The sequence below is a fragment of the Hungatella sp. L36 genome (assembly GCF_014288035.1).
The window spans coordinates 461,372-624,839 of record NZ_JACOPC010000003.1 but is presented as its reverse complement, the minus strand read 5'-3'; the positions used below and the strand labels follow the sequence as shown (position 1 = coordinate 624,839).

138 protein-coding genes, 6 pseudogenes and 2 other annotated features (1 of these 146 only partly in view) are annotated in these 163,468 nt (G+C 49.4%); of the genes and pseudogenes, 42 read left to right on the top strand and 102 right to left on the bottom strand.

The window, feature by feature from the left end; translation table 11 throughout:
• Positions 1–111 precede the first annotated feature (111 nt).
• The 18 genes and pseudogenes from H8S80_RS11680 to add all read right to left on the bottom strand — a co-directional run bounded on the left by H8S80_RS11680 (position 112) and on the right by add (position 22,372).
• Positions 112–2,211 (bottom strand): N-acetylmuramoyl-L-alanine amidase family protein, encoded by a 2,100-nt coding sequence (locus tag H8S80_RS11680; protein WP_243008013.1) that lies wholly within the window; start codon positions 2,209–2,211, stop codon positions 112–114.
• 212 nt (positions 2,212–2,423) lie between these two features.
• Positions 2,424–3,035, bottom strand: coding sequence for a hypothetical protein (locus tag H8S80_RS11675; protein ID WP_029467659.1), 612 nt, complete (start codon positions 3,033–3,035; stop codon positions 2,424–2,426).
• Positions 3,032–3,355 (bottom strand): PTS sugar transporter subunit IIA, encoded by a 324-nt coding sequence (locus tag H8S80_RS11670; protein ID WP_002602172.1) that lies wholly within the window; start codon positions 3,353–3,355, stop codon positions 3,032–3,034. The genes H8S80_RS11675 and H8S80_RS11670 overlap by 4 nt, the downstream gene beginning before the upstream one ends.
• Before the next feature lie 14 nt (positions 3,356–3,369).
• Positions 3,370–3,669 carry a PTS sugar transporter subunit IIB gene (locus H8S80_RS11665; protein WP_002602171.1) on the bottom strand — a complete coding sequence of 100 codons (300 nt, stop codon included), beginning with the start codon at positions 3,667–3,669 and terminating at the stop codon, positions 3,370–3,372.
• 51 nt (positions 3,670–3,720) lie between these two features.
• Entirely contained in the window at positions 3,721–5,058 is a 1,338-nt protein-coding gene (locus tag H8S80_RS11660) for a 6-phospho-alpha-glucosidase (RefSeq protein WP_002602170.1), read from the bottom strand.
• 53 nt (positions 5,059–5,111) lie between these two features.
• Positions 5,112–6,845: a BglG family transcription antiterminator gene (locus H8S80_RS11655; protein ID WP_243010394.1), complete on the bottom strand. Its 1,734-nt coding sequence runs from the start codon at positions 6,843–6,845 to the stop codon at positions 5,112–5,114.
• Between the two features lie 193 nt (positions 6,846–7,038).
• Positions 7,039–7,089, bottom strand: a pseudogene (locus tag H8S80_RS34220) (hypothetical protein); the annotation flags it as partial.
• A gap of 49 nt (positions 7,090–7,138) precedes the next feature.
• The gene (locus H8S80_RS11650) at positions 7,139–8,416 is read right to left on the bottom strand and encodes a PTS sugar transporter subunit IIC (RefSeq protein WP_002602168.1); all 1,278 of its coding nucleotides are present in this window, start codon (positions 8,414–8,416) and stop codon (positions 7,139–7,141) included.
• A gap of 210 nt (positions 8,417–8,626) precedes the next feature.
• Entirely contained in the window at positions 8,627–9,568 is a 942-nt protein-coding gene (locus H8S80_RS11645; RefSeq protein ID WP_117633340.1) for a glycoside hydrolase family protein, read from the bottom strand.
• A 71-nt stretch (positions 9,569–9,639) separates the two neighbouring features.
• The gene (locus H8S80_RS11640) at positions 9,640–10,473 is read right to left on the bottom strand and encodes a carbohydrate ABC transporter permease (RefSeq protein WP_117633341.1); all 834 of its coding nucleotides are present in this window, start codon (positions 10,471–10,473) and stop codon (positions 9,640–9,642) included.
• On the bottom strand, positions 10,474–11,355 hold the full coding sequence (locus H8S80_RS11635; RefSeq protein WP_117633342.1) for a carbohydrate ABC transporter permease: 882 nt from the start codon (positions 11,353–11,355) through the stop codon (positions 10,474–10,476).
• 96 nt (positions 11,356–11,451) lie between these two features.
• A complete protein-coding gene (locus tag H8S80_RS11630) occupies positions 11,452–12,750 on the bottom strand; it encodes an ABC transporter substrate-binding protein (protein WP_181988045.1) in 1,299 nt (432 codons plus the stop codon).
• A gap of 143 nt (positions 12,751–12,893) precedes the next feature.
• The gene (locus tag H8S80_RS11625; RefSeq protein WP_002602163.1) at positions 12,894–14,423 is read right to left on the bottom strand and encodes a response regulator transcription factor; all 1,530 of its coding nucleotides are present in this window, start codon (positions 14,421–14,423) and stop codon (positions 12,894–12,896) included.
• 12 nt (positions 14,424–14,435) lie between these two features.
• The gene (locus H8S80_RS11620; RefSeq protein WP_117633345.1) at positions 14,436–16,175 is read right to left on the bottom strand and encodes a cache domain-containing sensor histidine kinase; all 1,740 of its coding nucleotides are present in this window, start codon (positions 16,173–16,175) and stop codon (positions 14,436–14,438) included.
• A gap of 188 nt (positions 16,176–16,363) precedes the next feature.
• Entirely contained in the window at positions 16,364–17,833 is a 1,470-nt protein-coding gene (hemZ, locus tag H8S80_RS11615; protein ID WP_117633346.1) for a coproporphyrinogen dehydrogenase HemZ, read from the bottom strand.
• Between the two features lie 13 nt (positions 17,834–17,846).
• Positions 17,847–18,491 carry an MBL fold metallo-hydrolase gene (locus H8S80_RS11610; RefSeq protein ID WP_117633347.1) on the bottom strand — a complete coding sequence of 215 codons (645 nt, stop codon included), beginning with the start codon at positions 18,489–18,491 and terminating at the stop codon, positions 17,847–17,849.
• A 399-nt stretch (positions 18,492–18,890) separates the two neighbouring features.
• Positions 18,891–21,230 (bottom strand): RelA/SpoT family protein, encoded by a 2,340-nt coding sequence (locus tag H8S80_RS11605; protein WP_110324579.1) that lies wholly within the window; start codon positions 21,228–21,230, stop codon positions 18,891–18,893.
• A 161-nt stretch (positions 21,231–21,391) separates the two neighbouring features.
• The gene (add, locus tag H8S80_RS11600) at positions 21,392–22,372 is read right to left on the bottom strand and encodes an adenosine deaminase (protein ID WP_117633348.1); all 981 of its coding nucleotides are present in this window, start codon (positions 22,370–22,372) and stop codon (positions 21,392–21,394) included.
• Positions 22,373–22,533: 161 nt separating this feature from the next.
• Here add and H8S80_RS11595 point away from each other — a divergent pair, with 161 nt between their 5' ends.
• From H8S80_RS11595 to H8S80_RS11585, 3 genes are read left to right on the top strand one after another with little or no spacing between them, the layout of a single operon-like run.
• Entirely contained in the window at positions 22,534–23,040 is a 507-nt protein-coding gene (locus H8S80_RS11595; protein ID WP_002602157.1) for a cupin domain-containing protein, read from the top strand.
• A gap of 4 nt (positions 23,041–23,044) precedes the next feature.
• Complete coding sequence (locus tag H8S80_RS11590; protein ID WP_117633349.1) at positions 23,045–23,590, top strand: nitroreductase family protein; 546 nt, start codon at positions 23,045–23,047, stop codon at positions 23,588–23,590.
• Entirely contained in the window at positions 23,572–24,789 is a 1,218-nt protein-coding gene (locus H8S80_RS11585) for a hypothetical protein (protein WP_117633350.1), read from the top strand. The genes H8S80_RS11590 and H8S80_RS11585 overlap by 19 nt, the downstream gene beginning before the upstream one ends.
• A 205-nt stretch (positions 24,790–24,994) precedes the next feature.
• Here H8S80_RS11585 and H8S80_RS11580 read toward each other — a convergent pair whose 3' ends face one another.
• The 7 genes from H8S80_RS11580 to H8S80_RS11550 all read right to left on the bottom strand — a co-directional run bounded on the left by H8S80_RS11580 (position 24,995) and on the right by H8S80_RS11550 (position 32,557).
• Complete coding sequence (locus H8S80_RS11580) at positions 24,995–26,206, bottom strand: NAD(P)-dependent oxidoreductase (protein WP_117633351.1); 1,212 nt, start codon at positions 26,204–26,206, stop codon at positions 24,995–24,997.
• 195 nt (positions 26,207–26,401) lie between these two features.
• On the bottom strand, positions 26,402–27,274 hold the full coding sequence (locus H8S80_RS11575) for a helix-turn-helix transcriptional regulator (protein WP_002602153.1): 873 nt from the start codon (positions 27,272–27,274) through the stop codon (positions 26,402–26,404).
• 308 nt (positions 27,275–27,582) lie between these two features.
• A complete protein-coding gene (locus H8S80_RS11570; protein ID WP_181988046.1) occupies positions 27,583–28,440 on the bottom strand; it encodes an HAD-IIA family hydrolase in 858 nt (285 codons plus the stop codon).
• A 199-nt stretch (positions 28,441–28,639) separates the two neighbouring features.
• The gene (locus H8S80_RS11565) at positions 28,640–29,986 is read right to left on the bottom strand and encodes an ABC transporter substrate-binding protein (RefSeq protein WP_117633352.1); all 1,347 of its coding nucleotides are present in this window, start codon (positions 29,984–29,986) and stop codon (positions 28,640–28,642) included.
• A gap of 28 nt (positions 29,987–30,014) precedes the next feature.
• Positions 30,015–30,851 carry a carbohydrate ABC transporter permease gene (locus H8S80_RS11560; RefSeq protein WP_117633353.1) on the bottom strand — a complete coding sequence of 279 codons (837 nt, stop codon included), beginning with the start codon at positions 30,849–30,851 and terminating at the stop codon, positions 30,015–30,017.
• An 18-nt stretch (positions 30,852–30,869) separates the two neighbouring features.
• Complete coding sequence (locus H8S80_RS11555; RefSeq protein ID WP_117633354.1) at positions 30,870–31,757, bottom strand: carbohydrate ABC transporter permease; 888 nt, start codon at positions 31,755–31,757, stop codon at positions 30,870–30,872.
• Positions 31,754–32,557: a DeoR/GlpR family DNA-binding transcription regulator gene (locus tag H8S80_RS11550; protein ID WP_117633355.1), complete on the bottom strand. Its 804-nt coding sequence runs from the start codon at positions 32,555–32,557 to the stop codon at positions 31,754–31,756. The genes H8S80_RS11555 and H8S80_RS11550 overlap by 4 nt, the downstream gene beginning before the upstream one ends.
• A gap of 345 nt (positions 32,558–32,902) precedes the next feature.
• Here H8S80_RS11550 and H8S80_RS11545 point away from each other — a divergent pair, with 345 nt between their 5' ends.
• Both H8S80_RS11545 and H8S80_RS11540 read left to right on the top strand, forming a co-directional pair.
• Positions 32,903–33,631: an HAD-IIB family hydrolase gene (locus tag H8S80_RS11545; protein WP_117633356.1), complete on the top strand. Its 729-nt coding sequence runs from the start codon at positions 32,903–32,905 to the stop codon at positions 33,629–33,631.
• A 16-nt stretch (positions 33,632–33,647) separates the two neighbouring features.
• Positions 33,648–34,436: a glycerophosphodiester phosphodiesterase gene (locus H8S80_RS11540; protein ID WP_117633357.1), complete on the top strand. Its 789-nt coding sequence runs from the start codon at positions 33,648–33,650 to the stop codon at positions 34,434–34,436.
• Between the two features lie 80 nt (positions 34,437–34,516).
• On the opposite strand, the gene H8S80_RS11535 is transcribed toward H8S80_RS11540, so the two are convergent.
• From H8S80_RS11535 to proC, 17 genes are all read right to left on the bottom strand, one after another.
• Complete coding sequence (locus H8S80_RS11535; protein ID WP_117633358.1) at positions 34,517–36,145, bottom strand: ribulokinase; 1,629 nt, start codon at positions 36,143–36,145, stop codon at positions 34,517–34,519.
• Between the two features lie 14 nt (positions 36,146–36,159).
• Positions 36,160–37,533, bottom strand: coding sequence for a sn-glycerol-1-phosphate dehydrogenase (locus tag H8S80_RS11530; protein WP_117633359.1), 1,374 nt, complete (start codon positions 37,531–37,533; stop codon positions 36,160–36,162).
• Positions 37,534–37,806: 273 nt separating this feature from the next.
• Positions 37,807–38,895 carry a LacI family DNA-binding transcriptional regulator gene (locus tag H8S80_RS11525; RefSeq protein ID WP_002602141.1) on the bottom strand — a complete coding sequence of 363 codons (1,089 nt, stop codon included), beginning with the start codon at positions 38,893–38,895 and terminating at the stop codon, positions 37,807–37,809.
• Positions 38,896–38,909: 14 nt separating this feature from the next.
• Positions 38,910–40,523 (bottom strand): amidohydrolase, encoded by a 1,614-nt coding sequence (locus H8S80_RS11520; RefSeq protein WP_117633360.1) that lies wholly within the window; start codon positions 40,521–40,523, stop codon positions 38,910–38,912.
• 18 nt (positions 40,524–40,541) lie between these two features.
• Entirely contained in the window at positions 40,542–40,736 is a 195-nt protein-coding gene (locus H8S80_RS35095) for a DUF6783 domain-containing protein (protein ID WP_147335892.1), read from the bottom strand.
• Positions 40,717–41,241, bottom strand: coding sequence for an adenine phosphoribosyltransferase (locus tag H8S80_RS11515; RefSeq protein ID WP_029467649.1), 525 nt, complete (start codon positions 41,239–41,241; stop codon positions 40,717–40,719). Before H8S80_RS11515 ends, H8S80_RS35095 begins: the two co-directional genes overlap by 20 nt.
• A 308-nt stretch (positions 41,242–41,549) precedes the next feature.
• Positions 41,550–41,927: a TM2 domain-containing protein gene (locus H8S80_RS11510; RefSeq protein WP_243006297.1), complete on the bottom strand. Its 378-nt coding sequence runs from the start codon at positions 41,925–41,927 to the stop codon at positions 41,550–41,552.
• 48 nt (positions 41,928–41,975) lie between these two features.
• The gene (locus H8S80_RS11505) at positions 41,976–42,842 is read right to left on the bottom strand and encodes a sugar phosphate isomerase/epimerase family protein (RefSeq protein WP_025530316.1); all 867 of its coding nucleotides are present in this window, start codon (positions 42,840–42,842) and stop codon (positions 41,976–41,978) included.
• Positions 42,843–42,862: 20 nt separating this feature from the next.
• Entirely contained in the window at positions 42,863–43,867 is a 1,005-nt protein-coding gene (locus H8S80_RS11500) for a Gfo/Idh/MocA family protein (protein ID WP_117633361.1), read from the bottom strand.
• Positions 43,868–43,922: 55 nt separating this feature from the next.
• Positions 43,923–45,116, bottom strand: a complete 1,194-nt coding sequence (locus tag H8S80_RS11495; protein ID WP_025530313.1) for a Gfo/Idh/MocA family protein — start codon at positions 45,114–45,116, stop codon at positions 43,923–43,925.
• 18 nt (positions 45,117–45,134) lie between these two features.
• On the bottom strand, positions 45,135–46,013 hold the full coding sequence (locus H8S80_RS11490; RefSeq protein ID WP_117633362.1) for a sugar phosphate isomerase/epimerase family protein: 879 nt from the start codon (positions 46,011–46,013) through the stop codon (positions 45,135–45,137).
• 18 nt (positions 46,014–46,031) lie between these two features.
• Positions 46,032–47,504, bottom strand: coding sequence for an MFS transporter (locus H8S80_RS11485; RefSeq protein WP_117633363.1), 1,473 nt, complete (start codon positions 47,502–47,504; stop codon positions 46,032–46,034).
• Positions 47,505–47,656: 152 nt separating this feature from the next.
• The gene (locus H8S80_RS11480; RefSeq protein ID WP_029467647.1) at positions 47,657–48,883 is read right to left on the bottom strand and encodes a helix-turn-helix transcriptional regulator; all 1,227 of its coding nucleotides are present in this window, start codon (positions 48,881–48,883) and stop codon (positions 47,657–47,659) included.
• A 225-nt stretch (positions 48,884–49,108) separates the two neighbouring features.
• Positions 49,109–49,996 (bottom strand): site-specific tyrosine recombinase XerD, encoded by an 888-nt coding sequence (gene xerD, locus H8S80_RS11475; RefSeq protein WP_002602131.1) that lies wholly within the window; start codon positions 49,994–49,996, stop codon positions 49,109–49,111.
• Between the two features lie 262 nt (positions 49,997–50,258).
• Complete coding sequence (locus H8S80_RS11470; protein ID WP_002602130.1) at positions 50,259–50,885, bottom strand: stage II sporulation protein M; 627 nt, start codon at positions 50,883–50,885, stop codon at positions 50,259–50,261.
• A gap of 138 nt (positions 50,886–51,023) precedes the next feature.
• Positions 51,024–51,572 carry an NUDIX hydrolase gene (locus H8S80_RS11465; RefSeq protein ID WP_002602129.1) on the bottom strand — a complete coding sequence of 183 codons (549 nt, stop codon included), beginning with the start codon at positions 51,570–51,572 and terminating at the stop codon, positions 51,024–51,026.
• Positions 51,573–51,636: 64 nt separating this feature from the next.
• Positions 51,637–52,434: a pyrroline-5-carboxylate reductase gene (proC, locus tag H8S80_RS11460; protein WP_002602128.1), complete on the bottom strand. Its 798-nt coding sequence runs from the start codon at positions 52,432–52,434 to the stop codon at positions 51,637–51,639.
• Positions 52,435–52,587: 153 nt separating this feature from the next.
• On the opposite strand from proC, the gene H8S80_RS11455 reads away from it, so the two are divergent.
• The gene (locus H8S80_RS11455) at positions 52,588–53,259 is read left to right on the top strand and encodes a GntR family transcriptional regulator (protein ID WP_002602127.1); all 672 of its coding nucleotides are present in this window, start codon (positions 52,588–52,590) and stop codon (positions 53,257–53,259) included.
• Positions 53,260–53,288: 29 nt separating this feature from the next.
• Here H8S80_RS11455 and H8S80_RS11450 read toward each other — a convergent pair whose 3' ends face one another.
• The 8 genes and pseudogenes from H8S80_RS11450 to H8S80_RS11415 all read right to left on the bottom strand — a co-directional run bounded on the left by H8S80_RS11450 (position 53,289) and on the right by H8S80_RS11415 (position 62,024).
• A complete protein-coding gene (locus H8S80_RS11450) occupies positions 53,289–54,710 on the bottom strand; it encodes a GntP family permease (RefSeq protein WP_002602126.1) in 1,422 nt (473 codons plus the stop codon).
• Positions 54,711–54,729: 19 nt separating this feature from the next.
• Positions 54,730–55,896, bottom strand: a complete 1,167-nt coding sequence (locus H8S80_RS11445; protein ID WP_320959193.1) for a UxaA family hydrolase — start codon at positions 55,894–55,896, stop codon at positions 54,730–54,732.
• 18 nt (positions 55,897–55,914) lie between these two features.
• Positions 55,915–56,229, bottom strand: a complete 315-nt coding sequence (locus tag H8S80_RS11440; RefSeq protein WP_002602124.1) for a UxaA family hydrolase — start codon at positions 56,227–56,229, stop codon at positions 55,915–55,917.
• 1 nt (position 56,230) lies between these two features.
• On the bottom strand, positions 56,231–57,511 hold the full coding sequence (gene larA, locus H8S80_RS11435) for a nickel-dependent lactate racemase (RefSeq protein ID WP_117633364.1): 1,281 nt from the start codon (positions 57,509–57,511) through the stop codon (positions 56,231–56,233).
• Positions 57,512–57,896: 385 nt separating this feature from the next.
• Positions 57,897–59,381: pseudogene (locus H8S80_RS34210) on the bottom strand (transposase).
• A gap of 184 nt (positions 59,382–59,565) precedes the next feature.
• Positions 59,566–60,516 (bottom strand): annotated as a pseudogene (locus H8S80_RS11425) (IS4 family transposase); the annotation flags it as partial.
• Positions 60,517–60,534: 18 nt separating this feature from the next.
• Positions 60,535–60,885, bottom strand: a complete 351-nt coding sequence (locus H8S80_RS11420; RefSeq protein ID WP_117633366.1) for a hypothetical protein — start codon at positions 60,883–60,885, stop codon at positions 60,535–60,537.
• A 359-nt stretch (positions 60,886–61,244) separates the two neighbouring features.
• Entirely contained in the window at positions 61,245–62,024 is a 780-nt protein-coding gene (locus tag H8S80_RS11415; RefSeq protein WP_117633367.1) for a hypothetical protein, read from the bottom strand.
• Between the two features lie 571 nt (positions 62,025–62,595).
• Between H8S80_RS11415 and H8S80_RS11410 the strand changes: the two genes are divergently transcribed.
• The 3 genes from H8S80_RS11410 to H8S80_RS11400 are packed head-to-tail and all read left to right on the top strand — an operon-like array spanning position 62,596 to position 63,942.
• Positions 62,596–62,940, top strand: a complete 345-nt coding sequence (locus H8S80_RS11410) for a PadR family transcriptional regulator (protein ID WP_207729813.1) — start codon at positions 62,596–62,598, stop codon at positions 62,938–62,940.
• Positions 62,933–63,478: a permease prefix domain 1-containing protein gene (locus tag H8S80_RS11405; protein ID WP_117633368.1), complete on the top strand. Its 546-nt coding sequence runs from the start codon at positions 62,933–62,935 to the stop codon at positions 63,476–63,478. Before H8S80_RS11410 ends, H8S80_RS11405 begins: the two co-directional genes overlap by 8 nt.
• Positions 63,475–63,942, top strand: coding sequence for a hypothetical protein (locus H8S80_RS11400; RefSeq protein WP_117633369.1), 468 nt, complete (start codon positions 63,475–63,477; stop codon positions 63,940–63,942). The genes H8S80_RS11405 and H8S80_RS11400 overlap by 4 nt, the downstream gene beginning before the upstream one ends.
• 75 nt (positions 63,943–64,017) lie before the next feature.
• Here H8S80_RS11400 and H8S80_RS34205 read toward each other — a convergent pair.
• The 5 genes and pseudogenes from H8S80_RS34205 to H8S80_RS11375 form a co-directional block, all read right to left on the bottom strand.
• Positions 64,018–64,218, bottom strand: a pseudogene (locus tag H8S80_RS34205) (ADP-ribosylglycohydrolase family protein); the annotation flags it as partial.
• Between the two features lie 427 nt (positions 64,219–64,645).
• Positions 64,646–65,395 (bottom strand): DeoR/GlpR family DNA-binding transcription regulator, encoded by a 750-nt coding sequence (locus tag H8S80_RS11390; protein ID WP_002602122.1) that lies wholly within the window; start codon positions 65,393–65,395, stop codon positions 64,646–64,648.
• Positions 65,396–65,568: 173 nt separating this feature from the next.
• Positions 65,569–66,969 carry a GntP family permease gene (locus H8S80_RS11385; RefSeq protein WP_002602121.1) on the bottom strand — a complete coding sequence of 467 codons (1,401 nt, stop codon included), beginning with the start codon at positions 66,967–66,969 and terminating at the stop codon, positions 65,569–65,571.
• Between the two features lie 82 nt (positions 66,970–67,051).
• On the bottom strand, positions 67,052–68,053 hold the full coding sequence (gene pdxA, locus H8S80_RS11380) for a 4-hydroxythreonine-4-phosphate dehydrogenase PdxA (protein WP_025530305.1): 1,002 nt from the start codon (positions 68,051–68,053) through the stop codon (positions 67,052–67,054).
• A 27-nt stretch (positions 68,054–68,080) separates the two neighbouring features.
• Positions 68,081–69,388 (bottom strand): four-carbon acid sugar kinase family protein, encoded by a 1,308-nt coding sequence (locus H8S80_RS11375; RefSeq protein ID WP_117633370.1) that lies wholly within the window; start codon positions 69,386–69,388, stop codon positions 68,081–68,083.
• 325 nt (positions 69,389–69,713) lie between these two features.
• Positions 69,714–70,023, top strand: a binding site (T-box leader).
• Between the two features lie 331 nt (positions 70,024–70,354).
• Here H8S80_RS11375 and H8S80_RS11370 point away from each other — a divergent pair.
• From H8S80_RS11370 to trpA, 7 genes are all read left to right on the top strand, one after another.
• Positions 70,355–71,899, top strand: coding sequence for an anthranilate synthase component I family protein (locus H8S80_RS11370; RefSeq protein WP_117633371.1), 1,545 nt, complete (start codon positions 70,355–70,357; stop codon positions 71,897–71,899).
• The gene (locus H8S80_RS11365) at positions 71,899–72,567 is read left to right on the top strand and encodes an anthranilate synthase component II (RefSeq protein WP_117633372.1); all 669 of its coding nucleotides are present in this window, start codon (positions 71,899–71,901) and stop codon (positions 72,565–72,567) included. Before H8S80_RS11370 ends, H8S80_RS11365 begins: the two co-directional genes overlap by 1 nt.
• Before the next feature lie 99 nt (positions 72,568–72,666).
• Positions 72,667–73,710, top strand: coding sequence for an anthranilate phosphoribosyltransferase (trpD, locus tag H8S80_RS11360; protein ID WP_117633373.1), 1,044 nt, complete (start codon positions 72,667–72,669; stop codon positions 73,708–73,710).
• A 10-nt stretch (positions 73,711–73,720) separates the two neighbouring features.
• Complete coding sequence (gene trpC, locus H8S80_RS11355; protein WP_117633374.1) at positions 73,721–74,596, top strand: indole-3-glycerol phosphate synthase TrpC; 876 nt, start codon at positions 73,721–73,723, stop codon at positions 74,594–74,596.
• A 3-nt stretch (positions 74,597–74,599) separates the two neighbouring features.
• Complete coding sequence (locus H8S80_RS11350) at positions 74,600–75,367, top strand: phosphoribosylanthranilate isomerase (RefSeq protein WP_243008018.1); 768 nt, start codon at positions 74,600–74,602, stop codon at positions 75,365–75,367.
• A gap of 2 nt (positions 75,368–75,369) precedes the next feature.
• Entirely contained in the window at positions 75,370–76,554 is a 1,185-nt protein-coding gene (trpB, locus tag H8S80_RS11345) for a tryptophan synthase subunit beta (RefSeq protein WP_002602113.1), read from the top strand.
• Positions 76,547–77,317 (top strand): tryptophan synthase subunit alpha, encoded by a 771-nt coding sequence (gene trpA, locus H8S80_RS11340; RefSeq protein ID WP_002602112.1) that lies wholly within the window; start codon positions 76,547–76,549, stop codon positions 77,315–77,317. Before trpB ends, trpA begins: the two co-directional genes overlap by 8 nt.
• Positions 77,318–77,417: 100 nt before the next feature.
• Here trpA and H8S80_RS11335 read toward each other — a convergent pair whose 3' ends face one another.
• Complete coding sequence (locus H8S80_RS11335; protein WP_117633376.1) at positions 77,418–78,404, bottom strand: hypothetical protein; 987 nt, start codon at positions 78,402–78,404, stop codon at positions 77,418–77,420.
• Between the two features lie 392 nt (positions 78,405–78,796).
• On the opposite strand from H8S80_RS11335, the gene H8S80_RS11330 reads away from it, so the two are divergent.
• Positions 78,797–79,264: a hypothetical protein gene (locus H8S80_RS11330; protein WP_002602110.1), complete on the top strand. Its 468-nt coding sequence runs from the start codon at positions 78,797–78,799 to the stop codon at positions 79,262–79,264.
• A 35-nt stretch (positions 79,265–79,299) separates the two neighbouring features.
• Here the strand turns inward: H8S80_RS11330 and H8S80_RS11325 are convergent.
• Positions 79,300–79,518: pseudogene (locus H8S80_RS11325) on the bottom strand (helix-turn-helix transcriptional regulator); the annotation flags it as partial.
• Between the two features lie 120 nt (positions 79,519–79,638).
• Between H8S80_RS11325 and H8S80_RS11320 the strand changes: the two are divergent.
• Positions 79,639–81,306, top strand: coding sequence for a S8 family peptidase (locus H8S80_RS11320; RefSeq protein WP_117633377.1), 1,668 nt, complete (start codon positions 79,639–79,641; stop codon positions 81,304–81,306).
• Positions 81,307–81,349: 43 nt separating this feature from the next.
• Here the strand turns inward: H8S80_RS11320 and H8S80_RS11315 are convergent, their stop codons facing one another.
• The 7 genes from H8S80_RS11315 to H8S80_RS11285 all read right to left on the bottom strand — a co-directional run bounded on the left by H8S80_RS11315 (position 81,350) and on the right by H8S80_RS11285 (position 90,978).
• On the bottom strand, positions 81,350–82,825 hold the full coding sequence (locus H8S80_RS11315; protein WP_025530301.1) for a sulfatase: 1,476 nt from the start codon (positions 82,823–82,825) through the stop codon (positions 81,350–81,352).
• A 14-nt stretch (positions 82,826–82,839) separates the two neighbouring features.
• Positions 82,840–84,186, bottom strand: coding sequence for a sulfatase family protein (locus H8S80_RS11310; RefSeq protein ID WP_117633378.1), 1,347 nt, complete (start codon positions 84,184–84,186; stop codon positions 82,840–82,842).
• Between the two features lie 20 nt (positions 84,187–84,206).
• Positions 84,207–85,070, bottom strand: a complete 864-nt coding sequence (locus tag H8S80_RS11305; RefSeq protein WP_117633379.1) for a carbohydrate ABC transporter permease — start codon at positions 85,068–85,070, stop codon at positions 84,207–84,209.
• An 11-nt stretch (positions 85,071–85,081) separates the two neighbouring features.
• Positions 85,082–85,978 (bottom strand): carbohydrate ABC transporter permease, encoded by an 897-nt coding sequence (locus H8S80_RS11300; protein ID WP_117633380.1) that lies wholly within the window; start codon positions 85,976–85,978, stop codon positions 85,082–85,084.
• Positions 85,979–86,095: 117 nt separating this feature from the next.
• The gene (locus H8S80_RS11295; protein ID WP_002602103.1) at positions 86,096–87,400 is read right to left on the bottom strand and encodes an ABC transporter substrate-binding protein; all 1,305 of its coding nucleotides are present in this window, start codon (positions 87,398–87,400) and stop codon (positions 86,096–86,098) included.
• A 258-nt stretch (positions 87,401–87,658) separates the two neighbouring features.
• A complete protein-coding gene (locus tag H8S80_RS11290) occupies positions 87,659–89,185 on the bottom strand; it encodes a helix-turn-helix domain-containing protein (protein WP_117633381.1) in 1,527 nt (508 codons plus the stop codon).
• Positions 89,182–90,978, bottom strand: a complete 1,797-nt coding sequence (locus H8S80_RS11285) for a sensor histidine kinase (RefSeq protein WP_117633382.1) — start codon at positions 90,976–90,978, stop codon at positions 89,182–89,184. The genes H8S80_RS11290 and H8S80_RS11285 overlap by 4 nt, the downstream gene beginning before the upstream one ends.
• Positions 90,979–91,135: 157 nt before the next feature.
• Between H8S80_RS11285 and H8S80_RS11280 the strand changes: the two genes are divergently transcribed.
• The 6 genes from H8S80_RS11280 (at position 91,136) to H8S80_RS11255 (ending at position 97,425) form a co-directional block, all read left to right on the top strand.
• On the top strand, positions 91,136–92,050 hold the full coding sequence (locus H8S80_RS11280) for a YitT family protein (protein ID WP_002602100.1): 915 nt from the start codon (positions 91,136–91,138) through the stop codon (positions 92,048–92,050).
• A gap of 165 nt (positions 92,051–92,215) precedes the next feature.
• Complete coding sequence (locus tag H8S80_RS11275) at positions 92,216–92,701, top strand: PTS sugar transporter subunit IIA (RefSeq protein WP_117633735.1); 486 nt, start codon at positions 92,216–92,218, stop codon at positions 92,699–92,701.
• Between the two features lie 36 nt (positions 92,702–92,737).
• Positions 92,738–93,574 (top strand): BglG family transcription antiterminator LicT, encoded by an 837-nt coding sequence (gene licT, locus H8S80_RS11270; RefSeq protein WP_025530292.1) that lies wholly within the window; start codon positions 92,738–92,740, stop codon positions 93,572–93,574.
• Positions 93,575–93,609: 35 nt separating this feature from the next.
• The gene (locus H8S80_RS11265; protein ID WP_243008060.1) at positions 93,610–95,196 is read left to right on the top strand and encodes a PTS transporter subunit EIIC; all 1,587 of its coding nucleotides are present in this window, start codon (positions 93,610–93,612) and stop codon (positions 95,194–95,196) included.
• 50 nt (positions 95,197–95,246) lie between these two features.
• Positions 95,247–96,596 carry a family 4 glycosyl hydrolase gene (locus H8S80_RS11260; RefSeq protein WP_029467638.1) on the top strand — a complete coding sequence of 450 codons (1,350 nt, stop codon included), beginning with the start codon at positions 95,247–95,249 and terminating at the stop codon, positions 96,594–96,596.
• A gap of 268 nt (positions 96,597–96,864) precedes the next feature.
• The gene (locus H8S80_RS11255) at positions 96,865–97,425 is read left to right on the top strand and encodes a manganese efflux pump MntP (protein ID WP_002604492.1); all 561 of its coding nucleotides are present in this window, start codon (positions 96,865–96,867) and stop codon (positions 97,423–97,425) included.
• 133 nt (positions 97,426–97,558) lie between these two features.
• Here the strand turns inward: H8S80_RS11255 and treC are convergent, their stop codons facing one another.
• The 10 genes and pseudogenes from treC to H8S80_RS11205 all read right to left on the bottom strand — a co-directional run bounded on the left by treC (position 97,559) and on the right by H8S80_RS11205 (position 111,307).
• On the bottom strand, positions 97,559–99,223 hold the full coding sequence (treC, locus tag H8S80_RS11250) for an alpha,alpha-phosphotrehalase (protein ID WP_117633737.1): 1,665 nt from the start codon (positions 99,221–99,223) through the stop codon (positions 97,559–97,561).
• 22 nt (positions 99,224–99,245) lie between these two features.
• Positions 99,246–100,649, bottom strand: a pseudogene (treP, locus tag H8S80_RS11245) (PTS system trehalose-specific EIIBC component); the annotation flags it as partial.
• A gap of 849 nt (positions 100,650–101,498) precedes the next feature.
• Positions 101,499–102,212, bottom strand: coding sequence for a trehalose operon repressor (gene treR, locus H8S80_RS11240; RefSeq protein ID WP_117633675.1), 714 nt, complete (start codon positions 102,210–102,212; stop codon positions 101,499–101,501).
• A gap of 154 nt (positions 102,213–102,366) precedes the next feature.
• The gene (locus H8S80_RS11235) at positions 102,367–103,557 is read right to left on the bottom strand and encodes a hypothetical protein (RefSeq protein ID WP_243008053.1); all 1,191 of its coding nucleotides are present in this window, start codon (positions 103,555–103,557) and stop codon (positions 102,367–102,369) included.
• Positions 103,558–103,839: 282 nt separating this feature from the next.
• On the bottom strand, positions 103,840–104,295 hold the full coding sequence (locus H8S80_RS11230) for a NanQ anomerase/TabA/YiaL family protein (RefSeq protein WP_117633677.1): 456 nt from the start codon (positions 104,293–104,295) through the stop codon (positions 103,840–103,842).
• Positions 104,289–105,077, bottom strand: a complete 789-nt coding sequence (locus H8S80_RS11225; protein WP_117633678.1) for a hypothetical protein — start codon at positions 105,075–105,077, stop codon at positions 104,289–104,291. Before H8S80_RS11225 ends, H8S80_RS11230 begins: the two co-directional genes overlap by 7 nt.
• A gap of 176 nt (positions 105,078–105,253) precedes the next feature.
• A complete protein-coding gene (locus tag H8S80_RS11220) occupies positions 105,254–107,383 on the bottom strand; it encodes a hydantoinase/oxoprolinase family protein (RefSeq protein ID WP_117633679.1) in 2,130 nt (709 codons plus the stop codon).
• Between the two features lie 19 nt (positions 107,384–107,402).
• A complete protein-coding gene (locus H8S80_RS11215; protein WP_117633680.1) occupies positions 107,403–108,749 on the bottom strand; it encodes a citrate transporter in 1,347 nt (448 codons plus the stop codon).
• Between the two features lie 44 nt (positions 108,750–108,793).
• On the bottom strand, positions 108,794–109,801 hold the full coding sequence (gene yiaK, locus H8S80_RS11210; RefSeq protein WP_002604501.1) for a 3-dehydro-L-gulonate 2-dehydrogenase: 1,008 nt from the start codon (positions 109,799–109,801) through the stop codon (positions 108,794–108,796).
• A 513-nt stretch (positions 109,802–110,314) separates the two neighbouring features.
• Positions 110,315–111,307 (bottom strand): LacI family DNA-binding transcriptional regulator, encoded by a 993-nt coding sequence (locus H8S80_RS11205; protein ID WP_038258855.1) that lies wholly within the window; start codon positions 111,305–111,307, stop codon positions 110,315–110,317.
• 261 nt (positions 111,308–111,568) lie between these two features.
• On the opposite strand from H8S80_RS11205, the gene H8S80_RS11200 reads away from it, so the two are divergent.
• Positions 111,569–112,864 (top strand): HD-GYP domain-containing protein, encoded by a 1,296-nt coding sequence (locus H8S80_RS11200; protein ID WP_002604503.1) that lies wholly within the window; start codon positions 111,569–111,571, stop codon positions 112,862–112,864.
• A gap of 45 nt (positions 112,865–112,909) precedes the next feature.
• On the opposite strand, the gene H8S80_RS11195 is transcribed toward H8S80_RS11200, so the two are convergent.
• From H8S80_RS11195 to H8S80_RS11185, 3 genes are all read right to left on the bottom strand, one after another.
• Positions 112,910–113,953 carry a ribonucleotide-diphosphate reductase subunit beta gene (locus tag H8S80_RS11195; RefSeq protein ID WP_117633681.1) on the bottom strand — a complete coding sequence of 348 codons (1,044 nt, stop codon included), beginning with the start codon at positions 113,951–113,953 and terminating at the stop codon, positions 112,910–112,912.
• Positions 113,954–114,006: 53 nt separating this feature from the next.
• Positions 114,007–116,538 carry a ribonucleoside-diphosphate reductase subunit alpha gene (locus H8S80_RS11190; protein ID WP_002604505.1) on the bottom strand — a complete coding sequence of 844 codons (2,532 nt, stop codon included), beginning with the start codon at positions 116,536–116,538 and terminating at the stop codon, positions 114,007–114,009.
• Positions 116,539–116,990: 452 nt separating this feature from the next.
• The gene (locus H8S80_RS11185; protein ID WP_002604506.1) at positions 116,991–117,518 is read right to left on the bottom strand and encodes a putative immunity protein; all 528 of its coding nucleotides are present in this window, start codon (positions 117,516–117,518) and stop codon (positions 116,991–116,993) included.
• A 178-nt stretch (positions 117,519–117,696) separates the two neighbouring features.
• Between H8S80_RS11185 and H8S80_RS11180 the strand changes: the two genes are divergently transcribed.
• Positions 117,697–118,572 (top strand): hypothetical protein, encoded by an 876-nt coding sequence (locus H8S80_RS11180; RefSeq protein ID WP_002604507.1) that lies wholly within the window; start codon positions 117,697–117,699, stop codon positions 118,570–118,572.
• 130 nt (positions 118,573–118,702) lie between these two features.
• Here the strand turns inward: H8S80_RS11180 and H8S80_RS11175 are convergent, their stop codons facing one another.
• From H8S80_RS11175 to H8S80_RS11160, 4 genes are all read right to left on the bottom strand, one after another.
• Positions 118,703–119,242 carry a GNAT family N-acetyltransferase gene (locus tag H8S80_RS11175; RefSeq protein ID WP_117633682.1) on the bottom strand — a complete coding sequence of 180 codons (540 nt, stop codon included), beginning with the start codon at positions 119,240–119,242 and terminating at the stop codon, positions 118,703–118,705.
• A 231-nt stretch (positions 119,243–119,473) separates the two neighbouring features.
• Positions 119,474–120,697, bottom strand: coding sequence for a tyrosine--tRNA ligase (tyrS, locus tag H8S80_RS11170; protein ID WP_117633683.1), 1,224 nt, complete (start codon positions 120,695–120,697; stop codon positions 119,474–119,476).
• Positions 120,698–120,766: 69 nt separating this feature from the next.
• Positions 120,767–121,046 (bottom strand) — a binding site (T-box leader).
• A 67-nt stretch (positions 121,047–121,113) separates the two neighbouring features.
• Entirely contained in the window at positions 121,114–122,970 is a 1,857-nt protein-coding gene (locus H8S80_RS11165; RefSeq protein WP_117633684.1) for an aryl-sulfate sulfotransferase, read from the bottom strand.
• A 17-nt stretch (positions 122,971–122,987) separates the two neighbouring features.
• Complete coding sequence (locus H8S80_RS11160) at positions 122,988–124,424, bottom strand: SLC13 family permease (protein ID WP_117633685.1); 1,437 nt, start codon at positions 124,422–124,424, stop codon at positions 122,988–122,990.
• Between the two features lie 153 nt (positions 124,425–124,577).
• Here H8S80_RS11160 and H8S80_RS34830 point away from each other — a divergent pair, with 153 nt between their 5' ends.
• Positions 124,578–125,282 carry a Crp/Fnr family transcriptional regulator gene (locus tag H8S80_RS34830; RefSeq protein WP_002604512.1) on the top strand — a complete coding sequence of 235 codons (705 nt, stop codon included), beginning with the start codon at positions 124,578–124,580 and terminating at the stop codon, positions 125,280–125,282.
• A gap of 74 nt (positions 125,283–125,356) precedes the next feature.
• Here the strand turns inward: H8S80_RS34830 and H8S80_RS11150 are convergent, their stop codons facing one another.
• From H8S80_RS11150 to H8S80_RS11120, 7 genes are all read right to left on the bottom strand, one after another.
• The gene (locus tag H8S80_RS11150) at positions 125,357–132,061 is read right to left on the bottom strand and encodes a bacterial Ig-like domain-containing protein (RefSeq protein ID WP_117633686.1); all 6,705 of its coding nucleotides are present in this window, start codon (positions 132,059–132,061) and stop codon (positions 125,357–125,359) included.
• 597 nt (positions 132,062–132,658) lie between these two features.
• On the bottom strand, positions 132,659–132,976 hold the full coding sequence (locus tag H8S80_RS11145; RefSeq protein ID WP_002604514.1) for a carboxymuconolactone decarboxylase family protein: 318 nt from the start codon (positions 132,974–132,976) through the stop codon (positions 132,659–132,661).
• A gap of 127 nt (positions 132,977–133,103) precedes the next feature.
• Positions 133,104–133,919, bottom strand: a complete 816-nt coding sequence (locus tag H8S80_RS11140) for an RNA polymerase sigma factor (RefSeq protein WP_243008054.1) — start codon at positions 133,917–133,919, stop codon at positions 133,104–133,106.
• 26 nt (positions 133,920–133,945) lie between these two features.
• Entirely contained in the window at positions 133,946–135,130 is a 1,185-nt protein-coding gene (locus H8S80_RS11135) for a DHHW family protein (protein WP_117633687.1), read from the bottom strand.
• A 32-nt stretch (positions 135,131–135,162) separates the two neighbouring features.
• Positions 135,163–136,566: an MBOAT family O-acyltransferase gene (locus tag H8S80_RS11130; RefSeq protein ID WP_118090783.1), complete on the bottom strand. Its 1,404-nt coding sequence runs from the start codon at positions 136,564–136,566 to the stop codon at positions 135,163–135,165.
• Between the two features lie 2 nt (positions 136,567–136,568).
• The gene (locus H8S80_RS11125; protein ID WP_055656669.1) at positions 136,569–137,141 is read right to left on the bottom strand and encodes a DUF4358 domain-containing protein; all 573 of its coding nucleotides are present in this window, start codon (positions 137,139–137,141) and stop codon (positions 136,569–136,571) included.
• Positions 137,142–137,375: 234 nt separating this feature from the next.
• On the bottom strand, positions 137,376–137,666 hold the full coding sequence (locus H8S80_RS11120; protein WP_002604519.1) for a hypothetical protein: 291 nt from the start codon (positions 137,664–137,666) through the stop codon (positions 137,376–137,378).
• 188 nt (positions 137,667–137,854) lie between these two features.
• Here H8S80_RS11120 and H8S80_RS11115 point away from each other — a divergent pair, with 188 nt between their 5' ends.
• On the top strand, positions 137,855–138,883 hold the full coding sequence (locus H8S80_RS11115; protein WP_117633610.1) for a 3-deoxy-7-phosphoheptulonate synthase: 1,029 nt from the start codon (positions 137,855–137,857) through the stop codon (positions 138,881–138,883).
• A 59-nt stretch (positions 138,884–138,942) separates the two neighbouring features.
• Here the strand turns inward: H8S80_RS11115 and H8S80_RS11110 are convergent, their stop codons facing one another.
• Positions 138,943–139,089, bottom strand: a complete 147-nt coding sequence (locus H8S80_RS11110; protein ID WP_181988071.1) for a hypothetical protein — start codon at positions 139,087–139,089, stop codon at positions 138,943–138,945.
• Positions 139,090–139,157: 68 nt separating this feature from the next.
• On the opposite strand from H8S80_RS11110, the gene H8S80_RS11105 reads away from it, so the two are divergent.
• The 3 genes from H8S80_RS11105 to H8S80_RS11095 all read left to right on the top strand — a co-directional run bounded on the left by H8S80_RS11105 (position 139,158) and on the right by H8S80_RS11095 (position 143,129).
• Positions 139,158–140,399, top strand: a complete 1,242-nt coding sequence (locus H8S80_RS11105; RefSeq protein ID WP_117633611.1) for an MFS transporter — start codon at positions 139,158–139,160, stop codon at positions 140,397–140,399.
• Positions 140,400–140,771: 372 nt separating this feature from the next.
• On the top strand, positions 140,772–141,017 hold the full coding sequence (locus H8S80_RS11100; RefSeq protein WP_002604536.1) for an HPr family phosphocarrier protein: 246 nt from the start codon (positions 140,772–140,774) through the stop codon (positions 141,015–141,017).
• A gap of 21 nt (positions 141,018–141,038) precedes the next feature.
• Complete coding sequence (locus H8S80_RS11095; RefSeq protein WP_117633612.1) at positions 141,039–143,129, top strand: glycogen debranching protein; 2,091 nt, start codon at positions 141,039–141,041, stop codon at positions 143,127–143,129.
• Positions 143,130–143,468: 339 nt separating this feature from the next.
• Here H8S80_RS11095 and H8S80_RS11090 read toward each other — a convergent pair whose 3' ends face one another.
• From H8S80_RS11090 to H8S80_RS11070, 5 genes are all read right to left on the bottom strand, one after another.
• Complete coding sequence (locus tag H8S80_RS11090; RefSeq protein ID WP_002604538.1) at positions 143,469–144,302, bottom strand: undecaprenyl-diphosphate phosphatase; 834 nt, start codon at positions 144,300–144,302, stop codon at positions 143,469–143,471.
• Positions 144,303–144,324: 22 nt separating this feature from the next.
• On the bottom strand, positions 144,325–144,999 hold the full coding sequence (locus H8S80_RS11085; RefSeq protein ID WP_117633613.1) for a uracil-DNA glycosylase: 675 nt from the start codon (positions 144,997–144,999) through the stop codon (positions 144,325–144,327).
• A 61-nt stretch (positions 145,000–145,060) separates the two neighbouring features.
• Entirely contained in the window at positions 145,061–145,822 is a 762-nt protein-coding gene (gene hisF, locus H8S80_RS11080; RefSeq protein WP_002604540.1) for an imidazole glycerol phosphate synthase subunit HisF, read from the bottom strand.
• Positions 145,823–145,833: 11 nt separating this feature from the next.
• Entirely contained in the window at positions 145,834–146,442 is a 609-nt protein-coding gene (gene hisH / locus H8S80_RS11075; RefSeq protein WP_002604541.1) for an imidazole glycerol phosphate synthase subunit HisH, read from the bottom strand.
• Between the two features lie 61 nt (positions 146,443–146,503).
• Positions 146,504–147,133, bottom strand: a complete 630-nt coding sequence (locus tag H8S80_RS11070; protein ID WP_029467625.1) for an SIR2 family NAD-dependent protein deacylase — start codon at positions 147,131–147,133, stop codon at positions 146,504–146,506.
• A 238-nt stretch (positions 147,134–147,371) separates the two neighbouring features.
• Here H8S80_RS11070 and H8S80_RS11065 point away from each other — a divergent pair, with 238 nt between their 5' ends.
• The 3 genes from H8S80_RS11065 (at position 147,372) to H8S80_RS11055 (ending at position 149,876) form a co-directional block, all read left to right on the top strand.
• The gene (locus H8S80_RS11065) at positions 147,372–147,812 is read left to right on the top strand and encodes a hypothetical protein (RefSeq protein ID WP_025530945.1); all 441 of its coding nucleotides are present in this window, start codon (positions 147,372–147,374) and stop codon (positions 147,810–147,812) included.
• A 254-nt stretch (positions 147,813–148,066) separates the two neighbouring features.
• Complete coding sequence (locus H8S80_RS11060) at positions 148,067–148,633, top strand: hypothetical protein (protein ID WP_337649649.1); 567 nt, start codon at positions 148,067–148,069, stop codon at positions 148,631–148,633.
• 37 nt (positions 148,634–148,670) lie between these two features.
• Complete coding sequence (locus tag H8S80_RS11055) at positions 148,671–149,876, top strand: class I SAM-dependent rRNA methyltransferase (RefSeq protein WP_002604545.1); 1,206 nt, start codon at positions 148,671–148,673, stop codon at positions 149,874–149,876.
• A 4-nt stretch (positions 149,877–149,880) separates the two neighbouring features.
• Here the strand turns inward: H8S80_RS11055 and H8S80_RS11050 are convergent, their stop codons facing one another.
• On the bottom strand, positions 149,881–150,492 hold the full coding sequence (locus H8S80_RS11050) for a GNAT family N-acetyltransferase (protein ID WP_117633615.1): 612 nt from the start codon (positions 150,490–150,492) through the stop codon (positions 149,881–149,883).
• Positions 150,493–150,633: 141 nt separating this feature from the next.
• Between H8S80_RS11050 and H8S80_RS11045 the strand changes: the two genes are divergently transcribed.
• Together H8S80_RS11045 and H8S80_RS11040 are read left to right on the top strand one after the other, a co-directional pair.
• Complete coding sequence (locus H8S80_RS11045) at positions 150,634–151,071, top strand: LytTR family DNA-binding domain-containing protein (protein ID WP_025530943.1); 438 nt, start codon at positions 150,634–150,636, stop codon at positions 151,069–151,071.
• A 15-nt stretch (positions 151,072–151,086) separates the two neighbouring features.
• Positions 151,087–151,515, top strand: coding sequence for a DUF3021 domain-containing protein (locus H8S80_RS11040; protein WP_117633616.1), 429 nt, complete (start codon positions 151,087–151,089; stop codon positions 151,513–151,515).
• A 37-nt stretch (positions 151,516–151,552) separates the two neighbouring features.
• On the opposite strand, the gene H8S80_RS11035 is transcribed toward H8S80_RS11040, so the two are convergent.
• The gene (locus H8S80_RS11035; RefSeq protein WP_117633617.1) at positions 151,553–153,787 is read right to left on the bottom strand and encodes a bifunctional diguanylate cyclase/phosphodiesterase; all 2,235 of its coding nucleotides are present in this window, start codon (positions 153,785–153,787) and stop codon (positions 151,553–151,555) included.
• 184 nt (positions 153,788–153,971) lie between these two features.
• On the opposite strand from H8S80_RS11035, the gene H8S80_RS11030 reads away from it, so the two are divergent.
• The 3 genes from H8S80_RS11030 to H8S80_RS11020 are packed head-to-tail and all read left to right on the top strand — an operon-like array spanning position 153,972 to position 155,870.
• Positions 153,972–154,688, top strand: a complete 717-nt coding sequence (locus H8S80_RS11030; protein ID WP_117633618.1) for a PadR family transcriptional regulator — start codon at positions 153,972–153,974, stop codon at positions 154,686–154,688.
• Positions 154,663–155,193: a flavodoxin family protein gene (locus H8S80_RS11025; RefSeq protein ID WP_117633619.1), complete on the top strand. Its 531-nt coding sequence runs from the start codon at positions 154,663–154,665 to the stop codon at positions 155,191–155,193. The genes H8S80_RS11030 and H8S80_RS11025 overlap by 26 nt, the downstream gene beginning before the upstream one ends.
• Positions 155,190–155,870 carry a hypothetical protein gene (locus tag H8S80_RS11020; RefSeq protein WP_117633620.1) on the top strand — a complete coding sequence of 227 codons (681 nt, stop codon included), beginning with the start codon at positions 155,190–155,192 and terminating at the stop codon, positions 155,868–155,870. The genes H8S80_RS11025 and H8S80_RS11020 overlap by 4 nt, the downstream gene beginning before the upstream one ends.
• Before the next feature lie 62 nt (positions 155,871–155,932).
• On the opposite strand, the gene H8S80_RS11015 is transcribed toward H8S80_RS11020, so the two are convergent.
• The 3 genes from H8S80_RS11015 to H8S80_RS11005 form a co-directional block, all read right to left on the bottom strand.
• Entirely contained in the window at positions 155,933–157,630 is a 1,698-nt protein-coding gene (locus H8S80_RS11015; protein ID WP_117633621.1) for a glycoside hydrolase family 3 protein, read from the bottom strand.
• Positions 157,623–158,483, bottom strand: coding sequence for an HAD family hydrolase (locus H8S80_RS11010; RefSeq protein WP_117633622.1), 861 nt, complete (start codon positions 158,481–158,483; stop codon positions 157,623–157,625). The genes H8S80_RS11015 and H8S80_RS11010 overlap by 8 nt, the downstream gene beginning before the upstream one ends.
• A gap of 100 nt (positions 158,484–158,583) precedes the next feature.
• Positions 158,584–159,975 (bottom strand): MFS transporter, encoded by a 1,392-nt coding sequence (locus tag H8S80_RS11005; protein WP_117633623.1) that lies wholly within the window; start codon positions 159,973–159,975, stop codon positions 158,584–158,586.
• Between the two features lie 176 nt (positions 159,976–160,151).
• Here H8S80_RS11005 and H8S80_RS11000 point away from each other — a divergent pair, with 176 nt between their 5' ends.
• The 3 genes from H8S80_RS11000 to H8S80_RS10990 all read left to right on the top strand — a co-directional run bounded on the left by H8S80_RS11000 (position 160,152) and on the right by H8S80_RS10990 (position 162,260).
• Entirely contained in the window at positions 160,152–161,381 is a 1,230-nt protein-coding gene (locus H8S80_RS11000; RefSeq protein ID WP_002604556.1) for an AraC family transcriptional regulator, read from the top strand.
• A 27-nt stretch (positions 161,382–161,408) separates the two neighbouring features.
• Positions 161,409–161,765 carry a winged helix-turn-helix transcriptional regulator gene (locus H8S80_RS10995; RefSeq protein ID WP_025531290.1) on the top strand — a complete coding sequence of 119 codons (357 nt, stop codon included), beginning with the start codon at positions 161,409–161,411 and terminating at the stop codon, positions 161,763–161,765.
• 69 nt (positions 161,766–161,834) lie between these two features.
• Positions 161,835–162,260, top strand: a complete 426-nt coding sequence (locus tag H8S80_RS10990; RefSeq protein WP_025531291.1) for a pyridoxamine 5'-phosphate oxidase family protein — start codon at positions 161,835–161,837, stop codon at positions 162,258–162,260.
• A gap of 98 nt (positions 162,261–162,358) precedes the next feature.
• Here H8S80_RS10990 and H8S80_RS10985 read toward each other — a convergent pair whose 3' ends face one another.
• The 3 genes in view from H8S80_RS10985 to H8S80_RS10975 are tightly spaced (at most 19 nt apart) and all read right to left on the bottom strand, a layout consistent with a single transcriptional unit that may run on beyond the window.
• Positions 162,359–163,084, bottom strand: coding sequence for a PHP domain-containing protein (locus H8S80_RS10985; RefSeq protein ID WP_025531292.1), 726 nt, complete (start codon positions 163,082–163,084; stop codon positions 162,359–162,361).
• Entirely contained in the window at positions 163,071–163,424 is a 354-nt protein-coding gene (locus tag H8S80_RS10980) for a hypothetical protein (RefSeq protein WP_117633624.1), read from the bottom strand. The genes H8S80_RS10985 and H8S80_RS10980 overlap by 14 nt, the downstream gene beginning before the upstream one ends.
• Positions 163,425–163,443: 19 nt before the next feature.
• Positions 163,444–163,468, bottom strand: the end of a protein-coding gene (locus H8S80_RS10975) for a [Fe-Fe] hydrogenase large subunit C-terminal domain-containing protein (protein WP_002604561.1). It continues 1,376 nt past the right edge of the window; the window shows 25 of its 1,401 coding nt (coding positions 1,377–1,401); the start codon falls outside the window, past its right edge; its stop codon occupies positions 163,444–163,446.

Sequence of the window (163,468 nt, the reverse complement as noted above, 5' to 3'; positions counted from 1 at the left end):
ACAAAAAACTACATAATCAACGTCGTGGCGAATCACTACATTCGCTCTTTTGTTATGTGATTTTTTATTTCAAGTCCATTATACACTATCTTGGCCGATTTGCGAAGTTTCCTAGAAAGCGAGAAGATCCTGATCGAAGATCAGAAATGCATTGATATTGATGCTTCCAGACGAACCGGAGTCTCCTGAAGAACCGGAACCGCCTCCAAGGGAAGCGCTGGAAATCGCATCAATTCCATAGCTTCTCACCGATGCAAGCGTATTAAAGCCTGATCTTGATTCTCCGTCACGTATTTCCACAGACTTTGTCATGGTCTGATAGCCATTTGCGTAAACCTTTACTTTATAAATTCCGCTTTCTTTTGTGACCTTTTCGTCCTCGGTGTTAGTGCCGCATATATGAAGCATATCACCAATTTCATACCATTCCGAGATTTCCTTCAGAGTCTTTACTTCTCCGGACGGAGTCGTTAATTCCACTCGGTATATGGGGGAAAGAATCTCTGTGCCGAATGTCTCGCCCTCCGGTCCTTTGATCACAAACGCAAAGCACTCACCCGGCTTCGGACTCGTATTCAGAGTATTTAACTGCATGGTAAAAAGTCTGTTATCTACAAGATGCGCCGGTACCGTCATGGCAGCGCTGCTGTAATTGGAAGACAGATGAATCTGGACGCGTCCTCTCGAAAATAAATTCGACTGCGGCAGCTGGATCCGGATTATTCCTGTCTTGCCGTATGTACCTGATTCTGTCTGTTTTATATAGGACAGATTGTCGTTCAGTACGCTGTTTTCCGTATCAAGCGCCCGGACCGTTCCGAGGCCATTAAACCAGGCCGCCTGCGCCTCTGTCTTTAAGGACAGCTTCACGGTGATCTCTCCATCGCCTGACTCGTTATCAATCAGTGTGTCCGGGACGTAATATTCTGCCGGTATCTCAGCTGGTTTTTCGTCCCGCTTTCCTGTCAGGTCAAAGGTGGTACGCTTTGGTTCTGTGCGGACGTTACCATTGGCATCATACACGTCGAGATAATAGTCAAAACCGGAAACCGGACCATTGGCAAGAATCGCTGCAGGGGCGGAATCTGTACTGCCGGCTTCAGGGGCCGCTGTCGCTGCTTTATTTCCGATTCTTACCTGCTGCTCCTTATGGTCGCTCTTTCTTGCCACCGTAACCATCTCCGGATTTACTACGGTGCTTTCCCATTTAACAACAGTTCCATCGTCGTCCACTCTGGTCAGTGACGCCGTAATATCCGTTCCATCAACAGAAACCGTATAGTCGTCAAGGGTTCCGTTTTCAAAGGTAACCACAACGTACTGTATCCAGCCCAGATCCAGAAGCTTCGTCTTCTGACTGTTTACCAGAGCGGCTTCCGGTGTTGTCTGCCCCTCGTCGCCGCTGCCGGAACCCGAACCGGAATCGGAACCGCCGGTGTTTCCACTATCGCTTCCGCCGCTGTTTCCACTATCGCTTCCGCCGCTGTTTCCACTGTCGCTTCCGCCACTGTTCCCACTGCCACTTCCGCTTCCGCCACTGTTCCCACTGCCACTTCCGCTTCCGCCACTACTTTCACTTCCACTTCCACCGCTACTACCGCCACTCCCCCCCGCAGTCCTCGCGTCCGCTGCCTTCTGCTCCGTCGAGGGAATCCCCCGGCCGGGCTCATAATGGACGGTGCCGTCTTTTTCGGTCCATCGGCCGTCGGCATTGGTCAGGAAACCGTCGGGTGTTGCCTCACCCGCATACATTCTTCCCGCACTGCCGCCGTCTGCTTCCTCAAAATAGTAACAGTGTCCGTCGATCCACTGCCAGCCGGTTACCGCGCTGCCGAAGCTCCCATCGTGAACCGTATTCATGAAAAACCAGTTCCGGTTCTCGTCCTGAAACCACCCGGTACGCATCTGTCCGGCTGTCCCGTCCTTTTCCTGATTAAAATAGTAGTTTTTTCCGTCAATCTGCTGCCATCCGGTGCTCATCTTCCCGTCTGACGGATTGATATAGTACCATCCCGATTCCGTCTCAATCCAGCCGGACACGGCATTCCCCGACGACTCATAATATTTCCAGCCCCCGCTCTCATACTGCCATGTGCCCTTTTTTATCTCCCCGGGTCCCGCCGCCCAGGCCGCCCCGGTCTGTGATATCATGCAGACCGCTGCCAGCACAGATATTGCTGTTTTTCGAACCAGTTTCTTTTTTAGCATCATACTTCCTCCTGTCTCTGTGATTAGTTATGACTAACCGCATGAAACAGTATATCATTCTGCCTTTCTGGCTGTCAACGGATGCAGTTAGTTGATACTAACCTATTTTTATCAGTAAAGCTCCGCGCTGTTCCTTAACCGGATCCGTCAGCGGATGAAAACAGGGCCATGTCTGCAGCTTTACGCCAATCAGACACAGCCCGCAATCTATCTTATCAATCTCTCCCCGAACTGTAAACAAATGCTCCCGGCACCGCCTTCGACGGGTCGTAATTCTCCAGGATCTTTCTGTAACGCTCCTTATATCCGTTATCCACGTCAAGCTGTGGAATCACCTTTGCACCTTCCTCAAAGAAATGGATTGAACCGCGTCCCATCTCCTGGCCGCGCCTTGTGTGCTTGTCCAGCGCCACATCCAGGATCTCCGGTACTTTGCCCATGGCCGCCTCTTTAATGATGATATTCTTTAAATAATCACTGGAGCGGTCCTTCGTGCATGCGCAGAGAATTCTGATCGCATGGATAAAGAACATGGGCTGGTCTCCGTCGTCATATGCGAACTTCTTTCTCATTTCATCTAAGGTATTGATCTTTCCTGCCGCGTCCAGATCGCCGAATCCGATGTCCTCCACAGAGATTGACAGCAGACGGTGCCATACCTTTTCCAGTAAGGCCGGGCCGGAGGTGTACAGCTCATACGCGTACTGACACGCTTCCTCCACCATTCCGCGGCGGATTGACTTCTGCAGACAGGAGATGATCTCATCTGCTGCAAAACCATTCTTTGTCGTGGCATTTGCCCATATCGTGTAATTTGCCATCATCATGCTCCCTTCTGATTCGTATAGATTTCTATCAATTCTTCTACCAAAACGCGCACCAGCTCCGCCGACATGATCTGATCCTCTGCGTGAGACATTAACAGGGTGATCTGCGGCTCCAGGGTGTTGACCTCTTTTAACAGAATCTCGCCGTGCTGCTCGTGAGCCTGGCGGTAGAACTGCTCGCCTTCCTTGATTCTCGGCTCCACAAGCTCCCAGTTTCCTTTTTTCGCCTCCTGCAGCGCCTGCATATAACAGGACTTGGCACAGCCGGCATAGGTCACGATCTGCATTGCACATTCCGATAATTTCGTAACATCAGCCATATTTTAAGCCTTTCTCATGATTTTTTTGCCAGTTCAATTGCAAAATCCAGGGCTTTGTCGCCATCGGCCAGTGCATAAACCCTTGGTTCAATGCTTGCAACCGGTATGTTTAAGATACTCTTTATGTTGTTTACCGCGTAAACCAGCTGTGGTCCGACGAGACACACGTCCCACTTACCAATTTCATCACTGATTCCCGCATTTGGCACCGCCTCACAGGTAAGCTCCATATTCCGCTTCTCAGCCGCGTCCTTCATCTTTTTCATGATGATGGAACTGCTCATTCCGGCATTACAGCAAATTAATATTTTCATATTGCCTCCTTCTATACTATGTGCTCCCGAGCGTATCATCCTGACAGGATATTACTTTAATTCCGGCCAGTACTCCTTGTTCACCTCGATATAATCGTCGAGAATCTTCTTGGCTACATTGGCGCTCGGTACGGTCTTCGATAAGGTCAGTGCCTGCCACAGCTTATGATAGCTTCCCTGCTCGTAAGCGTCAACCGTCAGTTTCTCCACTGCGACCTGCTGTTCCATCAGTCCCTTCTGGAATGTCGGGATCGTTCCGATGGTGATCGGCTCGTAACCGTCTTTTCCAACGATACACGGAATCTCCACCATGGCATCCTTGTCGAAATTCTCGATGGCGCCGTTATTTCTTACGATGAGCAGCATTCTCTCATGCGTATTGAAGGCCAGTGCTGTCGCTAAATCCACAATGAAAGAAGCGTGAATACCGATCTCCAGGGAGGTTCCCTCAGCGGTTCCGGCTTCTGCGATCCTTGCGCATTCGCCGAAGACGCGTTTCTCTCTGCCATCCATAACCTGATTTGCTCTCGTATACTCAGGATTTGTGTGGGCTACCATGTCGTCGCCGAATAAGTAGTACTGGAAATAGGAGTTGGGAGCCATGGTAGGATCAATAGCGGTTAAATCTTTTACCTTCTTTGCCGTCTCATACCAGGAGTTGTCCGTATAGTCTCCGTTATTTCCTTCGTCAGGAAGCGTATTGCCGTATTCCAACTGATGCGCAAGGAGTTTATCAATGTATTCGTTGCCGTCGTCGTCCTTGATGGAGGTCCACCAGCCGAAGTGATTGAGACCGAAGTAGCGCACGGTCATTTCCTTGCGGTCGTTAAAGCCCAGGATCTTCGCAATGTTGTTTTCCATACCGATCGGCATATCGCAGATGTTGATGACTCTCGCATCCGGCTTAAAGCGTCTGCACGCCTCCGCCACGATGGCCGCCGGGTTGGAGTAGTTCAGCATCCAGCAGTTCGGAGAGTATTTCTCCATGTACTCGATGTTTTCCAGAACGCCCGGAATGGAGCGCATGCCGTAAGCGATTCCGCCTGGGCCGCAGGTTTCCTGGCCGACTACGCCGTATTTTAACGGGATCTTCTCGTCCTTTTCTCTCATCGGAAGCTGTCCTACGCGGATATGGGCCAGACAGAAGTCAACGTCTGTATAAGCCGTCTCCGGATCTGTGGTAGCCACAAACTCGATGGAAGGATCCTTTTCCCTGACGATAATCTCGCAGGCCTTAGCCAGTCTGCCCTGGCGCTCCTCATCATTGTCATACAGCTTGATGGCGCGGAGCGGAAGCCTGTCCATGTTGTCCAGCAACATCAGAATAATCTCAGGTGTATAGGTGCTGCCGCCGCCTGCTATTACTACGGAAAATTTTTTCTTACTCATATTCTATGATTCTCCTTCTACTAGATATAATTTCGTTTCTCTTATCCTGCCTTTTAAAAGAGCTCGATGGAAGTCGATATGCTTATTAAACGGTTCAGGAAATCTGTTTCATCTTTTGCCTCATACAGGGTGTGCACCAGGTTTTCATTCATGGCTACCTGTTTGAAAAATTCGAACAGTATACTCACATCGTCGTTGGGTCTTCCCTCAATCGCCAGGAGGAAGATGACCTTCACTGCTTTTTTGCAGATCGTGACCGGCGGCTTTAAGATGGCTGCCGCCACCGCGGTCTCCTTCGCAAAGGTCATGAGCGGGTGGGGGATCATCACGGACTCCCCGATGACTGTGGGGTAGTTGACTTCTCTGGACAGGACGTCATCCACATACTCTTCCACCGTCTCGATTTTATCCTGCTCCTTAAACTTCCTGGAAAGCATCTCAATGACAATTTCAAACGGCGCCTTTCCGTTCCAATCCGCGGATCCGGCATCCTTTGCGAAGATCTTGATGCACTGTGTGTTAAAATACTTGTTGACGATCGTGGTAAAACGTCTGCTCACCCGCATGCGTCTGATAAACCCGTTCAGCGCGGAAAAGTCCTGCTGGTTCGGAATTCCTTTGATCCGGAACACGGGTATGTCCGTTTTTACTCTCTGCCCTTCGGTAGAAATGATCAAATCCACCGGCGGAGCAGTGACAGCCCCCTCATCGCCATACGGTGCAAGATACTCCAGCTGGTGCTTGGGGAGGACCTTTACAAGTTCAATCTGATTCTGGAAATGATCGTTGAGCCAGTTGCAGATAACCGCATTGACGCTCTGCCGCGGAGCACTGATCACCACGGTTTTTAACCGCCGGTTCACCTTTTCCAGAAAATAGGCCACATAAAGGGCCATATAGGCGATCTCTTCATCCCGGATCGGAATGCTCTTATATTTGAACATGATCGGGACGAGCAGAATCGCAATTTCGTAGGCATATGGATACTGGGTTTTGATATCCTGCAGAATCGGATTGTCGATCCGGTATCCGGTATCGATCCTGCGGATTAAATACTCCAGATGAAGCGCCATATTGTTGAACAGCTCGTCGGACTGGTGTAAGTCAAAGCTGTATTTGGCCAGCACTTCCTGACAGAACTCATTTAAAATGATACCGCTCAGCGCACTGGCCCTCGTGTCCTCCTGACTCTGAACGAGCCTTATGGAGTACAGAAATATTTTAAGGAGCGCTTCGTCGCTCTCTGTCAGATCCAGTTTCTGTGCCTTCAAATGATACAAAAGATTGGTCAGGACCTCCACCGGGAATTCGTCCGCCTTCACTCCAAAGAGCTCATGGCCCTGGCGTTTCCTCATGACTGTGGTGTAAATGGCGCCCACCACCATGTAGAGACTGGCATCAGACACCAGAATCTCATGGCCGCCGAAATAATCTTTGACCGCTTTTACGAACGACTCATACTCTCCCCGGTCAAACTGGCCGCGAAACAGGAGTTCCAGGTAATCACTGCCCCAATCCGTATGAGTCTGTACTTCATATTTGATCAGGTTAAAAATGGCAAGTCTGATCTTTTCTTCATTGTCCACGACCCGGGCCTGGTTCCCTTCCAGAACGAGGATGCATAAGTCCATTTTATCCTCCAGCATCCTGCGAAGCTTCAGTACTTCCTCCCGAAGCGCCGTCTGGGATAAGAACAGTTCCTCTTCCAGATCGTATAAGTTGCAGCTCCCCTCTTCCAGGGCGTGGCCCAGAATCGCGTAGCCGCGGTTGTGGGGGGGCAATGACATGATTTCTGTCACTGCCTCCGCTTAAAACAGCCCGAAAATCTTCCATATCCTCCTGCGTGATATAATAACCGATTCTTTTCGAGGCTTTTATGGAGGGGGAAATCCTCCTTCCCTCCGTTTGGCAGAGTAATTGATCACCGCTTAAAGCCGAGTTTATCTGCAGAATATCGTTCCTGATCGTGCGGGAAGACACTCCAAAATATTTTGCCAGTTTATCACCTGTGATGCCTGACACGTTATTCATGATATACTCTATGATTTCTATCTGCCTTTTCGTAACTGTCATGTTCTGTCTACTCCGCTTCGCTCTGGGCTTCTCTCTTCAATTCGTCTTTTTCCATCATCTTGAAGAATGGATAATAAATCAGTGCCATGAGAATCAGTGATACAAATACGAGTACAACGCTTCTCCAGTCATACGTGGTTAAGAACGCGCCTACGCCCGGAGGTAAGAATCCTGGAGGTGCTGCCACCGGATAGCCGACCAGCCCCATCTTCATGCTGAAGTATGTAAGAACGGTAATGAGCAGTGGTCCGAATACGAACGGAATGAACATATACGGATTTAAAAGAATCGGAAGTCCGAAGATAACCGGCTCATTGATGCCAAAAATAGATGGAACGAGTGATGCCACACCGATGGATTTAAACGACTTCGCCTTTGATTTCATCATAAACAGGACGAGGCCTAATGTCAATCCGGAACCTGCTACCTGAAGGAAATTGTAGTAGAGTCCATAGGTGAAAATATGGGTAACCGGAGCACCCGATGCGTAATTGGCCATATTCTCAGCCTGATAAGCAATTGCAAATGCAGCCCACACCGCGGAGGTGATGGAAGGTCCGTGAAGACCAAAGAACCATAAAAACTGTGTCAGGAAGATTACAATCAGCAGGGCCGGAAGCGTGTCCATAGTGCTGATCGCAGGTGCCAGCAGCTTCATAATGGCCGCCGGGAATACCAGTCCGGAAACCGCAATCGAGATGTTGGCGATGGCAACCGCCACAATAACGTTGACTACCAGAGGGATCAGGGAGGCGAAGCTCTCTCCTACCATCGGAGGTACGGAGGATGGCAGCTTGATAATCGCATTCCTCTTGATCAGGAACCGTGTGATTTCCACACTCAAAATACCGGAAACAATACTGGTAAAGAGACCCGACGCACCCAGGAACTCGGTGCTGATTCCACCGTCAATGGAAACTGCGGACAGAATCAGATGAACGATGATAGCCGTCACACCCGTCTGCGTATTGTGGATTCCGTACCTTTTTGCCAGTGCCACAGCGATGAAGAATGCCGCGAAGATCGACAGCAGGTCATTGGTAAAACCGGCCGCATACGTCAGCACACCCATGTGGGCGGAGATAAAATCGTGGATAGGTCCTGAAGCGATTAAGTTGTTCAGCGCGATCGGCAGAAGAAAGATAGAGCCGATAATGATGACCGGAATATCTGCAATCATGCCGTCTTTGATAGCCTGGAGCCAGTTGTTTTTCTCAACCCAGTTGGCAACGGGCATCATGTACTTCATAAGCTTGTCCTGAAAACCTGTGGTTTTCTCATTCATAAAGAAAGTTCCCCCTTTAATCATTTGTTCTTAAGGCCTTAATATTGTAACTAGAGTGTACCTGATTTTATTTTTCACCGCAAACGTTCTTTTTCCTAAGTGTTAGGAAACCATGTCACGATCCCGGGATATAATTTCAGGGCCTTATGAAAGCCGGCAGTCAAAAAAAGAATGCCCAAAGAGCCGCGCTCCTCAGGCATTCATCTGCTTTTATCCTAAATCCATTTCCACATGATCTCTGTCACATACCAGTTGTTCCCCCTCCACCTTCAGCTCCGCCACCTGCAGGGAAGTTCTCCTGTGCCTGTATTCCCAGACAAAATCCGGATTACTGCGTTCCTCCCTGCTCACCTCCGGGTGGGTAAAATAGAATATATATGCCCTGTCCTTATGGACCAGAACATCGGCATGGGCCGCTATCGTCCCGTCGTCAGACCTGCTGCCCGGCTGTGCCAGAATATTGGGGCAGCGGTCCCAATGCTCCAGATCATCACTTCTGTAAACCCCCAGTCCCTCCCATGGATCGGTAATCATCCAGTAATGATGTTGAAAGAAGAAGACATTTGGGCCTTCATGAGGGCAGTCCGTAATTTCCGCCCCGCCCGCAGTCCAGTGGTAAAGATCTTCGCTGTACGCCGTATAGGTATGACTGTCATGAACCTCATCTTTATACCACATTTTCCAGGTGCTATCCGGACAGCGCACTACGCAGGCATCTATCACCCGGTCTGAAGATAGAGCAAGGGGCCCCTGAAGCGTCCAGTCCCACAGATTCCCGCTGGTATAGTGTAAAATCGTTCTTTTACAGTCCCACGTGGCGGGAATCCCTCTGACGTATGACACATACATGTGGTAAACGCCCTCATATTCCATAATCTCCGGCGCCCAGTATGTATTTCTGCCTTTCTCGTATTCCAGGCCCCGGGCGGTTCCCCGGTAAATCCAGGTCTTCCCGCAGTCATCGGAGCTGGCAATCCCAATGTCGGTTCCGTGTACATAGGAAAACCCATGATTGACGGCTGCCGCCCTTCTGTTTGTATAAAATATCCACCAGCTCTGTTCCTGTTTATTCCAGATAATTACCGGATCCGCGGCGCCGTCGTAAATCGGATCGCGAAACAGAGGCGCCCCGGGCACTACTGTATTTTTCATTATAAATCTACCTCCTTTATTTTCGCTGACAGTGCACCAGACTGACTTATCCCCCTGGTTCCCTGCTGCATTTAACCTTTGACTGCTCCACTTGTAATGCCGGCAATAATATGCTTCTGCATCGCCACATAGAAAATCGTAATTGGAATCAGCACAATCACCATGGTGCAGAGCATCACGGTCCAGTTGTTGGCGAACTGTCCGACCCCCTTGTATACCTCCATAATCAACGTAAACTTATCCGAAGAACTGATAAAGAGATAGGGAAGCATGAAATCATTCCATATCCACATAACATCAAAGATCACAATCGTCGTAGTAACCGGCTTTAACAGGGGAAATACGATCCACCAGAACAGTTTCCAGAGATTGGCTCCGTCGATCAGCGCAGCTTCCTCCAGGTCCTTTGGCACTCCTCCTAAAAATCCCTGATACATGAACATGGCGAAATTACACCAGCTGGAATACAGCACAATCATGCCGGCTACGGAATTCTGCAGTTTTAAGAAGGACATCAGGTTAAACAGCGGAATCAGCGTCGTCTGGACCGGAACCATGAAGCCAATCAGAAAATAGAAGAAAAGGAATTGGGTCAGCTTATTTTTTCTCCTGCTTATGGCATAGGAAGCCATGGAGCCGATGGATATGATAATGACTACCGATACCACGGTAATCAGAATCGAATTGCGGAAGCTGCTCCAGAAATTGATTGTATTAAGCGCCTGTCTGTACAAATCGAGAGTAAAGCTTTTTACAGGGAGAGAAAGCGGGGATACGGTTGCTTCCCTGGCTGGTTTAAACGTATTGACGAGAAGATAATAAAATGGTATGAAGAAAATAATACAGACGCCCAGCATCGCCGCTTCACCCAGAATGCTCTTTACGCCTCGCTTCTTTACTGTCATTTATTCCACCTCCCGTTTCTTCATAAGCTTTAACTGAATCACACTGATCACTGCGATAAATACAAAGAAAATCGCCGACATGGCCGTCGCTTTGCCGTAAGACTTTTCGACAAAGCCCGTTTTAATGATAATCTGCGAAACCAGCGTTGTCGATGTGCCGGGACCTTCGCTGGTCAGTGCAAACGGCAGATCATAAAGCTTCATGGAATTTAAGAGCAGAAGCATGACGCTGACCGTCATGGCGGAAGCCAGCATGGGAAATGTGATATACCGGAATTTCTGCCACGCAGTCGCCCCATCCACATTGGCGGCCTCATAATACTCCGTTGGAATGCTCTGAAGCTGCGCCAGATAGATACAGGCGTGCCATCCCACGACGCTCCATAGGTTGACAAGAAGTACGGAAAACATGGCCCATTTCGGAACCGCCAGCCACATGACCGGATGGATCCCAAACAGTCCAAGCAGCTTATTGAGGAGTCCGTTGCCTGTAGGCGACAGGATATATGCCCATAAATAGCCCAGAATAATCGCACTGGGAACAGATGGGAAAAAGAATACGGCTCTCTGGAGATTCTTCGTTTTCATACCGGAATTTAACACCAGAGACAGCGGAATGGCGAAAACAGTTGTCACCAGCGGGAACACAATGCTGTAAAAGCACGTGTTCAGCAGAGCAGTCTTCATAGACCGGTCCGCAAACACCAGCCTGAAATTTTTAAGTCCCGTAAAGCTTAAGTGACTCATGGAATATCCGTCCCAGTTGGTAAAAGACAGTCCCAGGGTCTGGACCAGCGGTATTACCGTAAGTATCGTATATACAATAAACGCGGGCAGAATAAACAGCAGATAGGGCAGTTCTTTTCTCAGTTTAACCTTCATTTCAATTATCCTTTCCTGAAAATGGGTAGAAAAAGGGTGCCGCAAAAGGGTATGTTCCTTTTGCAGCACCCTTTTATAGCTCTTATGTGATGAAAGCTATTGACTTAATTCTGCCTGTTTTTCATCAAGCCTCACAGGTATATTCTCGATCGTATCGGCTCCTGTAATCGTATCCTGGATACCGGATAAGAACTCCTTGTAGATACCGGAGGAATTATTCCATACAATCTGCGGCAGATAGAAGCTGCCGGAAACCGCATCCTCTTTGAATTTCTCAAAGACAGTTCCCATGGTATAGTCGATTCCTTCCACGATGATCGCATTATTTGTAACCTTCTGCCATTTCACAATATTTTCATCCCTTGCCATGTACTCGATGAATGCACGGCAGGCATCCTTATGCTCGGAAGTGGTGCTGACAGACAGTCCTACATTCACTGCGCCCGGCAGGACACGGTTTCCGCTGTTGTCGGAAAGTCCGAATATGTCGTAGTTCATCTCAGGATTCTTCTGTTCAATCGTGGCAATATTCCATGGACCGCCGTGCATCATGGCAACCTCACCGTTGGCAAACATGTCGATCACCTGATCGCTGTTAAGTCCAAGCGCCATCTGGCTGTAGAGTCCGCTGGCTATCATATCGTCGTACCAGAGCTTCAGCGGCTCCGTATATTTCTCCTGGAACGTTGCCTTTCCTTCGTTGATCTGAACGTCCGCATCCGGTTCCTGGCTGATGACGCTGCACTGATACAGATCCTGCGCCAGGTTATGGACATTATCGGCATCATCCAGATAGGGCTCCACGCCAATCGCCTTCAGCTTTGCCGCACAGTCCACGAAGTCCTGCCATGTCTCAGGCTCCTTCTCAATACCGGCCTGTTCAAACAGATCTTTGTTATAAAAGATTCCGCCGATCCAGGCATCCGGAGAATACCCGTATATCTTCCCATCTTTTCCGTAGGTCGCCGAGGTTGCAGGGTCGATTCTGGAGAAGATCTCCATATCGCTGATATCTTCCGCTACGCCCTTGCTGATAACCTCCTGCTTATTCTCTGCCGCGATATAGAACATATCGGTCATCTGCCCGGAGGCAGCTAATACACTGAATTTATCCACATACTGCTGTACCGGCGGAACGTATTGAAGGTCTATTTTGATATTGGGATTTTCCTGTTCAAAGCCCGCAATAAACTCTCCCAGAATCTCATCTGTATTCCACGATAAAAGACTGATCGTTACCTTTTCCCCTGAAGCTTTCGCTTTTCCCTCCGTTGTACTCTCCGCTGCGGCACTGTCCGCCGAAGTAGTCGATCCGTTGTTCCCCTGGCCGCCGCAGCCGGACAGAACCGCCGCCGCTGCTAATACGCCTGCTAATAATGCTGCTCCTTTTTTCATCTCAGGAACCCTCCCTTTCTTTGATAAGTCCATTATATCCGTCCGGGATCCATTTCTAAATGTTTAAAACTCGGGGATTTTTGCTTCTTATCAAGGGAGTCTGCCGTTAATCCTGCTAAATACTACGCTTCTGTTGCTCAAAACTACGAATGCCTGCGGTACCGGTTGGGAGACTGTCCCGTATACTCTTTGAACTTTCGTGAAAAATGGTACTCACTTTCATAACCGATCTGCCTTGCAACAGTCCCGATGGTATCGTCCGTCGTTGTGAGAAGCTCTTTTGCCTTCTGCATCCGCAGCTGTGTAACGTAATCCCAGTACCCAATCCCTGCTTTTTCTTTGTACAGACTGGTAAAATAGTTTTTGCTGATTCCGATAAAGTCCGCCGCCATCTGGACAGAAAAGCCGGGATCCGAGAACTTAAGCTCCGCAAAGGAATTTGCCCGGAATACGGCGTGTTCTCCTTTTCCCGCCTTTCGCATCGTATGGTCAAGCTCATCGAAGGCCTCTTCTATCCTGCGGCATAAGAAGCGCTTCAGCACATCGCAGCTGACCGTATCGTAGATTTTCTCCATGCGAAGGTTTCTCATCAGGTGAAAGGACTCCTCAGGGGCAAACTTTTTTAAACAGAACTTTATTTTTACCAGAACATCCAGCGCAAAATTTTTCAAAAGGCGGGGCGAGATCTGCTCCAGACTGGCCTTTTTAAACTGCCCGTCTATTAGACTTATCAGACTCTCCGGTGTATTCTCTGCCAGCGCCGCCACGATCAATCCGTCCAGCGGCGCCTTCAGCTCCGTATCCTGAAACGGATAATCCTCCAGCTTGTATACGCTGCCGTATTTCTCATAGAAACCGTAATTTTCCTGTGAATAGGACCGCGAAAGGAAATCGCAGAGCGGCCATGTACTCTCCCCGCTTTTCCATAAGTAAAGCTCTGCGGCGTAATCATTTTCCCGAAAAAACTCTATTATGGCCTGTGCTGCAGACTCATCGGGAACTGCATCGCCGTAACCGAGGTAAAGGGAGGTCCCCGACAGAATGAAGATCAGATCCAGCCCCTCAGAGACAACCGGCCGTGACGCCAGCCCTGCTGTAAGTTCTTTCATCCTCGCCGCCGGCGCCTCGTCACCGGCAAGCGGACGCAGAATCAGGCGGTACAGGGCCTTCATTTCTGAAAGGTACTTATACGGCGGCATTTTTCCGTCCGCATTCTGGGAAATACAGGCGAATATCTGATTCAATTCGTCTGTATACGGATTGGAATACAGATCCCGGTTTTTCTCCTGCCGGTATCTGGAATCCAGTGTTTTTTTGATTTTATCCACCTGCTGGTTCAGCATCATGCGGCTCACCGGTTTTAGGAGGAAATCCTGTACGCCATAGCGGATGGCCTTCTGTGCATAAGAAAAATCACTGTATGCACTGACAATTACGATCTGGACATCCTGATTTTCTTCTCTAATGCACCGGACGCACTCAAGGCCGTCCAGAAGCGGCAGCTGGATGTCCATAAAGATCAGATCCGGCTGGAGGCGTTCGTACATTTGAAGAGCTTCCAGGCCGTCAGCCGCTGTTCCCACAATTTGAAATCCCTTTTCTTCCCAGGGAACCATTTTTTCAAAGAGCTGGTAATTAATGGTCTCGTCATCCACAAAACAAACCTTATACATAATTTCCCCCAATTATATGGTCTCGTACGGGATACGCAGGGTAACCTCCATATACTCTGATTCTCTGCTGTCAATGGTGATGCCATACTCTTCCCCGTAGGTCAGACGCAGCCTGGAATTCGTATTGATTATCCCGATTCCTCCAGCTTCCGCCTGGCCATTCAGCCTGCACCGCAGAGCCTCCAGAGCCTCTTTACCCATCCCACATCCATTATCTCTTACCAGTATCAGGATGTCTTTCTCTTCTTTCCACACACGAATGGCAATGACACCGCCAGTCCGGTTCTTAAGCGCGTGCTTAAAGCAGTTTTCCACGACCGGCTGCAGCACAAACTTGCAGGTCCGGCAGCCGTAGAGTTCCGGATCACAGCTGATTTCATAAGTGAACATTTGGGTAAACCTCTTCTTATAAAACATCAGATAGTCATCGGTATACTCCAGTTCCTCTTTCAGAGAGACGCTCTCCCGCTTCCGCTCCATCGTGTAGCGCATCATCCGGCTGAGCGCCTGAATCATTTCTTCAATCTCCAGGTTGTCAGACAGAACAGCCTTTGCCTGGATCAGCTGAAACACGTTGTAAAGGAAATGCGGATTGATCTGATTCGTCAGCGCCTCCAGTTCCGCCTCTTTCTGTTTCAGCTTCGCCACATAGACGTCATTAATCAGATCATTCATATGGTCTGCCATCTCCTCGAAGCGGGAACGTATGACAGCCAGCTCCTGCGGCGCATGTTCAAAGCCGCTGATATCCGTGGAACGGCTTCCGTCGTAGGAAATAATTCTCTGAATCAGGGCATTGAAAGGCCGTTTGATCAAATGGCTGTTATAGGCAGAGATCAGAACCAGAAAGATCAGAACCACCGCCATGAGAAGCGCAGCGACGGTAAGCAGCTGCACGATCGGCTGGATGATGATTCCCAGACTGTTCTCCGATACCATCGTCCATCTGTTTGACAGCTTTTTCGCAATGTAGACCGACTGATCGTTCTGCGTTGCTCCGCAGTCCCCTTCCTTCAGGCTGTCTAAAAATTCTTCCTCCACCTGATCTGACCAGGACCGGTCATTTTTATAGTCCAGAATCATGCGGTTATCTTCATCCAGAATGAGGAACCCTGAATCCGACATCTGCTGTGCGGAAAAGAAATCCGTCAGCTTCGACAGATCGCATTCCATCAAAATATAGCCGATCAGAAGATCCGACTGATAAACCGGAAAAAAAGCCGTAACGGTCCTGTATGGCCCTTTATTTTCGTACATGTGCTCTCTTCCATGGGGCGACGCATATCTTACAAATGTTTTATTCGCAAAGGCCTCCTGAAACCAGTCTGCATTTACATAATCATAGCCGCTGCGCAGTATATCGTTCATGCTGTACACAACGGTGGAGTCCGGCTGTATGAATAGTACATCGGTTATGTAATCACTGAATAGATTTATATTGGTCAGAAATGTGTCAACACTGCGTATGGCCTGCATCCACTCGGCGGAGTACAGCTTATAATGGCCCCGCAGCAGTCTGACCGCAGGTGTGTAGCCCGCCAGCGTAACAAAGGGCTCCTCCAGACTATTCAGCCTGCTGTCCAGCGTATCTGCCACAGTGACCAGCTGCTCCTCCTTACTCCGAAGGATGTTGTCCCTCATGTATCTGCCAATAAAGATGGTAAATACAATGGTCAACAGAATAATCGCCGTAATAAACACACCGGAAACTCTCATAACTGTCTGGGTTACAATTGACCGCTGCTTTTTCAATCTCTTCCCCCTGTATTAATTTCTGTTAAGCAGTTTTTCGCTACTGTTCACTGCCATTATCCCGCGAGGTATTTTTTGTGAGTGGAGCGGAGCGGAAGTCACAGAAAACCCGAGGAAAGCAGCGCGAAACGGCGTTTTTTGCCGTTTCTGTGCCTCGCGAAGCGTGTTACAGTTCATAGAACCGCGCTTTACAACGGGGCTATGAACTGTAACAGTTTTTCCTTCCGCTCCAGCATCTCATCAATTCTGGAAATATACTGCTCCACATCCTTCACGTTCTCCACCCGCTCCAGCCGGTTCTCCGCCGGATATACCACCTTTGTGGTAGTCCCTGCCCCGCAGGCCACTATCGTCTGTTTTTCTTCCATAATCAGAATATTATAGATACACGCTTTTCCCGGTCTGGAATAGCCTACGTTTTCAAAATTGCCGGCCATGTTTTTCTGACGGTATAAATAATACGGTTCCTGCCCCATTTCACGGGCACAGGAAGCGGTTAAATCGATCATATCCTGGGTGTTTGTTATCTTTAAATCCCCATATTTCTCCTTAAACATGTTAAGCCGGGCCGCACGCTTGATCGCCAGAGAGTGAACGGTGATGCTGTCCGGATCAAGTGCCCTGATCTCCTCCATGGTGTGGCGGACATCTTCCAAATCTTCCTCTGGAAGCCCAATAATCAAATCCATGTTGATATTGTCAAATCCCATCTCCCGCGCAAGCCGGTACTTCTCTTTTACCATGTCCACGGTGTGGCGGCGGCCGATCAAGTCCAGCGTCGCCTGTTTCATGGTCTGAGGATTGATGGAAATACGGGTGACTCCGTAATCCAGCAGAACCTTTAATTTTTCCTCCGTGATACTGTCCGGGCGCCCTGCCTCTACGGTAAATTCCTTGACTGAGGAAAAGTCGAATGTGGCTTTCAGCTTCCTCATGACCATCTCCAGATGTTCCGCAGACAGCGAGGTAGGAGTTCCTCCGCCAAAGTATACCGTATCCAGAGTACGGCCGGCCATGGTCCGGGCTGCGTAGTCCATCTCCTTAAAAAGCGCGGCCAGATATTCCTCCATCCGCTTCTCCCAGCTCTTGATAGGGAAGGAGGTAAAGGAACAGTAGAGACACGTAGTCGGGCAGAACGGGATTCCCACATACAGGCTGTAGCCGTTCTCATAATCGATGGCGGAGAGAAGTTCCCGCTCACGCTCAGCGATCTCGATGCTTAAGTCGATCTTCGCGTCACTGGTTAAGTAAGTCTCCTTCATATAGGAGCGGATCTCGTCCTCCCCTTTTCCCTCTGTCAGCTTCGTCATGGCAATCTTCGTCGGACGGATTCCCGTAAGCGTCCCCCAGGGCAGCTCTTTCTTCGTCTTTTCTGAGAGCATGCCGTACAGCATGCGCTTAATCCGGTTCTTTGTCTCAAATCGGTTGGAATAGTCCGCCTCCACCGCCGCTTCGCTCTCCAGGATTTCCCCGTCTTCCACATACTCTCTGACTGTCAGGAAATAGCGGTTCTCTCCCGTCTTCCCATACACAGACAGACGGGGCATCTCTTCCCCGTCCACTTCTTCATGAATATACGTTTCTCCCGGGTAAAATGCCATGAGCAGTTCCCGGATATCCTGCTCAAATGCGTTGTCGTCTAATATAATTCCTATCATGGTATTTTCGTTCCTATCTGTTGTAAAATGCGACCGGATTATGGGCCTTCTCGTGTCTGATGGTGGTCGGCTCCCCGTGTCCCGGATAAACCATCGTGTCCTCCGGAAGAACAAACAGCCGTTCTTTGATGGAGCGAATGATATCCGCAGAGCTTCCTGTCGGGAAATCGGTCCGTCCCAGGGATTCCGCAAATAAGGTATCTCCGGATATCAGAACGTCCTCCTCTTCTATCCACAGGCACATAGAGCCCGCGGTGTGGCCGGGAGTCTCTATAACCTTCCATTTAAAACCGGCAAGCTCCAGGACATCTCCGTCCTTAACCAGACGGTCCGGGCTCAGCGAAAAGCCGGTTCCGTAGGAGCCTGTCATATTAAGCCTGGGATCTCCCAGAAGCTTCGCTTCCTTTTCCGCCGCATAGACGGTAATCTCCGGAAATGCACGGCGGATATCCTCCACCGCTAAAATGTGATCGAAATGGCCGTGGGTCAGCACAATCGCCTCTGGAATGATTCCATACTCCCTGCATTTATTCAAAATAAAGGCTCCGTTGTCTCCCGGGTCCACGATAACCGCCTTCTTCAAATCATCCCGGTAAACCAGGTAGCAGTTGGTTCCAACCATTCCAACGGTACACGTTCTGATTCTGAAATTACTCATACGCTCATCCTCTCTCTTCCTTTTCCTTTTACGTGAGCAGTACTGCATGGCAAAATCTGGCCTGCAGACTCACAGAGTTACCGTTCCCAGCCTCCGCCGGCCCCTGCTTCCCGGTCTGTCCCGGCTGGCTCATACGGCCTTTCCTGTGACTTTGCAGGGGATTAGCAATTCTTAACGCGCAGGATTTTTCGTTCAGGGGAAATACCCACCTGTCTGAGCGCAGCGAGTTTGGGTATTTTCCCTGGCTTTTAGAAAAATTCTGCACGTTTAGAAGTGCTTATCCCCGAAACCGGAACTGGAAAGGCCGTATGAGCCAGCCGGGACGGACCGGGAAGCAGGGGCCGGCGGGGGCTGGGAACGGTAACCACACACACGTTCCTATGAAACAAGAGAACTGCGTTATCCCGCAGTCCTCTCTATATCAATTACGCCTTCAATTTGTCTCAGTTTATCGGTCAGCCGGTTCAGCTCCTCCACGCCGTGAATATCGAAAGTCATCGTGATGGTAGCCTTTCCCTGTTTGTTCGTTCTGGAATTCATGGAGGTGATATCGATCTGGCGCTCCGTGAAGACCTTGGAAATATCTACGAACATACCAATCCGGTTGTTTGCATAGATCTTGATCTCCGTCGAGTAGCGTTCCTTCGTATCATCGCCCTCCGGTGTCTGCCACTCCGCATCGATCAGACGGCTTCTCTCATCTTCCGGAAGGTTGATGACATTTACGCAGTCGGTCCTGTGGATGGAAATTCCACGGCCGCGTGTGACGAAGCCTACGATCTCGTCGCCCGGTACAGGGCTGCAGCATTTGGAAAAACGGACCGCCAGATCATGGATTCCCTTGACCACGATGCCGCTCTTGCTGTGTTTGTTGACAGGCAGTTTATTGCTCATGTCCTCGATATCATTTAAAATCGTAGTATCGGTGACTTCCTTCTTCATCTTCTTGGCCCGCTCATCCACCATTTTGTTGATGACCTGGCCCTCTTTCAGTCCGCCGTGTCCGATCGACGCCAGCACGGACTCCCAGTCACGGAACGCATAGCGCTTCATGACCTTATCCTGATACTCCGGCTTGTTAATATCGGAATAGACGATACCCTTCGCCTTGCAGTAGCGGTCCACCATCTCTTTGCCCCGGAGAATATTGTCCTCCTTAAGCTCTGTCTTGAACCACTGGTTGATCTTATTCTTGGCCTGTGTGCTCTTTACGATATTCAGCCAGTCGCGGCTCGGCCCCTTGCAGTTCTGGGAGGTGATGACCTCCACCTGGTCGCCGTTCTGGATCACATAATCGATATTGACCAGCTTGCCGTTCACCCGCGCGCCGACCATCTTGTTGCCAACCGCACTGTGGATGGAATACGCAAAGTCAATGGGTGTGGAGCCGCTTGGAAGATTCTTGACATCGCCGGATGGGGTGAAACAGTAGACACTGTCGGAAAACAGGTCCAGATCGCCCTTGACCATGTTCAAGAATTCCTTGTTGTCTGACATGTCTTTCTGCCATTCCAGGATCTGGCGCAGCCAGCTTAACTTCTCCTCTTCCTTGCCTGCCGCCACCTGTCCGCTTCCGCTCTCCTTATACTTCCAGTGGGCGGCGATACCGTATTCCGCGGTCCGGTGCATCTCGTACGTACGGATCTGAATCTCGAACGGCTGTCCGTTGCTCCCGATCAGTGTCGTATGGAGTGACTGGTACATATTGGGCTTCGGCATGGCGATATAGTCCTTGAACCTGCCCGGAATCGGCTTATACAGTTCATGGATGACGCCAAGCGCCGCATAGCAGTCCTTGACACTGTCCACGATGATTCTCACAGCAAACAGGTCGTAAATCTGGTCGAGAGTCTTGTTCTGGTTCACCATCTTCTTGTAGATACTGAAGAAATGCTTCACTCTTCCGTCCACCTTGGCTACGATGACCGCCTCGTTTAAGTGTTCCTGCACTTCATCCACGATGCTCTTTACAAACGACTCTCTGGCGTCTTTCTTTAAGGAAATCTTCTCTGCCAGATCGTAATACACATCCGGCTGCAAATATTTTAAGGACAGATCGTCCAGCTCTATCTTAATTTTGGAAATACCCAGGCGGTGAGCAATGGGGGCATAGATCTCCATGGTCTCGCGGGCTTTTTCCTTTTGTTTCTCCGGTTTCATGTACTGGAGCGTTCTCATGTTATGGAGCCGGTCCGCCAGCTTGATGATGATGACACGGATATCCTTCGCCATGGCCAGGAACATCTTCCTCAGATTCTCGGCCTGCAGCTCCATCTTATCCATGGACCAGGACAGCTGAGTCAGTTTCGTAACGCCGTCGACAAGAAGCGCCACCTCTTCCCCAAACTCTTTTCCCAGTTCATCGAGCGTCATAACAGTATCTTCCACCACATCGTGAAGGATTCCTGCCGCGATCGTCTCCTTATCCATCTCTAAATCGGCCAGAATAATGGCAACACAAAGAGGGTGAATGATATACGGTTCACCCGACTTCCTCTTCTGCTCCTTATGAAAATCATCAGCAACATGGTAAGCCTTTTCGATCATGCTGATATCATCGGAAGGATGGTATCTGCGGATACTGGCGATCAATTCCTGATACAGCACCTCCGGACTGGTAAAATCAGCCGGAGCTTCCAGTTCCTCATCATTAGGCGACTTGATCTCCACCGCACCGTCAACCCTTCCAACTCCCAATGGAGTCTTATTCAGTTTTTCCATGGTTGATTCATCTGCCATATACTGTCACCTTTTCGCAACTTATCGGTTATTATAAACATAGTTAACATTCATTATAAAATTTTTTGACGAAAAATGCAAATGGTTTTTTATCCCCATGTGCCAGATGCCAAAAACGGAAGATGAGATTCGGTAAGCCAGCTTATCGAATCTCATCTTCCCTACTCACCTAAAACCAGCTTTCGCAGCCTGCATTTCACCTCTTCCTCCACAAACGCCCCATCAACCGCATACTCATTCATCTTCTTAAGTTCCTCTTCCCGGAATCCCAATTCACTCATAATCAATTCCGCCTCCCGCTCCAGGGAAGTGTCGGATACCGTCATATTATCGGTATTATATGTGACTCTTATGCCCCTGTCGAAAAACTTCTTCAGAGGATGCTCCTTGATTCCGGCCACAGCCTTTGTCTGCAGATTGCTCACCACGCACATCTCCAGGGTGATCTTCTCCCGTTCCAGCAGCCTCATGCAATCTTCTGACTGAATGGCCGCACAGCCATGCCCGATCCTCTTCGCGCCAAACGCCACGGCTCTCGCCACATTCTCATAATCTCCGCATTCCCCGGCATGAATCGTAAACGGTACCCCGGCCTGATACACCCGTTTAAACATTCCTTCAAAATGCTCCATCGGAACGAAGCCCTCCGGTCCGGCGATATCCGCGCCAACGACGCCTCTTCCCAGATACGCCTTCGCCAGCTCCATCGTCTCCTCGTTCTCCGCGTCGCTGCCGTTTACCATGGCGCACAGCAATACTCCCGCGTAAATTCCGGTCTCCAGACAGCCTTTCTTCACGCCTTTCACGACGGCTTCCACCGCCTGTCCCTGCGTAAGCCCCTTCTGCTTATGAAGCTGCGGTGCAAATCGAAGCTCCGCGTAGACCAGCCCCTGTCCTGCCAGCCGTTTCACCAGATCGCAGGAAGCCAATTCCAGTGCTTCTTCCGTCTGAAGCAGCATTCCCGGCAGATCAAAACATTTTAAATAATCCGGCAGACTTTCGCAGTTCTCGCCTACCGACAGCAGTCCCTTTATATCCTTCCCGCAAAAATCGTATCCAATTCTATCCGCCAGTGTCTTTACCACCTCTATAGATAGTGAACCATCGAGATGCAGGTGTAAATCCGTTTCCGGTCGTCTCATAATCAATCCCTCGTTTCTGTAAAATGATAGTCTCAGTATACCATAACCATTAAATTCGCGAAAGAGCGTTTCCGGTTGTATTTTCCTCCAAAAAGCATTATGATTAATATCAGGATACGGACCTCCGCGGCAGATCAATCATACATAAAAAAAGGAGCTTCATGAAAAACAAAGCAGAAAACAGCAGAACTGGAAATTCCCGATCCTTAGATCAGTCTTACATCTGGAAAGATGCGGCCGGGCTTATCACAAAAGAACTGGGAAAATCCGTTGGAAGTGAACGTCTTTACGTCAATCTGGACATCATTCCTCCAGGCGCCTTCAGCGCAACGTACCACAGTCATTCCTGTCAGGAAGAATTCTTCTATATCCTGTCCGGTACCGGAACTCTTCGCCTCAATGATGAGACGTATCCGGTCGGACCAGAAGACTTTCTCGCAAAACCTGCAGGCAAAAACATCGCCCACACCTTCTACAATTCCGGCAGAGAGAACTTATACATACTCGACCTCGGAACCGTAGATCCGGAAGATACCTGTTACTATCCGGACGAGCATATGTATCTGCATAAATCAAACGGAGAAAGAAGAACCTACCGCGCGGACGCCGCAGTGAATGACTGGTCTTCAGATCCAAATCAACCACATGCCACCAGGAAAGGAGAATAAATCAATGGATACTATGAACGCAATCCGCAAACGAAAAAGCTTTCGCGGCCCCTTTACAGACACCCCCGTTTCACGGGAAGATTTAACAGAACTTCTGGAGGCAGGTTACTTAGCCCCCTCCGGCTGCAACCTGCAGACCACCTGGCTGATCGGTGTAGATGATCCGGAGCTTCTGGCCGGACTTGCCGATATCTACAGCCACGAATGGGCAAAGGGAGCCACCGCCGCCATCCTTCTGATTGGCAGCTTCACCATGTCACCCAGCGGAGTTTCCTACCACGTCCACGATTACTGTGCTGCCGCTGAAAACATCTATCTGGCTGCCGCCGACAAGGGCCTTGGAACGGTGTGGATCGAAGGACAGATCCGCGGAGAAAGGGCAGAAAAGATGGGCAGATTACTGGGCGTGCCGGTGGATCAGACCGTCTACATCTACATGCCGGTGGGTTATCCCGCAAAGCCCGGCCCGGACGCCAAAAAGAAGCCGTTTGAGGAACGGGTATGGTTCAACGGATACGGAGGTGCCAAATCATGCACTTCAGAAGAATAATGAAAAAGACAGGCGTTCTCACCTTCCTTGCCCTGACTCTGGCCCTGGGCCTGACCGCCTGCTCAAAAAGCCAGGCAGGGGCGGCGGATTCCTCCTCCCAGACAGCCACGCAGCAGTCCCCGGCCTCCGATACAGCCGGACAGCAGACCGCCGCTTCCGATACAACGGAACCGCAAACAGAAGCATTATCGGCCGAGAACTCCTCTTCCGGGTCCGCTGTCGATTCCACAGCTCCGTCTGCCGGCCAGATCTACCTGTTCGGTGAGGAACATGGCGTGGAAAAAATCCTGAATAAAGAGGTTGAAATATGGAACGATTATTACCACAACCAAAATATGAGACATTTATTTGTGGAGCTTCCATACTATACCGCAGAATATTTAAACCTGTGGATGAAGTCTGACAGCGACGAGATCCTCGATGCCATCTACGATGACTGGGACGGCTCCGCTGCCCACAATCCCTACATCAGGCCATTTTATAAGGCAATTAAGGAAAAGTGCCCCGAGACCATTTTCCACGGAACCGACGTGGGACACCAGTACTTCTCGACCGGAGAGCGATATCTGGCGTATTTGAAAGAAAACGGGCAGGAAAACTCCGAGCAGTACCAGTTTACACAGAAGGTTATCGAACAGGGAAAATACTATTACGACCATTCTGACGATGTCTACCGTGAAAACATGATGGTAGAAAACTTTATCCAGGAATACGATAAGTTAAATAACATAGACATTATGGGCATCTACGGAGGCGCCCACACGAATCCCGAGTCCCTGGACAACACCGGCACCATTCCATGCATGGCAAACCAGCTGAAGGAGCATTACGGTGATGTCATTCATTCGGAGAACCTGGTTCTGGCTGTGAAAGACGACATTCCCGTCCGAACCGACAAACTCACCGTCAACGGAAAAGAGTACGAGGCTTCCTACTTCGGGAAACAGGATTTAACAGGCTTTAAGGATTATTTATCCCGTGAATTCTGGCGCCTGGACAATGCATACGATGATTTTAAGGGCTGTGCTTTAACCGGAGAGCAGCTTCCCTATGGCAATTATCCCATGCGGATCGAAACCGGACAGGTCTTTGTCATAGACTACACAAAAACCGACGGTTCTGTTACGAGGCAGTATTACCGGTCTGACGGAAACCAGTGGAACGGATCGCCGTCAACGCAGGGCATTACCGTGGAGTAATCCCACGCGGGGGAGAGACGGAGCGATATGCGAGTATATTTATCCCTCTCACTGCTCGTGGATATAAAAATGGCTGCGCCGGAAAGTACGATGAGATATTCTGTGCTTTCTGACGCAGCCATTTTCACTTGTTTTTTTATAACGCCTGACGGTTCGATTTTATATGTGCATTTCTATATCCATTTCACATATGCATTTCATGTATTCATCTCATATATTCATCCATGGCTTCCGCCACCACTTTGGAATAGGCGGCCGCCTCCACCACAGTTCTTGCGCCCAGCACCACGTCGCCGGAGGCGAAGATCCCCGGGATCGTTGTCTGGCCGTTCTCATCGGTCATCAACAGGCCGTTGGGCGAAGCCTTCAGCCCTTCCGTCGTATTGACGAGCTTGCTTTTCGGACCCTGGCTAATGGAAATGATCGTGGAATCGGCGTATATCTGTTCCATCTTCTCATCGACACCGGTCTGATTGCCTTCCTCGTCGTAAAGTATATTTTCAAACACCGGTCCGTCGTCTGTGATCTCTGCAATCTGTTTCCCAAACTCGAAGGCCGCGCCATCCAGTCTGGCGTAGGCAGTCTCATGTTCACTGGCATTGCTGGCAAGGCCTCTCGCATATAAGGTCACCTCACGGGCACCGTGGCGGATCACGGTACGGGCCACATCCATGGCCGAATTCCCCATGCCGATAATCGCCACCCGTTCTCCCAGATCGTAGGCGTCCGGATTCGCCAGATAGTCGATGGCATAGTGTACATTTCCAAGGGATTCCCCCTTGACGCCCAGGGTCTTCGGCCTCCAGACTCCGGTTCCGATAAAGATGCTCTCGTATCCGTCCCGGAACAGATCTTTAATCTCCAGCGCCGTACCGATGGCCGTGTTGGGCCTGATCTTCACGCCAATCTCCAACAGCTTCTTCTTATAGCGGTCCAGGATCGTCTTCGGCAGACGGAACGCGGGGATTCCATACTGAAGGACGCCTCCGATCTTATCCTTCGAATCGAAGATGGTGACACTGTAGCCCTTCTTTGTCAGCAGGATAGCGATGGTAATTCCGGCCGGGCCTGCGCCGATAACCGCAACCTTCTTTCCATTTCTCGGCTGACACTCAATCTTCATCTTATCAAAAATAGTATCGGAAATGTAATTTTCAATGCTGCTGATATGGACCGGCTGTCCTTTTCTGCCGAGTATGCAGTGGCCCTCACACTGATTTTCATGATTACATACCAGAGAGCAGACTAAGGACATGGGATTATTGGCGAATATCATATCTCCCGCCCGATTTAAATCGCCTTCCTTAAACGCCTCGATCATCTTTGGAATCGGTGTGTGTATCGGGCACCCCTGCTGACACATCGGCTTCTTGCAGTTTAAACATCTGTTTGCTTCATCAATCACATGAACAGCCATGACAATCCCTTCCTTTCGCTGTTTGGAACACTGCTGTATTTTGTATACAATTAATTTTGTCCACATCATAGCACAAAGGAAACCAGTAATCAATATCCGGACTTCATGTATTGAAAAAAATAAATTTTGATATTTTATTATCTTTTTCGTTTATTTTTAAACGATTTAAACAGGGTTTGGGGCTGTTTAATCCCCTCACTTCTTATCCCCCCAGATCACCGCTACAACGGCACAGAGAATTCCGCTGATGGGGTAAACGATCCAGGCAATCCGAAACATATCCCATGCCAGCCCCAGATAGAGGAAGAGAGCCGTAGCCAGAAGCATGATGACGCCGCACGCCTTTCCCACGATCGCCTCCCCTTTCTCTCTGCTCCCATCGTGGCGCTTATTGTATTCCTCGACCTCGTACTTTTCCTTCTGAATTCCAAAGTACACAAACATACCAACCGCAATGGTGACACAGAGCAGGAAAAAGCCGCCGGAAAACTGTTCTTTTAAAGGAATGTTTATGGAATCCAGCGCGATATTCACACAGATTCCAAACAGGATCAAACATACTGCAAAAGCGATGGCGATGCCGAATCTTCTGGTAAAAACGGAACGTTCTTCTTCCGAATAAAAATCCTGGATATGAGGATATTTCTTTTCAAATGCTTCCATGTTGATGCCGGTCACAATCATAACGGCCACCGACACACCCACGACCGCAATCAAAAAGATCGCCAGAATATCCTCATGAACGATTCCATCCAGGAAAGCCATCAGCGTGACCGCGGCCAGAATTAATGTAACGCAGCCTGTTATGCGATGGGAGAAGCTGTTCATGAAACGGTCGTATCCCGCAGCATCCGCCTGGTCCTCCAGTGTCATATCTCCCTTGACCAGGGAATCCATGTCACAGTGAAACATATCACAGATGATTAACAGTTTCTCCATCTCCGGATAAGACTGACCTGATTCCCATTTGGAAACCGCCTGCCGCGATACCTCCAGCTGCTCCGCCAACTGTTCCTGGGTCAGATTGTTCCTCTTTCTCAACACTTGTAAATTATCAGAAAAACTCATATATTTTCCCTCCTGTAGGATATATTTTATAGTTTTATTCTACAGTTGCATGGCCGCCACTTCCACCAACCTGACGTAGCATTCCATTTTTTTCATGCTACTTGCGGTTGCATCCCTTATTTCAGGCCAAAAAGTCAAGAAAGGCCGGCCGCATGACCTGCCTCCTGGCAGCCCGATCATGCGGCCGGTCCTCCATCACGGATAACCGTTCCTTCACAACCCTGTCTACTGTTTATCGACCACATCATACCATAAAGGGAGGGTTGACACAATATATATAAGTCAAAAATGCACTGCAACTGCTGCCCTTATTCATGCAGCAATAAATATTTCCCCATCTCTCCCAGCGATTCAAAGACCGCGTCCGGCTTCACCGCCGATGTCAACAGATCCTCCGGCACAGTCTCCCCCGTCAGAACCAGAAAGCCTTTGCCTCCATGATTCACACCGGTGGCGATATCCGTATAGAGCCGGTCCCCTACGAAGCCGATCTGCCCGACGGGAACCTTCATGCTGTCCACGATCATCTCCACTGTCTCCTTATAGGGTTTCCCAAAATAACGCGGTTCCCTTCCCGTAGAAAGGGTGATTGCCGCACAGATGGCCCCGCAGTCCGGCAGAAAGCCGCCCTCGACCGGACAGTTGATGTCCGGATGGGTCGCCATAAAGGAGGCGCCTTCTCGGATCAGGCGGCAGCCTCTGTCCAGCTTTTCATAGGTCAGCGTCATATCAAAGGCCGTCATCACGATCTCCGCGTCATCCTCCGATAACCGAATTCCGGCGTCTGCAAACTGTCGCTCCAGCTGAGGCGTTCCCATAAGGTAGACACGCTGATCGCCGTAATAAGTCTTCAGGTACCGGATAGTCACGTCCCCTGCTGTCATAATCTGTGATCTGCTTATATCGCAGCCCATGCGGTGAAGCTTTTCTATGTACTCTTCCGGCGCCCTTGACGTGTTGTTTGTGAAAAACAGAAACTGCTTTCCCCGTTTCACCACCGCTTTCAAAAAATCCAGCGCGCCGTCTATCATCTTTTCCCCGCAGTAGAAGGTGCCATCCATATCGATGACAAATAATTCCGTCTGATCCAGCAGACATTTTTTGCGCTCCTCTGTCTGACTGCCGGTAAGACCGGTAAAACTTAAAGAACTGATTGTATTTTTCATGCTTCCTCCATTATTTAAAGAGACAGACCCAGCTCTGCCGGACTAACCGGCGCTCCCACGAAAGGAACCAACATTTAACCGCCAAGCTTAAATAATTAAGAGTTGCGGCCCGGCACACGGGGAGATCAAACGCCCTGTGCCGGACCGCAACTGATGACAAGAAAAAATCATGCGCTGAGTAGTGGGAGTATATCACATATTACTCATTCAGGATAATATCTACGGAATCGCTGAAGGTTTTCAGTGACTGGTCAATATCCTGGTTATCCAGCATAATTGCCTGGATACAGGTTCTGAATTCCGCAATGACAGGCGTCAGGTTGGCAATACGGTAGCTGTCGTCGCCATACTGAAGGGCGTCATATGCGATTTTATAGTTATCGCTCTCTTTCCAAAGCTTCTGGATCGCCTCCGACTCCGCCATTGTTTTGGTAAATGGAAGATAACCGGAGCCTATGACAAATGCAAGACCGCCCTTTTCGTCTTCAATAAACCACTTCATAAATTTCCAGGCTGCTTCCGGTTCCTTGCTGGATGAAAGAATACCAAAGCCGCTTCCGCCAGTAGGCATGGATTCAATCTTGCCTTTTACAAGAGGAGCTACCACGTATTCAAAGGAATCCCCGACAGTTTTCAGTCTGGAGGTAATTGCGCCGGAAGAATTAATGGACATTGCAGCCATGCCGGAGGTAAACATCTGGTTATCCTGGTCGTTCGCAGGGTCGTTGTAATAAAGAGCGCCGGAATCCTGTAAATCCTTCATGAAGCTGAATGCCTCCTTGGCAGATCCGTCCTCCAGACAGCCAAGTCCAGTCTTGTCCTCATTGAAGAATTCGCCGCCTGCCTGTTGGATCAGGCCGAAAAACTCCCACTGGTCAAAGGGAACGGACAGTCCATAGCGTTTGGTTTCTCCATTTTCCACAACGGTACACTTATTGGCAACCTCTTTCAGTTCATCCCAGGTGGTAGGGACCTTACAGCCCATTTCATCCAGGACGGTCTTATTAATATGGAGAAGCTGTGCGGAGCGGCCGAAGGGAATCACGACCAACTGTCCGTCATAATAAGCATCGTTTACAAAAGCATCCACGAAATCCTTGTCATCCACGAAATCCTTTTGCATATGAGGGAGTAAATCGGCAAAAGCGCCGTTTACAGCAAGCCTTCCTACATTATCCTGGGCTACCTGAAGAATATCGGGAGCGTTGCCTGCGAAAATAGCCTGTTCAGCTTTGGCAGCGGCTTCTGCATAGCTTCCCTGGAAGGTGGCAACCACCTCTACTTCGTTCTGAGAACTGTTGAAATCGCTGACCATCTGACTGATTAAGTCCCCGTTCGTTCCAGACATACAGTGCCAAAACTGTACGGTTTTCTTTTCTCCGGAGGCCTGGGCGCTGCTGGTACTTTCCGCTTCTCCAGATGTTTCCGCTGTTGACGCCGGAACGGTCCCCTCCGTGGCAGTGGAGGCCGGAGCCTTACTACAGCCTGCAAGTGCAGCAGCTAAAATAGCGCTGCTCATTAAAATACTTAAAAACCTTCTTTTCATGATACTTTCCCCTTTCGTGATGTTTGGTTTACTTAATCCCGGAGTATGCAAAGGATTTCATAATTTGTTTGGAAGCGAACAGATACACCAGCAGTACCGGAAGAACGAGTATGGCATTTCCTGCCATGACAATCTGCCAGTTAGCCATCCCCTCCATCTCCTTCAGCTGTGCGATGGCAACCGGGAGCGTACGGAACTTATCCGCATTGGTCATGACAAGCGGCCAGAAATATTCATTCCACTGACCGACAAAGCTGAATAGGATGATGGCCGCCAAAGCCGGTTTAGACATAGGCATCATAATTTGTAATATCAACCTCCATTCCGATGCACCGTCCAGTTTTGCAGCTTCTATCAATTCATTCTCTACCTGCATAAAATACTGCCTTAATAAGAAGATAGCGAATGCATTTGTTATGAATGGCAATATCTGCGGAATCAGGGAGTCTATCATCCCCCACTTAGACATCAGCAGATAGATCGGTAAAAAAGTAATCTGTGTAGGCATCATAAGAGCTATCAGGATGCAGCCGAATATAATCTTCTTACCTTTAAATTCATACTTTGCAAAGGCGTAGGAGGCGGGAATTGCCACCACCATCTGTAGTAAAATCACGCTGATTACCACAATGATGGAGTTTTTCAGATAGATCCACATGCTTCCGCCCGGACCGGAATGCCAGGCATCCAGATAATTACGGAACTGGAGTACCGCCGGAAAGAAGGTGGGCGTAACCCGGTTTACTTCGTCTATCGACTGTAAGGAGGTGGAAATCATCCAGAAGAAGGGCCATCCGAAGATAAATAAAAGTAACAATTTCATGATTACGCCGCAAATTTTAATCAGTCTTTTTTTGAGCCGCATAATATCCCTCCCTGTAATCTATTGGTAATGTACCTTTCTGGAAAAGCCCCAGAAGTAAATAATTGTCAGTATGCTTATTATAATTAGAAGAATTACCCCGATTGCGGCGCTGTATCCAATCCGCAGATTTAAAAGAGCCTCTGTATATATGCTGTATACCAGGGTTGTAGTGGCGTTGTTCGGGCCGCCCTGGGTTAAAATCCGCACCGTATCAAAGACCTTGAAGGAGCTTATCGTACGGATTATCAGCGTAAAAAACAACTGAGGTGAAATCATTGGAAGGGTGATTTTGAAAAACACGGCTACTTTATTCGCACTGTCCATTCTGGCGGCTTCATAGAGAGAGGCCGATACGCCCTGCAGGGCAGCCAGAAAAATCAACGTATCATATCCCACGGACTTCCACACCGATACCAGTATGACGGAGGGCATCGCGGTAGATGAGCCTGACAGCCAGGCGGAGGTGGGAAGGCCCATTTTCCTCAACAGGTAGTTAAACAAGCCGAAGTTGGGTTCCATCATCCAAAGCCAGATCAGAGAAATGGATACAATGGATACCACATGAGGACAGAAGATGGCTGCCTGAAGGAGGCGGTTAAGCTTCGTGTTCTTCTCATTGAGCCATACCGCAAGAAGCAGTGCAAGTACCGTTATAATGAGAACTACGGCTACGGTGTACACAACAGTGTTGTTTAAGGACTTATGGAAATCCGGTCTGCTGAGTACCTTTTTGAAGTTATCAAGACCGATAAACTTACTTTTGGAAGGATTCAGCATGTTAGTGTTCATAAGGCTGAGCTGCACCAGCTTTATTACCGGATAAACGGTAAAAAGCAGGATTCCCGCTAAAGCCGGAGCGATCATGATATATGGCCTTATTTTTGCGATCCGCTTTCTATTTTTCATACATCCTTCCCCTCCATCGCACTTAACACTTCTTTTCCCTGTACGACCTTGACGCCTCTGTCCCGAAGCTGGTCAATCAATTCCGAAGGCGTGCGCCAATCCGTAACAATACCATCCAGATCAGATACAGAAGCGACTAGACCGAGGGAATCGTCTCCGAATTTGCTGTAGTCCAGAGCAATATAGTGTTCCTTACAGGAGTCCATCATAAGCCGTTTCATTCTGGCCTCCTGCAGATCAGGTGTGGTAAAGCCATGTTCCAGGGTAAGATGATTCCCGCTGATGAAACCCTTGTCAAAAAACAGAGTCTTCATCATCTCCTCTGCCCAGGCGCCCACACAGGATAAGATTCGATGACGGAAATTACCGCCAATGACAATAACGGAAATGTCCTCCGCCTCTGAAAGCTCCATGGCAATGTTGATCGCATTGGTGCCTACCAGAATCTTTCGCTTGGAGCCGCTGCGGATTATTCGGGCCAGTTGGGTAGTCGTAGTGCCGCAGTCCAGAAAAACCGCATCGCCGTCACTGATACAGTCGTAAGCCGCATAAGCGATAGAAAGTTTTTCTTCCGTATGCTTCCATTCCTTTTCCTTATGGGAAAATTCATTCAGGGACCCATAGGCGCTTATGGCGCCCCCCCATGTCCGTTTCACTACGCCCTCCTGCTCCATGGCAGCCAAAAGCTTTCTGACGGAAACCTCAGATATTTTGAAGGCTTCGCTTAATTGGGATACGGTGACCGAAGATTGCGTGTCCAGCATTTTGATGATAAATTCTTTCTTTTCCTGTGTTGTCATATGATAAATCCTCCAAAATCGAAACATTAAATATGAGTTTTAGTTGCGAACTTCGTAAGTATTTGTTTTGATTCTAGCACCTATACATTTCAATGTCAATGATTTACAAAAATAAATTTTATTTCGTAAATTTTTCGTAAATTTCTTATATAATCTTTTGTACGAAACTGTTGAAAATATTGATTGACTTATAAAGAAAACCAATTTATACTACATTTATAGTTTTGAATCATAGCAAAATTAGAAACAAATACGTTTCAATTTAAAATCAATTCGAAAAGAAGTTTGAGATCAAAAAACAAAATCAAGTTTCATTTTGAATATATTATGAAAAGGAGAAAGAAGATGAGTCCACATGCGACCAAGGTACTTGCTTTTGATTTGGACGGAACCCTGACACAGCACAAATCTCCCCTGTCGCCGGAATACAGAGAGCTTCTTTGCCAGCTGGGAAAAAGATATACGCTGCTGATGGTAGGCGCCGGTTCCTGTGTCCGGATATTTAAACAAATGAGGCGGTTTCCGATTAAAATAATAGGAAATTATGGAATGCAGTATGCAACGGTAAAAGAAGACGCCCCCCACAATCGGATTGTTCTGGAGAGGGATAACCGGGTGGACGTGGATCATGCTCTTGCGGTGAGGAGAGCGGATACCCTGCGCAGAAAGCTGGGCTGCTCCTCTTATCAGGGGGATACGATTGAGATCCATGAAAGTGGTATGCTTACCTTTCCGATATTAGGAACTGCGGCATCTATAAAGGACAAGCTTTCCTATGATCCCGACCGTACAAGAAGAAGAGAGGTTTACTCGCAGGTTGTTGATTTATTCCCGGAATATAAGGTTTATGTAGGGGGATCTTCATCCTTTGATATTGTTCCCCACCCCTATGCAAAGCTGTATGCATTGGATCTGTACTGCAAAGCGGAAGGTCTTACCCATGAAGATATACTCTATTTTGGGGATGATTACGGGCTGGGAGGCAACGACGAGGATATTTATTTATCAGATGTTCCTTTTCAGTGTATTGACGACTACCGGACCATTCCGGAGTATTTAAAGCAGCTTATATAAAAAGGAGGAGAATAATATGTACTGGAATCAATCGGAAACGAATATATGGGTGGCAGGACACAGAGGGAATCCTGTGGAAAGCCCGGAAAATACCATGGCTTCTTTCAGGAATGCCATGGAGGCCGGTCTGGACATGATTGAACTGGATATTCAAATGTCCCGGGATGGGAAATTGGTTATTATGCATAATTTTACCGTAGATCAGACCACGGACGGAACCGGTGCCATACGTGAGATGACCCTTAAGGAAATCCGTGAACTGGATGCGGGCTGCAAATTCAGTGAGACATACAGGGGAGAGAAAGTTCCGCTATTTGAAGAATTTCTTGAACTCACAAAAAAATATCCGGATATGATGTATGATTTCGAGCTGAAGGAATACCCTGCTGAAGGAAATGAACGCAGGGCCTTTGAAGCTGCTGACCAGGCGATCGCGTTGATTGAGGAATACGGGTTAGGGGATAAATGTGTGCTGAATTCCTTCAGCGCCGAACTTCTTCAGTATATTCATAATAAGTACGAAGGCCGCTACAAGCTGCACGGATATTATCCCCAATCCCTTATGAGAGAATTAAACGGCAGGAATGATGTATATGATATTCTGTACTGTGCATGTGTCTGTGAGGATTTTACCAGAAAAAATTTTGAAATTCTGAGAAGTAAAGGCATCGATACCTGGGCCGGGACGCGGTTCAACAACAGGGAAATGATAGAGCTGGCCCGCAGCTGCGGAGCTACCCTGATTACCTGTGACAATCCGAAGGAGGTTATGGCAATTCTGAGGGAAATGGGACTGCATAAATAAAAAAGCTTACAATGCTGGGTTAGACCCCATTCAGTGATCTAACCCAGTAACTTTACTAAATGACACAGCTCCCCCACCTGTTAATCATTGCTGTCAATATTCTCAAATATTTCTTTTAACCGTATGTATTTCCTGTATTTTTTCTCATAAACCGCCCGTTTTCCATAATCCGGATCATAAACTGCAGACGTCCCGGCGCCCAGCTTGTGAATCCAGTCTTTCAGTTTTCTGGTCGATTTTTCGCACTCATCCGCCACCGCAGCACCCATAATCGCGCTTCCTCTGGCACTGCTCTGTCTGCTTTCGCATACACGCACCTCCATGCCGCAGATATCAGACAGCATCTGCATCATCATTGGACTTTTCATCGGGATGCCGCCGGCCGCAATGAGACGTTCCACTGAATGTCCCGCATCACGGAAGGTATCCAGTATGACCTTAGCCCCAAAGCAGATTCCTTCCATCAGCGCCAGGTACATTTCCTCGGTCTTCGTATAAATAGTCATGCCGGTTATCACACCCGTAAGCTCCGGACGCATCAGCGGACTTCTCACACCATTCCACCAGTCTAAAACCACCAGCCTGCACTGCTCCGGCTGAATGGCAGCCGCCTTCCTCTGCAGCAGCTCGTGAATACCGATTCCCGCCTGCTTTGCCTCTTTCACATAGCTTTCCGGAACACAATTTTCTACAAACCACTCCAGACACTCACCGACACAGGACTGGCCTCCTTCATATCCAAACATCTCCGGAATATGAGCCTCAAATGTACAGCTGTAAATTCCAGGTATTCCCTCTCCGGTATGTGAATTCAGCAGATAACAGGCGCTTGTTCCCATAACAGCTGTCACGTCGCCTACCCGGTCGGCCCCTGCGCCTGCCACTGCCGCGTGGCAATCGATCATAGCAGCAGCCACCGGTACTCCCGGCAGAAGTCCCATACTGTCCGCAGCCCTTTGTGTCAGCCTTCCGACACAGCCTCCCAATGGAACAAACCGGCCTTTGTACTTTCTGGTAACCGGCTCCGACTCCTTCATGATTTTTCGCAGGAACTCTTCGTCCGGATATCCAATCCCCGGCTGGTAGAAGCTGTTGCAGCCCGCCATGGATTCGCTGCGGACACATTCGCCCGTCATATACCAGGTCAGCCAGTCTCCTGCTTCCAAAAAGGTGTGGCAGCATTTGTAAACAGCCTCATCACTTCCCTGAGTCTCCAGGGTTTTCGGCAAAAATGCTTCACATCTTACTTTGCCTCCCACAAGAGTCAGCCAGTCTTCCTTCCAGTTGTCTGCCAGAGTGTACATCTTATCCGCATATGATTTCGCGCCGTGGTGCTTCCACAGCTTGATATAAGCATGAGGACTGCTTTCAAAACCGGGCAGCATGGATATGGCTGTACCGCTTTTATCTACAGGAACCACCGTCGCCGACGTGGCATCCAGCCCAATCCCTTTCACAGCTTCCGGCGGCACACCGGTCTGTCTCAGTAAATCTCTCACGACCTGACCCAACCCAGACAAATAATCCTCAGGAACAGCAAGTGCATAATCGGGCGGGATCGGACTGCCATCCGGCAATGTTCCTGAAAGCACGCCATGAGGATATTCATACACTGCCGTACCGGCTTCCTCTCCGCTGTCGATATCAAGAAGCAGTGCTCTCACGGAAAGGGTTCCATAATCCAGACCGATTGCATATCGTCTCTCCATACATTTATCCCTCTTTACTTTTCTATTTCTTTCTGAAAAGAAGCAGCCGTTTCCTCTGCGGCGGTCTTCAGAATTCCCAGATCCCACAGAAGCTGAAGCAGTGTGTAGCGGTCCCTGACCTCCTTTGCCACCTCTATGCTGTCGCTCACCATGCCGCAGTCAATTCCCAGTTCCAACGGGTTGACCGGAGCGTCTAAGTCTTCTAAAATTCCTTTAACAAACGCTTCCTTCGGCACTAAATCGCTGACGGTTCTTCTGATGTCTCCCATCTTTTCCCGTATAACCACCAGACGTTTCTTCACTTCCTCCGGATCATTTTTTTGTTCTGTCTTTTCATTGGCGATCACTCCATCCGCCGCTGCACCGTAAGTCCGTTTCATATTCTCCGACCATTCCGCAAAATCAAATGCCTCTGCTCTCCTTACCGCCTCCTCATAATCGATTTCTGATTCCATAAATTTCTGATACAACCGAATCGCCGTCATCGTTCCTACGCCTACCTTTGTGCCGTGTAAGACCGCCGGTCTCCCTTCAAACAGGAACTTCATCTCCCAATAATGAGACATATGATGTTCACAGCCCGAAGCCGGTCTGGAATTTCCCACAAAGCTCATGGCAATTCCGGTAAGAACCAGGGACTCCATGACCGTCTGAATCGTCTCCGGGGTCCGTTCCTTTAAGTTCTTGACCTGCTCCATCATCTTCTTTAACGAATATCTCACCATCCGCTCAATGACGGGGCAGAAATATTCGCCGTTCACAAGATTTGATAAATGCCAGTCACAGAGGCAGGTGTATTTTCCGAGAATGTCCGCCACGCCGGCCGCGATCATATTCATGGGGGCCTTTGCAAGAATATCAACATCTCCAATAATTGCCTTCGGTACATGAGCATTATAAGTTGTTTTCAGATTATTTACAATTAAAGCCGCGCCAACCGATGCAAAGCCATCCATGGAAGGGGCCGATGCGATAATCATGTATTCCATCTTCATCTGATAGCTTAAAAACTTGCACATATCGTTGATCGTACCGGTTCCGACTCCGATAATCAGGTCGCACTCCGGATTGAAGTGGACGAGCAGCTCGCCCAGCGTATGCTCATCCGGCACTACAATCTTTCTGGGAATCACATAGGAGGTGCAGGCCTGGTTCCGATCCCGCAGCAGCTTCTCCACCCGTTCTCCCGCCGCCTGATACGTATTATAGTCGGATACCAGAAATACGTGATGGTATCCCAGTTCTTCCACTGCCTCCGGCACCCGTTCCAGCGCGCCCTGCGAAATCAGGATTTTTTCCACATCGGTATGATGAGAACGTCCGCATTCGCAGGAAAAGGTATGATGTAAATAATCCTCAATAGTAAAGTATTCAGGCTCGATCTGCATCTTTCAGTCTCCTATCTGTTTTTGATTTATCAATTTCTTTGTTGTATATTTTATATAATAATGTCAATTTTCCCTTTGTCAACCTGTGCACTTTTACTCAAAAATTAATAAATCCAAAAAAAACGGATAAATAGTTAATTTTATTAGTAATAAAATTAACTATTTATCCGTCCATTACGGTTTTATCCACTTTTTAAATCAATATTTCTTCGTTTCGCCGTTCCCCTGCTTTTTGCTTACTAATATTATTAGTAATAATTTTTCAAAATTTTTCTATTTTTTTCTCCGGTTTGGCCCTGTCGAGGCTCTCGCAACCAGTTTTGGGACAAATTCCACACGCACGGCACTGGCCGGCCACAAATCCCCGTCGGTTCCATTTTCCTGCTCGATTTTTCGTATCAACACATCGACGGCTTCCCGTCCCCGGTTGGCATCAAAATGCTCTACCGATGTCATGGAAATAGTCCGGTACTGGGAAATCATCGTATTATCACAGCCGCAGACAGAATAGTCCTGGGGAACCTTATACTTCTTGTCCGCCAGCGCATCCATAATTCCTATGGCCACCATGTCGTTCATCCCGACTAGGGCGGTGATGTCATCATACTTTTCCACCACGCGTTTTCCAAGACAGTAGCCGGTCTCATACGATGTGATGTCCTTCGTATACGCAATCTTCTCGCTGTCCATGGTACAGGTCAGGATGTTGAAGGGACTGACTCCTGCCCTGGCATAGGCATTCTGCATGCCCTTCAGCCGGTAAAGCCTGGCCGGATGGCGTTCGTTCAGCTCGGTGGAAATATAGGCAATTTTCCTGTGTCCCAGACTCAGAAGATGCTCGGCGATGATCATCCCCAGCTTCTCGCTGTCCAGTTCTATGATATCCATATTGGAGACTTCCGTCTTGTCGCAGATAGCTACCACGGGCATATTCGCAATGAGCTGCTGAAGCGCCACGGAATTTGCGGGCTTGTAAAGAAGCAGCGCTCCCAGCGCGTCCTGCTGGCAGGCAAGGTTGGCGAACTGGCCTTCCAGCTTCATATTTCGTCCGCTGGAGAAGACCGTGAGAGAATACCCCCGCTCCTCTGCCTGATTACACATGGCCTCCAGAAGGCTGATATAGTACAGATTGGTGTACGACGGACACATGGCCATAATCAGCTTCTCGTACCGCTCCCCGCTGTTTCCTTTTCTTTTAGAAGGAACCCGGTAGTTCAACTTCGTGCAGGCGTCCATCACACGCTGTACCGTCTCCGGCGAAAAGCGGACATTATCATAGTTATTTAAAATCATGGAAACAGTGGGCTGGGAAACACCGGCCAACTGGGCAACATCCTTGGAAGTCGGTTTCTTCTTTGTCATAATGTAGTTATTCCTTATCGTTTGTATATCGTCTCTCCGGCCTTGATCGTCTCCAGAACTTTTATATCCCTGAGTCTCTCTTCAGGAACCAGGAGCGGGTTCTCTTCCAGGATCACAAAATCCGCAGCCTTCCCCGCCGCTATGCTTCCCTTCCTGTTCTCTTCGAAAATCTGGTACGCTCCGTTCACCGTCACGGCCTTAAGCGCTTCCTTTACGGTGATCGTCTGCTCTGCTCCCAGCACACGGCCCTTTGCAGTCTTCCGGTTCACGGCGTTGTGTACCGCCCCCATCACGTCGGGCGGAGCCACCGGGCTGTCCTGATGAAGCGTAAAGGAGACTCCCCGCTCCAGGGCCGAACGGGCCGGACTGATGTAGGCCGCCCTCTCCGGGCCCAGCACGGACTCATAGTGGTAGTCGCCCCAGTAATACACATGGTCGAGGAAAAAGCTGGCGATCATGCCGATCTCCTTCATCCGATCCAGCTGATCTTCCCGTACGGTCTGGCAGTGAATGACCACAGGGCGCAGATTCTTCTCACTCCCCGTCTCCTCAAGTACCGACTGATAGCAGCGGATCATCTGCTCGATCGCTTCATCCCCGTTGGCGTGTACATTGATCTGCCAGCGGTTTTTCACGCAGGTGCGCATGATATCCATCACATAGGCTTCCGTCTGCACCGGAAATCCCCGGTAATCCGGCTTCTCGCCGTCCGGAACCACATAGTACGGCTCTGACAGCCAGGCCGTCTTTCCCTGAGGCGAGCCATCCAGAAACAGCTTCACTCCCGCGGGGCGCAGATGGTTTTCATAGCCTTTCGCCGCAAGCGCTTCCGGTCCCTGCTCCGTCAGAAACTGACCGGCCAGTTCCGGTATCAGATACATGACCACATCGTTCTTTAGAAGTCCCATGGACGCGGCTCCCTTTAAGAGCTGATACTGCCCTTCCGTGACTTTGCCGTCGTGAACCGTAGTCAGGCCATAGGATGCGTACAGCTCTGAGGCATCTCCCACCGCCTTCACCACATCTTCGGGAGCAGGCCCCTGCATCACTCCGTTTTTCCCGAGAAATGCCTGTTCCTTCAAAAGCCCTGTGGGTTCCACGACTCCGCCCTCGGGAACTGTGAAATGATCTCCCGTGTACCCCAAAAGCTCCAGCCCTTTCGTGTTCACCACACACAGATGGCCGGAGACGTGAGTCGCCGCGACGGGAATCTCCGTGCTCACGCGGTCTAAGTCTTCCTTCGTGGGATGAACGCCCTCCGGGAAGACGCTGTTGTCGTATCCCATGCCCAGCAGCCACTGGCCCGGTTTTAGTGAATGCGTCTCCAAAAATGTCTTCAGCACCTGCACCACGTCCTCCACGCTGTCGCAGGTTCCCAGCGGCGACGGTTTTAGGTTGGCGATTAACAGCTGGTACGCCACCGCGCTTAAGTGGGAGTGGCCGTCGATAAAGCCGGGAAGCACCGTATGGCCTTCCATGTCCCAAAGCGCGCCGTCCGGAGCCAGCGCCTTCATCTCCTCCAGCGTGCCGGTTCCGCCGATCATTCCGTCCCGGATCAGAACCGCCTCCGGTTCAGTCCGGGACTCATCCATTGTCAAAAAGGTTCCATGGTACAAGATTTTATCCATTCTCTACACCTCTGTGATTCATGTTCTCCGATTAGAGCGTGTCTGAAAATTGCTTTTCGTCAGCTGTGCGTCACACTTTGTGGGAGATTGGGCCCCGATGAAGGAGGCGTAGTGGGCTACGCTGACTGAATTGGGGCTCAATATGCCGCGAAGTGGGGCGTGCATCTGGCGGAAATGAATTTTCAGACACGCTCTAGTTCCCCTCGTAGGCAATCAGGGATTCCACATCATATCCCTCTAATTTTTCTCTTCCATTCAAGCCCTTTAACTCCATGATAAAGCAGATCTTTACCACCTCTCCGCCCATCTCCTTTATCAGTCCGATAATGGCCTCGATCGTGCCGCCCGTGGCGATCAAATCATCGATGATCACGACCTTCTGGCCTGGCTTTATGGAATCTCTGTGCATCTCGATGGTGGCTTTGCCGTATTCCAGCTCATAATCGGCGGAGATAACCTCTCTCGGAAGCTTTCCCTGCTTTCTCACCGGAACGAAGCCTTTGTGCTCCGCGTAGGCAACCGGAACGCCGAAGATAAACCCTCTCGATTCCGGGCCGACTACGACATCGTAATCCACATCCTTTAACATCTCGCGCACGCCGTCAACCGCCAGTGTCAGCCCGTCCGCGTCCTGCAGAATGGTGGTGACATCACGGAAAATAATGCCCGGCTCCGGGAAATCCGGGATACTTGTTACGTAATCTTCTAGTTTTTTCATGCTTTTTACCTCTTCTTTATATTTTGTAGTTTTACTTTTTTCATGCATCATTTCATAGGACAAGCATTCCTATGAAATAAAAATAACCGAAATAAAAAATAACCGGAATAAAAAATAACCGGAAACCATGAGCGGTTTCCGGCAGCGTTCCGAATCTTCCTTGCTCTTCGCGGCTCTTTCATTATAGCACAGGCCCACAAAGAAATCAGTCTATTTTTTTGCTTTTCTTTTTTCATTTCTTATCTCTATACGGCCGAAAAAATATACCAAAGCTTCCAGCCAGCCGGGACGCAGAAGCCGCAGCGCCATTACAGAAACAGCCTGCCCTGCTCGTCAGCCTGCCTGGGCAGTGCAATCATCAAATCAATCAATGTCATTGCAAACGGAATTCCGGTCCAGCAAAACAACAGGTAAATAAACCCCAGGGCATACTGCTTCGTATAAAACCGATGGCCGCCGGCCCATCCCAGGCACAGGGCCAACAGGATATATTTCTTTCTGTATACCGGTACCGGCTGTCTGGTCCCGGCATGGTTTGCGATGAAATCGCCAAGACGCATCCACCACTTCGGTTTATCCACGATTCCGTACTCTTTTTTCAGCGCAGCCATCTCCTCTTCCAGAGCGATCATCTGGTTGGGATCAATGTAATCCGGATGGTCCTGCATCCTTCTTTTCCCCATCATTTTGCCTCCTGCTGCCGGGAGCCGCACTCCCGGCAGGTATCTATCACCCTAATCCAGGAAAAACCAGTCCGCATATCCCATCTTCTCGAGGTTCTCTTTGCTGATCCTCAGGCTTTCAAACGGGTCTCTCCCGTACGTGGTATCCTGTTCAATGAGAAAATATTCGCTGCCTCCAGCAAAACCGGCTTCTATGCATTCCTTAACCGGAAGATTCCCCTCTCCTATCTCCGCAAATTCCACGATGTCAGAAAATGCAGCCATAAAGGCCTTCGGATCAAACGGTCCCTCCGGCATCTGAATCTGTCCGATGCGGTAATCCTTTAAATGGAGCAGCCGGATTCTTCCATCATACTTCTTTATGAATTCCACCGGATTCTCTCCACCGCGGTGGATCCAGTGGATATCCAGCTCAAATCCCATATATCTTGTATGGTTCCTGATAATGTCCAGCAGATATTCACCGTCATACTTTACGAACTCTACATGGTGGTTGTGATAATACAAATCAATTCCCTGCTCTTTTAATCTGCCGGCGATCTCATCTGCACGTTTCACAAAATCCAGAGCCTTCTCACGGCTCCCCATGCAGGTCATTGGAAGCATGCCGATACGCAGCATATCACAGTTTAACGTCCTGCAGTCCGCCACAATCTTATCGAAATCCGTAGTCAGGTATTCCCCTGGCATCCCCGGCATCATCGGCTCCATAGCTGCGCTTAAAGCTGCGATTTTTATTCCGAATTCCTCACAGGCCTTCTTCATGCCTGCAACATTCTCCTCTGTCATAGGGATCTGAGACACCTCCACGCAGTGATACCCCAGCTCTGCGCAGGCCCTTAATGTCCCATAGGCCCCAAGCTCTGCAATTTTATCTTTGATGGTACTCATCTGAATTCCGATCAGTCCCTTATTCATACGATATCTCCTCTCTGAAATCACGATATGGTTACGTAAGCGCCGCTCCTGCCAGACTCTAAAATGGCGTCTATCAGGCGAATGCTCATTTCCGCGTCCTTTACTCGGATATAGTCCCCTTTATCCTCTTCCAGTACCTGATAAAACCTGCGAATCAGTTTTTCATGACTGGCGCCGTAATAGAAACGGGTCCCTGGAAATTTCCTGTCCTCAGTCAGATACTTTTTTTCTCCACCCGGCAGGATTTGATACAGGATATTTTCCTCTATACGGAACTCAGCGCGTTCCAGCTGGACCGCAATCTGCACCGCCTCGTTCTTATAGTTGGCATTCGTGGCAAAGAACAGACCTCTCGCACCATTTGCATAATCCAGCCTTGCGGTCACCGTATCCTCTACCTCGATGCCGTAATCCAGGATCTGGCTTACAGAGGCTTTCAGCCCTTTCATGTTTCCGCCTAAATAGTACAGAAGGTCCAGAGTATGCACCGACTGATTAATCATACAACCGCCCCCTGCCGTAATCCAGCTTCCTCTCCAGGGCTTTACGCGGTAATACTCGGCTGGACGGTACCAGGGGACGATGCCTCTCGTCCCCACCACCTGCCCATATTCACCACTTTCTATGAGCTTCTTTAACAGCTCCACGCTCTCGTTGAGACGGTTCTGCAGGCAGATGGTGATACGGACCTCCGGATGCGCTTCTTCCAGCCGGACAAACCGTTCGGCTTCCTCCGTATTTAGGGCCACCGGCTTTTCACAGAAGACGCTGCAGCCCATCTCCACCAGTTCTTTCGTCACCGGATAATGCAGGTAATGGGGCAGACACACATGAACACAGTCCGGTCTTTCTTTCTCCACCATCTCATGGTAATCCGTATAAAAGGCTGTGCCGGACGGTGCTGCTTCCTTCGCCTCCGGATTGCTGTCGCAAACCGCGCACAGAACCATATCCGGACTTGACTCTATGATCGGTATATGTATTTTGGATATATCTCCCAGTCCAATAACTGCGGCCTTCTTCATCTTTCTTCCTCCAGGTTCTGCGGATATGCGCCGGTTCTGCACCGGCGCATTTACGCTAACGGGTTGGGAATTTGCCTTCGGCGGCAATTTTCCTGTTTAATTCTTCCAGATACAGATCCTCGTCGACCGGCAGATCCACTTCCTTTCCCAGCCAGCTGGAAAGCAGGGTCGCATTCGCCAGGTTTACACCGTTGATGCCGTCGGCCCCCGGTGCCAATAGAGGGGTTCCCTCCAGTATATGGCATGCGAAATCCTCCATTACGGTCATATGCTGCACGCCCCATCCATCTGTATTCTCAAAGGTTTCCACCGTGTACAGGCCATCAGCTCCGGCAGCGTTTCCCTGTGTCAATTTCACCAGCTCCATCATGGACATCGTGCGGTTTAACTCGTCTTCCTTTTTCTTCAGCCGGTAAACTGTCGCTGTTCTGCTGTCTTCCACAACAATCTTTCCGCCGTCCAGGTCGATCTCCAGACGGTCTGTACCGATGGGATCATGGGTACAGGTTACAAAGCTCCCGGTCGCTCCGCCAGGATATTCCGTAACAATGGTAACGTCGTTCTCCACAATAATATCCCTGTGATCGCCATAGATGCATTTTGCGTAAACCTTATTGGGGATTCCGCATATCCACTGCCACAGATCCAGCTGATGAGGAGCCTGATTAACCAGGACGCCTCCGCCCTCTCCTCCCCAGGTCGCGCGCCAGCCGCTCTGACGGTAATAGCTGTCCGGACGCCACCAGGAATTGATAATCCAGTTAGAACGGCGGATCTGTCCCAGCTCTCCGGACTCGATGATATCCTTAACCTGCTGATACAGCCTGTTCGTGCGCTGATTAAACATAATACCGAAAGCCGTCTCCGGATGCGCCGCCGCGCATTCGTTCATCTCACGCACAGACTTTGCGTATACGCCCGCCGGCTTCTCAACCAGGACATTCATCCCCCTTTCCAGACAGTAAATCGCAATCTCTGTGTGGAGATAGTGGGGAACCGTCGTAACTACCGCGTCAACCGTACCGGAATCCACCAGATCCTTCCAGTCTCTAAAAAACGGTGTCTCGGGATACTTTTCTTTACACATGGCCTCCTTCGCAGGATCCGTATCGCACAATGCACCGAGGGTACAGTGAGGCGGACACTCCGGTGCGGGCATCCCCGGGAAGCCGCCCCTGCCCGTTAAAAATCCAGCGTACGCGCCTCCCTGCGCCCCGATTCCAATTAATCCAAATCTTACTTTATCCATAAAAACTCTCCTTTCCACCTAACGCTCTATAGCGTTTAATATCTCTTTCAGAGCGTGATACTGCATCGCGTAGCCTTCCGCACCGTCCGTGGCCTTGTTTTCCCGGATTATGCTGGCCGCGTCCGCGAGCTCCAGGGATTTCAGCGCATCAAATACTACCAGATGGGGTTCCAGTGTCAGGAAGCCCTCATATCCTTCTTCTCTGACAGCTCTCTCCAGAATCTCTTTAATTTTTCCTTCGCCGGTCCCGCAGAGCACATTTTCTTTATCCGATGCCACGGCATCCTTAATATGGATATAAACAACCTGGTCATGGAGAAGCTTCCAGCACTCCACAGGGTCCTCTCCACACTGCACAAAGTTGGCAAAATCAAAGACTGCCTTAAAATGATCGCTTCCCAACGCATCCAGGATCACCCTGCAGCGCTCCTTCCCATCTCCATAGATCCCCTTTTCATTTTCATGGATCAGTACAACGCCGTACGTTCTGGCTACAGCGTCAAACTTTATCAGCTTTTCGATCACTGCTTCCCGGTAGTCCTCCGGATTCCGTCCCTCCGGAATATAGAAACTGAAAATGCGAATGTAACGACAGTCCAGTACCTTTGCGATCCTGCATAGCTCCTCCAGCTGAACCAGCTGCTTTGCGAACCCTTCCTCATCACCGATTTCAACTTTACCGATGGGGGAGCCTAAGGAAGATACCCGGACTCCCGCCTCCTTAAGCTTCGGCAGCAGCTTCTCCTTCACCTCTTTCGCCGTATAATCGGCTATACTCTTACCATCGGCAGTACGAAGGGAAATGTACTCCATACCAAGTCCTGTAACCACCTTCAGCTGTTCATCGAAATCAGAACTGATCTCATCGGAAAATCCGGAAATCATAATTTTCTCCATATGAAGCAACCTCCTGTTTTAAGCATGCTGCGCCTGCGCTTTGATTTCTGCGATCCTTTCCTGAATTTCTTCCATCTTTTCCTTTGTCAGAGGGTAGAACTTCATGGCAACCAGGTTACAGAGCAGGCCGAATATAATCAATCCGAAGAAACAGATCAGGCCGATGAATTTCAGTTGAGGGCTATTGGGAGTATCTACAGTCGGCAGAGTCTCTTTAAAACCGATCATGGCGCACATAACGCCTACGATACTCGCCGCCAGAGAGGAAATCAGCTTATCTACAAAGCTGAACAGGGTTCCCATCAGGCCAGGAACGTATTTTCCGGAACGGTAAACTTCATAGTCGGCACAGTCAGCAGTCATGGGAATAACGATATTGCCGGATACTCCCATACACCCCTGTCCCAGAATATACAACACCAGGAATGCGAGGGTGAAGAAATTCCAGCCGGTGAAGCCTGCAATACCCGGAAATGACATCTGCGCCGGATCTCCGACCACAAACAGTACAATATTTAAGATTGTAAAAATGAGACCTCCCCAGGTTCCGAACAGCATGGCCTTTCTCTGTCCTAAACGGGTTGCGATCCATCCTACGCCGAAGAACAGGATCAGCATGTTCGGAATGGACGTATAACCGGCTACAGCGCCGGACAGCGCATAGTTGCCGCAGACGATGGCATACAGGATAACGCCTATAGTAGAGTTGCTTCGGACAGAGGATGCCAGCTTATCCGTAGATGCCGCTACTACCAGCATCTGGATAGCCCTGTTATTCTTAAGCACTTCCCAGTAATCCTTAAACCCTACCTTGACCGCTTTGCCTGTACCAAAGAACTCCAGGCGGTCCTTGCTGGAAATGCAGTAAACGGCAATACAGGTCAGGATCGCGGATACGGCTGCCACATAGCACCAGATTTCGTGGAAGAATGCGGCGTTGAAGCCGCCGTGTTTCGGTACTAAATAACCGGAAATAAAGATCGGAAGCACCGCAAATACGAGCGTATTATAAACGCCGTCAAATATCGAGAACAGAGGTCTCTGCCTTGGGTCATTGGTCAGACAGGACTGGGCGGATTTCGTAACTACGCATTGGAACGTATAGCCAATGATATAAATCATGTAAATCAGCACAAAGAAAATAAAACGCGCCCCCTGCGGAAAGAGATGGGTCACATGAAGCAGGATAAAGCTTGCCACGGCAAGAATCACATTACCGATGACCATAAACGGACGGTTTTTGCCGAATTTTGTATTCGTCTTATCTACCAGATATCCGATAAACGGGTCTGTGACACCGTCCCAGATACGCATCGTGGTGATCAACGTTGATGCAACGACTACACCTACGCCTACATAGCCGGTTAAGTAATAAGCGATAAAGTTCATCATAAACATGTACAGGTTCGTAGCCGTATTATTAAATGCAAATCCCCCGATCTGCCACAACTTCGCGCGGTGCATGCCGCTTGTATTCGTTGTTGTTCCCATATGTATAAACCCTCCTGATATTTTAATAAAAGCATGGTCCCGTTAGGACAGTCGTCCTCCTTTTTCTAACGATATTTTAGCACTGCTCAGAAAAATGTATGAGGAGAGTTTTTGTAGAAATCTGTAATATTATTATATTTTTTGTGAGCTCCCTACAATTGGGTCCTGACGAGAATCAGCTCCCGATACTCGCTGGGAGTTTTACCTGTAGCCTTTTTAAACAGCTTGCTGAAATAATTCACATCCGAGATCCCCACGTCTGCAGCAATATTCTGAATCTGCATATTGGACGTATTCAGATAACGGATCGCCTGCTTCATCCTCTGCTGGTTTACGTATGCCGTAATGGTTACCGACATCTCCTTCTTAAACAGTGAGGACAGATAGCTGGGATTGACACAATACTCTGCCGCCAGGTTCCTCAATGACAGGTCGGACATCAGGTTTAAATCAATATGGTTGACTACCTTTTGAACCAGAGGCGAATATCCCTGAAGAGAGTAATTCCTCACCAGCATACAGTACTTGCGAATCATCTCCAGATTGAACCGGTCTGCCTCCGTCTTCGTCATCAGCGTTTCTATCTTCTTCGCAAACTTGCAGGACAATTCATCGATATGTACCGGATGCACGCATCCCGCCTGGGCCGCCTTCCGGTAAAGCGTATTGGCCGTAATCATAAGATTCCTGAAGTTCCTTGCAGGGTCTTTATACCGTTTGGCAATGTGGAAATTACGGAATCTCCCATGGACCTTTAAGGCTTTTTCCATATTACCCTGAGCTATGGCAGCCAGCAGCTCCTCTTCTGCTTTATATCTTTCTTCAATCAGCTTTGCCGCCAGAGGCTCAGCCGGAGGATCGCTGAAAAAATTCATATCCCCGTATTCATCAATACTTTCTCTGCGGACAATTTCCATTTCCCGTCCGCCATAGAGTTTCCCTGCCATAGCTGTAAGGACTGCCAGCCAGGGCTCATAGAGCAGCATAACCGGAACCGCATTATAGTATTCCTGCAGCTCCTTCATCAGCCCCATAGGAATTTTATGGGACTGCACAAGCATATTGAGCTGATACTCATCCACATATTCCTTCTGATACGGCCCAACTAGCACCATTTCTCCATACTGGCCTTCTTCCTTCGGTATTCGGAACAGGCAGTATTCCATTTCAAAACAGTCATTTAAGAAGTACAGGATCCCCTCCCGGCAGAAACTGTACAGATGCCTTACCGTCTGTCCGATCCCGCCCTCCTCCATAAACGTCTTCCTGATACCCAGGTCAAAATCCCCGATTTCGTCATCAGGTGTTTTTATGACCGTCATATTTACTCCAAAGCCCCCTACGAACTCCTCAATGACTTCCAATAAATCTACCTGCATCTTTTCCTCCATCTGTTTTACAAATATACGAATTCTGCATCAGGACACACGGCCTGTGATCTAATTGCTAATATACCTTAAAACGATTTGGAATCGGTAGAACAATTTCAAGTATATATCGTAAAATTTTTACCCCAAATAATCGTTACGCCTGAAATTTTGCTGTTTACTGCATAAAAAAAAGAGACAGGTACTGAAAACCTGGCTCTTTCATAAAATTCTCTGTTAATTTCTCGGATGTGCCCCCGCGTATGCACTGCGAACCGCCTCTCCCTGGGCGTAATTCATGTACATCTGGGTCGTCGCCATATCGGAATGGCCCATCATGGCCTGAACCGCGTGAATATCGGCTCCGTTCTTAAGAAGATGGGCTGCGAAGGAGTGGCGCAGCGTATGAGGCGTTATATCCGCCTGAATACCGGCCTTTTCTCCATAAAATTTAATAATCTTCCAAAAGCCCTGGCGGCTCATGGGACGGCCGCTGCAGTTGGTGAACAGCCACTCGCTCTCCTGGCCCTTTAACAGGCTGACGCGTCCGTTTTCCATGTAATTCAGCATGGCCTGCTTCGCAACCTTCCCGAAAGGAATCATGCGCTCTTTATGTTCATCCCGGCACGTGATAAAACCGACTGCCAGATTGATGTCTTCCACCTTTAAATTAATCAATTCCGAAACACGGATTCCCGTAGCATAAAGAAGCTCCAGCATAGCCTTGTCCCGGATCTCCTTCGGCGAATCGCCGTTTGGCTGCTCCAGTAAGCTGTTCACTTCCTCCACTGTCAGTATGGTCGGGGCTTTTTTCTCAATCTTCGGAGCCTTTATAAGTTCCGCCGGATCTCTTCGAATCCGTCCCTCTCCGAATTCATAGTGAAAAAACGCTTTCATGGAAGCCAGAGTCCTGGAAATGGTTGTAGTCGCCCTGCCCTCCTTCTCCAGATACAGCACATAGGAATTAAGGCTTGTCTTTGTAACCTTTTCCACATCCGTAATTCCCTGCGCCTCCAGATAGGAAGCCAGCTGCAGTAAGTCTCTCTGATAAGAGACCTCCGTATTCTTAGAGGTCTTCTTCACCTCTCTTAAGTACTTTACAAACTCATTTATCTCCGTAACCATCTCTACGTCCCCTAACCTGCCGGTATCAAAACAGCCCCAAAATCGGCCTCTTCCTATCCATTATATAGAGTTATTTCGATAAAATCAAACACATTTTTCCCACTTTGGGGGCATTTTCGTACTACTTTACATAAAAAGTACAACATGTTGGAAACGCAGGGATTTTTCTCGCAACATGTTGTAAAAAAAGTTTTAAATATTTTTTTGACTTTTTTCGTCATTTAGCCTGAAATGCCCTTTTCATGCGGTCTTTCAGACATTTTTACCCAGTCATACTCAGGAAGTAGGGATTCAGCCACACCTCGCACGCGCTTCCGGCAGCCACAAATGCCAGCACCAGAAGCAGCGCCGGAATTCTCAGTCTTCCGTTTCTCCTGATTCCCCACATAAGCAGCAGACACCAGACCGGAACGTACAGAAATGCCTGCGGCATCACACTCGCAAGAAAAAACGGCAGTCCCAGAATTCCCTTCTGTCCCGTCATGACGGATAAGACCACTCCCACCGACAGGCCGAAACCGGCGCTCAGGACGCAGAAGCACGGCACCGCGTAGGCGGTCAGGCCGATCAGCCAGGCGATCAGCACTTCAATCATTCTCTGTCTGCAGATATCTCCAAACAGCGCCAGCTGCTCCGTCCTTCCCAGATTCGACTGGTGGCTCAGCAGATTTAAATAGTATCCCGCCTGATCGCTTAAAGAAGCATGCAGGAAATTAGCCGCGGCTGTCCCTGCCAGGAGTCCGGCAAAAAAGAACAGGATAAAACGGTTTCCGCCGCTTCCGTATCCCACGGCAGGCAGGGCAGCCGGGCTTTTCCGAAAATGGATGGGCGTAAACGTTCCGCCCCGTATCCGAAGTCTCGGTCCCATGCTTCTAAGTCGTATGGCCATATACAAAAACCCCCTCACAGGTCTTGTCACAATCTATGCCTGTAAGGGGATTTCTATGCACCGGATTCGCCGGGGAGCGGCTGATTCGTCCCGCCGACCGGCTGATCCTCCCTGCTGCCGACCGGCTAATCCATCCGGTTATTCCACATGGTATTTTCTGGCGTATGCCATGATGGCGGCGATCGTCTTTCCGTCCGTAATTTTTCCTTCAAAAATAAGCTTCTCCAAATCAGCAACTGTCCATTCTTCCACATCGATGCACTCGTCGTCATCGAGATGCTGTCTGGACGGTTCCAGTTCCCTCGCCACAAAGATGTCGATGGCCTCGTCACAGAAGGCCACGGTCGTGTTCACGCTGATTAAATACTCCATCTTTTCTTTGTCTGTCTTAAATCCGGTCTCCTCTTCCAGCTCCCTGTGCGCACAGTCCAGCTTCGGCTCCTCCGGAAAATCCAGAGCGCCGGCCGGAATCTCCAGCGTATAGCGGTCCAGTGCGTTCCGGTACTGGCGGACCATCAGAAGCTTTCCTTCCTTCGTCACGGGAACCACTGCGGCCGCGCCGTTGTGATGGATAAAATCCCAGTGAGCCTCATGCCCATTGGCTTCCACTGTGTCCTCGTAGATCTTTAAAATTGTTCCCTGATACTTAAGTTCTCTGTTTAATCGCTTTACCGGCGGCTGTTCCATCTGATATCCTCCATCTCTACACGTTATTTCTTAATTATATATTTCGCCATTCTGATAAGTGGCGTCATTTTATATTTTCACATTTCTCATAACAGGCGTCTCCCGCCTTAATCACCGCATTGCGGAACCCATGTTCCTCCAGCGCCGCTACCGCCGCGATCGTCGTACCGCCCGGCGAGCAGACCTTGTCTTTCAGCGCACCCGGATGTTCTCCGGTTTCCAGCACCATCTTCGCGCTTCCCAAAACGGTCTGGGCCGCCATCTTATAGGCGGTGTCCCGGGGGAGTCCGTACTTCACCGCACTGTCAGCCAGGGCCTCAATAAACATGTATACATAGGCCGGAGAGCTTCCGCTGGCACAGACAACCGCACTCATCAGCCGTTCCTCCACGATACACATCTCACCAAATGAGGTGAAGATCTCCCGGATGGTCTCTTTTTCCTCGTCATCAAACGCCTTTGCATCGTAGCAGACACCCGTCATCCCTTCGCCCAGGAGCGCCGGTGTATTCGGCATCGCCCGCACCACCCGTTTTTCTATTCCCAGCTTTTCCTTCAGCTGGCCGATGGTAATCCCCGGCGCAATGGAAATAATCACATTGGCTTCCGTCACGACGTTGCGGATATTTTTAAGCACCGGATCGAAATACTGGGGTTTTACCGCCAGAATGATGTACTTCGCCTGATTGGCGCATTCCGCGTTGCTTCCCACATGAGTGACTCCCGTCTCCTCCGTGATCTCTTCGCATTTCTCCTCATTCACATCCGTGAAAATGATGTCTCCCTTACCATATACATGAAGCAGCCCCTTTAAAATCGCACTGCCCATATTGCCAATGCCGATAATTCCAATCTTCGCCATATACGATGCCTCCTGTTCCTTATGTTTTGCCTGTTTCATTGATACATATTCTAACACTCTTCCGTTCATTATTCAATGGCCGGTACGGAACATTGACATTTTACCCCTTTTCAACTATGATTGTTATACAAATCATTTAAGGGGGAAACTGCAATGGCAGGAACACGCAGACCGGTCACTACCATTAAGGAACAGGTATACCAAATCATCAAAGAGGATATCTGTAATGGTGTCTACCCGCCGGGCTACTGGCTTCAGGAAACTGATCTTTCCGCCGCGCTCTCCGTCTCAAGAAGCCCGATCAGGGAGGCACTGCGCCAGTTGGTTGCGGATGGACTTGTGGTAGAATACCCGAACCGCGGTGTCTTCGTTAAGGAATATACACAGAAGGATATCGAAGATATCTTCGATCTGCGGATCATCCTGGAAAGCTATGCCATCCGGCGGTCCGGTCAGAATCTCACCTCTGCATATGCCGAAAAGCTTAACGCCTTCATGGATACCTTAATCTACTACCATAAAGCGGCTGATCTCCAGAATTACATCAACGCAGACACCGGACTCCACCAGCTGATCATCGAGCTGAGCGGCAACAACCTGGTTATCAGCACTTATGAAAGGGTCTATTCCATGGTACAGCAGTTCCGGATCTATTCCCTTACCAGCAAGGAGCGTTTTGACGAATCGGTGACGGAACATACCAATATCATACAGAACATCCTGTCCGGGAACGCCCGGGAGGCCGACCGGATCAACCGGACGCACTTAGAGCTGGCCCGCGAAAAGATCATAGTATACTTAAACAAAAAAAATGCTCTCCCTTAGCCTATCGCTAAAGGAGGGCATCTTTTCTATTAATGGAAAAATACTGCCAGAATACAGATCAGGACGGAACCAAAGATCGGTATGATAATGGTTCCTATGCTCCATGTCTTCAAGCTGGTCTTGATATCCATTCCACTGAAGTTGGTTACCACGTGGAAATAGCTGTCGTTTAAGAAGGACGGACACATGGAGGTCAGGCAGACCGCCAGACCGGCCAGGTACGGATTAATTCCCAGGGTTGTAAGCATGGGGGCGATGATCGCGGAACCGGTAATCATCGCGGTTGTGCCGGAGCCCTGCGGGAAACGCATAATCGTTCCGATCAGAAGCGGTACCAGGATTCCGGGAATTCCTACTGCGACGATTCCGTCTGCCATCAGCTGAGCCGCGCCGGTTGCTTTCACGACCGCACCCAGAGCGCCGCCTGCTGCGGTAATGCAGACGATCGGGCCCGCGTCCTTTAACGCGTCGTTCATCATTCCGTTGACCGTCTTCTTATCCATGTCCTTAGCCAGAACAAAGGCGCCCAGACAGAGAGAGATAAACAGTGCGATTACAGGATTTCCGAGGAAGGTAATCACGCCTCCCACGGCGTTGGCCTTCCATGCGGTCTGGCTGACAACGGTATTGCAGAGAATCAAAAATACGGGAAGCAGCAGAATCGTAAAGGAAATACCCGCTGACGGAAGCTTTTCCGTGGACAGCAGCGCTTCAAAATCAGAGTTCTCCAGCTCTTTTCCCTCTTTCAGCTTTTCATCGATCTTATCCAGAACCACCAGCTGAGCCTTCGTATACTTGCTTCTGTCGATCTCGCTCGGAACGATGAAATCAGGGTACCGGTTTCCGAACCAGCGAAATAAAAAGATGGATACGATGAACAGCGGAATACTGAAAAGCAGTCCTGCTATGATAAACATACCCAGATCAACGGGGATGCCTTCTTTCTGGAACGTACTGACTACCGCCAGAGGTCCCGGTGTCGGCGGAACCATAAAGTGGGTAATATAGAGGCCCATACCCAGGATGCCGCCCAGTCCTACCATGGATTTCTTGGTCAGACGGGAAAATTCTTTTGCCAGTGATGATAAGATGACGAATCCCGAGTCACAGAACACCGGAATGGAAACCACAAAGCCAGTCAGGCCCAGCACCACATCGGCCCGTTTCACGCCTACCATCTTTAAGATGGTAAGAGCCATACGCTTTGCCGCTCCGCTCTTCTCCAGGAAAATTCCCATGATACAGCCGAAGCCGATCACGATGCCGATACTGGCCATCGTCCCGCCAAAACCGCTCGTCACGGTGCTGATGGATTCCCCTAACGGAATGCCTGATAAGATGCCGATTAAAATTGCAGAAATAATGAGTGATGGAAACGCATGCATTCGCGTAAAGATAATCAGTCCCATCATAACGACTACACCAATTAACATAGCTATTACTGGATTCATACAGTTACTCCCCTTTCTACTAGATGACCGGACCGAGACACTGAATATCGATCGAGCTGAAATACTGGATCGCTTCATTCTTTGTCATTTCTCCGTTTAAGGTCCGTATCATTTTATCAAACGCTTCTTCTCCTACCTGTTCAATCGTCTTTTCACCGGTAATAATCAGTCCGGCGTTTAAATCCATATCGTCTTCCATCCGCTCATACGTATTGGGATTTCCGCAGATCTTGATGACCGGCATGCTCGGGAACCCCTGAGGCGCCCCCCGTCCAGTGGAAAACATCATAAACTGTGCCCCCGTGGCCGCCATACCGGTCAGAATCTCCGGCTCTCTGCCCGGCGTATCCTTGATCCAGAGGCCCTTCTGATTCGTCACCCGTTCCGGATAGTCAAGCACGCCCTGAATCGGCTTTGTTCCTGATTTGACGATGGCTCCCAACGATTTTTCTTCAATACTGGAAAGTCCCCCTGCGATATTCCCCGGTGTGGGCTGTCCTTTTCTCATATCACAGCCTAAGGATTTCGCCCTGGCCTCCATCTTATTTACAATGGTGTAGATCTGATCTCCCACCTCTTTACTGACCGCTCTGCGTGCCAGCAAATGTTCCCCTCCGATAAACTCCGTCGTCTCGCCAAATATCACCGTCGCGCCCAGATCCACGAGACGGTCGGCCACATAGCCGATCACACAGTTGGAGGCCATGCCGCTGGTGGTGTCTGACGCGCCGCATTTGATCGCCATGACGACGTTGGATATATCCGCAGGCGAACGCTGCATGCCCGAGGCCTCGATCACGAGCCGGCGCGCAATGTTGGTACCGGCCATGATGGCCTTGCTGACTCCGCCCAGATCCTGAATGTGGATAATCTCCACGCGTTTTCCGGTGGCGGAGATCTCCTTTACCATCCGCTCATGATCCGTCCCCTCGCATCCCAGGCTTACGATCAGCACGGAGGCCGTGTTGGGTGAACAGCCTATGCTGATTAAGGTATCCGTCACCCGCTCCAGATCCGGCGGCAGCTGACAGCAGCCCTGATGATGCAGGTAGGTTACCGTTCCCTGAACCTGGCGGCAGATGGCAAGCGCCACGTCATTGGCGCACGTCACGCTTGGAATAACCGCTACGAAATTGCGGGCGCCCACCTTTCCGTCTGGGCGTATGTACCCCATGAATTCCATCATTAATCCTCTCCTTTCCGTCTACTGTGCGGCTTTCTCCGCCCAGTCTCCTCGTCCGCGCATGCTGTCCAGATTATGAACATGCACGTATTCCCCCTTTTTTATATCCGCGGTGGCAATTCCAATCTCTTCCCCGTACTTTTTTATCAGCTCTCCTTTCTTAATTGTTGTAACTGCTATTTTATGTCCATAAGGAACATCACCTGTTACGGTCACCGTCTCCCCGGTTCCCTTTTTGTCACGGATCTCCACTTCCGTTCCATCCGTAATGCCTTCAGCGAAGATTGTAGCCACGTTGTCATCATCGCTGACCTTCAAAGCTAATTTCAGACTCATGTTATTCCTCCTTTACCACCATAACACTGACTCCGTCGGGTATTACCACGACGCCCGCGTCGCTTCCCTTTCTCTCATAAGCCATTTTAAGCGCCTCATCCAGGCTGGAAGCGGGGATCATATTGGCTCGCCTCACCATCTCATGATCCAGGAATGTCGTAACCACGATCACTGTGTGTTTTCTTAATATTCTGGAATAAATCTGCGGGCACCACTGCTCCGCGATTGTCTCCTTCGGCGGTATCTTCGATAAATACGCGTCGATCTCCTCCGGCGTTCCCAGTGTGATCAGCCGCTCAAAGTGGGTTCCGCCCATACCGTCACAGCAGGAACAGCACATGATGATGACTCCGTCCTCTCCTGCGCACACCTCTGCCGTGGACACGGCCTTGGGGCTCTGATACAGGTTCTGGTCCAGAGGATATCCCCCGTTGGATGTCACCACGATATCTCCGGTCACCGCCCGGCACTGGGACTGAGACCGGATAAATTCCACGCCTGCCTCATGGGCCGCCTCCAAGTCTCCCGCGAAGGCCGCAACCACCTTCTTCTCTCCGTCGAGCGCCACATTTAAGATAAATGCAGTGTTGACCTTCCTGGCCGCATAGACCATATCCTCATGAATCGGATTCCCCTTCAATACTCCCGTAGCTGCATACGGACTGGCAATCGCCCGATAGCTGTGATTTTCATTCACCGTCTCCTTGCTGCAGATTCCCGGAAGTATGCTCTTTCTTCCCCCTGAAAATCCCGCGAAGAAATGGGGCTCGATAAAGCCCTCCGCCAGCAGAAGATCGCACTCCGCCGCCAGCTTATTCACATAAAAATCAGCGCCGGAAGGAAGCGTGCAGATATTTGTAAACTGATCCGGATCAAATGCATCATTGGAAACTATCGTCTCATGATCCACAATGGCGTCCCCGAACATCCGGCGCTGCTCCTCTTCCGTAGGCGCGCGGTGCAGTCCGGTCCCTATGAGGATCGTAATCTCCGCCTCCGGATTCCCCTTTCTGATCTCCCGAAGCAGAATCGGAAGCGTCAGTTTGCTGGGCACGGCTCTCGTATGGTCGCTGGTCACAAGCGTCACCCTCTTCTTTCCCACCGCCAGCTCACTTAACCGCTTCGTTCCGATGGGATTCGCCAGCGCCTCCTCCACGAGTTCTCCTTCTTCCTTAGTCCGGATGAACTCATGCATTTTGGCAGTAATCACCGCCTTTAAATTTTGTTCTGATACATGAAGGTCCATTGTCCCTTTGTAATATGGAATTTGTATGGTCTTCATCCTCATCCCTCCTTCTCATGATCTGTTACTTTTTGAAATTACACCATAAAATGGAACCGTCCGAAAATCGCATGTTGTAGATTGTGTGTTGTAGATTGTATGCAATTTTGCTCTATATTTCTGATTATAATATATTTTTGTGCATTGTCAACAATTAAATGGTTTTATTTTTAATTTTTATATATTTTATCACCTGTTTTTTGTGTAACCGATCAAGTACGCAAAAAAAGGGGCTGTAAAATAAGTCCTCAATGAAGAATCGCCAGTTCCGGTAAATGCCGGTTCTGGCGATTCTTCATTTTATTATACATTATTTGCCGTAATTATTGCTTTTCCTGGTAAAAAAGTGTGCACTTAATAAGGCTTTGAGGATTACTCTTTAATTTTACGCAGCCAGACCTTTTCTCTGCTTTTTATTATGATATTTGTAAAGCTTGAAGCCACAAGAAATCAGCATAAGTTCCAGAATTACGTTTTTCTCCCCTCTTCGGATTAGCCGTTTGTAAGACTTATCCCATTTTAAAACGCTGAAGGTTCCTTCCGCCTGTATACTGCTGTTCATTCTCAAAAGTGCTCCGTGTATCAATTCAAGGTTTGAGATCACCTCTTGATGGATAGCGGTTAGTTCCTCATTCATGTGGATCGTCCTTTTGTTGGAGGCTTTAGGACAACAATCACTTTTATGCGGGCAGCCTTCACACGATTAACATTCATAGATTTCTACCGTTCTTCCATATTTGTTCTTGTATACATGCTACCTGCTTTTAAAATGGAATTTTCTCCCGTTTGGACATATCAGATTCCCGGATCCATCCCGCTTAAAATTTACAGCCCGATACGGATTTTCATGATACTTTTTATCGGTTGTCTCCTTTTTGAACATGGTAAATTTCATGTATTTCTCCATCAATGGTACAAAGCATTCCATGTCTGATGCGTATGGTTTTACATCAACTACCGCAATGTATTCATCGCAGACTGCGGTCTGAAGATTATATGCCGGAAGCAACTGGTCATTTCCCATGTAATCCCGTTTTATCCGCATAAAAGTGGCATCATGATCCGTTTTGGAATAACTGTTCCTTTCCTCCCCGCAGACTTCTATATGGTGCTCGTACGTTTTCAAACGCTCCAGATATCCCTGTAAGTCCTGATACTGTTTTTGCTGAATGCTTTTTCTGTGTCCGCAACCTGAAACAAAAGTGGATTCCTCCAGCTTTGTCCCTAGCTTATACATTTCCAACAGTTCGGAAACATAATCGATGGCATACTCTTCGCGCTTCTCAAGTTTCACGTTTAAATAGCCCAAAACTTCAAGGTTCATGGCATCGATCAGCGTGGATATCTTTTCAAAGACTTTCCCCCTGTTTTTGGTACATGATTTTTTCCATACCCAGGTATAGCGGTTCGCATTGGCCTCTATTTTAGTACCGTCGATATAGGTATGTTCCAGGTCGACATGGTCTTTTTCAAAAATATAAGTATTCACATCCCCAAAAACCTGTTCTATCGAATCCGTAAGTTCATTCCGGATGATGTTACCGAAAGTGGCGAAGGAAGGTGCTTTTATGCCGTCCAGAAGATACATATACCGGATATCATTACGGCAGAGTCTTTCGATGTTTCGCAGGGAACAGATCCCGTATTCCATGAAAGCAAAAAGTATCACTTTGAGGAGCTTTTGTTCATCACATCTTGGACGGCCTGTTCTGTAGCCTTTCTCTACAAAATATCTTGATAGGTCGATGTGATCCATTACTTCACAGAAAGTGTATACCGGATCAGAAATATCAATTAATTTTTCGATTTCCAATGATAATTTCAACTGACGTGGTGTATAATTATCATTGGTTATATTAGTTAGTCGTATAATTAATTATACCAATAAATCGCTGAAGTCTCAAGATCAATGTCATTAAGCTAAGGCATTGCAAAGAGAGAACGAATAAAAAAGAGATTATTTCCAGAAAAAAGATGTGGTCTCTTTTTATATTTTGACACGACAAAAAGACAGACTCTTTGCCTGTCAAAAAATCATATTCAATTATTGCATTTTATGCTACTCTATAATAGAAACTGGTTGCTTTTTTTGGCGATAGATTGCGTGGTACACTTCTACCAGGTCGGATGGGCAGAATTAACCTCGCAATCAAAGTTTCAACAGTAGGTGGAGGCACATTTCCGCGGAAATATTGCCGACAGATATGAGCTGCAGTAGAAAAATTGGCCTGGTAAGCATGTTTTCTACTTTTATTTTCTAAAATCACGTGTGAGATAATCATTTCTATAAAGTTGTACATAATCATTCGAGCAAAAATTTCCTGATAAATGTACTCCACCTTTTTTGCATGAAAATGTAATAGCCCGATCGAGTATTTGAGTTTTCGTAAAAAAGTCTCTATTCCCCAGCGCTTTGAATATAGTTTTTTTAATTCTGCAGGCGGGAAGTCTTCCATGTCTAAATTCGTAAGGACTGTTTCTACGGTGTTATCAGTTAGTTTGAATCTGACAATTCTAAAAGGTAAAAAATATGGCTTAACAGGAATGGATTTTTGGTTTTTAACTGGCAAATAATCAAAATCTTTGGTAAGTCTTTTGTAACAGTTCTTATCTTTTAATAATTCTTTCATTTCATTGGTTTGTTTTCTGGTAAGATACATATTAAAGCACAAATCGAATTCCTCTGTAATCGGTAAATCTAATCCACTTGTTATGCCTCCGGTTCCATCCTTTACTCTAAATAGAAATTTCCATCCTTTTTCTTGGATATGAGCGAAACAATTATAAGATTCATATCCCCGATCAGCAAGTACAATAGCGGATAAGATGTTAGTCCGATCAATCATTCGGTTTAGTGCTCTTTGTTCATTGGACACTTGTTGACCTTCCACAAAAGCATCTACATATGTATGAGAAAGCAAATCATACATAGCATTTAAATGAAGCAGATTATAGGATTTTTTACTCTCTACATTAGAAAAATAAGAATCCTTATCTTCTGGATTAGTTGGCGTTTGAAGTTCCTATCCATCTATAGCCAAAAGTCGAAATCCTTTATAGCTTAAGCAAGGATTACAACGAGAATTGAATTCATGAAATAAAAATTCCAAAGTTTCTGGAAGTAATTTATTTCTAGACTGAACAAATGCAGAAGCTGAAGGAATATCTTGTGCACATTGAAAATAGTCTAATAATTCATTTGGGATGCTTTTACTACCAAGAGAAAGAATAATAGAAAGTGTTTTCTTAAATCCCAGTTTCGATTTTCTTGAAAAATCGCTCAGTGGATTTTTAGAAAATAACCAAGAACATTCGTCCATTTCATCAAGAATGTCCATAAAGGTTGTTTGAAAAGATGTTAGAGATTGTGCCATGATGTGCCTCCTTGTAATACGAAATATGGTTCTTAATTACAAGGGCTTGCTTTCGCCCTTTTTAGCGAAAGCAAGCCGCACAATTCCCACTGTTTGTCAACTGAATTTTAAAATATTACAAAAAAACACAGGGTACGACTTTAACTCATACTCTGTGTTTTTTTCTGCTATGCCTCTAATGCCTTAGCTTAATGACATTGGTCTCACGACCTCAGCGATTTTTCTTTAGGGCTGTTTTTTTACAGCCCTATTTTTATATATTTATAGGGGAGGGCGCTTTTCATGCGCCTTACCCTATAAAGAATCAACTTCTTACCTATTGTAATTTAATTATTTTGCCCATTGATACTGACGGATATCTACTGAAGCGTTTCTTCTACCTCTTCAGTATTTCTCAATCTTAGTGATTCTGCCTGATTTGAGGGATCCATTTTTATACCTTGTACCTGATCACTAGAATCCAGCATCCAACCATCACCAGATGATATAAACTTGTACATATAATTCATACCATAGGCATCTTGTTTAATAACATATACCATTGATCCTTCTGGATTTATATACGTGATAGGAACAGTATCACCACCGCGTACATTTACTTGTTTTCTTGTCTCTAATAAATCTTTTTCAAAATATTCTCTTTCTGGAGGATTCAATATTCTATAGCCACTCAAGTCAATATCAAAGCTATCTGCGATCGCTGCATCTCGTTTAGCTATTAAATTTCTATTGACACTCCGCTTATTTTGATAATAAGTCTCAACCGTGTTTGAGTATCCATCACCTGGAACATCTGGTATATAACTTATTTCGCCATAGGCCCATTTACTATAAGCTGTTGCAATCGGTCTCGACAGTGTATAGCCAGATCCAAGATTATTCTGTCCTGATTTTGAGCCATCCCATGCACTAATAACTTCACCAGTATCCTCGTTAATACTTTCCGTTGATAAATAGATCGTATCTACGAAATTATTAGGTGCATCGGTCTTAACCATAGCACTAAATTTCAGGCTACTTCCCGATGGAGCAATATCAACAGTTACTGACGGATCATATGCAAATGCCGTTCCCGTCATAGCAATACTCATTACCGATACCATTAATAATGCTGTCAATCTTTTCAATGTTGTTTTCATATAACCTCCTTTGCAGAAATAGTCAATAGTTTAACAGGGAGTTGCTGATACCATAATCGCATATTCACTTAAAATATATTCCTGTCCTTACGTGCGTTTATCCCAAGATACATAGTCATAAGAACAAGACCTCTTATTTTACTTTCACATTATATATAAGCCATGATTTGCAAAAACGATATATTAAAACCTAGCTTTACCTAATCTCTTTATATTTTCCCTCCTCAGATGTTATAAGCATATTTTAGTTACGATAAGTTGCATACGGTAATGGTTCTCAACATGTTCACAATAAGTCTCTATAGCCCCTGTTAGTTAGTAGAAAATTATTTTTATAGTCAAACGAATACAATTCATCAATATGTATCCGTCACACTAGCATTTTTATTTACTATTTTATAATATGTCTATTTACAATATATCATTATATGATGCATATGTCAACGCTACATTATATATTCTATTTATTTGAAACTTTTACGGAAATCTTAATAGTTGACTTTTGCATCATATTATGATATATTATTATACAACACATAGTAAAACAATCTAATGATTGGATGAGGTAAACATGATTAAATATAATAAAGAATTATTAAAAGGAACTACCCCCATGTTAGTTTTAACACTTTTATCAACGAAGGATATGTATGGATATGAAATAATTAAAAAGATGGAAGAAATATCAAATTATTCTCTATCTGTTAAGCAGGGATCTCTTTATCCAATCTTACATAATTTAGAAGAAGATGGATGCTTGGTGGCCTATTGGGAAGAAACTAACTCTGATAGGAAGAAAAAATTTTATCACATAACAGATTTAGGTTTGAAGAAATTAGATTACTTAATCAATGAATGGAATCACTATTCAGAAAGCATATACAGTGTTATTAATAGGAAAAAAATATATGACTGAAAATTTAAAAAAGTATCTGGAGGAAATTATATTTGAGGTTAAAGGCAGCCAAAAATATAAGAAAGAAATTAAATCTGAATTATCAGATCATATAGCTGATCTATATTCGGAATACCTGAACGAAAATTTTGAACCTGAGCAGGCTGAAAAAATGGTTTTGAATGTCATGGGAACTCCCCATGAACTAGCCAAATACTTTAATATGATAGTTGTAAAAAAGGCCACGAAGAATCTTAAAAAATATGGTTTTAGGGGTATGTTGAGTTTGTCTGCGGCTTTTGTATTATTTGTAAGCGTTAATACTGCAATTACATATAAAAATGATTACGACAAATATAAGAATTTTTTAAAAGGTATTGACGATGGAAGAGTTAGTGTGGTGGATACTATGACTGATTCGTTGTATTCATCTAACTATAAAAAAAATGCATTACTTACAAGGGCAATAGAATCATACGATGAAGTATCAAAAAAAAATGGTTTTAAAAAAATGCTTGTAGCCAAAAATGCAATTGGAATACTGGAGGATGCCAAATGAAAAAAACATTAAAAGTATTTACCTTTTTACTTGCATTAATGTCATTAACAATAATGATCTGTGCAGTTAGCTTTGCAGCAGAAAAAGAAAAGCAAACATTCGTTACAAAAGCTGGTTACACAATCACCATCGAGGAAGCCGAAACCGACGAACCATCTTTATACGCCGATCCGGATCAAACAGTTGTTAAACCTTATAACTTAACAATAACAGACCGAAATGGTGTTAAAATCGGCGTTTATACCGCCAAATTTACTGGTCTATATTCTAGAGTTGATAGAACAAGTCAGATGTTAGATGTTACTGTGTCAAAGAAGTCCGGTTCGGCAACTTATGTTTCGTGGCAGACGCATACTGATGCCGAAGATGGTTTTGCAACTTTTTATGTATTAGGAGAATACTTCGGAACACTTACCGGCCATATCTCTTATACCGGCAGCTTCACATTTGATTTCAGCGAATAAATTTCGCATTTGATTGCCCTTGTAAAAAGAGGGTGTCGCAAAATCATCAATATTGAGATTTTTGCGACACCCTCTTTAATAAACTTCAATTTTACTAGAAAGATACTTGTCCAGATATTGAAAAGCTTGTAATATCATATTATCAGGTATTCCGTAGTAGGCCCCCGCTATGCTGCCAGTAATGGCCGATAACGTATCCGAATCTCTTCCCAGGGACACAACATTGCGGATGGCATCTTCAAAATCTGTCGATTCCAGAAAAGCAACTATAGCTTGGGGAACTGTCCCTTGACATGTCTCGTCAAATTCATAATCGGATCTCGTTTAAGCTAAAATTTAAGTTCCAGTATTCAGTCAACGACGCGGCAATCGCCTTCTTTCCTAGCCCTAGATAATGCTAGGTATATTCCGGTATTTACCGACTCGGCTCCTTCACATTTTTTTCATAAGTAGCCCTTCCCTAATTGCTTACCTAACGATACGTACGCTACCAGATTTTCCTTTTTTTCTATCTTATCAATTCTCAAAGATAATTCGTGCTGGAATAAACGAGAAAGACCACACCTATGGAGAGGTCAAACAATTATTAAAGGAGCATACAGCGGAGGAAGTCAGTATAATGTTAGGAATGAGCCGCAGAACATTATACCGGCATTTACCGGAACTGGCAATTCTTCATTAAGGACTTATTTTACAGCCCCTTTCAAACAGTTATGATACGCGCGCCCTCTTTTCTCAGCAGCGTCTTTTCCGTTTCCTTAAACTCATGGTCTGTAATGACTCCGGTGTAGTCCGACAGTTTATTGATAAAATTCATTCCCTGCCGGTTAAACTTGGAATCGTCCACCACCAGAAAGGACTGCTGGCACTGATGGGCCAGCTGGCGTTTTAAGAACGCCTTGTCGATGGTGGGCGTCAGAACGTGAAACTCCTCGTTGATGGCCGCCGCTCCGAAAAATCCCATATCAAAGCGGAAGTTTTCCATCATCTGTGTCGCATAGTAGCCGACGGCGCTCCCCGTCGATTTTTGAATGTAACCGCCGCAGATAAACAGTTCCACCCGGCTGCTCTTTAAGAGCAGGGCGACCTCTAAGTCGTTGGTAACGACCGTCATGTTCTCGTATTCCATGATGTGCTTCGCGATTTCGTACGTGGTGGTTCCCGCGTCCAGGAAAATTGTCGTCCCGCCGCGGATAAACTCCGCCGCCTTCAGGGCGATTTTCTCCTTCTGGGTGTGGTTGCTGACACTCTTCACCGCGTAATTCACCTCGGTCTTATTGACAGCGCCGCCATGGCAGCGCTCGATCAGACCGTCCTTCTGAAGCTTCTCCAAATCCCTCCGGATCGTCATGTGGCTGACGTCCAGCTTCTTCGCCAGTTCCTCCACCTGTACGCTTCCGTTATCCTGTATCATTCCTAAAATCTTCAACTGCCTTTCGGCCATTAACATCATAAATATGCCTCCTCATTCCGGATTTCTTTCCTTTCCGCAGGCGCACAGCGGTCCGGAATGCGCTTCGTTCCCCGGGGCAGCTTCCCCGTTAAAACGAAAAGGCCCCGTACCGGAATACCCGGCAGCGGAGCCTTTGTATCTGCACATGAATCCCATGTGTCTATCATATATGATTACAGGAAAATACTCAATATCAAAACTTCAATAAATCCTACCGCCCACGCAATCGTTGACGTGATGGAATACGTCATGATCTGGTCCTTTACCTCGCCTACGCCCAGAGTTCTGTTTACAACCCAGAAATAGCTGTCGTTGAAATAGCTGAAGAATAAGGAGCCCACGCAGCATGCCAGCGCGCCCAGGATCGGATTCACACCGGCTGCAAGGATGATCGGAGCGGAGATGCTGGCCGCTGTCGTCATGGCTACCGTACCGGAACCCTGGATAAATCTCATTGCCGTGGAAATGATGAACGGAAGAACTACGATCGGAACCGCTGTTCCTGCAAGGCCTTCTGCCATATATGTACCGAGTCCGCTGTCCTTGATAATCTGGCCCAGCGCACCGCCGCCGCCTGTTACCAGCATGATGATGCCTGCGGAAGCCATTCCCTTTTCCATTTCCTTAATTGCTTCTTCTCTTGTTAAGTTTCTTCCAAGTGTTACAATCGCTACGACAAGTCCTAAGCCTACCGCCACGATCGGGGATCCAAGGAACTGGAAAATCTGCATAAATCCGGTTGTAAGGCCGAGTGCGCTGGATACCGTGCTGATCAGGATCAGAATAATCGGCAGTACAAGGGGTGCAAATGATTCAAGCGTGGATGGAAGTCCGCTGAAATTCGTTGTAAAATCAGTGGAGTAATCCGGTTCCTGATAAGGAAGGCGGTCAAAGCCCTCGTCGTCATTGGGAATCTGATAGATTTTCTTGCCGACCCATCTTGCGTAAATGGTACAGGCAATCGCCATCGGAATCGCAATCACAATACCAAACAGGATAAATTTTCCCACATCGACTCCGAAAATACCGCAGACGCCCAGAGGACCTGGTGTCGGAGGTACCAGAGTATGGGTAATAACGAGGCCTGCCGCCAGTGCGACACCCAGGGAAATTACGGATTTTTTGGTTACCTTTGAAATCGCTTTTGCAATGGGGGCGAGAATAACGAAGCCGGAATCACAGAAGATCGGGATGGATACAAGGAATCCGGTGATGCCCAGTGCCTCTTCCTCTCTTCCCTTGCCGAACAGCTTTAAGAACGTCTGCGCCATTCGTTTCGCGGCGCCGGTCCGTTCAAATATCTGCCCCATCATGACACCGAAACCGATAATAATACCGATGCTTCCCAGTGTACCGCCGAAGCCGGTTGTAATCGAGTTGATGATGCCCAGCGTCTTGCCGTTTTCCAATGTTACATTCACCATCGGCATACCGCCCACCAGTCCGATGATGACCGCACTCATAATCAGCGCGAGAAATGCGTGAATCTTGGTCTTTAAGACCAGAACCACCAGTACGATAATACCGATCAACAGACCGATCAGCATCCTTTGCCCACTAAGTCCGCCTACCATAAAATAAACCCTCCTTTAAATAAATTGACTTTTTATTTCTATGCCCCCCGGACACGAAATACTGTTTCAGTTTCGCCGTGAATTATTTTCTGGTGAAATTTGGTGAATACTTTGCCGCCAGTAAAATAGCCTCAATCATGCTTATGGCGCTTACCTTGCCCGTACCTGCGATATCAAACGCGGTTCCGTGATCTACGGAAGTTCTGAGAATCGGCATTCCGTTGGTGATCGCAATCGTCCTGTCGAAATCCAGTGTCTTCGTCGCGATATGGCCCTGATCGTGATACAGGGAGAGTACGCTGTTAAACCGTCCCTGTGCCGCCTGATGGAATACGGAGTCTGCACCGATCGGTCCGGTTACCGGATATCCTTCCGCCTGCAGCTCCTCAATAGCCGGCATGATTTCCCGAACCTCCTCGTCGCCAAACAGGCCGTGCTCGCCGCAGTGAGGATTTAATCCGGCAATCGCCATGGTGCCGCCGGTTACGCCCAGCTTCTCAAGGGCCTCCAGACAGCGTTTTACATAATCCTTGATTCTCTCCTTCGTGATCATGTCAAGCATCTGGCGCAGGGAAACGTGTCTCGTCAGGAAGAACACACGCATTCCGTTGGTCTCAAACATGGTGAGTGGATCTTCCGTTCCCGTCAGCGCTCCAAATATCTCGGTATGGCCGATAAAATGAATATCGCCGGCCTTTAATGCCTCTTTATTGATCGGGGTGGTGGCTACCGCATCCGCTTTTCCTTCATTGGCGAGCCGGATACTCTCAGCGATATACTCGTAAGCCGCTTTTCCGCACATTCCGCTCACTTTGCCGAATTCAAACTGGTCCATGTCGATATTGTCCAGGTCAATGAGATTTAAGACGCCCGGCTCATAGATCCCTTCCTCCGGTTCCTTAACCACGTTTACCCTTACCTCTGCTCCCGTGATCTTTACAGCCTGCTCCATGATCTTCCGGTCGCCGACGATGATACATCTGGCCGCTTCCGCCACCTTGCTGTCCGCCAGGGCCATTGCTACGATTTCCGGCCCGACACCCGCCGGATCTCCGATAGGAATTGCAATTAATGGTTTGTTCATGATGTTTTCCTCCATTCTCTTTTTATGTTACATGTATAATTTTTCTTTCAGATAGGTGATACAGCGGTTTGCGGCATCACTTTCGCCCACCATTCCGCCTTTTGTGATGATATGCACGCCTTCGAAATTGCCCTTTAAGAACTGGCCGTAGGCCGCCAGAGGAAGCACTTCATCCAACAGACAGAGACCCGCCGTCTGGAATCTCCGGCACACGGAGACGGTGATATCGCCGCCGCTGCTGTATATTCCCTTGAATCCCTGGTGCATGGTGAAGACCCGGTGCGCGATTTCGGCAAAGGAATCGTTGATCGTTCCCGTCATATCATCCACACCGCCCGGGAACCGGTCTTCGTATTGTCTAAAGTCGATTCTGTTTTCCGGATAAATGCCGTCGCCCGTCACGGTTATTATATCAAAAGCCCGGCTGGCCTCCAGCACCTCGTCGGTGATGCGGGTGATTTCCGCTTCCCGCTCCTCTTCACTCTCCAGAAAACGTTTGGTGGCTGCAAATATATTATACGCAGTTCTCTGAGAAAGCCACAGCTCTTCCATCTGCTGCCTCGTCACCGGGTTTACGCTTCCCACAACTGCCAGAATCTTCTTTTTCTCCTTCTTATCGGCCGGCACGATCAGCTTTCTCGCAATGGTCGCCGTAAAGACTCCCGGATCTACTGCCACGAATTTCAGCTGGCTCGTGATTACGGCGTCTGCAATCAGGTCTAAATCTTCCTGGGTCACACAGTCCGTCACGATGATCCGGCACCCGTCGGCAGCCATCTCCTTCATGCGGTCGGCCAGGTAATGCTTTCCGTTCATCATGTCGTTCATCAGAATGCTTCCTACCGGATACTTGCTCTGCTGCTCAAAAATCTGTTTCACATCTGACACGGTAACCGGCGTCTTCGGATCCAGCGCCACCTCGGTCTTATGAAGCGGCAGACCCTTGACCAGCATGTAACCGCCTATCACAATTCTTCCCGATGCCGGGAAACAGGGCGCTGCAATGGCTATGTAATCATCTCCCAGCGCGTCTAATATGGCGTCTGTCTCGCTTCCCACATTTCCCCGCATGGTGCTGTCAATCCGCTTTGCGTAAACCTTTACTCCGTCTTCCTTTAACAAATTCGTTACATTGTATACCCGGTTGTATGCCAGTGAGCTGCTTACGCCCCTGCTGTCCGTCGGATACATGACACAGTCACAGCTGTCGAACAGCGCCAGCTCCAGACGTTCGGAATTCATCACCGTATACGTCTGATAATTCATCTTTTTTAAAAGGACCCCCGTCGCATTGGCCCCGGTCAGATCATCTGCAACTACTATACACTGAGGCATATCATTTCCCCCTTTTAACCGCCCGTTTTCCATTTTGTTCATGTTCGTTTATGTTATATTCCATGTTCGTTCTAGTTCGTATACTACATCACTTCGTCACATTTGTCAATATTATTTTTCATTATTTCGGTTATTTTTTTGTTTTTCTCACGTTTTGTTGTTTGTTTGTGTTCGGTCCCAGAAAATGTTCTGTTTTGTTCCTTTCGGCGGGCAAAACTCTTTCCGTGAACGGGGAAGAAACACGGGCGGAAAAATTTTTTACATTTTTTTGGAAAATAATATTGACATTTCAGATTCGATCTCATATACTGTAGCAAAGCAAATCGATAAACCGATGAGCAGGAGTAAGTAAGATTTTTCTATCATGCGCAGAGAGCTTCCGGATGGTGTAAGGAAGCGTTGGTAATGAATCTGAATGGACTTGCGAGGGCGGCTTGAAACCGGTATTTAGGGAAAGCAGTTCTGTCTGAGAAGACAGGGAAGCGTGAACTGGCCGGAAGTAGATACCGACGGGTTTCCTATCCGTTACCAAGGGGAGGCACATGTTAGTGTGTTACAGAGCGGATGAATGATATATTTATTCATCAATCAGGGTGGTACCGCAGAAGAGAATTTATAGAGCTCCTGTCCCTCTTTATCCATATTTTATGGGTAAGAGGGACGGGGGCTTTTTTTGTGCTGAGGCAGTCCGGCTGTAAAAGCACTATGAGATAAGTGCCTTTGTAATCACGGGCGTTACTGCGGTTACCTGATCCGCCGAACAAAAGTAAGGAGGACTTACCAAACGGTTTTCTTTCTCACAGAATATTTAAATCTTCACTACATACATCAGTAAAAAGCAAACAAATGTTTGTAAATCAAGAAAGGAGAAGGAGCTTGTGTAAGAGCAAAATGTGTCCAGTTTTTTTCATATTTAATGCCTGCTAAGGCAGGGCACACTCCGACACGAGTCTCCATATGTCAGCTATGAAACTCACACCAGACTGTACAGAAATTGAAGCACTCGCAGCAAAGTATCCTATCATTCCGGTATGCAGAGAAGTGTTCGCCGATATCGTAACACCGATCACACTGCTGAGAAAAATCGCAGGTTTAAGCAGCCGCTACTGCCTGCTGGAAAGTATTGAGGGCGGTGAGAACTGGGGACGCTACTCTTTCCTCGGGTATGATCCCATTCTCCGGGTCACTAACAAAGACCACGTGGTGACGATCCGCCGGGAACCGGCCGGTATAAGGAAAGTCTCCCCTTCTATCGTTCATCAGGATGAAAGAAGTTCCAGACTCACTGCCGCCATGGAAGAAAAAGTGATAGAAACAGACCAGCCCTTCGATATCCTCAGAGACATTTTAAAGGAATACCAGTCTCCAAAGCTTGATGGAATGCCTCCGTTTACAGGCGGCTTCATCGGATACTTCGCCTACGGCATGATCGGTTACGCCGAGCCGACACTGAACATCAAAAAGGGAGACTGCAGCGATTTCGACCTGATGCTGTTCGATACGGTTATCGCCTACGATCATCTGAAACAAAAGATCGATATCGTCGTCAATATGAAGACCGGGCAGAGGGCGGAATGCATGGCCAATTACGGAGCGGCCTGCGCCAGGTTAGAGAGCATTGCGCAGATGATCGCCAATCCTGCGCCCCTGGAAAAATCGGTTGCAGACGACAAACCGGACTTTACCTGCAACGTTTCCAAAGAAGAGTACTGCCGAATGGTGGAGAAGACGAAAGAATATATAGTGGACGGAGATATCTTCCAGGCGGTCATTTCCAGACAGTTTTCCAGTGATTACCACGGAAGCCTGCTGAACGCCTACCGGGTTCTCCGCACCACCAATCCTTCGCCCTACATGGTTTACTTATGTATGGACGATATGGAGATTATGAGCACCTCACCGGAGACTCTGGTCCGTTTAAAGGACGGACGGCTCACCACATTTCCGGTAGCCGGGTCCAGGCCCAGGGGCGCTACGCCGGAGGAGGACGCCAGGCTGGAGAGAGAGCTTCTGGCCGATGAGAAAGAGCTGGCCGAACACAACATGCTGGTCGACCTCGGACGAAACGATCTCGGACGGATCTCAAAGTTTTCCACCGTGGAGGTCACCGGATACCAGATGATCCACAAATACTCCCGCATCATGCACATCTGCTCCCAGGTGGAGGGAGACATATTAAAGGACTGCGACGCCTTTTCCGCCATCGGGGCGGTCCTCCCGGCAGGCACCTTATCCGGCGCGCCAAAGATCCGGGCGTGTGAAATTATCGAGGAGCTGGAACCGGTGCCGAGAGGTATTTACGGAGGGGCGCTGGGATACATTGATTTCACCGGAAACATGGATACCTGCATTGCAATCCGCATGGCGGTAAAGGCCAAAGGAAAGGTCTATGTTCAGGCCGGCGGCGGCATTGTGGCCGACAGCGTCCCGGAAAAAGAGTATGAGGAATCCGCCAACAAGGCAAAAGCCGTAATTCACGCCATCGAGGCGGCAAGCGAGGTGAACGACTGATGATATTACTGATCGATAACTACGACAGCTTTTCTTACAATCTGGTCCAGTTTTTCGGCACGCTCTGTCTGGAGAACAAGGAACCTCTCACTCCCCATCATTCGGGGGAATGTACCGGAACGGTACCGGCTGGAACGGAAGCCGCCGAACCTGAAATAGCCGGAACAAAACCGGATATCCGGGTGATCCGGAACGATGCGATGACCCCAGAAGAAATCCGGAACCTTCATCCGGACCACATCATCCTCTCTCCCGGACCCGGATATCCGAAAAACGCCGGTGTTTGTGAGGATGTGGTCCGCCAGATGAAGGGCGAGGTCCCTATCCTCGGCGTGTGCCTCGGACATCAGGGTATCTGTGAGGTATTCGGTGCCGAAATCGTTCACGCGGCAAGGCTGATGCACGGAAAACAGAGCACCATCACCATCGACAACAGCGATCCCATTTTCCAGGGCCTTCCGGAGAATATTCCGGCGGCCAGGTACCACTCTCTCGTCGCCAGACGCAGTTCTCTCCCCGATACCTTAAAAATCATCGGCGAGGACGATATGGGAGAGATTATGGCAGTCCGTCATACCGACTATCCGGTCTACGGCCTCCAATTCCATCCGGAATCGATTCTGACCCCCGACGGCATGACGATACTTCGGAATTTCCTTAACCTATAACTTATAACCTATAATCTATAATCTATAATTTATAACCGGCAACAGCACCGGCAAACAGAAACGAACAACGTTAATTTTCATATATGGAGGTAACAGACTATGATACAGCAGGCGATTCACGATGTAATCGAAGGACAGGATTTAAGCTTTGAGGCTGCAAAAGAGGTTATGAACGAAATCATGAGCGGCGAGACGACTCCCGCACAGATGGCGGCATTTTTAACAGGACTCCGGATGAAAGGAGAGACCATCGACGAAATCACGGCCTGCGCGACGGTCATGAGAGAAAAGGGGCTGAAGCTGGAACCGAACTTCGCGGTAATCGATATTGTAGGCACCGGCGGCGACGAGGCCGGCACCTTTAACATCTCCACCACCAGCGCATTTGTGGTCGCGGCAGGCGGGGTTCCGGTGGCAAAGCATGGAAACCGAAGCGTATCCAGCAAGAGCGGGGCCGCCGATGTACTGGAAAACTTAGGCGTGAACTTAAAGCTTACGGTGGAACAGTCGGAACAGATTTTAAAGGATACCGGCATGTGCTTCATGTTCGCCCAGTCCTACCACTCTTCCATGAAATATGCCGGACCTGTCCGCAAGGAAATGGGAGTCCGCACCATTTTCAACATTCTGGGGCCTCTGGCCAATCCGGCCGGAGCCACCATGCAGCTTCTGGGTGTCTATGATGAGAAGCTGGTGGAACCGCTGGCAAAGGTGCTCAGCAATCTGGGCGTCAACCGTGGACTGGTGGTCTGCGGCAACGACGGGCTGGATGAAGCTACCGTCACCGGACCGACCCACGTGTGTGAAATCCGTTTCGGCGAGCTGACCATGTACGAGATCACTCCCGAGCAGTTCGGTTTCTCCCGCTGCAGCTTACCGGAGCTGGTCGGCGGTAATCCTGAGGAAAATGCACAGATTACCAGAGATATCCTGACCGGGAAGCTCACCGGACCGAAACGCGATATCGTCGTCTTCAACTCGGCTCTGAGCCTCTATCTCGGAATCGATGACTGTACCATAGGAGACTGCGTCGCTCTGGCCAATGATTTGATCGACTCCGGAAAGGCGGCCGCCAAACTGGAGGAATTCGCAAAAGCAACCAACAAATATAACATCCCATCGGCTGCCGGCGGAATGGAATAGGAGGCCCCTCATGATTTTAGACACACTGGCTGCTTCCACCCGCAGACGGGTGGAGGCGGCAAAAGAAAAAATCCCTCTTTCGACCATGATGGACCTGGCCTCGCAGGCGTCCGAATCCGAACGAGAAGTCCCCCTCACATGCGTTCAGCGGAATGTTACGAAGGAAAGTGTCTTTTCCTTTGAAAAAGCGTTAAAGGCGCCGGGAATGTCCTTTATCTGCGAGGTAAAGAAGGCTTCTCCCTCCAAAGGCCTGATCGCCCCCGATTTCCCCTATGTGGATATCGCAAAGGATTATGAGGCCGCCGGAGCCTCCGCTATCTCCGTCCTCACGGAACCCGAATACTTTTTAGGAAGCAATGAATATCTGAAAGAAATCCGCCGGCACGTATCTGTTCCTCTGCTTCGCAAGGATTTTACCGTCGATCCCTATCAGATTTTCGAGGCGAAGGTCATCGGAGCTTCCGCAGTTCTTTTGATCTGCGCCCTCCTTGACACAGAGACGCTCCGTACCGGGATCCATTTATGTGACAGTCTGGGGATGAGCGCGCTGGTCGAGGCCCACGACGAGGAAGAGATCGAATCCGCTCTCCGGGCGGGCGCACGGATCATCGGCGTCAATAACCGGAATTTAAAGACCTTTTCAGTAGATTTCTCCAATTCCATCCGATTAAGGAGTCTGGTGCCTGATGACGTACTCTTCATCGCGGAAAGCGGAGTAAAATCGGCGGACGATATCCGGCTGCTCCATGAGGCCGGGGTGGATGGCGTACTGATCGGCGAAACGTTAATGCGTTCCGCCGACAAGAAAAAAATACTTGATTCCTGGAAACAGGCGTGTGGGGAAAGAAATGCAGGGAGACATACAGAAGGAAGAGAAGGAGTCTGAATCATGAGTAAGTTAAAAAACCCGCTGCAGGCAACGGGACATCAAATTTGCAGCGAGACGGGCAGCGGGATTTGTGACCCTCGCGGCAGTCGCCAATTGGACGCGCCAGCGTGCCCGTTTGGCTCGTTGCACACGGGAATAAAGATTTGCGGCCTGACACGGCCGGAAGATATTGCAGCTGTGAACGAGTACCGGCCCGACTACATCGGTTTCGTCTTTGCGCCCAGCAAGCGGAATGTGAGTGAGATGAGGGCCGCCGGACTAAAGAAGCTCTTATCACCGGATATCACGGCCGTCGGAGTATTTGTCAACAGTCCCATCGACGACATCGTGCGGCTCGTGAGCCGGGGGATTATCGGCGCGGTTCAGCTCCATGGCGATATGGAAGGCTTTGAGACAGTTCAGTATGCAGAGGATTTAAAGAAGGCGCTGGCCGCGGCAAGGCTGGCCGCTTCCGTTCCCATTATCCGCGCTGTGCGTGTAAAGGATGGGGACGATATCCGCAGGGCCGTGAGTTATCCGGCCGAATACCTGCTTTTTGATACCTTTGTCAAAGATCAGTATGGCGGAAGCGGAGTCCGTTTCGACTGGTCCCTAATCCCCCACATCGAAAAACCGTGGTTTCTGGCCGGCGGCATCTCTGCCTCCACCATAAAAGAAGCGCTGAACACGGAAGCCTGCTGCCTCGACATAAGCAGTGCCGTCGAGACCGACGGACGGAAGGACCCGAAAAAGATACAGGAAATCATACAAACAGTAAGGAGTGTTTAATCATGTCAAAAGGAAGATTTGGACAGCACGGCGGACAATTTATCCCCGAAACGCTGATGAACGCAGTAAATGAGCTGGAAGCAGCCTATGAAAAATATATCCACGACGAGGCGTTTCTCGCCGAACTCGACGAGTTAAACCGCACCTACACGGGAAGGCCCTCTCTCCTCTACTATGCTGGAAAGATGACCGAAGATCTTGGCGGTGCGAAGATCTATTTGAAGAGAGAGGATTTAAACCATACCGGGTCCCACAAGATCAACAACGCGCTGGGGCAGGCGCTTCTGGCCAAGAAGATGGGCAAGACCCGCGTCATCGCCGAGACCGGCGCAGGCCAGCACGGCGTTGCAACGGCTACTGCCGCCGCGCTCCTGGGGCTGGAGTGTGAGGTCTACATGGGAAAGGAAGACACCGACCGCCAGGCCTTAAACGTATTCCGCATGGAGCTTCTGGGCGCCAGGGTCCATCCCGTTACCAGCGGCACACAGACCTTAAAGGATGCCGTCAACGAAACGCTGCGTGAATGGACGAACCGCGTGGAGGACACCCACTATGTGCTGGGTTCCGTCATGGGGCCTCATCCGTTCCCCACGATCGTCCGTGATTTCCAGAGCATTATCGGCAAGGAAGTTAAATCCCAGCTTATGGAAGCAGAAGGAAAGCTTCCGGACATGCTGATCGCCTGCGTCGGCGGCGGCAGCAACGCAATGGGGCTCTTCTACGACTTCATCGACGAGCCGGGTGTTGCGCTGGTGGGATGCGAAGCCGCCGGACACGGTGTCGATACGGATAAGAATGCCGCCACCATCGCCACCGGCAGCCTGGGAATCTTCCACGGCATGAAATCCTATTTCTGTCAGGATGAATACGGCCAGATCGCTCCGGTCTACTCCATCTCCGCAGGGCTGGATTATCCGGGAATCGGGCCGGAACATGCTTCCCTGCACGACACCGGCCGGGCTCAGTACGTCCCCGTCACCGACGATGAGGCAGTAGATGCATTCGAGTACTTATCCCGGATGGAGGGAATTATCCCGGCCATCGAAAGCGCCCACGCGGTAGCTTACGCAAGAAAAATCGCTCCGACCATGGGAAAAGATCAGGTAATCGTCATCAATCTCTCCGGCCGCGGAGACAAAGATGTGGCGGCAATCGCCAGATATAAGGGGGTAGAAATCTATGAGTAGAGTAAAAGACGCATTTGCAGATGGTAAGGCATTTATCCCGTTTGTCACTGCCGGAGACCCGGAGCTTGCTGTCACGGAAGAGCTGATTGTTGCCATGGCCGGCGCCGGCGCGGATCTAATAGAAATCGGTATCCCGTTCTCCGACCCGGTGGCCGAGGGAATCGTCATACAGGAGGCGGACATACGGGCGCTGGCTTCCGGCACCACCACCGATAAGATTTTCGATATGGTGAAACGGATCCGTGAGAAGACAGATGTACCGCTGGCATTTATGACCTATATTAACCCGATCTTCGTCTACGGAAGTGAGAAATTCATCCGCACAGCGGCAGAAACCGGCATCGACGCGCTGATCGTCCCGGATATGCCTTACGAGGAGAAGGGCGAGCTGCTCCCGCTCTGCCATCAGTACGGCTTAGAACTGATCTCCCTCATTGCCCCCACATCGAAGGAGAGAATCCGCGCCATTGCGAAGGAGGCCGAGGGCTTCGTCTACTGTGTCTCCTCCATGGGTGTTACCGGGGTCAGAACGGAGATCACTACCAACATCGGTGAGATGGTTTCCTTGGTAAAAGAGGCGCAGCCCATCCCGTGTGCCATCGGCTTCGGAATCTCCACGCCGGAGCAGGCCAGGAAGATGAGTGAACACGCCGACGGCGTCATCGTCGGAAGCGCAATCGTCCGGATGGTGGCGAAATATGGAAAAGACTGCGTTGGTCCAGTGTGCGAGTACGTCAGGGAAATGAAAGCAGCAATTTTATAAAAATTTGTTTCTCCCAAAAAGCCTTATACAAACCAGGAAAGCAACTATAGTTAGAAGCCGCTTTCCTGGTTTTTTTATAAATTTCTATTAATTCCTAATTTTAGGGATTCTTACCTGTTTTGTTTCTGTTCAACAGAATTCCGGCAATTTCTAAATCCGTTTTCCCGACCTTCTCTGCCAGCAGATTCAAAACGTTTTTTATGTAAGGTTCCTCCGTATTCAGCATGTCCGCAATTGATCGAGGATCAAGCCCTTTAGCGGCCATATTACGGATAACCATTACTTTTTCCGCCTCACGGCCTTGTGCTATTCCTTGTTCTCTTCCTTCTTCTCTTCCTTCTTCTCTTCCCGCTTTCTTAGCGCCTTCCCGAGCAATCGCCAGTTGCTTCTGCTCATCATATTCATATAGAATCAAATTGCATACCTCCGCTCTGTTCTTTTTCAGAATGTCTGCAAGTATCCCCTCATTGATACAGGAATTAACCGCCAGCTCTACCGCTTCATTAAGAGCCATGCCTCTCCTTTCATTTTCCCTGATACGGTTCACAAACACTGCATAATCTTTCAGCCGCTTACAGCGGTCCATCAGTTCCTCATTATGGCCATAATTAATATTAATCATAGTCGCCCTGCATTCCAGACAACCATTTTCCTCTGGATTCTGACACAAAAATGCATCCGAAAGCCGAAGTTCCACCCGGTCCGGTTCCTCCTTCATCCCATTGTAAAAGACGATATACTGTGGCATCGGAAGGCGGATCAGCTTTTCTCCATAAATATCCAGTCCGTTTATTTCAATATATTCCCGGTAGGTGTCTGCAAAATAATTCAGCCCGCGAACAGGCATATTAGGGTTAAAGCTGCTCTGGTGTTCATATAAATTAAGTACGTCCGATACCAGAAAGGATATATCATTTTTCATCCCCAGATAAATCGCGTCTGCAAGTGTGGTAATTATAATATCTTCCGGATTCGTATACTGTCTGCCGCTTACAGCGTTATACAAATCCAGCAAATCCTCTTTCTCCTGAAAGGCCAGCCGGAACAATCTGTCTTTATAGTTTCTGTTTATGTTGATCTGCTGCATCTTCCTACCTCCATTATAAATGATTCTATCTGTAGTTGCAATAAAAAAACATTGTTTTTATGTAAACCTAATTGTTCGTCATAGGCAGACCTCCCCCTGTAATTTGATATTAGAATACTTGAGAAATTGTGGCTGAAACGCCAGGACGATTCTCCATGGTAAAACAACATAAAGAACCGAATGAAACTCAGCCGCTGTGATTCGGCTGAAAAAGGAAACAGATCATTGTTTCGTTCCTTTATTATATCTCGTATAAGATAAAATACAAGATTCAATTCTTGTAATACAGATCCTTTTAGAAATTATTAAGAAAATTATGCTCTGTTTTTTCCTTTCAATCTGTTATTCTCATATTACAGACAAACGGGAAAACCAGGAAAGGGGGATTTACCATGAAGCGCACCGCACTCTTTACAATACTTATCATATTCTGTCTCTCAATAACCGCCTGTGCCACTGATCCGAATCATTTAATCGATGCTCAGACCAGCATCTTCCATTCACTGAATGTCACACATACGGACCGCTCCATCGTCGTAAAAGCTGACGCCTACTTAAACATTACCGACGCCGATTTTTTAATAATTGATGTCTCTGAGGAAGATACTGTTTCTCTCACCTACACACTGACCAGAAATAAAGGGGACATTACACTCTCTTACCGCACACCGGATGACAGCACGGTTCTCCTTGCGGATACGGAAGACAAGACGTACGGGGAGGAGACAATCACTTTACAGCCGGGGACCACCACATTTTTCCTTGCGGGCACGGACGCTGCCTTTCAATTGTCCTTCTCGGTCAAGGATATCGATATCTCAAAGGTTAAGTCCATCAATGACACTGCTCCCGAATTGTAGGGAGAGGACGGAAGAAAAGAGGAGAAAGCACCATTTTATGGGTTCTTTCTCCTCTTTTCTTTTGACATCGAATGTCCCAGCTGCTTTTTATAGACGCTGTAGAGATAATGCCAGTCGGAATATCCCACCAGCTCTGCAATCTCATAGATTTTCATGTCCGTGTTCATATACAGGCTTCTGGCCTTCTCCACCCGGAGCCTGGTGACATAGTCGATAAAATTGACGCCCATGACCTCCTTGAATATCCGGCTGAAATAATTCCCGGACTTTCCGCCTCAGCACCCTATCATCAAAATCCCGTGCATTCAATCAAATCTCCGGGAATATAAGTTAATAACAGGTACAAATAACCGTGTAAAGAGCGAGGTGATTCCATGCATAAAGCATTAGATGAAGGTTATATTGATTTGATGATTGAAAACAATCTGGCGGAAAATCTCAAACATGATTACGATATCACGAGAATCAATGACAGATATTCCATTTTACATTCACCGCAGGAAACGCTTGATATGTGTTACCTGGGAGCAAAGCCCTACCATGTATTCCCGACCATTTATTCTTTATGCTCTGAGATTTCACTGGAAAGCTCCGGGGTCTCTCCGATTCAGAGCAACCCCAATTTCGACCTTTTCGGACAGGGGGTGCTAATAGGCTTCATAGACACAGGCATCCATTATCAGCACCCGGCCTTTTTAAATCCTGACGGTTCATCGAGAATCCTGTCCATCTGGGATCAGACAATCGAGAACGGCGGAATCCGTTCCGATATCCCGTTTGGGTCCGAGTATGATAATGATATGATCAATCTGGCCCTGACGGATCCCAATCCCCTCTCCCTTGTTCCCAGCACCGACGAGATCGGTCACGGCACCATGCTGGCCGGAATTGCTGCCGGCAGTTTGGATGAATCACAGAATTTCCGAGGGGCTGCCCCTAAGACGGAACTCGTTGTCGTGAAGCTGGCCCAGGCAAAAGCTTTTAACCGCGCCGTCTTTCGCATTCCGGACAACGTCATCTGTTATCCGGAATCAAATATCCTGATTGGTATCGAATATATTAAAAAGGTTGCCAATCAGCTTAAGCGCCCGGTAGTCCTCTGTGTGGGACTGGGATCCAGCCAGGGGAGCCATGAAGGGCACAGCGCACTAACCTCCTATCTGGATAACTTATCGGTCATTCCCCGAACAAGTGTCTGCGTGGCCGCCGGCAACGAAGGAAATAAGCGTAGGCATTACAACGGGGTTATTTTTAATGAAGAATCTTATAAGGAAATCGAACTCAGAGTAGGGGAACTTGACAGACAGTTTTCCATGGAGATATGGCAGAATTCACCTGGAAGGCTTGATGTTAAGATTCTGTCGCCGAATGGTGAACAGACCGCGGTTGTCCCTCCGCAATTAAGGAGCTGCATTGAGCATAATTTTATATTCAGCAATTCCACCGTTTACATCAATAATATTATCGTCGAAGAGGAGTCCGGTGAACAGCTGATCTTACTCCGATTTTCAAATGCAATGAGCGGTATTTGGAAAATACAGGTTTTTAATACCACGAATATAACTTCCCATTTCAATGCGTGGCTGCCATCCGGAAACATCATTACCAACAATACATTTTTCCTGGACTCCGATCCCTATACCACCATTACCTCACCCGGTAATTCCAACAATTCAGTTACGGTAACCGCGTACAATCAGCTGAATAACGGCATGTTAATCGCTTCCAGCAGAGGTTTTTCTGCCAACGGAACCATCAATCCTGACATTGCAGCTCCCGGATTCATGCTGAAAGGTCCAAACCTAAAGGACGGCTATGGCAGTGCCACCGGCACAGGCGCCGCAGCCGCCCACACCGCCGGTATTATGGCCCTGATCCTGGAATGGAACGTCTTAAAAGGCCATTATACGACCATTTCCGGCAGGGATATTAACCGGCTGCTCATCCGCGGGGCAGTCAGAGATGCCAGTATGGACTATCCCAATCGCACCTGGGGTTACGGAAGACTTGACCTTATGGGGATGTTTCGAAGTCTGGTTTAAGACAGCCATCTGCCCGTCTGCGCCTGGCAGCCGGTTCCTCCCCTCAGGCAAAACCGAATCTTAAATACAGCTCCTCCGGAGCATCGTTAAGCCTCATAAGCCGGTACATGGTCCGCCCCATTTCGCCCGTTATCTCTTCCGATACAATCGGATGCTCCTGCCCCGGATCATTCTGTAAGTCAAACAGATAGTCCCCCTCCTCCATACACCGGACTGCCGGATCTGCATCAATCTGCATAACGGGACAATTTTTCGTAAAGGAAAAGGCCTCGTGGCGTTCCATCGACTCCAACTCTTTCGTCGTAAAGAACGTCATCATATGGGTTGGCATTAACGTATACTCATGAAGGGGAGCTTCCAGATTTCGAGGCGCCCTCATATACACGTATCTTCCATCCGTACAGCACAGATGGGCCCCGAATATTCCGAACAGCCCGCACGTCCGGCTGCCTTTGTCCTCCTTTATGATCCGGGAAATGTCCTGCCCCTGCATATCTGCGGCAGGATCGATACCGAAAAACTGCAGAATCGTAACCGGCAGATCTATGGTTTGCACAAGCGCCGCTCTGCTCGTTCCGGCGGATTCTGGGAATCTTGGATCCCAGATAAACAGCGGCGTATGGACAATCTCATCGTAGCAGAGCATATAATTTTTGGCCCAATACCCGTGTTCTCCCAGCATATATCCATGATCCGTATTGACGATAACCATCGTATCTTCCCACAGATTCTTTTCGTCCATGTAATCCAGCAGACGGCCTAACTGCTCATCACACATTGTTAAGTCGGCGAAATAGGAGTACTTAATCTCGTCTGCTTCCTCTGCGGATTCCTTTACCGGCGCGTAATCCGGCCACTCATACTTTTTACCTTTTGTTTTCCCGGGATACATAGCCTTAAACTCCCCGCTCGCCATAAAAGGCTCATGGGGGGAAAATGACTCTATCTGTAAAAAGAAGGAATCCTTTCCCTCATTTTCTCTCAGGAATTCAAGGCCCTGGTCAAAGGTCTTCACCAATGGGTACTGGTCTTTTCCGGTCACTCTTGTCCGGTTCGCCAGGTTCTGCCTGTACAGTCCGCTGCGCAGCCCTTCTGTAAATGCGGCAAAATTCGGGTCCGCGTCCTCTGCGCCTCCAACCACGGGAGCCCAGGGATCTCCCTCCTGTCCCCGTATATTTTCCCATGTCGTATATTGAGTGTGATACGTTGCGCCTCCGCATTCCCAATAATGGCCGTGATCGCTGACCAGATGGCTATGGATCCCATGCCCCCGCAGGATTCCCGGCATGGAATCGTCAAAAGGCTCCATAGGCCCCCAGGACCGGTGCAAAAAATTATACCGGCCCGTGTGCAGCTCTCTCCTTGCAGGAATACAGGGCAGACTTCCGGCGTAGCTGTTCTCAAACCGCACGGTTTTCTGTGCCAGTCTGAGAAAATTCGGAGTGATTGTCTCCTGACAGCCATACGGCTCAAGAAATCTGCGGTTTAAGGAATCAAACATTACCATGATTGCTTTCATCTCAGTTCCTCCTTTCAGCCCTCTCGAAAAGGACGAATCTCCGGTCTCTTCTCCCCAGCCCGTTCCATACAAAGCAGGAGCTTCTCACGCAGCACCCTTCTTACCGGTTCACAGGCAGGGTCTCCCGCCAGGTTGCAGCATTCCGCCGGATCGTGCTCTAAATCAAACAGGTACTGTTCATAATAGACGTCCGCCCCCGGGCAGCTCCAGCCATCCGCATCCGCAGCGACTGCGTATTTCCACTGACCGGTCCGGATTGCTCTGCCGACCTCGCTTTCACTGATCTGTATAAACACACAGTCATACCAGCCTTTTGAGGTCCCATCGGCAAGGGATTTCAGCGAATTTCCCTGAAAATCCTCCGGTTTCTTTATACCTGCGCAGTCAAGCAGCGTCACCGGCAAATCAATAAGACTGACCAGCTCCGTGATGGTTCTGCCGCCTTGAAACGGTCCGCCCACAGCAAGCATCGGAATATGGATGCTTGCCTCATGACAGGAGCGCTTATACTCGCTGTTCCTCGTGCAGAAATGGCAGCCATGGTCTGATGTGTAAAACAGGATCGTATTCTCCCACAATCCCCTCGCCTTCAGTGTATCGACAAGCCGCCCGACATTTTCATCCAGGCTGTGACACTGGCCTAAATAGTCCGGGTAATGTTCCTTCCAGTCCCCCTTATCCGCAGGAATGTCAGCCGGCAGCTCATAGCCGGTAAACTTCTCTCGCGCGCCATCCGGCGCCTCAAACCGGCCGTGATCGTTCTGATGGTGAGGCTCGATTTGAGAAATAAACAGAAAAAATGGTTTCTTCCCATCATACTGGTGGAGGTAATGAATCGCATAATTATTAATGGAATCCGCGCGGTAACCGATAAACTCACATTTTTTCCCTTCTCGGTCAAACACATATCCATCGTATCCATGGGAGGTCGCCTCCAGAACATCGGCCGCCATCCAATAATCCCGATACCCGCCCCTGCGTTCCGGAGGAATCGCCCGGGTCTCGTAGTTTTCCTCATCGAATGGCGCCGTATAGCTGCTTCTGTTTGAGGCCAGATGCCATTTACCCACGTAAGCCGTCTCATAACCGGATTCGTGGAAATAATCGGCCAGCGTTTTTATATCCTGCGGCAATGCCAGCGCATTTCTATGGCAGTTTACCTGTGTCGCATATTTACCGCTCTGCAGGCAGGAACGCGCAGGACCGCAAACCGGCTGGCAGGTAAAGGCATTTTCAAATTTCACGCCCTCCTTTGCCAGTCTGTCGAGATTGGGGGAAACCAAAAGCGGCTGTCCATAACACCCCAGCGTATCCCAGCGCTGCTGATCCGAAAAATATACAATAATATTGGGTCTTTTCATCCCTGTACTCCTCTCTGCTGCTACTTAATTCCAGTCGAAACAACTCCCTGTACAAAATACTTCTGTGCACACAGGAATAACAGAATCATCGGAAGCGAGATTAACGTTGCCGCCGCCATCATGGGGCCCCAGCGCACCGTGCTCTCATCCCGGAACATGGTAAGCGCCAGCTGTACGGTTCTCATATTGACTGAATTTGTCATGACCAAAGGCCATAAGTAATCGTTCCAGACTGACGATCCCTTTAACAGCGCCAGGGTTGCAAGAATAACCTTTGAATTGGGAAGGTAGATATAGAAATACGTTTTCCATTTACCGGCCCCGTCAAGCATGGCGGCTTCATCGAGGGATCTGGGAAAATTCTCGTAAAACTGCTTCGACAGGAAGACGCCGAAGGACCCCGATACCAATGGAATAATCACGCCGGGAAACGTATTCATTAATCCCGAACCGCCAAATCCCAGAATATCATTTCCACCGATCAGCGGAAATCTCGCCATAATCAGGAACGTAGGCAGCATCGTTACCTGCGGCGGCATCATGAGGCCGACCAGCAGCAGTGTAAACAGTACCTTCGATCCTTTAAAATGCAGCCGGGCAAACGCATACCCAGCGACGGAATTAAACAACAGCGAGAATACAATGCTGACCAGGGTGATGACCAGGGAATTTCTAAAATAGATCAGCCAGCTTCCGGTGGACATCGCCGCCTTATAATTATCAAGATTCATCGACTCCGGCAGGAAATGAAATACCGCCGAGTTAATCTCCCCTGTTGTTTTAAATGAAGTTAAAATCATTACAAGAATCGGAAGCAGGATAATCCAAGAAACCACTGCCATACAGACTATCCAGATCATATGTAACCTTTTTTTCCTTTTCATCTTCGCTCCTCCTATGAAACATCCACATCCTGACCTTTATTGCCAAACTTAAATACCATCATGGTAACGATTAAAGAAAACACCAGGAGCAGAACCGCCATGGCACTCGCATATCCCATTTTAAACTCCAGAAAACCTCTCCTGTATATTTGATGGACGATCGTCGTTGTTCTGTTTAAAGGCCCGCCGTTCGTCATGATATTTACCTGTTCAAACACTGCAAAGCTGTTTACGATTCCTGTTACGAGCAGGAAAAAGGTCGTAGGATACAGCATCGGCCACGTAATGTAGAGAAACTTATGGAAAACGCCTGCGCCATCGAGCTCTGCTGCCTCATATAGGGATTGGGGAATGCCGGTAAGCCCTCCCAGGAAGATGACCATGGAATATCCGCAGTTCTTCCAGATTCCAATCATAATTATGCAGAGCATTGCCTGATTCGGATTAATGAGCCACTGCTGGGCCGGTATGCCGATAAGCTTTAAAAAGCTGTTGAGAAGGCCGAAGTTGGGATTATACAGCCACAGCCATACCATGGATACGCACACCATGGACATGATATTAGGCATGTAAAGAGCTGTCCGGAAAAAAGGAACTGCCCTGGATTCCCGATAAAGCAGTACCGCCAGCAAGAGCCCCAATACCAGCTGAATGGTCAGCGTTACAACCGTATACAGCAGTGTATTTCCAACCGATGCGAGAAACTCCGAATCATGAAACAGCTTACTATAATTCTTCAAACCTAAAAAAGCGGGAATCTGGTACATATTGAAATCGGTCAGGCTGTAAAACAGTACCATGCCGATCGGAACCAGAATGAAAATAGTAAAAATCAGATAAGCGGGCAATATCATGATATACGCCTCTTTATCGCTGCGTGTGTTTTTTCTTACTTTTTTTCCAGCCATCTTTCCTCTCTCCTCATTTCTTCCTGATAAAAGGTCCGGTCATCCGGACACCTGACTTGCTGCCTGCGGGAATAAGTAATGCGGCCTATTCTTATCAAACAGACCGCATTGCCGCAGTTATTGATTATCAATTTCCTCCTGCACCTTTTCCGCAGCTGCATTAAGCGCATCCTGAGGCGATAATTGTCCATAGAATACCTGTTCCATGGCATCGTCCACATAAGTAAATACACTGTTAAAGTACGGAACCTTGGGCGATCCTTTACCAATTTCTATTGCTTCCATAATCATCGGTCCATTTACCGGATTCTTTTTCAGATACGCCTCTTCCAAAGAGGACCTTACGGGAGCCGTCTTTGCCGTATCCATCCAGATCTGCATCGACTCCTTGCTGCTCATGTACTCAATTAATTTCCAGGCAGCCTCTTTATTCTTGGAGTTCGCATTCATAAACATAAAATGCATCCCGCAGAAGGTACCGCTGTTTGCCTTGGAAAACATGGGAACGAGCTTGATCTTTCCTTCCAGATCTCCTGTGTTGATATTATTAAACTCATTTTCAGAAATAACCGTCATGGCCGCCGTTCCATTGTAGAAAGGATTCTGATCCTTCTGCGTGTTATTCCAGTCCACCAGACCGGCATCCTTTAACTGCTTCATGAAATCCATCGCCTCGACTGCTTCCGGTTTGTTAAACAGGATTTCATTGCTCGCTTCATCCACAAGATTATTCAGGCCGTTCTGAACAATAAATATTTCCAGGTATTGATTGATATTTCTTCCGCTGGTGGGAATTCCATAGCCGCACTGGATTACATTGCCGGAGGAATCCTTTACCATAAGTTTTTTATGGGCCTCCAACAGCTCATCCCAGTTGGAAGGCGGTGAATCCGGATCGAGCCCGGCCTTTTCAAATAACTCTGTATTGATCGCAAACATTCGTGCATCCGGCGTGTACGGGACACCGTAAAGCTTTCCGCCGATACTTCCGGCTTCTTTTACGCTGTCATACATATCTTCCATGCCCTCCCAGCCTTCGGCATACGAGTCGAGGCACTCATACTGCCCCATGGGTACTCTCGCACCGATCGATGCCAGGGAGTAGTGAATGACGTCCGGTGCCGTGCCGGAAGCAAATCCGGTGTTCAGTTTTGTCTCAAAATCATCTCCCCAGGGAGCTTCCTGATACTCTACCGTATAATTCGGATACTTCGCTTCAAACCCTTCTATCATCTGAGTAAAGGCATCCTTCTTATAATCTTCGGTTCCTGCCCTGAGAAAGACCAGCTTTACATTTTCATCACTGGTATCCTTCCCTGCATCGGAAACCAGGTCTTCATTACCGCCTCCACAGGCGGCCAAAGACAACACCATACAGCTGACTGCTGCTGCGCTTAAGATAACTTTCCAATTTCTTCTCATAACTTCCCTCTCCTTTTGTTTATGGTTGTTGTACTCCAGGAACTTGATAACTATATTATACTGATTTTGCGCTATTTTTCTATGTACTATGTATATCCGTTTCTGTCCTATGTTTGTCTTTTTGTATCTTTTTTACTATTTTCTATCTTGTTTTCGCAGTATCTCTTACATATTTTAAATATATTTTGATCTTTTTGTAATTTATTTGGCACTTTTATACAGTTTATACTTTGTTGTTTTTTGAAATAAAAAGACGCATCAGTTTTCATTGCTGATGCGTCTGAATTCGATCGGTGTCATACCGGCATACTTTTTAAATACCTTACTAAAGTAGGCCGAATCCGGGATCCCGATCTGACAGCAGATATCCTGAATATTATGGTTACTGTTCTTTAAAAGAATTTTCGCTTTTTCCATTCGAAGCTCTAACAGATAGGTATTAATATTCCTGCCAGTCTCTTTTTTGAAGAGATGGGAGATATAGCTGCGGTTCATATGAACATGGTTTGCAAGCTCATCGAGTGTAATGGAGTCTGCATACCGTTCTTCCATATACTGCATGATCAGAAATACAGCCTCACTGTATTTCTTCTGTTTGCCGATCAATACCCGGAGGATTTCTTCCGCCTGCGTCAAAACCTTTGTTTCAAGCTGGCCAATATCGGTGCAGTGTGTCACTTCAATGATCTTATCGATCGAAAACACTCTTCTGTCCGCATCCTCCAGATGACTCCAGTACAGATTCAGTAAGGTATTTAGAAACAGCCTTCTGATGCAGGATACATCCGGCTCCGTTTTCCCCGCATAATCGAATATCGCTTCCATTTCCTCGACTATGCTGCTCCAGGCCCGGCTGTTGATCAGAAGCTCCAGTTTTTCAAACTTCGCTTCCAGTCCAGCCTCTATATGACTGATCCGGTTCTTCATCGTTTCATAATTCAGTCCGCCCATGTGCCTGTAAAACAGCTGATAGGTCAGAACCTCCTGTGAATGCTGATATAATGCCTCCAGTTCTTCCACCGTTTTACCGGTGTCTGAGCTGCTGACATACATATTGCTGCCGCCGAAGGAGGCGATCGTCTCATATATTTTTTCCGTAAGCTTCTGAGGGTTGTCATGATTCATTTCCGTAAGTACAAGGATCTCCCGCTCATTCTTTGGCAGCCAGTAGATCACCCTCTTCTCCTCCTGAAAGGCAAATGGCAGAATCTCCTTAAGCTGTTCCTGATTCGATATCCGATCGGTATCGCGGAAGATGATCACTGCATACCTCCCTTTTATCTCACAGCAGGTATTCCAGACCTGTTTTAAGATATCCCTGGAAATATAGTCCGGTTCTTTAAAGCACTGCAGCAGAACCTTTTCCATCTCCCGGGCGGGAGATGATTGTTTGGTCTCCGCCGCCCCCTGATTCCTGATCCGTTCCTTCGCGGTCTGCAGGCAGGCTTCCAGTTCATCCTTCGTAATCTCAGACTTTAAGAGAAACTCACTCACCCCCAGCTTCAGGCAGTCCCTTGCATAAGAAAAGTCATCATACGCGCTCAGGACAACCGTATAAGGCAGGACATGATTCTGATTCAGCTTCTTCAGCAGCTCCATCCCGTCCATGATCGGCATACGTATATCGGTAAACAGCACATCGACCTGATGGTTCAGGCAGCAATTCAGTACCTGCATTCCATTGATACAGGCTTCGATCACATGATGCTCCGGCGACAGCGCTTCGATATTCTTTTTCATCCATTTTAAGATGATCTCTTCGTCATCTGCAATTACGATATTCAACTGTTTGCCCCCTCCATATTAATGACAGGTATCTTCATCCGGAAGGTAACGCCGCCCGATGAATTCACCTCTACACTCAGTCCATATTGATTGCCGAAATTCCGTAAAATTCTCATTTGAATATTGGAAAGCCCGATTCCGTTCAGCTGATCTCTGGCCTTCACGGTCTGCTGATTATGTATGCTGTTATTTATCTTTTCCAGGTCTACCCCCACACCGTCGTCTTCCACCTCGATTACGACATTTTCCTTTATCCGGTATGCGCATATGACGATATGGCCCATGCCGTCTTTCATGTTAAAGCCGTGAGAGATGCTGTTTTCGACCAACGGCTGGATGACGTTCTTCAGAATCCCCAATTCCACTACGTCTTCCGCCGCGAGTATTTTCCATTGAAATTTATCGCGATAGCGGAGCTTCATTAATTCCAGATAATCCTCCGCCATGGCCAGTTCTTCCTTGATCGGAATGATCTTCTGGGAATTCACAAAGGATTTTCTCAGCAATTTAGAAAAGGCAAGCAGTGCTCTGTCTGCCTCATTATATTCCTCCATCTGAATCATAAACCGGATGGTCACCAGCGTATTATAAAAGAAATGCGGATTAATCTGTGCCTGCAAAGCCTGGATCTCCAGGGCATGCTTTTCTTCCTCTTCTATCTCCAGCTGCTTCATCAGATTTTCAATGTGATCCAGCATATAATTAAAATTGTGACAGATTTCATGAAACTCTATTTCATAGTCATCCTGGATTCTTGTCTTTAAGTCCCCATTCGTCACCTCCAGGATGTTTTTATTTAATTTCTCCATTCTCCGGGAGATAAAACTGCAGTTATAAAAGACTATGACGATGAGCACAAGAAACATCGCGGTTCCCAGGACGAGGAACAGGATTACATAAAAGGAAGTCCAGCCATGGCGGTATGGTTCATAGGAAATCAGCTTCCAGCCCAAACCATCAATACTGGCAAACCGTATATGGCTGTATTGGTTCATCACATTTCCCAGAAAAAAGCCCTTCGTATAATTTGCTATCTGACTATAGTACGAATTGTCCTCCACCTCATATCCATACATTCTGGGATCGGAAGAAAATATTATTTTTCTGTACTGATCGATGACGATGGTATTCTCATCGGAATCCTCCTCGCCCAGTATGACGTTCCCCCAGATGTCCTGGGATATGGCCACTATCATAATGCCGACATCTCTTCCGCTGTTTAAATTCCGCAGTTTCTGAACCGCAAACAGCTTGTCCTCCTGAAACAGCTTCTGCAGGACAGGGCTCCTGTACTTTGGAAGGAAATAGATGGAATCATCCTTTTCCATCGCCTCCTGATACCAGCTTTCCTCGTCCAGCATATCCAGTGTGACTGCATCCTGCATCAAGTTTAAAGAGGACTGATAAAAATTCATATCATTTTTACAGAGCAGCATCACCTGATACTGCCTGTCCGGAAATAATTCCGTCAGCTCCAGCATTTTACTCTGTATGCTGTCCTGTGCACTGATATATTCATAGCCCGTCAGCCTGTTCCTCTTCGAGATCAGACGGTTAATCTCAGGATCCAGATACATGCCTACCGATATTTTTATGATCTCTGTATTCCTGTTCGCAATATTGCTGCATTTTTCTTCCAGAAGGTCCAGCTTGCTGTAGTTCAGTTTGTAATTGCCGTCTTCAAATATATAGCTCATTAAAATACAGAATAAGATGAACAGCGGAAAAACAACGATCAAGTCTAAAAAAATGACCTTTTTTCTTATACTGTCAAAGTGCAGTAATTGTTTCATAATTTTTAGACCCCTTCTTCCGAAATATATGATATGATAGAAACAGAAAAAATACGAATCCCCTTCTGTGTCCCTGTGTAAAACAATATAATTATACAGGATTTCATGGGGAAATGGTAGTATGTGTTAAGTCTTTGCCGGAAAAAGGAGGGTCCCAATGGCAGAAAAACAGGATGTTTCCGATTTATACAAAAAGAATGCGGAAAAGGCAGAAAAGGATAAGCGGCTCCGCGACGCTGTCTCCATCTTTTTTATCCTTTTCGGAAGTGTCATCGTAGCGGTGAATTTAAACACCTTCGTCGAACAGGGGAAGCTGGTCCCGGGCGGTTTCTCCGGACTCGCCAAGCTGATTCAGAGGGTGGGGCTGGCCTTTTTTGACGTGAAGATCTCCTTCACCTTCTTAAACGTGGTTTTCAACGCCATCCCGGCTGTATTTGCCTACCGCATTGTCGGGAAAAAGTTTACGATTCTGTCCTGTGTGAGCCTCCTGACCGTGTCGATCCTGGTCGACCAGCTGCCTGTCATCCCCATCACCGGAGACCTTCTTCTCATCTCCGTATTCGGCGGAATCATCAACGGCCTGGGCATGAGCCTCATCCTGAACAACCGGGCCAGCGGAGGCGGAACGGATTTTATCGCCATGTCCCTCTCCACCAAATATAAGATATCCACCTTCAACTATATGCTGCTGTTCAGCGCTGTTATCATCCTCATTTCCGGAGCCATCTTCGGCATGGATATCGCACTGTACTCCATCATCTACCAGTTCTGCAACACGCAGGTGATCAACACGCTTTATAAGAAATACAAGAAAAAGACGCTGCTCATCGTCACAGACAATCCGGCCGCCGTGTCTGCGGATTTGATGGAGCTGACCAACCACAGCAGCACCATCTTAAAGGGCTTCGGTTCCTACTCGGCCAACAAAAAGTATCTTCTCTACACCGTCCTCTCCGACGGCGACGTGAAAAAGATGAAGAAACGCATCCGTGAGCAGTACCCCGATACCTTTGTCAATGTCATAAACTCCAGCGACGTTGTGGGAAATTTCTACATACAGCCGCTGGAATAGAGAACAAAACAGTTGACAATGCATTTTTGTTTTGTTATAATCGCGCTATAAAGAAACAAGGAATGTTACTGTGAAAACAGGCTTAACCAAGATCTTTAGAAGCACACGTATGTGCTTTTAAGATTTTGGTTAAGCCTGTTTTTGTTTTCAGAAAAGGAGGAAAGCATGGGATTATTTAAAAGCTGGAAGAAACAGGAGGTACAGGAGAAGGCGGCGTTCAGCCCGGTAAGCGGTGAACTCGTACCATTGGAGACAGTCAGCGATGCGGTGTTTGCGGAAAAATCGCTGGGGGATGGAGTGGCGGTCATTCCGACAGACGGCAGTCTGTATGCACCGGCAGACGGAACAATCGTGGCACTCTTTCCAACCGGCCACGCGCTGGGGATTAAGACGAAGGACGGGGTCGAGCTGCTGATCCATATCGGAATCGACACGGTAGCCTTAAACGGAAAGGGATTTACAGTTCATGTGAAGCAGGATGATACGGTTAAGAAGGGGCAGCTGCTGGTAAACTTTGATATTGAAGTACTGAAAGGGGCAGGCTATGATACGGTAACAATGATGCTGGTATCAAACGGCGAACAGTTTGGAGAGGTTCATAAGGCGCCGCCGGGAACCGTGACGGCGGGAGAGAAAATTCTGTGGCTGTAACCGTGTCTTTTTGTTGGAGAGGGAGAGTGAGACGTCATGGAAATCAAGAGAATTTATAACAATAATGTTGTGGTGGCAGTGAACGGGGCCGACGGGCCTGAGATGATTGCCATAGGAAAAGGGCTGGCCTTTCAGAAGAAGCCCGGGGATTCCATTGAACAGGAAAAGGTGGAAAAGATCTTTACCCTGGAGGACTCCGGAGTGATGACAAGGCTGGAAAAGCTGGTCAAGGACATCCCTTCCGTCTATTTATCCATATCGGAGGAAGTGGTTGAGATGATCCGCCGCGACTCCGATTTGAAAATCAGCGAGGATCTGTATATTACGCTGACCGATCATATCAGCATGTCGCTGGAACGGGAAAAGAATCACGTGATCTGCGAAAATCCGCTGCTTCTGGAGATACGGCAGTTCTATAAAGAGGAGTTCATGCTGGCCAGGAAGGCCGGAGAGATCATCTGGAAGAAGATGGGGATTCGGATCTCGGAGGAGGAGATGGGCTTTATTGCCCTTCACATCGTCAACGCCTCCATGGATCAGAGGGCCAGCTGCACGATTCAGAGTATCCAAATGGTGCGCGATATCCTTCAAATCGTATCGGAATATTTCGATGTGAATCTGGACGAAACCTCCATTCCGTACGACCGTTTTGTCCGCCATCTGCAGTTTTTCGCCAGGCGGGTGCTGGGAGAAGGCAGCGTCCAGTCTGCGGATGAATTTCTCTTCACACTCGGCAGAAGCCAGTATCCGGTGGCGTATGGCTGTGCGGAGAAAATCGGTGACTACGTGAAAAAGACGTACCACAAGGATATGACAAATGCGGAAAAGGGATTCCTCGTTTATCACATTATCAACACACTATCAGTCCATTAGAAAGGGGTTGCGCGCTCTGCGCGCAGAAAATGAATATGAAAGAAAAAATGAAAAGTGCGCTGGAACGGTTTTCCAAGGCCATTGTCCAGCCACTCATGTATTTATCGGTTGCCGGTACGGTGCTGATTCTCGGAATTCTCCTGACAAACGGTTCAATCACAGCGAAGATTCCTTTTTTACAGGCAGCGCCGTTTCAGCTGGTGGGAAAGCTGATTTATAATTGTCTGATGTTTTTGATCAACAATTTGAGCGTAATATTCTGTGTCGGTATCGCGGGAGCACTGGCGAAAAAGAACAAGGGCCATGCGTCGCTGATCGCCCTGATGTCCTATTTTCTGTTCTTAAATGCCAATAACATCACGCTGTCTTTTATCGGCAGGCTGGCAGAGATGGGGCCGCTGGGATTATACGGTACGGGGCAGTCTACCGTTCTGGGCATCCAGGTGCTGGATATGGGTGTATTCAGCGGCATCACATTGGGCTGCCTGACAGGATATGTATTTAATAAGTACGGAGAGAAACAGTTTAAGGGGTATTTCTCCATGTTCTCTGGGGTAAGATTTCCATTTTTCCTTCTGATCCTTCTTTCCCTGTTTCTGGGCTTCGGCGCGTCCTACGTATGGCCGGTGGTTCAGCGGGGGATCTCGGCTCTGACCGATTTAATCAAGAGCAGCGGCAATGTGGGACTTTACATATACGGCCTGCTTAACAAGCTTCTGGTGCCTACGGGACTTCACCATCTTGTGTACGCACCGTTCCAGTTTACCGATGTGGGCGGAACCCTGGTGCTTGGAGACCAGATCATCTCCGGCGCTTATCCGATCCGTGTGGCGGAGATGAACATGCCGGGAGTACCATTTTCACCGTCCACCTATTATAACAGCTACACATTTAATAATCTATTCCCGTATATCGGAATCGGCCTGGCCTTTATCACGACCGCGAGAAAGGAAAACCGGGAGAATACAAAAGCAGTCATGTTCCCGCTTATGCTGGCGGCCATTTTATCGGCAATTACAGAACCGATGGATTTCCTGTTCGTCTTTGCAGCGCCCCTGCTCTTTGTCGTTCACTCCCTGATCAGCGGCGGCATGCTGGTGCTGTTAAAGGTCCTCAGCATTCCGGCCTCCACCAGCGGCGGCATCGTCAACATTATGATCTCCAATCTGGCCCTGGGTGTGGAGAAGACCAACTGGCCGCTGCTTCTTCTTCTGGGAGCGGTGACCGCAGTCGGATACTATTTCCTTTTCGTTTTTCTGATTAAGAAACTGAACCTTAAGACGCCGGGAAGAGAGCTTATAGCAGAGGACGCGGGCAGCGGCGATTCGGCGGCCAGCGGCGATTCGGCAGGCAGCGGCGATGCGGCGGCCAGCCAGTCAAAGGATGAACCCATTCGGACGTTAATAGAAGGACTTGGCGGCAAGGCGAATATCGAGTCGCTGGACAATTGTTTTACACGCCTGCGGGTGGTGGTAAAGGATGGCAGCTTAATCAGGGATGACCTGATCAATACCATGAAAAACAGCGGAATCAAGAAAAACGGCACTGATATACAAATCGTATTCGGTATGCAGGTACCGGCTGTAAAAAGCCAGGTGGAGGATATGCTGGAGCGCATGTAGAATACAGAACATTCATGGAGCGGCATGGCCGCAGAAAGAGAGGAAATAATATGATAATCACAATTGTAGGCGGAGGCAGCACCTTTACACCGGGAATCGTAAAATCCATTGCTTTAAGACAGAAGGAACTGGAGGTAGAGGAAGTACGGCTGTTTGATATTGATGAAGAGCGCCAGTATAAGGTGAGTCTGGTGGTAGACTGGATCTTAAAGGATATGAAATCTCCGATTCGCCTGACGGTAACGACGGACAAAAAGACGGCGTACGAGAATTCCAGCTTTATCTTTGCCCAGATGCGCGTAGGGAAATACGCCATGAGAGAAAAGGATGAGAAGATCCCGCTGCGTCACGGCTGTGTGGGACAGGAGACCTGTGGCTGCGGCGGACTGGCCTACGGCCTGCGCACGCTGTTTCCCATGATTCAGGTGATTGATGACGTGGAGAAGTATGCGGCCCCCGACCATTGGATCTTAAACTACTCCAATCCGGCGGCTGTGGTATCGGAAGCGTGCCGGGCACTGCGCCCCCATGCAAGGATCATCAACATCTGTGATATGCCGATTGCAATCCTGGAGATGGTGGGTAGATGTTTAGATATTCCGAATTTTACAGACTTTGATGTCAATTATTTCGGGCTGAATCATTTCGGCTGGTTTACGGATATCACGTATCAGGGCAGAGATTTAAAGGCGGAAATTACCGAATACGTTATGAAGAACAAGACGCTTCTGCCGCCGGATGTGCTGGAGAAGCTTAAGGAACACGACCGCGTGGGAGAACGCCATTTAAACGCCTCCTGGATCCATACCTGGAATAATGTGTATAAGGTCCTGCAGTCGAATCCGGAGTATCTGCCCAATACGTATCTGCAGTACTATCTGCTGTCCAAGGATGTGGTGGAAGAATCCAATCCGGAGTATACGAGAGCCAATGAGGTAATGGACTCCAGAGAAAAGGATCTGTTTGAGGGAATTGACCACTATATCAAGACCGGAGAGGTGACTGCAAAGGCATTCTACCACGGCGCCCACGGCAACTACATCGCGGATCTCGCCATGGCTCTTAAAAATGACACAAAGAAGAAATTCATCGTGATTGTACAGAATAACGGGGCCATCGAGAATATCGCACCAGATGCCATGGTCGAGGTTCCTGCCTATATCGGTAAAAATGGTCCGGAGGTAATCTGTCAGGGGCCCATCGGCGACTACTATAAGGGACTGATGGAGCAGCAACTGGCATCGGAAAAGCTTCTGGTCGCCGGAGGCATCGAGGGCTCCTATGAAAAGGTATGGAAAGCCTTTTCCATGAATAAAACGGTGCCGTCGGCTACGGTGGCAAAAGCCATTCTGGATGAGATGATTGAGGCTAATAAGGAATTCTGGCCGGAGCTTCGGTAAGCTTTGATGTTTTGCGCTTGACATACCCAGTAAAATCCATTAGAATAAACGGAAGATGAGGGAGTAGTCAGCACGCCTCCCACGGGTCAGGGATGCGGCGTGCAGCAGGGTCAACATACTGATAGCGTCTGTCTATCTGGTCCTGCTTAACTTGCTTTTATGCAAAAAAGATGAGACTTATCTGCGGGTTTTTCGCTGCCTGCAGATAAGTCTTTTTTTGTTCCCCGCATCATATACTTATTATGCTTATACGCAGGAGGAATATCACATGTCATTAATTGAGCTGTTCATTATCGCGGTGGGCCTTTCTATGGACGCCTTCGCCGTTTCTATCTGTAAGGGACTCTCCATGCAGAGGATGAGCTGGAAAAACGCAGTCATCGTCGGACTTTATTTCGGCGGTTTCCAGGCGGGCATGCCGCTTTTCGGTTACATATTGGGATCTCAGTTTAAAGAGGCCATCACTTCCATCGACCACTGGATCGCATTTATCCTTCTGGGCATCATCGGATTCAACATGATCCGGGAGTCCCTGAATAAGGAGGAGGAATGCGTGGACTGCTCCGTGGCGCCAGGCAATATGATTCTGCTTGCCATCGCCACCAGCATCGATGCGCTGGCCGTCGGCGTCACCTTCGCCTTCCTGCAGGTACGCATCGTTCCGGCCGTCTCCTTCATCGGCTCCACCACCTTTGTCCTCTCCATCATCGGCGTCAAGGTCGGCAATGTCTTCGGCACCAGGTATAAGTCCAAAGCCGAGTTTGCAGGCGGGCTGATCCTGGTGATTATGGGGGTAAAAATACTGCTCGATCATACCTTGGGTATTTAGGCAAAATAAAAAACAGCAGGGCAGCACCGAAGAAACTGATAATTCCGGTTTGTAAAAAGGGATTATCAGTTTCTTCGGTGCTGCCCTGCTGTTTTTTATATGATCCATTTATCTTCCTAAAAAGCGTTCCGTATCACTCTCTGATCAGCATAATGGCTCCATATGGAGAAAGCCGGATCTTCTTGCTCTCCCTCTCTGCCCCATCGTTGGCAATCAGCGTTCTGAATTTCGTCAGGTCCTCATCCGGAAGCTTTAAATCTGCCGCCGCTATGGACTGGCTTCTGTCGGTAAAATTAGTCAGGACCAGCAGCGTATCACCGCCGTACGTCCTTTTGTAGGCAAATACTGCCTCATGATCCTCCAGTACCGGTTCGTACCCGCCTTCGCTGATGACGTCGTACTCTTTCCTCAAGCCGACCAGCTTCTGATAGTAGTAAAAAATGGAATCGCTGTCTTCCAGGCATTCTCCCGCATTGATTTCTTTATAGTTCCGGTTGACTTCGATCCAGGGCACGCCGTTTGTAAAGCCGGCATACTCCTGATCGCTCCACTGCATGGGAGTCCGGCTGTTGTCGCGGGACCGCTGGCGCAGCACCTCGTAAATCCGGGCTTCCTCCATTCCGCTTTCCTTCAGAATATCGAAATAATGCAGGCTTTCCACATCACGGTACTGATCGGTGGAGGTAAAACCGGCGTTAGTCATGCCCAGTTCCTCCCCCTGGTAGATATAGGGCGTTCCCCTCATGCCGTGGATGGCCGTCGCCAGCATCTTGGCCGACTGCTTCCGGTATCTCGCTTCGTCCCCGAACCGTGATACCGCCCTCGGCTGGTCGTGGTTGCACCAGAACACGGCGTTCCATCCGCTGCCCTCGGCCATACCGGTCTGCCAGGTGTGAAAAATCTTTTTCAGGCCCATGAAATCATAGGGCATCAGAGACCATTTGTCCCCATTTTTATAGTCTACCTTCAGATGGTGGAAATTAAAGCACATCTTCAGCTGCTGTTCCTGCGGGTTGGTATACTGGATACAGTGATAGATTGTGGTGGAGGACATCTCACCCACAGTGATGATATCGTCCTCGTACAGGCCGGTCTCCTTCACCATCTCTTTTAAATACTCATGCACCCGGGGGCCGTCAGTATAGAATCTGCGGCCGTCTCCCTCGTCGTCATCCTCAAAGTACGCGGGCTTGGAGATCAGATTGATGACATCGAAACGAAAACCACGGATTCCCTTCTTCTTCCAGAAGAGAAGAACCCTGCGGATCTCTTCCCGCACCTTCGGATTCTCCCAGTTTAAGTCCGCCTGCGTCCGGTCAAACAGATGAAGGTAATACTGCCCCAGCTCCTCCACGTACTCCCAGGCACTGCCGCCGAACTTGGACTGCCAGTTGGTGGGGAGAAACCCCTTTTTTCCTTTCCGGAAAATATAGTAGTCCTGGTACTCCTTCTCTCCCTTAAGCGCCCGGGCAAACCACTCGTGCTGGGTCGAGGTATGGTTGAACACCATGTCAAACATCAGTCCCATGCCCCGGTCAGCCGCCTCTTTAATGAGGCGGTCCAGGTCTTCCATGGTGCCGAACAGCGGGTCAATGTGGTAATAGTCCGCAATATCGTATCCATTGTCATTCTGCGGCGAGACGAAGAAGGGCGTAAGCCACAGATAATCGACTCCCAGTTTCTTTAAGTAGTCCAGCTTCTCCGTGACTCCGTTTAAGTCACCGACGCCATTACCAGTCGTGTCCCGGAAGGACTTTGGATAGATCTGATATACACACGATTTCCTGAAGTCTTTCATATTCTCCTCCACTTATTTACCGAACGTCTTTTTTCTTACCGACTACTACCGTCAGAACAAATGGTACCACCATGGTAATCAGCATGCAGACAGCAAATCTTCCCATATACTGCGGCTGAATGGACAGGATTCCGGGAATTCCGCCTACGCCGATGGAATTCGCCATAACGTTACTTCCCACGGATACGGTGGCCGCAATCGCGGAACCGATCATGGCGGAGATAAATGGAAATCCCCTCTTTAAGTTGACACCGAAGATCGCCGGCTCCGTGACACCCAGATAACAGGAAATACATGCCGGAATGGATATCTGCTTCGCCTCTTCGTTATGCTTCTGTAAATAGATCATGCCGAGTACTGCAGATCCCTGTGCAATGTTGGATAAAGCGATCATCGGCCACAGCATGGTGCCTCCAAACTCCGCCATCAGCTGCAAATCGATGGCATTGGTCATATGGTGAAGACCGGTGATTACGAGCGGTGCGTAGATAAAACCGAATACGGTAGCGAATAACCAGCGGAAGCTTGAGGTAAGCCCTGCGTAAACCACCTTTGAGACCCAGGAACCCACGGCCTAGCCCACAGGGCCCAGAACCGCGTGAGCCGCGATCACGGCCAGCACCAGTGATAAGAACGGCACCACGATCATGGAAATCGCCTGGGGCGTAATCTTCTTAAAGAACTTCTCTAAATAAACCAGCACGAATCCAGCCAGAATTGCCGGAATCACCTGTGCCTGATAGCCGACCATCTGCATGGTGAAAAATCCAAAATTCCATACCGGAACTTCCACGCCGGGAGCCATGGCATAGGCGTTTAACAGCTGCGGGGACACCAATGTCAGACCGAGTACAATACCCAGAATCTGAGTCGTGCCCATCTTCTTCGTCACCGACCACGTGATGCCTACCGGCAGGAAATGGAATATCGCCTCACCGATCAGCCACAGGAAGCTGTGTACTCCCGCCCAGAACTGAGACACCTCGATCAGAGTCTCTGTCCCGCCGTTCATAAACTGAATCTCACCGATGATGTTCCGGAATCCCAGAATCAGACCACCGACGATGATAGCCGGAATCAGAGGTGCGAATATCTCTGCGATATTGGCTACCGCCTTCTGAACCGGATTCATGTTCCCTTTCGCTTCCTGCTTCACTTCCTCCTTGGAAACTCCTTCAATCCCGGATACGGAGGTAAACTCATTGTAAAACACCGAAACATCATTACCAATAATCACCTGGAACTGTCCCGCCTGTGTAAACGTCCCCTTTACACTCTTCAGCGCTTCGATCTTCGCCACATCGGCTTTCTCAGGATCGGCCAGAACAAAACGCATCCTGGTCATACAGTGTGTGACTGCCGAGATATTCTGTTTTCCGCCGACATATTCCAGAAGCTTCTTTGCGTCATCCGAATACTTCCCCATAACCATTCTCCTTTTCATACACGTTTTTTATTTTTCTCTTCTTGTATGTTTATCTTGTGAATTCAATATAACATATACGTATATGCTTGTCAACATGTTTGGAAAAATAAATAAAAAAATCCACCGGCAGATAGTGGTTTGGCGAATGCTGCGCCAAAGAGCTTGAGGAGAGCAGGAAGGGGACGGAGGCTGACGAACAAACGGTTTCTTGTTTCCTCGGTGGCAGGAAGTAAAGCGGGAAGGCAGGAAAAAGGGGCAGATCGTGCAAACTACGGAGAACTCCTGAAGGACTTCTCCTCCGTGTCCACTTGAAATCTGGCTTTGAGGCCAGATTTCACCACCCCTTTTTCCTGCCTTCCCGCTTAACTTCCTGCGAACCTCGGAAAAGGAAACCGTTTGTTCGTCAGCCTCCGTCCCCTTCCTGCTCTCCTCAAACTCTTTGGCTGTATATTGGCTCTGTAAGAAGAAAGACCATAACATAACGTATGGCCAATTATATCTTTCCCCCCTTGTGGGGCCAGTACTCAGCGGACTTTTTCACAGTCTGGCCGGAAAAGGGAGAGTGGGCGGCAGGGAGGGAAAGGTGAATGATGCAGAGGTCGGTGGGACTTAGGGCGAACAGCCGTCGGAGCAGGGGCAAAATCGCGTTTTCAGGACGCGATTTTGCGGGCACTGAGAGCGAACGCATCAGGCGTTCGGTCGAATTGACCGGAACCCCTGCGGAGGGGGCTGTTCGCCCTTAGTCCCACCCCCTCGGAATCCCTGAACCTTTCTCTTCCTGCCGCCCGCTCTCCCTTTTCCTCGATCCCCTATGCAGAAGTCCGCGTATCTTCCACCACATAACATTATTTACAGCTTTCGCCTCGCAAAGTCCACAAACTTAAACTTATCCGGGCGGTGGCGGGACTCCGTAAACTGGAACAGCGTGGAATCTTCCAGATACGTATAGCTCTTCACCACAACGATCATATCGTAGTTCTTCATATCCAGAAGGTGGCGGTCCTCATCTCCCGCCATCTGTACCGTAATCTCCTTCATGGCGAAACCGATCTTTAAGCCCACCTCCTGCTCCAGATACTCATAGACGGAATCCTGGGCCGCCCGAAGCGGAAGATTATCCACCACCTTCCTGGAGAAATAATCCTTATCGATAATGATCTTTTCCCCCTCTATCTCCCTGACCCGCTCCAGAACAAACGCCTCGTCCTCGGGGCCGATCTGCAGGGCCTCCATCAGCTTCGGGTCATTCTTGACGATCTCTAAATTTTCCACGTACGTTTTTGGCCTCGAATCGGAGAAACGGTATATCTCCTTAAAGCTGGCGATCTCCGACACTGGGAAGTTAAATTTATTCTTGTCCAGAACGACCGCAGGCTTTCCCTTCGCCTTTCTGATAAATCCGTCCTGTACCAGCAGATCCAGCGCCTTCCTGACCGTATCGCGGGACGCGCCGTACAATTCCATCAAATCGCCTTCGGAAGGAAGCTTGTCCCCTGCCTTGTATTCCCGCTTTTCAATCTGAGCCTGCAGCTGGTTGTAAAGATGTTTGTATTTACTCTCCATAATTAACCTCACTTTATTCGAATCAAGAATCCACAGCGAACCAAAACCATATAACTCCTGTATGTATTTTAACATATACGTACAGCTTAGTCAACGCAAAATAAAGATACAAAACAGTACTCTCCCGCGTGATGACAGAAAAAAAGGTTCGTTGTTAAAACGAACCTCCATCCGAAATGACCACGTCAGAAGCGTCGATGGCTCCCTCTCCGCCTCCGTCACCACCCATGGAACCCATACCGTCTCCGATCCCACCGGCTCCCGGAATCTCCTGCGCCGCCCGCTCCTCTTCCCAGCTCCGGTGCTTACCCGTCCCCAGAATATAGCAGGTGTCTGCAAGGCCTTCCCGTACAAGACTGTAATCGGCCCCATACCGGGCGGCCCTTCTCTTCTTCATCTCCAGCCTGATCTGCAGAACCTTCTTTTCCTTTCGTGCCTTCTCCGCATGCTTCTTTTGAAGCTTCAGGCTGCTTTCCCGGTCCAGCCGCCGGATCTTTCTGCTTCCTCTTGCCAGAAGCTTCTGGAGAGAGCGGATCGCCCTGTCGGCCTTCGTCCTCTCCTCCTCGTCTCCGAAGCAGGCTGCCAGCCTTAGATTTCCGATGCTCCGGTGAACGTCTCCCAGCACCTTCTGTACCTGGCCCTTTGTCCCCGCTCTGGCAAGGCTCCCATAATGACCGCTGGTCGCATAGGAACTTACTGAGGCCTTTTTTACATTTATTTCTGATTCCAGCTTCTGCTTTTCCCGACTGCCCGGAAAGCCGGTAAGGCCTGATGTGCCATCTTTCTGACCGGACTTCTGCTTTCCTGCTGCCGGCGCTGCCCACGTCTTTTTACCGGCTGCGTCTAAACACGCGCCCTCGCTCGCGTTGGCGCTTCCGCCCATCGCCAGTCCGCGCACCGTCTCCTTAAGAACAGCCTTACATCGTTCATATTCTCCGGCATCCCGCCCCATCCGCTTCAGGAAATCCGTGGTGACGACCAGAAAACGCCCTTTTCCCAGCGAAGCCGCCAACTGTTTTAAGTCGCGGACCTCCTCCCGGTCCCGGATCAGAATCGTCACACCCGGATAATCTTTTTCCAGAACACGCAGATAGTCAAGCACCGCTTCTTCCGAAACCGGCCCTCTGTCCTCGGCCCCAAACGCCACCGTGTCAGAAGTTCCGGCCCGGACTGCCTCTTTCGCCGCGTTTCCGCCGTACGTGATGCTCTTACCGCCTCTTACCTCAGCCGCGCCCTGACTTCCCATAGGATACGGCAGTCCATTTTCCGTTTCCGGAATCCCCGTTTTACCGGTTCCCGGCCGCCAGGTGATCCGGCTGGCCGCCCCCATTTTCACACCCTCCACCTCCAGCTCCCTTCCGGCGGCTGAAACCGCCCAAATGCTGTGTCTGTCTGAGAAAATAGTATCACATCAGGGTGGTAAAATCAATGTTGATAAATCTGCATCGTTTATAGAGCAAAGAGTCCGGCTTGCCAGACTCGCACGCCCGAGTGCGGTCGCTTCAGCGGCCATATTTCTTTAGCGCGCAGTACGCAGGCCCCGGAAAAGCAACATACAGAAGACTGCCTGCACCGGTATTTCACCGACGGCAGGCAGTCTTCTGTATGTTGTTTCTCACATCTTCATCTACACTCTGACCTTAATCACAATCTTCTTCACATAGCATGCCTCTTTTGCCTGGCATCTCGGCTTATGTGCGTCCTCCGGAGCCACAACGATGCAGTCTCCCGCCTTTAACAGGACCGTGCCCGCTTCCTCGGGTTCGCAGAAAAACACGATGTCATTCGTCTCATCATAAGGAGCCTCTTCCGTCAGATTCTCACGTTTCGCATAGCCGAACTGTTCCTCGCCTTCCACCACATACTGGATATCGAAATATCGGTTGTGCGCTTCGAACTTACACGTATCCGCCTTCAGAGAAGTGTATTCCTGAACGCTGGCGTAAATGTCATCGCCGTCAATATCCACTCTTCCAACGGCCAGCGCCTTCAGATCTGTAGTCCGTAAAAATTCATAGCCCCTGCGGAATTTCTCAGTCAGATAGTCGTATTTCTCCACTACCTTCAAATTACTTGTCAGCATGTCTCTTCCTCAACTTTCCCGCCGTTCTCTCCGGCGATTTCCATGATTTCCTCAAAAAGAGCCGTAGCCGCTGCCCCATGATATCCATACATCAGAAGAACATCGAGCACGTAGGGAGAAAACGGAAGCTTAAGCAGTTCCTCTGCAAACGCCATACCGGCCATCTCGCCGAGACAGACGAGACGGGACTTATTGGAAAATGGTTTCCGCCACAGCTCCACTCTCTCCGTCTTCGTATAGATGGTATTCTCCTTCTTGAACTCCACCGCATGGAATATCTCATGGGCCAGAAGTATATCGAAAATCTTCACATTTCCCAGGAGATCCGCGAGGCCTTCCGAGGCCGCCAGTGCTTCCGCCTTTTCGACCGCGTCCATAAAAATGGTCACCTCGTCCGGTTCCACATACTGTGCAAAGGTAACCTGGCCGCCGCCCACAGGTGTATCGGGAGCCGTCACATGCAGCTTCATGGAGGCCGCTGCGGATTTTGCCAGACTGTCCGGCACTTCCAATACGGCTTCTGCCGCTGCCAGCGCCGCTTCTTCTCTCCCGCAGGCTTCCGCCTTTCTCTGGTACTGGAGCTTCTGCTCCCGGTCAAATTTGCCCTCCAGCGGCTCTCTCGACCAGGCGTAAAGCCCCCAGGCTTCCCGGTCCAGTGAGAGAAGGCGTTCCATCATCGGACGGAGCGGAAGCACCTTCCCCGTATCTCCCAGACCCAGATCAGGCATTTCAGCCTTTCCGAACAGACTGTCCGCCAAACGTTTTGCACCATTTAAAGCCACAGCGCACTCCCCTTTCTTCTATATAAATAATATCAGAGACCAGTACTGCATTGCATAAGTTCCAGTGAATGCAGTACTGACTCACCGGACTCTGCGCCGGAGTGTACTCCTGGCGGGAGGCATTTCCTGTAACAGGAGCACTTACCTGTACCGGAAACAGCTCTTTCTCTTCTATTCTACAACTGATTCTTCGCGCCGACAATAATAATATCATCGGAAGAGTCGATCATCTGCATTTCCACATCCATCAACATCAGAATCTGTTCCAGTTCTCCGGATCCGTTAAAGTCCATGACCCGCGCGCCGACACAGAGATAGTAATCCGGCCGCAGAATGGCATCCGCCTTGAATATGGCCAGCTCTTCCCACATCTTCGATACAATGCTCCGATATGAGGACGCCTTTGCCAGAACGACTTCCCCGTCTGTTCTCTGGACCTTGATAAATCCTTTCTTATCCAGAATGCGGAGCGGATTTCTGCCCTTTCCTTCCATATTATAAACGTAGAAGCTGGCCGTCTGGCCGACGAGCCGGACATCGGCAGAATTGGCCCGCAAGTCTTCCGCCGCCAGAGTCCGCGCCTCTTCCTCCGTGCACTCTTTTAATAAGTCGGTAGTCTTCACCTCCGTGGAGCCCAGCGCAATGGCGGTAAGCTTGGAAGTCTGAGGGTCGATTTCGATGTGGACCTCCACGGAATCCGGCGCCGCACCGCTCTCCACCGCCTTGTCTACAGCTTCGCGCTTGATGCTTCTGATGTCCTCCGGTGTCGGACTGGGAACCACGCGTTCTACCACATCCCGAACCATGGCCAGCGCTACGCCGATCGAGGAAATGACTTCCGCATTTTCCGGAACGCTGTACTTGATATTCATTTTATCCGCACAGAATCCGATCAGTGACGTCGCGCCGCCGCCTACTCCTACCAGAGAAATCTGGTCGTGCTCCAAATGGTATTTCGCCGCCAGATCCAGGATGATCGGTTCAATCTTCTCGTACGCCCTGGTAAGAATCTGTCTCGCCACATCTTCCACCGTAACACCTAAGTAATCCGCGATCGGCTGCATCGCCTTTCTGGCTGCGTTTACATTTCCATGGGAGAAATCCTTCTCCGTCACCAGCCCCAGTACGTTAGCCGCGCAGCTGTTGGTGATCGTCACCCGTTTGCCGCTCTTTAAGCGGATCGCCACATAGTCATCCGGGTCCCCCTCCTTGGGAGAGAAAAATTCCAGCTTCGGCTCCACGATCTCATCCTCGTCGGTAAATACCGCGTAATCCAGCCCCGCAATATGAGCGGAACGCGGTCCCACATCGTGAACCCCGGTCTTGTTCACACGGATCATGCTGCCCCCGGCCACACCGAGCACGCGCACATCCAGAGAACTGATATAGGTTCTGTGTCCGCCGACGATGGAGTAATCGATGGCGGGACGCCCGTTCTTAATGACACCGATATTGGTCGTCGTACCGCCCACTTCAAAATACACTCCGTTGGAGGCGCGCAAGTACATAAGCGATCCCATGACGCTGGCGGCAGGTCCCGACAGCATGGTCAGAACCGGGCGCTTCTTCATCTCATTGATTTCCATAACGCCGCCGTCTCCGCGCATGATCATCAGCGGAACCTCCACGCCGGCCTCACGGACGCTGCTCTCGGTGCTGTTGGCAGTGTTTAGCATTTTCGGCAGAATACTGGCGTTGATTGCGGCCGTTCTCGTTCTCCTCGTCAGTCCGTAAAGCTTCGTGATGTCGGAGGCCAGTGTCGTCTCAAATCCCATCTCGTCATGGGCAATCTCATAGACGAACTGCTCTCCCGCGATGTCATCCACGCCGTAGGCATCCGACGCAACCATAACCTGGGCGCCTTCCGCTTTTAATTCCTCCACAGCCTTTCTCACGGTATCCTCATCCACTTCGTCATCCTTTAAATACCGGTTTTTGATAACAATCTTTCTGCCGGATCCTAAATCGATATCCTTCAGCTTCGTCTGAGCACGGGAGAGAACGCCCTCCATGCCCTTCGGCCCCATGCCGACCACTCCGACAGTCGCCACATCGCCCTCAATCAGAGCGTTGGTAGCCTGGGTGGTGCTGTGTGCCACGAAAATCACGTCCTCCGGAGCGATATCATTTTCCCTTAAGCAGTTCTGAAACGCGGCTACAACACCGGCCGCCACACCACTCACATCGTCATGCGTCGTCTTAACGGAAGATTTTCCGATAATCTCATGTGTCGCATTGTCAATGGCTACCGCCTTTGTATGGGTTCCGCCTACGTCAATGCCCATTCTCACTAATCTTTTTCCCATGATAGTTTACTCCTTTTCGTCAACCAAACATCACAAATGTGACAATCTGTAAGATCACGCAGATGATCCAGCCGCATACGACGCTCATCTTTAAGAAATCCCTGGTAGAAACCTTGGCATAGCTGATTCCCCATACGATCCAGGACTGCGTGATACAGCAGGAAACGTTCATGACCGTCGTAGATGCAATCATGAGAGGTGCCAGAAATGCGGTGGAAAATCCGATTCCCTTTAAAATTCCCAGTGTGGCCGCGCCGCATCCGTATAAGGTAAACGGTCCGCGAAACAGCCCGAGCGGTGCCAGAGCACAGAAAATAATGGTGATAAACAGGGTGCTGTGAGGAATTACATTGCCCAGCAGCGCGTTAAAATACGGGATACACAGTTCGGCCGCCTTGTTAAACATGGGTACCATGAGCAGGAAGCCCACCAGCGGAGCGGTATCGACAACTCCGTCGAAAAAGTCTTTATTAAAGGTACGGCAGGCCGTACGGAAATTCTTAAGCTTCCCGCAGACAAAGAGCGCATAGAAACCGCCGATCAGGAAGCCCATAATGATCGGAACCTTGAACACGATCAGCAGGAACACCGGAATAAACGGGGTAAGAAGGGATTTGCCCGGGGCGAAATCCATTTTCTGTCTGATTGGCCGTCTGGCCGCCCAGGAGTGAACCGTCTTTTTCTTTCTCATGCAGAACAGCACAAGGCAGATGGTGAAAATCAGCTGAACCGCCAGGGCAATTCCGCCCCAACGAACATACTCTTCGTAAGGATAGGTGGTTCTCCCCTCCGCGTCGAGGAAAAATGCGGTATACTGTCCAAACAGGACCGGATTTAAAAACATGCCGGCTCCGATGCTCAGCATAAAGGATACCACCGACAGCACCTTCGGAATCCCAAGAGACATCAGAATCGGAAGGATAATCACACCGATCGCCACGACCGCTCCGGCTCCGAACAGAGAGGAGAAAATGGCCGTGGTCACGATACATAAGAGAATGCAGGTAACAGCCGGCTTATCGCCGCCCAGCTCCGTAGTCTTTCGAATCAACGTGGAGGCAATTCCCGTCTCTAGGAGCACGCGTCCAAACCAGGCGCCGAAAACGACGTTGACCAGAACGGTCCCCCAGCCTTCCGGGCCGCTCTGAAATACTTTTGAGAATGCCTGGATCCATGTGATACCGACGTTCTCCGCATTTGCCGTGACAAATGCCGGATTCGTCGGAAATGTATTGCCGATCATGGGGAGTACGGTCCAGAGAATTGCCATGACCAGCATACCCATCATTAAGTTTCCGCCTTTCGCGGCATAGAATGCCAGGCCGAAAAATGATACCAGAATCAGAATTCCTATGATATATTCCATTGATTTTTCTCTCCCTCTCTACCATTCTTTCCGGGTAACCCCTTCTAGCGTTCCAAAGAATTCAACGTCTCCCACACCTCTTCGATAACCGGAATTCCGTTCTTCGTGTTGTCATCTCTCGTCTTCAGTTCCAGCTCGCCAGGGTAGAACACCTCCCCGCCCTCTGCCGCAGGCTCCGAGGCCTTGATATCCGCCAGAATCTCATCCACAATGCGGTCTGTTTCCTCAGTCGTGTTAAACTTAGACGGATCCATGGCGATCATCACCTGGGATAAGCCTACCTCGTCGCCGAAGGTCCCGATCTTCTTAACGGAATTCTCGCTGGTTAAAACCGTTGCGATCAGATCCAGGGCAATCGAGATTCCGCTTCCCTTCCAGTAGCCCATCGGAAGCACTCTCCATGTCTTTTCAATCTCCGCGGGATCCGTGGTGATATTTCCATTGGTGTCGTAGCCGCCCGGTACCGGAAGCTGCTGGCCCTTCAGCCTCGCCTCCTCGATCTTGCCGTAAGAGAACTGGGATACGGCACAATCGATGACCGCGTGCTTACCGCTGCTTCTCGGAATCGCCATAATGAGCGGATTGTTGCCGATCTTTCTGTCTTTACCGCCCCAGGCCGGCATATTCGGCATGGTATTGGACCAGCAGATTCCGATGCATCCCTGGTCAGCAGCCTGCCATCCGTAGCTGCCGCCGCGCATCCAGTGGTTGTTATTGCCCAGCGCCACGACGCCCACACCGTTTAATTTCGCCAGTTCACAGGCACGATCCATGGCAAGCTTTGCATTTAACGGACCGAATCCGCGGTGTCCGTTCCACCGCTCAATGGCTCCCATAGCCGATTCGCATGTCGCAATAGCCGACGGATCAATCTCTCCTTTGTCCAGATAGCTGACCACTCTCGGAAAACGGTTTACACCGTGGGAATACACACCGTCGAGACTGTTTTTTGCAAACACCGTCGCCGCGTCCAGTGCATGAGTCTCGGAAAACCCTCTGCTCATCAAAATTCCCTGGAACTTCTTTAATAAATCCTCATACTGCACTCTCATGATTTTTCTCTCCTTTAATCTGGCCTCCGCCGGTGGGGGACTGACGGAAGAACTTGTTTTCTTCTCAATTACCTGTCCTGTCTTCGTTACTGCTCTTTACTTTTTAGATTTCATTCTCTGTTTTTGAGAAAGCGCTTTCTTGTAGTTTCATTATAGCATTCGAGACTGTTTTGTCAATATGCCTTGTAATAAACTCTTTATTTTAGTTAATAATGCATATTTATCTGTATGTTTTTTTGTTGAAAAGTTACATCGTTTTGCATTTATGTAAAAGCGTTTTCACGTTTAAACATAAAAAAAGAAGAGTTCATTTGATTTTAGTGTCCAAATAAACTCTTTTATATTGAGAAAGCGTTTTTACATAATCATAATTTTATGATCCTTTTTTTGATTCTGTTTTCCCGATCCTGTTTTCTCGATCCTGTTTTCTCGATTCTATTTTCCCAATCCTGTTTTCCCAATCCTGTTTTCCCGATCCTGTTTTCCCAATCCTGTTTTCCCAATTCTGTTTTCTCACTGTGTAGTCCCGCGTATCAATAATTCTGGCTGTATAGCCACATTGGATAAGGCTTTCCGGCCTTCCAGAACATCCTTTAAAAGCTGGGCGCACATATCTCCCAGAAGTTCAGGCTTATTATCCAGCGTCGTCAGTTCCGGCTCACAGATCAGAGAATCAGGAGAATTGTTGCAGCCGGTCACCGCGATATCCTCGGGCACCCGGAAGCCTTTCTTTTTCAGCCCCTTCATCACCCCGATAGCGGTAATATCTTCACCGCACACAATCCCTGTAAACGGGATGCCGAGCTGGCAGATCTCCTCTGCCGCCTCTAGACCGCCTTCCAGGCCGTACCGGCAGTGCACCACATTCTTTTCGGCTCCGGCGATATCGTGCAGCTTCATGGCTTCCAGAAATCCCTGACATTTCGCCCGGCTGCTCTCCGTCTCCAGGTCATAGAGATAGAGCAGATCCCTGTGTCCTTTCTCATAGAGATAATCGACGACGGAGCGGATCCCTTTCATATCGTCCACCATAACGGAATAGAAATCCGGCTGCTTCACCTGTCCATTGGCGACCACCACAGGAATCCCCTTAATCCTGGCCGTCATCTCCGGATAATGGATCAGCTCATTAAAGACCGATCCGATCAGCACAATTCCATCCACCTGTTTTTCGGAAAGGATCTCGAAATACCGGCCGCATTCGCTGATCGAACCGCCCGTATTACAGACGGTCACATTATACCCCTCATTGCTGAAAATCTGTTCAATCACGTAAACCATTCTGGCGTAGTGGGTCACCCTGACATCCACAGTCAGAATCGCAATACTCTTCATCGTCTTCGACACCATCCCACGCGCAATGGCGCTGGGTTTATAGTCGTACTTCTTAAGCACCTCCTCCACCCGCTGTCTGATTTCCGGATTTACATTCCCTTTATTATTCAGTACCCGTGATACGGTGGAGATCGATGTCTTCGCCTCCGCCGCAATATCGTAGATATTCATAGTCTGCATCCCCTCTCTGAAAGCCCTTTCTCCATTTATTGTAAATGATTTTTCCTGATTTGTCACGATGATTTGCGAATTTATCAAAAGAACATAATCCGTCTACGGTTCGGGCGCCCTTCTCACTCTGCGAACCGCCCGGAACGCATGGAACATCCTTTCACATTTTACTGTAAAATTCCCATACATAAGCATGACATTCCCCCCCATTTATGTTACACTTAAATTTACCATCAAACACGAAAACTGGAGAACAAAATTATGCAGTATACAGGTTCCATTGACAACCGGGGAATACTGGAAATTATCCGTCGTTCCTGCAGCTATGTGGACGCCCGCCTGATGAATCACGGCTACAGGGTGGCCTATATTGTATCTGAAATGTTAAAGCCATACTTCCATGAAGACGCCCGGAAGATACGGGACGTCTGCTTTCTGGCCCTTCTTCACGACATCGGCGCCTACAAGACCGATGAGATTTCAAAGATGCTGCAGTTTGACACCGATGATGTTCTGGCCCACTCCGTCTATGGCTATCTGTTCATCAAATACTTTTCTCCGCTCAAGAAGCTTTCCGGTGCTATTCTTCTGCATCACGCCACCTGGCAGGTTCTGGAGCATTCGGAGGTATTTCCGAAAGGAATCCGGCTTCTTGCCCAGGTCATTCATGTGGCCGACCGCATCGACGTCGCCATGGAGGTGCAGCATCTGACATGGGAAGAAACCGCGGTTCTCCTGAAGAAAGAAAGCGGCACAAAATTCTCGCCCTTTATTGCCGATCTTGCCCTCGCCTGCGATTTCCACACACCGTTCGAAGGTGACACGGACGCAGAATCACTATTTTTTCAGCTGTTTTCCGAGATTTCCCTCACACAGGACGAAATCACGGATTACTTAAAGATGCTCATCTTCACCATTGATTTCCGAAGCCGCCACACGGTTACCCATACCATCACCACCACGACCATCAGCGCCGAACTGGCGAAACGCATGGGGATGAACGAGGAGGAATGCAACCAGATCATCTGCGGTTCCATGCTTCATGACTTGGGAAAAATCGGCATTCCGGTGGAAATCCTGGAGTATCCGGGCAAATTGAGCCCCCAGGCCATGAATATCATGCGCACCCACGTGGACATCACTGAGAAAATATTCGGAGACGTCATCGAGGATACGGTCAAATCGCTCGCCCTCCGTCACCATGAAAAGCTCGACGGCTCCGGTTACCCGAGAGGCCTGGCCGCCGCCGACTTAAGCACCGGAGAACGGATCGTGGCCATCGCCGATATCATCAGCGCCCTTTCCGGCACGAGAAGCTACAAGACCGCATTTTCCAAAGACAAAATATGCACGATTATCACAGAAATGAAGGACGCTGGTCTGATCGACGCCGATATCGTGGAGCTCATGATTTCCGACTACGATGAGATCATGGAGGAGACCCGAATTCAGTGCCAGCCGATTCTCGATATCTACGTTCTCATACAAAAGGATTTTGACCGGATTTCCCTGGCCATGACCGTGGATGACATCGCGGGCATGAAGGCAGTTTTCTAAAACTGTCCTCATGCCCGCTTCTTCTTTAAAAATCATCTGCCAGATTTAAAGATCATCTACCAGAGCGCTGCTCTTCGCATAAGCCGTACTTCTGGCCTCAAAGAAATCCGTCTTTATCATGTTGGCATTGCTGTACTGGGATACCCAGGCCATACTCTCCGGTTCCTTTTCATGCCCCTCATAAATCGGGTCAAAGCCAAGGCTGAAACACCGCAGGTTGCCAAGATACTGAATATAGTCCGTTATCATATCTTTCGTCAGTCCCGGCACCTTGTCTCCGATGGCGTAATGGCCCCAGGCAATCTCCTGGCGGCATCCCTCTTTAATCATCGCTCTGTAAACATCCACGCGTTCGGGGGTAAAGAGCTCCGGCTCCTCATTTTTGAGTTCCAGAATCATGTTGCGGAACAGCCATAAATGGGTGTTCTCATCCCGGTTGATATACCGGATCTCCTGTGCGGATCCCGGCATCTTGTGGTTCCTGCCAAGGTTATAGAAGAACATAAATCCGCTGTAGAAGTAAACCCCTTCAAGGATAAAATTGGCTACCACGGTCTTCATAAATGTAAACGGGCTCTTGTCCTCCTGAAATTCATTATAGAGATTTCCGATAAAGGTATTTCTGGCAAGCAGATGCTCATCATTTTTCCACTGGTAGAGCACCTCGTTCCTGGTCTGCGGCTCGCAGATGGTATCCAGCATATAGCTGTAGCTCTGGCTGTGAACCGCCTCCTGGAAGGTCTGGATTGACAGGCATAAGTTGATTTCATTGGCCGTAATATATTCGCCGATGGCCGGTAAATTGGCGGTCTGGATGCTGTCCAGAAATACGAGGAATGACAGAATCTTGTCATAGGCCCTCCGCTCCCCGGCGTCCAGCATAGGATAGTCCTTTACATCAGGGCCCAGGTTGATCTCCTCCGGCACCCAGAAATTGTTCATGGCCTGCCGGTACCAGTCGCTCACCCAGGTGTATTTCATATTGTTAAAATCGTTGAGATTCGTTGTATTGCCGCCTATCATACGGCGGTTTCTGACGTCAGTATCGCCGTTCGGATTGAATAACGGCTTTCTGGTTAATTGTTCCATGGTCTTTCCTTTCCTCTTTTACAGCTTGCTGTATGTTATTTCCGCGGCCGCATTTAACTGGAGCATACCTCGCACTCTTCTACTTCCAGGCTTCTGGAGCGGATATAATAAATGGTTTTTACGCCGCACTCCCAGGCCAGTACATAAAGGTTCAGCACCTGCCTTAAGGTGTATTCGTTGGTGATATAGAGATTCATGCTTTGCGCCTGATCCACATGGCGCTGCCGGATTCCCCCCGCCCGGACGGACCACTGCTGATCAATGTAGTGGGCGTTCTTGTACTGCCAGAATGTCTCGGGAGATAAATCCGGAGCCACCCGTGGCACCAGTCCATTCTTCTTTTCCTCCAGGTAATACCGGTTCATGATCGGGTCCAGGCCGGCCGTCGTTCCCGCCAGCATACTGGTGCTGCTCGTCGGCGCAATGGCGATCAGCCATCCGTTTCTCATGCCGTTTGCCGCCGTCTTTTCCTTCAGCCGGAGCCACTCTTCCGAATGGTAGTTCCGTTTTTCAAAATAGGCGCCCGTCTGCCAGTCGCTTCCTTCAAACAGCTCATAGCGGCCCTTTTCCCCGGCATAGTCACAGCTTGCCTCAATCGCCGCGTAATTAATCCATTCAAACACCCGGTCGGTAAATGTCAAATGCTCCTCCGATTCCCAGGAAATTCCGTTTTTCGCCAGCATATGGTGGTAACCGCTGATCCCCAGTCCGATGGGGCGGTACCGCATGTTGTTGATTTTGGCGTATGGAACCGGGAAAAAGTTTAAGTCGATGACATTGTCCAGCGCACGCACTGCGTACCGTGTCAGCTCGGTAACCTCTTTCCGGTCCGTCACATCGATCTTCCCGAGAGAGAGGCTGGCCAGATTACATACCACGAAATCGCCGGGCTTTGTCACTGTCACCACCACCGTTTCGCCGTCCACCGTTTCGATGCGCTGCTCCATCTGTTCCACCGGACTCATATTTTGTGCAATTTCCGTACAGAGATTGCTGCAGTAAATGATGCCCTTATGGCTGTTGGGATTTGCCTCATTAACCAGGTCCCGGTTAAAGGTAAATGGAGTTCCCGTCTCCACCGCACTCTTTAAAATCAGGCGGACCAGTTCTTTTACCGGAATCACCCGCTTATGAATCCTGTGATCAGCGACACAGTCCCGATAGCGTTCCTCCCATTCCTGTCCATAGGAATCTTCCAGCGAGTAGCCCTTTACCGTGAGTATCTCATGAGGACACATCAGGTACCAGTCCGCGTCGATATTCTCCTTTGCCAGCTTCCAGAACAGATTCGGATAACAGACCGCCGGAAATACGTCGTGTGCCTTCATACGGTCGTCCCCATTGTTGGTACGCAGCGCCAGGAATTCCGGAAGATCCTTGTGCCACGCATCCAGATATACGGCGACGGCTCCCTGGCGCACGCCCAGCTGATCTACCGCCACCGCGGTATCATTGGCCAGCTTGATCCAGCGGATCACGCCCCCGGCTGCGCCCTTAAAGCCGCGGATTGCACTTCCTGCTGCCCTGACCTTGCCGAAATACAGCCCCATACCACCGCCGAACTTGCTGACCTTGGCAAAGCTGTCAATGCTGCGGTAAATGCCATCCAGGCTGTCCGGCACCGTGTCTATAAAACAGGAGGAAAGCTGATGATACGGCTTTCTCGCGTTGGAAAGGGTCGGCGTCGCCATGGTAACCTTAAGCGTACTCAGCATATCGTAAAAACGCCTCACCCATTCCAGCCGGTCGTTCTTCTCCAGCATGGCCAGATGCAGGGCGATGCCCAGAAACATCTCCTGCGGGGACTCTAACGGAACATTCTCCCGGCTGCGGATCACATATCTGGAAAGAAGCAGTTCCAGACCGGAATACGTAAAAAACTGATCCCGTGTGCCATCGAGGAAGCCCTCACACGTCTCGATCTCCTCCCTGGTGTAATGTTCCAGAATATAGTCGCCGTAAAGCCGTTCCCCTGTCAGAAAATACAGCTTATCGTAAAAGCTTCTGATCTGATACTTCGCCTCCATGGATCTTAAATTCTTTCTGAAGCGGACCATCAAAAGACGGGCTGCAATGTACTCCCAATCCGGCGCTTCCTGGGTGGTAAGCTCCACAGCGGCCTGGATTAAGGCGGCCAGCTTCTCCGCTTCCGTCATCCCCTGTTTATAGAAAGCCGAAAATTTCATAAACAGGTGCTCCAGCCGGTACGCGGTGCCGGTCCATTTTTTCTGAATCTCCTTTAAGACGGCCTCCATATCAGGAACATCGTTAAAATACCGGACCAGATCCTGCCTCACACTGCGTTCCTTACTCCGCTCATTCCGATAAAGAATAAAGCTCTTAAGCGCCTCGTAGCAGCCGGCTTCCATCAGAGACTGTTCCACCATATCCTGAATCTGCTCCACGCTGAGAGGACTTCCGTCCTTCACCGCACCGTCTACTTTCTCTTTCACCAGGCCCATGATCCTGTCCATCCGCGCCTCGCCAGGCTCCTGATTCACACTGGCAAACGCACACAGGATTGCACTCTTTATCTTCCCGCACTCGTATGATTCCGGCTGACCGTTTCTTTTTCTGATATCCATTTCTTTTACCGCCATTCTCCAAAGTTTAATTGTCATTTTTCATTCATCAAGCAATCAGTATTAATAACTGTTATTAATGCCGTCACTAAAAGATGATACCACAAGATGTAGTTTATTACAAGATTGTGATCGCAAAATATTTGATTTTTTTACCGTTTGTAATACAACAGATCGATACATGCAAAACTGATGGCCAACCCGAAATCTGATCTTATTACACGGGCGAAAAAGCGCTTTTATTCTATTATAAACAGAATTCCGGCTTGGAATCAAGCGGCAATGAATCAGATGGTGACGAGTATGAATATGAGACCTTTTCCTGCGGGATCAGCACGAAAAAAATAACGTGGAAATGCCGATTAAAAAGATAAGAGGAATCGGCATTCCCACGTTGAAATTATTTTCTTTGTCGGCTGTATTTAACAGCAACAATCTTCTGCATCGGGCACCCCCTAACAATTCCATTTCACCTTCACCGGATGTGCTTCATCCGGCACGCAGACCTGTTTCAGCGAATCTACAGCTTTTTCCAACTCTTTGGAAGCTATTTTATCATAAACCTCAGCACCTTGTTCCAGTCCGGCCTGGCTGTATGCTGCGGCTGCGGCCCCATAAAACAGAAATCCCAGCGCGCTGGTCGGCGTATGGACCGAAGCACATGCTGTTGAAACCGCTCGCGCCGCAGCCTGCGCGGTCGGATTATCCGCCAGATCCCGGGCAAGCTGCCCCGCTTCCTTAATTACCGGTTTTATCTCACTTAATTTACCGCTTCCTTTTAAATATTCTTCACATACCAGTATCGTATCCCTCAGACACGCATTCCCCGGGCACTCGTTCTCATAAATTCCCAGGAAATTATCTTTCGCATAGCCAACAGCCCAGCCCGCCAGCGTTTTTTCATTCTGTGTTTCAATAAGACGCATCAGTGCAATACATTCCGCAGAATTGACATCACCAAGCATTTTTCTTAATTTAGGCATCGTTTTTCTCCTGTTCCTTCTCTCATCTTTCACACAATTTTATCATACCATACTCCCCAGCACTCCATCCATCATTGTAAGTATTTGTAAACCTTTCTTAATTTTCATTTTTCTTCCAACCTGCTATAATCTAATTGGCAGCAATCGAAAAACACAACTAATTTAATGGAGGTTTTCAATGAAAAAATTAACCGGAAGTCTGCTTCTCTCACTTTTATGCGTCACAGCCGTCTTCGCCTCTGGATTTGCTTTCCGTTCAAAGGCTGACACAGGTACGGCTCCTTCTTCCGTCCGGATCTATGGAACGGTAAATCAGACCAGCGACGGCCGACTGTCCATTTCCCGGCAGGACGGGGATTTCGCCGGACAGGAATTAATTATCAATGTATCGGAAGAAACCAGAATTTTAGACGCAGTAAACGGTTATCCCGTTGCGCTGGATACGCTTAAAAACGGCGAGACCATCTACGCCTATATCAGCCCGGCCATGACCTTAAGTCTTCCGCCGATGTCTCACGGAGAGATCATTCTCTGCAGCATTCCGGCCGATTTCAAAGTTCCGGAATATATAACAGTTGATACCTTGACGGTTGCAGGTGACGGTGTTTCCGGTACCATTTCAGCAGATAACGGTACCACCTATACCGTTAATTCCGACAGTCAGATTCTTCCTTACCTCACAAGAAATATCGTCACACTTCAGGACCTTGTGAAAGGTAAGAAATGTCTCGTCTGGACACAGACGGGTTCCAATACTGCATATAAAATCGTAGCATTTGCCGATTCGGTAAATACAGACGGCTCCGGCGAAGCGGCAGCCCCCCGCGGCTGGTCTTCCCAGGATGGCAGCTGGTATTACTATGACAGCACCGGCAGTCTCCACAAAGGCTGGTTAAATGATAACGGCGACTGGTATTACTTAAATCCGGAAACCGGCGTTATGCAGACAGGTTTTCTCACGGTTGACGGAAAGACCTATTACCTGCAGGAAAATGGAAAAATGCTGACAAAGGCGAAAACCTTTACCCCCGACGCAAGCGGTGCACTTCACTAAGCCGTTCGATTCCATCGGCAGCGCTGCTGTCAACATCGGCGTCACCACAGCAATCAGGCAATCCACATAAAAAAGGATGGCGGAGGCCGGGATTCTCCCAAGAGCGATCCCAGCCTCCGCCATCCTTTTATCACCTCTCCATATGCGGATTCAACCTTGCATAAATATAGGTATCCTTCCAAAGAGGTTTGTTATCGTCATCTTTCCAAAAATACACATTTTGTTTCAAGTAAGCTTCCCGTTCAAATCCCAATGACTCCAGCAGTCTCCAGGAGCCTTGATTTTGAGGGTCACACTCAGCGAAGATTCTATGTATTCCACCGGAAAATGCCTGCCCGATTAAAGCCTTGCAGCTTTCCTTAGCATATCCCTTTCCCCAATAATCCTGATTAAATACGTATCCCATTTCGAGGGCGTCAAACTCCCGCTTTCCCAAATATACATTTCCTATCATCTTATGACTGCTTTTTAGTTCGACGGCAATCATCTCATCGGTCGAGATTCTCCATGCAAGGTTACTCTTTACTTCATCCGGATCCATCGGTTTATAAGGTTCGTATTTAACGACCTCCGGATTGGATAAGTATTCGTACAGATCCTGCGCATCTCCTTCCACATATCTTCTTAAAATCAACCGCTCTGTTTCCACTATCACATTTATGCTTTCCACAGTATTCCTCCCTGGGTTCTTACCTGATTCTGCGTTTCCCTGCTTTGACGGTTTTCCGGTCCCAATCGGATTTATCATTCTACTCTAAATTCAGCTGCCGGTTTTGTCAAGTATTCCGATGTCATTTTCTATCAGCGTTTTTTTTGCCGCAGGCTCTGGGACAGTTATACTCCAACAACAGGAAAGCGGCGAACGCCATAAGCATTCACCGCTCTCACCATTTCCTCAATTCTATTTCGCAATAACCTTAACAAACTTCTTCTTTCCGCGCTTCACAACGACACCTTCGCCCTCCAGGCTCTCTTTGGCGAAGACGGCCTTCACGTCATTTACTGCATTGCCGTCAACGGATACGCCGCCCTGTTCCACGTTGCGTCTTGCCTCGGAACGGGAGCCGGCGAGGCCGGATTTATGAAGAATATCGAGAATATCAATGGTTCCTTCTCTGAAATCTTCATCCGTCAGCTCGCAGGTCGGCATATCGGCCGCATTACCGCCGGTGAACAGTTCGCGGGCGCTCTTCTGAGACTTTTCAGCTTCTTCCTCGCCGTGAACCAGCTTTGTCAGCTCGTATGCCAGGATTTCTTTCGCCTGGTTTAACTGGCTTCCTTCCCATTTATCCATCTCGTTAATCTGCTCGATCGGCAGGAATGTCAGCATGCGGAGACATTTTAAGACATCTGCGTCGCTCACATTTCTCCAGTACTGGTAGAAGTCAAACGGAGTGGTCTTGTTCGGATCCAGCCATACAGCGCCGGACTGGGTCTTGCCCATCTTCTTGCCCTCGGAGTTAAGCAGCAGGGTGATTGTCATGGCATGCGCATCCTTGCCCAGCTTCCGGCGGATCAGCTCTGTACCGCCCAGCATGTTGCTCCACTGATCGTCGCCGCCGAACTGCATATTACAGCCGTAGCGCTTAAACAGCTCATAGAAATCGTAGCTCTGCATGATCATGTAGTTGAATTCCAGGAAGCTTAAGCCTTTCTCCATACGCTGCTTGTAGCATTCGGCTCTCAGCATGTTATTTACAGAAAAATGAGTTCCCACTTCACGCAGGAAATCGACGTAATTCAGCTCCAGCAGCCAGTCCGCATTGTTGACCATCATGGCCTTTCCTTCGGAAAAATCGATAAAACGGCTCATCTGCTTCTTGAAGCAGTCGCAGTTGTGCTGAATCGTATCCACAGTCATCATCTGGCGTAAATCGCTGCGTCCCGACGGATCACCGATCATTCCGGTACCGCCGCCGATCAGCGCGATCGGTTTGTTTCCCGCCTCCTGTAAACGCTTCATCAGGCAAAGCGCCATAAAATGTCCTACGTGAAGGCTGTCCGCGGTTGGGTCAAAGCCAATATAGAATACAGCCTTCCCTTCGTTGATCATTTTGCTGATCTCTTCTTCATTCGTTACCTGGGCAATGAGGCCGCGGGCTTTGAGTTCTTCGTACGCTGTCATAATTGTTTTCTCCTTTTCTTTAATTTTTGCAGATACTTTCCTATTACATAAAAAAAAGTCCCGTCCTGTTCAAAGGACGAGACTGTAATCCCGTGTTACCACCTTAATTTATAAACGGCTCGCGCCGCTTACCTCTTCGAGTACGATCGTCATACTCTAGCACGATAACGTGTGCAGGAATCCGTCACAGTCTACTCGCCGATCCATAGGACTCTCCGTCCTTTCCAAATCTGCTTTCAGTGTGAAGCTCAAAGATGTATTCACAATCCGCTTTCCACGCGCCTCTCATCAACCGGCTGCTTTCTGTGTGCTGTTGCGCATTATTACTTGTTCTTATCAACGCCTTTTTGCATTTATGAAGTTATTGATTAGTATATGAGGTTTCGGTTTGTTTGTCAAGAGCCTAAATTTATTTTTCAGCCATCAATTTTTAAAGTCAGGCCAAGGCTGTATTTAGTATCATCGATAATCAGAGAAACGGCGTATTCCCCCTGAAGACCGCATTTATTCAGCCGGAAGTCCACCTGACGCCCGGAACTCTGGAATGTGCCCACGCACATGGCGGTAAATGACACTGCGGAAGTGGATACGAAATAGTTATGACAGTTTCCCTCCCCGTCTTCTAAGACCAGCATCACCAGCTGCCCTTTCTCGAAGGTTCCATGGAAGGTGTAACGGTCAAACTCTTCGCTGATATCTAAGTGGTATTGATCCGGAATGGTGCTTTTACTATATTCCGTCTCGGCGGCGGTTCCGAATTCCGGCGTTTTCCCTAATGTCCCCAGTATTGTTCCGCGTCCCAGCGTCAAGTTCTCCCCTTCGCTGTAAAGGGACATTTTCTTTGCGCGGTAATAATTGGCGTTCAGGCACATTTCGTAGACAACTCTGCCGTCCAGAAGCTCCACGGTCTTTGACTCAAGCCGGACATTTTTGTTCTCAAAGTATCTGCGGGAGCCGACACCTTCGCAGGTGATACCGTCAAGGGAGGCAATTCCGCCGGAATGTACCAGATAATTCCCCTCTCCGTAGTAGTCCACGTTGGAGATGTAGGGCGAGAAGAACTCATTTCCCCGTTCCTTTCCGTACTGCCAGATCTGTCGGACGGTCCGGTTCTCCCGGTCGATGCTAAAACGCACGCCTCTTGAGTAATTGTCTTTTCCCAGGCGGTAGTGCTCCGGGTTTTTAGAACGGTAATGGCCGTTGTCAAAGGTCATAACATCACCATCCGGGGTTATGAGACAGGCGTGCTGTTCATACTGCCATTCCAGATCGCCCACTGGCTTTAAGAAGTACGCTTCCCTCATGTCCTCCGGCCAGCCTTCCGGATCCCCCAGAATCCAGTTCAGTTTTCCGCTCTGAAAATCGATGTTGATCAGGACATCCTGATGGCGGCCGGATAGTGTGATGGAATCCGTCTTTTTATCATACCACAGGGCATTATTGTGGAACCAGTCGTGAGCGCTCCAGCTTCCGGAAGGAGCGGCATCCTGAGGCAGAATATCCTTGAAGTCCCAGGTTTTTAAAATGGAACCATCCGCCCTGTCAATCAGGACGCACATATCCTCCACCGTGCCATTTTCAAAGCACTCCGTCAGTACAAGGAGGTTCCCATCCTCCATCTCAAACTGGTCGTGGTGATAGCCGCCGGGAAGACGGTATTCCGCATAGATTTTTCCGATCAGGTCCATTTCCCACAGCCCCGTCGTATAATACGGTTTCTCCAGAAGGCGGGGGGAACCGATGGAAAAACGGCCGTTCTGCAGTTCCTTTATGGCGAAGGTGATGTTTTCCGTGCAGTACCAGCGGCAGTCTCCGCGGTAATCGTAAGCGGCCGGAAGCGCGCCCATGGCGGGTATGACGAACATCACGTTTCCATCCATATACGCGGCTGTCGTGTCAATGGACTCCGGCAGTTTGACGGCACTGTCCAGCGGGCCGGTGGTGATAATGATTTCTTTACGCCGCCCATCTGACAACCTCAGTTCCACGGTATTATCCGTTCCCGGATACAGGCCAAGCACCGGTATTACGTGTTCATACGCCTCCGGAAATGCTTTTGCGATATCTCCGCTGGCTTCCATCCCTTTCACCGTAATGCTCACACTCACCTTCTCCTCCGTAAAAAAAGCGATCACGGCGGTGAGAGGCGCTATGCCGTAAGGATTTACCGTAACGAGCGGATTTTCAAAAGAACGGTGTTCCCGGTGAAAGCTCTCTATAAATTCCTGTTCTGCTGCGGCCTGCTGGTCAATAAAATGTTCTATTGTTTTCATCCTGTTCCTCCTGTTATTTATGAAAAGAAAATATTAGCGATGGGCAGACCCACGGCCAAGACGGCAATCAGACTGATTATGCTCATCAGGATTCCGTATTTATAGATATCACCAATTTTCAGCCATTTCGTATTTCCGTGCAGGATGGCCGATGTCGTGGAGGCGGCCGGCGTCACAACGGCAATACACACCATATACATGGACAAGCATGCAATGGCCGCGGAGCCGGCGCCGATCTGCTGCGAAAATACATGGATAATTGGTATGAGCAGCATGCCTACCACCATATTGTTGCAGATATTGGTGAGAACACACGCAATGACAACAATGGTAATGGTGAAGACCAGCGGACTCTGTCCCTCGAATACAGGCGTTAAAATCTGCTTCAATAACACGGTGATTCCCGTGGCTTCATCGGTCAGGGCATTTCCAATGGTCAATGCGGAGCCTACAATCAGCACAACGGACCAGATCATATATTTGGAAACAATCGTCTTAAAATTAACCAGCGGCTTTTTGTCTACGTGGATCAGACAGCATACGGTTATGATAAAGACAGGGATTGCATTCTGTGTATCCTTTAACAGCTGCTGCAGAGCCCCTTCCGGCAAAAGAGAGGGAGCCAGCACCCAGATGATAAAAAAGAGCAGGGCAAAGCTTAAGCTTTTCTGGCGGAGATTCATGGGCGGCAGCGGATTTTTGTCAAAAAGACTGGCATCGATCTGTTTCAGCGGCGTCACGTCCGGCTTAAGTACGAAACGCATGAGCAGAACGATGGCGGCCAGCGCCGTCAGCGAAATCGCCGCTGCGGTTACCATATAGGGGAGGTATTCGATCGCCGTCCCGGTCACCTTTGCATAATTGCCCAGCAGCCCCGGGAGCGCGCCCTTGAAAGGTGTTGTCGCAAACCCAAAGGAAGCCGCCATTACCACAGAGATCAGCATTAAGGTCACATACCGGTCGCCTTGTTTATAGCCGATTACTGCAAATAGGCTGTAGAGAATCGGCCAGAAGATGAATATGGTGGGACTCGGAGCGGTCAATACGGATAAAAGATATACTCCCAGTAGAAGCATTGCGGTAAATACCCATGGGCGTCCGTTATTGATCCTGCGGGTGATAAACCAGCGGGAAATGTACTCGCAAATTCCTTCTTCTGTTATGGCTCCTGTCAGCATGATGACAAAGAACAGCATGATGACGATAGGATTTCCGAAGGTCGAGCTCAAAAGGCCGTTAAAACTGCCGAAACCGGTGAGTCCTAACATCAGGACGCCGAACAGACTGGGCCAGAGCGTATCGACAAAGGTCCATAGATACATCGTTCCAAGAAAGACGCCTAATACCTTGACTCCGACTTCCGTAACTGGTCCAAAGGGAGAAATAAAACGGAAAACCAGCATAATCAATATGCCAATAATACAATGAATATAATACTTAACCCCTGATTTCATGGTGCTTCTCCTTTTATCGGTTGAATTTGTCTGAGTACTCTGTTAAGATAATAACATACGGCTGCTGTTAAAAAAATAGCAATCACTAAACATCGCTTATAAATTAAAAAAAGGCAGCATCTTTTATGTGCATGTTGTACAACCGGAGGGACTGTGAAGGAGAACGAAAGAGATCATTTTTTAGAAATTCTATGCAAAGAGGGCACCAGGATCCAATTGGACAAAAACCAGTACTTTTCTTCGATCATCAATCATGAAAATACTGCCTACTGTCTGATATCCGGCGTATGCGCCCTGCTGCGTTTCACCCAAAACGGGGAAGAGATTATCTATCACTATTTCAGGGAAAAGGATTTGATCGGCGGCGTGCCGTTTTTTCTATCCCACAAAGGGGCAGCCCAGATTAATACACTCTATAGCTTCTGTTCTTTGTATACAAAGACAGAGTGCATTCTATACAAAATTCCGTTTTCCGTACTGGAGAGAAAGATAAAAGAAGAGCCGGAAATCGGCTACTGGATCAGCGAAGGAATCGCCCGGCATTTTATGGAGGAAATCTCCCATGTACATTCTTCGAAGGAGGATCATACGTCGGGGCGTCTCTGCCGGACTCTGATTGAGCTGGCAAATGAAAAGAACGGAAGATATGAACTTCAGAAATATTTTACCTACACCGAACTGGCCAGATACCTGGGAGTCCATTCGGTAACCGTTTCCAAAATCATGCTGGTGCTGAAAAAAATGAAGGTGATTGAAAAGGAAGGCCACAAGACCGTAATCTGTGATATGGAGCAGTTAAAGTATCTTGCAGAAAATCCACATGAAATCGGTGACTTTTCTCCGCAGGAAGAGGAATAGAATCAGACGTATGCCCCCTGTCTGCCTGACAGGGGGCATATCTGTATCCCGGTGTTTTTCTCGGGGATTTGTTTTTATTTTACCCATTTTCCATCACTGCCGACCCGGTACCCGTCTGCAGTAGCCGTGTCTTTAGCCATGGTGCCGTCTGCATTCAGATAATACCATGCGCCGTTGTATTCCAGCCACCGGTTCCCATACATGGCCCCGCTCTGGCCTAAGTAATACCAGTTTCCGCCATATTCCATCCAGCGGTTTTCATACATGGCTCCGCTTTCGTCCACGAAGTACCAGACGTCTGCATCCATCATCCACTCGTTGGCCGCCATCCTGCCATCCGCCTTAAAGAAATACCAGGAACCGTTAATCCGTCCCCATTCATTTCTGGCAGGCTGGCCGTTTGGCTTCGTGTACTGCCAGCTTCCGCCGTCCTGCTTCCAGCTTCCTCCGTCCATGGTGCTGCTCGGCTTTGGAACTGGCCTGGCCTCAGCCGTATCACTGCTTCCGGAGCTGTCGCTGCTGCTCGCCGGTCTGACGGTCACCCACAGGGAATCCTGGAATACCTTTGCATCGCCGTTTTTGTCAATTCCGGTGTAAGAGACGGTCACTTTGATATCTCCGGAAATCATGAACAGTGCCGGGCTGACTTTGTAGTCACGGATCAGCTCCTCCACACGCTCTCCTGTCTCACGGTTTATCCGGTAAGCCGTCACCGCCATGCCTGCCGGTGCAAACATATCTCCCACGCGGTACACCGTCTGATCGGGCTGGGAAGTGATCTGAATCATCTCTGTGTAAAATCCCTCTTCCGCCTCATCGGCTACGGAGACATCAACGGCCGCCTGGAACTCCTTTTCTTCCTGATTCTTATCGGTTCCCATATAGACTATCTTGACCTTCTTATTGCCCGATGTGCTGAAATCGTATTGATAGTCCAGCTCTTCCAGCGGAATTTCCACCGCTCTCGTGGCATTTCCCGGACTGGCCTTTTGGATATCCATCACCTTCATTCCTTCCGGATTGAACTCCTCTCCGACCTTGTATACGACCTTCTTCGGCTTTTTATCAACCCGGAGGCGGGTCGTGTAATACTCCGGTTCCACCGGTTCATCCTCTACGGTTACGGTAAAGGAGTCGGTAAACTCCATCCGCTCGCCGTCGCTGTTCTCGTCCTCATAGATAACCTCGACGGTGGCCTTCCCCGCTTTGCTGAAATCGTACTCTGTCACATAATCCGATATCTCAATGTCTCTTTCCGCATTGCTGGGGCTGGCTTTCTGGTGTGCCTTCACCACCATGCCGGCAGTGTCCAGCTCGTCACCCGTATAGTATTTCATCTTGTCCGGCTTCCCGGTCACTTTAATCTTCGTTGTGTAGTACTCGGTGCCTTCCTCTGTTACGACCACACGGAAGGTGTCCGTATATACAGTTCCGCTCTTTCCGGCCGCCGATACGGTAATCTCCTTCTCACCGGGAGTCCCTGAATTTAAAGTACTCACGGTGTACTGGTCTTCCTCCAGTTCGACTCTGGTCGCGTCACTCATGGTGGCGGTCACCACCATACCGGTGGTATCCAGTTTTTCACCAATCCGGTATTCTGTCCTGTCCGGAAGTCTTTCCACCTTCACTCCGCTGATATCCAGCACCTCCGGCTGTTTTGCGACTGCCAGCCAGCTGATAACCGGATCGTTTTTGCTTACCTTCTCAACTCTTAAGGTTACCGTATCCGCCTTCTCCAGAGTGAAGCTCAGGGTCTTTTCATCCTGCGATCCCTTTCCGGAGAGAGTCAGGTTCTCTGCTGCCAGTTCTTTTCCGTCTGCCAGTACCACCGCCTTCATGGAACGCGGCTCCCACCATTCGTTGACGCCGACGGTAAGGGAATACGCTCCCGCTTCGAGAGGCAGGTAATAGAGAACAGGATTGCCTCCTTCCATGTAGAATCCGGAGCTGTACTTATCCGTTAAATCCGTGTCCGGCTTTGTCACAACGCCGGTCTTGTTGAAGCCCCATTTCGTGCCGTCGGAGATCTGGTCAGCCTTCTCATTCTTCAGCTGATCGCCGAGCAGGGCGCGGACCGCCTCGTAGACAGGCGTTGTTCCGTCTCCCGGAGCCGCGCTGAAGCTGTCGATGTAATATAACGTGTCTTCCGGTACCACTTCCACCGGAATTACGGCCTGAAGGTCCTTGCCGCCTTCCACAGTTCCCTTTAGGCGGACTGTCTTATACGGTGCGGAGAAGGAATCCTCCTCGTTATTGGCCCATTGAATTTTTGCGGTGCTCTCGGTACCATTTGCCAGCTTCACCCTTACTTCTGCCGGCAGAATGTCGTCTTTGACCGTTTCGCCTTCCACAACAGCCAGATACTCAGGCAGTCTGTCATCGATAATCTCCACAGGCTGATCCAGACGCAGAAGCGCGTCTTTCGCCTCCTGCAGCCGGATTGCCGCCGTATCGATCTCCAGCTGGGTGGATTCCGTCTCATTCCCAATGACTGCCTGCGCCGCTGTCAGCGCATCTGCGAAGACTTTCCAGTAGTCGGCGGTATAGTCTGCCTCCCGGTACGTTTCACATTCGGCCGCCAGAGCCTTTAAGGCTTCGATGCTGCCGCCCGGCAGAACCTCTCCGAGAATGTAAACGCCGTCAATCACAAGCGTTCCGCTCTTTACCACCACCTTAAAGGTGTGGTCTCCCGATGTGAGTCCGTCCAATACAATCGTGGAATAACGCTTGCTGCTGGAGTTGTTTTCTGCATTCTCCGCCTTCTTAACGCCGTCCACATAGATATCTGCCTTGACGCCGCCTCCATTTTCACCTACCAGCATGAAACCGGTACCCCTGCCGTCAAACGTCACATAGGTCGAGTCTCCGCTCTTTTTATTATAGGAGGTGGTGCGGTACCAGTTATCCGCGCTGCCGTTGCCTGGTCCTGTCAGCCTCCAGTCATTGCTGTACTGTACCTCGTCGTCGTGATCGTCATAAAATGCGGTCGCATACGGGATGTAACCAGGGATTTTCTCCACCTTCAGATTGTCGAAATACGTCTCCGCCCAGGCACTTCCCAGGAAGACGCGTCCCATCAGGTACGGTTTATCCGTGTCAATATAGCTGCCTGCCAGTTCTCCGTCCACATAGGCCAGAATTGCGTTGCCTCTGCCCTCTAAGGCGATCCGGCAGGAATCCCCCTGCTTCTCCGGCATACTGCCTTCCAGGAGCGTGCTGCCGCCCTTCCGCATTTTCCATGTTCCATTCTGGATTAACAGGTTGTAACCGCTGTTATCACTGTTCATTCCTGTCTGCTGACGGATTCCCAGAAGGGCGTATCCGTTGTCAGCCTGTACGTCGACGCTTGCCTTATAATTCATCCAGCGGTAGTCGCCGACAATCGTCTCCGGATCCCCGCCGTTCCACTCACTTACGGCGGCCGGTAAAATCTGGCCGAGACGCTGATTGCCGTCGTCTTCCTTTTCCACCACCCAGGCGCCGTGCGTATCCATCATATAGCGCGGTTCATTTCCCCTGGATGATAAGTAGTCCTGCTGCTCCGGCCCGTTCGCCGTATTGACCGTTACGGTTCCTTCCTCGTCGTACTCAAAATCATCGGCGTAAAGGATGGTATTGTCTGTAACCCCGGTACATCCCTCTCCCATCTTACCGTCCTCATCCGTATCCAGCACTGCCTTATCCGATAAAGACGTATGCTCCGGAAGCGTCAGCGCCCGGTCGCCGTCGTTCTGGTGGTAATCCAGGGTTGTGAAGGTCGCTATAGCCCCCGCATCCACCGACACGGTATACATACCGGCCGAGTTTGCAGCCACTTCGCCCTTGAATTCCATGTACTCGTCTGCCTTTGTCTGCCAGATCTCCAGTTTCTGGTTTTCATCGAGATTCATATCCTCGGCCTTAATCTGATAATTCAGTTTCTTCGGACTGTTGTTTACCGCTACCACCGAGAAATCCGATTTATCAGGGGCCGCAAGAGTCATATAGCTCGGTTTGCCTGCTTCATTGGAAAGGTGCTCATTTTTGTTATTGTCCCCGGCATAGGAATTGCTCGCCTGGGGAATTCCCAGCCAGATTCCATTGCTGTTGTCCTCGTCAGCCGCCCATCCGGACTTGGAAAACTGGGTGAAATGCGCCGTCATGTAGAGGGCCTCGTCATAACGGACATATCCCGCCCACGGCTCTCTGGCGCTGACCAGATCTTTATGCGCATACTGCAGCCCGTCATAGAAACCGCCGATTGCAGGCTGGAATATGTAATGAGTCATGTTGCTGAACACAAAGGAATTTAAGTAACCGTCCACCATGGCCAGAGGGCTCTGATTCCCGCCCATCGCCACATAGGAATCGGTGCGCCGCTCCGCCTGGCTCGTCATGCCAAAGGTCGCGCAGCCTTCGCTGTACCAGATTTCCTTATTGTATTTCTGTGCCAGATCCCGTACATTCTGGTCCGTGCCGGTTACGTAATGGATTCCCACCGCATCGACAGAATCCCACGTTCCGCCCTTCTGATCCTTTGAGTTATACATGTCCGTGACAATTCCCCAGGAATCGATTTCATCGGCGGCTACAAACTGAATCCTGTGATAGGCGTCCTGTGCATCCTCCTCCATGTAATCCGGGAAATCGCTCTCTTCTTCCACCAGCTTTGTAAATGCCTTTGTCATTGGTGCGCTGATCTTAATCGCATCATTGTAGTTCGCCTCGTTGACACCGGCGGCAATGTAGTCTGCCATGATGCCATACTTCTCATAAGCGTCGAAAATGGTATCGCGGTACCATTCATAGACCTTTTCTGTGTTGGTATTGCCATTGGTCCAGTTCGGGGAACGCCAGCGCAGAACACTGACCTTTACATCCGGGTTCACACTCTTCGCATCCGCCGCCAGCTGCCAGCCAGGGGAACGGGACACGTCGGCATCCTCGCCCTCATACCGGATAGTAGCCGGATCCGCCGCCGTCGAAGTATTACCGTCATTTCCCATCTCAATTTTCACGTGGGATATTAAGGGATGTTCTCCTTCAAACAGGGTATGAATCATTTCCCAGTACTTTTCCGGCGCCTCTGCCTTATAGTCCATCAGCAGGTTGCTGGTTCCGTTGCAGCTTAAGAGTCCCCAGCCTTTGTATGTCAGTCCGTTGGTCATCAGAGCCGCCGCATCCACATCGCTGCCTTTAATGGTGATCACTGCATCGTAAACCGGAAGAATATTTCTGATCTTTGCGGTTGCTGCCAATACGGCCTCTCTCGAAGCATTTCCGCCTGCAAGAAGGGCATCTGCCTCGGCGACGGCCTGTTTCAGTGCCTCATTGCCGGGGTCCTCCGTGTCGAGATAAGCGTTTGCCTCCGCCACAGCACGCTTTAACTCAGAAAGCAGCGGCTCCATCATCCGCGTTTTCGTCTCGGCGGCAGCCGCTTCCTCCGACATGGCCTCAGATGTCACCACAATATCATCATAAAGGCCATTCAGCAGAAAATTGGTGGCAAAGGAGCGTCCCAAAGCTGCTGTTATATTACTCATCCCGCTCAGTTTGAAGCCGAGATCAGGAATCTCTCCCGCCTTTTCACCATTTAAATAAACCGTAACAGAACCGTTGGCGCCGTCCTTTTCCGAATAAGACACGGCCATGGCGTTCCAGTCATCTGCAATGATATGTTCCAGAGCCGTATTTCCGGCGCTGATTCCGCCTCCCGCCTTGGAATCGCCGTATCCCACTTTCCCCGACTGGGTAAAAATATGGATATTCTGATTCTCTGTTCCTATGGAAAATGCCGCTTTTTTATTCCTGTTATCTTCATTTGTATCAGTATCTTCCACCTTTACGTTGGCAAGCAGCGTAAATTCTTTTCTCCCAAACAGTGCGGCCGCATCTTTGATTTCCGCATGGCCGCCATTCTGATTATTCCAGCCAGCTGTCACTTCTACCACGTTACCGCGGCCGGCGTCCGAAATAACGCTCGCTCCCCGATTCGTGAGGCCGCCATCCGTCTCCTCCAGCGCTGTGTCAAACGGCACCAGGGATGAATCCTTTTCGGCAACCGCCAGCCAGCTGAGAATTGCCCCTTTATTCTTCATATCCTGGATCCGGAGCGTCACCTCACCGGCCTTATCCAGGGTAACATCGCCAGTGACGCGTGTTTCCTGGTTGACTATTAGCGCTCCGGTCGTTCCCAGAGAAACCGGGGTACCATCGTCGATCTGTGCCGTGATGTCAAGCGTTCTTCCCTGATCCGGCCACCATTCGTAGTGCGCGGTTGTAATTTCATACGTTCCTGCATCCAGGGGAAGCGTATAGGTAAGAAGCTTGTCCTGATCATTATAGATCCCGGATACCGCCTTATCCTCTGTCGTTACATTCCCTTTGGTTTTCACATTCTGATTGTGAAATCCCCAGGAGCCTTCCACGTACACCGCATCGGCCGCATCATTTTTCAGCTTAGTCCCCGTTAATTCCTTCACCGCTTCATAGGCAGGAGTGGTTCCATCCAACGGGCCGCTGCTGTAATTATCAATATAATATACCAGTTCCTGAGGTACGACCTCCACATCATATCGTACACCTTTGCTGGTCACTGCTACTGTATCGTATGCCTTACCAAACTGGTCTGCCTTGACAGATGCGTCATCTTTTAACTGCTCCGGCACCTGGCCCACATAGGTAGCAATCCGCTGGTTTGTCTCAGCATAGGCTATCGTGGGAACAGAAACGGAAGGCACCATCATCGCAGTCACAAGAATCCAGGACAGCGCTCTCTGCCCCTGTTTCTTACACTTCATACTTTTTCCTCCTCTTTACATACCCTTTTCCATAAAACAGTTCATTGAAGCATTGTCAATAAGCCCGCATTCACTTTCATTGTGAACAGTATCGTAAACAGAGGAAAAAGCAAAAAATGTCGAAAACAGATTCCTTTTGCTCTCTCAATTTGCTATAATTAAGTCAGGCTTATTGCTGTGATAAAATGCAGGAACGACTCTGTGCCACCAGATTGTTTTGCTTTGCGTTCACGCGATAAGCTTTTTTTCCTGCACTTTTTTATGTTTTTTCTCCCCCCTCTCCTTCTGACTGTATTATCACATAGTTTTTTGTGTGTTTTGAATAGAATATTTTTTCATGAAACTGTAATTTTATTAGTATTGTTCAATAGCCCCTTCCTCCCCTCCCTCTGTCCATGTAATTTCTTAAGCAATACCTGTACTTTTTATTTCTGATATTTTCCATCCGTTCTCATCACAGTTAATGACGCAGCGCTGTTCCAGTACAGCTTCTTCACAAAATAAAAAACGCCCCCATACGGGACATTCAACTTCTTTGTCCTGTATGGGGGCACTGCATTTTTTAACAGCTTCTCAAGTCTCCTTCATCCGGATATCTCACGATTCTCCGTAACACTCTGCGGCTGCTGAAAGCGCATCGATCACCTGTATTCCCACGGCCGGAAGACCGACTAAAACTGCGCTCATGACTTCAGCCTTTGTCGCTCCCAGCTCTTTTGCAGAATCCACATGGTAGGCAATGCCTCCGGTCATGCGCAGAGCGGCCAGTACGGATAAGTAGGCCAGCTCCTGCGTCTTTCTGTCCAGTGCACTGGCCTGTGATCCTTTCATGACCATTTCCATGTACGCCTTCCCGGTTTCTCCAGTCTCACTCAGCAAAATCTTAAATCCATTTCCCATCTTACTTTTCTCCATGTCACATTCTCCATTCTCTATTTTGATTTTATGGTATTGAAACGATCACACGGCCTGCTGCCAGCCCCTATAACCGCTTCTATAAAGTAAGATGCTGCGAAATTATGAAAGTCCCGTTTTTTCTGCATTATTTGTTAAAAAAAGTTCCGATTGCCGACGCCACCGTATCATACCATTCCTGCGGCGGAACGCGGTCCGGAATGTTTTGGTAATAATGGAGAATCTGTCTCCTCGTTTCTTCGTCCGGCTGATACCTGGTATCCCGGTAGTCCAGTACGGTGATCCGCGTTCTCGTCTCCCTCTGCAGAGCATTCCTGTTACTTGAAAATTCAATCCATGCCGAACATCTGCAGGGATTTTTCTCATCCAGGATGCCGCAGTGGTCACGGAAGAAAGACTCCAGACTCAGCCTCGCCCTGTATAAAAGCCCCTTTACCGCCTTGGGCGTAACATCGAGAATTTCCGCCGTCTCCGGAATGGACAGGCCAAACATATCCACAAGCGAAAATGCAGCCCTCTGATTCAAAGGCAGCTTCCCCGCCATCGCAAGAAAGCAGCCGTCCCGAAGCCTTCCAACCTCCTCCGACACGATAACTTCTTCTACAGGAGACGGAATGCTTTCAGTAAGAAGACTCCCCTCCCGCTCCAGGGCCTCCAGATCATCTGAAAAGCTGAGAGGGGTGCTGGCCTGTTTACGGATCTTCATCCGAAATTCATTGACACAGATCGTTCGCAGCCAGCTCTTCACCGCCGCCGGATTCTTAAGTTCCGGGCAGTGCAGCCACGCCTTTAAGAGCGTCTCCTGGGAAAGGTCCTCTGCCTCCTGCACATCCGTTGTCAGACGGAACGCAAGCCCATACACGAACCTTCCATATTGCTCAATCCATTCTTCTGTTCCCAAGTCCACATTGCCTGCTGCCTTCTGTTGTATCTCCTTCATCATACGCCTCGCTGCAGTTCACGGCCCTGCTATTTATAAACCAGCCGTGATACCGTTTTTTCCTTTGCAAATCCCGGAATCTGGTACATCACCAGAACATCCGTGATTCCCTGTTCCTCCATCCACTCCTTCAAATTCAGGTTCAGGTACCGCAGGTCCGCCATATACACGGTTCCGAAATGGTTGGCCGCGAACACGGCGAAGCTGTGGGCGTAGGAGTCCTTAATTATAAAAAGCTTCTTTTCCTTCTGATCTCCCTCTATGCTCCTGTTTTCGATTTTGGTTATGGCATGGTTGCCGTCGAGATACACGGCGTATTTGTCCTTTCCCTTTAATGCGTCAGGAAAGTAGAGGGAATCATATTCCTTCGGTTCCCCGTCGAAGGACACCCGGTAATCCTGCGGCTCCTTCGGCTGCCACACTTCGATGGAATCGTATCGCCACGGAACATTGAGTTTAGAATAGACCGTTCCATGAAACTCGCTGCTGGCCGTCCGGATATCAAACATGTCTTCTGTCCACGGCATAAGCCCCATGGATTCTGCCCACAGGCGGTATCCCAAAAACGCCCCTCTGGCGGTCCAATGGTGATCCGTCCGGTAGTACAGAGCCTCGTCCCGAAACGATTTTAAGCAGTCTTCTGCCGGAAGCACCATCTCCGGGGAGTTCCCTGTTTCTTTCAGGCGTTCGGATAGCAGCTCCGTTACCCGGCCCTGATCGTAGGGCGCAGCGAGAAATGGCAGCCGGTCCGTCATGACCTGGGACGCCGATGGTACAAGCATCACCCGCACATGGTCTTTCCCCAGAGACTTTTCCGCCGCCCCTGTAAATGCGGCCAGCTTCTCCATATTTTTGTTCAGCTGCTCCCCTTCCACGTCCTCTGTATCGTATTTCTCGATCAGATAGCCGTCTTTCCCAAAGTATACGCCGTTTACATCTTCCTGAAAGGCCAGACGCTCTGACGTAACCTTCAGACCGATCCATCCGTTTCTTCCCGGAAACTGATCGCTCAAATACTGTTCGTACTTCTCTCCATAGCTTCCATCCAGCAGAGACTTCACCGTAAATTCCGGTTTCTTTTGCAGATACCGGTTCTCCGAGTCGGAAAACGCCTTCTGCGGCGTGATCATACCAGCCAGGGATACAATCCCCAAAAAGCCCAGAAACAGGAAGGTCATGCCTCCGCCTCTGTCACTGTGTCTCTCTTTCTTCATAAACTCTCCTCATTTGCCAGCGCCGGGAGGCACTAGAACCTGAAATACAGAAACGGATTATAACTGGCATCTACCAGAAATGCAACCGACAGCACAAGAATAACCGCCACAAACAGCAATTCGGCCGTCTCTCTCACACGTCCCGAAAGCTTCCTGCACAAGATCCCCGGAAGCGGTGTAGAACCCAGGACAGCCGCCGCAAGTAACGGCAGATTGGTCACCAGCAAATACCACGTTCTCCGGCTTGCAAAGGCGATACCTCCGGCGCCGGCCATCTGGGTGAAGTACTGAAGCCCCTCCGCCATATTTTCATGTGCAAACAGCACCCAGCCAAGAAAGACGAAGATCATGGCGTATGCGCTTCTGACGGCAGATGGCATCTTCTCCAGATACGGCTTCAGAATAAACTTCTCAAGCAGCAGAAGCACACCGAAATAGAGCCCCCATAAAAGGTAATTCCAGGCCGCTCCGTGCCAGATTCCTGTCAGCAGCCAGACGATCGCGATGTTCCGCACCTGCACCGCAGCGCCTCTCCTGTTTCCGCCCAGCGGTATATACACATACTCCTTAAACCAGGTGCTCAGGGTAATATGCCACCTGCGCCAGAAATCGGTGATGCTCTTCGCCGTATAGGGATACCGGAAATTCTCCGGGAAATGAAAGCCCATCATCGCGCCCAGCCCCATGGCCATATCCGAATAACCGGAAAAATCAAAGTAGATCTGCATGCCGAACGCCAGAATCCCCATCCACATCATCAGGACGGTCCGCTCTGCATCCGGAACACCCGAAATCTGCGTCCACAGCGCTCCTATGGTATTGGCGATCAATACCTTCTTTCCCAGGCCCACGGCAAACAGAAAGACTCCCCTGGAAAATCCGGCAGAGTTCTCAGTCCGCTCCCGCAGTTCCTCTGCAATGGTGTGATACCGCACGATTGGTCCCGCAATCAGCTGGGGAAACATGGAAACATAGGCGCCGAAATCGATGATATTCTTCTGCGGGCTGGCCTCCTTCCGGTAGATGTCTATCGTGTATGACATGGTCTGAAATGTATAAAAGGAAATACCGATAGGAAGCGCCAGTCCCGGAAGAGGGAACGAAAGCCCGGTCAGCCGCCCCACGGTTTCCAAAAGGAAATCCGCGTATTTAAACACGCCTAAAAGCCCCAGATTGATGATGACCGAGGAAGCCACACAGAGCCTGGCCCGCTTCTGTTTTCCCTCTTCCATAAAGCGCCAGACCAGACGTCCGTGGACGTAATCGACCAGCGTGGAAAACAGCAGCAGGGAGATGTATACCGGTTCTCCCCAGCCATAAAAAATGAGGCTCCCAATGAACAGAACCCCATTGCGGAACCTCTTTGGAGCAGCAAAATATACAATTAACATAACCGGCAGAAACCGGAATAAGAATAACAGGCTGGAAAATACCATGTTTACCCCTCAAAGAATGCGTTAATTGCGTCAACTGCCTTCTTGTTTTCTTCCTGTGCAGATTGAAGGGCAGCCTCTTCGCCCTGCTCCTGCGCTTCCTCAGAAGCCGTTCCCAGCATAACGAAGAACACATAATCTCCGTGGCGGACTACTTCAGACGCCTGCACCTTGCTGATGTTCATCGGATACTGCATGGAATCTTCCACGAGACGGGTGCGGTAATCGCCAAGCAGCTTCTCAACATCCCCGCCCTTTCCTTCCTTCGCCCTGATGGCCACAAAGGTGTCCACATGGACGCTGATCATCGGTCCTTCCGCGATGAATTCCTCATATAAATCCGCCGGAACTCCGAATATATCGTTTAATGCCTGTGCGTCATAGGCTGCACTTGGAATATAATTTTCTCCGTATACATCTTTTACTGCCTGGTGAACTTTCTCCAAATCCACCGTAATCGCCTGTGTGGACTCTGCCACAGTTCCTGACCCGCCGTTATCCGGGCCCTTCTTGCCTCCACAGGCCGTAAGGCTTATCGCTGTCAGAACCAGCGCGGTTACAAATACTGATTTTCTCATAAATTTCTCCTTTATCTGTTCTACTTACGCGGATTCATTATAATATAGAATCGGCCAGATATCTATAGCATATCTCCTACGAAATACTGAAGGTTCTCTTACGGCCCGTCAGTTCATTCCCTGTCCTTCATTCCCCGTCATTTCATCAAATGAAATCAGCCATACTGCAATGAAAAAGCCTGCACATCCCTTACCTCCATGATTCCAGGTCAAATAAGGCGATGTGCAGGCGTATCAAAATTCAAAATCATCAAACCCATAGATTAGCGGATAAGGCGCGCAGTCCCGCAGGGGGGCCTGGATCGTTCCCTTCACGCCTCTGCTGAATGCCGGTCTGCGTGTGGAAGACTTTGTTCTGTTCTTAATCAGCCGGCCGCCCTGCCCCAGTTCTCCCACATAATATCCGTCCTGATCATAAATATCTCTGCCGAAAAACTTCCCGAGCACGGTGCCGTCACAGGCCACCAGATACTCCTTCTGTCTGACTCCCACGTATTTACCGCCCCAGGTCCAGAATCTATCCATACTCTCACACCATTCCCTTTTCTCAAATCTTTTCTCATATCATACACTATTTTTGTAAAAAAAGGAACACCCGGATTCCCTTGTTTGAACACATTTCCTAAAATTTCGGTCAGGTATAGATTTTTCCGATATTCTGGTATATAATTGGCAACAACAAAAGAGAAGAATCTAATCTTCAGGAGGATACCATGGGATTTCAATATGTAAACAACCTTCCGACCCCGGATGAAATCAAAGAACGCTTCCCTCTTCCGGCTGAATTAAAAGAGCGGAAGGCAAAGAGGGACCAGGAAGTCAGCGATGTTCTGACCGGCAAAAGCGATAAATTTCTCGTGATCATTGGTCCGTGCTCTGCGGACAATGAAGATTCCGTGTGCGACTACGCAGAACGCTTAATCAAGGTTCAGGAGAAGACCGCGGACCGTCTCATCATCATTCCGCGTGTCTACACCAACAAACCGCGTACCACCGGCGAGGGATACAAGGGAATGCTTCATCAGCCGGATCCGGAGAAGAAACCGGATATGCACGAGGGACTCATCGCCATCCGCAAGATGCACATGCGCGTATTTGCCGAGACAGGCTTCCCCACCGCCGATGAAATGCTCTATCCGGAGAACATGACTTATCTGGATGATATCATGTCCTACGTGGCCATCGGAGCCCGTTCCGTAGAGAATCAGCAGCACCGTCTTACTGCCAGCGGCTGTGATGTGGCCGTCGGCATGAAGAATCCGACCAGCGGCGACTTATCCGTTATGCTGAACTCCGTCGTAGCTGCACAGCAGGGGCATGATTTTACATACCGCGGCTGGGAAGTAAAGAGCGGCGGCAATCCGCTGGCTCATACCATTCTCCGCGGCGCAGTCAACAAACACGGCCAGTGCATTCCGAACTACCATTTTGAAGATCTGGTTCTGCTTCAGGAACTTTACGCAAAGCGCAGCCTGGATAACGCAGCCTGTATCGTGGATACCAACCACTCCAATTCCAACAAGAAATACATGGAACAGATCCGCATCGCCAAAGAAGTTCTTCACAGCAGAAGACATGCGGCTCAGATCAAGGATCTGGTCAAGGGCCTGATGATCGAAAGCTACATTGAGCCAGGCAGCCAGAAAGTCGGCGAGCACTGCTACGGGAAGTCTATCACCGACCCCTGTCTTGGATGGACAGATTCTGAACGACTGCTTTATGAGATTGCGGAAAACGTATAAAAACAAGAGAACAGCCGCGCACAAGGTTTTAATCCTGTGCGCGCTGTTGTACTTTGCCCTTACTTTGTCTGAACGACTCCATTTACAGTCCATTCACCGTTCTCATTCACGGTATTCCCATCAATCACACCATTCTGATCCAGAACCCAGCACCAGGCCATTTTTCCTGACGGCGAAAGCCCTTCCCTGATTATCAAGCGCTTCAAAATTATATTACTAATTTCGCATCATTTATTGTATACTATATTTCTAATCACCAACTGGGGGAAATGAAATGAACGCATTACAGAGAAACTGGAAACAGAATTTTTTTACGATATGGGCGGGGCAGGCTTTTTCCCAATTTTCAAGCGCTGTCCTTCAGTTTGCCATTGTGTGGTACTTGACGGATCAGACCGGCTCGGCCCTCGTCCTGACAGCCGCCATGATGATGGGATTTTTACCGCAGGGAGTCCTGGGACCGTTTATCGGGGTGTTCATCGACCGGTATAACCGAAAACGGATCATGATTCTCTCGGATCTGTTCATCTCCGCCGCCAGTTTGGTCATGGTAATCGCCGGCTGGACGGGGACATTGTCAACCGAACTGATCCTCGTGGTCCTGTTTTTCCGTTCCATCGGTTCTGCCTTTCACACACCGTGTCTCCAGGCCGTTACGCCGCAGATTGTTCCGGAGGATCAGCTGACCCGCTGTGCCGGATATTCCCAGGCTTTAGAATCCGTATCACAGATACTGAGCCCGGTACTGGCTGCCATATTCTACAGCTCCTGGAGCTTAAGCGGCATCATCTTTCTGGATGTTCTGGGCGCATTGGCCGCGGTCTTCACACTGGCCATTACGGAGATACCGAAGCTGCCGGAAGAGGAAAACAGGGGAAAAGTCCATGTACTGCGGGAGGCCATGGAGGGCTTCTTAATTCTGAAGACGAATAAGGGCATGCTGGGTCTGGTTCTGATCAGCACCCTGTATACCCTGGCGCTGATGCCGACCAGTGCGTTGTTCCCGCTGATGAGCATGTCGTATTTTCATGGAACCAGCACAAATGCAAGCGTCGTCGAAGTCGTATTTTCGATCGGGCTGTTGTTCGGCTCTCTTATACTATCGAAATGGGGCGGAACGAAAAACAGGATTTATACCATTGTCGGTTCGTTTCTGCTGATGAGCTTCAGTTTATTTATATCCGGGCTTCTTCCCGAGCATGGTTTTGCCGCATTCGTCTTCTGTTCCTGGCTGATGGGCGTGTCCGGCCCGTTTTATTGGGGAATCTACACACCGCTTCTGCAAAGCAGCTTCGAAGCAAAATATCTGGGACGCGTTCTATCGTTATCCGGCAGCATCCGGTTGATCAGCGGACCGGTCGGATTATCCGTCTCTGGAGTATTTGCGGAGCGCTTTGGCGTTGAGAAATGGTTTATTATCGCCGGGTGGCTGGTGCTCATCGCGTCGTTTTTATGTCTTGCAATACCAGCCGTGCGCAATTGTGATCGACAGGCGGCAGGACAGGAGGGGCAGTAATATTTCTGAGGTTCCTGGATTACAGGCCGACTGTGAACCTCCAGGCCGCATGGATCATATTATATCTGTGTGACCTGGCCCTATTGCAGATATTATAACCAGCGCTGTTATCTGAAAGGTTTCCGCACATTCCCAGTTTTAGTGGATACATGCAGTCAGCATTTAGTTTTTACACATATTTCACAAAATTTTCACGATTAAACTGTTTATTATTTTGCTTTAATCTTGTATCGCGCTAAAATATATGGTAGAATATAGATAGATTGATTTATCTATATTTCACAGTTCACCAATCATTTTCTGGAAGAGTATCTTAATGTTTTGTCACCCGACGTACGGATTATCCGCCCGCCATAAAAAGGAGGCTGGGATATGCGAACGAAACAAGTTGACATTTATCAGCGTTATACCCCCATCCCCATAGCTGTTTTAATTACGGCGGCCAATTGTTTTGACTGCGACATCTATATCGATAATGGCAAATCGAAAGTAAATGTAAAAGACTATGATGAGATGAAGAAAGGACTGGTAACGCGGAACAGAAATTTACTATTTTACTTTGACGGCAAAGATGAGAAAGCCGCTGAAGGACGGATTGAGATGTTGTTTCAGCCATAATCTGTCAGAAAGGACACCGATATGCCACAGTACACCGATGATTTCAGGCCGCTTGACACCATATCCGGTTTTTCCGTAAGACCAGGATTGTACGAAGAATTCGGCGCGCGTCTGATACCTGGAGGAGTCAGTTTCACGCTTCATTCACAGGAAGCTGCGTCCTGCGAGCTGCTGCTGTTTCACCATAACGAAAGTGAACCATACGCGAAGATCCCCATCCCGGACCGTTACCGGATCGGGAATGTCTATTCCATCATCGTGTTCGGCTTAGACACCTGGGATTTGGAGTATGCGTTCAGCATTGATGGGCCGTATGATCCAAAGAAAGGGCTTATCTTCGACAAAACCAAATACCTTCTGGACATTTATGCGAAAGCCGTTACCGGACAGGGCACATGGGGCTCCAAGCCGGAAAGCGGCTTTCGGTATAAAGCGAGGGTAGTCTCAGACAATTTCAACTGGGACGACTGCTGCCATCCTCCAATTCCCATGGAGGATTTAATTATTTATGAGCTTCATGTCAGGGGATTTACAAGGGATGCTTCTTCCGGGGTCACCGCTCCCGGAACCTTTCAGGGGATCATGGAAAAGCTTCCCTATCTGGAGGACTTGGGCGTCAACGCCATCGAGCTGATGCCCATTTTTGAATTTGACGAGATGCGCAGCCAGCGCAGCGTGAACGGGAAGATGCTGCTGGATTACTGGGGCTACAATCCCGTCAGCTTCTTCGCTCCCAACACCAGCTACGCCTCAAAAAGCGAGCACAATCACGAGGGCCGGGAGCTGAAGACGCTCATCCGCACCATAAAAGAGCACGGCATGGAGGTCTATCTCGACGTCGTCTTCAATCACACCGCGGAAGGCAATGAAAAGGGCGGATTCTTCTCCTTTAAGGGCTTTGACAACCATATTTACTACATGCTGACCCCCGAAGGCTTCTACTATAATTTCAGCGGCTGCGGCAATACCTTAAACTGCAACCATCCCATCGTCCAGCAGCTGATTCTGGACTGCCTCCGGTACTGGACCATCCATTACCACGTGGACGGCTTCCGGTTTGATCTGGCGTCTATCCTGGGGCGAAGCGAGGATGGAACGCCGCTACACAAGCCTCCGCTTCTTGAATCCTTATCCTACGATCCGGTGCTAGCCAGTGCGAAGCTGATCGCCGAGGCCTGGGATGCGGGAGGTCTATACCAGGTCGGCTCCTTCTCATCCTGGAACCGCTGGGCGGAGTGGAACGGCAAATACCGGGACGATATGCGACGTTTTTTAAAGGGCGATGACAACACCGCCGCTGCGGCTGTCAAGAGAATCACCGGCTCGCCGGATCTCTATCCGCCGGCCACACGTGGATTTAATTCCTCCGTCAACTTCCTGACGTGCCACGACGGTTTTACCCTCTATGACCTCTACAGTTACAACGAAAAACACAACGAGGCCAACGGCTGGAACAATACAGACGGAGACAGTAACAACAACAGCTGGAACTGCGGCATCGAGGGCGAGACCGATGATCCCGACATTCTGGCACTCCGTTTCCGCATGATCAAAAACGCCTGCGCAGTCTTAATGTGCAGCCGCGGGACTCCGATGTTCTTCGCCGGTGACGAATTCGGCAACACCCAGTACGGCAATAACAACGCCTACTGCCAGGACAATCACATCTCCTGGCTGGACTGGTCACTGCTGGAGAAGAACCGGGAAATCCATGCATTTTTCCGCCGTATGATCGCCATTCGAAGGTGTCATCCGGTGATCCGAAGGGAGACGGTTCCTTCCAGCACCGGATTTCCACCTGTCAGCGTCCACGGAACAGAGGCCTGGAAGAATGAAACAGCGGCCTATACCCACTACATCGGCATCATGTACGCCGGGAAACACGACGACGGCACCGAGGATATCATCTACCTCGCCATCAATACCTACTGGGAACCGCTCACCATCGTTCTGCCAAAACTTCCCGAGGGATTTTGCTGGAACCTGCTCGTCGATACGGGGAGAGGGAAAGAAAGTATTCCGGAACATGTGAGCGGCTGGAAAGAAGCGGCCTGCCATTCGGTCACGATTGGAGCGAGGGCTGTGATCGTCCTGGGAGCCGTGGAGATTTAAGAACAGTCTGTATAAGAAAAGTTTAAATAAGAAAGTTTGAATAAGAAAGTTTGAATAAAAAACAGAGGCGATAATCCGCAATGCCCTAGTGGCGGATTATCATGCTGCAAACCCTGGTGGGTCTGCGGCATGCCTCTGTTTTTCGTTTTTGGTTTTTGGTTTTTCGCTTTTTCGCTTTTTCGCTTTTTGCTTTTCGTTTTTCGTTTTTCGTTTTTCGTTTTTCGTTTTATATTTTTAATTTTTAATTTTTAATTTTTAATTTTTAATTTTTTTAACTTTTTAGCTTTTCATTTACGTAAATCCACTTCTAAATCTAATATTATATGCTGCCAAACCGAATCAGCCGATAAAGGCTGTGATTCCAAAGTAGACTAAAACGATGGCTCCAAGGACGATTCTATAGTAGCCGAAGAATTTGAAGTCGTGTTTTCTGATGTAGCCCATCAGGAAGCGGATTGCGTATACGGAGACGATGAAAGCCACTACCATTCCGAGGATCAGATAGAAGACCTGGGGGCCGGTGAAATGGAGACCGTATTTTACAATCTTTAAGAAACTGGCGCCGAACATAACAGGGATTCCCAAGAAGAAGGAAAACTCGGCGGCAGCACCTCTGGAGCATCCAAGGATCATGGCGCCCAGAATGGTGGAACCGGAACGGGACGTGCCGGGGATCAGGGACAAGAGCTGGAACAGGCCTATGTAAAGCGCCGTCTGGTAGGAGATGTCTCCCACCCGCTGCATCTCAAAGTTTCGGCTTTTATTCGCGTTTTCAATGACGATGAACAGCACGCCATAGATAATTAAGGTGGCCGCAACGACATAACCGTTCATCAGGTATTTTTCCATGATGTCGTCGATCAGAAGTCCTATGATGGCCGCCGGGATACACGCGAGGATAATTTTGGACCACAGCTCCAGTGTGGCCCGCTTTTGTGCGGGTTTCTTCGTCGGTGAAAATGGATTCAGCTTGTGGAAGTACATGACCACGACCGCCAGAATCGCGCCCAGCTGGATCACGACCATAAACATGTTTTTAAAATCTTCCGGCTGCTTCAGATGGATGATTTCATCTACCAGTATCATATGGCCCGTACTGCTGATGGGGAGCCATTCGGTAAATCCCTCCACGATTCCAAGCACGATTACCTTTAATGTCTCAATTATACTCATCTCTTATTTTCCGTCTCCATTCTTATATATTTTCAATCTGCCAGTCTATGGGCTCCAGCCCGTTGGCCCTTAAATACTCATTGGTTTTGCTGAAATGCCTGCTTCCGAAAAAGCCCCGGAACGCAGAAAGGGGACTGGGATGCGGTGCCTCCAGAATCAGGTGCTTCGGATTGGTCAGCATACTCTTCTTATTCTGTGCCGGTCGGCCCCACAATAAGAATACCATTGGCCGGTCCTGCTCGTTTAAGATTTTGATAGCCGCGTCCGTAAATGTCTCCCATCCGATTCCCTGGTGGGAGTTAGCCGCATGAGCGCGGACAGTCAGCACTGTATTGAGCAGCATGACGCCCTGATCCGCCCACTTCTTTAAGTAGCCGTTATTGGGGATATCGCATCCCAGATCGTCGTGCAGCTCCTGATAAATGTTCACCAGCGACGGAGGCACATCCACATCCGGCTTTACGGAGAAGCAGAGGCCGTGGGCCTGCCCGTAATTGTGGTAGGGGTCCTGCCCCAGAATCACCACCTTTACCTTGGAAAGGGGCGTAAACTGAAACGCATTGAAGATATCATCCGCCTCCGGAAAGACTCTTTTCGTCTCATACTCCTGCTTAACCTTCTTATAAAGTTCCTTGTAATATGGCTTCTTAAACTCCACACTCAGTGGTTCCAGCCAGTCATTATCGATCGCACCCATTTTGCTGTTATTTCCTTTCGTATTGTCCTGTATACTTTTGACTGTATCGTAATCCTCTGCCCTATAATCTCACAGGCAGTCCCCGGTCCGCCAGATAGCGCTTCAGATCCATGATCTCCAGTTCCTTATAATGGAACAGGGAAGCCGCCAGCGCAGCGTCTGCTTTTCCCGTCGTCAGGGCATTGTAAAAATGTTCTTTTGTTCCAGCGCCGCCCGACGCGATGAGCGGTACGGAGACGCAGTCTGCGATCACGGCATTTAATTCATCATCATATCCGGCCTTTGTGCCGTCGCAGTCCATGCTGGTTAAGAGAATCTCCCCCGCGCCCATGCGGTCGGCCTTCATGGCCCACTCCACAGCGTCCAGCCCTGTGTCGATACGGCCGCCGTTTTTGTATACATTCCATCCGCTTCCGTCGGCCCGCCTTCTGGCATCGATGGCGACAACCACGCACTGGCGTCCGAATTTGTCCGCCGCATCGGAGATCAGCTCCGGTGTGTTGATGGCAGAGGAATTGATGGATATCTTATCCGCGCCCTCCCGGAGAAGCAGTTTAAAATCATCTACCGTGCGGATTCCGCCGCCCACGGTAAATGGGATAAAAACAGTTTCCGCCACGCGGCGCACCATATCCACCACGGTATTCCGGTTGTCGGAGGAAGCTGTGATATCCAGAAAGACAAGCTCATCCGCTCCGGCCTTATCGTATGCGGCCGCGATCTCCACCGGATCTCCGGCATCCTTTAAATTCACGAAATTGACGCCCTTCACCACGCGTCCGTTATGTACATCGAGACATGGAATTATCCTTTTCGTCAGCATCCGACCACCTCCTATTGTAGTTCGATGAAATTTTTCAGAATCTTTAATCCCGTGGTACCACTCTTTTCCGGGTGGAACTGACAGGCAAAGATGTTGCCGTGTTCCACGGAAGCGTGAAAACGGACACCGTAAACGGAGGACGCCGCCACATCCCCTTCATTCTCCGCTTTTAAATAATATGAATGGACAAAATACACATATTCCCCCGAAGCCAGTCCTTTAAAAAGCTTTGCTTCCGGACGGATGTCCAGACAGTTCCAGCCCATGTGGGGAACCTTGAGCCCCGGTGTATCCGGGAACTTCACAATCTCTCCCGGAAGAATTCCCAGGCCGGGGACGCCTTCGCTCTCCCCGCTCCGCTCAAATAAAAGCTGCAGCCCCAGACAAATCCCTAAAAACGGAGTTCCCTGGTCTGTCACGCGGTGAATCACATCCACTAATCCGTATTGACGGAGCTTCCCCATGGCATCTCCAAAGGAACCAACTCCCGGCAGAATCACCCGATCCGCGGAAAGAATCGTCTTCTCATCCCGGCTGATAACCGGCTGCTCTCCCAATGCATCCAGTGCCTTTTCCACACTTCTTAAATTTCCGGCATCGTAATCAATAATCGCTATCATGGCCGCCACCTCGTATCGCCTTTTTTCAACATTTTATCACAGGATACCTGATTGTACAACTTTAAAAGTTGAAGTATAAATTTCTAAAGTACTCCACAGAATTCACCGGGACAGACACAGCCGTTTCCCCCATTTCAGCGGAAAGCTGTGCAAATTTTCCATGGATCCGGTACATATGAGCCTTCTTATTCAGCGCCGCTGTCTTCTCAAACGGCCACCGGATCACCGTAGGCACGGCAAATCCTACCCCCAGCTCCAGAATAACCAGCCTCTTGTTCAATGTGCCGGCCAGCCAGGCTGTATACTTATTCCACTGTGGCAGATAGCCTTCCTCAATATAAGTTTCCGCCTTGATGGTATTTCCCGTCAGCGGCGCGCCGCAGTGAGGGCATATATCGTCCGGAATCTCCCCCGGCTCCCAGATATCCTTCGTGCAGGAGCGGGAGCACTGGCGCCACGTTTCATTTCCGCAGGGAGCCACAATTCTCGACGCATCAATCCCGGACTCAAAGATCCGGGCATCCGTCACCGTCGTCACAATAAAAAAGTCCCTGCCCTCCGTCAGCTCCGCCAGCTTCTCATACACATTTGCTATATCCGGGACAAGCTCCGCCTTCCACTCTTCCCCCAGACCGATCAATAATTTCTCACACTCTGCAATTTCCTGTCTGATATTCTGATTTTCTTCCATTTTGAGTCTCCGTTTCATCTCTTGTCCGGCCGCCCCGTTCCCGTTATCATGCCAATTGACGGCGGCCAACTGCCCCTCATTATACACCACCCCGGGCATTGGGAAAAGTATTTTCTCTGTATCCCTAAATTTTCTTGAGTTTCCCCGCCTTTTTATGCTATACTAGGAGCACTCGGTGAGGCACTTCATAAGCTTCGTGCGAGTTATAAGATTTCAAATGGATAGAAAGAAGACTTTAATGATGATTACAGACAAACAAGGACATAAGAGACTGAAACGTCCCTCCCCGTTTCTCGGTGCCTGCGTGGCTGTGGCCGTGCTGGCGCTGCTGCTGGTTATCTATAACTTTTCAAAGCCCGTTCCCATGGTTGGCAGTAAGACCATCACCATCGATGTGGTTTACAAGGATGGCAGTGAGGACAGCTATCACGTTACTACCGAGGCGCAGTACTTGAAGGAGGCGGTGGATGACATTCCGGAACTGACCATAGAAGGCACCACCACCGAGGAATACGGCCTCATGATGATTACCGTCAATGGAGTGCGGGCGGACTATACACAGGATGGAGCCTACTGGGCGCTGCTTTTAGATCATGAACCCTGCAACTACGGCATCAGCATGCAGCCCATCAAAGACGGCGAAAATTACAGTATTGTATATACACCGGCGGACCAGTAATGGAGCCGCCGTTTCTTTGGACAAAAGGGGATTCTTCCCCCACCATTCTCAGCTTCCCGGTCTGCCCCGGCTTGCTCATGCGGCCTTTCCTGTTCCGGTTTCGGGCATAAGCACTTCTAAACGTGCAGGATTTTTCTAAAAGCCAGTGAAAATGCCCAAACTCGCTGCGCTCAAACAGGTGGGCATTTCCCCTGAACGAAAAATTCTGCGCGTTAAGAATTGCTAATTCCCTGCAAAGTCACAGGAAAGGCCGCATGAGCAAGCCGGGGCAGACCGGGAAGCTGAGAATGGTGGGGGAACAAACGATAACAGAAAAGGGGGACAACATGAAAACAAAGGAACTTGTCCGTGACGCGTTTCTTGCCGCAATCCTTCTGGTGCTGCAGGTCAGCCTTTCCTGGCTTCCCAATGTCGAGCTGGTATCGCTCCTGCTGATTCTGTATTCCCTCGTATTCCGCCGCCATGTCTGGTTCATCCTCTATGTATTCGTCATTCTGGAGGGACTGATCTACGGCTTCGGCCTGTGGTGGTTTTCTTATCTCTATGTGTGGGCGATCCTTTGCGGTTCCGTATTTCTCATGGGATGGAACGGAAAACCGCGTTCGATATCGGCCGCACTGCTTGCAGGGATCTTCGGTATGCTCTTCGGGCTGCTGTGCGCCGTCTCCTACTTCTTTACAGGCGGCATCGGAGCCGCGTTTGCATGGTGGACAGCAGGAATTCCCTTCGACATTGTTCACGGCATCAGCAACTTTGCCGTCACACTCCTGCTGTTTGACCCGCTGTACCGTCTGCTGAGCAGACTGAAAAACCAGTTTTAACATACAAGAGTATTCACAATCAAAAAGGAGAATCTATATGGAATCTGCAGTTGTAAGGATAAAAAAAGGCGAAGGCCGCTCGTTGAAAGCCGGCGGCATGTGGATTTATGACAATGAGATCGACACCATCAAGGGGGATTACGCCAATGGCGACATGGTATTCGTGGAAGACTTCGACGGTTATCCGCTGGGCCATGGCTTCATCAACACCAACTCCAAGCTGACCGTCCGCATGATGTCCAGAAAAAAGGATACCGTTGTGGACGACGACTTTCTGGAGATGAGAGTGCGCGCCGCATGGGAGTACAGGAAGACCACGACCGACACCTCCAGCTGCCGTCTCATCTTCGGCGAGGCCGACTTTCTTCCGGGTATTGTCATCGATAAGTTTTCCGACGTACTCGTTGTGGAATCCCTTGCCCTGGGAATCGACCGGTTCAAGCCGGTTATCCTGGACAAGCTTAAGAAGGTCCTGGCCGAGGACGGAATCCAGATCCGCGGCGTCTACGAACGAAGTGATGCCAAGGTCCGGCTCCAGGAAGGCATGGAGCGCTTCAAGGGCTTCATCGGCGATCCCTTCGACACCAAGGTGGAGATCGTGGAAAATAACGTGCATTATCTCGTAGATGTCAAAGACGGGCAGAAAACAGGCTTCTTCCTTGATCAGAAATACAACCGGCTGGCAATTCAGAGACTCTGCGCCGGCAAACGGGTATTAGACTGCTTCACCCATACCGGCTCCTTTGCGCTTAATGCCGGTCTGGCTGGCGCTTCCTCCGTCCTGGGTGTGGACGCCTCCGAGCTTGGAGTCGCCCAGGCCGAAGAAAACGCGGCCTTAAACGGCCTCTCCGATACGGTCAAATTCCGCTGTGCCGATGTCTTCGAGCTGCTTCCCGAGCTGGAACGCCAGGGTGAGAAATTCGACGTCGTCATCCTCGATCCCCCCGCCTTCACAAAGTCCAGAAACTCCGTAAAGAACGCGGTTAAAGGCTATCGGGAGATCAATTTAAGAGGTATGAAGCTGGTAAAGGACGGCGGCTACTTAGCCACCTGCTCCTGCTCCCACTTCATGACACCGGAGTTGTTTGAAAAGACCATCCGGGAAGCCGCCGGCAATGTCCACAAGCGCCTCCGCCAGGTCGAATACCGGACGCAGGCCCCGGATCATCCCATTCTCTGGTCCGGAGATGAAACCTCTTACTATTTAAAATTCTTCATATTCCAGGTATGTGACGAGAAATAGCATTTCACACATGCTCCAGATCCTGCCCCGACTTCTGCCCCGAATCTGCCCCCGCTTCCGTGCGGCTGATTCTGTACAGAAGGTGGGGCATGTCCATTCCATAGTAGTGCTTAACGATACTGCCGCAAACGGTCATGCCGTTTCTCTCCGCCACTGCCCTGGAAGGAGCGTTGGTATCCCGGATAATGGAATACACCTCCTCCGCTCCCAGCTTCTCAAATGCGTAATCCCTGCACGCGGCGGCTGCCTCCAGCGCGTATCCGCAGTGCCAGAAATCCTTTCTGAATAAATACCCGACCTCCAGCACCTCTCTTTCGCCGGCCTCCTGCATGGTCAGCCCGCACTGTCCGATCAGCTCCCCACTCTCCTTTAAAATCACGGCCCATAAGCCAAACCCGTATTTTTCATAGCGCATAAGCTGACGGTCCAGCCAGTCGGCGGCCTCCCAGTCCTCAAATGCGTGCTCATAGGCGTACATCACCTCTTCATCCTTTAGCATCAGGCAGAGGTCAGCGTAATCTGCCCGCCGAAGCCGCCGCAGAGCCAGCCTTTCTGTCTCAAGAATGATCTCCTCTTCCATGTTATCCCCCATAACAGCTCCCATCGTCTTTGCCATGTTATCTTCTCCTTCTCTTCCTCTCTCTGTATTTCATCGCCCCTCAAGGCATCTTGGCCGGTTCCCCTTGTTCTTTTTTCCTGCCGCTTCTATAATGATATCATAAATCCGGTGCACAGGATATCCAAAAAGGAGAATGACATGAAAATAACACTGCACGAGGGGCTCGGCCTTTCCGAGCCCGAAATCGAAATCCGGTGCCACATTGCCGACCCGCGGCTGAGGCGTCTCCTGGACTATATCCGCCAGTACTCCTTTTCACTGGAAGGGCGGATCGGAGAGACTTCCTTCTATCTGCATTCCGAGGAGATTATCTATGTGGACTCCGCTGACGGGCGCACATTCCTTTACAGCGGCAAAAACGTGTACGAAAGCCGTGAGACGCTTTCGTCCCTCGAGGAAAAGCTGGCCAATACCACATTTGTCCGGATCAGCAAGAACTGCATCGTCAACACCGCCTGGCTGAAGAGCGTGTCCCCCCTGTGGAATCACAGGCTGGAAGCCCTGCTGAAAAACGGCGAAAAGCTCATTGTCAGCAGAAATTATATACCTGCGCTGAAAGAAAAATTATCCCGATAACAAGGAGGAAATGCCATGAAACGATTATTAAGAACCTATCTTCCCAGTTCGGCGATCGCATTTACCATCGTCATCCTGTTTAACGCCGTCTATAACCTGATTCTGGGAAACAACTATGCACTGAGCGGCGTCTTTGTCCTGGAACTTACAGGGCTTATCATTTTCATACAGCTCATATCAGTCGTGTGCGATCACATTCCGTTTCAGTCGGAAAGAGCGTACCAGATCACGTTCTTCGCAGCAGAGTATGCGATTATCATAACCGCAAGCTTTGTTTTAAACTGGACGGTTCTCACCATCAGCAGCTTTCTATACACATCACTGCTGTGTGTGTTTATCGCGGTCCTGATCGACCGGTACTTTTCGGCCGTACACCGCCACGAGGCGGATGAGATCAACCGCCTGATCCTCTCCCAGGATAAAAAAGAGGAGCAGACCCCATAAGATTACCTCCCGGGCTCCTGCTCCTGCTTACAAAACTCTATCTGCCGGCCGTCTGGCTGCTCAGCAGCATTTCAAATGATTCTGCGGTCATCGGCCGGCCAAAGTAATACCCCTGTATTACGTCGCATCCGTGCGCCTTTAAATACTCATACTGCGCTCTCGTCTCCACGCCCTCGGCGATGGTGCTCAGCTCCAGCGACTCCGCCAGGCGTATGATGCCATCCACGATCTTATTGCCTCTCTCATCACCAATATTGTCGACAAAGCTTTTATCGATCTTCAGCGTATCAAACGACATGTCCTTCAGCATGGCCATAGAGGAATACCCCGTACCGAAGTCATCCAGAAGGATCCGGTAACCGGACTGATGCAGATGCCTGATGGCATCCAATAGACGAGGCTGATTGTCGAAGAACACGCTCTCCGTAATCTCGACCTCCACATTCTGGACTTCCACCGCAGTCTCTGTCAGAATCCGGTTGTATTTCTCCACAAAATTCAGGTCATAGAGAAGCTTTCTCGATACATTGACGGATACCGGCACCACCGCATATCCGCGGTTCCCCCATTCCTTCTGCTGTTCACAGACAATCCGGAACATATACCGGTCCAGCTCGCTGATGAATCCATTTTTCTCAAACAGCGGGATAAACTCGCCCGGCGATACGATCTCACCGTCAGGCCTCGCCCAGCGCACCAGGGCCTCTGCCCCTACGATCCGCTTAGATTCTGCGTCATACTGGGGCTGGTAATACGCCTTGAATTCTCCATTTTCCAGCGCTCTCTTCATCACGGCTTCGATCCGCTTATCCCGATAGATCTGCTCCTTCACCCGCTCATCATAAAATGCGTAATGGACGGCGAACTGTCCCTTTCGGCTCTTTCTGGCAATGCCTGCGCAGTCGAGACAGAAATCCAGTGTAAGGCTCTTATCTCGAATCTGGAATATCCCCATGGCCGGCACGATAGCCAGCTTATTCTGAGGCCAGATGGAATACGACTGAAGACGGCTGCAAAGCTCCTCCAGCCGCCTGCACAAGGCATCGTGGTCGTGACCGTCAACGAGTGCCACAAACATATCCGCGGACTGATGAGCGAAAATTTCCTCGTCTCCGCACCATCCCGCCAGAACTCCATGGATATACCGGATCAGGTGATTTCCTTCCTCATATCCCAGAAGCTCATTGATAAACTTAAAATCATCGATATCCAGGCTGACCAGGGACAGGCTCCCCGCCTCAGCCCGGCGTATCTTTTTCTCCGCCTCCACCTGGAATTTGGCAAAGGAGTAACCGCCGGTGATCTCATCCGTATAGAGGCTGTGCATGAGCTCGGCCTTCCTCCGTTTCTGATCCTTCAGAATATAAACCAGGATTCCCGCAAAAATCAGCACCATAAACACGCCCAGCAGATACGTCCGCCCCAGCACCGCGTTCATCTTGCTGTCCAGCACACTGGCCGGTGCCACGGTGAGCAGATACCAGTCATTGATGGGCAGCGGCCTGTAGTACATGTACTGAACCCCTTTATTCATGAATCTGACGCATCCATCCTGCCCATTCTCAAAATCCACCTTCATCCGGTCCGCAATCGCCTGATTCTTCCGGTCTTCCGCTTCCATGGACGTAAAAATGTTCTGCATATTGGGATAACTATAGGAATTAGTGGAATCCACGATGCAGTTGCCCTCTTTATTGACGATATAGGTATATCCGCGTCCTCCGAAGGAGGTCACCTCCAGCTGCCTGCGCATCTCGTTGATATCATAGGTGCCAAACAGAACCGCCGTCACCTCTCTATTATGATAGACAGGCACCGCATATACATGGATCGTTTCACTCCCCTCCCGGTCCACCAGGGGATCGGACACACTGTTTTCTCCCGCCAGTCCCTTTCTGTAATAAGGACGGTCGGACAGATCCATATGTACATGATCCGTGGTATATGTCGTTCCATCCGCAGTGATGACCCCCATCCGCTTAAAACCATTCTCCTGCGCGGTGGAGGCCAGCATGGCAGCGGCCTCCTCATAATTGTCCACAGTGTAAAAACCGACGCGGCGCGAAACCTCGGTCAATAATTCCAGTTTTCCATTTATCTCTTTTTCCAGAATACTCTTTCCCTGTGTTGAAACCTCCTCAAGAGAAGAGATGATCTCATTCTGAAAATCATGTTTCAGAGTACTCGCGTATAAGAGCCACGACACGGTCAGTAAAATCAGTATCAACAGACCGAGTATAACTTCCCTGTATTTCGCGAAAAGATTTCTCATACCTCTTCCTTTCCCGCCTGTGCTCTTATACACGATGACAGGCGGCGTCCTCTTTCATTGTACATGAAAGAAAAAGGGTACGTCAACCGTCACTTGTTTTTTTATGCCCTTGACTTTGGAATAGTTACCTGATATAGTATCGGTATAGTATATATCGTTTTGATATATATCAGGAGGTAATATCATGTTAGAGTATATCATTCTTGGTTTTTTAATGGGATGCGCCGCCAGCGGTTATGACTTAAAGCAGTATATGGCGGAAAGCACGTCCTATTTCTTCGATGCAAGCTATGGGAGCATTTATCCCGCGTTAAAGAGGTTGGAAGAGAAAAAACTTATTCTCTCAGAAGAAAAAGTGACCGGAGGAAAGTTTAAGAAGCTCTATTCCATTACGGAAGAAGGCCGCGGTGTCTTTCTTACCTGGTTAAAGCAGCCGGTGCGTTTTGCCAAAACACGCCTCGACTACCTTGTGCCGTTTTTCTTCTACGAGTATTTAGAGCCCATCACGGCAAAGCAGAATCTGGAGTTGTTTATGGAGACCGCCTCCGTAGGGCTCGAAGAGCTGAAGGCACAGAAAGAAGAGCTGAATATCAGAAATCTGGCCGCCGGCCACACGTTCCACGGATCCGTACTCGTCTATGGAATCCGTTACTATGAAATGCTGATTGAATGGTGTTCCCAACTGGCCGCGCGCACAGACGAACGCATTTCCGCCGGATCCGAAAAGATTGGGAGGAAAGAGAATACCGCGGCGGCAGAAAACTCCACCACAACAGAAATCTCCACTGCAACAGAAATCTCCACTGCAACAGAAATCTCCACTGCAACAGAAATCTCCACCACAACAGCAAACACCCAAAAAGGAGGTCCCCTCAGTGAAAACAATCATCCACGACTTTGACTCCGCCGTATTTGAAGAGCTGTTTCCCGAAACCGCTCAGTTGACCAGGCTCGGAACCTCCGAGCCGCCTGCTGTCATCCTTTCCCCCATGTATCCGGCACGCCCCTGCATTGGCTGTTTTGGCTGCTGGATCAAGACTCCGGGCAGCTGCGTCCTTCCCGATTCCTATCAGGAGATGGGCAAACTGCTGTCCAGGACCAGTGAGCTCATACTCATCAGCCGCTGCTGCTATGGCGGCTACAGCCCCTACGTGAAGAACGTGCTGGACCGCAGCATCGGTTATCTCCAGCCATTTTTCCGCATCATTGACGGAGAGATGCACCATGTCATGCGGCACGATAACCGTATGGCAATCACGACGCATTTCTATGGGGATGCCATCACAAAGCTGGAGGAAGAGACCGCGGAACGCCTGGCGAAGGCAAATGCCGTCAATTTCGGAGCTTCCGGCTGCACCGTGCATTTCTATCAGACACCGGAACAGATAAGGGGGAATATGGCATGAAAGGAATTTTGATAAACGGCAGCCCGAAGAGACGCGACAGCTCCTCCGGTGCGCTGCTGGACGATTTAAGGTCTTTACTCGATCCCGGCACAGAGACGGCCGTCATGACCGTTACCGCTACCCATCCTGCCGCCTCGTCCGCTTACACGGGCATGCGCTGGGAGCCATCCCCCGAGGACGTAAAACAGTTTAGCGGTTCCAGCTTTCTTGTCCTCTCCTTCCCGCTCTATGTGGATGCCGTTCCGTCCCATCTGCTTTCCTTTTTAATGGAACTGGAATGGCAGCAGAAAAACAACAGGCTTCTGGAAACTGAAGAACCGCTGGCCGTCTATGCCGCCGTAAACTGCGGATTTTACGAGGGAAAGCAGGCCGCACTCGCGCTTCGGATCGTGGAGAGCTGGTGCCTGCGCTGCGGTTTCGAATACAAACAGGGCATTGGATGCGGCGCCGGGGCCATGCTGCCTCAGTTAAAAGGCGCACCGCTGCAAAAGGGCATCAAGAAGCCGCTGGGCACTGCGCTGAAAGACATGGCTGCGCGCATCGGACGCCTTGAAAAGGGAAAGGACCAGCTCATCTCCCTATCCTTCCCCCGCCCTCTCTACATAGCCGCCGCTTCAATCGGCTGGAGGAAACAGGGCCGTGAAAACGGACTGACTGTGAAAGAATTGAAATCGTAAGACAGAAACTCCCCTGCCGTTTGGATGGAACTCAATCCGGCAGAGGAGTTTCTGTTTTACGATTAAATTCTGGTATCCCAGCGGCCGCAGAATACATTTTCACTGTATCTGCCCTTAAACGGGGACTTTCCGGTCATTTTACTGATAGCGGCGGATACTGCTTCCTCCGAATTCAGATAGGCATTGATATAAGTCTTCGCCATCGGCACGTCGATCAGATGGTTTGTATAGTTCAGAGAGAGGAATATGGTGGGCAGTTCCGACACGTACCACGGCTGGTCCGCAGGCTGCGCCCATTTTACACGCATGGTATTGTACTGTGCGAATCCCGATACGTTAAATACCACCAGACACGCGTCATACTTTTTGCGCAGGTCCTCCATCTTTCCTTTTATAGCCGGCGTATCGCCGTCCACGATAAATCCGGCTTCCGTAAGCTTCCTTACGACCATCTCCTTTATGGGAGCGCTGTCATCCGCCTGAAGCTTGCCGGCGATCACCGTTCCCTCTCCGCCGATAAATACCAGCTTCACCCTCTTATACTTCTCAGGCGTCATTGGAAGGTAATGTTTCGTGTCCTTGACGAGAGTAATGAACTTGTCAGCCTGCTCTGCGGCAGACTTGTGGAACTCGCTGCATCCGATCACCGACAGCTGCTCTCTCGGAGGCATCAGACGGCCTTCGGCCTGCAGCTTGTGGAGTTTCAGCGCCGCCTTAATTCCGAGAATCCGGTGAAGCGCGTCACTTAGCCTCTCCTCCGTAATTACGCCGTTTCTGTAACCTTCCATCATATAGCCGAAGTCCTCGTCCATATCGTTGAAGAACAGGAACATATCGCAGCCCGCGGCAATCGCCTGCGGAACCTGATCCCGGCGAGGCATGGCTGCAAACATGCCGATCATGTGAGACGCGTCGGTTACTACCAGGCCATTGAATCCAAGACGGCCCTTCAATAAATCCGTAATCAGCTCCGGGGACAGGGTTGCCGGCAGAATATCCTCGTCTGCGGTATCGGGACGAAGCTTTCTCGTATAAGCGGGAAGTGCGATATGCCCCGCCATAATGGTCATGACGCCTTCGTCGATCAGTTCTTTGTAGACTCTTCCGAAGGTATTGTCCCACTCCTCGCAGGTCATATCATTAACGCCCATGAGAAGGTGCTGGTCGTTCTCTTCGGTTCCATCGCCTGGGAAATGCTTCATACAGGTAGCCATATTCTGCGTTCTGGTACCCTTGAAAAATGCCTTCGCATACCGGATGGTATCTTCCGGGCTGTTGTTAAAGGCCCTGCACTGGACAATGGTATTTCTCCAGTTATAGAGCAGATCTACAATTGGTGCGAAGTTCCAGTTGCATCCGATAGCCGCGCTCTCTAAAGCCCCGATTCTCGCCACCTCACAGGCAGTCTCCTCGTCGTCCGCAGCCGCCGTCGCCGCCCCGCAGGCCACCGCGGTACCGCCGCCCACGCCGCCGTTTCCGCCCGCCTCACAGTTGGAAGCGATCAACAGCGGGATTTTCGAATTTTCCTGAAGAATCCGGTTCTGCTCGTATAACTCCTCCGGCGGCGCATTGTGATAGCGAATCGCTCCGACGTGATAGTTCTTTACCGCATTTTCCAGATCTTCCGGTTTTCTGGAGGTCACCATATTGACGAACAGCTGTCCGATCTTCTCCTCATCCGTCATAGATGCGATGGTATCCTCCACCCATTTCATATCTTCCTCATTTAAATAATAAGGTTTTTCTCTTAAATTAACCATTGTTATCTCCTTTTCCTAAATTTTTCTCAAAATCCGCAGCACACTGATTCTCATATCCGCCCCGGTAACTGCCGTTTAGAAAACGTTCCAGCGCTTCCTCCCGAAACTGTCTCCAGGACTGCGCCTCCCTCTTCACCAGAATCGGATAGTAGCAGACACCGTTCTGTCCGGCCGCCTGATGGTCTCCGGGCGCGTCACCGATCATCAGGACGTGATCTCTTTCATATCCGGCCTCCAGAAGGCGGCTGATGCAGTACGCCTTGGAGCCCTCGGTCTGTGTCAGCACGATATCGCTGAATGGAAGAAGTCCGCACCGCTCCCATTCCTCCACCACCGCCTGCTTATTGGCCGATGAGACAATGGCGATATCGGCCTTCTCATGCGCCGCCCGGATACCTTCCGCCACACCCTCATACGGCTTTTTCGCCTCCTCCGGAAGTCCTCCGATGGCTGCATTTACTGCCTTCGACCAGGAGAGGGCCTTCTGAAAACAAACGTGGGCTTCGTCCGTCTCCATCCTCGACAATGCCTCGCCCGACAGCTCCGGCGCCGTCTCACACCACCGGACAAACGCATCGATCCCGTCTATGGAGCGGTACTTTCCGGAGGCCTCGTGGAGAACGATAGCCAGCGCCTTGAACCGGTTGATTCCACGGGTCATGGAATACAGATTCACTTCGTTCCAGCGCTCCAGGAGCGCCTCCTCCCACTGCTCCAGCCCCCATTCCCTCACCATGCAGGGGCCAAAGCATTGAAAATGCTTGATATCCATCGTGTCCATGGCACATCCGTCAGAATCGATGCAGATCAGATACTCCCTTTTCCTCTGAAAGCTCTCAAATAAATCACCCATTGTCCTCACCTTTCCTTGCAGTTAGTTTTTCACAGCAGCCGTTGTTTTCCGCAGCAGTCCATCTATTTCTCAGCCGCCCATCTATTTCTCAGCCGCCCATCTATTTCTCAGCCGCCCGTCTCTCCGCAAGAATACGGTTGTTTTCCTCTACCACTTTCTTGGACAGCGGATATGCAAACAACAGGATCAGGCCTACAATCAGGTAGCAGACGGCCGGAGCCAGAGTCGCCACGGTATAGATATTTTTGGTAACGGATTCCGTCTGCACGATGACCTCACCCGCTTTGGAGGACTGGTAGCCGATCGCACCCAGAACCCAGCCGCCGAGGCCGCCTGCCAGCGCCTGGCCGATCTTACGAGCAAAGGAGTATACCGCGTAAATAGTGCCGTCGTCGCGGCTTCCGGTCTGTACCTCCTGGTAATCAATTACATCGGTGATAAACGCCCAGATTAAGAGGTTGAAGAGTCCGGTTCCCAGGTTTCCAAAGGCAATCATGACACAGAAGGCCCATGGGTTCTGAATTCTGACAAAAAACAGAATGAAATAAATAACGGAAGCAAATAGTACGGAAAATGCGGAAGCTTCTTTCTTACCGAACTTCTTCAAAATCGTCGTTGAAAATGGTGCAAGAATCAGAGTTGCGCCGGTACTGAAGAATCCGGCCAGTGACATGGCTTCTTTACTCTTAAAGTAATCCATGTATAAGTACGTATTCATGCTTCCGGACAACAGCATGGAGAGCAGAAGAACGATGGCCGCTCCGATGATGGCCAGCAGGCTGCGATTGTGCATCATTCCTTTCACAGCTCTTGCAAAGCTGCCTTTGTTTGTCTCCTTCAACTGTGGCTTAACACGCTCTGTTGACAGGCTGTAGCACAGGATATAGCAGATCAGGGCCAAAACCGCAAACAGGCAGGCAATATAGAAGAAACGGTCTGCCAGAACCACCTGGTTTCCACCCTCATTGGCGTATACAAACAGGGGCACGCCCACATTGACACACACGCCGGCCAGTGCCGCGCCTACGCTTCGAAATGTGGAAAGCTGGCCTCTCTCGATGGGTTCCGCGGTGATTCCCGACGCCATGGAGCCATAGGGGATATTGATTCCCGTATAGCAGATACTTCCCCAGAATAAATATGTAAGATAGATGTACACCATCTTAAATGTCATGGACTTATCCGCGATAAACGGATTAAACATCAGGACGCCGGCCACGACCACCGGAACGCACATCCTGCGGATCCACGGTCGGAATTTTCCGTCCTTTGCAGGCTTTGCCGTATCCACGATATGCCCCATGGTAATATCAGTACATGCGTCCACACACCGGGCAACCAGAAACAGCGTTCCTACCGCCATTGCACTGATGCCGAGTACCTTCGTATAGAATACCATAAGAAACGTGCTGGCCAGCATAAAGAAAAAATCATTGCCGAAATCGCCGAACATATAACCGATCTTATCCCTGAAACCAAATTTTCTTTCCATGCAAAATTTCCCCTCCTAAAGGTAAGTTTATCTTTTTTCGATAAACAAACTTTACCATAAATACATAAAAGTCTTGAGGATAATTTTTGTAGTTATCAGCACAATATTTGTTTTGTATGGTATAATATAAAAAAAAAAGTAGTATAAAGATTTCGTTACAAAGGAGACCCCCTTATATGAGCCATGAACCTCAGACAGCGGTCATCGATCTGATGATCTCCCTTCTATCCACCACGCTCGGCGTGCAGACCTCCGTTCTCTCTCCCGGTTCGGAAGAACTGACGGATATTGATTACTCCCTGCGGAAATCCATTTTCACCGGACATGACGCCAGGGAACTGTTCAGTGAAATAATGGAAAAAGCCGAGGAGAAATATATCTACAGCATCACGGACCATTTTTTCAGTCACTATATTCTCATGCCGCTTCCGGAAAAGAATCATTCCGGCTGCCTTCTGGTAGGTCCCTATATGACGGAGGAAGCCAACGAGTTCCTGTATAACCGAGTCATCAATCGGAACCGGCTGACCTTAGAGACGCTTCCCGTGTTAAAGCAGTACTATCAGAACTTATCCATCGTTGATCCCGCGCGAATCACCGCGGCGTTAAACCATATTGCCGTCTTCCTGTACGAGGACCATCACGATCTCACCATCCGCTACATGACAGAGGACTGGAACGAGCAGTACAGCGGCTGGAACTATGTTCCCGATCCGGAACACGCATTTTCCATCCACGTGACGGAAAAACGCTACGCCGCCGAAAACGAATTTCTGGATGCCGTCATGCGGGGAGATCAGGTGCTGGCAGTCCGCCGCTTCGAGACGTTTTTAGATTTCCGCATCGCCCCCAGATACAAGGACCCCATCCGCGACAGCAAGAACCTGATTATTGTTTTAAATACGCTGCTGCGCAAGGCCGCGGAGAAGGCGGTGGTCCATCCGGTATACTTAGATGAGATCTCCCATCATTATGCTGTCCAGATTGAGGCCTCGACCTCCCGCAGACAGCTGGAGAACCTGCGGATTGAGATGGTGCGGAAATACTGCCTTCTCGTCAAGAATCAGTCCCTCAAGAACTATCCGCCGCTGATCCGAGACCTCTTAAACCACATTAACTTAAACTTAAGCTCAGACCTGAGTTTAAAATCCTTATCACAGATGTTCAGCGTCAACGCCAGTTACCTCTCCTCTCTGTTCCGCCGGGAGATGGATATGACCCTGACCGACTACGTCAACGGCCGCCGGATCGACACCGCTCTGAAGCTGCTGAACACCACCGATATTCAGATTCAGGATATTGCCTACTATGTAGGAATCGAAGACGTGAATTATTTTACAAGAATCTTCAAGAAAAAAATCGGCGTATCGCCCACCGAGTACAAAAAATCGATCCGCCCCGCATAGGACGTACGTGTTCAGGAGGTATCAGACATGAAACAGCGAAACGAATATACCTGCCCGCTGGAGCTCACTCACGATGCAATCAGGGGCAAATGGAAGCCCATCATCCTGTGGCAGCTGAACAAGGGCGGCAGCTCCCTCTCCTCTCTCAAAAAAGAAATCGCCGGCATTTCCCAGAAGATGCTGCTCCAGCAGTTAAGCGAGCTGGCCCAGTACGGCTTCGTTGGCAAGACCACCTACGACGGCTATCCGCTGAAGGTGGAATACTACTTAACCGACCGGGGCAGGAAGATCTTTGAGGCGGTTACCATCATGCAGAGCGTTGGGATCGACATGATGACAGAAGATGGGCGGGAAGATTTTCTGAGAGAAAAAGGGCTGCTGTAGTTACAAAAAAGTGGGTACTGTTCACGCCCGTCTCACCGTTCTATAATGAGAAAAAAGGAGGATTTACATATGAAAGACGCCCAGAATACCGTAGGAAATATGCTTGACAAACAGAGTGTCTCATTTATCGGTTCCGTCTCCGCAGATGGATTTCCCAATGTCAAGGCCATGCTGCGGCCACGGAAACGAGATGGAATCAGAACCATCTATTTCACCACAAACACCTCTTCCATGAGGGTCGGGCAGTTCCGTGAAAACCCGAAGGCGTGTGTCTACGTCTGCGACAGCCGCTTTTTCCGCGGCGCCATGCTGACCGGAACCATGGAGGTTTTGGAGGACAGCGAGAGCAGGGAGATGATCTGGCAGGAGGGCGACACCATGTATTACCCTGGCGGAGTCACAGACCCGGATTACTGCGTCCTCCGTTTTACCGCCTTAAGCGGACGTTTCTACACCAATTTTCATTCCGAGAGCTTCGAGATCCCGGAAGCGTAAGCGGCAGAAGGAATGTCTCAACAAAAAAAGAGGAAAGAGGCGGTCTGTGCAATTGCTGCGCGGATCGCTTCTTTCCTGTCGTTTCTATAGTCCGCTGCTCATACTCCCAACGGCCGGAGCAGGCAGTCCACAATGCCCTGCATGCTCTTTTCCCCGGCCTCGATCGTAAGCTCCGGCTCGTGGATATCCTCCAGGTAATGGGCGTCGGAATTGCTGATGATCCGACATCCATTCAGGTACGGATTGGTCCGTTTCAGCTCATGCAGCTTCTTCAAATCCTTCACCTCCGCAGTCCTAAACTGGCTGTCCGGAGGTACGAAGCCCAGGTTGGCGATCAGGCTGTTGGCCGCCTTATCGATATGGGCCGGGAACATCACGCCATCGTAGGAGCGCACCAGCTCCCACAGCCCGTCAAAGGAGATATCCACGCTGTTAATAAGGAGATTGGCCACGGTTCCGCACACTTCGTCTTCCTTATTATATAGCTGCTGCTTACCAAATATTTCCTCATTGTTGGGAAATGGAATAAGCCTGTCATAAACGTAGGAATCGAAGGCCATGGCCGCCTCCAGGCTAGGAAAGAGGCAGACGGCGTGAACCTCCTCCGAGGTATTGATCTCCATCCCGGGAATGGCCAGAACGCCGTATTCCTCGGCAAAATGCAGGACAGCCGGACAGTTTTTACAGGAATTATGGTCCGTTACCGCGATCACATCCAGCCCCTTTATAGCCGCCATCCCGACAATATTGCCCGGGGTCATATCGTCATCCCCGCACGGTGATAAACAGGAATGGATATGCAGATCGTAGCTAAGGCTCTTCATGCGCCCCAGCCTGAAGCTTATTCCAGACGGCGAGTGCCGCCTCAAATATAGGTTCTTCCGTCTTCAGTAGCGTAATCTCCTGATCGACCGCTTTCTTTATGGCCGCATCGTCGAGCACGGCCCCTTCCGCCATGATCACACAGGCCGCGTCCGCCAGAGACGCAACCGCCAGCGTATTCATATTGCCCATCACCGTCACCCAGGCGCATCCAAAAGGCGCGCGCCCCATGGCAATACTGAGTAAGTCACAGCAGAACGGTTTTGTGATTTCCCGTTCCAGCCCCTCTCCGGCATTCACGACACCGAAGATACCACTGTCTATCAACTCCTGAACCGTCATACTATTTTCTGCTCCTTCCCTATTCCTGGTCTTTGTCCTTCTCG

Bases quoted from the DNA above. Each gene is read 5' to 3' on its own strand.
- H8S80_RS11680 (WP_243008013.1), bottom strand. From the start codon at position 2,211: ATGATGCTAAAAAAGAAACTGGTTCGAAAAACAGCAATATCTGTGCTG.
- H8S80_RS11675 (WP_029467659.1), bottom strand. From the start codon at position 3,035: ATGATGATGGCAAATTACACGATATGGGCAAATGCCACGACAAAGAAT.
- H8S80_RS11670 (WP_002602172.1), bottom strand. From the start codon at position 3,355: ATGGCTGATGTTACGAAATTATCGGAATGTGCAATGCAGATCGTGACC.
- H8S80_RS11665 (WP_002602171.1), bottom strand. From the start codon at position 3,669: ATGAAAATATTAATTTGCTGTAATGCCGGAATGAGCAGTTCCATCATC.
- H8S80_RS11660 (WP_002602170.1), bottom strand. From the start codon at position 5,058: ATGAGTAAGAAAAAATTTTCCGTAGTAATAGCAGGCGGCGGCAGCACC.
- H8S80_RS11655 (WP_243010394.1), bottom strand. From the start codon at position 6,845: ATGTCATTGCCCCCCCACAACCGCGGCTACGCGATTCTGGGCCACGCC.
- H8S80_RS11650 (WP_002602168.1), bottom strand. From the start codon at position 8,416: ATGAATGAGAAAACCACAGGTTTTCAGGACAAGCTTATGAAGTACATG.
- H8S80_RS11645 (WP_117633340.1), bottom strand. From the start codon at position 9,568: ATGAAAAATACAGTAGTGCCCGGGGCGCCTCTGTTTCGCGATCCGATT.
- H8S80_RS11640 (WP_117633341.1), bottom strand. From the start codon at position 10,473: ATGACAGTAAAGAAGCGAGGCGTAAAGAGCATTCTGGGTGAAGCGGCG.
- H8S80_RS11635 (WP_117633342.1), bottom strand. From the start codon at position 11,355: ATGAAGGTTAAACTGAGAAAAGAACTGCCCTATCTGCTGTTTATTCTG.
- H8S80_RS11630 (WP_181988045.1), bottom strand. From the start codon at position 12,750: ATGAAAAAAGGAGCAGCATTATTAGCAGGCGTATTAGCAGCGGCGGCG.
- H8S80_RS11625 (WP_002602163.1), bottom strand. From the start codon at position 14,423: ATGTATAAGGTTTGTTTTGTGGATGACGAGACCATTAATTACCAGCTC.
- hemZ (WP_117633346.1), bottom strand. From the start codon at position 17,833: ATGATAGGAATTATATTAGACGACAACGCATTTGAGCAGGATATCCGG.
- H8S80_RS11610 (WP_117633347.1), bottom strand. From the start codon at position 18,491: ATGAGTAATTTCAGAATCAGAACGTGTACCGTTGGAATGGTTGGAACC.
- H8S80_RS11605 (WP_110324579.1), bottom strand. From the start codon at position 21,230: ATGGCAGATGAATCAACCATGGAAAAACTGAATAAGACTCCATTGGGA.
- add (WP_117633348.1), bottom strand. From the start codon at position 22,372: ATGAGACGACCGGAAACGGATTTACACCTGCATCTCGATGGTTCACTA.
- H8S80_RS11595 (WP_002602157.1), top strand. From the start codon at position 22,534: ATGAAAAACAAAGCAGAAAACAGCAGAACTGGAAATTCCCGATCCTTA.
- H8S80_RS11590 (WP_117633349.1), top strand. From the start codon at position 23,045: ATGGATACTATGAACGCAATCCGCAAACGAAAAAGCTTTCGCGGCCCC.
- H8S80_RS11585 (WP_117633350.1), top strand. From the start codon at position 23,572: ATGCACTTCAGAAGAATAATGAAAAAGACAGGCGTTCTCACCTTCCTT.
- H8S80_RS11580 (WP_117633351.1), bottom strand. From the start codon at position 26,206: ATGGCTGTTCATGTGATTGATGAAGCAAACAGATGTTTAAACTGCAAG.
- H8S80_RS11575 (WP_002602153.1), bottom strand. From the start codon at position 27,274: ATGAGTTTTTCTGATAATTTACAAGTGTTGAGAAAGAGGAACAATCTG.
- H8S80_RS11570 (WP_181988046.1), bottom strand. From the start codon at position 28,440: ATGAAAAATACAATCAGTTCTTTAAGTTTTACCGGTCTTACCGGCAGT.
- H8S80_RS11565 (WP_117633352.1), bottom strand. From the start codon at position 29,986: ATGAAAAGAAGGTTTTTAAGTATTTTAATGAGCAGCGCTATTTTAGCT.
- H8S80_RS11560 (WP_117633353.1), bottom strand. From the start codon at position 30,851: ATGCGGCTCAAAAAAAGACTGATTAAAATTTGCGGCGTAATCATGAAA.
- H8S80_RS11555 (WP_117633354.1), bottom strand. From the start codon at position 31,757: ATGAAAAATAGAAAGCGGATCGCAAAAATAAGGCCATATATCATGATC.
- H8S80_RS11550 (WP_117633355.1), bottom strand. From the start codon at position 32,557: ATGACAACACAGGAAAAGAAAGAATTTATCATCAAAATGCTGGACACG.
- H8S80_RS11545 (WP_117633356.1), top strand. From the start codon at position 32,903: ATGAGTCCACATGCGACCAAGGTACTTGCTTTTGATTTGGACGGAACC.
- H8S80_RS11540 (WP_117633357.1), top strand. From the start codon at position 33,648: ATGTACTGGAATCAATCGGAAACGAATATATGGGTGGCAGGACACAGA.
- H8S80_RS11535 (WP_117633358.1), bottom strand. From the start codon at position 36,145: ATGGAGAGACGATATGCAATCGGTCTGGATTATGGAACCCTTTCCGTG.
- H8S80_RS11530 (WP_117633359.1), bottom strand. From the start codon at position 37,533: ATGCAGATCGAGCCTGAATACTTTACTATTGAGGATTATTTACATCAT.
- H8S80_RS11525 (WP_002602141.1), bottom strand. From the start codon at position 38,895: ATGACAAAGAAGAAACCGACTTCCAAGGATGTTGCCCAGTTGGCCGGT.
- H8S80_RS11520 (WP_117633360.1), bottom strand. From the start codon at position 40,523: ATGGATAAAATCTTGTACCATGGAACCTTTTTGACAATGGATGAGTCC.
- H8S80_RS11515 (WP_029467649.1), bottom strand. From the start codon at position 41,241: ATGAAAAAACTAGAAGATTACGTAACAAGTATCCCGGATTTCCCGGAG.
- H8S80_RS11510 (WP_243006297.1), bottom strand. From the start codon at position 41,927: ATGATGGGGAAAAGAAGGATGCAGGACCATCCGGATTACATTGATCCC.
- H8S80_RS11505 (WP_025530316.1), bottom strand. From the start codon at position 42,842: ATGAATAAGGGACTGATCGGAATTCAGATGAGTACCATCAAAGATAAA.
- H8S80_RS11500 (WP_117633361.1), bottom strand. From the start codon at position 43,867: ATGAAGAAGGCCGCAGTTATTGGACTGGGAGATATATCCAAAATACAT.
- H8S80_RS11495 (WP_025530313.1), bottom strand. From the start codon at position 45,116: ATGGATAAAGTAAGATTTGGATTAATTGGAATCGGGGCGCAGGGAGGC.
- H8S80_RS11490 (WP_117633362.1), bottom strand. From the start codon at position 46,013: ATGGAGAAAATTATGATTTCCGGATTTTCCGATGAGATCAGTTCTGAT.
- H8S80_RS11485 (WP_117633363.1), bottom strand. From the start codon at position 47,504: ATGGGAACAACAACGAATACAAGCGGCATGCACCGCGCGAAGTTGTGG.
- H8S80_RS11480 (WP_029467647.1), bottom strand. From the start codon at position 48,883: ATGCAGGTAGATTTATTGGAAGTCATTGAGGAGTTCGTAGGGGGCTTT.
- xerD (WP_002602131.1), bottom strand. From the start codon at position 49,996: ATGGTTACGGAGATAAATGAGTTTGTAAAGTACTTAAGAGAGGTGAAG.
- H8S80_RS11470 (WP_002602130.1), bottom strand. From the start codon at position 50,885: ATGGCCATACGACTTAGAAGCATGGGACCGAGACTTCGGATACGGGGC.
- H8S80_RS11465 (WP_002602129.1), bottom strand. From the start codon at position 51,572: ATGGAACAGCCGCCGGTAAAGCGATTAAACAGAGAACTTAAGTATCAG.
- proC (WP_002602128.1), bottom strand. From the start codon at position 52,434: ATGGCGAAGATTGGAATTATCGGCATTGGCAATATGGGCAGTGCGATT.
- H8S80_RS11455 (WP_002602127.1), top strand. From the start codon at position 52,588: ATGGCAGGAACACGCAGACCGGTCACTACCATTAAGGAACAGGTATAC.
- H8S80_RS11450 (WP_002602126.1), bottom strand. From the start codon at position 54,710: ATGAATCCAGTAATAGCTATGTTAATTGGTGTAGTCGTTATGATGGGA.
- H8S80_RS11445 (WP_320959193.1), bottom strand. From the start codon at position 55,896: ATGATGGAATTCATGGGGTACATACGCCCAGACGGAAAGGTGGGCGCC.
- H8S80_RS11440 (WP_002602124.1), bottom strand. From the start codon at position 56,229: ATGAGTCTGAAATTAGCTTTGAAGGTCAGCGATGATGACAACGTGGCT.
- larA (WP_117633364.1), bottom strand. From the start codon at position 57,511: ATGAAGACCATACAAATTCCATATTACAAAGGGACAATGGACCTTCAT.
- H8S80_RS11420 (WP_117633366.1), bottom strand. From the start codon at position 60,885: ATGGCACAATCTCTAACATCTTTTCAAACAACCTTTATGGACATTCTT.
- H8S80_RS11415 (WP_117633367.1), bottom strand. From the start codon at position 62,024: ATGAAAACAACATTGAAAAGATTGACAGCATTATTAATGGTATCGGTA.
- H8S80_RS11410 (WP_207729813.1), top strand. From the start codon at position 62,596: ATGATTAAATATAATAAAGAATTATTAAAAGGAACTACCCCCATGTTA.
- H8S80_RS11405 (WP_117633368.1), top strand. From the start codon at position 62,933: ATGACTGAAAATTTAAAAAAGTATCTGGAGGAAATTATATTTGAGGTT.
- H8S80_RS11400 (WP_117633369.1), top strand. From the start codon at position 63,475: ATGAAAAAAACATTAAAAGTATTTACCTTTTTACTTGCATTAATGTCA.
- H8S80_RS11390 (WP_002602122.1), bottom strand. From the start codon at position 65,395: ATGATGTTAATGGCCGAAAGGCAGTTGAAGATTTTAGGAATGATACAG.
- H8S80_RS11385 (WP_002602121.1), bottom strand. From the start codon at position 66,969: ATGGTAGGCGGACTTAGTGGGCAAAGGATGCTGATCGGTCTGTTGATC.
- pdxA (WP_025530305.1), bottom strand. From the start codon at position 68,053: ATGAACAAACCATTAATTGCAATTCCTATCGGAGATCCGGCGGGTGTC.
- H8S80_RS11375 (WP_117633370.1), bottom strand. From the start codon at position 69,388: ATGCCTCAGTGTATAGTAGTTGCAGATGATCTGACCGGGGCCAATGCG.
- H8S80_RS11370 (WP_117633371.1), top strand. From the start codon at position 70,355: ATGAAACTCACACCAGACTGTACAGAAATTGAAGCACTCGCAGCAAAG.
- H8S80_RS11365 (WP_117633372.1), top strand. From the start codon at position 71,899: ATGATATTACTGATCGATAACTACGACAGCTTTTCTTACAATCTGGTC.
- trpD (WP_117633373.1), top strand. From the start codon at position 72,667: ATGATACAGCAGGCGATTCACGATGTAATCGAAGGACAGGATTTAAGC.
- trpC (WP_117633374.1), top strand. From the start codon at position 73,721: ATGATTTTAGACACACTGGCTGCTTCCACCCGCAGACGGGTGGAGGCG.
- H8S80_RS11350 (WP_243008018.1), top strand. From the start codon at position 74,600: ATGAGTAAGTTAAAAAACCCGCTGCAGGCAACGGGACATCAAATTTGC.
- trpB (WP_002602113.1), top strand. From the start codon at position 75,370: ATGTCAAAAGGAAGATTTGGACAGCACGGCGGACAATTTATCCCCGAA.
- trpA (WP_002602112.1), top strand. From the start codon at position 76,547: ATGAGTAGAGTAAAAGACGCATTTGCAGATGGTAAGGCATTTATCCCG.
- H8S80_RS11335 (WP_117633376.1), bottom strand. From the start codon at position 78,404: ATGCAGCAGATCAACATAAACAGAAACTATAAAGACAGATTGTTCCGG.
- H8S80_RS11330 (WP_002602110.1), top strand. From the start codon at position 78,797: ATGAAGCGCACCGCACTCTTTACAATACTTATCATATTCTGTCTCTCA.
- H8S80_RS11320 (WP_117633377.1), top strand. From the start codon at position 79,639: ATGCATAAAGCATTAGATGAAGGTTATATTGATTTGATGATTGAAAAC.
- H8S80_RS11315 (WP_025530301.1), bottom strand. From the start codon at position 82,825: ATGAAAGCAATCATGGTAATGTTTGATTCCTTAAACCGCAGATTTCTT.
- H8S80_RS11310 (WP_117633378.1), bottom strand. From the start codon at position 84,186: ATGAAAAGACCCAATATTATTGTATATTTTTCGGATCAGCAGCGCTGG.
- H8S80_RS11305 (WP_117633379.1), bottom strand. From the start codon at position 85,070: ATGAAAAGGAAAAAAAGGTTACATATGATCTGGATAGTCTGTATGGCA.
- H8S80_RS11300 (WP_117633380.1), bottom strand. From the start codon at position 85,978: ATGGCTGGAAAAAAAGTAAGAAAAAACACACGCAGCGATAAAGAGGCG.
- H8S80_RS11295 (WP_002602103.1), bottom strand. From the start codon at position 87,400: ATGAGAAGAAATTGGAAAGTTATCTTAAGCGCAGCAGCAGTCAGCTGT.
- H8S80_RS11285 (WP_117633382.1), bottom strand. From the start codon at position 90,978: ATGAAACAATTACTGCACTTTGACAGTATAAGAAAAAAGGTCATTTTT.
- H8S80_RS11280 (WP_002602100.1), top strand. From the start codon at position 91,136: ATGGCAGAAAAACAGGATGTTTCCGATTTATACAAAAAGAATGCGGAA.
- H8S80_RS11275 (WP_117633735.1), top strand. From the start codon at position 92,216: ATGGGATTATTTAAAAGCTGGAAGAAACAGGAGGTACAGGAGAAGGCG.
- licT (WP_025530292.1), top strand. From the start codon at position 92,738: ATGGAAATCAAGAGAATTTATAACAATAATGTTGTGGTGGCAGTGAAC.
- H8S80_RS11265 (WP_243008060.1), top strand. From the start codon at position 93,610: ATGAAAGAAAAAATGAAAAGTGCGCTGGAACGGTTTTCCAAGGCCATT.
- H8S80_RS11260 (WP_029467638.1), top strand. From the start codon at position 95,247: ATGATAATCACAATTGTAGGCGGAGGCAGCACCTTTACACCGGGAATC.
- H8S80_RS11255 (WP_002604492.1), top strand. From the start codon at position 96,865: ATGTCATTAATTGAGCTGTTCATTATCGCGGTGGGCCTTTCTATGGAC.
- treC (WP_117633737.1), bottom strand. From the start codon at position 99,223: ATGAAAGACTTCAGGAAATCGTGTGTATATCAGATCTATCCAAAGTCC.
- treR (WP_117633675.1), bottom strand. From the start codon at position 102,212: ATGGAGAGTAAATACAAACATCTTTACAACCAGCTGCAGGCTCAGATT.
- H8S80_RS11230 (WP_117633677.1), bottom strand. From the start codon at position 104,295: ATGCTGACAAGTAATTTGAAGGTAGTGGAGAAATACGACTATCTGACT.
- H8S80_RS11220 (WP_117633679.1), bottom strand. From the start codon at position 107,383: ATGGGAAAAAGATTAGTGAGAATGGGCATTGACGTAGGCGGAACCCAT.
- H8S80_RS11215 (WP_117633680.1), bottom strand. From the start codon at position 108,749: ATGGAATATATCATAGGAATTCTGATTCTGGTATCATTTTTCGGCCTG.
- yiaK (WP_002604501.1), bottom strand. From the start codon at position 109,801: ATGAGAGTGCAGTATGAGGATTTATTAAAGAAGTTCCAGGGAATTTTG.
- H8S80_RS11205 (WP_038258855.1), bottom strand. From the start codon at position 111,307: ATGAATATCTACGATATTGCGGCGGAGGCGAAGACATCGATCTCCACC.
- H8S80_RS11200 (WP_002604503.1), top strand. From the start codon at position 111,569: ATGCAGTATACAGGTTCCATTGACAACCGGGGAATACTGGAAATTATC.
- H8S80_RS11195 (WP_117633681.1), bottom strand. From the start codon at position 113,953: ATGGAACAATTAACCAGAAAGCCGTTATTCAATCCGAACGGCGATACT.
- H8S80_RS11190 (WP_002604505.1), bottom strand. From the start codon at position 116,538: ATGGATATCAGAAAAAGAAACGGTCAGCCGGAATCATACGAGTGCGGG.
- H8S80_RS11185 (WP_002604506.1), bottom strand. From the start codon at position 117,518: ATGCCTAAATTAAGAAAAATGCTTGGTGATGTCAATTCTGCGGAATGT.
- H8S80_RS11180 (WP_002604507.1), top strand. From the start codon at position 117,697: ATGAAAAAATTAACCGGAAGTCTGCTTCTCTCACTTTTATGCGTCACA.
- tyrS (WP_117633683.1), bottom strand. From the start codon at position 120,697: ATGACAGCGTACGAAGAACTCAAAGCCCGCGGCCTCATTGCCCAGGTA.
- H8S80_RS11165 (WP_117633684.1), bottom strand. From the start codon at position 122,970: ATGAAAACAATAGAACATTTTATTGACCAGCAGGCCGCAGCAGAACAG.
- H8S80_RS11160 (WP_117633685.1), bottom strand. From the start codon at position 124,424: ATGAAATCAGGGGTTAAGTATTATATTCATTGTATTATTGGCATATTG.
- H8S80_RS11150 (WP_117633686.1), bottom strand. From the start codon at position 132,061: ATGAAGTGTAAGAAACAGGGGCAGAGAGCGCTGTCCTGGATTCTTGTG.
- H8S80_RS11145 (WP_002604514.1), bottom strand. From the start codon at position 132,976: ATGGAGAAAAGTAAGATGGGAAATGGATTTAAGATTTTGCTGAGTGAG.
- H8S80_RS11140 (WP_243008054.1), bottom strand. From the start codon at position 133,919: ATGATGAAGGAGATACAACAGAAGGCAGCAGGCAATGTGGACTTGGGA.
- H8S80_RS11135 (WP_117633687.1), bottom strand. From the start codon at position 135,130: ATGAAGAAAGAGAGACACAGTGACAGAGGCGGAGGCATGACCTTCCTG.
- H8S80_RS11130 (WP_118090783.1), bottom strand. From the start codon at position 136,566: ATGGTATTTTCCAGCCTGTTATTCTTATTCCGGTTTCTGCCGGTTATG.
- H8S80_RS11125 (WP_055656669.1), bottom strand. From the start codon at position 137,141: ATGAGAAAATCAGTATTTGTAACCGCGCTGGTTCTGACAGCGATAAGC.
- H8S80_RS11120 (WP_002604519.1), bottom strand. From the start codon at position 137,666: ATGGATAGATTCTGGACCTGGGGCGGTAAATACGTGGGAGTCAGACAG.
- H8S80_RS11115 (WP_117633610.1), top strand. From the start codon at position 137,855: ATGGGATTTCAATATGTAAACAACCTTCCGACCCCGGATGAAATCAAA.
- H8S80_RS11105 (WP_117633611.1), top strand. From the start codon at position 139,158: ATGAACGCATTACAGAGAAACTGGAAACAGAATTTTTTTACGATATGG.
- H8S80_RS11100 (WP_002604536.1), top strand. From the start codon at position 140,772: ATGCGAACGAAACAAGTTGACATTTATCAGCGTTATACCCCCATCCCC.
- H8S80_RS11095 (WP_117633612.1), top strand. From the start codon at position 141,039: ATGCCACAGTACACCGATGATTTCAGGCCGCTTGACACCATATCCGGT.
- H8S80_RS11090 (WP_002604538.1), bottom strand. From the start codon at position 144,302: ATGAGTATAATTGAGACATTAAAGGTAATCGTGCTTGGAATCGTGGAG.
- H8S80_RS11085 (WP_117633613.1), bottom strand. From the start codon at position 144,999: ATGGGTGCGATCGATAATGACTGGCTGGAACCACTGAGTGTGGAGTTT.
- hisF (WP_002604540.1), bottom strand. From the start codon at position 145,822: ATGCTGACGAAAAGGATAATTCCATGTCTCGATGTACATAACGGACGC.
- hisH (WP_002604541.1), bottom strand. From the start codon at position 146,442: ATGATAGCGATTATTGATTACGATGCCGGAAATTTAAGAAGTGTGGAA.
- H8S80_RS11070 (WP_029467625.1), bottom strand. From the start codon at position 147,133: ATGGAAGAAAATCAGAATATCAGACAGGAAATTGCAGAGTGTGAGAAA.
- H8S80_RS11065 (WP_025530945.1), top strand. From the start codon at position 147,372: ATGATGATTACAGACAAACAAGGACATAAGAGACTGAAACGTCCCTCC.
- H8S80_RS11060 (WP_337649649.1), top strand. From the start codon at position 148,067: ATGAGCAAGCCGGGGCAGACCGGGAAGCTGAGAATGGTGGGGGAACAA.
- H8S80_RS11055 (WP_002604545.1), top strand. From the start codon at position 148,671: ATGGAATCTGCAGTTGTAAGGATAAAAAAAGGCGAAGGCCGCTCGTTG.
- H8S80_RS11050 (WP_117633615.1), bottom strand. From the start codon at position 150,492: ATGGCAAAGACGATGGGAGCTGTTATGGGGGATAACATGGAAGAGGAG.
- H8S80_RS11045 (WP_025530943.1), top strand. From the start codon at position 150,634: ATGAAAATAACACTGCACGAGGGGCTCGGCCTTTCCGAGCCCGAAATC.
- H8S80_RS11040 (WP_117633616.1), top strand. From the start codon at position 151,087: ATGAAACGATTATTAAGAACCTATCTTCCCAGTTCGGCGATCGCATTT.
- H8S80_RS11035 (WP_117633617.1), bottom strand. From the start codon at position 153,787: ATGAGAAATCTTTTCGCGAAATACAGGGAAGTTATACTCGGTCTGTTG.
- H8S80_RS11030 (WP_117633618.1), top strand. From the start codon at position 153,972: ATGTTAGAGTATATCATTCTTGGTTTTTTAATGGGATGCGCCGCCAGC.
- H8S80_RS11020 (WP_117633620.1), top strand. From the start codon at position 155,190: ATGAAAGGAATTTTGATAAACGGCAGCCCGAAGAGACGCGACAGCTCC.
- H8S80_RS11015 (WP_117633621.1), bottom strand. From the start codon at position 157,630: ATGGTTAATTTAAGAGAAAAACCTTATTATTTAAATGAGGAAGATATG.
- H8S80_RS11010 (WP_117633622.1), bottom strand. From the start codon at position 158,483: ATGGGTGATTTATTTGAGAGCTTTCAGAGGAAAAGGGAGTATCTGATC.
- H8S80_RS11005 (WP_117633623.1), bottom strand. From the start codon at position 159,975: ATGGAAAGAAAATTTGGTTTCAGGGATAAGATCGGTTATATGTTCGGC.
- H8S80_RS11000 (WP_002604556.1), top strand. From the start codon at position 160,152: ATGAGCCATGAACCTCAGACAGCGGTCATCGATCTGATGATCTCCCTT.
- H8S80_RS10995 (WP_025531290.1), top strand. From the start codon at position 161,409: ATGAAACAGCGAAACGAATATACCTGCCCGCTGGAGCTCACTCACGAT.
- H8S80_RS10990 (WP_025531291.1), top strand. From the start codon at position 161,835: ATGAAAGACGCCCAGAATACCGTAGGAAATATGCTTGACAAACAGAGT.
- H8S80_RS10985 (WP_025531292.1), bottom strand. From the start codon at position 163,084: ATGAAGAGCCTTAGCTACGATCTGCATATCCATTCCTGTTTATCACCG.
- H8S80_RS10980 (WP_117633624.1), bottom strand. From the start codon at position 163,424: ATGACGGTTCAGGAGTTGATAGACAGTGGTATCTTCGGTGTCGTGAAT.